The sequence below is a fragment of the Duganella levis genome, from assembly GCF_009857605.1.
Classification (GTDB): domain Bacteria; phylum Pseudomonadota; class Gammaproteobacteria; order Burkholderiales; family Burkholderiaceae_D; genus Rugamonas; species Rugamonas levis.
This window is the reverse complement of the sequence record NZ_WWCT01000010.1, coordinates 1-188025: the sequence shown is the minus strand read 5'-3', so window position 1 is coordinate 188025 and position 188025 is coordinate 1. Positions and strand designations below refer to the sequence as shown.

General features: G+C 62.0%; 162 protein-coding genes, 4 tRNA genes, 1 pseudogene and 2 riboswitches. Of the genes and pseudogenes, 125 read left to right on the top strand and 42 right to left on the bottom strand.

Translation table 11 applies throughout. The annotated features are described in order from the left end of the window. The 6 genes and pseudogenes from GTP69_RS14505 to GTP69_RS14480 form a co-directional block, all read right to left on the bottom strand. Window positions 1-640, bottom strand: a pseudogene (locus GTP69_RS14505) (STAS domain-containing protein); the annotation flags it as partial. Window positions 641-757: 117 nt separating this feature from the next. Then, window positions 758-1204 carry an RNA polymerase-binding protein DksA gene (dksA, locus tag GTP69_RS14500; RefSeq protein ID WP_110846272.1) on the bottom strand — a complete coding sequence of 149 codons (447 nt, stop codon included), beginning with the start codon at window positions 1202-1204 and terminating at the stop codon, window positions 758-760. A 94-nt stretch (window positions 1205-1298) separates the two neighbouring features. Then, window positions 1299-2351: a CobW family GTP-binding protein gene (locus GTP69_RS14495; protein WP_161055526.1), complete on the bottom strand. Its 1053-nt coding sequence runs from the start codon at window positions 2349-2351 to the stop codon at window positions 1299-1301. Window positions 2352-2456: 105 nt separating this feature from the next. Then, window positions 2457-3392 (bottom strand): tyrosine recombinase XerC, encoded by a 936-nt coding sequence (locus tag GTP69_RS14490; RefSeq protein WP_161055525.1) that lies wholly within the window; start codon window positions 3390-3392, stop codon window positions 2457-2459. Window positions 3393-3400: 8 nt separating this feature from the next. Then, complete coding sequence (locus tag GTP69_RS14485; RefSeq protein WP_161055524.1) at window positions 3401-4069, bottom strand: DUF484 family protein; 669 nt, start codon at window positions 4067-4069, stop codon at window positions 3401-3403. A gap of 113 nt (window positions 4070-4182) precedes the next feature. Continuing rightward, on the bottom strand, window positions 4183-5247 hold the full coding sequence (locus GTP69_RS14480) for a porin (protein WP_161055523.1): 1065 nt from the start codon (window positions 5245-5247) through the stop codon (window positions 4183-4185). Between the two features lie 390 nt (window positions 5248-5637). On the opposite strand from GTP69_RS14480, the gene GTP69_RS14475 reads away from it, so the two are divergent. After that, window positions 5638-7071: a tetratricopeptide repeat protein gene (locus GTP69_RS14475; protein ID WP_161055522.1), complete on the top strand. Its 1434-nt coding sequence runs from the start codon at window positions 5638-5640 to the stop codon at window positions 7069-7071. A gap of 5 nt (window positions 7072-7076) precedes the next feature. Here the strand turns inward: GTP69_RS14475 and dapF are convergent, their stop codons facing one another. From dapF to GTP69_RS14460, 3 genes are read right to left on the bottom strand one after another with little or no spacing between them, the layout of a single operon-like run. Further along, complete coding sequence (dapF, locus tag GTP69_RS14470; protein WP_161055521.1) at window positions 7077-7940, bottom strand: diaminopimelate epimerase; 864 nt, start codon at window positions 7938-7940, stop codon at window positions 7077-7079. A 7-nt stretch (window positions 7941-7947) separates the two neighbouring features. Continuing rightward, on the bottom strand, window positions 7948-8826 hold the full coding sequence (locus tag GTP69_RS14465; RefSeq protein ID WP_161055520.1) for an LpxL/LpxP family acyltransferase: 879 nt from the start codon (window positions 8824-8826) through the stop codon (window positions 7948-7950). Continuing rightward, window positions 8823-9674: a lysophospholipid acyltransferase family protein gene (locus GTP69_RS14460; RefSeq protein ID WP_161055519.1), complete on the bottom strand. Its 852-nt coding sequence runs from the start codon at window positions 9672-9674 to the stop codon at window positions 8823-8825. Before GTP69_RS14460 ends, GTP69_RS14465 begins: the two co-directional genes overlap by 4 nt. Window positions 9675-9847: 173 nt before the next feature. On the opposite strand from GTP69_RS14460, the gene metK reads away from it, so the two are divergent. Then, window positions 9848-11014 (top strand): methionine adenosyltransferase, encoded by a 1167-nt coding sequence (gene metK / locus GTP69_RS14455; RefSeq protein ID WP_110846281.1) that lies wholly within the window; start codon window positions 9848-9850, stop codon window positions 11012-11014. Between the two features lie 135 nt (window positions 11015-11149). On the opposite strand, the gene GTP69_RS14450 is transcribed toward metK, so the two are convergent. Next, the gene (locus GTP69_RS14450; RefSeq protein ID WP_161055518.1) at window positions 11150-11668 is read right to left on the bottom strand and encodes a hypothetical protein; all 519 of its coding nucleotides are present in this window, start codon (window positions 11666-11668) and stop codon (window positions 11150-11152) included. Between the two features lie 115 nt (window positions 11669-11783). Next, window positions 11784-11851, top strand: a riboswitch (S-adenosyl-L-homocysteine riboswitch). Between the two features lie 28 nt (window positions 11852-11879). Between GTP69_RS14450 and ahcY the strand changes: the two genes are divergently transcribed. The 3 genes from ahcY to metF are packed head-to-tail and all read left to right on the top strand — an operon-like array spanning window position 11880 to window position 14529. Further along, on the top strand, window positions 11880-13307 hold the full coding sequence (gene ahcY, locus GTP69_RS14445; protein WP_161055517.1) for an adenosylhomocysteinase: 1428 nt from the start codon (window positions 11880-11882) through the stop codon (window positions 13305-13307). 51 nt (window positions 13308-13358) lie between these two features. Then, window positions 13359-13709, top strand: a complete 351-nt coding sequence (locus GTP69_RS14440) for a phage holin family protein (RefSeq protein WP_161055516.1) — start codon at window positions 13359-13361, stop codon at window positions 13707-13709. Further along, window positions 13702-14529: a methylenetetrahydrofolate reductase [NAD(P)H] gene (gene metF / locus GTP69_RS14435; protein WP_161055515.1), complete on the top strand. Its 828-nt coding sequence runs from the start codon at window positions 13702-13704 to the stop codon at window positions 14527-14529. Before GTP69_RS14440 ends, metF begins: the two co-directional genes overlap by 8 nt. On the opposite strand, the gene GTP69_RS14430 is transcribed toward metF, so the two are convergent. After that, the gene (locus GTP69_RS14430; RefSeq protein ID WP_161055514.1) at window positions 14530-15111 is read right to left on the bottom strand and encodes a 5-formyltetrahydrofolate cyclo-ligase; all 582 of its coding nucleotides are present in this window, start codon (window positions 15109-15111) and stop codon (window positions 14530-14532) included. Between the two features lie 31 nt (window positions 15112-15142). Between GTP69_RS14430 and GTP69_RS14425 the strand changes: the two genes are divergently transcribed. The 12 genes from GTP69_RS14425 to GTP69_RS14370 are packed head-to-tail and all read left to right on the top strand — an operon-like array spanning window position 15143 to window position 27635. Further along, entirely contained in the window at window positions 15143-17116 is a 1974-nt protein-coding gene (locus GTP69_RS14425) for a lytic transglycosylase domain-containing protein (protein WP_161055513.1), read from the top strand. 24 nt (window positions 17117-17140) lie between these two features. Then, a complete protein-coding gene (locus GTP69_RS14420) occupies window positions 17141-17860 on the top strand; it encodes a glutathione S-transferase family protein (RefSeq protein ID WP_161047535.1) in 720 nt (239 codons plus the stop codon). Between the two features lie 4 nt (window positions 17861-17864). Beyond that, window positions 17865-19118, top strand: a complete 1254-nt coding sequence (locus GTP69_RS14415) for a multifunctional CCA addition/repair protein (RefSeq protein WP_161055512.1) — start codon at window positions 17865-17867, stop codon at window positions 19116-19118. Continuing rightward, window positions 19115-19786 carry a GNAT family N-acetyltransferase gene (locus GTP69_RS14410; protein ID WP_161055511.1) on the top strand — a complete coding sequence of 224 codons (672 nt, stop codon included), beginning with the start codon at window positions 19115-19117 and terminating at the stop codon, window positions 19784-19786. The genes GTP69_RS14415 and GTP69_RS14410 overlap by 4 nt, the downstream gene beginning before the upstream one ends. A gap of 56 nt (window positions 19787-19842) precedes the next feature. Continuing rightward, window positions 19843-20187 carry a JDVT-CTERM system glutamic-type intramembrane protease MrtJ gene (gene mrtJ, locus GTP69_RS14405; protein WP_371867936.1) on the top strand — a complete coding sequence of 115 codons (345 nt, stop codon included), beginning with the start codon at window positions 19843-19845 and terminating at the stop codon, window positions 20185-20187. 18 nt (window positions 20188-20205) lie between these two features. Next, window positions 20206-22329 (top strand): beta strand repeat-containing protein, encoded by a 2124-nt coding sequence (locus GTP69_RS14400; protein WP_161055510.1) that lies wholly within the window; start codon window positions 20206-20208, stop codon window positions 22327-22329. Then, window positions 22326-22814, top strand: coding sequence for a TlpA family protein disulfide reductase (locus GTP69_RS14395; RefSeq protein ID WP_202424419.1), 489 nt, complete (start codon window positions 22326-22328; stop codon window positions 22812-22814). Before GTP69_RS14400 ends, GTP69_RS14395 begins: the two co-directional genes overlap by 4 nt. Continuing rightward, on the top strand, window positions 22811-23026 hold the full coding sequence (locus tag GTP69_RS14390; RefSeq protein ID WP_161055509.1) for a DUF4266 domain-containing protein: 216 nt from the start codon (window positions 22811-22813) through the stop codon (window positions 23024-23026). The genes GTP69_RS14395 and GTP69_RS14390 overlap by 4 nt, the downstream gene beginning before the upstream one ends. 9 nt (window positions 23027-23035) lie before the next feature. Further along, window positions 23036-24166, top strand: coding sequence for a DUF3570 domain-containing protein (locus GTP69_RS14385; RefSeq protein ID WP_161055508.1), 1131 nt, complete (start codon window positions 23036-23038; stop codon window positions 24164-24166). A 2-nt stretch (window positions 24167-24168) separates the two neighbouring features. Then, window positions 24169-25068: an FAD:protein FMN transferase gene (locus GTP69_RS14380; RefSeq protein WP_161055507.1), complete on the top strand. Its 900-nt coding sequence runs from the start codon at window positions 24169-24171 to the stop codon at window positions 25066-25068. Then, window positions 25065-26861 (top strand): protein-disulfide reductase DsbD, encoded by a 1797-nt coding sequence (dsbD, locus tag GTP69_RS14375; protein ID WP_161055506.1) that lies wholly within the window; start codon window positions 25065-25067, stop codon window positions 26859-26861. The genes GTP69_RS14380 and dsbD overlap by 4 nt, the downstream gene beginning before the upstream one ends. 21 nt (window positions 26862-26882) lie before the next feature. Next, window positions 26883-27635, top strand: coding sequence for a transporter (locus GTP69_RS14370; RefSeq protein ID WP_229260945.1), 753 nt, complete (start codon window positions 26883-26885; stop codon window positions 27633-27635). Here GTP69_RS14370 and GTP69_RS14365 read toward each other — a convergent pair whose 3' ends face one another. Further along, on the bottom strand, window positions 27636-28157 hold the full coding sequence (locus GTP69_RS14365) for an Lrp/AsnC family transcriptional regulator (RefSeq protein ID WP_110846297.1): 522 nt from the start codon (window positions 28155-28157) through the stop codon (window positions 27636-27638). Window positions 28158-28283: 126 nt separating this feature from the next. On the opposite strand from GTP69_RS14365, the gene hppD reads away from it, so the two are divergent. The 3 genes from hppD (at window position 28284) to GTP69_RS14350 (ending at window position 34045) form a co-directional block, all read left to right on the top strand. Next, window positions 28284-29405 (top strand): 4-hydroxyphenylpyruvate dioxygenase, encoded by a 1122-nt coding sequence (gene hppD / locus GTP69_RS14360; RefSeq protein WP_110846298.1) that lies wholly within the window; start codon window positions 28284-28286, stop codon window positions 29403-29405. A 119-nt stretch (window positions 29406-29524) separates the two neighbouring features. Then, complete coding sequence (locus GTP69_RS14355; protein ID WP_161055505.1) at window positions 29525-33100, top strand: indolepyruvate ferredoxin oxidoreductase family protein; 3576 nt, start codon at window positions 29525-29527, stop codon at window positions 33098-33100. A gap of 144 nt (window positions 33101-33244) precedes the next feature. Next, entirely contained in the window at window positions 33245-34045 is an 801-nt protein-coding gene (locus GTP69_RS14350; RefSeq protein ID WP_161055504.1) for a class I SAM-dependent methyltransferase, read from the top strand. Here the strand turns inward: GTP69_RS14350 and GTP69_RS14345 are convergent. Both GTP69_RS14345 and GTP69_RS14340 read right to left on the bottom strand, forming a co-directional pair. Further along, a complete protein-coding gene (locus tag GTP69_RS14345) occupies window positions 34006-34788 on the bottom strand; it encodes a hypothetical protein (RefSeq protein ID WP_161055503.1) in 783 nt (260 codons plus the stop codon). The two genes, GTP69_RS14350 and GTP69_RS14345, sit on opposite strands and share 40 nt — an antisense overlap. 9 nt (window positions 34789-34797) lie before the next feature. After that, on the bottom strand, window positions 34798-35736 hold the full coding sequence (locus GTP69_RS14340; protein ID WP_161055502.1) for a tyrosine-type recombinase/integrase: 939 nt from the start codon (window positions 35734-35736) through the stop codon (window positions 34798-34800). A 187-nt stretch (window positions 35737-35923) separates the two neighbouring features. Between GTP69_RS14340 and GTP69_RS14335 the strand changes: the two genes are divergently transcribed. Further along, window positions 35924-38629, top strand: a complete 2706-nt coding sequence (locus GTP69_RS14335; protein WP_161055501.1) for a TonB-dependent receptor plug domain-containing protein — start codon at window positions 35924-35926, stop codon at window positions 38627-38629. On the opposite strand, the gene GTP69_RS14330 is transcribed toward GTP69_RS14335, so the two are convergent. Continuing rightward, on the bottom strand, window positions 38626-39831 hold the full coding sequence (locus tag GTP69_RS14330; RefSeq protein WP_229260944.1) for an MFS transporter: 1206 nt from the start codon (window positions 39829-39831) through the stop codon (window positions 38626-38628). The genes GTP69_RS14335 and GTP69_RS14330 overlap by 4 nt on opposite strands. Window positions 39832-39943: 112 nt before the next feature. On the opposite strand from GTP69_RS14330, the gene GTP69_RS14325 reads away from it, so the two are divergent. From GTP69_RS14325 to GTP69_RS14310, 4 genes are all read left to right on the top strand, one after another. Further along, on the top strand, window positions 39944-40855 hold the full coding sequence (locus GTP69_RS14325) for a LysR family transcriptional regulator (RefSeq protein WP_161055500.1): 912 nt from the start codon (window positions 39944-39946) through the stop codon (window positions 40853-40855). A 40-nt stretch (window positions 40856-40895) separates the two neighbouring features. Beyond that, window positions 40896-42443, top strand: coding sequence for a S41 family peptidase (locus GTP69_RS14320; RefSeq protein ID WP_229260943.1), 1548 nt, complete (start codon window positions 40896-40898; stop codon window positions 42441-42443). 69 nt (window positions 42444-42512) lie between these two features. Next, window positions 42513-44282 carry a M14 family metallopeptidase gene (locus GTP69_RS14315; protein WP_161055499.1) on the top strand — a complete coding sequence of 590 codons (1770 nt, stop codon included), beginning with the start codon at window positions 42513-42515 and terminating at the stop codon, window positions 44280-44282. 52 nt (window positions 44283-44334) lie between these two features. Beyond that, complete coding sequence (locus GTP69_RS14310) at window positions 44335-44937, top strand: trimeric intracellular cation channel family protein (RefSeq protein ID WP_161055498.1); 603 nt, start codon at window positions 44335-44337, stop codon at window positions 44935-44937. On the opposite strand, the gene GTP69_RS14305 is transcribed toward GTP69_RS14310, so the two are convergent. The 4 genes from GTP69_RS14305 to GTP69_RS14290 form a co-directional block, all read right to left on the bottom strand. Then, window positions 44934-45269 (bottom strand): hypothetical protein, encoded by a 336-nt coding sequence (locus tag GTP69_RS14305; protein WP_161055497.1) that lies wholly within the window; start codon window positions 45267-45269, stop codon window positions 44934-44936. The two genes, GTP69_RS14310 and GTP69_RS14305, sit on opposite strands and share 4 nt — an antisense overlap. A gap of 113 nt (window positions 45270-45382) precedes the next feature. Next, window positions 45383-46303, bottom strand: coding sequence for a tRNA 2-thiocytidine(32) synthetase TtcA (ttcA, locus tag GTP69_RS14300; RefSeq protein ID WP_161055496.1), 921 nt, complete (start codon window positions 46301-46303; stop codon window positions 45383-45385). Continuing rightward, window positions 46300-46698: a dihydroneopterin aldolase gene (locus tag GTP69_RS14295; RefSeq protein WP_161055495.1), complete on the bottom strand. Its 399-nt coding sequence runs from the start codon at window positions 46696-46698 to the stop codon at window positions 46300-46302. The genes ttcA and GTP69_RS14295 overlap by 4 nt, the downstream gene beginning before the upstream one ends. Window positions 46699-46734: 36 nt before the next feature. After that, window positions 46735-47520: an SDR family oxidoreductase gene (locus GTP69_RS14290; protein WP_161055494.1), complete on the bottom strand. Its 786-nt coding sequence runs from the start codon at window positions 47518-47520 to the stop codon at window positions 46735-46737. A gap of 24 nt (window positions 47521-47544) precedes the next feature. On the opposite strand from GTP69_RS14290, the gene GTP69_RS14285 reads away from it, so the two are divergent. The 3 genes from GTP69_RS14285 to GTP69_RS14275 all read left to right on the top strand — a co-directional run bounded on the left by GTP69_RS14285 (window position 47545) and on the right by GTP69_RS14275 (window position 51502). After that, a complete protein-coding gene (locus tag GTP69_RS14285) occupies window positions 47545-48696 on the top strand; it encodes a class I SAM-dependent methyltransferase (protein ID WP_161055493.1) in 1152 nt (383 codons plus the stop codon). A gap of 106 nt (window positions 48697-48802) precedes the next feature. After that, complete coding sequence (locus GTP69_RS14280; RefSeq protein WP_161055492.1) at window positions 48803-49840, top strand: J domain-containing protein; 1038 nt, start codon at window positions 48803-48805, stop codon at window positions 49838-49840. A gap of 78 nt (window positions 49841-49918) precedes the next feature. Further along, the gene (locus GTP69_RS14275) at window positions 49919-51502 is read left to right on the top strand and encodes a DUF3369 domain-containing protein (RefSeq protein WP_161055491.1); all 1584 of its coding nucleotides are present in this window, start codon (window positions 49919-49921) and stop codon (window positions 51500-51502) included. 65 nt (window positions 51503-51567) lie between these two features. Here the strand turns inward: GTP69_RS14275 and GTP69_RS14270 are convergent, their stop codons facing one another. Continuing rightward, window positions 51568-54822 (bottom strand): EAL domain-containing protein, encoded by a 3255-nt coding sequence (locus tag GTP69_RS14270; RefSeq protein WP_161055490.1) that lies wholly within the window; start codon window positions 54820-54822, stop codon window positions 51568-51570. A gap of 196 nt (window positions 54823-55018) precedes the next feature. Between GTP69_RS14270 and GTP69_RS14265 the strand changes: the two genes are divergently transcribed. The 14 genes from GTP69_RS14265 to GTP69_RS14200 all read left to right on the top strand — a co-directional run bounded on the left by GTP69_RS14265 (window position 55019) and on the right by GTP69_RS14200 (window position 69791). Then, window positions 55019-55103, top strand: a tRNA-Tyr gene (locus GTP69_RS14265). A gap of 58 nt (window positions 55104-55161) precedes the next feature. Next, window positions 55162-55235: transfer RNA gene (locus GTP69_RS14260), tRNA-Gly, on the top strand. A gap of 47 nt (window positions 55236-55282) precedes the next feature. Continuing rightward, window positions 55283-55357: transfer RNA gene (locus tag GTP69_RS14255), tRNA-Thr, on the top strand. 85 nt (window positions 55358-55442) lie between these two features. After that, the gene (gene tuf, locus GTP69_RS14250; RefSeq protein ID WP_110846314.1) at window positions 55443-56633 is read left to right on the top strand and encodes an elongation factor Tu; all 1191 of its coding nucleotides are present in this window, start codon (window positions 55443-55445) and stop codon (window positions 56631-56633) included. Window positions 56634-56697: 64 nt separating this feature from the next. Beyond that, window positions 56698-56773: transfer RNA gene (locus GTP69_RS14245), tRNA-Trp, on the top strand. Window positions 56774-56808: 35 nt separating this feature from the next. Then, on the top strand, window positions 56809-57192 hold the full coding sequence (gene secE, locus GTP69_RS14240; protein WP_110846315.1) for a preprotein translocase subunit SecE: 384 nt from the start codon (window positions 56809-56811) through the stop codon (window positions 57190-57192). Beyond that, window positions 57192-57809, top strand: coding sequence for a transcription termination/antitermination protein NusG (gene nusG / locus GTP69_RS14235; RefSeq protein ID WP_161055489.1), 618 nt, complete (start codon window positions 57192-57194; stop codon window positions 57807-57809). Before secE ends, nusG begins: the two co-directional genes overlap by 1 nt. 121 nt (window positions 57810-57930) lie before the next feature. Beyond that, complete coding sequence (rplK, locus tag GTP69_RS14230; RefSeq protein ID WP_090192334.1) at window positions 57931-58362, top strand: 50S ribosomal protein L11; 432 nt, start codon at window positions 57931-57933, stop codon at window positions 58360-58362. Window positions 58363-58364: 2 nt separating this feature from the next. Then, the gene (gene rplA, locus GTP69_RS14225) at window positions 58365-59063 is read left to right on the top strand and encodes a 50S ribosomal protein L1 (RefSeq protein ID WP_110846317.1); all 699 of its coding nucleotides are present in this window, start codon (window positions 58365-58367) and stop codon (window positions 59061-59063) included. Between the two features lie 314 nt (window positions 59064-59377). Continuing rightward, window positions 59378-59911, top strand: a complete 534-nt coding sequence (gene rplJ, locus GTP69_RS14220) for a 50S ribosomal protein L10 (RefSeq protein WP_110846680.1) — start codon at window positions 59378-59380, stop codon at window positions 59909-59911. A 94-nt stretch (window positions 59912-60005) separates the two neighbouring features. Continuing rightward, window positions 60006-60377 carry a 50S ribosomal protein L7/L12 gene (rplL, locus tag GTP69_RS14215; protein ID WP_161045526.1) on the top strand — a complete coding sequence of 124 codons (372 nt, stop codon included), beginning with the start codon at window positions 60006-60008 and terminating at the stop codon, window positions 60375-60377. Window positions 60378-60632: 255 nt separating this feature from the next. Next, a complete protein-coding gene (gene rpoB / locus GTP69_RS14210) occupies window positions 60633-64742 on the top strand; it encodes a DNA-directed RNA polymerase subunit beta (protein ID WP_161055488.1) in 4110 nt (1369 codons plus the stop codon). Between the two features lie 87 nt (window positions 64743-64829). Further along, on the top strand, window positions 64830-69062 hold the full coding sequence (gene rpoC, locus GTP69_RS14205) for a DNA-directed RNA polymerase subunit beta' (RefSeq protein ID WP_161045528.1): 4233 nt from the start codon (window positions 64830-64832) through the stop codon (window positions 69060-69062). 114 nt (window positions 69063-69176) lie between these two features. Continuing rightward, window positions 69177-69791: a helix-turn-helix domain-containing protein gene (locus tag GTP69_RS14200; RefSeq protein ID WP_161055487.1), complete on the top strand. Its 615-nt coding sequence runs from the start codon at window positions 69177-69179 to the stop codon at window positions 69789-69791. On the opposite strand, the gene GTP69_RS31725 is transcribed toward GTP69_RS14200, so the two are convergent. After that, the gene (locus GTP69_RS31725) at window positions 69776-71146 is read right to left on the bottom strand and encodes a sensor histidine kinase (RefSeq protein WP_161055486.1); all 1371 of its coding nucleotides are present in this window, start codon (window positions 71144-71146) and stop codon (window positions 69776-69778) included. The genes GTP69_RS14200 and GTP69_RS31725 overlap by 16 nt on opposite strands. A 13-nt stretch (window positions 71147-71159) precedes the next feature. Here GTP69_RS31725 and GTP69_RS14190 point away from each other — a divergent pair, with 13 nt between their 5' ends. Next, window positions 71160-71729: an acyl-CoA thioesterase gene (locus GTP69_RS14190; protein ID WP_308494432.1), complete on the top strand. Its 570-nt coding sequence runs from the start codon at window positions 71160-71162 to the stop codon at window positions 71727-71729. A gap of 45 nt (window positions 71730-71774) precedes the next feature. Here GTP69_RS14190 and GTP69_RS14185 read toward each other — a convergent pair whose 3' ends face one another. The 3 genes from GTP69_RS14185 to GTP69_RS14175 all read right to left on the bottom strand — a co-directional run bounded on the left by GTP69_RS14185 (window position 71775) and on the right by GTP69_RS14175 (window position 75367). Continuing rightward, window positions 71775-73595, bottom strand: coding sequence for a DUF885 domain-containing protein (locus tag GTP69_RS14185; RefSeq protein ID WP_371867933.1), 1821 nt, complete (start codon window positions 73593-73595; stop codon window positions 71775-71777). Between the two features lie 76 nt (window positions 73596-73671). Next, the gene (locus tag GTP69_RS14180; RefSeq protein WP_161055485.1) at window positions 73672-74841 is read right to left on the bottom strand and encodes an HPP family protein; all 1170 of its coding nucleotides are present in this window, start codon (window positions 74839-74841) and stop codon (window positions 73672-73674) included. 49 nt (window positions 74842-74890) lie between these two features. Then, entirely contained in the window at window positions 74891-75367 is a 477-nt protein-coding gene (locus GTP69_RS14175; RefSeq protein WP_161055484.1) for an Lrp/AsnC family transcriptional regulator, read from the bottom strand. A 99-nt stretch (window positions 75368-75466) separates the two neighbouring features. Here GTP69_RS14175 and GTP69_RS14170 point away from each other — a divergent pair, with 99 nt between their 5' ends. Beyond that, window positions 75467-77557 (top strand): aminotransferase class V-fold PLP-dependent enzyme, encoded by a 2091-nt coding sequence (locus GTP69_RS14170; RefSeq protein WP_161055483.1) that lies wholly within the window; start codon window positions 75467-75469, stop codon window positions 77555-77557. A 180-nt stretch (window positions 77558-77737) separates the two neighbouring features. Next, window positions 77738-86476: a GH36-type glycosyl hydrolase domain-containing protein gene (locus tag GTP69_RS14165; RefSeq protein ID WP_161055532.1), complete on the top strand. Its 8739-nt coding sequence runs from the start codon at window positions 77738-77740 to the stop codon at window positions 86474-86476. On the opposite strand, the gene GTP69_RS14160 is transcribed toward GTP69_RS14165, so the two are convergent. Beyond that, on the bottom strand, window positions 86447-87022 hold the full coding sequence (locus GTP69_RS14160; protein WP_161055482.1) for a TMEM165/GDT1 family protein: 576 nt from the start codon (window positions 87020-87022) through the stop codon (window positions 86447-86449). The two genes, GTP69_RS14165 and GTP69_RS14160, sit on opposite strands and share 30 nt — an antisense overlap. A gap of 17 nt (window positions 87023-87039) precedes the next feature. Beyond that, a riboswitch (yybP-ykoY riboswitch) is annotated at window positions 87040-87223 on the bottom strand. Window positions 87224-87297: 74 nt separating this feature from the next. Here GTP69_RS14160 and GTP69_RS14155 point away from each other — a divergent pair. After that, window positions 87298-89139 (top strand): M1 family metallopeptidase, encoded by a 1842-nt coding sequence (locus GTP69_RS14155; protein WP_161055481.1) that lies wholly within the window; start codon window positions 87298-87300, stop codon window positions 89137-89139. Further along, window positions 89136-90749, top strand: coding sequence for a serine hydrolase (locus GTP69_RS14150; RefSeq protein ID WP_161055480.1), 1614 nt, complete (start codon window positions 89136-89138; stop codon window positions 90747-90749). The genes GTP69_RS14155 and GTP69_RS14150 overlap by 4 nt, the downstream gene beginning before the upstream one ends. A gap of 1 nt (window position 90750) precedes the next feature. On the opposite strand, the gene GTP69_RS14145 is transcribed toward GTP69_RS14150, so the two are convergent. After that, window positions 90751-92460: a GGDEF domain-containing protein gene (locus GTP69_RS14145; protein WP_161055479.1), complete on the bottom strand. Its 1710-nt coding sequence runs from the start codon at window positions 92458-92460 to the stop codon at window positions 90751-90753. A gap of 148 nt (window positions 92461-92608) precedes the next feature. Here GTP69_RS14145 and panD point away from each other — a divergent pair, with 148 nt between their 5' ends. Continuing rightward, window positions 92609-92968, top strand: a complete 360-nt coding sequence (gene panD / locus GTP69_RS14140) for an aspartate 1-decarboxylase (protein ID WP_110846333.1) — start codon at window positions 92609-92611, stop codon at window positions 92966-92968. 44 nt (window positions 92969-93012) lie between these two features. Here the strand turns inward: panD and GTP69_RS14135 are convergent, their stop codons facing one another. Continuing rightward, complete coding sequence (locus tag GTP69_RS14135) at window positions 93013-93633, bottom strand: Crp/Fnr family transcriptional regulator (RefSeq protein WP_229260942.1); 621 nt, start codon at window positions 93631-93633, stop codon at window positions 93013-93015. Between the two features lie 250 nt (window positions 93634-93883). Here GTP69_RS14135 and GTP69_RS14130 point away from each other — a divergent pair, with 250 nt between their 5' ends. Beyond that, a complete protein-coding gene (locus GTP69_RS14130; RefSeq protein WP_161055478.1) occupies window positions 93884-95485 on the top strand; it encodes a methyl-accepting chemotaxis protein in 1602 nt (533 codons plus the stop codon). On the opposite strand, the gene aqpZ is transcribed toward GTP69_RS14130, so the two are convergent. Further along, window positions 95482-96174 carry an aquaporin Z gene (aqpZ, locus tag GTP69_RS14125; RefSeq protein ID WP_161055477.1) on the bottom strand — a complete coding sequence of 231 codons (693 nt, stop codon included), beginning with the start codon at window positions 96172-96174 and terminating at the stop codon, window positions 95482-95484. The two genes, GTP69_RS14130 and aqpZ, sit on opposite strands and share 4 nt — an antisense overlap. Before the next feature lie 217 nt (window positions 96175-96391). Between aqpZ and GTP69_RS14120 the strand changes: the two genes are divergently transcribed. From GTP69_RS14120 to GTP69_RS14070, 11 genes are all read left to right on the top strand, one after another. Beyond that, on the top strand, window positions 96392-97555 hold the full coding sequence (locus GTP69_RS14120) for a methyl-accepting chemotaxis protein (RefSeq protein WP_161055476.1): 1164 nt from the start codon (window positions 96392-96394) through the stop codon (window positions 97553-97555). A gap of 13 nt (window positions 97556-97568) precedes the next feature. Further along, entirely contained in the window at window positions 97569-97937 is a 369-nt protein-coding gene (locus tag GTP69_RS14115; protein ID WP_161055475.1) for a response regulator, read from the top strand. A 29-nt stretch (window positions 97938-97966) separates the two neighbouring features. Next, on the top strand, window positions 97967-98263 hold the full coding sequence (locus GTP69_RS14110) for an STAS domain-containing protein (protein ID WP_161055474.1): 297 nt from the start codon (window positions 97967-97969) through the stop codon (window positions 98261-98263). Between the two features lie 9 nt (window positions 98264-98272). Beyond that, window positions 98273-100444, top strand: coding sequence for a chemotaxis protein CheA (locus GTP69_RS14105; protein ID WP_161055473.1), 2172 nt, complete (start codon window positions 98273-98275; stop codon window positions 100442-100444). A 12-nt stretch (window positions 100445-100456) separates the two neighbouring features. After that, a complete protein-coding gene (locus tag GTP69_RS14100; RefSeq protein WP_161055472.1) occupies window positions 100457-101011 on the top strand; it encodes a chemotaxis protein CheW in 555 nt (184 codons plus the stop codon). A 13-nt stretch (window positions 101012-101024) separates the two neighbouring features. Beyond that, window positions 101025-101834: a CheR family methyltransferase gene (locus GTP69_RS14095; protein ID WP_161055471.1), complete on the top strand. Its 810-nt coding sequence runs from the start codon at window positions 101025-101027 to the stop codon at window positions 101832-101834. Next, on the top strand, window positions 101831-102352 hold the full coding sequence (locus GTP69_RS14090; RefSeq protein ID WP_202424418.1) for a chemotaxis protein CheD: 522 nt from the start codon (window positions 101831-101833) through the stop codon (window positions 102350-102352). Before GTP69_RS14095 ends, GTP69_RS14090 begins: the two co-directional genes overlap by 4 nt. Continuing rightward, the gene (locus GTP69_RS14085; RefSeq protein WP_161055470.1) at window positions 102349-103434 is read left to right on the top strand and encodes a protein-glutamate methylesterase/protein-glutamine glutaminase; all 1086 of its coding nucleotides are present in this window, start codon (window positions 102349-102351) and stop codon (window positions 103432-103434) included. The genes GTP69_RS14090 and GTP69_RS14085 overlap by 4 nt, the downstream gene beginning before the upstream one ends. Before the next feature lie 8 nt (window positions 103435-103442). Continuing rightward, window positions 103443-104690, top strand: coding sequence for an EAL domain-containing response regulator (locus GTP69_RS14080; RefSeq protein WP_229260941.1), 1248 nt, complete (start codon window positions 103443-103445; stop codon window positions 104688-104690). 13 nt (window positions 104691-104703) lie between these two features. Then, window positions 104704-106386, top strand: a complete 1683-nt coding sequence (locus GTP69_RS14075; RefSeq protein WP_161055468.1) for a methyl-accepting chemotaxis protein — start codon at window positions 104704-104706, stop codon at window positions 106384-106386. Between the two features lie 95 nt (window positions 106387-106481). Beyond that, window positions 106482-107957, top strand: coding sequence for a methyl-accepting chemotaxis protein (locus GTP69_RS14070; protein ID WP_161055467.1), 1476 nt, complete (start codon window positions 106482-106484; stop codon window positions 107955-107957). A gap of 73 nt (window positions 107958-108030) precedes the next feature. On the opposite strand, the gene GTP69_RS14065 is transcribed toward GTP69_RS14070, so the two are convergent. Next, window positions 108031-108843, bottom strand: a complete 813-nt coding sequence (locus GTP69_RS14065) for a class I SAM-dependent methyltransferase (RefSeq protein WP_161055466.1) — start codon at window positions 108841-108843, stop codon at window positions 108031-108033. 323 nt (window positions 108844-109166) lie between these two features. On the opposite strand from GTP69_RS14065, the gene GTP69_RS14060 reads away from it, so the two are divergent. The 11 genes from GTP69_RS14060 to GTP69_RS14010 are packed head-to-tail and all read left to right on the top strand — an operon-like array spanning window position 109167 to window position 123515. Beyond that, entirely contained in the window at window positions 109167-110804 is a 1638-nt protein-coding gene (locus GTP69_RS14060; protein ID WP_161055465.1) for a TldD/PmbA family protein, read from the top strand. A gap of 18 nt (window positions 110805-110822) precedes the next feature. Further along, the gene (locus GTP69_RS14055; protein ID WP_161055464.1) at window positions 110823-112160 is read left to right on the top strand and encodes a TldD/PmbA family protein; all 1338 of its coding nucleotides are present in this window, start codon (window positions 110823-110825) and stop codon (window positions 112158-112160) included. A 2-nt stretch (window positions 112161-112162) separates the two neighbouring features. Then, complete coding sequence (locus GTP69_RS14050) at window positions 112163-113800, top strand: TldD/PmbA family protein (protein ID WP_161055463.1); 1638 nt, start codon at window positions 112163-112165, stop codon at window positions 113798-113800. Between the two features lie 3 nt (window positions 113801-113803). Continuing rightward, window positions 113804-115141 carry a TldD/PmbA family protein gene (locus GTP69_RS14045; protein WP_161055462.1) on the top strand — a complete coding sequence of 446 codons (1338 nt, stop codon included), beginning with the start codon at window positions 113804-113806 and terminating at the stop codon, window positions 115139-115141. An 8-nt stretch (window positions 115142-115149) separates the two neighbouring features. After that, entirely contained in the window at window positions 115150-115773 is a 624-nt protein-coding gene (locus GTP69_RS14040) for a DUF4159 domain-containing protein (RefSeq protein WP_161045553.1), read from the top strand. Window positions 115774-115778: 5 nt separating this feature from the next. After that, the gene (locus tag GTP69_RS14035; protein WP_161055461.1) at window positions 115779-116780 is read left to right on the top strand and encodes an AAA family ATPase; all 1002 of its coding nucleotides are present in this window, start codon (window positions 115779-115781) and stop codon (window positions 116778-116780) included. 39 nt (window positions 116781-116819) lie between these two features. Continuing rightward, the gene (locus tag GTP69_RS14030; protein WP_229260939.1) at window positions 116820-117701 is read left to right on the top strand and encodes a DUF58 domain-containing protein; all 882 of its coding nucleotides are present in this window, start codon (window positions 116820-116822) and stop codon (window positions 117699-117701) included. Continuing rightward, entirely contained in the window at window positions 117698-118801 is a 1104-nt protein-coding gene (locus tag GTP69_RS14025; protein ID WP_202424417.1) for a BatA domain-containing protein, read from the top strand. Before GTP69_RS14030 ends, GTP69_RS14025 begins: the two co-directional genes overlap by 4 nt. Continuing rightward, window positions 118785-120815 carry a DUF4175 family protein gene (locus GTP69_RS14020; protein ID WP_161055459.1) on the top strand — a complete coding sequence of 677 codons (2031 nt, stop codon included), beginning with the start codon at window positions 118785-118787 and terminating at the stop codon, window positions 120813-120815. Before GTP69_RS14025 ends, GTP69_RS14020 begins: the two co-directional genes overlap by 17 nt. Beyond that, window positions 120812-122587, top strand: a complete 1776-nt coding sequence (locus GTP69_RS14015) for a hypothetical protein (RefSeq protein WP_161055458.1) — start codon at window positions 120812-120814, stop codon at window positions 122585-122587. The genes GTP69_RS14020 and GTP69_RS14015 overlap by 4 nt, the downstream gene beginning before the upstream one ends. A gap of 34 nt (window positions 122588-122621) precedes the next feature. Next, a complete protein-coding gene (locus tag GTP69_RS14010; protein WP_161055457.1) occupies window positions 122622-123515 on the top strand; it encodes a dihydrodipicolinate synthase family protein in 894 nt (297 codons plus the stop codon). A 10-nt stretch (window positions 123516-123525) separates the two neighbouring features. Here GTP69_RS14010 and GTP69_RS14005 read toward each other — a convergent pair whose 3' ends face one another. Next, on the bottom strand, window positions 123526-124164 hold the full coding sequence (locus GTP69_RS14005; RefSeq protein ID WP_161055456.1) for a pyridoxamine 5'-phosphate oxidase family protein: 639 nt from the start codon (window positions 124162-124164) through the stop codon (window positions 123526-123528). A gap of 83 nt (window positions 124165-124247) precedes the next feature. Here GTP69_RS14005 and pdxR point away from each other — a divergent pair, with 83 nt between their 5' ends. Next, window positions 124248-125780, top strand: coding sequence for a MocR-like pyridoxine biosynthesis transcription factor PdxR (pdxR, locus tag GTP69_RS14000; RefSeq protein WP_161055455.1), 1533 nt, complete (start codon window positions 124248-124250; stop codon window positions 125778-125780). On the opposite strand, the gene GTP69_RS13995 is transcribed toward pdxR, so the two are convergent. The 8 genes from GTP69_RS13995 to GTP69_RS13960 form a co-directional block, all read right to left on the bottom strand. Then, a complete protein-coding gene (locus tag GTP69_RS13995; protein ID WP_229260938.1) occupies window positions 125728-128130 on the bottom strand; it encodes a TonB-dependent receptor plug domain-containing protein in 2403 nt (800 codons plus the stop codon). The genes pdxR and GTP69_RS13995 overlap by 53 nt on opposite strands. 297 nt (window positions 128131-128427) lie before the next feature. Beyond that, the gene (locus tag GTP69_RS13990) at window positions 128428-129204 is read right to left on the bottom strand and encodes a spermine/spermidine synthase domain-containing protein (RefSeq protein WP_161055453.1); all 777 of its coding nucleotides are present in this window, start codon (window positions 129202-129204) and stop codon (window positions 128428-128430) included. 12 nt (window positions 129205-129216) lie between these two features. Further along, complete coding sequence (locus tag GTP69_RS13985; protein ID WP_371867931.1) at window positions 129217-130602, bottom strand: sensor histidine kinase; 1386 nt, start codon at window positions 130600-130602, stop codon at window positions 129217-129219. Further along, complete coding sequence (locus GTP69_RS13980; protein ID WP_161055452.1) at window positions 130599-131969, bottom strand: sigma-54-dependent transcriptional regulator; 1371 nt, start codon at window positions 131967-131969, stop codon at window positions 130599-130601. The genes GTP69_RS13985 and GTP69_RS13980 overlap by 4 nt, the downstream gene beginning before the upstream one ends. Window positions 131970-132019: 50 nt before the next feature. Next, window positions 132020-133255 (bottom strand): ABC transporter permease, encoded by a 1236-nt coding sequence (locus GTP69_RS13975; RefSeq protein ID WP_161055451.1) that lies wholly within the window; start codon window positions 133253-133255, stop codon window positions 132020-132022. Between the two features lie 12 nt (window positions 133256-133267). Beyond that, window positions 133268-134578, bottom strand: coding sequence for an ABC transporter permease (locus GTP69_RS13970; RefSeq protein WP_161055450.1), 1311 nt, complete (start codon window positions 134576-134578; stop codon window positions 133268-133270). A gap of 10 nt (window positions 134579-134588) precedes the next feature. After that, entirely contained in the window at window positions 134589-135302 is a 714-nt protein-coding gene (locus GTP69_RS13965; protein ID WP_161055449.1) for an ABC transporter ATP-binding protein, read from the bottom strand. A gap of 17 nt (window positions 135303-135319) precedes the next feature. Then, on the bottom strand, window positions 135320-136588 hold the full coding sequence (locus GTP69_RS13960; protein ID WP_161055448.1) for an efflux RND transporter periplasmic adaptor subunit: 1269 nt from the start codon (window positions 136586-136588) through the stop codon (window positions 135320-135322). Window positions 136589-136802: 214 nt separating this feature from the next. On the opposite strand from GTP69_RS13960, the gene GTP69_RS13955 reads away from it, so the two are divergent. The 7 genes from GTP69_RS13955 (at window position 136803) to GTP69_RS13925 (ending at window position 143237) form a co-directional block, all read left to right on the top strand. Beyond that, window positions 136803-138299 (top strand): MutS-related protein, encoded by a 1497-nt coding sequence (locus GTP69_RS13955; RefSeq protein WP_161055447.1) that lies wholly within the window; start codon window positions 136803-136805, stop codon window positions 138297-138299. Window positions 138300-138344: 45 nt separating this feature from the next. Further along, complete coding sequence (locus tag GTP69_RS13950) at window positions 138345-138626, top strand: hypothetical protein (RefSeq protein ID WP_161055446.1); 282 nt, start codon at window positions 138345-138347, stop codon at window positions 138624-138626. Beyond that, window positions 138623-138847 carry a hypothetical protein gene (locus GTP69_RS13945; protein ID WP_161055445.1) on the top strand — a complete coding sequence of 75 codons (225 nt, stop codon included), beginning with the start codon at window positions 138623-138625 and terminating at the stop codon, window positions 138845-138847. Before GTP69_RS13950 ends, GTP69_RS13945 begins: the two co-directional genes overlap by 4 nt. A gap of 53 nt (window positions 138848-138900) precedes the next feature. Beyond that, on the top strand, window positions 138901-139428 hold the full coding sequence (locus GTP69_RS13940) for a GbsR/MarR family transcriptional regulator (RefSeq protein WP_161055444.1): 528 nt from the start codon (window positions 138901-138903) through the stop codon (window positions 139426-139428). A 51-nt stretch (window positions 139429-139479) separates the two neighbouring features. Beyond that, window positions 139480-140100 (top strand): DUF4166 domain-containing protein, encoded by a 621-nt coding sequence (locus GTP69_RS13935; RefSeq protein ID WP_161055443.1) that lies wholly within the window; start codon window positions 139480-139482, stop codon window positions 140098-140100. Next, window positions 140097-141545 carry a TIGR01777 family oxidoreductase gene (locus GTP69_RS13930; protein ID WP_161055442.1) on the top strand — a complete coding sequence of 483 codons (1449 nt, stop codon included), beginning with the start codon at window positions 140097-140099 and terminating at the stop codon, window positions 141543-141545. Before GTP69_RS13935 ends, GTP69_RS13930 begins: the two co-directional genes overlap by 4 nt. 90 nt (window positions 141546-141635) lie before the next feature. Next, the gene (locus GTP69_RS13925; protein WP_161055441.1) at window positions 141636-143237 is read left to right on the top strand and encodes a methyl-accepting chemotaxis protein; all 1602 of its coding nucleotides are present in this window, start codon (window positions 141636-141638) and stop codon (window positions 143235-143237) included. A gap of 18 nt (window positions 143238-143255) precedes the next feature. Here the strand turns inward: GTP69_RS13925 and GTP69_RS13920 are convergent, their stop codons facing one another. Then, window positions 143256-144008: a carbon-nitrogen hydrolase family protein gene (locus tag GTP69_RS13920; protein WP_161055440.1), complete on the bottom strand. Its 753-nt coding sequence runs from the start codon at window positions 144006-144008 to the stop codon at window positions 143256-143258. Continuing rightward, window positions 144008-145882: a phosphoethanolamine transferase gene (locus GTP69_RS13915; protein WP_161055439.1), complete on the bottom strand. Its 1875-nt coding sequence runs from the start codon at window positions 145880-145882 to the stop codon at window positions 144008-144010. Before GTP69_RS13915 ends, GTP69_RS13920 begins: the two co-directional genes overlap by 1 nt. A 295-nt stretch (window positions 145883-146177) precedes the next feature. On the opposite strand from GTP69_RS13915, the gene rpsL reads away from it, so the two are divergent. From rpsL to GTP69_RS13885, 6 genes are all read left to right on the top strand, one after another. Continuing rightward, window positions 146178-146561, top strand: a complete 384-nt coding sequence (gene rpsL, locus GTP69_RS13910) for a 30S ribosomal protein S12 (protein ID WP_092281397.1) — start codon at window positions 146178-146180, stop codon at window positions 146559-146561. Window positions 146562-146667: 106 nt separating this feature from the next. Continuing rightward, entirely contained in the window at window positions 146668-147138 is a 471-nt protein-coding gene (rpsG, locus tag GTP69_RS13905) for a 30S ribosomal protein S7 (RefSeq protein WP_110846374.1), read from the top strand. A gap of 114 nt (window positions 147139-147252) precedes the next feature. Continuing rightward, window positions 147253-149358 carry an elongation factor G gene (gene fusA / locus GTP69_RS13900; protein ID WP_161055438.1) on the top strand — a complete coding sequence of 702 codons (2106 nt, stop codon included), beginning with the start codon at window positions 147253-147255 and terminating at the stop codon, window positions 149356-149358. A gap of 71 nt (window positions 149359-149429) precedes the next feature. Next, entirely contained in the window at window positions 149430-150620 is a 1191-nt protein-coding gene (gene tuf / locus GTP69_RS13895; RefSeq protein ID WP_110846314.1) for an elongation factor Tu, read from the top strand. A gap of 127 nt (window positions 150621-150747) precedes the next feature. Then, complete coding sequence (gene rpsJ, locus GTP69_RS13890) at window positions 150748-151065, top strand: 30S ribosomal protein S10 (RefSeq protein ID WP_005663509.1); 318 nt, start codon at window positions 150748-150750, stop codon at window positions 151063-151065. A 126-nt stretch (window positions 151066-151191) separates the two neighbouring features. After that, window positions 151192-151905, top strand: coding sequence for a siderophore-interacting protein (locus tag GTP69_RS13885; protein ID WP_161055437.1), 714 nt, complete (start codon window positions 151192-151194; stop codon window positions 151903-151905). Window positions 151906-151918: 13 nt separating this feature from the next. Here GTP69_RS13885 and GTP69_RS13880 read toward each other — a convergent pair whose 3' ends face one another. Then, on the bottom strand, window positions 151919-153130 hold the full coding sequence (locus tag GTP69_RS13880) for an ROK family transcriptional regulator (RefSeq protein WP_161055436.1): 1212 nt from the start codon (window positions 153128-153130) through the stop codon (window positions 151919-151921). Window positions 153131-153366: 236 nt separating this feature from the next. Here GTP69_RS13880 and GTP69_RS13875 point away from each other — a divergent pair, with 236 nt between their 5' ends. The 39 genes from GTP69_RS13875 to GTP69_RS13685 all read left to right on the top strand — a co-directional run bounded on the left by GTP69_RS13875 (window position 153367) and on the right by GTP69_RS13685 (window position 185674). Continuing rightward, complete coding sequence (locus GTP69_RS13875) at window positions 153367-156357, top strand: TonB-dependent receptor (RefSeq protein ID WP_161055435.1); 2991 nt, start codon at window positions 153367-153369, stop codon at window positions 156355-156357. 75 nt (window positions 156358-156432) lie between these two features. After that, entirely contained in the window at window positions 156433-157422 is a 990-nt protein-coding gene (locus tag GTP69_RS13870) for a cupin-like domain-containing protein (protein ID WP_161055434.1), read from the top strand. Between the two features lie 251 nt (window positions 157423-157673). Further along, complete coding sequence (locus GTP69_RS13865) at window positions 157674-160454, top strand: TonB-dependent receptor plug domain-containing protein (protein ID WP_161055433.1); 2781 nt, start codon at window positions 157674-157676, stop codon at window positions 160452-160454. Between the two features lie 294 nt (window positions 160455-160748). Further along, window positions 160749-163442: a TonB-dependent receptor gene (locus GTP69_RS13860; protein ID WP_161055432.1), complete on the top strand. Its 2694-nt coding sequence runs from the start codon at window positions 160749-160751 to the stop codon at window positions 163440-163442. 90 nt (window positions 163443-163532) lie between these two features. Then, a complete protein-coding gene (gene creB / locus GTP69_RS13855; protein WP_161055431.1) occupies window positions 163533-164219 on the top strand; it encodes a two-component system response regulator CreB in 687 nt (228 codons plus the stop codon). Further along, on the top strand, window positions 164216-165640 hold the full coding sequence (creC, locus tag GTP69_RS13850; RefSeq protein ID WP_161055430.1) for a two-component system sensor histidine kinase CreC: 1425 nt from the start codon (window positions 164216-164218) through the stop codon (window positions 165638-165640). Before creB ends, creC begins: the two co-directional genes overlap by 4 nt. Window positions 165641-165713: 73 nt before the next feature. Next, window positions 165714-167060, top strand: coding sequence for a cell envelope integrity protein CreD (creD, locus tag GTP69_RS13845; RefSeq protein ID WP_161055429.1), 1347 nt, complete (start codon window positions 165714-165716; stop codon window positions 167058-167060). 70 nt (window positions 167061-167130) lie between these two features. Further along, the gene (locus tag GTP69_RS13840) at window positions 167131-167493 is read left to right on the top strand and encodes an antitoxin PaaA2 family protein (RefSeq protein WP_161055428.1); all 363 of its coding nucleotides are present in this window, start codon (window positions 167131-167133) and stop codon (window positions 167491-167493) included. After that, entirely contained in the window at window positions 167494-167778 is a 285-nt protein-coding gene (locus tag GTP69_RS31845; protein WP_161055427.1) for a type II toxin-antitoxin system RelE/ParE family toxin, read from the top strand. Window positions 167779-167988: 210 nt separating this feature from the next. Continuing rightward, window positions 167989-168645 (top strand): 50S ribosomal protein L3, encoded by a 657-nt coding sequence (gene rplC / locus GTP69_RS13830; protein ID WP_110846388.1) that lies wholly within the window; start codon window positions 167989-167991, stop codon window positions 168643-168645. A gap of 3 nt (window positions 168646-168648) precedes the next feature. Continuing rightward, window positions 168649-169269, top strand: a complete 621-nt coding sequence (rplD, locus tag GTP69_RS13825) for a 50S ribosomal protein L4 (protein ID WP_090192447.1) — start codon at window positions 168649-168651, stop codon at window positions 169267-169269. Beyond that, a complete protein-coding gene (gene rplW, locus GTP69_RS13820) occupies window positions 169266-169580 on the top strand; it encodes a 50S ribosomal protein L23 (protein WP_110846389.1) in 315 nt (104 codons plus the stop codon). Before rplD ends, rplW begins: the two co-directional genes overlap by 4 nt. Beyond that, complete coding sequence (gene rplB / locus GTP69_RS13815) at window positions 169580-170410, top strand: 50S ribosomal protein L2 (RefSeq protein ID WP_161055426.1); 831 nt, start codon at window positions 169580-169582, stop codon at window positions 170408-170410. The genes rplW and rplB overlap by 1 nt, the downstream gene beginning before the upstream one ends. 9 nt (window positions 170411-170419) lie before the next feature. Further along, window positions 170420-170695 carry a 30S ribosomal protein S19 gene (rpsS, locus tag GTP69_RS13810; RefSeq protein ID WP_050409767.1) on the top strand — a complete coding sequence of 92 codons (276 nt, stop codon included), beginning with the start codon at window positions 170420-170422 and terminating at the stop codon, window positions 170693-170695. Further along, entirely contained in the window at window positions 170692-171024 is a 333-nt protein-coding gene (rplV, locus tag GTP69_RS13805) for a 50S ribosomal protein L22 (RefSeq protein WP_174864456.1), read from the top strand. The genes rpsS and rplV overlap by 4 nt, the downstream gene beginning before the upstream one ends. Window positions 171025-171033: 9 nt before the next feature. Continuing rightward, the gene (rpsC, locus tag GTP69_RS13800) at window positions 171034-171813 is read left to right on the top strand and encodes a 30S ribosomal protein S3 (RefSeq protein WP_110846391.1); all 780 of its coding nucleotides are present in this window, start codon (window positions 171034-171036) and stop codon (window positions 171811-171813) included. Window positions 171814-171815: 2 nt separating this feature from the next. Beyond that, window positions 171816-172235 carry a 50S ribosomal protein L16 gene (rplP, locus tag GTP69_RS13795; RefSeq protein WP_090192443.1) on the top strand — a complete coding sequence of 140 codons (420 nt, stop codon included), beginning with the start codon at window positions 171816-171818 and terminating at the stop codon, window positions 172233-172235. A 12-nt stretch (window positions 172236-172247) separates the two neighbouring features. Then, window positions 172248-172439, top strand: coding sequence for a 50S ribosomal protein L29 (gene rpmC, locus GTP69_RS13790; RefSeq protein ID WP_092280170.1), 192 nt, complete (start codon window positions 172248-172250; stop codon window positions 172437-172439). After that, a complete protein-coding gene (gene rpsQ / locus GTP69_RS13785; protein ID WP_055937633.1) occupies window positions 172436-172702 on the top strand; it encodes a 30S ribosomal protein S17 in 267 nt (88 codons plus the stop codon). The genes rpmC and rpsQ overlap by 4 nt, the downstream gene beginning before the upstream one ends. A 267-nt stretch (window positions 172703-172969) precedes the next feature. Next, window positions 172970-173338 carry a 50S ribosomal protein L14 gene (gene rplN, locus GTP69_RS13780; protein ID WP_008444317.1) on the top strand — a complete coding sequence of 123 codons (369 nt, stop codon included), beginning with the start codon at window positions 172970-172972 and terminating at the stop codon, window positions 173336-173338. Between the two features lie 10 nt (window positions 173339-173348). Further along, window positions 173349-173663: a 50S ribosomal protein L24 gene (rplX, locus tag GTP69_RS13775; protein ID WP_056151015.1), complete on the top strand. Its 315-nt coding sequence runs from the start codon at window positions 173349-173351 to the stop codon at window positions 173661-173663. A gap of 6 nt (window positions 173664-173669) precedes the next feature. After that, on the top strand, window positions 173670-174209 hold the full coding sequence (gene rplE / locus GTP69_RS13770; protein WP_019923483.1) for a 50S ribosomal protein L5: 540 nt from the start codon (window positions 173670-173672) through the stop codon (window positions 174207-174209). Window positions 174210-174215: 6 nt separating this feature from the next. After that, window positions 174216-174521 carry a 30S ribosomal protein S14 gene (gene rpsN, locus GTP69_RS13765; protein ID WP_161055425.1) on the top strand — a complete coding sequence of 102 codons (306 nt, stop codon included), beginning with the start codon at window positions 174216-174218 and terminating at the stop codon, window positions 174519-174521. 14 nt (window positions 174522-174535) lie between these two features. Next, complete coding sequence (gene rpsH / locus GTP69_RS13760; RefSeq protein ID WP_110846393.1) at window positions 174536-174931, top strand: 30S ribosomal protein S8; 396 nt, start codon at window positions 174536-174538, stop codon at window positions 174929-174931. A 10-nt stretch (window positions 174932-174941) separates the two neighbouring features. After that, complete coding sequence (gene rplF / locus GTP69_RS13755) at window positions 174942-175475, top strand: 50S ribosomal protein L6 (RefSeq protein ID WP_110846394.1); 534 nt, start codon at window positions 174942-174944, stop codon at window positions 175473-175475. A gap of 13 nt (window positions 175476-175488) precedes the next feature. Further along, window positions 175489-175851, top strand: coding sequence for a 50S ribosomal protein L18 (gene rplR / locus GTP69_RS13750; RefSeq protein ID WP_161055424.1), 363 nt, complete (start codon window positions 175489-175491; stop codon window positions 175849-175851). 9 nt (window positions 175852-175860) lie between these two features. Further along, entirely contained in the window at window positions 175861-176379 is a 519-nt protein-coding gene (gene rpsE / locus GTP69_RS13745; RefSeq protein WP_072786822.1) for a 30S ribosomal protein S5, read from the top strand. A 10-nt stretch (window positions 176380-176389) separates the two neighbouring features. After that, window positions 176390-176572, top strand: a complete 183-nt coding sequence (rpmD, locus tag GTP69_RS13740) for a 50S ribosomal protein L30 (protein WP_110846687.1) — start codon at window positions 176390-176392, stop codon at window positions 176570-176572. 27 nt (window positions 176573-176599) lie between these two features. Then, entirely contained in the window at window positions 176600-177031 is a 432-nt protein-coding gene (gene rplO / locus GTP69_RS13735) for a 50S ribosomal protein L15 (RefSeq protein WP_072786824.1), read from the top strand. 30 nt (window positions 177032-177061) lie between these two features. Further along, window positions 177062-178396: a preprotein translocase subunit SecY gene (secY, locus tag GTP69_RS13730; RefSeq protein ID WP_110846396.1), complete on the top strand. Its 1335-nt coding sequence runs from the start codon at window positions 177062-177064 to the stop codon at window positions 178394-178396. 21 nt (window positions 178397-178417) lie between these two features. Next, window positions 178418-178636, top strand: a complete 219-nt coding sequence (gene infA, locus GTP69_RS13725) for a translation initiation factor IF-1 (protein WP_005663428.1) — start codon at window positions 178418-178420, stop codon at window positions 178634-178636. 34 nt (window positions 178637-178670) lie between these two features. After that, window positions 178671-178784 (top strand): 50S ribosomal protein L36, encoded by a 114-nt coding sequence (gene rpmJ / locus GTP69_RS13720; RefSeq protein ID WP_005663407.1) that lies wholly within the window; start codon window positions 178671-178673, stop codon window positions 178782-178784. 27 nt (window positions 178785-178811) lie between these two features. Further along, the gene (gene rpsM / locus GTP69_RS13715; RefSeq protein ID WP_090192434.1) at window positions 178812-179177 is read left to right on the top strand and encodes a 30S ribosomal protein S13; all 366 of its coding nucleotides are present in this window, start codon (window positions 178812-178814) and stop codon (window positions 179175-179177) included. 14 nt (window positions 179178-179191) lie between these two features. Next, the gene (gene rpsK / locus GTP69_RS13710) at window positions 179192-179596 is read left to right on the top strand and encodes a 30S ribosomal protein S11 (protein WP_072786827.1); all 405 of its coding nucleotides are present in this window, start codon (window positions 179192-179194) and stop codon (window positions 179594-179596) included. A gap of 190 nt (window positions 179597-179786) precedes the next feature. After that, entirely contained in the window at window positions 179787-180410 is a 624-nt protein-coding gene (gene rpsD / locus GTP69_RS13705; protein WP_110846397.1) for a 30S ribosomal protein S4, read from the top strand. Window positions 180411-180520: 110 nt separating this feature from the next. Then, window positions 180521-181498 (top strand): DNA-directed RNA polymerase subunit alpha, encoded by a 978-nt coding sequence (locus GTP69_RS13700; protein WP_026637581.1) that lies wholly within the window; start codon window positions 180521-180523, stop codon window positions 181496-181498. Window positions 181499-181682: 184 nt separating this feature from the next. Then, the gene (gene rplQ, locus GTP69_RS13695) at window positions 181683-182078 is read left to right on the top strand and encodes a 50S ribosomal protein L17 (protein ID WP_110846398.1); all 396 of its coding nucleotides are present in this window, start codon (window positions 181683-181685) and stop codon (window positions 182076-182078) included. A gap of 137 nt (window positions 182079-182215) precedes the next feature. After that, window positions 182216-184384 (top strand): TonB-dependent siderophore receptor, encoded by a 2169-nt coding sequence (locus tag GTP69_RS13690; RefSeq protein ID WP_161055423.1) that lies wholly within the window; start codon window positions 182216-182218, stop codon window positions 184382-184384. Between the two features lie 36 nt (window positions 184385-184420). Next, window positions 184421-185674, top strand: coding sequence for a PepSY-associated TM helix domain-containing protein (locus GTP69_RS13685; protein ID WP_229260937.1), 1254 nt, complete (start codon window positions 184421-184423; stop codon window positions 185672-185674). A 50-nt stretch (window positions 185675-185724) separates the two neighbouring features. Here GTP69_RS13685 and GTP69_RS13680 read toward each other — a convergent pair whose 3' ends face one another. Continuing rightward, the gene (locus GTP69_RS13680; RefSeq protein WP_229260936.1) at window positions 185725-187392 is read right to left on the bottom strand and encodes a M20/M25/M40 family metallo-hydrolase; all 1668 of its coding nucleotides are present in this window, start codon (window positions 187390-187392) and stop codon (window positions 185725-185727) included. Window positions 187393-187514: 122 nt separating this feature from the next. Between GTP69_RS13680 and GTP69_RS13675 the strand changes: the two genes are divergently transcribed. Continuing rightward, the coding region (locus GTP69_RS13675; protein WP_202424415.1) for a protein-disulfide reductase DsbD N-terminal domain-containing protein at window positions 187515-188025 on the top strand (511 nt) is incomplete at its 3' end.

The window sequence follows — 188025 nt, the reverse complement described above, 5'->3', positions numbered from 1 at the left end:
CGCTGTGGCGGTCCAGCATGCCGGACAGCGCGGCGGTCGGCGTCAGGCCGGCCCAGCCGGGCGATGCGGCTGCCAGCACGGCCGGCGCCTGCCATGGCGGCGGCGAGGTTTCAAAGGTGCTGGCGTAGTCGATCGACAGGTTGTCGAAGGCGTCGTGCTGGCCGCTGACCTGGTACAGGTCGAACAGCATCCACCAGGCGTTGCGGTCGCTATTGGGGCGGCTGTTGTCGGCCACCGCCGCCAGCAGCATCTGCTGCGCCACGGCGGCCTGGCCGTTGGCGTACAGGATGGCGATTTCTTCCACCGCCGGTGCGTTGTCGTCGGCGGCCGCCAGCGGCAGTTCGTCGCTCAGCAGCAGGGTGGTGGGGAAGTCGCCGAGTTCGTCATCGCCGGCGCTGGCGGCTGGCGCCGGGCGGACCGGCCGCTGGCTGCCCCACGCCGGTTCCGGCAGGTTGAAGATGTCGGCTTCCATCGCCGACTCGATGGCGTCGATCTTCATGGCGGTGGCGCGGGCGATTTCGCGCTGGCGCGCTTGCTGGTGTTGACGCTCCAGTTCGCTATTCGCGGCCAGTCGCGCCTGCTCGTCGTCGGTGAGCGGCGGCAGCGTGTCGGTTTTCTTGAAAAGAGAGAACAATCCCATCGCCATAGTGTAGCCGGAAGCGTCGCGCTTGCCGCATTACAGGTCGGAGGGGAAATGAAAATTTACGTAAAAAAAGCACGCGGTGTCAGGCGCGTGCTTCCTTGGTGTGCGGCGGAATTAATCGCCGTACAATTTTTGCTTCAGTTCACGACGCTGTTGCGCTTCCAGCGACAGGGTAGCAGTCGGACGGGCGATCAGGCGTGGAATGCCGATCGGTTCGCCGGTTTCTTCGCACCAGCCGTAGTCGTTGGCGTCGATCGCGGCGATCGATTGCTGCACTTTTTTCAGCAGCTTGCGTTCGCGGTCACGGGTGCGCAGTTCCAGCGCGTGTTCTTCTTCGATGGTGGCGCGGTCAGCCGGATCCGGCACCAGCACGGTTTCGCGCAGGTGTTCGGTGGTTTCGCCGGCGTTTTTCAGCAGCTCTTTTTCCAGCTGTTGCAGCTTGGCCTTAAAGAAAGCCATTTGCGCTGGGTTCATATAGTCCTTGTCATCCATCTTCAGAATTTCTTCTTCGGTCAGGATGCGCTCGGCGGCGGCGGGGGTCGATTTATTAGTTTTGGTCATAACTTCGCTTACCTTCGATACGACAGAGTTTTCAATCAAATTAATCAGCCCGAATTTTGTGGCTTTTTAGCCATCCCCACAAAACCGGGATAGTTTATACCAGACATTGTTCTAAACCGCTAATAAAGATGTCTTTGGGCAGATTTTTCCCGATAAATACCATTTTGCTGCCACGAACGTCGTTTTCACCCCATTTCGCGCCGAGATCGCTGCCCATGATTTGGTGCACGCCCTGGAATACCACCTTGCGGTCGGCATCCTGCATGAACAATACGCCTTTGTAGCGCAGCATGCGAGGACCGTAGACATTCACCAGGCCGCCGAGGAACTCGTCCAGCTTGGCCGTGTCGAACGGGCGCGTGCTTTTGAAGACGAACGCGGCGATGTCGTCGGTGTGGTGGCTGTGGTGGTGATCGTGGTCATGGCCGTGATCGTGATGATGGTGATCGTGGCCGCAGTGTTCGTCGTGGACGTGGCCGTCTTCATGCACCTGGTCGGTCAGCAGGAAGTCCGGGTCCAGTTCCAGCTTGTCGTTGAGGTTGAAGCCTTTCAGATCCAGCACCTCGGCAATCGGCGCGCGGCCGAAGTCGGACTTGCTGATCGGCGCGCGCGGGTTGATGCGCGCCAGGCGGGCGGTCAGCGTCGCCAGTTCTTCGTCGCTCACCAGATCGGTCTTGGACAGCAGGATCTTGTCGGCGAAACCGACCTGGCGCTGGGCTTCTTCGTGCTGGTCCAACTGGTCCATGGCGTGGCGGGCGTCCACCACGGTGACCACTGCGTCCAGCATGTAGTTAGCGCCCACTTCCTCGTCAACGAAGAAGGTCTGCGCCACCGGACCAGGATTGGCCAGACCGGTGGTCTCGATCACCACGCGGTCGAACTGGATTTCGCCAGCGTCGCGCTTCTGCGCCAGGTTGCTGAGCGCCACGATCAGGTCGCCGCGCACGGTGCAGCAGATGCAGCCGTTGTTCATTTCAACGATTTGCTCGCCGGTATCCCGCACCAGGATTTCGTTGTCGATATTTTCCTCGCCGAATTCGTTCTCGATCACGGCGATGCGCATGCCGTGATCTTCTTGCAAGATGCGGTTGAGCAGCGTGGTCTTGCCGGCGCCGAGGAAGCCGGTCAGGATGGTGGTTGGGATCATGGTGGTTGTCTTTAATTCAAAATGCGGAAATGCAATCGGCTGATTATGCCGGAATTCTGCGGCGGCTAGCAATTCGTCCAATTGAGCAATATCAGCACGCGTGTACTACTTCACCTTGGCGCGCGGGTGGGCCTTGTCGTAGACCTCGGCCAGATGCTGGAAATCCAGCGCCGTGTAGACCTGCGTCGAGCTGATGCTGGAGTGGCCCAGCATTTCCTGCACCGCCCGCAAGTCGCCCGACGATTGCAGCACGTGCGAGGCAAACGAGTGGCGCAGCATGTGCGGATGGACGTGCACCGGCGCGCCGTTGGCCACGCCGTGGGTATGCAGCCGCTGCTGGATCACGCGCGGCGAGACGCGGCTGCCGCGCGTGCTGAGGAACAGCGCGTCGCTGCCATCTGACGGCGCCGGCCGCACCGCCAGCCAGGCGTGCAACGCGGCCAGCGCGGCGCTGCCGACCGGCACCGTGCGGCGCTTGTTGCCCTTGCCGGTGACCAGCACTTCGCGGTTGTCGAGGTCGACCCAGCCGAGGCTGTCCTTGTGCGGCGTCCGGTCGAGTCCGGCCAGTTCCGAGACCCGCAGGCCGCTGGAATACAGCAGCTCGAACATGGCGCGGTTGCACAGGTCGGCCGGTTCGGCGCCATTGCCGGCCGCCGGCCGCGCTGGCGCCACCAGTTGCACGGCATCGTCCACCGACAGCGCGCGCGGCAGCGTCCTGGCGCGTTTGGGGGCGCGCACGCCCTGCACCGGGTTGGCAGCCAGCGGGATTTGTTCGCCCAGCCAGTTGAAAAAGCCGCGCCAGCTGGACAGCTTGCGGGCAATCGAACGGGGATCGAGTTCTTGCGCGTGCAGTTTGGCGGTCAGCCGGCGCACCGCGTGGTGGTCCAGCTGCGGCCAGCCGGTGGCGCCGGTCAGCGTCACCAGCTCTTGCAGGTCGCGGGCGTAGGCGGCGCAGGTGTGCGGCGACAACTGGCGCACACCCTTGAGCTGGGCGATATAGGCGTCGATCCAGGCCAGCTTGCTGTCTGGAGCGTCGCTCATGGGGCTGCTCAGGCCAGCAGCCAGGCCAGCGCGGTGCTGGAGGTCTCGCCGATGTGGACCAGGAAGTCGGTGGCCATCAGCGCGGTGAAGCGGTTGGCGTCCTGCGAACCCATGATCAGCAGGCCGAACGCCTGTTTGTCGCCCGGCTTGCGCAGCGGGATGATGACGGTCGACACCACGGTCGATGGATCGTCCAGCCAGCGCACCGCTTCAAAGTCCTTGTTGGCGCCGCAGTACGGGGCCAGCAGGCTGTTGGCGAAGATGCGCGCGTCTTCCGACACGCCCTTGACGAACCACTCGTCGGCGTAATCCGGCGCCGCGCCCCAGATGCGCACGGTCACCTGCGGCACCTCGAAGCTGTTTTTCAGGCCGCTGGTGACGGAGTGCGGCATCGAGCCGACATCTTCCGACTGCAGCAGCACCTGGGTCCAGCGGTGGAACTTGTTGGCGATGGCTTCGTTTTCCGACGCCAGGCGCATCAGGTTGCTCATGCGCAGTTCCAGCGTTTTGTATTTGTCGCGCAACACTTCCATCTGGCGTTCCTGCAGCGAGACGGCGCGGCCCGTCAGCGGACTGGCCAGTTTGATTTCACCCAGCAAGTCGGCGTGTTCTTCGAAGAATTGCGGGTGGTCGGTCAGGTATTGCGCGACGAGTGTGGAATCCAGTGGGGCGGTCATGAGGTACTTTGTAGGCGAGGTTGGTGTGCAATTTTAAACGAAAAAAAACGGGCATGGTGGACCCATGCCCGTGATTCCCCAACTCGCACCGGCAGTTCTGCGACTGCGTCCGCTCAGAAGTTGTGGTGAATACCGACGCTGTAGAAATTGAAGGTGGTGGTGGCGGTCGCTTTGCGGCGCGTGCCGTCCACGTACAGATAGGTGCGCGGCGACAGGTTGTAGTCGTAGCCGAGCGAGAATTGCTTGGTTTTGGCGATGGTCGGGACGTTGAGCGCATTGTCCGGCGTCTTGCGGCCGATACCGGCGCGCACCAGGCCGAGGCCGATGTTGTAGTTGGCGCCGATCATCCAGGCCTTGGTGATCGGATTGATCGGCAGGCTGTAGTCCTGGTCCTGGCGCTGGTAGGTGGCCATCAGCTTGAGGTCGTTGATCGGCTTGAACGAGGCGCCGACCGACCACAGCTTGGTGGCCACGGCGTTGCGCTCATAGGCGCCGTAGGCGGCGAACGGCCCCTGGGTGACGGTGGCGCTGACCGAGTACGGATACTTGGCCGCCATGCTGTTGGCGGGGAATTGCGGCGCGGTGGCGGTGCCGCGGCCGATGATGATCGGGTTGTTGTTGGCCTCGCGGCTGGCCACGGTGACGTTCAGCTGGAAGATATTGCCGATCACCGGGGTGTTGTAGAACACGGCGTTGGAGAAGCGGTTCAGCGAGTTGCCGGCCACGCTCATCGGATCGCTGGTGTAGCCGGCCACTTGCAGGTCGGTCTGGTAGCCGGCCACGGCCGGCATGCCGGACCATGGTTCGAAGGCGGTGCTGGTTTCCTGGAACGCCGTCAGCGCGCGGCCGAAGCGCAGCGTGCCGAAGTCGCCTTGCAGGCCGACCCGGCTCTGGCCCTGGAACAGCGGACGCACGGTGTTTTCGATGACGCCGGTGTCGGGTTCGTAGCGGATTTCCAGCTGGAACAGGGCTTTCAGGCCGTTGCCGAGGTCTTCCACGCCACGGAAGCCCAGCTTGTTGTTGTCGCGCTTGCCGACTGCGGTCACGTCAGTATCGGTACGGCGCGACATGCCGGCGTCCAGCGTGCCGTAGATGCTGACGGATGATTGCGCATATGCCCCCGAGGTCACGCCCATGAGCACACCCGAGAGAGCCAGAGCCACCAGAGTTTTTTTCATTTTTTATTCCTTTATAAGTGTAGTTCTCATCCCCGCTGCTGCATGACCGGTTGTTTAAACCTTAATGGCTGCTTGGCCCGGTGGCGCTGGAATGGTCGATTGGGACGGCTTGTTTTGGTCGAAAGCCGCGCAAGGCCGGCTTCTTGTTGTATTTTTGAAACGCTTGTCAGCCGCGTCATTTGGCCCGTATCGGACAACATTTGCTTTCAGCCGGGCATCAAACAGTTCTAGCGTACAGGCGAGGGTGGGGGGCGCCGCTTGTGGCAAATCAAGCGCCCACGCATATTGTTTTAGCGTGTGGCGCAGATGGCACGCTACACTAGGATACAAATGGCGCCGCAGATAACACAGTGGCGCATCCCACTTCGATGACATGCATAACAAGAGACAATGGCAAATCGAGAAGAGTTAGGGATCATCAGGGGCGCCCGCGCCGGAGACGCGGACTGCCAACTGGCGCTGGGCAAGCTGTATCTGTTCGGTGGCGCCAGCCTGCCGCTTAACGTGCCGACCGCGCTGCACTGGCTGGCGCGCGCCGCGCGCCAGGAGCGCGACGACGCCTGGCGTCTGATCGGCAACCACATCCCGTTTGAAATCGCCCGCAATGCGCTGCCGGAGGTGCTGTGCTGGTATCAACGTGCCAGTGACGCCGGCAGCGCGGCGGCGGCGCTGGTGCTGGCGCAGTTCCAGCAGCAGACGGCGCCGCCGGCCAGCGCGCCGTTGCGCCACAAGCCCTTGCCCGAGCGCGGCGTCCGTCCTGCCGTGCTGCGTCCTGCGGCCTTGCCGAAAGCGAGCGGCGACCTGGCCTTGACGGCGGAACAGGCGGCGCAACTCGATCAACTGTGGCGCCACCATCACGCGGCATTTCTGCAACAGGCGCGGCCCTTGCTGGGGCCGTTGCTGGCGCGCGCGCCGGCCGACGCCGAAGCGGCGCGCATGGCCGAGTGGCAAGCGGGGCCGCAGATGCTGGGCTTGCTGGCGCGCTGCGCCGAACTGCTGCCACCGGACGGTGTCGACGCCGAATTGCAGCATTGCCGCGAACTGGCGGCCTATGGTGGCGAGCGCAACGCCCAGCTGGCGCTGGGACTGTGGTTCGCGCGCATGGACAGTGACGGCAGGCGCCAGAGCCAGGGCATCGCCGCCGTCAACTTCAAGCGCGCCATCCGCTGGCTGACGCTGGCCGGCGAACAAGGGCTGGCGGAAGCGTGGTTCGCGCTGTCGCGCATCTACCTGAAACCGGAATTTTCGCAGCGCTGCGTGGCCGAGGCGCAAGGCTATCTGGAGCGCGCCGCCGACATGGGCCACTGCGCCGCGCAGATGGAATGCGGCATGTACGCCTGGCGCAATCGCCGCACCGACGCGCACAGCGATGTGCGCGCGGCCTACTGGCTGCAAAAGGCCGCCGCCCAGGGCTGCGCCGGGGCGGAAGCGGCGCTGCAACGGGTGGCGGCCGCGCCGAGGGAAGCGGACTGGATGAGCAGTGTCATCACCTGTTTAACGCGGGAATTGTCGGAGAGCCAGCCGCTGCTGGCGGCGCGGCTGGAGCTGGCCGCGCTGTTCGGCTTGAGCCGGGCGGAAGCGTTGCTGCTGGATGTGAAAGCGGCCGATCACGGCCATTGCCTGGTGGTGGATATCCGCGCCAGCTACGGCCGCAGCAAGCGCCGGCTGGTGCTGCTGCGCACTGCGCGCGAGCGGCAGGCGCTGGACCGCATCGTGCGCCTGTTCGAGTCCATCGACAGCGGGCCGGATGGGCTGGAAGGCAATTACCGCCAGCGCCTGTACCGGCTCAAGACCTGGCTGCCGGATGACTTGATGGCAGCCTAGCTGTTTTAAATCTCGATTTCGCCTTCAAACACGGTCACGGCCGGACCGGTCAGGAATACCGGCTGGCCTTCGCCGGCCCAGCTGATCGACAACTGGCCGCCGCGCGCATCGACGCGCACCGGGCTGTCCAGCAAGCCGCGACGGATGCCGGCCACGGCCGCCGCACAGGCGCCGGTGCCGCAGGCCAGCGTCTCGCCGACGCCACGTTCAAACACGCGCAGCTTCACATGCTGGCGATCAAGCACCTGCATGAAGCCGGCGTTGACGCGATTCGGGAAGCGGCTGTGATGCTCGATCAGCGGACCGGTCAGTTCCACTGGCGCGGTCTCGACATCGTCGACTACCTGTACCGCATGCGGATTGCCCATCGATACCGCCGAAATCAGCACGCTCTCGCGCGTGCCGCCCAGTTCCAGCACCAGCGGCCACAGCGTATCGTCGCCCTGCTTTTCGCCGTGCAGGCCATCGGCGTCGAACGGCACGCGGCCCGGCTCCAGCACAGGCGCACCCATGTCGACCGTGATGCTGCCGTTGGCTTCCAGGCGCGGCACGATCACGCCGGCCTTGGTCTGCACGGTGATCGATTGCTTGTCGGTCAGCCCCTTTTCCGACACGAACTTGACGAAGGCGCGCGAGCCGTTGCCGCATTGCTCCACTTCGCCGCCATCGGCGTTGAAGATGCGATAGCGGAAATCGCAACCGGCATCGGTCGGCTTTTCCACCAGCAGGATCTGGTCGGCGCCGACGCCGAAGCGGCGATCGCCCAGCAGCTGCCACTGCGCCGGCGTGAAGTCGATCTGCTGGGTGACGCCGTCGATGACGACGAAGTCATTGCCGGCGCCGTGCATTTTGGTGAATTTGAGTTTCATGGCTAGCTTATTTTTTGCTGTACAGCGAAGGCTCGCCGTCAGGGCGGGTCTTGAAGCGTTTGTGGGTCCAGAAATATTCGGCCGGGGCTTCGCGCACGCGTTCCTCGATGAACTCATTCATGCGGCGGGTGGCGGCCACCATATCCTCGCCGGGATAATTGTCCCACACTGGATAGAATTTGACACGCCATCCCTGATAATTCGGCAGGAAGGTAGCGATCACCGGCATCACCTGCGCGCCGGTGGTGGCGGCAATGCGGGCGGTGGCGGTCAGCGTGGCGGCCTGGATGCCGAAGAAGGGCACGAACTCGGCATCCTTCTCGCCGAAATCCATGTCCGGCAGCATGAAGTAGGGCAGCTTGTCGCGCAGCGCGCGCAGGATCGGCTTGATGCCATCCTGGCGGGTGAACAGCTTGACCGGCTTGAAGCGGGCGCGGCCGGCGCGCAGCACCTGGTCGAAGGCGGCGTTCTTCTGCGTCACGTACATCGACGAGGCGGAGGCTTCCATGGCAATCGCGGCGCCGGCCACGTCCAGGCAGACGAAGTGCGGGCACAGCAGGATGGTCGGCTTGGCGGTCATCTCGGCCACCGGGATCACGCCGTTGGGCTCGATCTGGATCAGGCGCCTCAGGCGCGCTTCCGGCGCCCACCACAAAATCGCCCGTTCCCACACGCTGCGCGAGTAGGCCTGAAAGTGGCGGCGGGCGATATCGATCCGCTCGTCTTCGGTCAGTTCCGGCATGGTCAGGCGCAGATTGGTCAGCGCGATATGACGGCGCGAACGCAGCGTCGCAAACAACAGGCTGCCGATGGCGGCGCCAAAGCGTCCCAGCAGCGGCAGCGGCAGCCAGTGCAGCAGCCACATCAATCCCAACATCAGTTTCATGCGTGTTCTCCCGCCACCGGTGCAGCGACGCCGTGCGGCACCTTGTAGCGGTTGTAGCTCCAGTAATATTGCGACGGATTGCGGGCGATCAGGCGCTCCATGGCGTGGTTGATCGCTTGCGCCTGGGCGGCGCTGTCGCCGTCCAGGGTGCCGTCAAAGGGCACGAAGCGTACCACATAGCCGCGCCCGCCCGGCAGGCGCTCGGCGTAGGTGATGATGACGGTGGCGTTGCCGAGCAGGGCCAGCTTGGCCGGCAGGGTCATGCTGTAGGCGTTGCGGCCGAAGAAGGTGGCCCACACGCCTTCGCCTTCCTGCGGCACCTGGTCGGGCAGCACGCCGACCGGCTGGCCTTTCTTGAGGAATTTGGCCAGCATGCGCACGCCGGACGTGGTGGCCGGCGCCAGCAGCAAATTCTTGCGCGCGCGCGCGCCTTCGATCAGCGGCTTGAGTGCCTCTTTTTTGGGAGGGCGGTACATCACCATCAGTTCAGTGCGCAGGGCGATTTCCTGTGCCACAATCTCGAAGCAGCCCAGGTGCGGCGTCATGAAGACGATGCCGCGACCAGCGTCGAGCTCGGTTTGCACCAGCGCCCAGTTTTCCAGCGTGGCGTGGCGCGACACGCGGGCCGGATCGGCGCACCAGATGAAGGGCAGTTCGAACATGCTTTTGCCCGCTTCGGCAACGGCGGCCGGCAGGTACTGGCTATAGCCGGCTTGCGCCAGGTTGTCGCGCATGCGGCGGCGATAGGACGGCGAGGCCCAGTACACCAGCCAGCCCAGCGCGGCGCCGGCCGCATGCAGCGCGGACAAGGGGAAGATCGATAAAAAACGAAAAAGTGGAACCAGCATCGGAAAATTGCCCTGTATCGAAAGCAAGCTTTTTTAAAAAAGCGTAAAATACCACGTTAAGCAGTAACCGCTGAGTTAATGACAACTTGCGACGCGGGATATAAATATCGCTAAAGCGTCGCAAGCCGTGTTGGTATGCGACCGTATTATTCACACCATATCAGGAGCTTGCGATGTCTAACGATTATCTTTTCACCTCGGAATCCGTCTCGGAAGGTCACCCAGACAAGGTCGCCGACCAAATTTCCGACGCCATCCTCGACGCGATCCTGGCCCAGGACCCGAAAGCCCGTGTAGCCGCCGAAACGCTGTGCAACACCGGTCTGGTCGTGCTGGCCGGTGAAATCACCACCCACGCCAACGTCGACTACATCCAGGTTGCCCGCGAAACCATCAAACGCATCGGCTACGACAATACCGACTACGGTATCGACTACCGCGGTTGCGCCGTGCTGGTCGCCTACGACAAGCAGTCGCCGGACATCGCCCAGGGCGTGGACGAAGGCGCCGGTCTGGATCTGGACCAGGGGGCTGGCGACCAGGGCCTGATGTTCGGCTACGCTTGCGACGAAACCGCCGAGCTGATGCCAGCCGCGATCCACTACGCACACCGTCTGGTCGAGCGCCAGTCGCAGCTGCGCAAGGACGGCCGTCTGCCATGGCTGCGTCCGGATGCCAAGTCGCAAGTCACGCTGCGTTATGTGAATGGCCGTCCGGTGGCGGTGGATACCGTGGTGCTGTCGACCCAGCACGCGCCGGAAATGCTGCACAAGCAGATCGAAGAAGCGGTGATCGAAGAGATCATCAAGCCGGTGCTGCCGAAAGAGTGGCTGCAAGACACCAAATACCTGGTCAACCCGACCGGCCGTTTCGTCATCGGCGGCCCGCAGGGCGATTGCGGCCTGACCGGCCGCAAGATCATCGTTGACACCTACGGTGGCGCGTCGCCGCACGGTGGCGGCGCGTTCTCCGGCAAGGATCCATCGAAGGTCGACCGTTCGGCAGCGTATGCGGCCCGTTATGTGGCCAAGAATGTGGTGGCGGCTGGTCTGGCGCGCCAGTGCCAGGTGCAGGTGTCGTATGCGATTGGCGTGGCGCGTCCGATCAACATCACCGTGTACACCGAAGGCACGGGCGTGATTCCGGACGAGAAAATCGCCCAGCTGGTGCAAGAGCACTTCGACCTGCGTCCGAAAGGCATCGTGCAGATGCTGGACCTGCTGCGTCCTATCTACGCCAAGACCGCCGCTTACGGCCACTTCGGTCGCGAAGAGCCGGAATTTTCGTGGGAGCGCACCGACAAAGCCGCCATCCTGCGCGCCGCCGCCGGCCTGAAATAACCGGCCTCGGCACTAGCCAGAAGTGACAACGCCCCGGACTCCGGGGCGTTTTTATTTGGGCCGAGCCGGTGGTGGTGGTGGTGGTTTTGGCGGCAAATACCTGCGGCGGAAATCATCGTCCATGATCGCTCCTTCTCAGCGTTGCGAAGTGTTGATTGATATGTTGAGCTTTTCTTGTACGTTGGTGCGTATTTTCTCTGTCAGCAGTAGATCGTGTTGCAACTTACTGTATTCGCTGCCGTATTTGTCGCGCAATCCGAGTAATTTTTTCTCAAATTCGGTGATGGAAAATACGGCATTGACCTTCATCCGCACGATCAAACTTTCGATATTGACAGCCAATAACGTCAAACTCGTCGCGGCAGTCGCGTGACGGTTGATTTTTTCTGCGACGGAGAGTTGCCTTGAAACGATTGCAAGCAGCGCACTGGCAGAAGTAAAAGCCGGCCATAGAAAAGTATAGTCGCTGTTCTTCCAGAATACGAGACCAGCCAACGCGCCTCCGCCCGATGAGATTGCGACGGCAATTTTTGTGATGCTGTCCAACCAAGTCCAGCGTGCCAGCAACGCCTGCTCAATGCCTGCGGTATAGCGAGTGTTGTAAAGTAAGTCGTGGGTCTCAGCCCAAACGGCATCGCGTGGATCTATGTCCATAATGGAACTCGCGGGCAAAAGAGCACACTATAGGCCGGTGGCGCTGTCGCCCCTCTGCGTTGGCGCAAACGGGCGGATTGTTGTCGCCATCGCCGGGGAACGATGCTAAAATGCACGTTCCGAGGAGCGCTGCGACGAACTAGCTTTCGCCAGGCTCGGAGATCCAAACCGCGCTCACGTTACTTTTTTCAACACATGAAAGGAGGGCGTGATGAACGCCGTACTCAAAACCGCTCAAGACTACCTGGTCGCCGATATCTCCCTGGCGCCATGGGGTAACAAAGAAATCAAGATTGCCGAAACCGAAATGCCTGGCCTGATGGCGATCCGCGAGGAATTCGCCGCCGCCCAGACGCTGAAAGGCGCCCGCATCACCGGTTCGCTGCACATGACCATCCAGACCGCTGTGCTGATCCAGACGCTGGAAGCGCTGGGCGCCGAAGTGCGCTGGGCCTCGTGCAACATCTACTCGACCCAGGACCACGCCGCCGCCGCCATCGCCGCCAACGGCACGCCGGTGTTCGCCATCAAGGGCGAAACCCTGGACGAATACTGGGACTACACCCACCGCATCTTCGAATGGCCAAACGACGCCGCCGGCAACCCGGTCTACTCGAACATGATCCTCGACGACGGCGGCGACGCCACGCTGCTGCTGCACCTGGGCGCGCGCGCTGAAAAAGACATCTCGGTGCTGGCCGCGCCAGGCTCGGAAGAAGAAATCTGCCTGTTCAACGCCATCAAGACCCACCTGGCCAAAGATCCGGCCTGGTACTCCAAGCGTCTGCCGCACATCCTGGGCGTGACCGAAGAGACCACCACCGGCGTGCACCGCCTGTACCAGATGCACAAAGAAGGCAAGCTGGCCTTCCCGGCGATCAACGTCAACGACTCCGTCACCAAGTCGAAATTCGACAACCTGTACGGCTGCCGCGAATCGCTGGTCGACGGCATCAAGCGCGCTACCGACGTGATGATCGCCGGTAAGATCGCCGTCATCGCCGGTTACGGTGACGTCGGCAAGGGTTCGGCCCAAGCCATGCGCGCACTGTCGGCGCAGGTCTGGGTGACCGAGATCGATCCGATCTGCGCACTGCAGGCCGCGATGGAAGGCTACCGCGTGGTGACCATGGATTACGCTGCGGAACACGGCGACATCTTCGTCACCTGCACCGGCAACTATCACATCCTGACCGAAGAACACATCCTGAAGATGAAGGACCAGGCCATCGTCTGCAACATCGGTCACTTCGACAACGAGATCGATGTTGCTGCGCTGAAGAAGTACACCTGGGAAAACATCAAGCCGCAAGTGGATCACGTGATCTTCCCATCGGGCAAGCGCATCATCCTGCTGGCCGAAGGCCGCCTGGTCAACCTGGGTTGCGGTACCGGTCACCCGTCGTACGTGATGTCGTCGTCGTTCGCCAACCAGACCATCGCCCAGATCGAGCTGTACGCCAACACCGACAAGTATCCGGTCGGCGTGTACGTGCTGCCGAAGCACCTGGATGAAAAAGTGGCGCGCCTGCAGTTGAAAAAACTGAATGCGCAACTGACCGTGCTGACCAAAGAGCAGGCCGACTACATCGGCGTGACGCAAGAAGGTCCGTACAAGCCAGAACACTACCGTTATTAATCGTTAAGGGCGGGGCCGCTGGCCCCGCTTTTTTTGCAGCGAGAACTTCTTATGCGTTTGGTCCTTACCTGGTTAATCAATGCCGTTGCCTTGCTGGCAGTGCCTTACCTGATGCATTCCGTCGATGTCACAAGCATAGGCGCAGCCCTCGTCGCGGCTCTTGTACTGGGCCTGGTCAATACGCTGATACGACCGGTATTGCTCCTGCTGACGTTGCCTGTGACGCTGGTGTCGCTGGGCCTGTTCATCTTCATCATCAACGGCTTCATGTTCTGGCTGGTGGCGCAATGGGTGGATGGCTTCCATGTGGACAGCTTCCTGTCCGCCGTCGGTGGCGCTGTGTTGTACAGCATTATTTCCTGGGCTCTGTCTACCTTACTTTTGAAGAACTCAGATGGATAATCCGAATTTCAGTATCGAATTTTTTCCGCCGAAAACGGTGGAAGGCGCGGAAAAGCTGCGCGTCACGCGCGCCAAGCTGTCCGAGCTGAATCCTAAATATTTTTCCGTGACCTTCGGCGCCGGCGGCAGCACCCAGCGCGGCACGCTGGACACCGTGGTCGAGATCCTGGCCGCCGGCGAACAGGCTGCACCGCACCTGTCGTGCGTGGGCGGCACGCGCGAGTCGATCCGCGAGATCCTGGCCGAATTCAAGTCGCACAACATCAAGCGCATCGTGGCGCTGCGCGGCGACCTGCCGAGCGGTTACGGCGCGGCCGGCGAATTCCGCTACGCGAATGAACTGGTGGAATTCATCCGCCAGGAGACCGGCGACTGGTTCCACATCGAAGTGGCGGCCTATCCGGAAGTGCACCCGCAGGCCAAGTCGCCGCAGGATGACTTGCTGGCGTTCGAGCGCAAGATCAAGGCCGGCGCCAATTCGGCGATCACGCAGTATTTCTACAATGCGGACGCGTACTTCCAGTTCGTCGAGCAGACCCGCAAGCTGGGCATCGACGTGCCGGTGGTGGCGGGCATCATGCCGATCACGAACTACACGCAGCTGATGCGTTTCTCGGATATGTGCGGCGCCGAGATCCCACGCTGGGTGCGGCTCAAACTGGCCAGCTTCGGCGACGACAGCGCGTCGATCAAGGCGTTTGGGCTGGATGTGGTCACGGGCCTGTGCGAACGCCTGCTGCAAGGCGGCGCGCCGGGCCTGCATTTCTACAGCATGAATCAGGCCGCGGCGACCACCGCGCTGTGGCAACGGCTGGTGTAATCACTCGGTGACGATGCGGTCCAGCGCCACGTCGTGACCATCGCTGTCAAACGGCACTTGCAGGCATTGGTAAGCTATTCCCAATGTCTGCGGCCGTGGCGTGTGCCGCGCCAGCGTGCGGTCGTAGAATCCGCCGCCATAGCCTAATCGATAACCTTGCGGGTTAAAGCCCAGGCAAGGCACCAGCAGCGCCGGCGGATAGGCCGCCTGCAAGCGCAGATCGGCCGGCACCGCGACCCCCATCTGGTCCTTCACCATCTCCTCGCCGATGCGCCATTCGGCAAACTCCAGCGCCGCATCCTTTTGCACCACCACCGGCAGCAGCAGCCGCGCACCAAGGCGCGCCAGTTCCGCATAGGCCGGATGCAGGTCCGGCTCGTCGCGCAGCGGCCAATACACGCCCAGCGCCGCCGGCCGCGCCGTCTTCCACCAGTCGATCACATGATCGCCAATCGCCCGGTCCCAGGCCGCCCGCGTGGCCGGGTCCAGGGCGCGCCGCGCGGTCAGCAGCTGCTTCCGCAAATCCGCCTTCCGGGCTGGTGATCCGGACGCGCTGCGTGGTATTCTAGGGTCGCTGGTCATATTTGGTTCAAGACTTATAGAGAGTTGCACATTGATTTCTGTTTCGAAATGGATTGCCGGCGCGGTCGTCGTTGCCTTTACCTCGTTTGCCCATGCCGACGACATCAGCGCAGATAGCCGCAGGGACGACGATTCCTTCCTGCTGCTGCGCGATGCTGTGCGCCAGGATGACGCCAGCAAAGCGGATTTCTACGCCGCCCGCCTGACCAGCTACTCCATTCCGTCCTACGTCGATTATTATCGGCTGAAATCCCATTTGAAGGATGCCGCGCCGGCCGAAATCCGCGATTTCTTCCAACGCTACCAGGGCCAGGCCATCGTCGACCGCCTGCGCAACGACTGGCTGCTGGAACTGGGCCGCAAACGCGACTGGGCCACCTTTGACGAACAGTATCCGCTGTTTGTGCTCAACGACGACACCCAGGTCAAATGTTACGCGCTGATTTCGCGCGCGCTCAAGGGCCAGAAAGTGGCCGACGAAGCACGCGCCTTGCTGACCGCGCCGTCGGCGTATGGCCAGCCGTGCGCGGACCTGATCGCGACGCTATACCAGAACGGCCAGTTCAATACCGAAGACCTGTACGCGCAACTGCGCCTGTCCGGCGAATTCAACGCCACCGGCCAGGCGCGCCGCATCGTCGCGCTGCTGGACGGTTCGGAAAAGAGCGCGGTGCAGGCGGTCGACCTGCCGACGCTGGCCGTGGCCAAGGGCATCGGTCCAAGCAAGGTGGATCACCAGATTTACATCGTCGCCATCGGCCGCCTGGCCAAGACCAGCATCAAGCTGGCGACGCTGGCGCTGAACAAGGCCACGCCGAAGATGACGGCGCAGGAGCAGCAGCAAGCCTGGGCCGCGATCGCCCTGCAGTCGTCGTACACGCTGGCGCCGGAAACCACCGACTACTGGAAGCGCACCAACAGCGCGCCGCTGTCGATCGACCAGATCCAGTGGAAGACCCGCATCGCGCTGCGCAACGGCGACTGGCGCCAGGTGGAGAACAATATCCGCGCCATGCCGGCGTCGCTGCGCAACGAGCCGACCTGGGTCTACTGGCTGGGCCGCGCCATGATGGCGCACGACGGCGTCACCAGCCAGCCGGCCGGCGAAGCGCTGCAGCTGTTCCGCAGCATCTCGGACCAGTCCAACTACTACGGCCAGCTGGCGCTGGAGGAATCCGGCAAACTGATTACCATCCCGCCAGCCGGCGCGCCGGTGACGGCGGCGGAGATCGCGCCGATTGCCGCCAACCCGAACTTCCAGCGCGCGCTGAAGTTCTTCGGCATGCGCCTGCGCTTTGAGGGCACGCGCGAATGGAACTGGGGCCTGCGCGGCATGAGCGAGCGCGAACACCTGGCCGCCGCCGAATACGCGCGTCAGAACAATATCCTCGACCGCATGGTCAACACCTCGGAGCGCACCCGCATCCAGGTCGACTACACCCAGCGCTTCCCGTCGCCGCATAATGACGTCATGCATCCGGCCACGCAGACGCTGGGCCTGGACAAGGCCTGGGTGTATGGCCTGATCCGCCAAGAGTCGCGCTTCATCATGGATGCGCAGTCGCACGTCGGCGCTTCGGGCCTGATGCAGGTGATGCCGTCCACCGGCCGCTGGGTCGCCAAGAAGATCGGCCTGTCCGACTTCGCGCAGGATATGCTGAGCGATGTACGCTACAACATCATGCTCGGCACGAACTACCTGAATATGGTGCTGGGGAATATGGACGGCAACGAGGTATTGGCCACCGCCGCCTACAACGCCGGGCCGGGACGCTTGCGCACCTGGCGTGCGGCGCTCACCAAGCCGATGGACAGCACCATCTTCATCGAGTCGATCCCGTATTCGGAGACGCGTACTTACGTCAAGAATGTGATGTCGAATTCGACCTACTATGCGGCGTTGTTTGAGGGGCGTCCGCAATCGCTGAAGGCGCGCCTCGGCAATGTGCAGCCGAAAGGCTATACGCTGCAGGAAGAACAGGAAACCAGCTTCACCCCGCGCTGACCGTTTATAACCAGGACGTATCCCATGCAGACTACCCAACTCGATCCAGGCCTGTCGCAAGCCCTCGCGGCCGCGCGCCAGCCCGGCCTGACGCTCGTCATCGGCAACAAGAACTATTCTTCGTGGTCGATGCGGCCATGGGTGGCGATGGTCGCCTTCGGCATTCCATTCCAGGAGGTGCGGGTGCTGCTGGACCGCGACGACACCGCCAACCGCATTTGCAGCTATTCGGCGTCCGGCCGCGTGCCGGTGCTGCTGGCCGGCGACGAGATGACCATCTGGGACAGCCTGGCGATCTGCGAATATCTGGCCGAGCAGTTCCAGGAGCTGCATCTGTGGCCGCAGGACGTGGCGGCGCGCGCCATGGCGCGTTCGGTGTGCGCCGAGATGCACGCCGGCTTCAGCGACCTGCGTAATTCGATGTCGATGAATATCCGCGCCAGCTTCCCCGGCAAGGGCCGCACGCCGGGCACGCAGGCCGACATTGGCCGCATCAGCGAAATCTGGGAAGAGTGCCTGTCGCGCTTCGGCCATCACCAGTTCCTGTTCGGCGACTTCTCGCTGGCCGATGCCTACTACGCGCCGGTGGTGCTGCGCTTCCGCACCTATGGCGTGACGCTGGCGCCGGCGCTGGACGCTTACTGCCAGCGCGTGCTGGCCCATCCTGCGGTGGCGCGCTGGGTCAGCGAGGCGCTGGCCGAAACCGAAACGGCGCCCAAGCACGACGCCGACATGCCGGACTGAGACTATGCGTACTTATGTTGTTGGCGGCGCGGTTCGCGATGCGCTGCTTGGTTTGCCGGTCAAGGACCATGACCACGTGGTGGTCGGCGCCACGCCGGACGGGATGATCGCCAAGGGCTTCCGCCCGGTCGGCAAGGACTTCCCGGTATTCCTGCATCCGGAGACGCAGGAAGAATATGCGCTGGCGCGCACCGAGCGCAAAACTGCGCCCGGCTACAAAGGCTTTGTGTTCCACACCTCGGCCGATGTCACGCTGGAAGAAGACCTGGTGCGGCGCGACCTGACCATCAACGCGATTGCCCGCGCCGATGACGGCACGCTCACCGATCCCTATGGCGGCCAGCGCGATATCGAATTGCGCATCTTCCGCCATGTGTCGGACGCGTTTGCCGAAGACCCGGTGCGCATCCTGCGGCTGGCGCGCTTTGCCGCGCGCTTCAGCGATTTCACCGTGGCGCCGGAAACCAATGAGCTGATGAAGCAGATGGTGGCGCAAGGCGAAGTCGATGCGCTGGTGCCGGAACGCGTGTGGCAGGAACTGTCGCGCGGGCTGATGGAAGCCAAACCGTCGCGCATGCTGGAAGTGCTGCGCGATTGCGGCGCGCTGGCGCGCATCCTGCCGGAGCTGGACGTATTATGGGGCGTGCCGCAGCCGGAGAAATGGCATCCCGAGATCGACACCGGCATCCATGTACTGCAAGTGCTGGACTGCGCCGCCGCGCTGGAGCGCGAACTGCCGGTGCGTTTCGCCAGCATGATGCACGACCTGGGCAAGGGCGTAACGCCATCCGACAAATGGCCGTCGCATCACGGCCATGAGGAGCTGGGCGTCAAGCTGGTGGAGCAGGTGTGCAAGAGCCTGCGCGTGCCGACCGAATGCCGCGACCTGGCGGTAATGACGGCGCGTGAACACGGCAACGTGGGCCGCGCGCTGCAACTGCGCGCCAACACCATCGTCAAGCTGCTGGAGCGTTGCGACGCCTTCCGCAAGCCGGCGCGCTTCGTGCAGCTGCTGCAAGCCACCGAATGCGACTCGCGCGGCCGCATCGGCGCCAGCGGCAGCTATGCCGATGCGCCGTTCCCGCAGATGGCGCATCTGGAAGCCGCCATGGCGGCGGCGCGCGGCGTCAACGCCGGCGAGATCGCGCAAGCGTTCGTCGATCAGCCGCAGCGCATTCCGGAGCGCGTGCACATGGCGCGCGTCAGCGCCGTCAAGCAGGCGCTCAAACTGGCGGACGAAGACGAGTCGCCTGAATGAATTCCTCCGACCTGTTCCAGAATCCGCTGCGCCGTTGGGGTAAGCACAGGAACGGCAAGCGTCCGACGGTGCTGGTGAAGGAACTGCGCGAGCGGGACCGCCGCCGCATGCTGCGGCATTTCCTGGAGCTGGAAGACAGCGACCGCCTGCTGCGCTTCGGCTCCGTGCTGCCGGACGAACAGCTGACCAACTACGTCAACGGCATCGACTTCTCCCGCGACATGGTGTTTGGCGTGCATAACCGCGTGTTCCGGCTGGTGGCGGTCGGCCATCTGGCGTTTGCGCCGCGCGATGAAACGAGCACCGTCACCGACAAGGAACGGGTGGCGGAATTCGGCGTCTCGGTCAGCCGCTCGGCGCGCGGGCTGGGCGTCGGTTCAAGGTTGTTTGAGCGGGCCGCCATCCACTGCCGCAACAACGATGTGGACACGCTGTATATGCACTGCCTGTCGTCCAACAAGACCATGATGCACATCGCCAAAAAAGCCGGCATGGAAATCCATCGTGATTACGGCGAGGCGGATGCGTACCTCAAATTGCTGCCGGCCGATCCGGCCAGCATGCTGCAAGAAGCGCTGCACGAACAGTTTGCGGTGCTGGACTACACCTACAAAGCCAACAAGCGCATCGCCGTCAAATGGCTGGGCCGTTTGATCGGCAAAAAATAAATCTACCTTTCTTAGAACCTTCGCCACGTTGACCGGAATACACGGTCAGACTAGATGTGCAAGCAAAGGTTCTACATTCCGTGTGGCCGATCTCTGAGTTCTATGGACGGCAGCTCCTGCTGCTGCTCGTGCTATCCCCTGTGCTGGAGGAGTTGGTGGTGCGCGCGGGCTTGCAGGAGTGGTTGATGCGGCGCGCTCCGCACGCGGTGGCGCCGCCGGTGCTGGTGTCGGCGGCGACCTTCGGCCTGCTGCACCTGCGTTCCGGCTGGCTGCATGCACTGGCGGTGATCGTGCCCGGGTTGGCGCTGGCATTGCTATACCAGCGGACCCGCAGCTGGCGCTGGTGCGCTGTCGCCCATAGTGCCATGAACGCCTTTGCCATCTCAGTCTGCGGTCTATAACTTCAACTGGAGAGTGGCATGAATCGATTGATAGCGCGGGTGGCGTCGGCCGCCCTGCTGTTTGGCCTTGCAGCGCAGGCGGCGCAAGCTGCGGACGCCTTGAACGGCAAGAGCTTGTACCTGAATGGGCCGGTAAGCGGCGGCGCCACCTGCGCCTCCTGCCATGGCCCCACGCCGGCCAATAACGTCAACGGCATTCTCGCTGCGGCCAATCAGCCGTCGGTGATCTCCAATGCATTCGCCGCCAATCTGGGCGGCATGGGCAGTCTGTTCAGCGGTAAATTCTCGGCGGCGGAACTGGCCGACCTGGCAGCCTTCATCGGCAACCCGAATGTGACGGCGGCGCCGGCGGCTTCGCTGGCGCCGACTACGCTGACCTTCAGCGGCGCCAACATCGGCCAGGCCAGTGCGCCGCTGTCGGCCACACTGACCAATAGCGGCAACGCCGCGCTGAATATCGGCACCATCTCCATCGGCGGCGCGGCGGCAGGCGACTTCGCGCTGGGCGGCGGCAGCTGCGCCAATGGCGCGTCGATCGCGGCAGGCGCCAACTGCACCGTGCAGGCGACCTTCACGCCAACGGCGGCCGGCGCGCGCGCAGCCACGCTGACCATCACCCATAACGCCACCGGCGGCAGCAGCACCGTGTCGCTGAACGGCACCGGCAATGCGACACCGCAGGCGACCATCGGACTGTCGGCTAGCAGCGTCGATTTCGGCAAGCTGCTGACCGGCACCCCGTCGGCAGTATCGAGCATCACTGTTAACAACAGCGGCCAGGCGGCGTTGAACTTCAGCGCCATCAGCGTCAGTGGCGCCAGTGCGGCCATCATCACGCGTGCCGGTACTTGCGCAGTGGGCACGCCGGTAGCAGCGGGTGGTAGCTGCACGGTGACCGTGCAAGCCGCGCCGACCAGCGCAGGCGCGATTGCCGCCAGCCTGACGCTGGCGTCCAATGCCTCTAATGGCGGCGGCACGGTGACGGTCAGCTTGACCGGCACCGCCGCAGCACCTGCACCGGCGTTGAGCGCCACGCCGTCGGCTGTCGCTTTCGGTTTGCAGACCATCGGCGCGGCGGCTGCCACGCAAACGGTCACGCTGGCCAACACCGGCAATGTGGCACTGAGCATCGGCAGCGTCGGCGTGACCGGGTCCACCGCTGTGAAGCTGAGCGGCAGCACTTGCGGCACGACGCTGGCAGTCGGCGCGAGTTGCGCCGCCACCGTAAGCTTTACGCCGACCACGGAAGGCGCAGTGACCGCCGCGCTGGCAGTAGCATCGAACGCACCGGCGCTGCAAGTCGGCATCACCGGCACCGGCACCACGCAAGCCACCGCAAAACCTGCGCTGTCGGAAACCGGTCCGATCGCCTTCGCTGACACGCAAGTCGGCAGCAGCGCCGCCGACCACACCACCACGCTGGGCAACAGCGGCAACGCCGCGTTGAAGATCGCCACGCTGACGCTGGGCGGCACCAATCCGGGCGACTTCGTGGTCGGCGGCACGTGCGCGGCCAATGTATCGGTCAGCTCCGGCGCCACTTGCACCATCACCACCGCCTTCAAGCCGACTGCGTCCGGCGCCCGCAGCGCTGACCTGCTGCTGGTGACCGACAGCGGCGCACAATTCCACCTGACGCTGAACGGCAATGGTGTCGCAGTAGTGGTGACCACGCCGTCGCTGGGCATCAGCCCACAAAGCTTCGACTTTGGTTCGGTCGTCATCGGCGGCACCGCACCAACGCGCCGCTTCACGCTGACCAATAGCGGCGCTGCCGCCGTCACACTGTCCGGCGCGACCTTCAGTGGTCCGTTCGCTGCGGTGGCAGACAGCACCGGCTGCGCCGCCTTCCCAGTCACCTTGCAGCCTGGCGCCTCATGCGACCTGGTGGTGAGCTACACGCCGACCAACGCCGGCGCCAGCAGCGGCAGCGTGACCATCCAGTCCGGCAGCACCACCTGGAATATCGCGTTGAGCGGCCAAGGTGCTGCGTCCACGCCGAATGCAGCGCCGTCCAATCACGGTGGTGGCGGTTGCTCCGCTTCGCAGGACGTGACCGATCCAACGCTGGCCGCGCTGCTGGTGCTGTCGCTGGTCGTCATCGGCTGGCGTCGTCGCAGCCGCAACGGAGGTGCCAAATGAAACTGAAGATCATGATGCTGGCCGCCTTGCTGGCGGCATCCTCTGCCCAGGCGCTGGACAAGGGCGCGCCGGCGCCGCAGTTCGACCTGCCTGGCCTGGATGGCGCGGTCAAGCTGGCCAAGCTACAGGGCAAAGTGGTGTACGTGGACTTCTGGGCCTCATGGTGCGGCCCGTGCCGCCAGTCCTTCCCATGGATGAACGACATGCAGGCCAAGTACGGCGGCAAGGGCTTGCAGATTGTCGGCGTCAATGTCGACGCCAAGAGCGACGACGCGCGCCAGTTCCTGACCGCCACGCCGGCGCGCTTTGCCATTGCCTTCGATCCGCAGGGCGCGACGCCGCGCAGCTACGGCATCAAGGGCATGCCGAGCAGTGTGCTGATAGGCCCGGACGGCAAGGTATTGCTGGAGCACTCCGGCTTCCGCGACGCCGACCGCGCAGAACTGGAAAGCAAAATCCAATCCGCGCTGGGAGGTGTCAAATGAAAATCGCACTGGCTTTGGCTACCTTGGCTGTGTTGAGTGGCTGCGCTTCGATCGGCAATGTGCAGCCTTGGGAGAAGGGCACGCTGGCGCGCAGCGAGATGACCTTCAAGGATGGCAGCCTGTTTAACCGCTACGACGACCATATCTACACCAGCCGCGAAGCTTCGTCCGGCGGCGCCGGTGTGGGTGGCGGTGGTTGCGGCTGTAATTAAGGACGACCCATGACGATCAACAAAGAGAGCGGCATGGCCGCATCCATCCTGTCGGCGGCGCTGATGCTGCCGGGCGTGCAGGCGCACGCCGAAGCGCCGCCGACCAATGGCGTCATCAGCGTCGGCTACCTGGATTATCAGGACAGCCAGTCGGGCCTGGACCGCATCCGCGTGCATGCGCCATCGGTGTCGATCATGACGCCGGTGGCGGGTGCGTGGAGCGTCAGCGGCACGCTGGTGAAGGATGATGTATCGGGCGCTTCGCCGCGCTATCACACGGCGGTCTCTGGTGCGTCGCGCATGAGCGATGACCGCAAGGCCGGCGACGTGGCACTGACCCGCTATCTGGAGCGCGGCAGCGTGACGGTGGGCGCGGCGTATTCGACCGAGCATGATTATGTGTCGCGCGCGTTGTCGCTGCAGGGCAGCTACGAGAGCGAGGACCGCAACACCACCTGGAGCGCCGGCATCGGTCATTCCGATGACAAGATCGATCCGGTCAACCACATCGTCACCAATGAGCGCAAGCGCACCACCAACTTCCTGCTGGGTGTAACGCAGGTGCTGACGGCGAACGATGTGGCGCAGCTGACGCTCGGCTACGACGATGGCAGCGGCTACTTCTCTGATCCGTACAAGGCGTTCGACAACCGTCCGCGCAGCCGCTCGGAGACCACGCTGCTGGCGCGCTGGAACCACCACATCGCCGCCACCGACGGCACCGCCCGGCTGAGCTACCGCTACTACCGCGACAGCTTCGGTATACGTGGCCATACGCTGGGCGCCGAGTACGTGCAGCCGCTGTCGGATGGCTGGACGCTGACGCCGGAGGTGCGCCTGTACACGCAGAGCGCCGCCAGCTTCTATTACGACCCGGTGTACGACAGCAAGCTGGGAGCACCGTTCCCGCCGGGGTACAACGGCACCGGCTATATGTCGGCGGACCAGCGCCTGTCAGGCTTCGGCGCGGTCACGCTGGGGCTCAAGGCCAGCAAGCAGATTGACAAGCTCTGGTCGGTGGACGCCAAGGTCTCGGCCTACCAGCAGCGCGGCAGCTGGCGCTTGTTCCATCAGGGGAGTCCGGGACTGGATGCGTTCCGCGCGCAGACGGTGCAGATCGCGATCAACCGGCAGTGGTAGAGATGGTCGACTCGATTCACCGCATTCTGTTCGACGCCATGGGTAGCCGCTGCGAGATCCGTCTGGCGGCGGAAGATGGCGACAGCGCGCAGCGGCTGATGCATCAGGCGGTCGATGAAGTGCGGCGGATCGAGCATAAATATTCGCGCTACCGGCCGGACAGCATTGTCTCGCGCATCAATGCGGAAGCCGGCCGCAAGGCGGTGGCGGTGGATCACGAGACGGCCGAGTTGTTCAGCTACGCCGCTGCGCTGTTCAGCGCCAGTGGCGGGTTATTCGACATCACCTCCGGCGTACTGCGCAAGGCATGGGATTTTCGCCAGCCGCGCGTGCCGTCGGCGGCAGTGCTGGAACCTTTGCTGGCGCTGGTCGGCTGGCATCAGGTGGAGTGCGGCGTGCTCGAAGTCTACCTGCGGCGGTCCGGCATGGAGATCGATTTCGGCGGCTTTGGCAAGGAGTACGCGGCCGACCGGGCGGCGACCTTGCTGATGCAAGCCGGCGTGCGGCATGGTTACGTGAACCTGGGTGGCGATATGCGTTTTATCGGGCCGCGCATGGATGGCAGGCCGTGGTCCATCGGCATCCAGGACCCGCGCGACGCGGAGGGCGTGCTGGCCACGATCAATGTCAGCGAAGGTGCGCTGGCGACCAGCGGCGATTACGAGCGGTTTTTTGAACTGGATGGGCAGCGCTATTGCCACATTCTCGATCCGCGCGATGGCATGCCGGTGCGGTACTGGCGCTCGGTCAGCGTGCTGGCGCCGGTGGCGGTGGCGGCGGGCAGCTGTTCCACCATCGCCATGCTGAAGCAGCGCGATGGTCTGGATTTTCTCAATGCGTCCGACATGGCCTATCTGGCAGTCGATGACGAAGGGCAGATGTTGTATAGGGATCTGATATGAATAAGTGGATGAAAGCCTTCATGGCATTGGTGTTGGTCCTGTTCAGCGCCTGGTCGCGCGCTGGGGATTTTCTGGAGCCGGAACAGGCGTTCCAGTTGCAGGGGGAGTTGGTTGATGCGCATACGGTGCGGCTGAAGTGGGTGATCGCGCCGGAGTATCACTTGTATCGCGACCGATTGAGCTTTGGCGGCGCCGTGGGCGTACCGGTGCTGCCGGCTGGTTTGCGCAAGTTCGATACCAATTTCAATAAGGAGATGGAGACTTACCAGAACAAGCTGGTGGTCGATCTGCCGGTGACGGGTAGTGCGCCATTTACGCTGCAAGTCGGCTATCAGGGCTGCGCGGATGCGGGCTTGTGCTACTCGCCGGCGTCGCAGAGCTTCCATGTAGATCCGGCCGCGCCGGGCAAGCTGAAGACGGTTGCTGACGCGGCAGTGTCGCCGCCGGTCGCCGCGCCTTCTGCTACCGCTCCGCCAGCCGCGCCGCACGAGGATGACAGCTCGCTGGCCCAGCGCACGCTGCAAAGCGGCAGCGTATGGCGCATCGGCCTGGCCTTCCTGGCTTTCGGCCTGCTGCTGTCGTTCACGCCATGCGTGCTGCCGATGGTGCCTATCCTGTCGTCGATCATTGTCGGCGAAGGCGCCGTCTCGCGCGGCCGGGGCTTCACACTGGCGCTGGCGTATTCGCTCGGCATGGCGCTGATTTACACCTCGCTTGGCGTGGCTGCGGGTCTGGCTGGCGAAGGCCTGGCCGGCGCGCTGCAAAAGCCATGGGTGTTGCTGACCTTTGGCGCACTGCTGGTGCTGCTCGCGCTGTCGATGTTCGACGTCTACCAGCTGCAACTGCCAAGCAGCCTGCAAAGCCGCCTGAATGAAAAGAGCAACGGCATGAGCGGCGGCCGTTTCGCCGGCGTGTTCGTGATGGGCGCCTTGTCGGCGCTGATCGTCGGCCCATGCGTGGCCGGTCCGCTGGCCGGCGCGCTGCTCTATATCAGCCAGACGCGCAACGTCTGGACTGGCGGCTGGGCGTTGTTCTCGATGGCGGCCGGCATGAGCGTACCGCTGCTGCTGACCGGCGTCTCGGCCGGCAGCCTGCTGCCGCGCGCCGGCGCCTGGATGAACGGCGTGAAGAAAGTCTTCGGCCTGCTGCTGATCGCAGTCGCCATCTGGATGGTGTCACCGGTGTTCAGCGTAACCGTCAACATGGCCATGTGGGGCTTGTACGCGTTGCTGTGCGCCGTATTCCTGCACGTATTCGAACCGCTGCAAAAAGGCGCCGAACTGCGCGCCTACGTCGGCAAGACATTGGGCCTGGCCTTCCTGCTGGTTGGCCTGTTTGAGCTGACCGGCGCCGCCAGCGCCGGCCGCGATGTGTTGCAGCCACTCGGTCACCTGAGCATCGCCCGCGCCGACAAACCGGCGGCGGGCGAGGGTGGCGAGGTGCACTTCAGCCGCATCAAGACCACCACCGAACTGGATCAGGTTCTGGCCGCCAGCAGCACGCCGGTGATGCTGGACTTCTACGCCGACTGGTGCGTGTCCTGCAAGGAGATGGAGCGCTTCACCTTCTCCAAGCCGGAAGTGATGGGCAAGCTGAAACAGGTGAAGCTGATCCAGGTCGACGTCACCGCCAACAACGCCGACGACAAGGCGCTGATGAAGCGTTTCGGTTTGTTCGGCCCACCGGGCATCATCCTGTTCAAGGGCGGCAAGGAAGTACCGGACAGTCGCGTGATCGGCTTTCTGGCCGCCGAGCCGTTCGTCCAGCATCTGACGCGCCATATCGATTCCTGAATCGCAGGTAGAATACGCGGCATGAAACCGCTCGTATTCCTCACCTTGTGCGCCGCGATGGCGCCACTCTATGCGCAGGACGATGCTGTCCTGCCGTATCGCCCATCGGTCTCCACGCCGGCGCAACTGCCGACGCCCGGCCAGCTGGAATTTGAAACCGGCTTCCTGAGCGCCAAGTCCAGCGACAGCCGGCGTGACAGCCTGCCGTACACCTTCAAGCTGGCGTTCAACGAACAATGGGGCGTGCTGATTGAGGGCGAGTCCTTCGTCTCGTCGCGTGAAGACGGCAGCCCGCGCCAGCGCGGCTTTGGCGACACCACCTTTGTGCTGAAGCGCGCCTTCATCATCGATGACGCCACCGCGTTTGGCCTGGAGCTGGGAGCCAAGGCACCGACAGCCAAGGACACCATCGGCAGCGGCAAAAGCGACTACAGTATCAACGGCATCTTCAGCCGTGACATGGGCCCGGTCCACATGGACGCCAATCTGAACGCCACGCGCCTCGGCGCCTATGATGCGGGCACCGGCCGTACGCAGGTTGGCTGGGCCAGCGCCTTCTCCACGCCGATTTCCGACAAATGGCAGGCTATCGGTGAACTGTCCGGAACCCACCGCGAAAACACGCTGAACACCGCGCAGCTGCTGGTGGCCGCGTCGTACAGCCCAAACAAACGGCTGGTGTTCGACTTTGGCGTGGCGCGCGGACTGACGTCCGCCTCGCAGGACTGGTCGCTGTTCGGCGGCGTCACGCTGCCGCTGGCCAAGCTCTGGTAATTACACCAGTGGCAGCGCGGTGGTGTCCTTGATGCGCTGAAGCGCGAACGAGGACTTCACGTCCAGCACCGCTGGGTGACGCAGCAGCGTCGCCATCATGAAGCGCGAGAAGTGGTCCATGTCTTCCACGTGCACGCGCAACAGGTAATCCATTTCGCCGGTCATCGCATAGCAGGCCACCACTTCCGGCCACTGCGCCACGGATTCGGCAAAGTCGGCGCGCGGCGACGGCGGCGCGTTGGCGGCGCCCAGCGCGCGGGCGTTGCTGTGGGCCGCCGCTTCGCTGTGCTTCTCCAGACGCACGTTCACATAGGCCAGCAGGCCCAGGCCGATCTTGTCAGGGTCCAGCAGCGCCACGTACTGGCGAATCACGCCGGCTTCCTCCAGGCGCTTGATGCGGCGCAGGCAGGGCGAGGGCGACAGCGCCACCAGCTCGGCCACGTCCTGGTTCGACAGCCGGCCGTCCGATTGCAATATAGAAAGAATCTTACGATCGGTTTTGTCCAGCGCGATTTTGGTCATAAATACCTCATAAATTACAAATTAAGGCAATATTATTGCTCAAACCGGGCCGGCGTGGGAACTGTTTGCAATTTACTGCTTCGGAAGCGGATCTATACTGTGCGCTATTCGAATAAGGAGACACGCATGCAATTCCAGCCATGGGACAACCCAATGGGCACCGACGGTTTTGAATTCGTCGAATACGCTGCCCCCGATCCTAAAGCCCTCGGCGCGCTGTTCGAGAGCATGGGCTTTACCGCCATCGCCCGCCACCGCCACAAGGACGTCACCCTGTATCGTCAGGGCGAGATCAACTTCATCATCAACGCCGAGAAGGACTCGTTTGCGCAGCGCTTCGCGCGTCATCACGGTCCGTCGGTGTGCGCCATCGGCATCCGCGTGCAGGATGCGGCGTTTGCCTACAAGTCCATGCTGGAAAAGGGCGCGTGGGGCTTCGATAACAAGACCGGCCCGATGGAACTGAATATCCCCGCCATCAAGGGCGTGGGCGATTCGCTGATCTATCTGGTGGACCGCTGGCGCGGCAAGAACGCCGATGCCCAGCAAGGCGCGATCGGCGACATCAGCATCTATGACGTGGACTTCGTCGCCATCCCTGGCGCGCAAGCCAATCCGGTTGGCCATGGCCTGACCTATATCGACCACCTGACCAACAACGTGCATCGCGGCCGCATGAAGGAATGGGCGGACTTCTACGAGAAGATGTTCAACTTCCGCGAAGTGCGCTACTTCGACATCGAGGGCAAGCTGACCGGCCTGAAATCGAAAGCCATGACTTCCCCATGCGGCAAGGTGCGGATTCCGATCAATGAATCGTCGGACGACAAATCGCAGATCGCCGAGTATCTGGATGAGTACCATGGCGAAGGCATCCAGCATATCGCGCTGGGCACCGATGATATCTACTCGTCGATCGAAGGCATGAAGAAGACCGGCATCGCCTTCCAGGACACCATCGAGACTTATTATGAGCTGGTCAACCGCCGCCTGCCGAACCACGGCGAGCGCCTGGAAGACCTGCGCCGCCTGCGCATCCTGATCGATGGCCAGAGCAACGAGACCGAGCGCGAACTGCTGCTGCAAATCTTCACGCAGAACGTCATCGGCCCGATCTTCTACGAGATCATCCAGCGCAAGGGCGACCAGGGCTTCGGCGAGGGGAACTTCCGCGCGCTGTTCGAGTCGATCGAACTGGACCAGATCAAGCGCGGCGTACTGCAGGACCCAAGCAAGGCCACTGCATAAAGAGTAGAGTAGAGTAGTAAAACAGCCGGTAGCAAAGCACATAGACAGAGCACCGGCGCGAACGCGGCAGAGCCTACCCGGCACTGCCGCGCAGATTCGAGAATATTGGAGACAAGATAATGAATGCACCTCACAAGGGTTTGCAGTTGGATCCGGCCGACATTACGCTGGACGATAAATGGACCCTGGAACGCGGCCGCGCCTTCATGACCGGCACGCAAGCGCTGATACGCCTGCCGATGATGCAGCGTGAGCGCGACCTCAAGGCAGGCCTCAACACGGCCGGCTACATTACCGGCTATCGCGGATCGCCGGTCACCAGCGTCGACATGACGGCGGTGAAGGCCAAGAAATACCTCGACGCGCACCACGTCAAATTCCATCCCGGGATGAACGAAGACCTGGCGGCGACCGCCGTCTGGGGCACGCAGCAAACCAATCTTTTCAAGGATGCCAAATACGACGGCGTCTTCTCCATGTGGTACGGCAAAGGCCCCGGCGTGGACCGCTGCGGCGACGTCTTCAAACACGCGAACAACGCCGGCTCGGCCAAGCATGGCGGCGTGCTGGTACTGGCCGGCGATGACCACGCAGCCAAGTCGTCTTCCACCGCGCACCAGTCGGACCACATCCTCAACGCCTGCGGTATTCCGGTGCTGTATCCGGCCTCGGTGCAGGAGTACATCGACTACGGCCTGCACGCATGGGCAATGAGCCGCTACACCGGCCTGTGGGTGTCGATGAAGTGCGTGACCGACATCATCGAATCCGGCGCTGTGGTGGACTTCGATCCGGACCGCGTGCAGATCCAGTTGCCGACCGACTTCGACCTGCCGGAAGGCGGTTTGAATATCCGCTGGCCGGACACCGTGCTGGATATGGAAGTCCGCATGAACAGTTACAAGTGGTACGCCGCGCTGGCGTACTGCCGCGCCAATAAGCTGAACAAGATTATCTGGGATTCGCCGAAGCCGAAAATCGGCATCATCACCGCCGGCAAATCCTACCTGGACACGCGCCAGGCGCTGGCCGACCTGGGCATCGACGAACAAGCGGCCGCCGACATCGGCATCCGCCTGTACAAAATCGGCATGACCTGGCCGCTGGAAGCGGACGGCGTGCACGAATTCGCCAAGGGCCTGGACGAGATCCTGGTGGTGGAAGAGAAGCGCCAGATCCTCGAATACGCGCTGAAGGAAGAGCTGTACAACCTGCCCGACGGCGAACGTCCGCGCGTGGTCGGCAAGTTCGACGACACCGGCGAATGGAGCAACAAGGGCAAGACCGGCCACGGCGACTGGCTGCTGCCAGCCACCTATGAACTGAATCCGGCGCAGATCGCGCGCGCCATCGCGTCGCGCATCGCCCACTACTGCGCCGGCCATCCGGTGGCCAAGCGCGTGCAGGAACGCGTGGCGTATCTGGAAGCGAAAGAACTGGCGCTGAAAACGCTGCCGACCAAGTCCAATCCGCAGACCGACCGCACGCCGTACTTCTGCTCCGGCTGCCCGCACAACTCCTCGACCAAGGTGCCGGAAGGTTCGCGCGCGCTGGCCGGTATCGGCTGTCACTATATGGTGCTGTGGATGGACCGCGAGACGTCGACCTTTACCCACATGGGGGCGGAAGGCGTGACGTGGGTGGGGCAGGCGCCGTTCACCAACGAGAAGCACGTGTTCACCAATCTGGGCGACGGCACCTACTTCCACTCGGGGATACTGGCGATCCGCGCGGCGGTGGCGGCCAAGGTCAACATCACCTACAAGATTTTGTTCAACGACGCGGTAGCGATGACCGGCGGCCAGCAATTCGATGGTCCGCTCGATCCGGGCATGATCTCGCGCCAGATCGCGGCGGAAGGCGTGACGCCGATTATCGTCGTTACCGACGAACCGGAAAAATACCCTGCCGATTACAAATGGGCGGAAGGCGTCACCGTGCGCCATCGCAGCGAATTGATGGACGTGCAGCGCGAACTGCGCGACAAGCCGGGCGTGTCGGCCATGATCTATGACCAGACCTGCGCGTCCGAGAAGCGCCGCCGCCGGAAACGTAACGAATACCCGGATCCAGCCAAGCGCGCCGTCATCAACGAGGCCGTGTGCGAAGGCTGCGGCGACTGCTCGGTGCAGTCCAACTGCCTGTCGGTGGAGCCGCTGGAGACGGATCTGGGCCGCAAGCGCCAGATCAATCAATCGTCGTGCAACAAGGACTTCTCCTGCACCACCGGTTTCTGCCCGAGCTTTGTGACGGTGGAAGGCGGGGCGCTGAAGAAACCGAAGAAAGCCGCCATCGAAGGTGGGGCCAATGCGGGCCCGCAAGCCGTGCTGCCGATGCCGACGCTGCCATCGACCGAGACGCCGTTCGGCATCCTGATCACCGGCATCGGCGGGACTGGCGTGGTGACTGTCGGCCAGATCCTGGCCATGGCTGCCCACGTCGAGAACAAAGGCGCGATTGTGCTGGACATGAGCGGCCTGGCGCAGAAGGGCGGCCCGGTGATGTCGCACGTGCGCCTCGCGGATCATCAGAGCGACCTGCACTCGACCCGCGTTGGCACTGGCAGCGCCGATCTGGTGATCGGCTGCGACCTGATCGTCACCGCATCGCGTGACGCCTTGTCGCGCATGGGCGAAGGCCGCACGCGCGCCATGATCAACTCGACCGGTTCTTCGACGGCTGCTTTCGTCAAGAACCCGGACTGGCAGTTCCCGGACGCGTCGTCGCGCGGCGAAATCATTCGCGCCTGCGGCAACGACAACGTCGATTTCGTGGATGCCGGCCAGATCGCCACCGCGCTGATGGGCGACTCCATCGCCACCAATATGTTCATGCTGGGCTACGCCTTCCAGAAAGGCTTTGTGCCGCTGAGCGAAGCTTCGCTGATCAAGGCGATTGAGCTGAACGGCGTGTCGGTCGCCTTCAACAAGGCCGCCTTCAACTGGGGCCGCACCGCCGCGCATGACCTGGCGTCGGTGACCAAGCTGACCACGCCGGCCAAGGTGATCGAGTTCAAACGCATCCAGACGCTGGACGACATCATCGCCAAGCGCGTGGAGCTGCTGACCGCGTATCAGGATGCGAATTATGCTAAACAGTATAAATCGTTTGTCGATCAGGTCCGCGCGGAAGAGGCGAAACTGGGCAAGAGCACTCGCCTGGCCGAAGCCGTCGCCCGCTACTACTACAAGCTGATGGCCTACAAGGACGAATACGAAGTCGCCCGCCTGTACACCGACGGCGCCTTCCAGCAGAAAATGGCCGGCATGTTCGAGGGCGACATCAAGCTGAAATTCCACCTGGCGCCACCGCTGATGGCCAAGCAGGATGCGCAGGGTCACTTGATCAAGAAGGAATTCGGCCCATGGATGATGAAGGCATTCGGCGTGCTGGCCAAATTCAAAGGGCTGCGCGGCACGGCGTTGGATGTGTTCGGCTACACGGCAGAACGCAAGTCGGAACGTGCGCTGATCGGCGAGTACCGCGATACCGTGGCCGGCCTGCTGCCTAGGCTGACGGCGGAGAACCTGACGCAAGCCGTCGCCATCGCCAGCATCCCGGAAGACATCCGCGGCTACGGCCATGTGAAGGAGCGCCACCTGCTGGCCGCCAAGCAGAAGGAGGCGTCGCTACTCAGCGCCTTCAATACGCCGGCAGCCATCGTCCCCGCAGGCAACGCGCACCACGCCGCCTGATCTGTACCACACCGCGGCTTGCTTCAGCGAGTCGCGGTCCCCACCCTCTGATTTAGATCAATAATTTTAGTGCCACACGGCACTATTTTTTTATCGCTTTCGGTTAGACTTATAGTTTAAACGAGTGATAACTAGGAATTATTGATGGGAAATTGGTACAACGACACAGGTAGTCCGCTCAGTTCCACGCAATGGTTGATGGCACACCACTTGGCCAAGCTTCCCGAGCGAACCAAATTTGCGCAAAGACTCGCTGAGCGTCGCCCTCACGTGTTGGTAGACCTTGGGTGCGGGCCAGGTATCTGGATGGAGTTACTTAACACCCACATGCCGACATCCTGCCGATTCATAGGGCTGGATGCCGATGGCAACGCCCTGAGCGAAGCCAGACAGCGGTCATCTGAGTGGGAACGGGAAGTTGAATTTCAACAATTGGATATCGGGCGGAACGCAGAAGAGATTCCATCAGCAGATATGTACTTGGCGTTCAATATTTTCCCGTATCTTGACGACATTGCTTCATTCATCAGTGTTTTGAAAGCAAAACTTAACCCTGGCGGTTGCATTGTTATCCGCCAGTATGACGGTTCCATGCTTCGCATTGGCCCGATGGAGCCCGCAATCCGTATCGAAATGGACTTGTCGCTGCAAGCAGCCGTGCTCAATAGCGAACAGTTCCGCCACTATGATTTGGATCGCGTTTTTTCAGCCATTTACGCAGCCCCCAATACCAACGTCGAAGTAGGTTTCGATACCGTCACCCGCGTAACGCCGTACCCTACGGAATTCCTGCCCTATCTGCGGAATACTGTCGGTTGGAGCCGCCAACATATCAGCGAAAAAGCAGGCAAGCTGCTGGACAAATGGACTCATCTTCATTTAGATGCTGCACAGCCGGCACCATCCTATTTCTCGGGAACCGATCTGGTGGCCATCCTGTCATGATCTTCCGTGCCGCTTTGCCACAATAAATTGAACTGCTTGGTAAACATTTCAATGATGTGGCTGTCTCGGGAGATAAGAACCGTAGGGTCTTGCCCTAAACCACGGAAGTCCCAGTTAAATAATACTTCCTTGATCCCGTCCACATGTTCAAGCAAGATGAAATTTAATTGTGGATCGTTATGTCCGATTATTTTGTACTTGTATTTTCCACTGCTGCGCGGATTAGCCGTGCCTATATGGCGGCAAATCTGGCGAAACCGCGTTAGCGCGTGCAAGTCGCCGATATCTTTCCAAATCAGTTCTTTGCGGGTTTGCTGCGCTATCGCAGCCAACAAGTCATCATAGACCTTTGTAGCATAGAATTTTTCATCCGAGCGCTCCAAGGACTCATTGGTATTAAACGAGGTATTTTTAACTTCTCTCAGTATTGGCAATCTACTGCTGATGTAGCGTAACGCTTGCTCTGGCGAGCCGACCGGCGTGACGTGCAGGTAGTCCTTGATGGCATCGTACAAGCGGTCGGAATATGCGGCGGTTTTACGCACTTCAATGACAGTCACCCACCATTGCGCAATCATCAAAACAATAACCGACAGGAAAAACGCGGGAATCCCGGAAGTCTGCTTCAAACTTAATGGGTCAAGCCAGTAGGTCAGCACAAATACCACGAGACTGAATATTGGGCCAGTCATAATCGGCAGCCAGACTGCAACCCCGCCTTTATCTTTTTCAAAAAATGCCATCAATAATTCCTAGTTATCACTCGTTTCCAGCCTTTCCCTGACGTTGGCGCGGGCAATTTCGCTGCGCAGGACATGATCGGCGACATGCGTGTACAGCTCGGTGGTGGTGATGCTGGAGTGGCCCAGTAGCCGCTGGACGAAGCGCATGTCCAGACCGGCTTCCAGCAGTTGGGTGGCGGCGGTGTGGCGCAGCATATGCGGGGTGATGCGGCGCGTCAGCTGGGTGCTTTCGGCGTAGCGGCGGATCACGCGCCGCAGGTATTGTTCGTTGGCTGGCCGCCCCAGACCGTTGAAGAATAGCGCGCTGGCCAGGGTGGCGTCGCCAAACCGGCGTTGCACCTGCTCCTGATAAGTCCGCAGTCGTAGCAGCGTCACCTGGTCCGGAAACGACACCGAGCGCTCGCGGTTGCCTTTGCCAACAATGCGGATCTGTCCCAGCTGCCGGTCCATGTCCGCCGGTCTGATGCGTACCAGTTCGCCAATGCGCAGGCCGGTCAGCGTCAGCACTTCGATGACCAGCCGTGCCGTCAGCTGGTCCCAGCTTCGTCTTGAGGCGCCTTCGTGGTCGCTGGCCTGCGGGGTCCACGCCACCAGTTGCTTGATTTCTTCAGTGCGCAGGTTGCGCGGCAAACGTTTGGGGATCTTGAATTCCAGGCAGATGCGCTCCAGCGGATTGAAGCTTAGCAGCCGGCGACGGAATAGCCAGCGCACAAATGCCTTGATGCACGCCACGCGCCGCTTGACGGTGATGACCTTCAACCCCGGTGTGCTGGACCAACTCTGCGCAGCGGTTTCGATCCACGCGGCTGAAAATGCCTCTAGCGGCTGCTGGGCGCCAGTCAGGCCGGTGAAGCAGCTCAGGTCGTGCCGGTAAGCCCGTATCGTATGAAGGCTGAGTTGCCGCTCCACCTGACAGTAATTCAAAAAACGCTCGCATGCTTCTGCCATCAAGACCATCGGACGCTCCTTTTAAATTGAATTGCCAAAAAGAAATCCACAGCGGGGTTTTCACCAAACCGAAGCGAAATTGTTATTTTTGCACCAAAATAGTGCATAAGCATGTAACAAAACATTCGTTCAGTAATAGTTCTGACTTTGATAAGGTGGCGACCTTTTCAGTCCTGAAATATTTACAATGCAAACAAAATGTAACTTGAAGCCGCTGGCGGCTGGCGTTATCGCGCTGGTTGCCGGCGTTGCCGGCCATACCGTGGCGCAGGCGCAGACGCAGGAACCAGCGGCGGCCACTACGCCGCCGGCAGTGGTCATCACCGGTTCGCGCATTCCGCGTGCCGGCACCGAAGGGCCGTCGGCCGTCACCGTCATCACCGCCGCCGACATCGAGAAGCAAGGCTACCGCAATGTGTTCGATGCGCTGAGCAACCAGACGCAGAATAGCGGCTTTACCCAGGGCGGCGACTACGGCAATACCGCGACGCCATCGGCCAACGCCATCAGCCTGCGCGGCCTCGGTCCGAACCACACGCTGGTGCTGCTGAACGGCCGCCGCATGGCCGACTTCCCGATCGCTTATGACGGGACGGTCAACTTTACCAACCTGGCGAATATTCCGTCGGGCGTGGTGGACCGCATCGAGATACTGAGCGGCGGCGCTTCCGCTGTCTATGGCTCGGACGCGATTGCGGGCGTGGTCAACATCATCCTGAAAAAGCAGTTCGAAGGCCTGGACGTGAATGTGAAAGCCGGCGGTACGTCGCGCGGCGGCGCCGGCGATAAGCGCCTGCAACTCACCGGCGGCAAGAGCTTCGATAAACTGAATACGGTGTTCAGCGTCGAACTGACGGAACGCGATCCGCTGTGGAGCGCCGACCGTGATTTCATGGCCGCCAAGACCGGCGTGGCGCCGACCTCTGTCCTGTCGCGCAAGAACCTCAGCACCGGCAAGTACGTGGACCTGGGCGATACCTGTTCGCCGCTCGGCGATCTGTTTGGCGGCAGCACCGCCAGCTACGTCAGCAAGACCGGCAGCTATTGCGCCAGCCCGAAAGTCGGCCCGACCTACTGGACCACGCAGACCAAAAACAGCAGCCAAAATGTCTTCGGCAGCGCCAATTACGAGCTGTCGCCGACCACCATGCTGTACGCGGAAGCGCTGTTCGGCCAGAACCGCAGCACGCAGAATACGCGCGGCCCATCGTGGACTTCGCGTTCGCTGACCGACAGCTATTTCTGGAATCAGAACACCAATGCCTACGAGGCCTGGAGCCGCTACATTTCGCCGGAAGAGATGGGCGGCGTGCAGCGCTACAACCGTACCTGGGATGACCAGGCCAGCTCCCTGTCGTTCGGCATCAAGGGCGATATTCCGGGCACTACCTGGAATTACGAAGCCGGTTACACGGCATCGCTGTACAAGAGCCAGGACCATCGTCCGCGCGCGCTGGCGAATATCGACAGCTTCTTCCTCGGCCCGCAGCTGGGCGTGAATGCGGACGGCGTGGCGATCTACGCGCCCGATCCGGCGCGCCTGACCAAGCGTCTGACGCCGGCGGAATTCGACAGCATCACCGGCACCTCGAACAGCGACGACAAGTCGTGGACCAATACCGTAAGCCTGACCGCCAACGGCGAGCTATTCAACCTGCCGGCCGGTCCGGTCAAGGTGGCGACGGTGGCGGAATTCGGCAAGCAGGGCTTCTCCAATGTGCCGGATGTGCGCATTAATGAGGGCTACTTTAACGTCGCCACCGGTTCCGACGTCACCGCCGGCACCCGCAAGCGTTATGCGCTCGGCGGCGAAGCCAGCATCCCGGTGATCAAGACGGTGGATGCCACGCTGGCCGGCCGTTATGACCGTTACAGCTTCGCGGGCCGCAATGACGGCAAGTTCACCTACGCCGGCGGTATCGAATGGCGTCCGGTCCAGCAGTTGCTGGTACGCGGTAATTACGCCACCAGCTTCCGCGCGCCGGATATGAATTACATCTACAAGGCACGCGGCACCGGCTATTACTCGTCCACCACCGACTACTACCGTTGCGCCAAGAGCGGCCAGGCGATTGCCGACTGCGAGTTCGCCAACGTCTCGCCGGGCGCCGACTATGTGCAGAGCGGCAGCAAGGATCTGCGGTCGGAGAAGGGCCGTTCGACTGGCCTGGGGATTGTGTGGTCGCCAAGCGCGGACTTCGATGTGTCGGTCGACTACTGGAACATCAAGATCAGCGATCTGGTCACCAATCTGAGCGACGATACGCTGCTGCGTGACGAAGCGGCTTGCCGCATCGCTGGCGATCTGACCTCGCCGACGTGCGCCGATGCGATTTCGCGTGTGATCCGCTTCCCGGACAATGCGCTGAACCGTCCGGGCGAGATCAAGCAGATCCTGGTGAATCCGATCAATGCCGCGGCGACCAGCGTGGATGGCATCGACGTCGCCGGCAAGTACGTGTTCCGCACCAGGGACTACGGCAGCTTCCTCACCAAGGTGAACTACTCGAAGACGCTCAACAAGCATTCGCGCCAGTTCGCCGGCGATCCGCTGAAGGACGATCTGGCAGACCTGACCAACTACGACTGGCGCGACAAGCTCAATGCCAGCGTTACCTGGAACGCCGGCAAATGGTCGAATACCCTGTTCTTCCAGCGCTACGGCAAAGTGCCTAACGCCGCCGGCGACGCTTTCCTGACGCCGACCACGCTGGTCAACGCCAGCGTGGTGTACCGCCTGACTGAACGCGCCACCTTGTCGGTGGCGGTGAATAACCTGTTCAACCAGGTCAAGGCCGATAACAGCGCGGGCTGGCCTTACTACCCGGTCGGTAATTACAGCCCGGTCGGCCGTCAAGGCTGGATCGAGCTGAATTACCACTTCGGCGGTTAAGCAGCGGTTTTACGCTGATCACTGGTGTGGCCGAAATACTCGGTCACCCAGTACAGCAGCGCCGCGCCGTTGAAGGCTGCACCAGTCAGCAGCGCTGCGGTCCAGCCGTGGGTGGCGAACATCCAGCCACCCAGCGCCGAACCGGCGGCGCCACCGGCGAAGAATAGCGCGAAGTAGACGCCATTCAAACGGCTGCGCACTTCCGCACCCAGCGAGAAGATGGCGCGTTGGCCCAGCACCAGGTTGGCCGCCACACCCATATCCAGCACGATCGATGCGATCACCAGCACGGCCAGTGCGACGTTACGCGAACCTGGCACCACCAGCGGCAGTACAAATCCAATCACACCCAGTGCCAGCGCGGCGGCGGTTGCCATCAGCGTGTGGCCCTTGTCGGCCAGCTTGCCGGCGATCGGCGAGGCTACCGCACCAGCCATGCCCACCAGCGCAAAAATGGCGATGCCGGTCTGCGACAGGTGGAACTCAGGACCCGACAGCATCAGCGGCGTCACGGTCCAGAAAAGGCTGAAGGAACCAAACAGGCCGGCGTGGTACGCGGCGCGGCGACGCAGCACCGGCGTTTGCAGGAACAGGTGCCACAGCGACGACATCAGCTTTGGATAGGTGATGTGGTGTTGCGGCGTGCGTACCGGCAGTTTGGCGCGCAGCACGAAGGCGACGATCAGCACCATGACGGCGGCGCCGCCGAACACCACGTGCCAGCTGGTGGCGTCGGCGATCAGGCTGGCCGCAGGACGCGACAGCATGATCCCCAGCAGCAGGCCGCTGACCACTTTACCGACGGTGACGCCGCGCGTGGATTCCTTCGACATATGCGCGGCAAACGGCACGATGATCTGCGCCGCCACCGAACCGAGGCCGATGCCCAGCGCCGCAGTCAGGAACATCCACGCGCTGCTGCTGATCGCGGCCAGCACCAGCATGGCCGAGGTGAACAGCAGGCCGGTGAAGATCAGGCGGCGGTTTTCCAGCAGGTCGCCCAGCGGCACGATGAACAGCAGGCCGATACAGTAGCCGATCTGCGTCAGCGTGACGATCAGGCCAGCGGCTTCCGGCGACAGGCCGGTCGAAGCGCTGATCGGCCCGACCAGGGTTTGGGCGTAATACAGGCTGGCCACAATCAGGCCAGTGGCGGTCGCCAGCAGGGTGACCATGCCGGGACTGATATCTTTGTTATCCATAATGTTGCTCCAGTGAGAGTGCGATGAACCCATTCTAGGCAAAAGCTGAGCAAAGATAATTAGGGCATAATGCACCTATACTTTTCACATAATGTGAACAATAAGGCGAACAATGGACCGGTTAAAAGCGATGCAGACGTTTGTGCGGATCGTCGAGGCCAATAGCTACACCAAGGCCGCCGAGACGCTGGACCTGCCGCGCGCCGCGCTGACGGCCACCATCAAGAAGCTGGAAGCCTTCCTCGGCACCCAGCTGCTGCAGCGGACCACGCGCCGCCTGTCGTTGACGCCGGACGGCGCCGATTACTTCCGCAAGTGTCTGGAAATTCTACAGGCGGTCGAGGACGCTGAGAGTACCTATCGTGGCCAGGGCGCCGGTCCCCCACGTGGCAAGCTGCGGGTCGAGTTGCCCGGCACTTTCGGCCGCAATGTGGTGATGCCGCATATTGCCGACTTCTGCCGCCGCTATCCGGAGATCGACCTGGTGGTCAGCCTGAGTGACCGCGTGCGCGACCTGACCGAGGAGGGCGCCGACTGCGCGCTGCGCATCGGCGCCTTGCAGGATTCGTCGATGATCGGCCGGCCGCTGGGCAGCATGCGGTTTGTCACCTGCGCGGCGCCATCGTATTTGCAGCAGCATGGCGTGCCGCAGGCGTGGACCGATCTGGGCGAGCATCGTTGCGTGTCGCACTTTTCCGGCCGCACCGGGCGGCCGTTCGACTGGGACTTTGTGGTCGACGGCCGCGTGGTGACCACCGAGGTGCGCAGCGCTATCGCCGTCAACGACGCCGAGGCCAGTGTCAGCTGCGTGTTGCAGGGCATGGGGCTGGCGCAGATCGCGCGTTATCAGGTGCGGCCGCATCTGACCAGCGGTGCGCTGGTCGAAGTGCTGGCCACCACGCCGCCGACGCCGATGCCGGTGTCGCTGCTGTATCCGCAGGGGCGCATGGCGTCGCCGCGCTTGCGGGTTTTTGCCGAATGGCTGGCGGAGCTGGTGCGCCAGGACGCCGATTTGCAGTCATAATGCGCCGATGAGATTTCTAACTGTTTTGTCTTGCGCCGCCATGGCGGCAGCGTTGAGCGCTTGCGGTGGCGGTTCGTCGCCGCCACCACCTGTTACCGTCACGCCGCCGGCCGAGCCACCTCCGCCTGTTACGCCGCCAGTGGTGGTAGAGCCACCGCCTGTCACGCCGCCCGTGATCGATCCGCCACCAGTCACGCCACCGGTGATCGATCCACCACCGGTTACGCCACCGGTAGTGACGCCAATGCCGGACTGGTACACGCTGTACAACCATTGCGAGCATCCAGCGGCAGGCCAGACCCAGGGTACGCTGAACGATGAGCTGCACTGGGTGTACTCGTATGTCGACGAAGTCTATCTGTGGTACACCGAGCTGCCGAAGCTGAACATGGCAGATTACAAGACGCCGCTCGATTATTTCTCTGTCTTGAAGACGACTTCCATCACGCCTTCCGGCCGGGCCAAGGACCGCTTCCATTTCACCTATCCCACCGACGTGTGGGAAGCGATGAGCGGCGCCGGCGTGGAGCTGGGCTATGGCGTCACCTGGTCGCACACCGCCAGCGGCATTCTGCCGCGCGTGTGGGCGGTGGCGATGGTGGAACCGGGATCGCCGGCCGAGTCGGCGGGCCTGCGCCGCGGCGACGCGCTACTGTCGGTGAATGGCGTCGATATGCAGGACACCACCACCGAGGGTGTGGCTGCCATTAACGCCGGGCTGGCGCCTGCCAAGGCTGGCGACAGCTACCCGTTTGTGTTGTCGCGTGGCGGCGTCTCGCAACCGGTCACGCTGACCGCCGCCAAGGTGGCGGCGGCGCCGGTGCAGAACTTCAAGTTGCTGGCGTCGGCCAGCGGCACCGTCGGCTATGTGCAATTCCATGATCACAATGCGGTGGCGGAGAGCCAGTTGGCGGAGGCTTTCACCCGCTTCAAGAGCGCCGGTGTGTCCGATCTGGTGCTGGACATGCGCTACAACGGCGGCGGCTATCTGGTGCTGGCCGCCGAATTGGCATACATGATTGCCGGTCCGGACGCCACCAAGGGCAAAGTGTTCGAGCAGCTGCATCGCAACGACAAACAGCGGGTGCTGTCGCCGCAACTGTTCGACGCCACTGCGGCTGGCCTGTCGCCCAAATTGATGGCGCGCGGTTCGGCGTTGCCCTACCTGGGGCTGAAGCGGGTCACGGTGCTGACCACGCCCGGCACCTGTTCGGCCAGCGAAGCCTTGGTTAACGGCCTGCGCGGCGCGGATATCGAGGTGACGCTCGTCGGTGGGGAGACCTGTGGCAAGCCATATGCGTTCACGCCGACGCCTAACTGCGGCAACACGTATTTTACGATCGAGATGCAGGGCGCGAACAACAAAGGCTTTGGCGACTACGCCGACGGCTTTGCGCCGACCTGTAAAGTGGACGACGACCTGACTCACGAAATGGGCGACACTTCGGAAGGCATGCTGGCGACGGCGCTGAGCTACCGGGCCACTGGCGTGTGCCCGGCCACGCCGATGCGCAACCGTAGTCTGAAGACCAATCCGTTGCAGGTGGAACGACCGCAAGGGAAGCAGATTGCGATACGCCTGCGCTAAGCACTATAATTTTCTCGCATCCGATGCCGGCACAGGCATCGGTCGATCAACCTCGCTGGAAGCCTCTCCATGATTCGTTCCGCCATACTGCTTGCCTTTGCCGCCACCTCCACGCTGGCCGCCGCTGCTCCCGCCACCGCACCGCTGACCACCATCTCCGAACGTTCGGGCTTCCAGAGCACCGGCCGTTATGATGAAGTGATCGCGCTGTGCGCACAGTTCCAGAAAGCCTACCCAAAACAGGTACGCTGCTTTGAATTCGGCCGCACGCCGGAAGGCCGGCCGATGCTGGCGCTGGCCGTCACCCGCACCGGCGCGCTGACCGCCGAGCAGGCGAAGAAGAAAGGCGTGCCGGTCATGCTGATCCAGGGCGGCATCCACGCCGGGGAAATCGACGGCAAGGACGCAGGCTTCCTGGCGCTGCGCGAGGCGCTCGAAGGCAAGGTGGCGCAGGGTGCGCTGGACAAGCAGGTGCTGTTGTTCGTCCCGGTATTCAACGTCGATGGCCATGAGCGCTTCGGCAAGAACAACCGCCCGAACCAGCGCGGCCCGGTGGAAATGGGCTGGCGCGTCACGGCGCAGAACTACAACCTGAATCGCGACTATGTCAAAGCCGATGCGCCGGAAATGCAGGCCATGCTGGCGCTGGTCAACGCCTGGGATCCGCTGGCCTACGTCGACCTGCACGTGACCGACGGCGCCAAGTTCCAGCCGGACGTCTCGATCCAGGTGGAGCCGGTGCACGGCGGCGACGACGCGCTGAAAGTGGCCGGCGCCGCGTTGCAGAACAATGTGATGGCGGACCTGAAGGCGCAAGGCTCGGATCCGAAACCGTATTACATCTCCTTCGCCAAGGAAGACGATCCGGCCTCCGGCTTTGTCGACAGCATGTCGACGCCGCGCTTCTCGACCGGCTACTTCCCGATGCGTAACCGCTTCGCCATGCTGGTGGAAACCCATTCGTGGAAGGACTACCCGACCCGCGTGCGCATCACGCACAACACCATCGTCTCGCTGCTGTCGCAGGTGGCGCAGCATGGCCAGGAATGGCAGAAGCTGACCAGGGACGCCGACGCGCGTTCGGTGGCGATGGGCGGCGGCGAGTTCCCGCTCAGCTACCGCACCACCTTCAACACCAAGACCATCCAGTTCGCCGGCTATGAATACACGCGCGAACATTCGGTGGTGTCGGGCGGCCTGTGGACCCGCTACGACGAGAGCAAGCCGCAGATGTGGACCGTGCCGCTGCGCGACGAAGTGGTGCCGGACCTGTGGATCAAGGCGCCGCAGGGCGGCTACATCGTGCCGCTGGCGCAGGCCGCGTGGGTCGGCGCCAAGCTGAAACAGCACGGCATCGAGTTCAAGGTGATCAAGGACGACCAGATGGCGGCCGAGGTGGAGACCTTCCGCGCCACCAAGACCAAGTTCGGCGCGCAGTCGTTCGAGGGCCATCAAACGCTGGCGGTGGAAGGGGACTGGGGCCGCGAACGCCGCGCGCTGACCAAGGGTTCCCTGTTCGTGCCGATCGCGCAGCCGAAGGCGCGTCTGGTGATGACCATGCTGGAGCCGCGCGGCGCTGATGGCCTGCTGGCCTGGGGCGAATTCAATAACGCCTTCGAGCGCAAGGAGTACATGGAGGATTACGTGGCCGAGGAAGTGGCGCGCGACCAGCTGGAAGCCGATCCGGCGCTGCGCGCGGAATTCCAGAAGAAGCTGGACACCGAGCCGGACTTCGAGAAGAGTCAGGCCAAGCGGCTGGAGTTCTTCGCCAAGCGCCACGCCTCGTGGGATGAGCGCTACAACCTGTATCCCGTGCTGCGCACCGCACAGAAATACTGATAGTTGGCGGCGCGCTGATGCATAATGCCGCCTCTTTGATTTGAGGTGGCGTGTGCTTTATATTATTTATCTGGTGGCCATATCGGCCGAAGCGGCGTCCGGCGCCTTGATGGCGATGCGCCGCAAGATGGACTTGTTCGGGCTGGCGTTGGTCGGCACCGTGACGGCGCTGGGCGGCGGATCGATCCGCGACGTGCTGCTCGGCCATTATCCGCTGGGCTGGGTGGCGCATCCGCAGTACCTGGCCATCACGGTCGGCGCGGCGATGGTGGCGGCGCTGATGGCGCGCTGGCTGGCGCGCTTCGAATCGGCCTTTCTGCTGCTGGACGCATTGGGACTGGTGGCGTTTTCCATCATCGGCTGCGACGTCGCGGCCAGCACCGGCGCGCATGTGTCGGTGGTGATCCTGATGGGCATGATTACCGGCATCGCCGGTGGCCTGCTGCGCGACATCCTGTGCAACCAGGTGCCGCTGGTGCTGAAGCGCGACCTGTACGCCACCGTGGCGCTGCTGACCGGCGCGCTGTACATGGGTCAACTGCACCTCGGCGTCGACCAGCATGTGGCGACACTGGTGGCGCTGACGGTAGGCTTCTGCGTGCGGCTGCTGGCGATCCGCCTGGCACTGACGCTGCCGGTGCTGAAGGAGCGCTAGAACAGCGTGGCGGCGCTGGTGCCCTGGTTCCCCGCTGCCTGCTGGCTCATCTCCTGCTTGATCATCTCCGCGATTTTGGCGGTCACCGAGGCCTGCTGATCCGGCGACATGGCGTCGAACTCTTCCTGGGTGATACCCAGCTTCTTCATCATCGCTTGCGTCATGCGCTGCGCCGGCGTCATCTGCACATACTTCTCCAGCTCAGCCGCCGTGGCGGACTGCTTGCTTTGGGCCGTCTTGAGCAGCGCGCCAAAGTCGCTGTTTCCGCTTTTTTTCGTGCCGGCGGCATTGGTGGCAAAGGCGTCGGCCAATGCGGTGGTATCGATCTTCATGGTTTCTCCCCGGTGGTGGTGTGGTTACCGGTCACCATAGCCGGGGGACAGGGGAATGCTTACGGCGCGATGCCGGACTGGTTTTGCGCCGGCACCGCGTTCTTTTACCCTCGTTAATCTTCCCGCTGTAGCGAAATGATGCCGGGCGTGCTGGTGGGCGTCGAGCAGGGTTCTTCGTCGAAGGCGATGTCGCCCAGCGGGTTGGCCAGGCCGTCGGCTTTGATGTCCTTGAAGCCGAACAGGTCGCGGTCCATCAGGTGCGACGGCACGACCGTCGACATCGACGAGAAGATGTTTTCCACGCGGCCTGGATGCTTTTTCTCCCATTCGCGCAGCATGTTCTTGATCTGCTTGCGCTGCAGGTTTTCCTGCGAGCCGCACAGGTCGCACGGGATGATCGGGAAGCCTTTGACCGCAGCGTAGCGCTCGGTGTCCTCTTCCTTCACATAGGCCAGCGGACGGATCACCATGTGCTTGCCGTCGTCCGACACCAGCTTGGCCGGCATGCCCTTGATTTTCCCGCCGAAGAACATATTCAGGAAGAAGGTTTCCAGGATGTCGTCGCGGTGGTGGCCCAGCGCGATCTTGTTGCAGCCCAGTTCATCCGCCACGCGGTACAGGATGCCGCGGCGCAGGCGCGAGCACAGCGAGCAGGTGGTCTTGCCTTCCGGGATCAGGCGCTTGACGATGCTGTAGGTGTCCTGGTTTTCGATGTGGTACGCCACGCCCAGCTTGTCCAGGTAGGCCGGCAGGATGTCGGCCGGGAAGTTCGGCTGTTTCTGGTCCAGGTTGACGGCGACGAGCTCGAAATTGATCGGCGCGCGTTCGCGCAGCGTCATCAGGATGTCCAGCAGGGCGTACGAGTCCTTGCCGCCGGACAGGCAGACCATGACCTTGTCGCCGTCTTCAATCATATTGAAGTCGCCGATGGCCTGGCCGACCAGGCGGCACAAACGCTTGTGCAGCTTGTTGTTTTCGTGGGCGATTTTTTCAGCGCTCTTGACGCTGATGGTGTCGTCGATGACGGCGTTCATGCTGCTTCCTTGATCTTGAATACTTCAACGCCAACGCCTTCGCAATCCGGATAGACGTCGGGCTTCATGGTGGAGACGCGCGCCGCGCGCACGCTCGGGTGTTCCAGCATCGCGCGGACGATGTCGTCGCACAGGGTTTCCTGCAACTGCACGTGGCCGCGCGCCATGCGCTTGGCGATGGTGTCGCGCATGAAGTCGTAGTCCACCACTTCGTCCAGCTGGTCGTGGGCCGGCGACGACAGCGCCAGCGGGATGTACAGGTCGACGTTGATCAGCAGACGCTGCTCGCCTTTTTTCTCGAACTCGTAGACGCCGATGTTGATCATGACTTCGTAGTTGCGCAGGAACAGGCGGCGGCAGTCGTTCAGTTGCGGGTGAATCAGGGCGGACAGCATGGGGAACCTTTTTTCGATTAAATTTATTTGGCCAACTTATTTAGCTAAGAACATCACGTCGCGCGGCAGCGGCTGCAAGTGCTGGCCGCCGTCGACCAGCAAGGTGGTGCCGGTCAGCGCGCGCGCCGAGGCGGCGTAGACCACGCTGTCGGCGATGTCGTCCGGGGTGCTGGAACGGCCCAGCGGCGTTTGCTGGTGCGCGTTGGCGAAACCGGCTTCGGTCTGGTCGCCGGACACCATGGTGATGCCCGGCGCGATGCCGACCACCCGCAGTTTCGGCGCCAGCTGCTGCGCCAGCATGGTGGTGGCGGTGTGCAGCGCAGCCTTGGACAGGGTGTACGACAAAAAATCAGGATTGAGATTGTACAGCTTCTGGTCCAGCAGATTGATGACGGCGGCCTGGGCGCCTTCCGCCGTGGCCGCGTGCAGCGCCTGCGCCAGCAGAATCGGCGCGGCGACGTTGGCGTGCATGTGGGCGTCCAGCCGGGCGTAGCTGAAGTCGTCGGCGCTGTCGTAGTCGAACAGCGAGGCGTTGTTGACCACGCACTGCACGCCGCCCAGCGCCGCCACCGCGCGCGGCAGCAGCTGGCGCACCGCCGCTTCGTCGGCCAAGTCGCATTGCAGCGCGACGGCGCGGCGGCCCAGCGCGATGATCTCGGCGGCGACGGCGGCCGCTTCGCTGGCCGAGGCGCGGTAATGCACCGCCACGTCCCAGCCGGCGCGCGCCAGCCCGAGCGCGATGGCGCGGCCGATGCGGCGTCCGGCGCCGGTGACCAGGGCCACGCGTGGCCCGGCAGTTGAATTGTCCTGTGCTGTCATCATGTTTGAACTGGATATAATGCCGGGATGTCCTTACCCGTACCTTCTAGCGACGCGCTGGCCGCGTCCCACGCCCTGCAGCACCTGATCGCCGCCGACATCGAGCGCAACGCAGGCGCCATTTCCTTCGCCCGCTATATGGAACTGGCGCTGTATGCGCCCGGCCTGGGCTATTACAGCGGCGGTTCCGCCAAGCTGGGAAAAGATGGCGATTTTACAACCGCCCCCGAGCTGTCGCCGTTGTTCGGCGCAGCGCTGGCGCGGGTTGCAGCCGCTATTATCGCCCAAAGCGCGCCGAACATTCTCGAATTCGGCGCCGGCACCGGCAAGCTGGCGTTCGATATCCTGAGCGAGCTGCGCGCCGCCGGCGTCAAAGTGGACGTCTATTATATTGTCGAGCTGTCCGGCGAGCTGCGCGGCCGCCAGCAGGACAAGCTGCGCGATTTCCCGCAGGTGGTGTGGCTGGACGCCTTGCCGGCCTCGTTCGACGGCGTGGTGTTCGGCAACGAAGTGCTGGATGCGATGCCGGTCGAGCTGGTGATCAAGCATCCGGACGGCTGGCAAGCCTTGCAGGTGACGGTGGCCGATGGCCGCTTCCAGTATCTGGAGACGCCCGCCAGCCCGGCGCTGCTGGCGCAGGTGGCGCGCCAGATTCCCGAACACGAATTGCTGCCGGCCGGCTATGTGACCGAGCTGCACGGCGTGGCCTGCGGCTTCATGGCGACGCTGGCGCGCATGCTGGACCAGGGCACGGCCAACGCCGCCTTCCTGTTCGACTACGGCTTCCCGGCGCACGAGTATTACTTCGACCAGCGGGTGACCGGCACCCTGATGTGCCATTACCGCCACCATTCGCATCCGGACCCGTTCTACTATCCGGGCCTGCAGGACATCACCGCCCACGTCGATTTCACGGCGATGGCGCTGGCGGCGCAGGAGGCCGGCATCGAGGTGCTGGGCTATTTGAACCAGTCCGGCTTCCTGCTGGGCGCCGGCATCGGCGAGTTGCTGCTGCGCACCGATCCGGCCGACGCGATGGCGTATCTGCCGCAGGCGCGGGCGATGCAAAAGCTGGTGTCGCCGGCGGAAATGGGCGAACTGTTCAAAGTGCTGGTGGTCGGCAAAGGCGTAGAATTACCGGAAGCTATCGTCCTGCAGGACCGCACCCATCGGCTGTAGACAAAAAAGCACATTGGATGGAATAGCAAGCCAATTCATTGTCTGCTCTGCGGGTTGCATGCGCTAAGATGGGCTATGATGATTGATTCTGCGTCGATTTCCAGCTATGGCCAAGATTCACACCCACTATGACAACCTGAAAGTGTCGCGTATGGCGCCGCAGGAGGTCATACGTGCCGCCTACAAAGCGCTCAGCCAAAAATACCATCCGGATAAGAACCCGGGGGATGAGAAGGCTGCGCGCATCATGGCCATCCTCAACAGCGCCTACGAGACCCTGTCCGACGCCCAGCGCCGCAAGGAGCATGACGAGTGGATCACCTCGGAGGAGTGGGAAATCGAGTGGCTGGAAAGCACCCGCCACGAAGACGGCCATGGTCCCCGGGGCGACAAGCATAAGCACGACGCCAACTGGCATCCGGAACACGTCAACGACACCGTGGTCAGGCGCGGCCGCCGGCCCGGCTGGCGCACCTGGGCCGGACTGGCGGCTTGCCTGGCGCTGGGCTGGATCGGCGGCGCCACCATGGTGTCCGAGCCACAGCTGATGGGCAGCCTGAGCAGTGCATGGGGCGGCAAGGGCGGCATCAACGCCAATGCGGCCACGACCGATACCGACCCGGCGGCGCGCCGCACAGCACGGGAGGCGCGCGCCGACAGCCGCAGTGAAGAGTCCGATGCCTGGGCCACCGTGCGGCTGGCCGACGCGCATGCGGGCAAGGCAGCGCCGATCAAGGTGGTGACCGCCTCGCAGGTGGTGCTGCCCGGCGCCGGCGCCGAGTGCGACAGCGAAACCCCGACGCAAACCCTGCTGGCGCCCAACGGCGAACCGTGGCCGGCCCGCTCCGGCTATATGGAAGGTTTCCCGGTCGGCAACCGCGGGGATGAGATGCAGCTGATGCTGGACAACGCCAGCAACGGCTCGGCGGTCTTCATCAAGGTCTACGACCTCGACCGTCGCTCGAATGTACGCTACGCCTATGTGCAGGCGCACGACAAGCTGCTGGTCGACAAGCTGGCCAACGGCAAGTACGAAATCCGCTACCAGAACCTGGATGCCGGCGCCAATCCGGGCGCTTGCGGCGCGGCCAGCCGCACGGCCGCCGCCGGTGTGGAAGCAGGGGCGTCACCCGTCAGCAACTAGTGCGGCCATGTAGCTTCGATAAGAGTTGTCACACGGTGGGAATCTGATTATCCTGAAGGTAACAACAGGAGATTGCGTATGACCGATTCCAACGCCGCAGACGACAACTGGCTGATCGACGAAGACGAAGACGAGCTTCCAGCCAGCGGTCTCGGCGCCCCGGACCAGCGTTTGTGGCGTGTGCTGATCGTTGACGACGATGTCGATGTACATGCCGTCACGCGGCTGGCGCTGCGCAACGTCAGCTTCAAGGGCCGCGAACTGGAACTGTTTTCCGCCTACAGCGGGCGCGAAGCGTTCGACATCCTGCGCGATACGCCGGACATCGCGCTGGTGCTGCTGGACGTGGTGATGGAAACCGACGACGCCGGCCTGATCCTGGCGCGGCGCATCCGCGAAGAGCTGCACAACGCCATCGTGCGGGTGGTGCTGCGCACCGGCCAGCCGGGCCAGGCGCCCGAGCAGCGCGTGATCATCGAATACGACATCAACGACTACAAGGCCAAGACCGAGCTGACCACGCAGAAGCTGTTCACCACGGTGATTTCGGCGCTGCGCGCGTACGAAAGCCTGAACATGCTGGAGCGCAGTCGCATCGGCTTGGGCAAGATCCTGGCCGGCGCCACCAATCTGTACCAGATCCATTCGCTGCGCGAGTTCGCCTCGGGCGTGCTGAACCAGGTGAGCGCGATCCTCGACGTCGGTTCCGACGGCGTGCTGTGCCTGATGCAGGGCGATACCGGCGTCACCACCGTGGTGGCCGCGACCGGCCACTATTCCACCCTCAACGAGGAGGAACTGATGCCGACCGGCCATCCGCTGTGGCCGACCATCGCCAAGGCGTTTGCCGAGAAAAAATCGCAGTTCGAGCATCCCGCCAACGTGCTGTTCATCCACACGCAGGAAAACCGCGAGGTGGCGATTTCGGTCACGCCGCCGTGGCCGCTGGCGCAGATCCAGCGCGATTTGCTGGAAGTGTTCTGCCAGCGGATTGCCGCCGCGTTCGACAACCTGTACATGTTCGGCCAGCTGCGCAAGGCGCAGGAAGCCACCGTGGTGGCGCTGGCCGACCTGGCCGAGTTCCGCGACAAAGGCACGGGCGGCCATGTGCGGCGGGTGCAACTGCTGTCGTCGTCGCTGGCGCAACGGCTGCATGAGCGCGGTGCCTATCCGGACGAGGTGACGCCGCAGCTGCTGGAAATGATCGGCCTGGCGTCGATCCTGCACGACGTGGGCAAGGTGGCGACGCCGGACCACATCCTGCTCAAGCCGGGCATCCACACGCCGGAAGAGCGCAGCGAGATGCAGCAGCATGCGGCGGTGGGCAAGACCATCCTGGAGCGGGCGGCCAATATGGTCGATGGCGTCAGCTACCTGACGTATGGCGCGCAGATCGCCGGCGGCCACCACGAGCACTGGGATGGCAACGGCTATCCGAACCAGCTGAAGGAGCGGGCGATCCCGATCGCGGCGCGGATCGTGGCGGTGGTGGACGTGTTCGACTCGCTGCTGCACGAGCGTCCGTACAAGGAGCCGTGGCCGCATACCGAAGCGGTCAACTACATCAAGGAGCGCGCCGGCAAGCAGTTCGATCCGGAAGTGGTGGCCGCGCTGCTGGACATGATCGAGCGCGACCCCACCGTCGGCCGCACCCCAGAATAAAATCCGGGGTCAGGTCCGGCACTTGGACATGAGTTCGTGTCCAAGTGCCGGACCTGACCCCGGATTTAGGCGGGTACTTCGGCGGTGAGGACCATGGCTTCGAATTGCGCGACCGGCATCGGGCGGGCGAACAGGTAGCCCTGGGCTTCATCGCATTGCTTGGCGCGCAGGAAGTCGCGCTGGGCTTCGGTTTCCACGCCTTCGGCAATCACTTCCAGTCCCAGCGAGTGCGCCAGTGCAATGGTGGCGGCGACGATCACGGCATCGTTCGGATCGCTCTCGATATCCTTGACGAAACCGCGGTCGATCTTGATGCGGTCGATTTCAAACAGCTTCAGGTAGCTCAGCGATGAGTAGCCGGTGCCGAAGTCGTCAATCGCGACCTTGATGCCGCGCGAACGCAATTCGATCAGCAGCGCGCGGCTGCGTTCCGGGTCCTGCATCGCCGCCGATTCGGTAATCTCCAATTCCAGCAAGGCCGGGTCGATGCCGTGGCTGTGCAGCATGCGGTCCAGGTGCGGCAGCAGGCCCGGTCCGTGGCACTGGCGCGCCGACAGGTTGACCGCCAGCCGCAGATGCGACAGCCCCGGCGCGCGCCACGCGTGCAGCAGGGTGCAGGCGCGTTGCAGCACCCAGTCGCCCAGCGGGATGATCAGGCCGGATTCTTCGGCGATCGGAATGAAGCGGTCCGGCCCCACCATGCCCAGCTCGGGATGGTGCCAGCGCAGCAGCGCTTCGGCGCCGATGATGCGCTGCGTCGCCAGTTCGATCTGCGGTTGCAGATACAGTTCGAATTCGTTCTGCTCCAGCGCCTGCCACAGGCGGTTTTCCAGCATCAGGCGCTCGTGGGTGGCGCTGTTCATTTCTTCCGAGAAGAACTGGAAGTTGCCGCGCCCCTCGCTCTTGGCGGCGTACATGGCGGTGTCCGCGTGGCGCATCAGGGTGCCGGCGTCTTCGCCGTCGGTCGGGAACATGGCGACGCCGACGCTGGCGCCGCTGTGCACGGTCTTGCCGTTCAGGTGGTACGGCGCGGTCAGGGCGTCGACGATGCGCACGGCGATGTTGGAGGCCTCGTCCGGCGTGACCGAGCCGTCGGTGACGACGATGAACTCGTCGCCGCCCAGGCGGGCGATGGTGTCGACTTCGCGCAGCAGTTCCTGCAGGCGCTGCGAGACGGCGATCAGCAGCATGTCGCCGGTTTCGTGGCCGTGGGTGTCGTTGATTTTCTTGAAGTGGTCGAGGTCGATGAACAGCACCGCCGCCATGCCGCCGCTGCGGCGCGTCTGCGCCAGCAATTGCTCCAGCCGCAGGTTGAGCGACAGGCGATTCGCCAGCCCGGTCAGGGTGTCGTGGTGGGCCAGGCGGTGGATGCGTTCCTGCGCCAGGTGCTGTTCGGTCAGGTCGTGCAGGATGGCGACGAACAGGTGCTCGTCCGGCAATTCCACTTCCGACACCGACATCGCCAGCGGGAATTCGCTGCCGTCGCTGCGCCAGCCGGGCAGTTCGTATTCGTGGGTGACGCCGCAGGCGATCATGCGCAGCAGGCCGGCCGCGTCCAGCCCGGCCGCTTCGCCGACGCCGACCGGAATCAGCCTGTCCAGCGGCAGCGCGCCCATCTTCTCGGGAGCGTAGCCGAACAGGCGGCCGGCGGCGGCGTTGGCCGACATCAGCGTGCCGTTGCTGTCGATGGTGAGGATGGCGTCGGCCGCTTTGTTGAGGATCGCTTGCAGGCGCGCTTCGCGCTGGCGCAGGCGGGAGGTGGAGTCTTTCACTTCGGCCTGGATGCGGGCGCGTTCGCCGCTGATCAGCATCATCAGGGTGCCCAGCAGGCCGCTCAGCAGCAGGCCGCAGGTCAGCACGGTCCAGCTTTGCCAGCCGCGCTGCTGTTGCAGGTAGGCCGGGGTCGGCGCCAGCGTCAGTTCGTAGATGCGGCCGCCGAAGTGCAGCTGGCGCTGGAAGTCGCCCGCTTCGACCTCGCGTTGCAGTGTGTCCTGCACCAGGCGGTGTGGGCCGTCGTCGTCGGTGTCTTCAAAGCGCAGCAGGAAGTGGGGGAATTCGGAGCGCTTCAGCGCCTGGTTCAGGTAGGCGTCGAACTGCATCGAGATCAGCAGCGAGCCGACCGCCTGCCGGTGACTGCTGGGCGGGTAGACGGTTTGCAGCAGCAACAGGCCGGTGCTGGCGGCGCCGGGTATCAGTTGCAGCGGCGCCGTGGCGGTCGGCTGGCCGGACTGGATGGCGCGCTCCAGCGCGGCGCGCCGTTGCGGGTCGTGCAGGAAGTCGAGGCCGAGGTAGCGGCGGCTCGGTTCCGGCTCGATGAAGGTGGAGACGAAGTAGCGCTCGCGCTGGTTGGAGACCAGGAAGTCGCCGGCCGGGTTGCGTTCGCGGATGGCGTAGTCGGGGGCGACATGCTGGCGCGCCCACGCTTCAAAGGCGTTGCGTTCGCTGTCGGCCACCGGCGTCAGCCAGGCCATCGACATCAGTTCGGGGCGCTGGTCGAGGTAGCCATGCGCCAGGTTGCCGAAGTCTTCGGCGTTGATGCTGCGGCGCGGGTCGTTGAGGGCCTTGGCCATGGCGTAGATGAAACGTTCGTGCTCGCTGAATTGCGCTTGCAGCAAGTCGCCGGTCTGCTGTGCCTTGAGGCGGAAGGTTTGCAGCTGCTGGTTGTTTTCCCAGCGGTCGGCCTGCAGGTAGATGGCGATGAAGGCGGCCGCCGACAGCATCAGCGGCAGCCCGACCAGCAGGCGGCGCCGCGCCCACAGCGCGCGCGGGCGGCCGATGACGATCCAGGTCAGCGGCGCCGCCAGCAGGATGCCGATGGTGTCGCCCATCCACCACGCCAGCCAGTCGGCCGCCAAGGTTTCGCGTTGCAAAATGCCGAGCGCCATCATGCCGGACAGCGATACCGTGCTCGACACCAGGGTGACGCAGGCCGCCAGCAAGATGAAGCGGACGACGTCGCGGCCGGAGCCGATGGCCGGGTCGATGTAGCGGCGGAACAGGGTGCTGCCGGCCCATGCCTGCAAGGCCGCACCCAGCGCCGGTGCGCCGGCGCCGAGCAGGGCGCTGACGGTGATGCCGGTGGCGCTGAGCGAGGGGTAGACCAGGTTGACCGCCAGCGAGCCGAGCGCCACGCCCGGCAGCAGGCGGGCGCCGCCGACCACGCAGGCGGCCAGGGCAATGCCGGCGGGCAGGAAGATGGGGGAGGCATAGCCGGGCGGCAGCGCCAGCAGCAGGCCGAGGCGGCCGGTGAGGAAATACAGGCCCCACAAGGCCAGGTTGGCGAACAGCAGGGTAGGCCAGCGACCGCTTCGATTGTTCAAACGCAGGGCTCCAGGAGTCTCATTGGTTCAATCGATTGTATAGGAAAACATGCAACATAAAAACAACACTTGCACTTTTGCAGTTGGTGAGTTTAAAATCTCGCCCCGAAGCAGACGAACTGTGAACACTGCACCGATGAGGTGAAAAAAGCGTTGACGGTTTGAGAAAATTGCTTCATACTCTGCGGTTCCTCGCGGAGGGGTGGCCGAGTGGTTAAAGGCGACGGACTGTAAATCCGTTCTCTCAGAGTACACTGGTTCGAATCCAGTCCCCTCCACCAAGTTTTTGCAAGAAGACTGAGTGGCGCAGTAAAGTGAAATGAATTGAACCAATACCTCGCGGGTGTAGCTCAATGGTAGAGCTGAAGCCTTCCAAGCTTATGACGAGGGTTCGATTCCCTTCACCCGCTCCAGTGTTGTTGCAGTCTGGTGTGCAAACACCAAAAAGTAGTTCAAATAAGCCCTTTTAGCTCAGTGGTAGAGCACTCCCTTGGTAAGGGAGAGGCCACGTGTTCAATCCACGTAAAGGGCACCAGAATTCGCAGTACGCAGTACGGCAGCACTATCAAGACAGTCGGGCAGGGTTCCCTGCCAATCACACAAATCGTTAGGAGTCTAAAATGGCAAAAGAGAAATTCGAGCGGACCAAGCCGCACGTTAACGTCGGCACCATCGGCCACGTCGACCACGGCAAGACCACCCTGACCGCTGCGATCGCTACCGTTCTGTCGAAAAAATTCGGCGGCGAAGCTAAAGCTTACGACCAGATCGATGCAGCACCAGAAGAAAAAGCACGCGGTATTACCATCAACACCGCACACGTCGAGTACGAAACCGCCGCACGTCACTACGCTCACGTTGACTGCCCAGGTCACGCCGACTACATCAAAAACATGATTACCGGTGCAGCGCAGATGGACGGCGCGATCCTGGTTTGCTCCGCAGCTGACGGCCCAATGCCGCAGACCCGCGAGCACATCCTGCTGGCCCGCCAGGTTGGCGTGCCATACATCGTCGTGTTCCTGAACAAATGCGATCTGGTGGATGACGAAGAGCTGCTGGAACTGGTTGAAATGGAAGTGCGTGAGTTGCTTTCGAAATACGAGTTCCCAGGCGACGACCTGCCAATCATCAAAGGTTCGGCACGTAAAGCACTGGACGGCGACACCGGCCCACTGGGCGAGCAAGCCATCATGGCCCTGGCCGATGCACTGGACAGCTACATCCCTACGCCAGAGCGCGCAGTGGACGGCGCCTTCCTGATGCCAGTGGAAGACGTGTTCTCGATCTCGGGTCGCGGCACCGTGGTAACCGGTCGTGTTGAGCGCGGTATCATCAAAGTCGGCGAAGAGATCGAAATCGTCGGTATCGTTGACACCGTCAAAACCACCTGCACCGGCGTGGAAATGTTCCGCAAACTGCTGGACCAGGGTCAAGCAGGCGACAACGTTGGTCTGCTGCTGCGCGGCACCAAGCGTGAAGACGTGCAACGTGGTCAAGTTCTGGCAAAACCAGGCTCGATCAAGCCGCACAACCACTTCACCGGCGAGATCTACGTGCTGTCGAAAGACGAAGGCGGTCGTCACACTCCGTTCTTCAACAACTATCGTCCACAGTTCTACTTCCGTACGACTGACGTGACCGGTTCGATCGAACTGCCACAGGACAAAGAAATGGTTATGCCAGGCGATAACGTGTCGATCACCGTCAAGCTGATCAACCCGATCGCGATGGAAGAAGGTCTGCGCTTCGCAATCCGCGAAGGTGGCCGTACCGTAGGCGCAGGCGTCGTAGCCAAGATCCTGGCCTAATAGGATATGAGATTGCCACCCGGGTGTCCGGGTGGTATAATCGCGATCCTTTGTAGTTTTATGTAGGGGCGTAGCTCAATTGGCAGAGCGTCGGTCTCCAAAACCGAAGGTTGGGGGTTCGAGGCCCTCCGCCCCTGCCACCGAATCTGGTGCAGGGCACCGAAAGTAAATATAAATGTCTAATCAATCCGTGCAGACCGTCAGCACGTCGAATGACAAGATTAAGGTTGTACTGGCGATCGCCATTGCAATCGTGGGCGTGATAGGGTTCTATTACCTGTCGGACAAACCAGCTCTGGTACGCGCAGGCGCACTTGTGGCTGGTTTGGCTTTTGCCGTTTTGATCTTGTGGACTTCGTCGACTGGCCGTGATTTCCTGAATTTTGCCAAAGAAGCTGTTCGCGAGACGAAAAAGGTCGTCTGGCCTACCCGTCGCGAAGCGACCCAGATCACCGGCATCGTGTTTGCCTTCGTGCTGGTGATGGCAGTGTTCCTGTGGGGCACGGATAAGACTCTGGAATTCTTGTTGTACGACGTCATTCTGGGCATACGAAAATAATGAGCGAAAACGTGCAAGATGATGCGACCGGTGAAATCCCGGCAGAGGCCGCTCAAGAAGCGGCGCCCGTCAGCGTGCCAGTCAGCAACAAGCGCTGGTACGTTGTGCATGCATACTCCGGCATGGAAAAAAGCGTGCAGCGCGCGCTGACCGAGCGCGTCGAGCGCGCCGGCATGCAAGAACAGTTTGGCCAGATCCTGGTGCCGACCGAAGAAGTGGTCGAAGTGCGCAATGGCCAGAAATCGGTCACCGAGCGTCGTTTCTTCCCTGGCTACGTGCTGGTCGAGATGGAAATGACCGACGAAACCTGGCACCTGGTGAAAAACACCAGCAAAGTGACCGGCTTCATCGGCGGCAAATCGAACAAGCCGACGCCGATCCCGGCGCGCGAGATCGACAAGATCATGCAGCAGATGCAAGAAGGCGTCGAGAAGCCACGGCCGAAAGTGCTGTACGAAGTGGGCGAGCAAGTCCGCATCAAGGATGGTCCGTTCACCGACTTCAACGGCAATGTCGAGGAAGTCAACTACGAGAAATCGAAAGTGCGCGTCTCGGTCACCATTTTTGGCCGCGCCACACCAGTCGAACTCGAATTCGGCCAGGTCGAAAAAGTCTAAATACCGTTCGCCAGAGCGGGCGACGGTGTCAAAACCCTAGTGCATCTGGCAAAAGAGGAGCCCCGCCCTGCAGCATACGCAGTGTGGGGCGCTACTACTCATATCCAAGATAGGAGCCATCATGGCAAAGAAAATCATTGGTTTTATCAAGCTGCAAGTACCAGCTGGTAAAGCAAACCCATCCCCACCGATCGGCCCAGCGCTGGGTCAACGCGGTCTGAACATCATGGAATTCTGCAAAGCGTTCAACGCGCAGACCCAAGGTATGGAACCAGGCATGCCTATCCCAGTCGTGATCACCGCTTTCGCCGACAAATCGTTCACCTTCGTCATGAAGACGCCGCCAGCGACCTTCCTGATCAAGAAACATTCGGGCATCACCAAAGGTTCGCCGAAGCCACATACCGACAAAGTCGGTAAGCTGACCCGCGCCCAGGCCGAAGAAATCGCGAAACTGAAAACCCCTGATCTGACCGCTGCCGACCTGGATGCTGCTGTACGCACCATCGCTGGTTCCGCACGTTCGATGGGCATTACCGTGGAAGGTGTGTAATCATGGCAAAACTGTCCAAACGCGCAAAAGCTATCAAAGCTAAAGTTGATACCACCAAGAACTACTCGTTCGACAACGCTGTTGCTCTGATCAAAGAACTGGCCACCGCCAAGTTCAATGAATCGATCGACGTGTCGGTCCAACTGGGCGTGGATCCTAAGAAATCGGACCAGGTTGTGCGTGGTTCCGTCGTGCTGCCAGCTGGCACCGGCAAAACCGTTCGCGTAGCTGTGTTCGCTTCGGGCGACAAAGCCGAAGCTGCTAAAGCCGCTGGCGCCGACGTCGTTGGTATGGAAGACCTGGCCGAGCGCGTCAAAGCCGGCGACATGCCTTTCGATATCGTCATCGCTTCGCCAGACACCATGCGTATCGTTGGTACCCTGGGTCAGATCCTGGGCCCACGCGGCCTGATGCCTAACCCGAAAGTCGGCACCGTTACCCCTGACGTCGCTACCGCCGTGAAAAACGCGAAAGCTGGCCAGGTTCAGTACCGTACCGACAAAGCCGGTATCATCCACGCGACCATCGGCCGCAAATCGTTCGCTGACGCTGATCTGAAGAGCAACCTGGTTGCCCTGATCGACGCGCTGAACAAAGCCAAGCCAGCCTCGTCGAAAGGCGTGTACCTGCGCAAGGTTTCCCTGTCGTCGACCATGGGCGCTGGCGTCCGTGTTGACCAGGCTACCCTGGCTGCTGCTTAAGTTATACCAACTTCCGGTGTTCCAGGAGCTGACACGCGCAGCGTGTTAGACCCTGGCACCGCTGGTTAAAGTTTTAGTCGTCAAGCTGAAAAGCTCGGCGCAGTTCTTTGGGATGGCTGCTGTTTCGGCAGCAGCCGCAATCAAAGACCGTTGGGCCAGGTGCATCAGGTAGGCATCCGGTTAATTGAATGTTTCACCCAACGCAGATGGTGTTCCCGATCAAGTTTTGCAGTCCATTGGACTCCTAACCTCGGACGCCGTTGTTCGAACCGATGGCCGGCAATTTCGCCGGCGATCATTTAAGGAGATTGACCGTGGGTCTCAATCTGAATGACAAAAAGGCCGTAGTCGCCGAAGTTTCCGCAAAAGTAGCAACTGCGCAAACTATCGTCGTGGCCGAGTATCGTGGCATCCAGGTTGCTCACTTGACGCAACTCCGTGCCAAAGCGCGCGCTCAAGGCGTGTACCTGCGAGTGTTGAAAAACACCCTCGCTCGTCGCGCCGTCGAAGGCACGCAATTTGCCGCCCTGGCAGACAGCATGACCGGTCCGCTGATCTATTCGATCTCGGACGATGCCGTTGCAGCAGCTAAAGTCATCAACGACTTCGCTAAAACCAACGACAAACTGGTCATCACTGCCGGTAACTACGCAGGCAAACAGCTGGACAAGTCCGCTGTTACCGCGTTGGCGAGCATTCCTAGCCGTGAAGTCCTCATCTCGCAGCTGTTGGGCGTTATGCTGGCTCCGGTGTCGGGCTTTGCACGTGGTCTGGCTGCTCTGGCAGCGAAAAAATCCGAAGGCGCTCCTGTTGCAGAAGTTGCAGCAGAAGAAGCCCCAGCAGCCTAATAGGCCGTTGCGTGCCGGCCCTGGCGCCGGCGCGGGTTTTTTATCAAGTAGCATTCTGATGTATTAACGAATCAAAAAATTATTGGAGTTTCAAATGGCAATTAGCAAAGACGACATCCTGAACGCAGTGAGCGAAATGTCCGTAATGGACCTGAACGACCTGGTCAAAGCTTTCGAAGAAAAATTCGGCGTATCGGCTGCTGCAATGGCTGCTCCTGCTGCTGGCGGCGCGGTTGCTGCTGCTGCTGAAGAGCAAACCGAATTCAACGTTGTTCTGACCGAAGTCGGCGCGAACAAAGTTGGCGTGATTAAAGCAGTTCGCGAAATCACCGGTCTGGGCCTGAAAGAAGCCAAAGACGTGGTCGATGGCGCACCAAAAACCGTAAAAGAAGCCCTGTCGAAAGCTGACGCTGAAGCCGCTAAGAAAAAGCTGGAAGAAGCTGGCGCCAAGGCCGAACTGAAGTAATAAGCTGTACCGGTTGCTAACAGTTTGTGTTAGCGCCACGAGCCAAAGCTGCGGACTTCCCTTGTTAAAGAGGGAATATCCGGCTTTGGCTCCTTTGTCGTCTGTGTCGTATTTGTAGCGTTTTCCCGGCGTTGCAGTCCCAATTGAATCAGCTGGAAATGGTAGAAGTTTCAGGTTTCGTCTGTGTGACAGACTGCCTAAGCCACACAGGCTAAACCTGAAATTTTTTCCCTTTCTGTCACTCACGGAGTGTCCATGCACTACTCATTTACTGAGAAGAAACGCATTCGCAAATCATTCGCGAAGCGCGCCAACGTTCACAACGTTCCGTTCCTGCTGGCTACCCAGCTCGAGTCCTACCACAGTTTCTTGCAAGAAGATGTTAGCGCATCGGCCCGCAAGAACGACGGCCTGCAGTCGGCCTTTACCTCGATTTTCCCTATCGTTTCGCACAATGGTTTTGCGCGTCTCGAATTCCTGTCGTACGTGCTGGGCGATCCTGCCTTTGACGTCAAGGAATGCCAACTGCGTGGCCTGACGTTCGCGTCGCCGCTGCGCGCCAAGGTGCGTCTGGTGATCCTGGACAAGGAATCGCCGACCAAGCCGGTCGTCAAAGAGATGAAGGAACAGGAAGTCTACATGGGCGAACTGCCCCTGATGACCTCCACCGGTTCGTTCGTCATCAACGGTACCGAGCGCGTTATCGTTTCGCAGCTGCATCGCTCCCCGGGTGTGTTCTTTGAACACGACCGCGGCAAGACCCACTCGTCCGGCAAACTGCTGTTCTCGGCCCGTATCATTCCTTACCGCGGTTCGTGGCTGGACTTCGAGTTCGATCCGAAAGACATCCTGTACTTCCGCGTCGACCGTCGCCGCAAGATGCCCGTCAGCATACTGCTGAAGGCCATAGGCATGTCGCCGGAACAGATCCTGGCCAACTTCTTCGTGTTCGATAATTTCCACCTGCGCTCCGAAGGCGCCGAGATGGAATTCGTCGCCGAACGCCTGCGCGGCGAAGTCGCGCGCTTCGACATCGTCGATCCGAAGACCGGCAAGACCATCGTCATGAAAGACAAGCGTATCAATGCCAAGCATGTACGCGACATCGACGCTGCCGGCCTGAAACACATTTCGGTTCCAGAAGACTACCTGCTGGGCCGCGTGCTGGCCAAGAACATCGTTGACGGCGACACCGGCGAAGTCATTGCCAACGCCAACGATGAACTGACCGACGAAGTGCTGAACCGCCTGCGCGACAGCAATGTGACCGACATCCAGACCCTGTACACCAACGATCTGGACCAGGGTGGCTATATCTCGCAAACGCTGCGCATCGACGACACCGCCGACCAGACCGCTGCCCGTATCGCCATCTACCGCATGATGCGTCCTGGCGAACCGCCGACCGAAGATTCGGTCGAAGCGCTGTTCAACGGCCTGTTCTACAGCCCGGACCGTTACGACCTGTCGGCGGTGGGCCGCATGAAGTTCAACCGCCGCATCGGCCGTGACGAACTGACCGGCGCCATGACGCTGTCGAACGAAGACGTGCTGGCCGTGATCAAGATCCTGGTGGAACTGCGCAATGGCCGCGGCGAAGTCGACGATATCGATCACCTGGGTAACCGTCGCGTACGTTGCGTCGGCGAACTGGCCGAGAACCAGTTCCGCGCCGGCCTGGTGCGCGTTGAGCGCGCCGTCAAGGAACGCCTCGGCCAGGCCGAAGCGGACAACCTGATGCCGCACGACCTGATCAACAGCAAGCCGATTTCGGCCGCGATCCGTGAATTCTTCGGTTCGTCGCAGCTGTCGCAGTTTATGGACCAGACCAACCCGCTGTCGGAAATCACGCACAAACGCCGCGTTTCCGCCCTGGGCCCTGGCGGTCTGACGCGCGAACGTGCCGGCTTCGAGGTGCGCGACGTGCACCCGACCCACTACGGCCGCGTATGCCCGATTGAAACGCCTGAAGGCCCGAACATCGGTCTGATCAACTCGCTGGCACTGTACGCCCGCCTGAATGAATACGGCTTCCTGGAAACCCCATACCGCAAGGTGGTGGACTCCAAGATTACCGACCAGATCGATTACCTGTCGGCGATCGAAGAAGGCCGTTACATCATTGCTCAGGCGAATGCCAAGATCAATGAAAGCGGTCAGCTGGTCGACGAGCTGGTGTCGTCGCGTGAAGCGGGCGAGACCATTCTGGTGTCGCCAGAGCGCGTCCAGTACATGGACGTGGCGCCAGGCCAGATCGTCTCGGTGGCAGCCTCGCTGATTCCATTCCTGGAACACGATGATGCGAACCGTGCACTGATGGGCGCCAACATGCAGCGTCAGGCTGTGCCTTGCCTGCGTCCTGAGAAGGCGCTGGTCGGTACCGGTATCGAACGTACCGTGGCAGTCGACTCCGGCACCACCGTGCAAGCGGTACGTGGCGGCGTGGTGGACTACATCGATGCAGGCCGTGTGGTGATTCGCGTCAACGACGACGAAGCCACTGCTGGCGAAGTCGGTGTCGACATCTACAACCTGATCAAGTACACCCGTTCCAACCAGAACACCAACATCAACCAGCGTCCAATCGTGCAGGTTGGTGACCGCGTCGCCAAGCACGACGTGATCGCCGACGGTGCATCGACCGACCTGGGCGAGCTGGCGCTGGGCCAGAACATGACCGTGGCCTTCATGCCATGGAATGGTCTGAACTTCGAAGATTCGATCCTGATCTCGGAAAACGTCGTCAAAGACGACCGTTACACCTCGATCCACATCGAAGAGCTGAGCGTGGTGGCGCGCGATACCAAACTGGGCGCGGAAGAAATCACCCGCGACATCTCGAACCTGGCTGAGAACCAGCTGGCTCGTCTGGATGAATCCGGTATCGTGTACATCGGTGCTGAAGTGCAAGCCGGCGACACGCTGGTCGGTAAAGTGACGCCGAAGGGCGAAACCCAGCTGACCCCGGAAGAGAAGCTGCTGCGCGCCATCTTCGGTGAAAAAGCCTCGGACGTGAAAGACACCTCGCTGCGCGTGCCTTCGGGCATGGTCGGCACCGTGATCGACGTCCAGGTGTTCACCCGCGAGGGCATCGTGCGCGACAAACGCGCCCAGCAGATCATCGACGATGAACTGAAACGCTTCCGCCTGGACCTGAACGACCAGATGCGTATTGTGGAAGGCGATGCCTTCCAGCGTCTGGAAAAAATGCTGATTGGCCAAGTGGTCAACGGCGGTCCGAAGAAGCTGGCCAAAGGCGCCAAGATCACCAAGGAATACCTGGACGATCTGGACAAGTACCACTGGTTCGACATCCGCCCAGCGGAAGACGCATCGGCGACCGCGCTGGAAGCAATCAAAGAGTCGATCAATGAGAAGCGCCACCAGTTCGATCTGGCCTTCGAAGAGAAGCGCAAGAAACTGACCCAGGGCGATGAGCTGCAGCCTGGCGTGCAGAAAATGGTCAAGGTCTACCTGGCCGTGAAACGCCGCCTGCAGTCGGGCGACAAGATGGCAGGCCGCCACGGTAACAAGGGTGTGGTCTCGCGTATCGTGCCAGTGGAAGACATGCCATACATGGCGGACGGTACCCCGGCCGACGTGGTGCTGAACCCACTGGGCGTTCCGTCGCGGATGAACGTGGGTCAGATTCTGGAAACCCACTTGGGCTGGGCGGCAAAAGGCCTGGGTATCCGGATCGGCGAAATGCTGGCGCAACAGATCAAGGTCGCCGAGATGCGCAAGTATCTGACCACGGTCTATAACGAAACCGGCCGTCCGGAAGACCTGGACAACTTCAATGATGAAGAGATCATGAAGCTGGCGCACAACCTGAAACGCGGTGTGCCGTTCGCCACCCCGGTGTTCGACGGCGCGCACGAGTCGGAAATCCGCCGCATGCTGGACCTGGCTTACCCAGACGACGTCGCCCGCAACCTGGGCATGACGCCGTCGAAGAATCAGGTCACCATGTATGACGGCCGCACCGGCGAAGCGTTCGAGCGCAAGGTCACCGTCGGCGTGATGCACATGCTGAAACTGCACCACTTGGTCGACGACAAGATGCACGCGCGTTCGACCGGTCCATACTCGCTGGTTACGCAGCAGCCACTTGGCGGTAAAGCCCAGTTCGGTGGTCAGCGTTTCGGTGAGATGGAGGTGTGGGCACTGGAAGCGTACGGCGCATCGTACGTGCTGCAAGAGATGCTGACTGTGAAGTCGGATGACGTGAACGGCCGTACCAAAGTGTACGAAAACCTGGTCAAAGGTGACCACGTGATCGACGCCGGTATGCCTGAATCGTTCAACGTGCTGGTGAAAGAGATCCGTTCCCTGGGTATCGATATCGACCTGGAACGCAACTAAAGCTTCGGCTTTAAATTCACACGCACGGGCCCCGCCGGCCTTCGCCGGCGGGGCAGTTTAAGAATTCATCACTACCTGGAGTGATACATGAAAGCACTGCTCGATCTATTCAAGCAAGTACAGACGAACGAGACTTTTGACGCGATCAAAATCGGTCTCGCTTCGCCTGAAAAAATCCGTTCGTGGTCCTACGGCGAAGTTAAAAAGCCGGAAACCATCAACTACCGTACCTTCAAGCCTGAGCGCGATGGTCTGTTCTGCGCCAAGATCTTTGGCCCGATCAAAGACTACGAATGCCTGTGCGGCAAGTACAAACGCCTGAAACACCGTGGCGTGATCTGCGAAAAATGCGGCGTCGAAGTGACGCTGGCCAAAGTGCGTCGCGAGCGCATGGGCCACATCGAACTGGCGTCGCCAACCGCGCACATCTGGTTCCTGAAATCGCTGCCGTCGCGTCTGGGTATGGTCCTGGACATGACCCTGCGCGATATCGAACGCGTGCTGTACTTCGAAGCATATGTCGTGACCGATCCAGGCATGACCCCGCTGAAGAAGTGCCAGATCATGTCGGAAGACGACTACGCCGCCAAGTACGAAGAGTACGGCGACGACTTCACCGCCTTCATGGGCGCCGAAGGTATCCGTGAACTGCTGCGCTCGATCGACATCCACCGCGATGCCGAGACCCTGCGCGTGGAACTGAAGGAATCGAAGTCCGAAGCGAAGATCAAGAAATACGCCAAGCGTCTGAAAGTGCTGGAAGCGTTCCAGCGTTCGGGCATCAAGCCTGAGTGGATGATCATGGAAGTGCTGCCGGTGCTGCCACCGGAACTGCGTCCACTGGTGCCACTGGACGGCGGCCGTTTCGCGACCTCGGATCTGAACGATCTGTATCGCCGCGTGATCAACCGTAACAACCGTCTGAAACGCCTGATGGAGCTGCGCGCTCCAGAGATCATCACGCGCAACGAAAAGCGCATGCTGCAAGAAGCAGTCGACTCGCTGCTGGACAACGGCCGTCGCGGCAAAGCGATGACCGGCGCCAACAAGCGTCCGCTGAAATCGCTGGCTGAGATGATCAAAGGTAAGGGCGGCCGTTTCCGTCAGAACTTGCTGGGTAAACGCGTCGACTACTCGGGCCGTTCGGTCATCGTGGTGGGTCCACAGCTGAAACTGCACCAGTGCGGTCTGCCGAAACTGATGGCGCTGGAACTGTTCAAGCCATTCATCTTCAACAAGCTGGAACTGATGGGTCTGGCTACGACCATCAAGGCAGCGAAGAAACTGGTTGAAATCCAAGAGCCTGTGGTTTGGGACATCCTGGAAGACGTGATCCGCGAACACCCGATCATGCTGAACCGTGCACCAACCCTGCACCGTCTGGGCATCCAGGCTTTCGAGCCGGTCCTGATCGAAGGTAAAGCGATCCAGCTGCACCCACTCGTCTGCGCGGCATTCAACGCCGACTTCGACGGTGACCAGATGGCAGTTCACGTGCCGCTGTCGATCGAAGCACAGATGGAAGCCCGTACGCTGATGCTGGCGTCGAACAACATTCTGTTCCCATCGAACGGCGAACCGTCGATCGTTCCTTCGCAGGATATCGTGCTGGGTCTGTACTACGCGACCCGCGAAGCGATCAATGCGAAAAACGAAGGCATGCTGTTCCCGGACGTGTCGGAAGTTATCCGTGCCTACGACAACAAGGAAGTGGAACTGACCACCCGTATCACGGTGCGTATCGTCGAGAATCCAAAAGATCTCGAAACGGGCGAGTTCGTCCGTACCGTTACCCGCTACGAGACCACGGTTGGCCGCGCCATCCTGTCGGAAATCCTGCCGAAAGGTCTGCCTTTCTCGGTGCTGAATCGCGCGCTGAAAAAGAAAGAAATTTCCAAGCTGATCAACACCTCGTTCCGTAAGTGCGGTCTGCGCGCGACGGTCGTGTTTGCTGACCAACTGATGCAGTCGGGCTTCCGCCTGGCAACCCGCGCCGGTATTTCGATCTGCGTGGACGACATGCTGGTACCGCCACAAAAAGTCACCCTGATTTCGGCTGCAGAGTCCGAAGTCAAACAGATCGAGCAGCAGTACGCTTCGGGTCTGGTGACCGCCGGCGAGCGTTACAACAAGGTGGTCGATATCTGGGGCAAAACCTCGGATGAAGTCGGCAAGGCCATGATGGACCAGCTGAAAGTGGAAGACGTCATCAAGCGTGACGGCACCAAGTCGACCCAGGAATCGTTCAACGCGATTTACATGATGGCCGACTCGGGCGCGCGCGGTTCGGCAGCCCAGATTCGCCAGCTGGCGGGTATGCGCGGTCTGATGGCGAAACCGGATGGTTCGATTATCGAAACGCCGATTACCGCGAACTTCCGCGAAGGTCTGAACGTGTTGCAGTACTTCATTTCGACCCACGGCGCTCGTAAAGGTCTGGCCGATACGGCACTGAAAACGGCAAACTCGGGTTACCTGACCCGTCGTCTGGTCGACGTGACCCAGGATCTGGTCGTCATCGAAGATGATTGCGGCACCAGCAACGGTACCGTGATGAAGGCGATGGTTGAGGGCGGTGAAGTCATCGAAGCCCTGCGCGATCGTATTCTGGGCCGCGTGGCCGGCACCGACATCGTCAATCCTGAAACCCAGGCGACGCTGTACCCAGCCAACACGCTGCTGGACGAAGACATGGTCGAAGAGATCGAGCGTCTGGGCATCGACGAAGTCAAAGTCCGCACCCCGCTGACCTGCGACACCCGTTTCGGCCTGTGCGCCATGTGCTACGGTCGCGACCTGGGCCGCGGCATGCTGGTCAACTCCGGCGAAGCAGTCGGTGTGGTGGCAGCGCAGTCGATTGGTGAGCCGGGTACCCAGCTGACCATGCGTACTTTCCACATTGGTGGTGCGGCATCGCGTGCGGCAGTGGCCTCGTCGGTTGAAGCCAAGTCGAACGGTGTGATTCGTTTCACCTCGACCATGCGTTACGTCACCAACGGCAAGGGCGCGCAAATCGTCATTTCCCGTTCGGGCGAAGTGCTGATCACCGACGACCACGGTCGTGAGCGTGAGCGTCACAAAGTGCCGTACGGCGCCACCCTGATCGTCAAGGATGGCATGGTCATCAAGGCCGGTACCGCACTGGCAACTTGGGACCCGCTGACCCGTCCGATCATTACCGAGTACGCCGGTACGGTGCGTTTCGAGAACGTCGAAGAAGGCGTGACCGTGGCCCGTCAGGTGGACGAAGTGACCGGTCTGGCAACGCTGGTGGTGATCGATGCGAAACGTCGCGGTTCGTTGACCAAAACGCTGCGTCCACAGGTCAAACTGTTGAACGAAGATGGCAACGAAGTGAAGATCGCCGGCACCGAACACGCTGTGGCGATTGGCTTCCAGGTCGGCGCGCTGATCATGGTGAAAGACGGCCAGGCAGTATCGGTGGGTGAAGTGCTGGCACGTATCCCGACCGAATCGCAGAAAACCCGTGACATTACCGGTGGTCTGCCGCGCGTTGCCGAGCTGTTCGAAGCACGCTCGCCAAAAGACGCCGGCATGCTGGCGGAAGTCACCGGTACTGTGGCCTTCGGTAAAGAAACCAAAGGTAAGCAGCGTCTGGAAATTACCGACATGGACGGTAACAAGCACGAGTTCCTGATTACCAAGGATAAACAAGTGCTGGTCCACGACGGCCAGGTGGTGAATAAAGGCGAGATGATTGTCGACGGCCCGGCCGATCCACAAGACATTCTGCGTCTGTTGGGTATTGAAGCGCTGGCACGTTATATCGTTGACGAAGTGCAGGACGTTTATCGTCTGCAAGGCGTGAAGATTAATGACAAGCACATCGAAGTCATTGTGCGTCAGATGCTGCGTCGTGTTCAGATCGTGAATGCTGGCGACACCAACTACATCGTTGGCGAGCAAGTTGAGCGTTCGGAATTGCTGGACGAAAACGATCGCGTGAATGCAGAGAATAAGATCCCTGCCACTTACGAGAACGTTCTGCTGGGTATTACCAAGGCATCGCTGTCGACCGATTCGTTTATCTCGGCCGCATCGTTCCAGGAAACCACCCGCGTGCTGACCGAAGCAGCGATCATGGGCAAACGCGACGGTCTGCGTGGCCTCAAAGAAAACGTGATCGTGGGTCGTCTGATTCCAGGCGGTACCGGTCTGGCCTTCCACCGCGCTCGCAAGGAAAAAGAAGCGTGGGAAGTCGAAGAGCGCCAAGCGCTGCTGGCTTCCGAGAAGGCAGCCATGTCCGGTGGCGATGTGGAAGCAATCGAAGCGGTTACTCCACACAGCGACGAAGCGTAATCTTCTAAGCACCAACAAAAACGGCACCTTCGGGTGCCGTTTTTTTTCGTCCATGCTTGTGACGCTCCTCTATATGCATGCCAGACTGTAGTGCGTTCATGCTAAGATTTGGCTATGATTGCTCAAGCCCTCTTCACTCCCGCCCAGCAAAAACTGCTGGGCTTGCTGTTTGTACGTGTCAATCAAGGATTCCACTTGAATGAGATCATGCGCTTGACCGGCTTGGGCAGCGCGTCGGCGCAGCGCGAGTTGAAGCGGCTGCATGAGTCGGGCGTGATCGTGTCGGAGCGGATCGGCAATGTGCGCCGCTTCAAGCCGAACAAGGACTGCATCGTGTTCGGCGAACTCAGCGGCTTGGTGAAGAAAACCTTCGGCCTGGTCAGCGTGCTGAACTCGGCGCTGGCGCCGCTGCAGCATGTGCTGAACGTGGCGTTTGTGTATGGCGCCACCGCCAAGGAACAGGAGAATATGGATACGCCGGTGGAGTTATTGCTGATCGGCGATAACACCAGTTACGGTGAATTATTATCCCGCCTGCCGGTGGCCGAACGTTTATTACGCCGCAAGATTAATCCCAACCTGTATTCCATTCCCGATTTTAAACGCCGCCTGCGCGAACAACAGCCATTTATTCTGGATGTTTTAAGCGGCCAAAAGATTTATGTTTTAGGCGATGAAACGGATCTGGATAAAGTCAGCGGTGAAGACGTTGCTCAATTAACCGGGTAATTAATACGCTGCGGAAACCATAATGAGAAGCGGGTATATCTTCCTGCCTGCGATTCACATTGAATACTGCCGCCAAACGCGGTAATCACTTTCTGGCAAAACGCCAATCCTATTCCCGTACCGCCGGTGCTGTAAAACGGCTCGAACACATGCGGCAATACGTCGTCCGGGATACCCGAGCCGGTATCGGTGACCAGTAACTGCCGGTCCGCCAGCGTTATCTCCACCTCGCCCCGTCCAGCCACCTTGATGGCGTGCAGCGCATTCTTGAACAGGTTATACAGCACGTAGACCAGCAGCACGTCCGAGCCGAAAAAGGTGAAGTCGTTGCTGCCGCGCACGCTGACTTTCTCCCGCATCGAGCTTTCAAACGGATAACTGGCCAGCGCCTCGTCCACGCATTTCTTCACCGAGTGGTCGGCGAAGTCGGTGGGATTCAGCGTGCCGGCGCGCGCCGAGGCCAGCATCATGTCGACGATGAAATTGGAGCGTCGGATTTCCGCCTCGATGTGCTGGTTCAGTTGATGCAAATATTGCAACTGCGCCGCCGGCAGCGTCGGCCGGATGTGCCCGTGCTCGACCGCCATCTGGTAGCCGGCCAGCAGGTCCGGCAGGCACTTGGCCAAAATGCGCGACTGGTTGCGGATGGTCGCCAGCGGCGTGCGCATTTCGTGGGCAATGGTGGCCGCCACTTCCAGCGGATCGGCCAGCAGGTTGTGGCGCACCATGGCCTGGGCGATCAGGCCGAGACTGGTAGCGACAAACAGCACGCCGGGTGGATAGAAGGCCACGCCGTAGTTGCACAGATAGTCGACCGCGGCGAAGAAGTAGATTAGCAGGCTGACCAGGCAGTAGCGCAGCCGGGTCTTCTCGGTGGACACCGCCAGCCGCTGGCGCCGGTACAGCAGCCATAGCCCGCGGCCGACCACCAACACGGTCTGGAGCAGGTGCAGCGGATGCAGCGGGCCGGCCTTCGGATAGAAGCCGAAGAAATACGGATACAGCCCGGAAATCATCCAGTCGCTGGCCAGCAGCAGCACGCCCAGCAGGCCCGCCACGCCGTACGACAGCGCCACCCAGCGCCGTTCGCCGCGCTGGTTGGTCAGTTCCGCGATGAAGTGGTACAGCGTGGTCGGCAGGAACAGGATCAGCAGATAGCCCAGCTTGGCCAGGGAGAATGCTTCGTGCTCGTCGTGCAACTGGAACAGGATGGCCCAGGTCGACTGCCAGCAAAAGGTGGTGACGCACAACAGGAAGAAAGTCAGGCTGATGCGGCTCACGCCGCGCGAGTGCAGTACGTAGGCGCCGTAGCACAGGAACAGGATGGAAACCACGGCAGGCAGAACGGAATGCATAGCGCTGTCCAGGATGAGTGAACCGAACGCCAAGTATTGCGCGGACCGCAGCGCCTCGCTTGATTATCGCGACAGCCTTTGCGGCAGATCAAACTTCCGCCACGCCAACTCCCGCCTAGTGGGATTGCCCGGTTGCCGGGTAACCAACTATTCATTAAGGAGTGACATCATGTTGATGCAAGTTTCCGCCGAGACCTTTACCCACTCGCTGACGATTTATCTGAAAGACTCCAACGCCTATGGCAACACCTACTTTGCGCGCTATTTTGAGTGGCAGGGCATTTGCCGCGAAAAGTGGTTCTTCGAGTGCATAGCGCGCGATATGCTGCAAAAAGAGGGCGTGTTCATCACCAAGCACGCGGAACAGGACTATCTGCAGGAGACTTTCCCCTTCCAGGAGATTTCTTGCGAGTTGAACGCGTATGACGTCAAGAAGTGCTCATTTTGGCTGGAGTTTCGCTTTTATGCCGAGGGCAAGCCGATCTCCGTCGGACGCCAGCAGATCGTATTTGCCAACCACGCCAAGCAGATTACGGCGTTGCCTGAGCCGATTATCGCCAGCATCAAGCGTTATGTGAAATAAGAAAGGGAAGGGCGGGCCAAGCGGCCCGCCTGTGCGTGACCAGTGTTACTGTTGTTGCGTAGCAATCCAGTGGTTCACTTTGTCTTCCAGCAAGGCCAGCGGCAGCGTACCGTCGCCCAGCACCACGGCGTGGAATGCCGGCAGGCTGAACTTGCTACCCAATGCTTTCTCGGCGCGCTGGCGCAGTTCCTGGATCTTCAGCGAGCCGACCTTGTAGCCCAGCGCCTGGCCCGGCCATGCCATGTAGCGTTCGGTCTCGGTCTTGGCGACCACGTCATAGCCCAGCGTGTCTTTCATGTACTGGATGCTTTGCTCGCGGGTCCAGCCTTGCGCGTGCATGCCGGTATCCACCACCAGCCGCACGGCGCGCAGCATCTCGTCGTTCAGGTGGCCGAAGTATTGGGCCGGATCGTCGTACAGGCCCATCTCCTTGCCCAGCGTTTCCGCATACAGCGCCCAGCCTTCGGTAAAGGCGTTGTTGCCGCCGTATTTGCGGAAGTTCGGCAGGTTCAGTTCCTGCATCAGGGCGATGTGGAAGTGATGGCCAGGCTTGCCTTCGTGCAGGAACAGCGTGGTCATGCCGGTGCTGCCGTACTTGGTCGGATCGTTGACCACCGACCAGAACACGCCCGGACGCGAACCGTCGCCGGCCGGCGCGGTGTAGTGGTCGGAGGCGGTGGCGCGGCTCAGTTCAGGCTCCAGGCGCAGGTCCAGCTTGGCTTTTGGCTGGAGGGTGAACATCAGCGGCAGCTTGGTGTCCAGCACGTCGTTCAGCTTGTGATAGACGGCTTGCACTTCCTGCTCGGTCTTGAACGGGAAGAACTTCGGCTGCGCCGCCACCCACACCGGCAGGCCGGCGGCCGGACCGTCGTAGCCCAGCTTCGGACCCAGCACGGCAAACTGCGCCTGGATGCGCGCGACTTCTTTCAGGCCGATAGCGTGGATTTCGTCCGGTTTGAGCGTGGTTGTCGTCGCGTTGGCGACACGTGCCTGGTACCAGGCGGCGCCATCCGGCAGCGCGCCGAGGCCGGTCGACGTGCGGCAGGCCGGCACATACTCTTTTTCCAGGAAGGTGGACAGGCGCACCAGCGCCGGCATCACCTTGTCGTTGATGGTCTTGCGGTAGGCGGCGGTCAGGCGCTGCTTGTCGGCGTCGGAGAAGCCGGCCGGCAGCTTGGTGATCGGCGTGTAATAGATGCTGGCTTCCGGCGTGGCGCTCACCAGTTGCTGGAACTGCGGCAGCGCCGAGATCATGATGGCCTTCGGCTGCGTCACGCCTTTCTTGATGCCTTCACGCATGTTGGCGATGGCCTGGTCGATCCACGCCGGCATTTGCGACACGCGGCTCAGATAGGCATCGTATTCCTTGACGGTGCCGATCGGCTGCGACGCTTCGCCGCCCGCGTAATTGGCCAGTGTCACCGGCACGCTGTCCATCTGGTTCAGCGGCAGCAATTGCTCGGGGAAGCGCTCCATGGCGATCAGGCCGGTTAGCTCGTATTGCAGGATGTCGTAGTTGATGCGGGCTTTCACATCCAGCTGGTAAGGCTTGATGGCTTGCAGGCGTTGCAGGAATTTGCGGTACAGCTTGAATTGCGCGGCGCGCTTGGCCGGCGCAATGCTCATGCCCAGCTGGTTGTCGAAACGGTTATCGCCGTTCTCGGTGGCGCCGATCGGCTCGAAGCGGGCGACCGCATCATAGTATTCGTCGGCAATCGCCAGCACCGCCTTGTTGGCCGAGGCGGCCACTTCGGCGCTGACTTTGCCGGCCGGGGCGGCAGCATACACAGGACTCATCGGCGTGAAGGCAAGCGCGACGGCGGCGGCGAAAGGGGCGAGGGCGAACAGGGTACGGCGAGACATCATGATCGGAATCCTTGGGATGGACAAAGTTGGCCGATAGCATAAGCCATTGCCTCAACCGCAGGAAACAAATTTTGTATCAGGCTGCCGCTTCCGCGAAACGGCTCTCGTACAGCGCCGCCACCAGGTCCGATTGGGTGATGATGCCGACAAATCGCTGCTCATGGTCGACGATCGGGATGTGGTGGAAACCCGAGTCCGCCATCAGCGGCACCAGGTCGACGATCGGCGTATCGACCCGCGCGGTGGTCGGATGCTGCGTCATGATCTGGCCGACCACTTCGGCTTTTTCCGTGTGGGTCACGCCGCTTTTGCGCAGGAACCGGCGCAGTTGCTGGCGGATGCTGCGGTAGTCGTCCAGCCCGCCATGGTCGAGGAAATCGGTTTGCGTGACGATGCCGATCAGGCGCCGCGCGCGGTTCAGCACCGGCAGGCAAGTCACGCGGTGCGCGCGCATCTGTTGCCACGCATCGTCCAGCCCGGTACCGAACTCGGCGCTGACGATATCGCGCGACATGATGTCGGCGCAGCTGATGATGCCGAAGCGGCGGTGATAGGCACGCTGCTCGGTCTGCATGAACAGCGATTCCAGGTCGTCGCGGCTGATGTCCAGCACCTGGTTATGCTGTTGCAGCACCGCGTCCAGGTCCTCCGGCGTGAAGCCCAGCCGCACGGTCGGCGCCGCATCCTTGGTGGCGTGCGGATTGGCGTGGGCGTTCTGCACGTGCGGATAGCTGCGGCCGGTCAGGTTGTTGTAGGTGATGGCCATCAGCACCAGCAGCACCGAATCGGCCAGCACCGTCATCAGCACGAACTCATAGCCGGCCGCTTGCACCAGCGAACCGCCGATCACCGCAGTCAGCGCCACCGCGCCGCCGGGCGGATGCAGGCAGCGCGTGACGAACATGGCGGCAATCGCACCGCCGCAGGCCAGTCCGGCCAGCAAGGGCAGCGGCAGGCTGTCGCCGAACCAGTGCACGCAGGCCACGCCGACCAGGCCGCTGACGACGTTACCGCCGATCACCGACCATGGCTGCGCCAGCGGACTGGCCGGCAGCGCAAACAGCAGCACCGACGAGGCGCCGATCGGTGGTACCAGGAAGATGGCCGCATGGGTCGATTGCAGCAGCAGATGGCTGAGCAGGGCGGTCAGCAGGATGCCGCACAGGGCGCCGAAGGAGGCGCGCAGCTGTTCGCGGCGGTTGGCGGTAGGGGCGCTGGGCAGCCAGCTTTCAAAGAAGGCGCGCATTGGCTTTAAATCAAGTATTTAACATGAAGCATTATCTCATGAATGCCCCTTATTGGTGCGAGACCAGCCCCAGCGGTAGCGAGGTGGTGATCTTGATCTGTTCCATCGAAAACGCCGACGACACCCCGGTCAGCTGCACGGACTTGATCAACTTCTTGTAAAACCGGTCATAGCCGGCGATGTCGATCGTCACCACCTTCAGCAGGTAATCGACGTCGCCGCTCATGCGGTGAAACTCCTGTACTTCCGGCAACGCTGTCACCGCAGCGGCAAAGCGGGCGAACCATTTCTCATCGTGCTGGGTGGTGCGCACGCTGACAAACACCGTCACCGGCAAGCCGACCTTGTTGCGGTTGATGATGGCCACGCGGTTCTCGATATAGCCTTCCTCTTCCAGCCGGCGCAGCCGTTTCCAGCACGGCGTGGAGGACAAACCTATTTGTTCGCTGAGCTGGGCAACGGACAGCGTGCCGTCCCGTTGCAGGGCGTCAAGGATGGCGTAGTCAAAACGGTCAAGTTGATTCATTCTATTTATCAGCGAAAGAGAGCATGTAACATCTCCATCTTATGCCTGAGCGCAGAATTTTGGTACGTTTATTTCGGCATAACTGCGTAAGCTATATGGATGACTACTGAAATCTACCTCGACAGCAACGCCACCAGTGTTGTTCTGCCTGCCGCGATTGCCGCCGCCACCGACGCCATGGGCCAGCGCTACGGCAATCCCAGCAGCACCCACGCGACCGGCCTCAAGGCCAAGGTCATCCTCGATGAAGCGCGTGCCTGTGCCGTGCGCCTGCTGGGCGTGGGCAACGGCCGCCTGATGTTTAACAGCGGCGCCACCGAGGGCATCCAGACCGCCGTGCTGTCGTCGCTGGTGGCGCTGCGCGAACGCAAGGACGCCGGCGAGGCCATCGGCACGCTGCTGGTCTACGGCGCCACCGAGCACAAGGCCGTGCCGGAAAGCCTGGGACACTGGAATCGCCTGCTGGGCCTGAACCTGACGCTGCACAAGCTGCCGGTCGATCACAATGGCGCGCATAGCCTGAACGCGCTGCGCGACATCGCCGGCCAGGCCGCAATGGTGTGCACCATGGCCGCCAATAACGAAACCGGCGTCATCTCCGATCTGGCCGGCATCGAGGCGGTGCTGCGGCAAACCGGCAGCAAGGCTTACTGGTTGGTCGATTGCGTTCAGGGGCTGGGCAAGCTCAAGCTGAATCTGTCGGCTACCCGCATCGATTACGCGCCGTTCTCCGGCCATAAACTGAATGCACCGAAAGGCATCGGCATGCTGTATGTGCGCGCCGGTACGCCGTTCACCGCGCTGATCCAGGGCGGCGGCCAGGAAGCCGGGCAGCGCTCGGGCACCGAGAACATGGCCGGCATCGCCGCGCTGGGTGCTGTGCTGGGCGCGCTGGAGCGGGGCGATACCTTCCGCAGCCAAACCGAGCTGTGCAACTTCCGCGCGCGTCTGGCGGACAGCCTGCGCACCGCCTTGCCGGGCGTGGTGTTCAACCACCCGTTCGACACTGCGCTGCCGACCACGCTGAATTTCTCGGTGCCGGGCCTGTCCAGCCGCGAGCTGATGGATGTGTTCGACGCCGCCGATGTGCGCGTCAGCGCCGGCAGCGCCTGTTCCTCGTCCAAGGCCGCGCCGAGCTATGTGCTGGATGCGATGGGCTTCCCGCTGTGGCGCAGCGCCGGCGCCATTCGCATGTCATTCGGCCCGCTGACCGACGAGGCTACCATCGCCGCCGCCTGTGCCCGCATCGAGCGCTGCGGCGCTGCCTTGCGCGCCAGTTGCCTGATCCCGTCCGACCGCACCGCCGTGCCGCACGACGGCTTGCTGCAACTGGGCGTGGAAGGCGCGTGCAGCTGGATGGTGCTGGACGCCGCCAGCCGCAGCTGCATCGTCATTGATCCGTTGCCGGAGCACACCGCGCGCATCGAAGCGTATGTGCGCTGCCAGAACTATCAGGTGCAGGCCGTGGTCAGCACGCTGCCGAATGCCGGCCGCGCCATGCTGGTCGAGGCGCTGGGCCGCCACTTCAACCGCGCGGCCGATGCCGACGCTTACGGCTGGCCGCAAAACGCCGCCGACATTGCGCTGGAGAATGGCGCCGGCGCCACCGCCATCATGCTCGGCGCGCAAGTGCTGGCCTGCGTTCCCTGCGGCACGGGCAAGGAATTGCGTGCCTATCTGCTGGGCTCGGCGGAAGAGGCACGGCTGCCGGCGTCTGCAGTGCGCTTTGCGTTCAGCGCTCTGCCGGCGCAACAGGCTTTGCACGACGTCACCAGCGACCGCACGCTGCTCTGCCCGACGCGCGATGAGCAGAATCAGTTCTGCGCCAGTATGAACGCTGGGTCATCGGCAATCATTGCTGCCGATGCGCAACTCGACAGCCGCGCGCTGGATGCTTTCCTGCAGGCGCATCCAGATGCTTGCCTGGTGGACGTGCGCGAGCCGTATGAATTTGCCGCGACCATCGCGCCGCTGCCGACTGGCCGCATGGCCTTGAGCGTGCCGCTGAGCCGCCTGGCCGAGTACGCCAGTGCGTGGCTGGGGGCGGAGCAGGCGCCGCTGGTGTTCTTCTGCCGCAGCGGCAACCGCAGCATGAAGGCGGCGCTGTGCCTGCGCCGGCTGGGACATCGCTACGCATACAGCCTCAACGGCGGTCTGGCGCTGGCGACGCCGCTGTTGCTGGCAGCCTGAGTCAGTTTTCTCCTTTGCAGGGGCCGCGCAAGCGGTCCTTTTTTTTTGCTCACCCTGTTATGTACGTCACCGTACAGTCCCCTTCCGTGCGCCACCGTACGATTGCTTGGCCCATAATTTTTCATTCGCCGCGTCGAAGCGAGGTCCAAGTTGAACAAGTCCAATCCTATCCTGCCCGAGATGACCCTGGGTTTCCGCGAATCACCCTCCGGCTCCCTGGTGTCCGAAGACGATGACGAAGACCTGCCGCTGCGCGCGGAACTCTTCAGTGCCGCACAAATGGCCGCGCACGGCAAGACGCTGGCCCAGCATCATGAGCTGAGCAAGCGCGGCGGCCGCGACCGCCTGCTGTCGCGTCTGACGGAAAACGCCGCCGTCATCGATTCCACCTGCGATGAACTGACCGCCGCCATCAAGGCCGGGCGCCAGATCACGCCGGCGTCGGAATGGCTGCTGGATAATTTCTACCTGATCGAAGAACAGATCCGCATCGCCCGCCGCCACCTGCCGAAGGACTACAGCAAGGAATTGCCGCGCCTGGGCAAGGGCGCACCGGATGGCTGCCCGCGCGTCTACAAGATCGCGCTGGAGATCATTTCGCACGGCGATGGCCGCGTCGATCCGGAATCGCTGTGCCGCTTTGTCGACGCCTACCAGGAAGTCGCCACCCTCAAGCTGGGCGAACTGTGGGCGATTCCGATCATGCTGCGCCTGGCGCTGATCGAGAACCTGCGCCGCGTGGCCGCGCGCGTGGCCGACAACCGCGCCCAGCGCGACCTGGCCAACACCTGGGCCGATCAGATGACCGAGATCGCCGACAAAAATCCGAGCGGCCTGATTCTGATGGTGGCCGACATGGCCCGTTCCAATCCGCCCATCACCAGCGCCTTCGTGGCCGAACTGGCGCGCCGCCTGCAAGGACAAAGCCCGGCGCTGACCTTGGCGCTGACCTGGATCACGCACCGCCTGGCCGAAATCGGCCAGACCATCGAACAGCAGATCCAGGCCGAGATCCAGCAGCAGGCGGCGGAGCAGGTCTCGATCGCCAACAGCATCGGCAGCCTGCGCTTCCTCGGTACCATGGACTGGCAGGAGTTTGTCGAGACCATGAGCAAGGTCGAACAAACGCTGCGCCAGGACCCGGCCGACATCTACGGCAAAATGGAATTCGCCACGCGCGACCAGTACCGCCATTCGATTGAAAAAATCGCCAAGCGCTCGCGCTTCACCGAAGAAGAAGTGGCGCAGCAGGCCCTGGCGCTGGCGATGGCGCATCACGGCACCGGCGATTCGCGCCATGGCCACGTGGGCTTCTACCTGATCGGCGGCGGCCTGGCCGCGCTGGAAAAACAGACGCAGATGCGCCGCCCGTGGGCCGAGGCGCTGCAACAGACTTCCAGCGCCTCGCCGCTGACCTCCTACCTCGGCGCCATCGCCGCCATTTCGCTGGTGTCGACCGCGCTGCTGCTGGAACGCGCGTCGTTCTACGGCGTGCATGGCTTTGTGCTGTTTGCGCTGGGCGTGCTGGCGCTGCTGGGCAGCAGCCATCTGGCGCTGAACCTGGTGAACTGGGTCGCCACGCTGGTCACCCATCCGCGGCCGTTGCCGCGCATGGATTTCAAGGACGGCATCCCGTCCGACGCGCGCGCCGTCGTGGTGGTGCCGACGCTGGTCTACAGCAAGGAGAACATCGACGACCTGTTCGAGCAGATGGAAGTGCGCTTCCTCGCCAACCGCGATCCCAATCTGACGTTTTGCCTGCTGACCGACTTCGCCGACGCCCGTTCCGAGAAGATGCCGAACGACGACGCGCTGACCGAACAGCTCAAGCGCTGCACCGCGCACCTGAATCACAAGTACGCCGCCGGTTCGCCGCACGCGCCGTTCCTGCTGCTGCACCGCCCGCGCATGTGGAATCCACAGGAAGGCGTGTGGATGGGCTATGAGCGCAAGCGCGGCAAGCTGGAAGACCTGAACGCCTTCCTGCGCGGCGGCGCGCGCGACAAATTCTCGCTGGTGGTGGGCGACACCTCGGAGCTGGAAAGCATCCGCTACGTGATCACGCTGGACACCGACACCCAGCTGCCGCGCGACGCGGCCAAGGAATTCATCGCCACCATGCAGCACCCGCTGAACCGTCCGCGCGTCGACCTGCAACGTGGCCGCGTGACCGAAGGCTACGGCATCCTGCAGCCGCGCGTGGCGGTAGCGCTGCCGAGCGAGAACGCCTCGCGCTATGAAAAACTGTGCGGCGGCGAGCCGGGCATCGACCCCTATACCCGCACCGTGTCGGACGTCTATCAGGACGTGTTCTTCGAAGGCTCCTTCATCGGCAAGGGCATCTACGATATCGACGTGTTCCAGCAAGTGCTGGGTGGCCGTCTGCCGGAAAACACCATTCTCAGTCACGATTTGCTGGAAGGCTGCTACATCCGCGCCGGCCTGCTGAGCGACGCGCAATTGTACGAAGCCTATCCAACCCAGTACAGCGATGACGTCAGCCGCCGCCAGCGCTGGATCCGCGGCGACTGGCAGCTGATCGGCTGGCTGGCCGGCCGCGTGCCGAGCGGCCGTGGCAAGCGCGAACGCAATCCGCTGTCGCTGCTGTCGCGCTGGAAGCTGTTCGATAATCTGCGCCGCAGCCTGACCGCGCCGGCGCTGGTACTGTCGCTGATCACCGCGTGGCGCTGGTTGCCGGATCCATGGATGTGGACCAGCGCCGTGTTGACCGTGATCTTCCTGCCGCCGCTGGTCAGCGTGGTGTATGACCTGTGCCGCCGTCCGCGCGATACCTTGTGGAGCCAGCATATCCGCGCCTCCTTGCGACGCAGCGGCATGCAGTTCTCGCACGCGATCCTGATGCTGGCCTTCCTGCCGTACGAAGCTTACTTCAGCGTGGATGCGATCCTGCGCAGCCTGTGGCGTTCCTTCGTCTCGCACCGCAAGCTGCTGGAGTGGCGCGCGTCCACCCTGGTGCGCCAGGCCGACGGCACGGTCAGCACCTGGCGCACCATGTGGTTTGCGCCGGTGCTGGCGCTGTTCGTCGGCGGCGCGCTGCTGGGATGGCATCCATCGAGCCTGCCGCCTGCCTCGCTGTTCCTGCTGGCGTGGCTGGTGGCGCCGGCCATCGCCGACTGGATCAGCCGTCCGATCGAACGCAAGTCCGCCCAGCTGTCGACCGAACAGACGCTGTTCCTCAACAAGCTGGCGCGCCGTACCTGGGCGTATTTCGAGCGCTTCGTCGGCCAGGAAGACAACTGGCTGCCGCCGGATAACATGCAGGAGCATCCGGTGCAGGTGATTGCGCACCGCACCTCGCCGACCAACATCGGCATGGCGCTGCTGGCCAACCTGACCGCCACCGACTTCGGCTACATCACCGTCAGCCAGCTGATGGCGCGCACCGCCAATACGCTGGACAGCATGGACCAGCTGGAGCGTCACCAAGGTCACTTCTACAACTGGTACGACACGCTGACGCTCAAGCCGCTGCATCCGATGTACGTCTCGACGGTGGATAGCGGCAACCTGGCTGGCCACCTGCTGACCATGGCGCCGGGCCTGACCGGCCTGTATGACGAACCGGTGCTCGGCAAGCAAATCATCGACGGCATCACCACCACCGCGCGCGTGCTGCAAGAGACGCTGGCCGATGCCGGTATTGCCGCCGGCGCCTCGGCCACCGGCGCCGCCACCACCTCCGCCGTTGCCGCCGACGCAATCGACGCGCTGCTGGCCGCGATGACGCCGGCGCCGGACGCCGGCAACCTGCAAGAGCTGTATGGCTGGCTGACGCGCGTGAACGTCGCTGCGGAGGAATTCCAGCCGCACGCCGTCACCCACAGCGAAGCCGCCGCCCTCTGGGCCGAGTCGCTGGTGCAGCAATGCCGCGCCGCGCTGGACGAACTGGCCGCGCTGACGCCGTGGGCCGCGCTGTCGCCGGACGCCATCTTCGACACCAGCATGACGCGCATGCCGACCTTGCGCGAACTGGCAGCCCTGGCGCGGTCCACCGCCTCCATCGCCATCAACGACCTGGCGCCGGATGAACGCGATCGCCAGCAGCGCCTGGCCGCACTGTTCGAGCAAGGCAGCACCGCTGCGCATGAGCGCATGCGCGCGCTGGCCGACCTGGCGCTGCGCTGCGGCGCTTTCGCCCAGATGGAGTATGGTTTCCTGTTCAACCCGACCACCAACCTGCTGGCGATCGGCTACAACGTCAGCGACCGCCGCCTGGACGCCAGCTATTACGATCTGCTGGCGTCGGAAGTGCGCCTGGCCAGCTTCGTTGCCATCGCCCAGGGACAGCTGCCGCAGGAACACTGGTTCGCGCTGGGCCGCCAGCTGTGCATCGTCGCCGGCAAGCCGGTGCTGCTGTCGTGGAGCGGCTCGATGTTCGAGTACCTGATGCCGCTGCTGGTGATGCCGAACTATCCAAGCACGCTGCTGGACCAGACCTACAATTCCGTGATCGACGCGCAGATCGACTACGGCAAACAGCGCAACGTGCCATGGGGGATTTCCGAATCCGGCTACAACACGGTGGACGCCAGCTTGAATTACCAGTACCGCGCCTTCGGCGTGCCGGGCCTGGGCCTGAAGCGCGGCCTGGCCGACGATCTGGTGATCGCGCCCTACGCCAGCATGATGGGCCTGATGGTGCAGCCGGAAGCCTCGTGCGCCAACTTGCAGAAGATGGCGGAGCTGGGCTATATGGGCCGCTACGGTTTCTACGAAGCGATCGACTACACGGCGTCGCGTCTGCCGCGCGGCCAGAGCGCGGCGGTGATCCGTTCGTTCATGGTCCACCACCAGGGCATGGGCTTCCTGTCGCTCAGCTACCTGCTGCACGACCGGCCGATGCAGCGCCGTTTCGAATCCGATCCGCTGCTGCAATCGACGCTGCTGGTGCTGCAGGAACGCAGCCCGCAGGTCGGCGCCTTCTACTCCAACACCACCGAAATGGCGGCCATCCGCAGCACCGCGCCGGAACAGTCGATGCCGATGCGCGTGCTGACGCAGCATTCGACGCCGGTGCCGGAAACCCAGCTGCTTTCCAACGGCCGCTATCACGTCATGGTCACCAACTCCGGCGGCAGCTACAGCCGCTGGAAAGACCTGGCCGTGACGCGCTGGCGCGAAGACAGCACGCGCGACAACTGGGGCAACTTCTGCTACGTGCGCGATGTGGAGGACGGCGAGTTCTGGTCCACCACCTATCAGCCGACGCTGGTCGATCCACGCAAGCATGAAGTGATCTTCTCCGAAGGCCGCGCCGAGTTCCGCCGCTCCGATCGTCACATCGATCTGTACACGGAAATCGTGGTGTCGCCGGAAGACGATATCGAATTGCGTCGTACCCGCATCACCAACAAATCGGACCGCGTGCGCACCATCGAAGTGACCAGCTACGCCGAAGTGGTGATGGCGCCGGCAGCCGCCGACAATGCCCACCCGGCCTTCAGCAAACTGTTTGTGCAGACCGAAATCCTGCCGCAGCAGAAAGCCATCCTGTGCACGCGCCGTCCGCGCGGCGCGCATGAAGTCATGCCGTGGATGATGCATTCGATGATGGTGCACGATGCGCCGGTGGTCAACGTCTCCTACGAAACCGACCGTTCGCGCTTCATCGGCCGGGGCAACACCATGGCCGCGCCGAGCGCGATGCTGAACGAGGGACCGCTGAGCGGCGGCGAAGGTTCGGTGCTCGATCCGGTGGTGGCGATCCGCTACACCATCACGCTCAAGCCGGACCAGTTTGCGACGGTGGACATAGTCACCGGCATGACCGAACAGCGCGACGTGGCGCTGCACCTGATCGACAAATACCAGGACCGTCATCTGGCCGACCGCGTGTTCGAACTGGCGTGGACCCACAGCCAGGTGGTGCTGCGCCAACTGAACGCCAGCGAAGCGGACGGCCAGCTGTATGGCCGCCTGGCCAACTCGGTGATCTACCCGAACGCCGGCCTGCGCGCCGAAGCCGCGACCCTGATCAAGAACCAGCGCGGCCAGTCCGGCCTGTGGGCATATGCGATTTCCGGCGACCTGCCGATCGTGCTGATGCAGATTAAAGATCCGTCCAACATCGAACTGGCGCGCCAGATGGTACAGGCGCATGCCTACTGGCGCCTGAAAGGGCTGGTGGTGGACCTGGTGATCTGGTACGAAGACCAATCCGGCTACCGCCAGGCGCTGCACGACCAGATCATGGGCCTGATCGCTTCCGGCATTGACGCCCAGGCGATCGACCGTCCGGGCGGCATCTTCGTGCGCCTGATGGACCAGATCCCGAACGAGGACCGGGTGCTGATGCAGTCGGTGGCGCGCGTCATCATCAGCGATTCGCGCGGTTCGCTGGCCGAGCAGATCAAGCGTCCAACGCCGCCGACGCTGCGCATGCCGCCACTGCTGGCCGATAATCGCGGCGAGTATGCGGACGCCGGCCCGGTCACGCATCCGGCGCGCGGACTGATACTGGAAAACGGCACCGGCGGCTTTACGCCGGACGGCCGCGAATACGTGATCACCACCAGCGACGCCCAGCGCACGCCGGCGCCGTGGTCCAACGTGCTGGCCAATCCGCAGTTCGGCACCGTGATTTCGGAAAGCGGCCAGGCCTACACCTGGCACGAGAACGCGCACGAGTACCGCATCACGCCATGGGACAACGATCCGGTCAGCGACAGCAGCGGCGAAGCGTTCTACCTGCGCGATGAACAGAGCGGCCAGTTCTGGTCGCCGACGGCGCTGCCAGCGCGCGGCAATGGCGACTACATCACGCGCCACGGCTTCGGTTACAGCGTGTTTGAACACATCGAGGCCGGCATCTTCACCGAGATGACCACCTTCGTCGCGGTCGATGCGCCGATCAAGTACACCGTGCTGAAAGTGCGCAACGACTCGCTGGTGCAGCGCCGCCTGTCGGCCTTCGGTTATGTGGAATGGGTGCTGGGCGACATGCGCTCCAAGTCGGGCATGCACATCGTCACCGAGGCCGATCCGGTCAGCGGCGCGCTGTTCGCCAAGAACCCGTACAACACGGAATTCAGCGGCCGCGTGGCCTTCTTCAATTGCGACGCCACGCTGCGCAGCATCACCGCCGACCGTACGGAATTCATGGGCCGCAACGGCACGCTGGCCGCACCAGCCGCGCTGCGCCGTTCGCGCCTGTCCGGCAAGATCGGCGCCGGACTGGATGCCTGCGCCGCGATCCAGGCGCCGTTCGACCTGCTGCCAGGCCAGGAGCGCGAGATCGTGTTCGTGCTGGGTGTGGCCGGCCGCCGCAACGCCGACGCCAGCAGCCTGGTACAGAAACACCGCAGTGCCGAAGCGGCGCACGAAGCGCTGCGCGCGGTGCATGCGCATTGGGAGAAAACGCTGGGCGCCGTGCGCATCGAAACGCCGGAGCCGGAGCTGGACGTCATCGCCAACGGTTGGCTGATGTACCAGACCATCGCCTGCCGCATCTGGGCACGCAGCGGCTACTACCAGTCGGGTGGCGCGTTCGGCTTCCGCGACCAGCTGCAGGATGCGATGGCCACCATCCACACCCAGCCGCAACTGTTGCGTGACCAGTTGATGCTGTGCGCCGCTCACCAGTTCCTGGAAGGCGATGTGCAGCACTGGTGGCATCCGCCGTCGGACCGTGGCGTGCGCACGCACTGCTCGGACGATTATCTGTGGCTGCCGCTGGGCGCCTGGCGTTACGTGTCCAGCACCGGCGACATGAGCATCCTCGATGAGATGGCGCCGTATCTGGAAGGCCGCGCGGTCAAGCCGGAGGAGGATTCGTATTACGACATGCCGGCCCGTTCCAGCGAGCAGGGCACGCTGTACGATCACTGCCAGCGCGCCATCCGCAACGGCCTGCGTTTCGGCGTACACGGCCTGCCGCTGATCGGTTCCTGCGACTGGAACGACGGCATGGACAAAGTCGGCGAGCATGGCAAAGGGGAGAGCGTGTGGCTGGCCTTCTTCCTGTGCGAAGTGCTGAAGCGCTTTGCCGAAGTGGCCGACATGCGCAACGACACGGCATTCGCCGCCGAGTGCCGCGAACAGGCACGCCGCGTCGCCGCCAACGTCGAGCAGAACGCATGGGACGGCGAATGGTATCGCCGCGCCTACTTCGACGACGGCACGCCGCTCGGTTCGCACACCAACGAGGAATGCCAGATCGATTCGATTTCGCAAAGCTGGGGTGTGTTGTCCGGCTCCGCCGATCCGGTGCGGGTGCGCGGCGCGATGGAGCAGGTCAATCAGCGCCTGGTGCGGCGTGATTCCGGCATCATCCAGCTGCTCGATCCACCGTTCGACAAGGCCGGTCCGAATCCGGGCTACATCCGTGGCTACGTGCCGGGTGTGCGCGAGAACGGCGGGCAGTACACCCACGCCGCGATCTGGACCGCGATGGCCTTCGCCCGCCTGGGCGATACCGAACGGGCCTGGGAACTGGCGCGCATGATCAATCCGGTCATGCACGGCCGCACGCCGGAAGACACCGCAATCTACAAGGTGGAACCGTATGTGGTAACGGCCGACGTGTACGCAGTGGCGCCGCATGTGGGGCGCGGCGGCTGGAGCTGGTACACCGGTTCGTCCGGCTGGATGTATCGCCTGATCCTGGAGTCGCTGCTGGGCCTCACGCGCACGGCCAACCATCTGAAGCTGGAGCCGCGCATGCCGGAGAACTGGACCACGTTCACGCTGACCTATCGCTACGCCAGCGCCACCTACGAGATCCGCGTCAACAAAGGCGCGACCTCGGCGCCGATCATGTCGGTGGACGGCGTGCCGCAGCCCGATGGCTTGATCGAGTTGCAGGACAGCGGCCGCACGCACCGCGTTGAGTTGCTGGTGCCGGCGGGGGCGCCGCCGGCCACTGCGATGTTAAACGCCCAGGGAGGCGCCGGCGCCTAACAGCGTCGCCACGCCCAGCACCGCGAAGATCACGGCAGCAATGCCGTGAACCAGCTTGAGCGAGATCTTGTTGGCGATCCTGTCGCCGAAGTAGACCGCAGGGACGTTGGCCAGCATCATGCCCAGCGTGGTGCCGCATACCACGGCAACCATGCTGTGGTAGCGGGCCGCCAGCGCCACGGTGGCGACCTGCGTCTTGTCGCCCATTTCGGCCAGGAAGAAGGCGATCAGCGTGGTCAGGAACACGCCGTATTTCGCCAGCTTGGCGTCTTCCTCATCCAGCTTGTCCGGCACCAGCGTCCATGCGGCCATCGCAAGGAAGGACGCGCCCAGCACCCAGCGTAGCAACTCCGGTCCCAGCATGCTGGTGATCCAGGTACCGATGGCGGCGGCGAAGGCGTGGTTGGCGATGGTGGCGACAAAGATCGCGGCAACGATAGGCAAGGGACGGCGGAACCTGGCGGCGAGTACAAAAGCGAGGAGCTGGGTTTTGTCGCCGATTTCTGCGAGAGCGACAATGCCGGTAGAGACGAAGAATGCTTCCATGATGAGTAAGGTACGCGGGCCGGAACGGTTAACCAATGATCCAGGCGCGGCTCCGGCCCATCACGGCCGCCCCAAGGATCATGGTCTCGCCAAGCCGGTGCTATTTGCACGGCCACCTGCGCCACGGTCTGCGGACCGATTATGTTGACACAGGTTCTTGCACCGGGCGGCGCAAGCCGACTACTCCCCACTAACGGCGCGGATTTTAACACATGACAGAAACATCCCTATGGTATTCTGCTTCGCGCTGAAGATAACATTGAAAGTATCGCCACATGATCAAGAAGACCATTGCCGCACTCGTGCTGACCGCATGCATGTCGCTCTCCGCTCACGCCGATCCGTTGAGCTACGCCCGCTACGACCAGGTACGCACCACCGATCTGCACCTGGACCTGAAAGCGGATTTCAGTCACAAGATCCTGTCCGGCTATGCCGAGCTGTCGCTCAACTGGATCGACAAGTCGGCCCGCACGCTGGTGCTGGACACCAATGAACTCAACATCGCCAAGGTGCTGGTGCTGGCCGCCGATGGCCGCTGGACCGCCGCCTCCTTCATGCTCGACAAGCTGGATGTGGAGAAGGGCCGCGCGCTGCGCATCGCCCTGCCGTTCCAGCCGCAGAAAGTGCGGATCTACTACCGCACCGCGCCGTCGGCCACCGCGCTGCAATGGCTGACGCCTGAGCAGACCATGTCCGGCAAGCGTCCGTTCATGTTCAGCCAATCGGAAACCATCAACGCCCGTTCGTGGGCGCCGGTGCAGGACACGCCGGCGGTGCGCTTTACCTACAGCGCCCGCGTGGAAGCGCCGTCCGGCATGCGGGTGGTGATGAGCGCCGAGAACGACCAGCAAGCCACCGGCGCCGGCGGCTGGAAGTTCAAGATGACGCAGCCGATTCCGTCCTACCTGCTGGCCATCGCCATCGGCGAAATCGACGTGCGCAATGTCGGTCCGCGTTCGGCGGTGTACGCCGAGCCGCAGCGCATCGAGGCCGCCGCCAGCGAAATGGCCGACACCGAAAAAATGATCGCCGCCGCCGAAGGCCTGTATGGCCCGTACCGGTGGGAGCGTTACGACATGATCGTGCTGCCGCCATCGTTCCCGATCGGCGGCATGGAAAATCCGCGCCTGACGTTCGTCACGCCGACCATGATCGCCGGCGACAAGAGCTTGGTCGACCTGATCGCGCATGAACTGGCGCACTCGTGGTCCGGCAACCTGGTAACCAACGCCTCGTGGAAGCACTTCTGGCTCAACGAAGGCTTCACCACCTACGTCACCACCCGCATTGTTGAAAAGCTGTACGGCGAAGAAGTGGCGGAGATGAACCTGCAAGTGGAGCAGGAAGAAGCGATTGCTTCGCTGGCGGGTATCCCGGCTGCCAAGCAGGCCTTGGTGTCGCGCGATCCGGACACCAGCGCCGCCAGCTATACCGACACTGGTTTGGTGTATCCGAAAGGCGCGTGGTTGCTGCGCACCCTGGAGCAGCGCGCCGGCCGCGACGTGTTCGATCCCTTCCTGCGCGGCTGGTTCGACCAGCATGCCTTCAAGTCCGCCACCACCGACGAATTTGTCGACTATTTGAAGAAAAACCTGCTGGACGCGCATCCTGAAATCATGTCGCAATCCGAGCTGGATGAGTGGCTGTATGGTCCCGGCATTCCCGCCAGCGCCAAGCGCGCCGCCTCGCCACGCCTGGCCGCGCTGGATACGCAGCGCACCGCGTGGCTGAAAGGCGAATTCCCGACCGCCGACCTGCCCGCCAAAAGCTGGATCGCGCTGGAGTGGATGCACTTCCTGAACGATATCGACGGCAAGGCCACGGCAGCGCAGATGCAGGAGCTGGACCAGACCTTCGGCCTGGGTAAAACCGGCAACAACGAAATCGCCTTCCGCTTCTTCCTGGCGTCGGTGCATGCCGGTTACAACGTGCGTGAGCCGTTGAATAAATTCCTGATGAGCGTGGGCCGCCAGAAGTTTGTGGTGCCGCTGTACACAGCGCTGCTGAAGAACCCCAACGAGAAAGACTGGGCCAAGGGCGTGTACGCCAAGGCGCGTTCGCACTACCATCCGGTCACCCAGACCTCCGTCGACAAGGCATTTAAAAAACAATGAAGATGATCCGACCTTTTGCAACCGCCGCGCTGACGCTGGCGGTGTGGGGCGCGCTGGCTGGTGCGCCTGTTATGGCGGCGCCGGTGACGACGCCCGATACTACCGCCGCAGTGACGGCGTCGCTGGGCGATGACGTCAACCGCGCGCTGAAGACTTTCCAGGTGCCGGGCATGGCGATCGCCATCGTCAAGAATGGCAAGGTGGTGGTGGTCCAAGGCTTCGGCGTGCGCAAGCTGGGCGAGCCGACGCCGGTGGACGGTAAAACGCTGTTCGAAGTGGCATCCAACTCCAAGGCCTTCACCGCCGCCACGCTGGCGATGCTGGTCGATGAGGGCAAGATCGCCTGGAACGATCCGGTCACCAAGCACCTGCCGGGCTTCCAGATGTACGACTCGTACGTCACCGGCCAGATGACGGTGCGCGACCTGCTGACGCACCGCAGCGGCCTCGGTCTCGGCGCCGGCGATTTGCTGTGGTGGCCAAGCACCCAGTTCAGCACCGATGAAATCATCGACAGGCTGCGCTACGTCAAGCCCGCCACCAGCTTCCGCGCCAGCTACGCCTATGACAACCTGCTGTACATCGTGGCTGGCAAGATCATCGCCGCCAAGACCGGTAAGCCGTGGGGCGAGGCGGTGCAGGAGCGCATCCTGACGCCGCTGGGCATGAGCGGCACCAGGACCAGCGTGGCCGACATGCTGGCCAGCAGCGACTACTCGGCGCCGCACAGCAAGATCCACGACAAGATCTCGGTGGTGAAGCCGATGCCGGTGCCGAATGCTGTCGGTGCGGTGGGCATCAACACCAGCGCCGAAGACATCGCGCGCTGGATGAACCTCCTGCTCAAACAGGGCAAGACGCCAGACGGCAAGCAGCTGATCAGCGCCAAACAGGTCGCCGAATTGTGGAGCGAGCAGACGCCGATGCCAATCAAGGAGCCGAAGTCGCCGTTGGCCGCCACCAAGCCCAACTTCCTGTCGTATGGCCTGGGCTTCCAGCTGCGCGATTACAAGGGGCACAAAATCGCCATGCACGGCGGCGCGTTGCAAGGCTTTTATTCGACGGTGCTGATGGTGCCGGACCAAGAGCTGGGCATCGCCATCCTGACCAATGCGGAGAACAGCCCGGCCATGGCCTCGCTGTACTACACGATACTGGACACGTTCCTGGACGTGCCGGTGAAGACCGACTGGATCGGGCTGTACGCCGACCAGGAAGCGGCCGCGCACAAGGAGGAGCTGGAACGGCAGGGCAAGGAGAGCAAGGCGCGCGTAGCCAGCTCCAAACCGTCGCTGCCGCTGGCGGCCTACGACGGCGAGTATGAAGATGCATGGTACGGCAAGGCCAGTATCCGCGAGGAGGGCGGCAAGCGCATCATGCGTTTCGAGCGCACGCCGGACTTGAGCGGGGAACTGGAGCACTTCCAGCACGACACCTTCATCGTGCGCTGGAAGGAGCGCAACTTCAACGCCGACGCCTATGTGACGTTTGCGCTGAATCCGGACGGCAGCATCGAGCGCATGAAGATGGCGCCGATTTCCACCGAAACGGATTTCAGCTACGACTTCCGCGATCTGACCTTCACCCCGGTGAAGACGGTGAAGAAGTAATCTAGGCCGCGCTCTCCACGCGGTTGCGGCCTTTGCGTTTGGCGCTGTACAGCGCCAGGTCGGCCGCATGCAGCAGATCGTCCAGCGCCGCGGCAGGTCCGGTGGCGCTGGCGACGCCGAAGCTGGCCGTCACCCGTAGCAGCTGGCCATCGGCTAGCGTCAATGGCACCGAGGCGATGGCGAGCCGCAGGCGCTCGGCCAGCGCGCAAGCCTGTTCCAGCTGGCAGTAGGCCGGCATCACCACAAACTCCTCGCCGCCATGGCGCGCCAGGATCTCGCCGTCGCGCAGTTCATCGCGCACCAGCGCCGCCACCCGTATCAGCACCTGGTCGCCGGCTTCGTGGCCGTGGGCGTCGTTGACCGCTTTGAAGTGGTCGATATCAAACAGCAGCACCGCCAGCGTTTCCCGGCAGTCGCGCGCGCGTTGCAGCCGCTGGTTGCTGGCGGCGACAAACGCGCGCCGATTCAGGATGCCGGTCAGGTAGTCGGTGTTGGCGCGCAGGCGCAGTTCGTCGATCAGGCTTTGGCGCTCCAGTTCCAGCTGCTGGCGTTCGATGCTGTTGGTGCGCAGCGTGGCCAGCGCGCGCAGCATGTCGCCGATTTCGTCGGCGCGCTGCGAACCGCCAGAGTCGCGCGAGTAGTCGCCATTCCCCAGCCGGATCACCGCGCGGGTGGCGCGCAGCAGCGGCACGATCACGCGCCGCCGCACGATCAGCAGCAACAGCGTGAGCGACAGCAGGATGGCGATGCCGGACAGGGTGGCGATCCACAGTTCGCGGCGCGCGTGCTCATGGTCGTTTTGCGCCTGCGTCTGGGCTTCCTGCAGCAGTTCGTCGCGCAGCGCCAGGATCGGCGTCATGGTCGGCACGTAGCGCTGTGCCAGTTGCGCGGTATCGAGGTCGTAGGCGCGGCCGGCGCGGCTGGCCTGCTCGATGTCGGTCACCAGTTGCAGGCCTTCGCCGAAGTAGATGTCGTCCACGCGCTGCGTCACGATGGCCAGGTTGCCGCCGCTGTCGGTCGCCTGCACTTGCTGGCGCAGCTGGGCGATGCGGCCGCGCAGCATTTGCAGCCGCGTGTATTCGGCCGGCGTCAATGGCTGGCGCGTGGTTAGCGGCACGGTCAGCAGGGAACCGAGGCGGCCGGCGTATTCGCGCAGCTCGACCGCGTAGCGGGCCTTGATCAGCGCCCGCGTGATGCGCGGGTAGGCCAGTTCGGAGGCCTGGGTGTAGCTGGCGGCGGCATCCAGCGCCAGTGGCACCAGCCCGAACATCTGTTCGATGGCTTGCTTTAGCTGTTCCGGCGTGCGTTCGGCCGGCGGCACGGCGGCAAGCTGGTCGACGCTGTGGCGTGCCGTGTCCAGCGCCGCGCGCAGCGGCGCCAGCACCGTTTGCCGCGTCATGCCATCGTCGGCCAGCAGTTCGCGTTCCAGCTGCATCAGCGCCAGGTCGGTGGCGGCGCGCCCGCGCTGCAGACGTTCGCGCCGCGCCGGATCGGCAGTAAAACGTTCTCCCAGCACGGCGTTGACCGGGCCGCGTTCAAACGACAGTTTTTCCGCCGCCACCATGGCGGCGTGCGTCAGCCGCAGCGCTTGCAGGCCGCTGCCGGTGGCGTCGTAGCGCAGCCAGGCATTGCGGGTGATGTGGCCCAGCATGCCGCATACCAGCAACGCCAAAACGGCGGTGGAGAGCGAGAGCAGGCGGGTCAGCTTCATGAAAATAGTTGAATACGTTTACAAGTAAACAATATGCCACAAAGCGACTTGCAATGGTGAGGAATGGTACAATGCCGCCCTCGCGTCGCTGCCCCCTGCCTGGACAGGATGCCAAGTTTGAACGATCACTATCGAGGGAAAGAATTCTATGCAACGTATTATGCTGCGCTCCAAGCTGCACCGCGTAACGGTGACCCAGGCCGACCTGAACTACGAAGGTTCCTGCGGTATCGACGTGGACCTGCTGGAAGCCGCCGATATCAAAGTCAACGAGCAGATCGAACTGTATAACGTCAACAACGGTGAGCGCTTCGCCACCTACGCCATTCCTGGCAAACGCGGCAGCGGCGAGATTTCGCTGAACGGCGCCGCCGCCCGCAAGGCGCAGCTGGGTGACCTGCTGATCATCTGCACCTACGGCCCGATGACCGACCAGGAAATCGAAACCCACGTGCCGAAGCTGGTGTTTGTGGATGAAAACAACAAAATCAAAAGCATCAAGAAATAAATCAGGCAGTAAATAAAAAGGCGCTCCGTGGAGCGCCTTTTTTATTACCGCTTGCTGCCGTCCAGCCGCAGCAGCTGCGACATGTACTGCGGCGTAATGCCCAGGAACGACGCCACCACTTTCTGCGAAATGCGCTGCTCCAGCCCCGGATACTCGCGACGGAAGGCGTTCAGCCGGCCCTGCGCCGGCGAGGCGTTCAGGTACAGCCGGCGGCTCTGGTCGATGATGCTGCGCTGGGCCGCGCCCAGGTAGTAATCGCGCATGTCGCTGTTGCGTTTATACAGCGCGCTGATTTCCGACCAGTCCAGCCGATAGCCATGAATGGCCGTCTCCGCCACCACAAAATTCAATGCCGGTTCCGATTCGCGCGAACGCAACAGATCGTCATGCGCGCCGACGGACTCGCCGTCGGTCTGGAAGTGCTGCGTGACTTCGTTGCCGGCCTCGGTGATGAAGCCGGTGCGGGTGACGCCGCTGTGCAGCCAGTGCACATACTGCGCCGGGGTGCCGATGCGTTGCAGGTATTCGCCCTTGCGCATGCTGAAAGGGACAGCCAGCGGCGCCAGCTGGCGCGAGGCTTCATCGTACAGTTCTGGGGTAACGCCGTAACGGCGTGACACGACTTCGCGGTATTTAGCGCGGTGTTCTAGGAATGCGTTGCTCATCTCAGTTGTTTGGGAGTGGCGTGGGAACAGTCGACAAGGTTGTCTTTAAAACCAACGATGTAAACGGCTGTACAAGTTAATCCGAAAGTGTAAACCTTTTCCCAGTCCATGACACAAGATTTGTTGCAAATTAGAATGGAAATTAAAATTTATTTCAAACTTCAAACAGTTGAAGAAGTTGCTTTTATTCATGATTTCGGAGTTACTATAGAGTTACTATATAAACATAACCAGCCAGTGGAGACGCCGCATGAAAATCAGTGACCTCAGCATAGGCCGCCGCCTTGCCCTCGGCTTTGCCATCATCCTTGCCGTACTGATCCTGAACACCGGTCTCGGCATCTACCGCCTGCAAGGCGTGGCCTCCGCCACCCGCGATATGATGCAAACGCCGCTGGCCAAGGAACGTCTGATTTCCGACTGGTACCGCACGGTGTTTGCCGGCATCCGCCGCACCACCGCCATCGCCAAGAGCGCCGATCCGTCGCTGGCTACTTTCTTCGCGGACGAGGCCAAGGAAGGCGTCAACTTCGCTTCCAGCCTGGTCAAGCAGATCGAAGCGCTGACCGACGAGCGCGACAAGAAGCTGATGGATGAACTGGTCGAGATGCGCAAGCTGTACGTCAGCTCGCGCGACAACGTGATGAAGGCCAAGAGCGCCGGCAACGACGCCGAAGCCACGCGCCTGCTGGAGCAAGTCTATCTGCCGGCCGCCAAGACCTATGAAGGCAAGCTGCAAAACATCCTCGACCACCAGCGCAAGGAAATCGACGCCGCCGCGTCCCGCATCGACGAGGTGGCGGCGCAGAGCCGCAACCTGCTGGTGATGCTGGCGATCCTGGTGGTGGCGTTTGGCGTGGCCTTCGCTTGGTGGCTGACCAGCGGCATCACGCGGCCGATCAACGAAGCGGTGGCGCTGGCCGAGTCGGTGGCCGAGGGCGACCTGGTCGACCACCGCCATGGCGCGCACGACGACTACAGCAAGGATGAAACGGGCAAGCTGCTGCGTGCGTTGCAGCGCATGTCGGCCAGCCTGGTGCGCATCGTCGGCGATGTGCGCAACGGGACGGATACGATTACCACGGCGTCGACGGAAATCGCCGCCGGTAATCTGGACCTGTCGTCGCGCACCGAGGAACAGGCCAGCGCACTGGAGGAAACCGCGTCGTCGATGGAAGAACTGACCAGCACCGTCAAGCAGAACGCCGAGAACGCGCGTCAGGCCAACCAGCTGGCGGCCAGCGCGGCCGAGGTGGCGCAGCGCGGCGGTTCCGAGGTATCGGATGTGGTGCAGACCATGGCCTCCATCGATCAATCGTCGAAGAAGATTGTCGACATCATCGGCGTGATCGACGGCATCGCCTTCCAGACCAATATCCTGGCCTTGAACGCGGCGGTGGAAGCGGCGCGCGCCGGCGAACAGGGCCGCGGCTTTGCCGTGGTGGCTTCCGAGGTGCGCAACCTGGCGCAGCGCTCGGCCGCCGCCGCCAAGGAGATCAAGACGCTGATCGACGATTCGGTCGGCAAGGTGGAAACCGGCACGCGGCTGGTGGGCCAGGCCGGCAGCACGATGGAGCAAGTGGTCAGCAGCATCCAGCGCGTGACCGCCATCATGGCCGAGATCAGCAATGCCAGCGTCGAGCAGACCCACGGCATCGAGCAGATCAACATCGCCATCTCGCAGATGGACCATGTGACGCAGCAGAACGCCGCGCTGGTGGAGCAGGCCGCAGCGGCGGCCGGCGCCATGCAGGAACAGGCGGCGCAGCTGGCCGACGCCGTCAGCATCTTCAAGCTGGAAGATACCGCGTCGCCGCGCCGTGCTGCGCCGGCCCGGAAGCTGCTGGCTTAAACCGGATCGGCCTTGCCGATCAAGCGGTAGACCAGTGCACCGAGCAGCGCGCCGGCAATCGGCGCCAGCCAGAACAGCCACAGCTGGCTAACCGCCCAGTCGCCCACGTACACGGCGACGGCGGTGCTGCGCGCCGGGTTGACCGAGGTGTTGGTGACCGGGATCGAGATCAGGTGGATCAGCGTCAGTGCGAAACCGATCGGCAGCGGCGCGAAGCCTTTCGGCGCGCGCGCATCGGTGACGCCGAGGATCACCAGCAGGAACATCATGGTCATCACCACTTCCGACACCAGCGCCGCCGTCAGCGAGTAGCCGCCCGGCGAGTGCGTGCCGTAGCCGTTGGCGGCGAAGCCGGCGCTGACGTCAAAGCCGGCCTTGCCGCTGGCGATCAAATACAGCACGCCGCCGGCGACAATCCCGCCCAGCACTTGCGCAACGATGTAGGGCGCCAGCTGCCTGGCCGGGAAGCGGCCGCCGGCCCACAAGCCGATCGACACCGCCGGATTAAAGTGGCCGCCGGAGATGTGGCCGACGGCGAACGCCATGGTCAGCACCGTCAGGCCGAAGGCCAGCGCCACGCCCAGCAAGCCGATGCCGACACCCGGAAAAGCGGCCGCCAGCACAGCGCTGCCGCAACCGCCCAGCACCAGCCAGAACGTACCGAAAAACTCTGCTCCATACTGCTTCATGTTAACCCCTAGTCAATTAAGAATTTAATAATGTTGGCAATGTACTAGGGACTGCGCCAAATGTCGAGCAGCGGCGACCATGGGCATGATGCAGCTGCGCAACGTGCGTTGTCGCGTACCTTAGTCGCGCGGTGGCGTGGCCTGGGTTTCTGCGCTACAGTGGGACACCGGAGGCGTGCTGTGAGCGTGCCCCGCGACTACGGCGAGGTGGCGTCCAGTGAAGAACGATACCGGGTTGAACAGCAAGATTCTCGTGCCCTTCGGGCTAGCCGCTGCTGGTGCTATCGGCACCGTCGTTGCAGGCTGGAGTACCTGGGGCTGGCCCACACTGATCTGGGCCGCGCTGCTGTTGGGCGCCGCCGTGTGGCTCACGCGCGACAGGGGTTTCGGCACCAGCGCCGCCACCGGCGACAACCCGATGATCGACAACTATCTTGCAAGCCGCGAGCACTTCGGCGACGCGGTGTTGCCGGTGTGGTGCCGGCATATCGAAAACTCCCGCACGCAGATGGAAGAAGCGGTGTCCGACTTGGCGTCGCGCTTCTCCAGCATCGTCGACAAACTGGACAACGCGCTGCATGTCTCCGGCGCCGGCAACCAGGGCGGCAGCGCGATGACCGAGGTGTTTGCGCACAGCGAAACCCAACTCGGCTCGGTGGTGACGTCGATGAAATCGGCGATGGCCTCCAAGCACGCCATGCTCGGGCAAATCAAGGATCTGGAACGCTTCACGCGCGAGCTGCGCGGCATGGCCGAAGGCGTGGCCAGCATCGCCGCGCAAACCAATCTGCTGGCGCTCAACGCGGCGATCGAAGCGGCGCGCGCCGGTCCGGCCGGCGCCGGCTTCGCGGTGGTGGCCACCGAGGTGCGCATGCTGTCGATGCGTTCGGCCGAAACCGGCAAGGAAATCACCAACCGCGTGGGCCTGATCAGCAGCGCCATCCTGGCTGCCAGCCAGGCCGCCGAGCAATCCAGCGAGGCGGAAGACAAATCGATGCAGTCGGCCGAGGGCATGATCGAGGCGGTGCTCAACGAATTCCGCCAGATGACGGACGCGCTGGTGCAGTCGTCCGAGTTGCTCAAGCAGGAGAGCGTCGGTATCCAGGGCGAAGTGGGCGAGGCGCTGGTGCAGCTGCAGTTCCAGGACCGCGTCAGCCAAGTGATGTCGCATGTGCGCGAGAACATGGAACGCCTGCCGGTGCTGCTGCGCGAGAACCGCGCCAGCTACGAAGCCAGCGGCGTGCTGGACGCGCTCGATCCGGACGTGCTGCTGCACGAACTGCAAAAGACCTATGCAATGGCGGAAGAACACGCGGTGCACAGCGGCGCCAGACTGGCGGCGCCGGCGGCAGCGGCCGCCGATGAAATCACTTTTTTCTGAGGATAGATGAGACATGGCAAAAACCATTATGGTGGTCGATGATTCAGCTTCGCTGCGGCAGGTGGTGGGTATTGCGCTGAAGGGCGCGGGATACGAAGTGATCGAGGGACGCGATGGCGTCGATGCGCTGTCCAAATGCACCGGGCAGAAAATCCATCTGGTGGTGTGCGACGTGAACATGCCGAATATGGACGGCATCACCTTCGTCAAGCAATTCAAGCAGCTACCCAATTACAAATTCACGCCGGTGATCATGCTGACCACCGAGTCGCAAGAGAGCAAGAAGGAAGAGGGCAAGGCCGCCGGCGCCAAGGCGTGGGTGGTCAAGCCGTTCAAACCGGAAGTGCTGCTGGGCGCCGTGGCCAAGCTGGTACTGCCATAATCGATTGAGCTAACTGGACGGAGGCTGCGATGGCGGACGACGTTACCCGGATTTCCCTGGATGGCGAACTGACGATCTACCGCGCCGCCGATCTGAAAGTCAGCGTGCTGGAAGCGCTGCGCAAGACGCGCGTGCTGGAAGTCGATTTGTCCGGCGTGACCGAGCTGGATACCGCCGGCCTGCAAGTGCTGATGCTGGCCAAGCAGACCGCGACGGCGGAGCAGCGCGAGCTGCGGGTGCTGCAGCACAGCCCTGCGGTGGTGGAAATTATTGAGATGCTGGACCTGGTCGCCTTCTTCGGCGACGCCGTGCTGATACACGCTTGAGGGGACGCCATGAACCTGGACGACGCGCTACAGACCTTTATCGCCGAAAGCCGCGAGCTGCTGGAGGAGATGGAGAACGCGCTGCTGAATGTGGACCTGGCCGGCGACCAGGACGAAGCGATCAACGCCATCTTCCGTGCCGCGCACACCATCAAGGGCTCGGCGGGGCTGTTCAGCCTCGATCATATCGTCGCCTTCACGCACGTGGTGGAAAGCCTGCTGGACAAGGTGCGCGACGGCAGCGTGACGCTCAACGACGAGATGGTGGTGCTGCTGCTATCGTGCTGCGACTACCTGTCCGGCATGATCAACGGACTGGCCGCCGGCCAGCATGAGCAGAACCCCGACACCGCGCCGGAAGGCGAGATGCTGCAACAGCAGCTGCGCCGCCACATGGACGGCGAGGCGACGGCATCGTCGGCGGCGGTGGCGGCCCATCTGACGGTGAACGCGGAGCCCAGCGTCGAGCGCATCGACAGCGAACGTGGCGACAGCGACTACTGGCACATCTCGCTGCGCTTCGGCCGCGTGGTGCTGCAAAACGGTATGGATCCCATCGCCTTCCTGCGCTACCTGGGCAAGCTGGGACGCATCGTCGGCATCGCCACCATTCCGGATGCGCTGCCGGCCGCCGACGAAATGGATGCGGAGCTGTGCTACCTCGGTTTTGAAATCGCCTTCGACAGCACGGCCGACCGCGAAGCTATCGCCGGCGTGTTCGAGTTCGTGCAGGACGATTGCGAGATCCGCATCATCCCGCCCAACAGCAAGGTATCGGAGTACGTCAACCTGATACGCTCCTTGCCGGAGCGCGCCGCACGGCTGGGCGAGATCCTGGTGCGCTGCGGCAGCGTCACCGCGCACGAGCTGGAAGAAGCGCTGCACCAGCAATCCGGCAAGCAGGATGACGCGCCGGCGCAGCAGCTGGGCAGCATCCTGGTCGGCGCCGGCAATGTGCCGCCGGTGGTGGTGGAAGCCGCGCTGGCCAAGCAGAAGCAGGTCAGCGAACAGAAGGCGCAGGAGAGCCGTTCGATCCGCGTCGATTCCGACAAGCTGGATCGCCTGATCGATCTGGTGGGCGAGCTGATTATCGCCGGCGCGCGCGCCAACCTGATAGGCCAGCGCATCCAGAATACCGAACTGCTGGAATGTACTTCGACGCTCACCGGCCTGGTGGAGGACGTGCGCGACGCCGCACTGGAACTGCGCATGGTGAAGATCGGGGCCACCTTCAACCGCTTCCAGCGTGTGGTGCACGACGTCGCGCGGGAACTGGGCAAGGACATCGGCCTGATTGTCGACGGCGAGGATTCGGAGCTGGACAAAACCGTGGTGGAAAAAATCGGCGATCCGCTGATGCACCTGGTGCGCAACGCCATGGACCACGGCATCGAGCCGGCCGAAGTGCGCGTGGCTGCGGGCAAACCGGCCAAGGGTATGATCAAGCTGAATGCCTTCCACGAATCGGGCAGCATCGTGATTGAGGTCAGCGACGACGGCGGCGGCCTGCGCAAGGAGAAGATCCTGGCCAAGGCCATCGAGCGCGGACTGGTGGACCCGGAGCGCAAGCTGACCGACAGCGAAATCTACAACCTGATTTTTGAAGCCGGTTTCTCGACGGCGGAGAAGATCACCAACCTGTCCGGGCGTGGCGTCGGCATGGACGTGGTGAAGCGGAATATCCAGGCGCTGCGCGGCAGCGTGGACGTCGGCAGCAAGGAAGGTCAGGGCACCACGGTGACCGTGCGCCTGCCGCTGACGCTGGCCATCATCGACGGCTTCCTGGTGCAGGTGGGATCGTCGGTATTCGTCATCCCGCTGGACATGATCGAAGAGTGCATCGAGTACGCCACCGAGCCGGGACAGGACTACACCAACCTGCGCGGCCAGGTGCTGCCGTTGGTGCGCCTTCGCCAGGTGTTCCGCATCGACGGCGCGGCCACGCGGCGCGAGAGCATCGTGGTACTCAAGTTCGGCAACCAGCGCGCCGGGCTGGTGGTCGATACGCTGCTGGGCGAATTCCAGACCGTGATCAAGCCATTGAGTCCTTTGTTCAGCGAAGTCAAATGCATCAGCGGCTCCACCATCCTGGGCAGCGGCGAGGTGGCCTTGATACTGGACGTGGCGGCCCTGATGCATGTCGTCGGCGCCAAGGGCGCTGTGGCGGCGCTGGCCGCATAGGAGAACCATCAGATGAACGCTGCAAACGAATCCTCTTCCAGCGTGGCCAACTACGGCAGCAGCGCCATCGCCGCGCTGCAAACCGAGGCCGCGCTACCGAGCCAGTTTCTCACCTTCATGCTGGGCGATGAGCAGTACGCGGTCGGCATCCTGCACATCAAGGAAATCATCGAATACGGCAGCCTGGCGACAGTGCCGATGATGCCGGAATGCGTGCGCGGCGTGATCAACCTGCGCGGCGCGGTGGTGCCGGTGATGGACCTGTCGGCGCGCTTCGGCCGTCCGCCCAGCGTGATCGGCAAGCGTAGCTGCATCGTCATCGTGGAAGCCGGCGGAGAAGAGAAGCAGGTGCTGGGCATGCTGGTGGACGCGGTCAACGCGGTGGTGGAAATCGCCGCGGCGGATATCGAACCGCCGCCGTCGTTCGGCACCCGCATCCGGCCCGACTTCATCGCCGGCATGGGCAAGCACAGTGGCCGCTTTGTGATCCTGCTCGACATCGAGCGCGTGCTGTCGGGCGAGGAGATTGTCGATATGGCGCGCAGCACCGCTGCCGCCCTGGCGTGAATCGCGGTGCATCATGACCGTGGCGATGATCACCGAGCGCGAGTTCCTGCAATTCCAGCGCTTTATCTTCGACGCCGCAGGGATCACCATGTCCGACGGTAAGCAGGCGCTGGTCAGCGGCCGCCTGGCCAAGCGGCTGGCGCATTATCAGCTCGATAGCTACAGCGACTATCTGCGCCTGCTGGAAAGCCGCGCGCAGCCGGCCGAATTGCAGGTGGCGGTGGATCTGCTGACCACCAACGAGACTTACTTCTTCCGTGAGCCCAAGCACTTTGCGCTGCTGCGCGACGTGGCGCAGGAGGCACACGACAAGAGCCGCGCGCTGCGCGTGTGGAGCGCGGCCAGTTCCAGCGGCGAGGAACCGTACAGCATCGCCATGGTGCTGGCCGACGTGATGGGCGTGGACGGTGCCTGGGAAGTGCTGGGCACCGACATCAGCACCCGCGTGTTGCAGCGCGCCCGCAGCGGCCATTATCCGATGGAGCGGGCGTCGCAGATGCCGCAGCATTACCTGAAGCGTTTCTGTCTCAAGGGCCAGGGCACGGAAGAAGGCACCATGCTGATCGAACGTCCGCTGCGGCAGCGCGTGCAGTTCCAGCATCTGAACCTGAATGCGCCGCTGCCCCGCCTTGGCACGTTTGACGTGATCTTCCTGCGTAATGTGATGATCTACTTTAGCCTGGAGACCAAGCGCCAGGTGGTGGCGCGGTTGCTGGCGCAGCTGCGGCCGGGCGGCTACTTCCTGATCGGCCACTCGGAAACGCTGAACGATATCAACGATACCTTAACCGCAGTCGCACCGTCGATTTATCGCAAGCCATGAACGACGCCAAGTTGATCGATATCTTCCTGATGCCGGGTGATTACTTCGTCGGCGACGGGCAGTATCGGGTGCGTACTTTGCTGGGGTCGTGCGTGTCGATCACGCTGTGGCATCCGGCGCTGCGCATCGGCGCCATGTCGCACTTCCTGCTGCCGGGCCATGGGCGGCGCAAGAGCGACCGGCCGAACGACAAGCCGGGCATGTATGGCGCCGACGCCATGCAGCTGCTGGTGGACGGCATGGCGCAGCAGGGCGTGCCGCTGATCCAGTGCCAGGGCAAGATCTTCGGCGGCGGCGCGATGTTCCCGCGCAGCGACAAGGTCAAGGATATCGGCATGCAGAACGGCGATTACGCGCGCAGCATGCTGCAGCAGCACGGCATACAAGTGGTGTCCGAAAGCCTGTTCGGCGAAGGGCACCGTCAACTCATCTTCACCATCCGTAACGGCGAGGTGCTGAGCCGCCAGGTTCCGCCGGAACCCGGATGGGGCAACGCAGGAGCAAGGATTCAGGCATGAGTGAAATCAAGGTCATGATCGTCGACGATTCCGCCGTGGTGCGGCAGGTGCTGAGCGGCCTGCTGAACGCAGCGCCCGGCATCACCGTCACCCATGCGGTGGCCAACCCGCTGTTGGCGATCGAGCGCATGAAGGTGCAGTGGCCGGACGTGATCGTGCTGGATGTGGAGATGCCCAAGATGGACGGCATCACCTTCCTGCGCAAGCTGATGACCGAACATCCGACGCCGGTGGTGATCTGCTCGACCTTGACGGAGAAAGGCGCGCAGACCTCGGTGGAAGCGCTGACTGCCGGTGCGGTCGCCATCATCACCAAGCCGCGCCTGGACCTGAAGCAGTTCTTGCATGACAGCGCCGATGAACTGGTTTCCGCCGTGCGCGCCGCCGCCGGCGCCCATGTGGGCAAGCTGGCGGCGCGCGCCCTGGCCTCGCCACAACCGCCGCCGGTCACCGTCAAGCTGAATGCGGACGCCATCCTGCCGCCCACCGATGCGCGGCCGATGACCGCCACCACGGAACGGGTGGTGGCCATCGGCACTTCCACCGGCGGCACGCAGGCGCTGGAGGAAGTGCTGACGGCGCTGCCGCGCGTCTCGCCCGGCATCGTGGTGGTGCAGCACATGCCGGAGAAGTTCACTGCGGCGTTTGCGGCGCGGCTGGACAGCGTGTGCGAGGTGCGCGTGAAGGAGGCCGAGAACAACGACCGCGTGCTGCAAGGGCAGGTGCTGATTGCGCCGGGTGGCAAGCATATGCTGTTGCGGCGCACTGGCGCGCAGTATTTCGTGGAGGTGGTGGATGGGCCGCTGGTCAATCGCCACCGGCCATCGGTGGATGTGCTGTTCCGCTCCGCCGCGCGCGCGGCCGGCGCCAATGCGCTGGGCGTGATCATGACCGGCATGGGCGACGACGGCGCGGCCGGCATGCTGGAGATGCTGAAGGCCGGCGCGCGCACGGTGGCGCAGGACGAGGCAAGCTGCGTGGTGTATGGCATGCCGAAGGAAGCGGTGAAGCGCGGCGGCGTCGAGAAGTCGGTGCCGCTGAACGCGATCTACCGCGAAATCCTGCAGCAGCTTCAATACTGAACATGAACATGCCAACCACTTCCGCTCCCTGGGCCGGCCGCCGCGTGCTGGTGGTCGAGGATAGCGCCGTGCAACGCGGTTATCTGGTCGGCCTGCTGCGGCAGCTGGAGTTTGGCGATATCTTTGAAGCGGCCGACGGCAACGAAGCCTTGCAGCTGCTGGAGCGCGAACGGCACGACCGAATTTTCCTGGTGCTGACCGATCTGGAAATGCCCGGCATGGACGGCATCGAACTGACCTGCCAGCTGCGCGAACGCGATCTGGCGGAAAACCTGATCGTGGTCAGCGCGCGCGATCCGCGCCTGCTGGAGATCATCGAAAACATGGCCTGCGAGGACGCCTCCATCGGCCTGCTGGGGACCTTGCTCAAGCCGGTGCAGCTGGATTCCCTGACGCAGCTGCTGTCCAAGGTCAATGATCGCAGCAGCGATTGCCGGCCCGCCGCGCCACCGCCGCCGGCGCAAGCTTCGTTGGAAGAGCTGGCGCAGGCGCTGGAGCGCAAGGAATTCCTGCCCTGGTTCCAGCCCAAGATCGCCATGCAGACCGGCCAGCTGAAAGGCGTGGAAGCGCTGGCGCGCTGGCAGCATCCGCAACGCGGGCTGCTGTCGCCGGCTTACTTCATCGACACGCTGGAAGGGCATCCGCTGATGGCCGACTTTACGCTGGCGCTGGTGCAGCAGGTATTGCAGTACATGCTGCACTGGCAGCAGGCCGGCCTGCCGCCGTTGACGGTGTCGGTCAACCTGTCTGCCGACAACCTGTCCGACCGCGCCTTCATCGATCGCCTGACGGCGCTGGTGATGCAGTCCGGCGTGGCGCCAGCGTCGCTGGTGTGGGAGGTGACCGAGACCAGTGTGATGCGCCAGCTGTCGCAGGCGCTGACCAATATGGGCCGCTTGCGGCTGATGGGCTTTGGGCTGGCGATGGACGATTTCGGCATCGGCTATTCATCGATGCAGCAGTTTGCGCGCTGCCCGTTCACCGAATTGAAAATCGACCGTGCCTTCGTCAACGGCGCGGCGCAATGGCCTAACCGCCTGATGGTGTTGAAAAGCGCGCTCGATCTGGGCCAGAGCCTGGGCGTGGCAACGGTGGCGGAAGGCGTGGAAACGGTGGAGGACTGGAAGCTGCTGCGCGACCTCGGTTGCGATCTGGCGCAGGGCTATCTGCTGGCCAAGCCCATGCCGGCCGAGGAGTTGGTGGGGTGGATGCGACAGGACCGGCGCCGCTTGCGCGCGTTGGCGGGGATGGAATAACTAGGAGAACCTCATGTTGGCGAAATTGACAGTCAGGACCAAGATCCTGGCGCTGATTGCTGTGGCAGTGCTGGCGTTGTTGTTGGTGGTGGTGATCGCCTTCCAGGGGCTGAAAAAGGAAGGCGAGATGTTGGCGGAAATCGGCCGGAACCGCATGCCGTCGGTGCAGGCGCTGATGACCATCAACGAAGGCAAGACCGGCATCCGTTCCTCCAACCGCGCGGCGGAAGCCGGCGCATCGTATCCGGAGAACACGGCGGAAATCGCGCAGCAGATCAAACGCCGCGCGGAGATTTTTGCGCAGATCGACCAGGCCTGGAAAATCTACGATGCGCTGCCGCAGGCGCCCGAGGAAGCCACGGTGTGGAAGACCTTCGTCAAGGCCTGGGAGACGTGGAAGAACAAGGATGCGGAATTCGGCACCTTGCTGACGCAGATCCAGGGCGCCGACCCGGCCAGGCGCAAGGACTTGTTCATCGCGCTGCATAACAATCAGCTCGACAACCGCAACGCCTTCCACGAGCTGGAAACCAATCTGGATAAGCTGGTGGAGCTGAATGTGCGCTATGGCGAGGAGGCGGTGAAGGAAGCCGATGCCGCATCGGCCTCCGCTGCTTCGCGCATGACTACCGCCTCCGTGGTGGCGCTGGCGCTGCTGGTGGCACTGGGCCTGGTGATCCTGCGCGGCATCATGAAGCAGCTGGGCGGCGACCCTTCGTATGCAGCGGACATCGTGCGGCAGGTGGCCGACGGCGACCTGAGTGCGGAGGTGCTGCTCAAGGCCGGCGACACCAGCAGCCTGCTGGCGGCGATGAAGGGCATGATCGACAAGCTGTCCAGCGTGGTGCAGGAAGTGAACAACGGCGCCGAGGCGCTGGCGTCGGCGTCGGAAGAAGTCAGCGCCACGGCGCAGTCCTTGTCGCAGGCGGCCAGCGAACAGGCGGCGGGCACCGAGGAGACCAGCGCTTCGGTCGAGCAGATGACGGCCTCGATTTCGCAGAACACCGAAAACGCCAAGGTCACCGACAGTATCGCCAGCAAGGCCGCGCTGGAAGCGGCGGAGGGCGGCGCGGCGGTCAAGTCTACCGTGGCGGCGATGCAGCAGATCGCCAAGAAGATCAGCATCATTGACGATATCGCCTATCAAACCAATCTGCTGGCGCTGAACGCGGCCATCGAGGCGGCGCGCGCGGGCGAACATGGCAAGGGCTTTGCCGTGGTGGCGGCCGAAGTGCGCAAGCTGGCGGAGCGTAGCCAGGTGGCGGCGCAGGAAATCGAACAGGTAGCATCCAGCAGCGTGGAACTGGCGGAGAAGGCCGGGCATCTGCTGGATGAAATGGTGCCGAATATCCGCCGTACCTCGGACCTGGTGCAGGAGATTACGGCGGCGTCGGAAGAGCAGTCGGCCGGTGTTGGTCAAATCAACTCGGCGGTGACGCAGCTGAGCCAGACCACGCAGCAGAACGCGTCCAGCTCCGAACAGCTGGCGGCGACGGCGGAAGAGATGAGCGCCCAGGCGGAGCAGCTGCAACAGGCCATGTCCTTCTTCAAGCTGGCCGGTGGCAAGCGGCCGGTGCGCGCGCCGGTAGTAAAACAGAAGCCACGCCGCGCCGGCCGCCAGCCCGTCGGCACGGGCTCCAGCCGCCGCATGCCGGAGATGAGCGACCCCGATGAGACAAACTTCGTGAAGTTCTGACGCTGGAATGGCGCACGGTTATTTTTGGTGAGAATTAGCGGGAAATATTGGTTCACAATGAATCGTGATCCCGTCTCTCCAAGGAGTACCCGCCCATGTTCAAGCAGATGAAAATGGAGACCCGGCTGCATGCCGGGTTTGGCCTCGTTGTTGTATTGGTGGTGCTGATGGGCGTGATCGCCTTCAGCAAGCTGACGTCCCTGCACGATCACTGGACCGACTTTGAAAACGTCACGCTGGCACGCAAGAACGCCGTGCTGGAAGCGGTGACGGCGCACGGCCGCGCGGTGCGTCACTTCAAAAATTATATCCTCCGTGGCCCAGACAGCAATGTGCAGTTCCGCACCGAACTGGCGGCCATCGAAAAAGAGATGGCTGCCTACCGCGATGCCGGTTCGCTGACTGCGGAAGAACAGGCGCTGTTGGGCGAGGTGCTGACCAGCGTCAAGGCGTATGACCACAGCATGGGACAGCTGGAAGCCATGCACGAAAAGGGCATGACGGCGCTGGAGATGGACAAGAACATCAAAGGAGCGGATGAGGCCATCGCCGCCGCCCTGCGCAAGCTGCTGAAGGTGAACGACGCCGAGACCAAGGGCGAGTCGGCCGCCATGACGGATGTGACCAACTCCGCGAAGCAGATGATATTGGTGGTGGATGTCGTGATCGCGATTCTCGGTTGCGTGCTGGCGGTATGGCTGGCACGCAGCCTGTCGTCGATTGTGCGTGATGTGCAGATGGTGGTGTCCGGATTGTCCAGTGCATCGCAGGAGGTCAGTGCGACGGCGCAGTCCTTGTCGCAGGCGGCCAGCGAGCAGGCGGCGGGCGTGGAGGAGACCAGCGCCTCCATCGAGCAGATGACGGCGTCGATTGCGCAGAATACCGAGAACGCCAAGATCACCGATGGTATCGCCACGCAGGCGGCGGTGGAAGCGGCGCGCGGCGGCGAGGTGGTGAAAGCCACCGCGTCGGCCATGAAGCAAATCGCCGGCAAGATCGGCATCATCGACGATATCGCTTACCAGACCAATTTGCTGGCGCTGAATGCTGCCATCGAAGCGGCGCGCGCGGGTGAGCATGGCAAAGGGTTTGCGGTGGTGGCGGCCGAGGTGCGCAAGCTGGCCGAGCGTAGCCAGGTGGCGGCGCAGGAGATCAGCGCGGTGGCGGCGGACAGCGTCAAACTGGCGGAGCAGGCGGGCGAGATGTTCGATCAGCTGGCGCCGAATATTCGCAAGACGTCGGAGCTGGTGCAGGAGATTACGGCGGCCTCGGAAGAGCAGTCGTCCGGCGTGCGGCAGATTAATGGCGCGGTGATTCAGCTGAGCGAGACTACGCAGGTGAATGCGGCCAGTTCGGAAGAGCTGGCGGCGACGGCGGAAGAAATGAGCGCGCAGTCGGATCAGCTGCGGCGCCTGATGGCTGTGTTCAAGCAGTACGCGGTGGACGACGCGCCGCGCGTGGCATTACGGCGGCCGACGGTGTTGAAGAACGCCGCTGCCGCGAGGCCGGTGCGTACGGTCGGGTTGGTGTCCGACAGCACCCCGGACGAAACCAAATTCACGCGGTTCTGACTATTACCCCGCAGGTCGATCAGCGGCGGGGTCTGACCCCGTACGGGGTCAGACCCCTCTCACGCAGTGCGGGTTACGGCTTGACGAATTTGAGCGTCATGCGGTCGCTCTCGCCGATGGCCTGGTACTTGGCGCGGTCTTCATCCTTGTTGGCATAGGTCGGCGGCAGTGCCCACACGCCGCCCTTGTGATCGGCGGTGTCCTTCGGGTTGGCGTTGACTTCCGAACGGCCGGCCAGCTTGAAGCCTGCCGCTTCCGCCAGCTTGATCACATACTGCTCCTGCATATAACCGCTGCTGGCCGTCGCATCCTGCGTCTTCGACGCCGGCAGGCGATGCTCTTCCACACCCAGCACGCCGCCCGGTTTCAGCACCGTGTACAGGTTGCCGAACAAATCCTTCATCTTGTCCGGACCCAGCTCGATCCAGTTGTGGATATTGCGGAAGGTCAGCACCATGTCGACGCTGTTCGGCGCCGCCAGCTCGTATTTGCGGCCCGGCGAGAACACGCCAATCGCCACCTTGTTGTAAGCCTCCGGCTTGGCGTTCAAACGCGCCATGAAGCGCTCGGCGCCGCGGCGTTCACCTTCGTTCGGCGACGCCAGGTCATTGCCGCCCGTGATCAGCTTGCCGTGATCGCGCAGGTACGGCGCCAGGATCTCGGTGTACCAGCCGCCGCCCGGCGCCAGCTCCACCACCGTCATGGTCGGCTTGATGCCGAAGAAGCTCAGCGTCTCGTACGGATGGCGATAGACATCGCGCTTGACGTTGTCCGGCGTGCGCGTTGGCGCGGCGATGGCGGCCTTCAGCGCGTCGTCGGCCTGCGCGGCGTTGTTCACGCCGACCAGCGTCATGGTGGCGATAGCCGCCAGGATAAATCGTTTCATGCACAGTCTCCTGATGTGTGGTGGTGAGCGCGATCATCGGCCAAGCACTCAAACAGGTCAAGCGAAAAGGCGTCGCCGCACTGCGCCGGTGCGCGGACAAGCTGCGGACACTTCGCGGACACCCTGCGGACACCGCCCGGACAAAAACGGACACTTCATCAAACATGCCACACTAATAAAACAGACACTTGCACAACACTTGTCGATGGCATACATTTTGCAATCCGTGTTCTTAATCCGCCGCTAATATTGGCAAATCACTAGAACAGGCGACGGATATTTTGCCAAATGGGCGGCTGGCCCACAACAATGTTGGAGATACTATGGAACGACGTGCTTTCCTCAATATCAGTAGTCTGGCGCTGGGCACGATGCTGTTGCCCTCCTTTGGCCGCGCCATCGCTGCAGAAGAACTGCTGACGCAAGTGGATGTGAAGTTCAAAAAAGCCCTGGCCGACACCGCGATGACGGCCGCCACTCAGGCCGGCGCTTCCTACTGCGACGTGCGCGTGGGCCGCTACCTGAATCAGTTCATCACCACGCGTGACCTGAACGTGGAAAACGTCACCAACACCGAATCGGCCGGCGTCGGCGTGCGCGTGATCTCCGGCGGCGCCTACGGCTTTGCCGCCACCAACGACATGACGCCGGACGGCGTGGCAGCCGCCGCGCGCCAGGCGGTCGCCATCGCCAAGGCCAACGCCAAACTGCAAACCGAACCGCTGATCCTGGCGCCGGTAAAAGGCGTGGGCGAAGTGGCGTGGGCCACGCCGATCACCAAGGACTGGCGCACGGTGCCGATCAAGGAAAAGGCCGAGCTGCTGATCGCCGCCAACAAGGCCGGCATGGACGGCGGCGCCAGCTTCATGCAGTCCTTGCTGTTCCAGGTGAACCAGCAGAAGTACTTCGCATCGACCGACGGCTCCTACATCGACCAGGACGTGCACCGTTTGTGGGTGCCGTTCTTCGCCACCGCCGTCGATCAGAAAGAGAACAAGTTCCGTTCGCGCCAGGGCCTGTCGGCACCGGTTGGCATGGGCTACGAATACCTGGACGCGCGGCCCGAGCACAAGCTGCAAGCGGCGGGCGGCGTGACCACGCTGTACACCAAGTCCTACGACATCATCGAAGATGCGCGCCTGGCCGGCAAGCAGGCAAAGGCCAAGCTGAAAGCCAAGTCGGTCGAACCGGGCAAGTACGATCTGGTGCTGTCGCCGGAACACCTGTGGCTGACCATTCACGAATCCGTCGGCCACCCGACCGAACTGGATCGCGTGCTGGGCTACGAGGCCAATTACGCCGGTACCAGCTTCGCCACGCTGGACAAATGGCAGTCGAAGAAATTCAAATACGGTTCGGACCTGGTCAACATCGTGGCCGACAAGACCACGCCAGATTCGCTGGGCGCGGTCGGCTATGACGACGAAGGCGTCAAGTGCAAGAACTGGGACATCATCAAGGACGGTATCCTGGTCAACTATCAGGCCACGCGCGACCAGGCCCACATCATCGGCGAGAAGGAATCGCACGGCTGTTCGTATGCGGACAACTGGGCCAATGTGCAGTTCCAGCGCATGCCGAACGTCTCGCTCAAGGCCGGCGCCAAGAAGCAGACGCCGGACGAAATGATCAAGGACGTCAAGAAGGGCATCTACATCGTCGGCGACGGCTCGTTCTCGATCGACCAGCAGCGCTACAACTTCCAGTTTGGCGGCCAGCTGTTCTACGAAATCAAGAACGGCAAGATCGGACAGCAGCTGGAAGACGTGGCCTACCAGTCCAACACCCAGGAGTTCTGGAACGCCTGCGTGGGCATCTGCGACGAGCGCGATTGGCGCATGGGCGGTTCCTTCTTCGACGGCAAGGGCCAGCCACCGCAAGTGTCCATCGTGTCGCACGGCGCGGCGACCACGCGCTTCAACGGCATCAACGTGATCAACACCGCCCGCAAGATCGGCTAAGTCCTGGAGAGAGACAAGATGAAATTCCTGAGTCAAGAAGAGACCAAGCGTATCAGCGACAAACTGCTGTCGCTGACCAAGGCCGACCAGTGCGAGGTCACCATCAACGGCAGCCGCAAGGGCAATATCCGCTATGCGCGCAACGCCGTCTCCACCGCCGGCCTGATTGAAGACACGCAGCTGGTGGTGTCAGTCGCCTTCGGCAAAAAACAGGGCACGGCTTCCGTCAATGAGTTCGACGACAAGTCGCTGGAAAAAGCCGTGCGCCGCGCGGAAGACCTTGCGCGCCTGGCGCCGGAAAATCCGGAGTTCATGCCGACGCCGACCAAGCAAGAGTACAAGGCGTCGCAGACCTTCTTCCAGAAGACCGCCGACATCGATCCTGAATTCCGCGCGCAGGTGGCGGCTTACAGCATCGAGAACTCGCGCAAGAACAAGCTGGTGGCGGCAGGCTTCTTCACTGACGGCACGCAGTTCACTTCCATTGCCAACTCCAACGGCGTGTTCGGCTACCAGACCGATACGGGCCTGGACTTTACGCTGACGGTGCGCACCGAAGACGGCCGTGGTTCCGGCTGGGTCAAGCGCAGCGTCGGCGATGCCAGCAAGTTCGATGCGCGCGCCGCGTCGGATGTCGCCATCGAGAAGGCTTTGCGGTCGGTCGATGCCAAGGCGCTGGAACCGGGTCGCTATACGGTGATCCTGGAGCCGGCCGCCACCTCCGACGTGCTGGCGTATATGTTCAATTCCTTCAGCGCGCGTTCGGCCGACGAGGGCCGCAGCTTCCTGTCGAAAAAAGGCGGCGGCAATCGTATGGGCGAAAAGCTGTTCGATGAGCAGGTCAATGTGTGGGCCGACCCGTGGGACAAGGATGTCGCCGTACTGCCTTGGGATACCGGTAGCATGCTGGCGCGCGAACGCCAGGACATCATCAAGAACGGCCGCATCGCCAATCTGGATTACTCGCAGTACTGGGCCAAGAAGCAGGGCAAGCGCGCCATCGGCACGCCGGGCAATATCATCATGGCCGGCACCAACAAGTCGACCGAAGAGCTGATCGCCAATACCAAGAAGGGCATCCTGGTCACGCGTACCTGGTATATCCGCATGGTGGACCCGCAGTCGGTGCTGCTGACCGGCCTGACGCGCGACGGCACCTTCTACATTGAGAACGGTAAGATCAAGCATCCGATCAAGAACTTCCGCTTCAATGAAAGCCCGGTATCGATGCTGAACAATATCGACGAAATCGGCAAGCCGGAGATTCTGTCGGGCGATGAGTCGCAGTACCAGTTGCTGATTCCGGCCATGAAGGTCCGCGACTTCAACTTCACTTCCTTGTCGGACGCGGTGTAATCATGGAGCGACGTTCATTCTTAAAAGTGGGCGCCGTCGCTGGCGGCAGCCTGCTGGTGCCGGTCTTCGGTAACGCGATTGCAGCCGAGGAGCTGCTCAACCCCATGGCGGTGCAGTTCAAGAAATCGCTGGCCGACGCCGCAATGAACGCCGCGACCAAGGCCGGTGCCTCGTACTGCGACGTGCGCATCGGCCGCTATCTGAACCAGTTCATCACCACGCGTGACCTGAACGTGGAAAACATCGTCAACACCGAATCATCTGGTGTCGGCGTGCGTGTGATTGCCGGCGGCGCTTATGGCTTCTGCTCGACCAACGTGATGACGCTGGACTCGGTGGCCGATGCGGCGCGCCAGGCGGTCGCCATCGCCAAGGCCAACGCCAAGCTGCAAACCGAGCCGGTGGTGCTGGCGCCGGTCAAAGGCGTGGGCGAAGTGGCTTGGGCCACGCCGTTCAAGAAGGACTGGCGCGCAGTGCCGATCAAGGACAAGGCGGACATGCTGCTGGCCGCGAACAAGGCCGGGCTGGATGCCGGCGCCAGCTTCATGGCGGCCAACCTGTTCCAGGTGAACCAGCAGAAGTATTTTGCTTCTACCGACGGTTCGTATATCGACCAGGACATCCATCGTCTGTGGTCGCCGTTCACCGCCACCGCTGTCGATAAGGCCAGCGGCAAGTTCCGCACCCGCGACGGCCTGTCGTCGCCGGCCAGCATGGGCTTTGAATTCTTCGACTGCAAAGCGGAGAACCGCGTCAAGGCTGCCGGCGGCGTCACCACGCTGTACAAGGGCGCTTACGATCTGATTGAAGATGCGCGCGCGGCGGGCCGCCAGGCACGCGAGAAGTTGACCGCGAAGACGGTCGATCCGGGCAAGTACGATCTGGTGCTGTCGCCGGAACACCTGTTCCTGACCATTCACGAGTCGGTCGGCCACGCCACCGAGCTGGATCGCGTGCTGGGCTACGAGGCCAATTATGCCGGCACCAGCTTCGCCACGCTGGACAAGTGGAAGTCGAAGAATTTCAAGTATGGCTCGGAGCTGGTGAACATCGTCGCCGACAAGACCACACCGGCTTCGCTGGGCCTTGTGGGGTATGACGATGAAGGCGTTGCTTCCAAGCGCTGGGACTTGATCCGCAACGGCATCCTGGTCAACTACCAGGCCACGCGCGACCAGGCGGCCATCATCGGCGAGAAGGAATCGCAGGGCTGCTCGTATGCAGACAGCTGGAGCAGCGTGCAGTTTCAGCGCATGCCCAACGTATCGCTGGAAGCGGGCAAGAAGCAGCTGACGCCGGACGAGATGGTCAAGGATGTCAAGAAAGGTATCTACATCCTGGGGCGCGGTTCGTATTCGATCGACCAGCAGCGCTACAACTTCCAGTTTGGCGGCCAGCTGTACTTCGAAATCAAGAACGGCAAGATCGGCAACCAGCTGGAAGACGTGGCCTACCAGTCGAACACGCAGGAGTTCTGGAACGCCTGCACCGCGCTGTGCGATGAACGCGACTGGCGCATGGGCGGCTCGTTCTTCGACGGTAAAGGCCAGCCTAGCCAGGTGAGCGCCGTGTCGCATGGTTCGCCAACGACGCGCTTCAACGGCATCAACGTAATCAACACCGCTCGCAAGATTGGATAACAGATGAAGATGCTGAATCAGGAAGAAGCAAAACGCGTTTGCGACAAGCTGATGTCGCTGTCCAAGGCGGACGAGTGCCGGGTGCAGATCAGCGGCACGCGCAACGGCAATATCCGCTATGCGCGCAATGCGGTGTCGACGGCTGGCCTGGCGGAGAACACGCAACTGACGGTGAGCGTCGCTTTCGGCAAGCGCCAGGGTACTGCCTCCATCAACGAGTTTGACGAAAAATCGCTGGAGAAGGTGATCCGCCGTGCCGAAGATGTGGCGCGCCTGGCGCCGGAAAATCCGGAGTTCCAGCCGGCGGTGAAAAAGCAGGATTACAAATCGTCGGCCACCTTCAGCGAGGCCACTGCGGCCATCGATCCGGAGTACCGCGCCGAAGTAGCGTCGCTGAGCATCAACTCGGCGCGCAAGCACGGGCTGGTGGCGGCGGGCTTCTTCAGCGATACCAACGGCTTTGAAACGGTGGCCAACTCGAATGGCGTGTTCGGCTACCAGACCTTGAGTAACCTCGGCTTCACCGTCACCACGCGCACCGAAGATGGCCGCGGCTCCGGTTGGGTGACGCGCTCCGCCAACGACGCGCGCAAATTTGACGTGCGCGAAGCTTCCGAGATCGCCATCGAGAAGGCGCTGAAATCGGTCGATGCGAAAGCGCTGGAGCCGGGCCGCTACACGGTGATCCTGGAGCCAGCGGCGACGTCGGAAATCATCGGCCGCATGTTCGGCGCCTTCGATGCGCGCCAGGCCGACGAAGGCCGCAGCTTCCTGTCGAAGAAGGGCGGCGGCAATCGCCTCGGCGAGAAGCTGTTCGATGAGCAGGTCAATATCTGGGCCGATCCGTGGAATCCGGACGTCCCGGTGCTGCCGTGGGATGGCCAGGCCATGCTGGCGCGCGAGCGCGCGGACGTGGTCAAGGGCGGCAAGATCGCCTCGCTGGACTACACGCGCTACTGGGCCGAGAAACAGGGCCAGCGAGCCACCGGTCGTCATGGCAACATGATCATGGCCGGCGGCGGCAAATCGACCGAGGAGCTGATTGCATCGACCAAGAAGGGCATTCTGGTCACCCGCTCCTGGTATATCCGCATGGTCGATCCGCAGTCGCTGCTGCTGACCGGCTTGACGCGCGACGGCACGTTCTACATCGAGAATGGCAAGATCAAGCATCCGGTGAAGAACTTCCGCTTCAACGAAAGCCCGGTATCAATGCTGAACAATATCGATGAACTGGGCAAGCCGGTGGTGATCGGCGGCGACGAGGTGCGCTATCAGATGCTGATTCCGCCGATGAAGGTGCGCGACTTTAACTTCACGTCCTTGTCGGACGCGGTGTAAGGACGGCTGTGGCCTCGTACGATTTTTATTTCACGCGCCTGACTTACGAGTCGGGTGATTGGGATGTGGATGTTCGCATGCCCAGCAATGTGCTTAACTCGCTGGTGGAGTACACCACTTTGCGGGTCGATCCCGTTGAGCGCATTGTTGCGCTGTCCGATCCGAAGATGCTGGAGGCGCCGTTCTGCTATTTCGCCGGACACAAGCTGGTGCAGTTCACGGCGGCCGAACGCAAGAACCTGGAGCGCTACATCAAGGGCGGCGGCTTTCTGTTCGTGGACGACTGCAACCACGATATCGACGGGCTGTTTGCGAAATCGTTCGAGGCTGAAATCGGCCGTATCTTCGGGGCCAAGGCGCTGCACAAGATCCCAAACAATCATCCGATCTATTCGAGCTTCTTCAAGTTTGAAGATGGCCCGCCGAATACCGGCGTGGAGCTGAACGGCTGGGGCGACGATCTGGTACACGACTATCTGAAGGCGATTGAGGTCGGAGGCCGCGTGCGGCTTTTGTACAGCAACAAGGACTACGGCTGCGAGTGGGATTACGACTTCCGCAACAAGCGATTCCTCGCGGTCGACAATACCCGCTTTGCGGTCAATATCATTCAATATGCGTTGGGAGCGTAGTTATTATGGCTGATGGTGCAATCGCCTGGAGCGAAAATGAAATCGGCGCGCTGACCGCCAAGGTGAAGGCGCTCAAGGCCAGCATGGCGCGCGTGATCATCGGCCAGGAAAACGTGATCGATTCGCTGATCATCTGTCTGCTGGCCGGCGGCCATGCGCTGGTGGAGGGCGTGCCGGGACTGGGCAAGACGCTGCTGGTCAAGTCGCTGTCGCAGGCGACGGAGCTGGACTTCCATCGCGTGCAGTTCACGCCGGACCTGATGCCGTCGGATATCGTCGGCACCGAGATCCTGGAAGAAGACCATGCGACGCGCAAGCGCGAATTCCGCTTCCAGCAAGGGCCGGTGTTCACGCAGGTGCTGCTGGCCGATGAAATCAACCGCGCGCCGCCGAAGACGCAATCGGCTTTGCTGGAGGCGATGCAGGAACGTTCAGTCACCTTCGCCGGCCAGACGCACAAGTTGCCCAAGCCGTTCTTCGTGCTGGCGACGCAGAATCCGATCGAGCAGGCCGGCACCTATCCGCTGCCGGAAGCGCAGCTGGATCGCTTCCTGCTGCGCATCGATGTGGTGTATCCGACCGAGGCCGAGGAAATCGCGATGGTGTCGGCCACCACCCACGCCGGCCTGAAAGACGCCGATCCGGTGATGGACGTCGCCACGCTGCTGCGCCTTCAGCAACTGGTGCGCGATATCGAAATCGGCGAGCATCTGCTGGCGTACGCCACGCGCCTGGTGCGCGCAACGCGCCCGGCGCTGACCATAGTACCCGCGGTGCAGAAACATATCGCCTGGGGTGCGGGGCCGCGTGCCGGCCAAGCGCTGGTGCTGGCCTCCAAGGCGCGCGCGCTGATGCAAGGCCGCCTGGCCGTGACGCGCGAAGACATCGCCGAGATGCTGCTGCCCGTGCTGGCGCACCGCGTGCTGCGCAACTTCGAAGCGGAAGCGGATGGCGTGGCAATCGCCGACATCCTGCAAGCGCTGCGCGAACATATTCGCCCGGACTAAGCTGCGATGCAATCGACCGCAACACAGCCCGCTGGTGCAATGACCGCCATGCTGGCCCAGACCAGGGATCTGGATCTGGTGATCCGTCACGTGCTGGCGGGTCTGGGCCATGGCATTCATATCGGTCGCGAGCGCGGCGCCGGTGTTGAATTCTCCGAGTACCGCGCCTACGCCCCCGGCGACGAATGGCGGCGTGTGGACTGGAAACTGCTGGCGCGCGCCGACCGCTATTTTGTTCGCGAGGCGGAGCGTGATAGCCATGTCGCAGTCTGGCTTTGGCTCGACGCCACGGCGTCGATGGCGGAGCCGAGCCGCGAGATCAATGGCATCGATAAGCTGTGGTTTGCGCGCACCGTGCTGGCTTGTGTGGCGGCCATCGCGCAACGCCAGGGTGACGCTTTCGGGCTGGTGGTATGCAGCGCCGAGAAGGTTGACTACATGCCGGCTGCGCGCGGGCCGCGTCAGCTTCAGCGGGTGCTGGCGGCGCTGAACAAGGCGACGCCGCAGGGCGAGCTGCCATCGGCTGAAACGCTGCGCGCCAGCCTGCATTTCGCGCGTGCGCCGGGCATGATCTTCGCCGCCAGCGATTTCCTCGACTGGCCATCGCCGCTCAGCGAGGCTTTGCTTCGTTTGCGGAATATGCGCCACGACGTGCGTCTGCTCACGCTGCGCACGCAGGCGGAGGTGGACGCCAGTTTCAAATCCGGCGCCGGCTACCGCGATCCGGAGCGCGACGATGGCCTGCATCGCATGAGCAACGCCGAACGCGAACACTACAAGCAGCAAAGCCTCGCGCACTTCGGCAGCGTGGCGGCAAGCTGTCGTCAACATAACATCGTCCACTACGAGGCGCGCATCGAGCAGCCATTGAGTGGCGTTTTGCGCAGCTGGTTGCAGCTGGCGGGAGCGCGGGCCAGATGATCTTGAGTTCTTATCCCTGGTGGTGGCTGGCATTGCCGTTGCTGCTGTTGCCGGTGTGGTGGCATCGCCAGAAGCGCCAGCGCCTGAAAGCCGAGCCGCTGGCTACTGCGCGCTTCCTGCCGTCGGCGCCGCCGGAGCAATTGCGTGTCTGGCAATGGCGCGACAAGGTGCTGTTGCTGGTGCGCTGCCTGCTGCTTGTAACGTTGATCGCCTGGCTGGCCGCCACCATCTTCCCGTGGCGTGGCGACACGGTGATGATTGATGCCGGTGCTGACAAAGCGTGGGCCGAGCAGCAAATCTCCGCCGCAGGCTTTACCGCCGCCGCGCGCATCGACCTGCCGCCCAATCCGCTGGCATGGCTACGCGCCAATGAACGCGATTGGCGTTCGACAGCGCGATTGCTCATCGTCGCCCGCGCCGATCAAATCGCCATGCCGGCCCGCGTGCCGCAATTCAGCCACCAGCTAGAACTGCGCACCGCTAACGTACCGGCCGCCCCGCCGGCCGCAATCGCGCAGCACATCGTGCTGGCCGCACCGGCCGCTCGCGCGCCGGCATGGCAATCATTGTTCGCCGCCTTCGACGTTGCCGGCAACGCAGCCACGCGCCACCAACTCGCCACCGAACCAGACGCCGGCACGACGCTGATCGTATGGGACACGCCCGCCACCTCACCGCCCGGCAACTGGCGTGCCCCGCACTGGTGGATCGCGCCGTCCGCCGCCGTGACTCCCAGCCTTGCGACCACCGCCTCCGGCGCGACCACGAGCGCCATTGCCGGCTTCCCCGAGCTGGCCTCCGCGACCAAGCTGACGATTAACGGCATCACTCTGCGCTATGCCGATTCACCGCGCGGCCGCCTGTGGACCTCGGACGCCTTCCCGCCACGCGACGCCGACACCGCCCGCGCGCTGTACGAAGCCTGGCAACTGCTCTCCGCCGCGCCGGCACCAGCCTACGCCACACCATCCCAAACCTTCAGCGCCACCCGCAGCGCGCTGCCCGCCATCACCAACGCCAAGCCAGCCTACTGGCTCGCCTTGGCCCTGTTGGCGCTTTTCATCCTCGAACGGACCCTCACGCATGCACGGCGAAACTGACCACCTGTGCCGCCGCCTCTGGACCACCATCTGGCGCCGCCGCGCCCCGCAATGGCTGGCCGCACTCTTGCCAATGCTATTGGCCAGCCGGATGCTACCCGCCACCCGCATCGCCATGGCAGCAGCCATCACCCTCTGGGCAATCTGCGCCATTGCCGACGGCTACCGCTGGAAGCAACGCATCGCCGAACAATGGCAATCGTGGCTCAACGCCGCCATCCCATCACTGGAAGACAGCAGCGAACTACTGACAAGCGATGCCAAAACGCCCATCGCCAAACTTCAGCAACAACGCCTGCAAGCCCGCCTTGCCAGCGCGCTCACAGACGCAGACTACCAGCGCATCGCCCGCACCCAGGCACGCCTCTCCATCTGGCCGCTGCTGCTCGCCATCCTTGCCACCGGCGCAGCCATCGCATGGCAAGGCCAACCCGTACCAACGCCACCACCACCACCAGTGGCGGCCCACGCCAACAAACCAATCATTGACGGCGAGGTATACCTCAGCGTTACACCGCCAGCCTACACCGGCGTCAAACCGTTTGAGACCGGCGCGCGCGACATCCAGATCCCGCAATACACCGACGTCCGCTGGTGCGTCCGCAACGCCACCGGCGCCGAACCCGCCGTCGAACTTGGCGACGGCCATACGCTCGCCATCGGCAAAGACTGCGCCAAGCTCCGCGTTGAAGACTCTCTGTTCTGGCGCGTACGCGGCACCTCCGCCACCCGCTACAACATCCGTGTCACGCCGGACCAGGCACCGCAAGTCAGCATCATCGAGCCGACAGAACTGATCCACCTGCTGCAAAAAGACGCCAAGTCAGTACAAATCTCCGTTAGCGCCCGCGACGACTACGCCATCGTTCGCGCCAGCCTGCACATGACCCTCGCGCGCGGCAGCGGTGAAAACATCCGCTTCAGCGACAAGGAAGTCCCGCTGCCGCAATCCAGCGATCCCAAATCGCGCAGCTGGGAAAAACAATGGACGCTGGCGGAACTCGGTATGGAACCCGGCGATGAGCTCTACTTCTTCGTCCGCGCCACCGACAACGCGCCGGAGAACCCGCATACCGCGCAATCGCCAACCTACACGCTGCGCCTGCCCGGACCGGAAGCCGAGAGCCTGGACTCCACCGCATTGCCATCCATGAGCAAACCGGAAAACCTGCGTAGCCAGCGCCAGATCATCATCGACACCGAACAACTGGTCGCCGACCTGAAAGCCAATCCCGGCATGCCGGCCGCTACCCAGCGCTCGCGCAGCGAAGGCATCGCCGCCGACCAGGCCGCGCTGCGCCTGCGCTACGGCCAATTCCTCGGCGAAGAATCGAGCCTGTTCGGCGATGAAGAACATGAGCATGAGCATCACGGCCAGGAAAAAGCCGGCAGCGAAATCAGCGTCATGAAGGAATTCGGGCACGCGCACGATGTTGAGGACAACGCCACCATCTTCGATCCGCAGACGAAGGCGGTCCTCAAACGAGCACTGTCCGCGATGTGGGACGCGGAAAAATCGCTGCGCGCCGTCTCGCCCAAGACCGCGCTGCCGCCGGAGTACAAGGCGCTGGACGCCATCAAGGAATTGCAGGCCGCAGAGCGCGTCTACCTGCACCGCACTGCTTTTGTGCCGCCGGCGCTGAAGGAAGAGAAGCGCATGACCGGCGACATCGTCGGCGCCATGAGCTACAAGCGCGCGCAAGGTGCGGCCAGCGACACGGTGCCGGCCGAAGTGCGCGATCTGGTTCAGGCGCTGTCGCAGGATGGTGCCTTGCCGGCATTGTGGAGCAAGGCAGCGCGTGAGGCGATTGCCGCGCGCATCAGCGATCAGGAACAGAAACTGAGCGCACAGCGCGCCGTGCAGGATGTTCAGGATGGCTGTGTGCCATGCCGTGCCGAGTTGCGCGCGTGGCTGCGCGGCACGCTGACCGACGCCCCTGTGCTGCTGCAAGCACGCCCCTTGGCGGATACGCCATTCCGTCAGGCGTGGAGCGGTAAGGAGCAGGCTAAATGATTATTTCTACTGACCTGGCGAATATTGCGCCGCCGTTGGCAGCGCTGGCTGCTGGCTTGATCAGCGCCGTGCTGTATGGCCGCAAGCGCCGCTGGATCGACGCAGCGTTGACTGGCGTGGCGGGCGCCGCGCTGGCGGTGGCGATAGCAGATGTGCGTTTGCCTGTTGGCGCGGCGGCGCCGTTGGCCGTCAGCACAGAAGCGGGCCGCATCAGCGCGTCCGATCTTTATGCGATTCCGGCGGCATCCGGCATTGTGTTGAGTGGCGACGGTGTACGCGAGGCGGAGTGGCGCGATTTGCCTGCGCGTCCGCTGCAATGGAAGCCTGCGGCGGCGGATTTGCTATGGCTGGATTTCCCGCGTTCGATGTCGGTAGGCCGTATCTTTTCGCTGACTGTGCGGCGTTCTTCCGCGCCGGGGCAGTGGCGCTTGCAGCTGCTGGCTGAGAATAAGCAAGTACTGGCGGATTCTGGTTTGGCGGCGGAGTCGCAGTTGTCCGTGCAGTGGTTGCCGCCGGTGGCGGAGGCTATGGTGCTCCAAGCTCGCCTGCTCGACAAGGATGGCAAGGCGATTGCGCAGGGACCTATACCGTTGCAGGTAAAGGATGCGGTGCCATTGCAGATTCAGGGGCGTTTCGATGCGCCGTCGTTTGACTCGCGGGCCTTGAATCAGTTGCTGTCCGATGGTGGTGCGGTATTGGATTGGAATGTCACGCTGGGCAAATCGATTACGCGCAGCGAGACTGCGCGCGCGCCGCTGGTGGCGGCCAATGCGGTGTTTGTCGATGCGGCGTATGTGGAGCATTTGAGTTCTGCGGCGCGCGCGGCTTTGCTGGCGCAGGCAGGCAAGGGCGTGCCGCTGGTGGTCCTGGGCGGGAATGCTTCCGATGCCGGTATGTGGCAGCGGGATTTTGGTTTGTCGCTGCGCCAGCAATCGCCAACCACGGAAAAGGAGGATGTGCGGCAGTTTGGCGCGCTGTCGCTGCCGCCGGCGCAATTGAATCCTTCGGAGAGTGTTTCGGCGTCGTGGACTGTGCTGGCGCGGGATGGGCGAAAGCAGCCGTGGTTGTGGCAGCGTGGTCTTGGTCAGGGACGCGTGGTGTGGATAGGCGTGGCGGATTGGCATAAGTATGCGATTAGCTCGCCGCACGCGCTGGCGTTGTGGTGGCAGTCGGCGATGGATTTGATCTCGCTTGATGGCATGCAAAAAGCGGTTTGGCAGATGAACGATCCACTGCCTGTACCGGGATTGCGCAGTGAGGTGTGCGCGCAGGGTATGAAGGACGGGGCGGCGTTGACAGCCGAAGGCTACGCGGCCATGACGCTGGCTGCGCGCACGGACAAGGCGGATGCTGTGTGTGCGGCATTCTGGCCGCAGAAGGCTGGCTGGATGAAGTTCCGCGCGGCGGGCATGGCGGAGCAGGGCGAGGAATACGTCTACGCCGCCAGCGATTGGCCCGCGTGGCAGAAGGCGTTGCGCCGCGCCGCGACCATGCAGTACGCCGCCCGCTCCGCGCCAATGGTCGCCGGCCAGGGCGCTGCCGCCACGACGGCCGATGCCACTGTCGTTACGCGCAGCGGTGCTGCCAACGCCACGGCTTCGGCCAGCGCCGCGGCCATCGACACCGCAGTCCAAGTCTCTGCCGGCGCTGGCATCGCGGATGGCGGCAGTTGGCCGGGCGCGCGGGTGGCTGGCGTGCTATTTGGGCTGGTGCTGCTAGCTTTGTGGTGGCGTGAGCAACGGCAGATCGGCGGCGCTGGCGATAGGTTATGATATCCGGCACATCAGCCACGACGGAGTTGTCGCCATGTTTTCCGGACTCAGTGCATTCCCACTAACGCCCATGAACGAAGACGGTATCGATACCGTCGCCTACGCGGCTCTGGTCCGGCGCCTGGCTGATGCCGGCGTTGACTCCATCGGTGCGCTTGGCTCGTCGGGCAGCTACGCTTACCTCTCGCGCGAAGAACGTGCACAGACCGCGCGCATTGCGGTGGAAAACGCGGGCACCGTGCCCGTCATGATCGGCATCGGCGCGTTGCGCACGCGCGATGTTTTGCTGCTGGCGGAGGACGCACAAAAGGCCGGCGCCAGCGCGGTCCTGTTGGCGCCTGTCTCGTATAACAAGTTATCCGCCGAGGAGGTGTATAGCCACTTTGAAGCGGTGACCCGCAATCTGTCGATTCCCCTCTGCGTTTACGACAATCCTGGCACCACCAATTTCCAGTTCAGCGATGAACTTCATGGGCGCATCGCCCAACTGCCGAATGTCCGTTCGATCAAAATCCCCGGCATGCCTCTGGACCCGCAGGAGGCCAAGGCGCGTGTCGATCGTCTGCGCGCATTGATTCCCGCGCATGTGTCGATCGGCGTCAGTGGCGACTGGTTTGGCGCCATCGGCTTGAATGCCGGCTGCGAGGCCTGGTATTCGGCCTGGGGCGGTCTCTTCCCGCGCACCCTGCTGGAGATCACGCGCGCTGCGCAACGTGGCGACGAGCAGGAAGCCAGTCAACTGATGGAGCGCTTGCGTCCCTTGTGGGATCTGGTCGCGAGGCAGGGCGGTAGCCTGCGCGTAATGGCCGCCGCCGCCGAGTTGCTCGGGCTGGCGAAATCACCCTGCCTGCCGTTGCCGCTGAAAGCAATCCATGGCCCCGACCGCGCACATCTTGCAGAGCTGATCGAATCGCTGGAGCTGGCCTGAGGCCCTGACGTCAACCCTGCTGCCAACGCCGCACGTATTCCGGTGCCGGGAGTGTGCAGGCGGGATCGGTGATCGGCGCCTGCTGGGTGCGGGCGAAGGGCAGTACGCCGGCCCATGCTGGCCAGCTCAGGTCTTCCTCATCGTCGCCGGGCAGGCCGCTGCGGATCTTGCAGGCCGCTTCTGTCAGCGGGATGCGCATGACGGTGGTGGCGGCGTATTCCTTGTCCGAGCCGGGCCGGATTTCTGCCTGCCGGCCGGGCACCAGCTTTTCCATGAAGGCTTCCATCGCATTCCGCGCGTCGGCTGCGTCAACCACTTCAAAACGCCCATAGATCATGGCCGAGCGGTAGTTCATCGAATGGTTGAACGCCGACCGCGCCAGCACCAGGCCATCCAGATGCGTGATGGTCACGCAGCATTCGCTGTCCATCAGGCGCTTCAGCATGCGGCTCCCGTTGGAGCCGTGGATGTACAGATAGTCACCTTCGCGCCAGCAGGCTGTGGGAATGCAGTGCGCGCCTTTGGCGTCGCCGAAGGCGATGTGGCACAGGTAGGCGTCGTCAATGATGGCGTGCAGCGTGGCGGCGTCGTAGTGGCCGTTGGTGGCAATGCGGCGGATGCGGGTGCGGTCGGTCGGTGCTTCGTTCATGGTTCTCCTCGTAAGAATACCAATATAATGAAACGCTGGCTCCATCAGTAGAGCCATGAATAACTATTTTGATGGAGCCATGAATGGATCTTGCCCTGCTGATCAACGACTACACGGAACAGCATCGCGATCACGGCTGGCCGCGTCAGCGCATGCTGCACGAGTGTCTGCGGTCGGCGATCCGCAGCGGCACGCTGGCAGCAGGTGCGCGCCTGGCCGCTTCGCGCGCGCTGGCGGAGGAGTTGGGTGTGGCGCGCAATACGGTGCTGTATGCGTACGAGCAGCTGGCCAGCGAAGGCTTCGTGGTGACGGACCGGCGCGGCACGGTCGTGGCGGCGCTGGCGGCCGAACGCAAGCCGGCCAGACGCGCAGCGGCGGTGCAGCAAGCCGGCTTGTCGCAGCGCGTACGGAATCTGCGCGCGGTGCCGGGACCGGCGGACCGCATGGGCGCTTTCGTGCCCGGCTTGCCGGCGCTGGAGCAGTTCCCGATAGCGCTGTGGCGGCGCATGATGGAACGCGCGCTGCGCACGATAACGGTAGAGCAGCTTAACTACGGCGAGGCGGCCGGCGAACCGCAGCTGCGCGAGGCGATTGCAGACCATCTGCGCGCCTCACGCGGCGTGGTGTGCGAAGCGGCGCAGGTGTTCATCACGGACGGCACGCAGAGCAGCCTGGATATTTGCATGCATGCGCTGGCCGACGTGGGTGACACGATGTGGATCGAGAATCCCGGCTACGGCGGCGCGCTTGCTGCCGCGCGTGGCGCCGGCCTCGCGGTAGCCGGTATTGATGTCGATGACGATGGCATGTCGCCCACGGCGGAGGATTGGCTGCTGCGGCCACCGCGCCTGATCTACACCACGCCGTCGCACCAGTACCCGGTGGGCAGTGTACTGAGCTTGCGCCGGCGGCTGGCGTTGATCGAGGCCGCACGCGCGGCCGGCGCCTTGATCATCGAGGACGATTACGACAGCGAATTCCGGCATGATGGTGCGCCGCTGCACGCCATGCAGGGCTTGGCGGCGAACGCGCCGGTGGTCTATCTCGGCACCTTCAGCAAGACCATGTTCCCGTCGCTGCGCATCGGCTTTGTGGTGGTGCCGGCGTCGCTGGCCGATGCGTTTTTGGAGATGCGCGAACAGTCGTCGGCGCGCGGGCGCGTGGCCGAGCAGTTGGCGCTGGCCGAGTTCCTGCGCAGCGGACAGTTCGCGTTGCATCTGCGGCGCATGCGGCGGCTATACCGGCAGCGGCGCGATGCGCTGGTGGCGGCGCTGCGGCAGCATCTGGGATCGGTGGCGACGGTGCACGGCGGCTCGGCCGGCATGCATCTTTCATTGCGCTTCAATGACGCAGCAATCGATGACGAAGCCATTGTGGCGCAGGCGCTGGAGCGCGGCATTGCCGTCAATGCGCTGAGCGCGCATGACACACAGGGTGAATCGGGTTGGAAGGGATTGATGCTCGGCTATGCACAAGTGCCGGCCGAGCAGATGGAAGGATTGGTGAAGCAGTTGGCGGCGCTGGTGCACCTTGCGGCTTATGCCGCCAACTGCTCAAAGACGTTTAAAACGCCGTATCCGCCCGCACGTAGAACGAGCGGCCGTTCACGCCGATAGGGCAGGTTTCCCAGCAGCGGGTGAAGCCCAGTTTCGGGAAGTCGCCGCCGTTGGCCCACAGGTTAGGCAACTGGTTGAAGGCGTTGTTGACGCCCGCGCTGAGGAAGGTGCGTTTGCTGAAGCCATAACGCACCGTCGCATCCACCAGCCAGCGCGCATCCCATTTTTGCAGAGGGCTGAAGTTGGACGCTTCCACCGGACCATAGTAGTTGGCGCGGGTGTTCAGGTTCCATGGACCGGTCGTGTAGTCGGCGGCCACCACATGGTGTTTGCGCGGCTGGCCATGTTCGATCAGCGTGACCTGCGACTGGTCGAACAGCTTCTCGCCGCTCAGCACCGTGGACGTCGAATGGCGCTTGGTCACTTCGGTTTTGTTGAAGCCCAGTTGGCCCGACAGTACCAGCGTGGACGTATCGAACTTGGTGGTGTTCTCGGCCACCACGTCCAGGCCACGGGTGCGCGTGTCCACCGCGTTGGTGAAGAACTGCGCCTGGCCCACGCCCAGCGGCTTGAGGATGTTGGCAATCGGGCCGCCGCCGGCTTCCGGCGCGATCTCGCTGGAGAATACGATGCGGTCCTTGATCTTGATCTCGTACACATCGGCCGTCAGCGAGAAGTTCTTCACCGGACGCAGTACCACGCCCATGCTGCCGTTGGTGGAGGTTTCCTCTTTCAGCGGCTTGATGCCGAAGGCCTGGGTCACGGCGCTGCCCTGGCGCGCGGTCAGCGTTTCGGTCAGCACGCCGTTATTCAGGTTGGTGGAGACGGAGCTGTAGAACTCCTGCTGCACGCTCGGCGCGCGGAAGCCGGTGGACAGGCTGGCGCGGAAGCCGACTTCCTTGGTCGGGTCGAAGCGGCCACTCAGCTTGCCGGTGACGGTGCTGCCGAAGTCCGAGTATTTTTCATAGCGCACCGCGCCGCCCAGTGTCAGCGTGTCGACCGGTTTGGTCTCGGCGTCGAGGAACAGGGCGATGTTGTGGCGGCCCGAATCCACCGCCGTTCCCGGCGTGTAGCCAGGGAAGCCCTGGATGCCGGAAGCCGCGGTGGCGCCGCTTGGCGTGGTGATGGCGATGGCCGGATTGTTGGTGCGGCCGTACTGGTAGGAGACCGGATCGCCGGCGATGATCTGGTAGTTGTCCTGGCGGTACTCGAAGCCGGTGGCCAGCGAGACCACGGTGTCGCCCAGCTTGACCGGACCCTTGACGTCGGCGTTGAAGGTCAGCTGCGAGAATTTCAGTGTGCCGGTGTCGGCTTCGCGCGGCGAGTCGGCGTAGATGCCGCCGCCCGGTTTCGGCTCGTACCAATAGGAGACGTTCAAGCTGTTCGACTCGTGGAACGCCAGTTCGCTCTGGCCGTAGTTGATGCTGATGTCGGCCTTCCAGTCGCGCGGCAGGTCGCGGCGGTAGCCGAAGGCGAACGAGGCGTCCTTGATGTCGGTGCTGATCGCCGGCAGGAAGCCGTTTGGATACACGGCCGGCACGGTGCGGTCGTCGCCGGCGGAACGGAAGAAGCCATACGAATCGCTCTTGCGCTTGGAGACGCCGCCGAAGGCGTAGATCTCGCTCTCTTTGTCGATCGGCAGCGCGCCGTTCCACCAGAAGTAGCCATCCTTGGTGTTGCTGTCGCCGATGTGCTGCGTCACGCGCGGCGGATTGACGCGCAGCGAATCCGGGCCGGCACGGTTGGTTTCGCCGCGCTTGCGGCCTTCCAGCGTCAGGTTGATGTAGCCGCCGTTTTCGCCCAGTGCGAAGCCGCGGTTGGCGCTGGCCGAGTACAGGTCGCCGTCGCCTTCGGAGGTGGTGCCTAGCTGGCCGCTCAGCGAGGTCTCGCCGGTGTTGGACTTGAGGACGATGTTGATCACGCCTGCAATCGCGTCCGAGCCGTATTGGGCCGCCGCGCCATCGCGCAGCACTTCGATGTGGTGGATCGCGCCGAGCGGAATGGCGTTGATGTCGGTACCTGCCGAGCCGCGGCCAATGGTTTGCTGCACGTTGACCAGCGCCTGCTGGTGGCGGCGTTTGCCGTTGATCAGTACCAGCACCTGGTCCGGGCCCAGCGAACGCAGGGTGGCCGGGCGGATCGAGTCGGTGCCGTCGCTGATGAAGGTGCTGGAGAAGTTGAACGACGGGTCGAGCGTTTGCAGCAGCTTGCCCAGTTCCAGCGGGCCGGCGGTTTGCAGGTCTTTGAGGCCGATCAGGCCGACCGGCGAAGAGGTGTCCAGCGCCGTTTTGGCCACGGAGCGCGAGCCCAGTACCACCACGGTTTGTTCGTCAGCCTTGGCGCCGCTGTCGGTAGACGTTTGCGCGGTGGCGGTTTGTGCCGCCAGCAGCAGGATAGCGCTAGCAAGCATGGTGCGTTTGAATTGCGGAGCTCTTGTCATTGTTCTCTCTCGTGGTATTTTTGAAGACGGCCCGCGGGGGTAAGGCCGTTGGAAAAATACTAATGGGAGGAGTCGTGGAACGACAACGCGGCATGCACCACAATGTTGCGAATTATGCACATTTGCACATACTTCGTGCACTGTAACGTAATGTATCGTAAGCTGGCCGGCGACCCGGCACGTGTCTGCGCAATGCAGGTGCAAAAGTGTGGCGCGCGCGCATCGGTATGATGCGCTTGCATATCAATAGACGGAAAACGGCGCTGCCTATTGCTGGTCGCGCATCCACTCTTTCAGGCCGTTGACCCACGACTTGGCCGGCAGGTTGAGGGTTTTCTTGATCTCGCCGGCGCGCTCATACAGCACGCTGAAATCCAGCGACGGCGCGTTTTTGAAGGCGATGACGACGATGTTCGCATCGTGCACTTCCGGCAGCCACACCACGGCGTCGAACACCATTTCCATGGTTTGCAGGTTCTTGTCGTAGTTGGAGAAGTCGTCGCCGAAGACGTTGGTGGTCATGATGCCGCCGTCGCGCAGCACGTCTGCGCAGCCCTGGTAGAACTCCGGCGAATCCAGCACCGGGCCGCGCGCTTCTTCGTCGTACAGGTCCACTTGCAGGATGTCGACCGTGTTGCGGTTGGCCGGATCGAGCACGAAATCCATGGCGTTCATTTCACGCACGTCCAGCCGCTCGTCGTTGGATGGCAGGGCAAACTGCGCCTGGCACATGGCGATGACGTTGGGATTGAGTTCGACGGCGGTCACGCGCGCCTGCGGCAGGCGGCGGTAACAGAACTTGGTCAGCGCGGCGCTGCCCAGGCCCAGTTGCACGATGTGCTGCGGATGCTCGTTGAAGAGTAACCACATCATCATCATCTGGATGTATTCCAGTTCGATGTTATCGGGTTTGGCGATGCGCATCGCGCCCTGCACCCAGGAGGTGCCAAGGTGCAGGCTGCGCACGCCCTGGAATTCGGTGACGGTGGCGGGCGGGTGGCCTGGTTGATCGAAGCGGGGGGAGGGGGATGAAGACTTGGACATGCCGCTAGTTTATCAGGCCAGCGGCAAAATGATGGTCACAGTCAGGCCGCCGCCTTCGCGGTTGGTGAGGGTGATGCGGCCACCGTGGGCTTCGGCGATTTCGCGCGCCAGCGCCAGACCGAGGCCGGTGCCGCTGCGTTTGGTGGAGTAGAACGGCACCAGGGCATTGGTCAGTACCGCGTCGCTCATGCCGGGGCCGCGGTCCAGCACATCGATGCGCACGGCATCGTGCAAGCGGCGCACTTCCAGGCCCACTTCATCGGCCGGCGAGCCGGATTCGTGGGCGTTCTTCAGCAGGTTCAGTAAGGCTTGTTCCAGCTGGGCGGGATCGAAGGCGCAGGGTTCGGCCGGCGCTTCGCCTATCTGCTTGAAGATGACCTGCTCACCCAGTTGCGTCAGGAAGCCTTGCCAGTGCTGGGTTTCCAGCCGTGGCGTCGGCAGCTTGGCGAAGCGCGCGTAGCCGAGGATGAAGTTTTCCAGATGGCGCGTGCGTTCTTCGATGGTGCCCAGGATTTGCGGCAGGCGCTCGGTCTGGCCGCGCCGCACCAGTTCCGCGCCGGAGTGCGCCAGCGAGGTCAGTGGCGCCAGCGAGTTATTCAGTTCGTGGCTGATCACGCGGATGACTTTCTTCCACGTCTGGACTTCCTGGCGGCGCAGTTCCATCGTCAGTTGGCGCAGCAGCAGCAGTTCGTGTTTGCGGCCATTCAGTTTGAAGCTGCGGCGCGCCAGGTGGTAGACGTCTTCCTCGTCGATGTCGGTATTGGCGCCGGTGGCCTTGGTGGTGAACAGGCCGTCGCCGCCGCGTGCCAGGGCCTCCAGTAGTGCCGGTGAGGCGTGGGCCAGGATATCTTCGAGCTGATGGCCTTCCAGCCGGCGGCCCTGGTTCAGCAACTGGCGCGCGGCGATGTTGGCGTAGACGATAGGGCCGGCGTCGCTGACCAGCAGCATGGCGACCGGCGTGTTTTGCACCATGGTGTCCAGCAGCAGTTCGCGCTGGACCAGGTCGAGGCGTTGTTTGCGCAGCACTTCGCCGAGCGCGTTGTGGGCCGCTACCAGATCGCTCAGTTCATCGTTTTGCGGCCAGTGCAGGCTGAAGGAAAAGTCGCCGTCCTGGTAGCTGGTGACGGTGCCGGTCAGCGCGCGGAACAGCGACAGCATGCGCTCCAGTTCCGCGCGGATGGTGATGATGGAGATCGGCAGGACGCACAGCAGGCAGATCGCCAGCACCAGGCTGGAATTGTCGGGGAAGATGCGGGTGAGTTCGAGCGCGATCAGGATGCCGACGGTGAGCAGCGTGCCAACCAGGGCAGTCCAGCGCGTGAGCAGCGAGAGGCGCAGGCCGCGCCGTGGCGGCGGCTCGCCGGCGGCGCCATCGTTGCTGTCGCGATGCTCGGTCACGGCCGCACGATGCCCAGCCGTTCCATGCGGCGGTACAGCGCCTGACGCGACAGGCCCAGTTCAGCCGCCGCTTGCGCCACCACGCCGCCGGCGCGACTCAGCGCCAGGCTGATGGCGTCGCGGTCCGGCTCACGGCTGCCTTCATCGCTGCTGGCCGATGCTGCGCCAGTCGACATCGATGCAGACGCCGAAGCCGGCGGCAGGCCCAGGTCGGCCACCTTGATCACGTCGCCGCTGGCCAGCAGGCCGGCGCGCATCATGACGTTTTTCAGTTCGCGCACATTGCCCGGCCACGCATGCGCCAGCAGCGCCGCCTGCGCATCGGGATGCAGCTGCTTGCCGGCGCCGAGGAAGTGCATCGCCAACGGCAGGATGTCCAGCGGCCGCGCCGCCAGCGGCGGCAGCCGCAGTTCGATCACGTTGAGGCGATAGAACAGATCCTCGCGGAAGGTGCCGGCCTTGATCATGGCCTGCAGGTCGGCATTGGTGGCGCTGATGACGCGCACCTTGACCTGGCGTTCGCGGTTGGAGCCGAGACGCTCGAAGCGGCCGGTCTCCAATACCCGTAGCAGTTTCATTTGTCCGGCCAGCGGCAGGTTGCCGATTTCGTCGAGGAACAGCGTGCCGCCGTCGGCCGCTTCAAACTTGCCCTCGCGCGCTTTGGAGGCGCCGGTGTAGGCGCCGGCGTCGGCGCCGAACAGTTCCGCCTCAATCAGCTCGGACGGGATGGCGCCGCAGTTCAGCACCACGAACGGGCCGCCGCGCACGGCGGAATTGGCCTGGATGATTTCCGCGATGCGCTCCTTGCCGGTGCCATTGGGGCCGGAGATCAGCACCGGCACGTCGGCGCGCGCCACCTGGCAGGCCAGGTGGATCACGCGTTCGGTGGCCTGGTCCTGGAACACCATGCCGCGCAGGTCATGGCCGTGTTCCAGTTCGCGCCGCTGGCGCAGGTCGGCCTGCACGCGTTGCTGCAAGGCGCGCTTGGCCTGTCCCAGTTCGATCAGGTTGTTGACGGTGGCGATCAGCTTGTTGTCGTCCCACGGCTTGGCCAGATAGTCGGCGGCGCCGGCCTTGATCAGGTCCACCGCCGCATTCAGGTGGGTCCAGGCGGTCAGCAGGATCACCGGCAGGTCCGGATGGCGCGCGCGGATAGCACGGAACAGCGCCGTGCCTTCCTCGCCGGAGGTGGTGTCGGCGCTGAAGTTCATATCCTGCAAAACCAGGTCGACGCTGTGCTGCTCCAGCAGCGCCAGGCCGGCTTCAGGCGAGGCGGCGCGCAGCGCCTCGATGTCGTGCAGCGAGAACAGCACTTCCAGGGCCACCGAAACGGCGGCGTTATCGTCGATGATGAGTACAGTAGGCATGCCGCAAGCATAACATTGTCGCGGCATGCCTTGGGCTCCGGTTGCCGTCATTACGCGGTGCGGGTGGCGGTGGCCGGCGAGATGCTGGCGGCGCGCCATGCCGGGCCGTAGACGGCCAGCACGCCCAGCGCCAGGAACACGCCGGAACCAATCAGCAGGTAGCTGGCCGGCAGCCGTGCCATTTCCAGCTTGCTGACCAACAGCTGGTTCAGCCCCAATGCCAGCAGCACGCCGGCCACCACGCCGGCACTCGTAATCAGTACGTTCTCGGTGATGAAGTAGCGCAGGATATCGACCCGGCGCGCGCCGAGTGCACGGCGCACGCCGATCTGCTTGCGGCGCTGCGTGACCCACAGGCTGGCCATGCCGACGATGCCGCTGGCGGTGATCAGCAGCAGTAGCACGCTGACCGTCACCAGCATCCACGCCAGCGCCAGGTCGGCGCGGTAGCGCAGCTTGCGATATTCCGGCAGCGATTTGGTCCGGATGATAAGCGGCTCCGGCGAGGCGGCGCGCAGCGCGGCTTCGGTTTCCTTGATCACCCGATCCAGTTGGCCCGGCTCGGCGCGCACCGTGTAGCCGTAGCCGGCATCGCCCGTGGTGCGGGCCGGAATGATGAAGGATTGCTCGCCCTTGGCGCCGATTTGGGCGCTTGGCGTTTGCAGTTTTTCGACCACGCCGACAATGCGCAACGGATTGGCATCGCTGCCGGTCCCGTTCAGCATTTGTTTGCCGACAAAGCTGGTGGCGCCGGGCCACAGTTTTTCGCCCAGCACGCGGGTGATGATGGCCACCTTCGGGTATTCCTTGCTGGTGGTGCTGTCGATTTCCAGTAGTTCGCCAGGCAGGAAGTCGCGCCCCTCGGTCAGTTGCAGCCCCCAGGTTTTCACCAGCGATTCGGCGGACTGGTAGGTGGAGCCCAGCGCCACCGCAGTGACCTGCTTGTAGTCTGTCGCCAGGCCGGTGGTGTTGCCGGAACGGCTCAGCGGGATCTGGCTGACCTGGGCCACCGAGGTCACGCCGGCCACGGCGCGGATGGTGGCGATCTGGGCGTGCTGGTCGGCCAGGCTGGCTTCGTGCGGCAGCGCCTTGAGGCGGCGCACCTGCACGGCGAACACCTCGTCTTCGTTGGCGACGCCGCTGGCGCGGGCCGACATGGCCTGGCGGTCCTGCACGATGTAGATGGCGTTGGACAGGATGGCCAGGCTCAGGGCCACCTGCACCGCGACCAGTATCGGCCCGGTTTTATTGCGCAGCAGCGCGGACAGGATAGGACGGATTTCCATGAGTAGCCTCGCTTATTGGGATTTGAGTTGCAGTGCCGGCGTGACCTGGCAGGCGCGCCAGGTCGGCAGCAGGCCGGCCAGGACCGCCGCCAGCACCGCCAGCACGAAGGTGGTCAGCAGCATGATCCAGTCCATCTGCGCCACCGTTGCCAGTGCCTTCGACTGCAGTGCGATCAGCGCCAGCGCGCCGACCGCCAGCAGCAGTCCAAGCAGGCCGCCGACCAGGCCGACCACCGTGGTCTCGATCAGGAACTGGGTGAAAATCTCGCGGCGCGAGGCGCCCAGCGCGCGGCGGATGCCGACTTCGGCGGCGCGTACCGAGAACTTGGCCAGCAGCAGGCCGATGGTGTTGACCAGGCAAAGCAGCAGGAAGCCGAACGACAGGTACACTGCCAGCTTGTTGTCATTGTCGACGACCTTTTCGAATTCCAGCCATTCCATGACGTCGTACAGCTTGTTCGGCGTATTGCGTTTCAGGCGTCCCAGCTTGCGCTGCTCGGCGGCGTAGCTGTCCAGATAGCTTTGCAGCGCCGAGCGGTCTGCGCTGGCGGTCTCAAACCACACCTGGATCCAGGTGCACTCCGAATCGAGGAAGCCCTGGTAGCCCGGTTCCACGTTGCCCTGGCAGCCAACGCTGCCATTGCGATCCACCTGGTGGCGGATGGCGGTGGCGAAGGGAATGTACATATCCTCTTCATCGCCGAAGGCGGTTTCAGGGCCGATCAGGTGCTGGTAGCGCGGGATCACGTTCCAGGTGTCGAGCACGCCGACGATCTGGTAATCGAAGCCGCCCATGCGCACGCGGCGGCCCACCGGATCGGCGTCGCCGTACAGTTTTTCCGACAGCTTGCGGCTGATGACAATCACGTCGCCGCCGCGCTGGTCGGCGTCCGGCGCCCAGCCCTGGCCGTGCAGGAAGGGCGCTTCAAACATATTGAAGTAATCGCCACCGGTGGCGATGCCGCGCACCACGAACACGCCCAGATCCTTGCGCTCCGGTTCCAGCGGCAGGCTGACGCCAAACAGCGCGGTGCGCCGCTCGCCGGCCTTGCTGTTCATGAAATTGACGGCGTCTCGGTAGCTCATCTGTTCGTCATTCGGCTTGTCGCCAACCTTGTAGCTTTCAATCGGGCCGTTGTCGAACTGCGGCACGAACAGGCGCTCGCTCTTGGTCGGGATCGGGTTGCCGGACATGACGTGCAGGATGGTCAGCGTCGACACGCTGGCCGCCACGCCGATGGCCAGCGTCAGCACCATCAGCGCGGTCAGGGCCGGATTGCGGCGCAGGCTGCGCAGGCCGAGCAGGAAGTAGTATTGGAACATGCTGCGCTCCTTACGCTTGGGCGGCGTGGCCGACGGTGCTCAGCGACGGCGACTTGCGCACCAGGTCGGACACCTGGCCGTCGATGATGTGGACATTGCGCTGGGTGCGCACCGCCAGTTCGGGATCGTGGGTCACCATCAGGATGGTGGTGCCGGCGGCGTTGATCTCTTCCAGCAGCTCCATCACGCCGCGCGCCATTTGCGTGTCCAGGTTACCGGTCGGTTCATCGGCCAGCAGCAGCTTGGGCGAGCCGGCCAGCGCGCGGGCGATCGCCACCCGCTGCTGCTGTCCGCCGGACAGTTCGGCCGGATAGTGCTTCATGCGCGAGGCCAGGCCGACCTTGGCCAGTGCGTCCTCGATGCGCTCCTTGCGCTCGGCGGCGTTGAAGCCGCGATAGCGCAGCGGCACGTCGACGTTATCGAACAGCGACAGGTCGGGAATCAGGTTAAAGCCCTGGAAGATGAAGCCCAGCTTTTCATTGCGCAGGCGCGAGCGGGCGTTGTCGTCCATGCCGCGGACGTTGACGCCGTCCAGCACATACTCGCCGTCGGTGAATTCTTCCAGCAGGCCGGCGATGTTGAGGAAACTGGTCTTGCCAGAGCCGGACGGCCCGGTGACGGTGACGAATTCGCCTTGCTTGACCTCGATCTCGAAACCGCGCAGCGCGTGGGTTTCGATCATGTGGGTGCGATACACTTTGCTCAGGTTTTTCATGCGCAGCATAGGGAGCCTCTTAAAAGTTATTGATTGATCGAGACGCGTTCGGCGTTCTCAAAGGTTTCGGTACCGGAGATCACAATCTTGTCGCCTTGTTTCAGGCCGCCGAGGATTTCCACGGCGGAGACGCTGGTGGCGCCCAGCTTGATCGGGGTGCGGATGGCGACGCCGTCGCGCACCACATACGCATAGCGGCCGCCTTCCGATTCGACGAACGGGCCGCGCTGCACCATCAGCGCGTCGTGCTTCTCGTCGATCAGCAGGCGGGCGGTGATGCGCTGGCTCTGGCGCAGGCCGGCCGGCTGTTCGCCGTTGAAGCGCACCCGCGCCAGCACCTGGTTCTTCACCACTTCCGGCGACAGCGCCGACAGTTTGCCGTTGGCGGTGCCGGTGCCGTAGTTGACTTCCGCCGTCATGCCCAGGCCCAGGTCGGACACATACGTCTCCGGCACTTCCAGCTCGACTTCAAGGCGCGACAGATCGACCAGCGTCATCAGCGGTGTGTTGGCCGGCACCACGCTGCGGTTGGCCACCGACAGCGTGCCGATGAAGCCATCGACCGGCGCCCGCACCGTCAGCTCGTCGACGCGGCGCTGGGCGTTGGACAGCGTGCTGCGTTGCTGCTCCAGCTGCTTGATCTTGGATTCCAGCTCCAGCGCCACGTTGTCGCTTTCCAGCGCCGAGGCCTGGTCGGCGTGCTTGGCGCGGATGGCGGCGGAGTTCAGCGCGTCCTTGGCCTTCTGGTATTCGATCTTGGCGATGATGCCTTCGTTGGAGACAGCGTCGTAGCGCTCCAGCGTGCGCTGCGCGGACAGGCGCTCGATTTCGGCGGTGTCGGCGTCGCGCTGCGCCAGCAGCTTCTGTTTGCGGGCCAGGATGCGCTGGCGGGCCACATCGGCTTCGATCTGGGCGTAGGCCGCTTGTTCCTTCTTCAGCGCGTCGGACAGGTCGGGCGATTCCAGCACGGCCAGCACGTCGCCTTTCTTGACGGTGTCGCCGGCGTGAGTCTGCAGCGTGACGGTGGCCAGCGACGGCGCGTACAGCGTCGGGCTGACGGCGGCGACGATGCGGCCGTTGACGGCGGCGTCGCGAATCAGGGTGCCGCGGCCCACTTCAGCGATGCGCAGGCGCGAGATGTTGACCGAGTGGTCGGTGTTGCGCCAGTTGTGGAACAGGTACCAGCCCACGGCCAGCAGTGCCACGGAGGCGCCGGCGATGATCAGGCGGCGCTTGGTGGCCTGGCCTTTGGGCGCGGCGATCACGGCGTCTTGGGAGGAGGTGTCACGTATCATGATGGTCGTATGGTGTATGGATAGGCAACATTACGCAGAAAGCGTGCCAGATTCTAAGTGTTTGATTTATATGGAATAGTTAATGGCGTGTCCGCTGTCCGCATGCGTCCGGGAGCGTCCGGCAACGTCCGTGATGTCCGCGTTGTCCGGCCGGACTTGAAAATCTGGCAATTGTGCTCAATCTGGCGCAGTGTTGCCACCTGATAAGCCTTTCATGACCGATTACCCGTTTGTGCCGAGCGATGTTGCGCTCTACTGCCGTACCCTGTCCGACGCGGACACTTTGCTGGACACCGCCACCTGGGACGACCTGCTGCTGCCGGATTACAGCGCACAGCTGGCGCGCGAGACCAGCATCTTCGGCCAGCAGGAACTGCACCGGCGGCTGCATGTGCAGGAGGATGTGTCCACCTCGGTCGTCCGTGTCCGCGCGTTGGTGGCGGACGATGGACTGCGGACGCGATTGACGTCCGCCGCCACCGGTCTGCGCCAGGCGGACCGCGAGATCAGCGAGACCGTGTTTGGCGCGCCGCTGTCATCAACGCCGCGCTGGGTGCCGCTGCTGGGCTGGTTGCCGTGGGCGTTCCTGCTGTCGGTCGGGCTGGCGCTGGGCATGAACTGGCTGTGGATGTGGCTCGTGACGCTGGCGCTGTTCCTGTCGCTGTGCGCGATTCAGGCGGGCTATCATGATGCGGTGCAGGAGTGGACCAGCATCCTCAACGCCATGCAGCAGATGCTGCGCGCGCACGGGCTGCTGGCGCAAATCGACGACCCGGCGACGGCGCCGCTGCGCGATGACGGCGCCGAGGCTGCGCGCCTGAACCGGGGTCTCGGCCGTTCGCTGCTGGCTTACCTGCCGGGCGCGCGCGATTACGCCGACTGGATGTTCCTGGAAAATGTGCGGCACTACTTCCGCAGCCGCGAGGTGGTAGGTGAGCACATCGACTTCCTGCGCTCCAGCTTTGCGCGGGTGGCGGCGCTGGAGGCGGATCTGGCGCTGGCGCGCCATCTGTCGCAGGTGCAGGCGTTCTGCTGGGCGGAGCAGGGTGACGAAGTGGCGCTGGACGATGTGGTGCATCCGCTGCTGGCCGATGCGGCGGCGCTGACGTTCGGCATGGCGCGGCAGGGCGTGTTCATCTCCGGCCAAAACGGCATCGGCAAGAGCACCTTGCTGCGCACGATAGGCCTGAACCTGATCACCGCGCGGGCCTTCGGCTTCTGCTACGCGACGCGTGCGGTCACGCCGCTGCAGCCGGTGTACACCAGTATGCAGAACGACGATGCGATGGACAACGGCGAGAGCTTCTATATGGCCGAACTGCGGCGCGGGCAGGAACTGCTGGCGGTGGCGGCGCAGCGGCGCGCCATCTTCCTGATCGACGAAATCTTCCGCGGCACGAACTACCTGGAATCCGTATCGGCGGCCGGCGCGGTGCTGCACACGCTGGCGCAGCAGGGGCGGGTGGTGGTGGCGTCGCACCATCTGGTGCTGGCGTCGCTGCTGGCCGACAGCCTGCGGCCGTGGTGCGTCAGCCGCGAGGGCGGGCGCTGGCAGCTCAAGCCTGGCCTGCTGCAAGCCACCAACGGCATCGCCCTGCTGACCGCGCGCGGCTTCGACAGCGCCATCACCACCAAAGCCGACCGCATCCACGCCTGGCTCAGCGACTACATGGCGCATCCGGACACTGATCTGCCGCAACTGGCGACCTAAGCCCGTTCACTACACTGCAAGTTCCGCCCGCCTTTGGAACTTGTAATGCTAAAAGATGTCCAACTGAATTGGTTGTCGGCAGCCCGGTGTTTCGCGGCGGGACCGGCTTACAGCACTCTCGGAATATTTTGTATTATTTGTGGGGTATTTTGCGGCATGCAGTTGCTGGCGGCGATGACCGAACGCGGAGCCGACCTCAACTGGCGGCCAGGCATCAACTTTAAGATTGTCGCCGTGATCGTAGTCGTCATCACTTTGTGCTCTGGCTACATGGCTCGGCCGGTTGCTCAGTCATGCGCAGCAAGTGCGCAAAAGGAATCGAAATGAGCGGGAACGGGGATCTTAAAAACTGGGGTCGCGTACAGTTAAAGGAAATGCGAGCTGCGCTGCCATTCACTAAATTTACTGTTGCTACGTCCTTGGGCGGTGAAGTGGGAATGCTGCTTATGATGGTGTTTTCGGTTGAGGCGCACGTGGCGATTGCGGTGGCCATGGTTATTGCTGCTGCGGCTGGTTGGGTGTGGCGAAATCCCAAGAAAAGTCTTTGACTTTGGGTTGAGCGAGGCATAACATTTCTGTGTTGACAGAAATTAGAGAAATCATGGACCTTTCGCCGACCATCCAGAAGTACATCCTCCACTGGGGCGAAATGGGCGCGCGCTGGGGCGTGAACCGGACCGTGGCCCAGATTCATGCGCTGCTGTTCCTGGTCAACCAGCCGCTGAACGCGGAGCAGATCGCCGAGACGCTGAATGTGGCGCGCTCGAATGTCAGCAATAGTCTGAAGGAGCTGCAAAGCTGGGGGCTGGTGCGCATCATCCACATGGCGGGCGACCGGCGCGACCATTTCCTGGCCTTGCAGGATGTGTGGGCCATCTTCCGCGTCATCGTGGAAGAGCGCAAGAAGCGCGAGATCGATCCGACGCTGACCGTACTGCGCGCCTGCGCCGCCGAGGCGGAGAATGATCCGCTGCTTGAGCAGGCCACCAAGGTCAAAATGGAGCAGGTGCTGGAGTTCCTCGAAATGCTCACCGCCACCTATGACGATTACAAGCACCTGCCGCCAGCCATCATGCAGCGCTTCCTGAAAATGGGCGGCAAGGTGGCGCGCCTGCTCGGCAGCGATTAAAAAATTCACTAATAATTTCTGTGCCTACAGAAATAACAGACGACGCTAACCATGTTGATTCCATCCGAAGGTGAGCTGTTCAAGAAAATCCTTGGCCCGACCTGGGGCCAGCTGCATCCCGATATCCAGGCGCGCTTCGACAAAAATCCGCTGCCGGGCAAGCCGCTGTATTACACCGGCACCTTGTCGGAACTGCGCTGCTCACGCGTGGGCAGCTTGTTGGGCTACCTCAGCATGCCGTTCGTGAAAGGCGCGCTGATGCCGTATAACGATGCGGATTTCCCGGTCGATATCCAGGTCTATTCCCGCCACAATTGCGCGTGGATTTTCAAGGAACGCACCTACCGCCTGCACGCGCGCAAACCGGTGATGTTCACTTCCTATATGGCGGAGAGCCCGCAGGGCGAAGTGCTGGAGTATGTCGGCATGGGACTGGGCATGAAGCTGGTGCTGGATGTCCGCGACGGCAATCTGCATTTCGAAAGCGATGGCTATTTCTGGCAGGTGTTCGGCGTGCGCATTCCCTTGCCGGATGTGCTCACGCCGGGCAAGACCTTTCTCCGGCATCGCAACAACAGCGCCAACCAGTTCGATATCCACATCGAGATCCGGCATTCGCTGTTTGGCACGACCTTCACGCAAGCAGGTATCTTCAGGGAGGTGACGGCATGAACACGCACACACTGGCGTTGCAACTGATGGCGGCGCAGGGTTGTCTCGGCGCCTTCGATACGCTCTATCACCATGAGCTGACCGAGGCGCTGCCCGGCCGCGCCACCGCGCGGCGCGAGCTGTCGATTCACGCCTTGCGCGCACTGATCTACAGTGCCTTGTTCATCGGCTTGTCGTCGTGGGCGTTCCAAGGCTGGTGGGCGTTGGCGCTGCTGCTGGTGTTCAGTATCGAAATTGTGTTGACGCTATGGGATTTCGTCGTTGAGGACCGTACCCGCCTGCTGCCGGCGACCGAGCGCGTCACCCATACCGTGCTGGCGATGAACGGCGGCGCCTTCATCGCGCTGCTGGCGCTGGACATGCCCGCCATGCTGGCCTTGCCCACTGCATTGGTGTGGGAGCCGCATGGTGCGCTAGGCGTATTCCTGGCGCTGTGCGGCGTTGGTGTCGGCGTGTCTGGCTTGCGCGATGCCTGGGCGGCGCGCAGCATCGGCCGCATGGCGCAGCGTGATGCCGGCGATGCCCGAATAAGCTTTGCTGCAAGTGAGCGCAGTTTCCTGGTGACCGGCGCCACCGGCTTTATCGGTCAGCGCCTGGTGCGCGCTTTGCTGCGTGATGGGCATCGCGTGACCGTGCTGACACGGCAGCCGCGCCAGGCGGCGTGGATGTTTGACGGCCGCGTCGAGTGCGTCGCCGGCATGGCGCAGTTGCCGCCGACGCGGCGTTTCGATGTGGTGATCAATCTGGCCGGTGCCCGCATCCTCGGCTGGCGCTGGACGGCGGCACGGCGCGCGGCGCTGCGGCAAAGCCGGATCGGCCTGACCGGGCAATTGGCGGCATGGATCGGCGCGGCGGAACACAAACCGGCGATGCTGTTGTCGGCATCGGCGATCGGCTACTACGGCGTGCAGCCGCGTGGCGATGCGACCGTGCTGACCGAGCAGGACGGCCCGCAGCCGATCTTCATGTCCGAGTTGTGCCAGGAATGGGAAGCTGCGGCGCTCGCAGTGGAGGCGGATGGCGTCAAGGTGGCCTGCATGCGTTTCGGCTTGGTGCTGGGCACGCAGGGGGCGCTGCCGATGATGCTGTTGCCGGTGAAGCTGGGACTGGGCGGGCCGCTTGGTGGCGGCACGCAGTGGCTGTCGTGGATCCATGTGGATGACCTGATCGGCGCCATGGCCCATCTATGCCGCACTGGCGGCAGCGGCAGCTACAACTTCACCGCGCCGGAGAGCCTGACACAGGCGCAGTTCAACCGCGTGGCGGCGTCGGTTCTGCATCGCCCATATGGTATGCCGACGCCGGGCTGGCCAATGCGGCTCGGCTTGGGCGAACAGGCGGACCTGCTGCTCGAAGGGCAGCGGGTTGCGCCGGTGCGCTTGCTCGACAGCGGCTTCGTTTTCACCTATCCAGAACTGCGGCAGGCCTTGTCCAACCTGTTGTAACCACACCTTTTGAATAGTTAATTTTAAGGTTAGAAAACTTCAAAATTTGGTATAGTGTTTCTAGTCAGAAATATCAAATTTGGAGGCGGGATGAATAAGGTTACAGTACGGGCAAGCTTGCTTGGAGTGCTAGTTCTGTTTACGGTGATGTTGCTGGCTGGTGCCGCGCTGGGCATCGTCGCCTTGCAGCAGTCCAATCGTTCGATCGTGGAAGTACACACCATTTCCAGCCAGATCATCACCATCAACGATGCGTACAAAGACACCACCCGCACCCGCTCCGCACTGACGCGCGGCTATGCGGCGCTGAAAGAGGGCGACGACAAGGCCACCCGCGATTCCGCCCTGACCAACGCCAAGAAATCCTACCAGCGCACGCTGGACTTTCTCGACAAGTTCGAGAAAGCGCCGGACTTTCCTGGCCAGGATACGCAACTGAAAAAAGAGCTGGTGGACTCGGGCCGCAAGCTGTCGGCGGTGCTGGACCGCGCCTCCGACGCGCTGGCCAAGGATGATCCGGGCACGTACTCGGCCATTAATTCAAAAGAGCTGACGCCGGTAGGCGCCGCCTTCTCGGCCGCGCTGGAAAAATTCCAGAAGCTGGGCGATGAGCAGATCACCACGCTGACCGAAAAGCGCGCCAGCGAGTATGCGATCGTGATGTGGCTGGTAGTGCTGGGCCTGCTAATTGCGCTGGGCGTGGTGTTCGGCACGCACCTGATGCTGCGCTCGACGGTGCTGGTGCCACTGGCCGGCGCGGTGGATCAGCTGGACCGCGTGGCCAGCGGCGACCTGACCGCCAATATCGAAGCTGATGGCGACAACGAAATCCAGCGCCTGCTGAAGGCGATCCAGCGCATGCAGGGCGACCTGCTGTCGACCGTGTCGCGCGTGCGGCATGGCGCGGACATCATCAACACCGGTTCGCAGGAACTGGCGGCCGGCAATATGGAACTGTCGTCGCGCACCGAGACGCAGGCCAGTTCGCTGGAAGAGACAGCGGCCTCGATCGAGGAGCTGACCAGCACCGTCAAGCAGAACTCGGAGAATGCGCAGCATGCGCGCACGCTGGTGGAAGGCGCGTCCAACACGGCGGCGCAGGGCGGCGAGGTGATGACGCAGGTGGTCAGCACCATGAACGCCATCAACGACGCGTCGCGCAAGATTGTCGATATTACCGGCGTGATTGACGGTATCGCTTTCCAGACCAACATCCTGGCGCTGAACGCAGCAGTGGAGGCGGCGCGTGCCGGTGAGCAGGGCCGCGGCTTCGCGGTGGTGGCGACCGAGGTGCGCAATCTGGCGCAACGTTCGGCGGCCGCCGCCAAGGAGATCAAGGTGCTGATCGACGACTCGGTGCAGAAGATCCAGCTGGGCACCAATCTGGTCGAGCAGGCCGGCACCACGATGACCACGCTGGTGGGCAACGTGCATCAGGTGACGCAGATCGTCGGCGAAATCGCCGTCGCCAGCCGCGAGCAGAGCGAGGGCATCGACCAGGTCAACCAGGCCGTGGCGCAGATGGATACGGTGACGCAGCAGAATGCCGCGCTGGTGGAAGAAGCCGCCGCCGCCACGCAGTCGCTGCAAGACCAGGCCAGCGAGTTGCAGTTGACCGTCAGCGTCTTCAAGATCAACGAAAGCGCCGTCGGCGCCACCCGCCGCCCCGGCACCCAGCTGGCGCTGCGCTGATCTTTTCCGGCGGCCGGTTCAGGTCGCCGTCTTGACTGGCACGGTGCGGCCGTGCCAGTCGTTGTTTTCTTCTGCGATGACCAGGTAGTCGCCCGGGCCTTCGGCTTGGGCTATCAGGGTGCCGCCCGGCGCCCAGATGGCGCTTTTGCCGGCGCATGTGTAGCCGCCGGACGGGGCGCCGTGGTTGGCCATCAGGATTGTCATGCGGTGTTCTTCCGCGTAGCGGCGCAGCAGCGCCGCGTCGGCCTCGTATCCCCCGTTGGAAATCAGCACGCCGGCCACGTACAGTGTGGCGCCGGCGTTGGCTGCCGCGCGCGCGTGTTCCGGATGGGTGGTGTCGGCGCAGATGGCTTCGACGTAGCGCTGGCCGTGCAGGGCGTGAGCTTGCGCGCCGCGTGGACCCGGCTGGACGTGGGCGTCTTCACCGGCGTGCAGGTATTGCTTGCGGTAGGTGGTGGCGCTGCTGTCCGGCCGGAAGGTGATGCTGGCGATGCAGGGCTGGGCGGCGCCGTCGTCGATCAGCGGGGCGCCGACGATGATGGTCATGCCGGTGTTGACCGCTGCGGCGCGCAGTGGCGCCAGGCGCGCATCGTGCGGCGACAGTGCGCACTCGCGCAGCAGCGGCAGTTCGTAGCCGCACAACGACAGTTCCGGGAACACCAGCAACTGCAAGCCTTCCGCATGGGCGGCGGCGATGAAGCGCAGGTGGGTGGCGAGGTTGGTGGCGATGTCACCCGCCACCGAGGGCGTCTGTGCAGCGGCGATGCGCATTATTTGTCCTGTTTGATGGGCTTGCTTTTGTCGATCACTTCGCGGCAGTCGCCTTTGAAGTTGGCGTTGTCGTAGTTGGTCCAGCCGTAGCTGTCCACGTAGCGCTTGTGTTGTTTGAATTGCTGGTTGAGGAAGCTCCACTCCAGTTTTTCATCGCCGTACTCGATGTCGCCCAGGTCCAGCAGCGTGTGGAAGATGTTCTCGGTGGCCAGCCGCGCCTTGCGGTGCTTCAGCAGCTGGCTAACCTTCTCCGGATAGCGTTCCTTGTATTCGTCCGAGTACCAGACGATGGCCGGCACGTGGAATTCATACTGCGTGTTGTGGCCGTGGAAGGCCAGCTTGCACGTGCCGTCGTACAGTGTCTGGCCGTGGTCGGCCACGTAGACCATCGAGGTCAGCTGCTGCGTATCCTTCAGCTGGTGGATCACCTGCGACAGGAACCAGTCGGTGTAGAGGATGGAGTTGTCGTAGCTGTTGTTGAGCTGCGGCTTGATCTTGAGGTCGGTGTACACCGGCTTGTCGATGCCGAACAGCGACGGCTGCCATTTGTCGAAGTCCTTCGGGTAGCGTTGGCTGTAGTTCCAGTGGTTACCCAGCGTGTGCAGCACGATCAGCTTTTTCGGCGCCGGGTCGGCGATGGCGTGCTGTAGAGGCTCCAGCAAAATCTGGTCGAAATTGGAGTTGTTGGTAAAGCCGCCCAGGTTCATGAACTGGATCACGTCGGCTTCCTTGGCGAACACCGACACCGGCGTGTCGAACTGGCCGAACGAGATCTGGTTCGACAGCCAGAAAGTCTTGAAGCCCGCTTCTTTATAAGCGGTGAGGAAGGATTTTTCCGAGAAACCGTCTTTCAGGCTTTGCGTGGCCGGCTTGCGCGAGATGATCACCGGCACCGACAGCCGCGTCGCCGACACGGCGGTGATCACGTCCGGCAGCGTGACCAGGTTGGCTTCCTTGCTCAGCAGCGGGGTGGTGTCGCGCGCGTAGCCGTTGATGCCCCAGCGGTCGTAGCGCGACGATTCGCCGATCACCATGATGACGATTTCCGGCGTGTCGTTTTTGGCCGGCTGGTGTGCGTGGAAGCTGAAGTCGCGGCTGCGTTGGCCCAGGTCGGCCAGGTATTCGCGCTCTTTCCAGAAGTCGATGCCGCGCGCGGTCAGGCCGAACGGCCACGACGAGGCGAAGTCGCTGAACGTCAGCGGCGAGCGCATCCGCCATGGCAGCGGGCCGAGTTTCCAGTCCAGCCGGTGTTCGCCGGTGATGGCGGCGCGTTCCGGATCGCTGGCTTCCTCCGATGCGTCTTCCTCGCTGGCGGAGGACTCTGAGGCTGAAGCCGACGCCGACGCGCTGGCGCTGCTGTGCGCCACCGGCGCGGCATGCACGCCGAATTCGCGGCCATACAGCCCCAGCGCGGCCAGCGCTATTAATATAGCCAGTGCCGTCTTGCGGCTGGCGCCGTGCCAGTTCAGCGCCGGGCTGCGGCGGGCCGCCACCTGCACCGCGATCCACCAGGCGATCACGCCCACCAGCACGGCCGCCATCAGCCACACTTTGCGGCCGAGGAATTCCATCGCTTCCTTGGGGCTGGTCTCGGCGATGATGCCCAGATGGTGGGTGGAAACGCCCTGGCCGTAATAAATAAACAAGTAAATCTCGGTCGGCAGCGCCAGGAAGGCCGGGATCAGCAGCCAGTGAAACCACGCCGGCCGGCCGACCACGCTCCACACCACCAGCCAGGCCAGCAACTCCACCAGCAGCACATGGCCCAAGTCCGGCACTTGCCGCCCCAGCAGCAGGGGCACGCAGGGCACCAGCGTCAGCAACAGGTAACTGGTCAGCACGAACAGCGGGGCGGGGCGCAACAAGAATCGCATTGAGGGCTAGCAGGATGGGAATTATTTGCTATTATCAAGTGTTTTCAGACCTTTCTGCTAGTGGCTGCTTTCCCGCTGCAAGCCGCCATCCGCCGCGAAATTGATTGACTGAGCTACCGTTCACGTCTATACTCGCGAGTTCTCAATTTATTCTGCACATCGTATACGTTGAATCCGGCTGCTCCATGAGAGTGGCTGTTTGCGCCTCCTTTGGCCCAATAGATCGAGAGAAGGTTTTTTGTCCCCGGCATTTTGACCGGGTTGTTAATGTTGTTATTTAGTTGGGTTTAGAACGATGCCAACCATCAATCAACTGATTCGCCAACCACGCACCAAACTGGTCGTGAAGAGCAAATCGCCGGCGCTGGAAAACAGCCCGCAAAAACGTGGCGTGTGCACCCGTGTGTATACCACCACTCCTAAGAAGCCTAACTCGGCACTGCGTAAAGTTGCCAAAGTGCGTCTGACCAACGGTTTCGAAGTTATTTCGTACATCGGCGGTGAAGGCCACAATCTGCAAGAGCACAGCGTTGTTCTGCTGCGCGGCGGTCGTGTAAAAGACTTGCCAGGTGTGCGTTACCACATGGTTCGCGGTGCACTGGATACCCAGGGCGTTAAAGACCGTAAACAAGCTCGCTCGAAATACGGTGCCAAGCGCGCCAAGCAAGCTAAGAAGTAATCATTATTAATTGAGTTGAGCCGGTCGCGAGACCGAGTAAGTGGCTGGCTATGATGGCCGCCGCGAGTGACCGCAAGGCACTCAACTGAAGAGAAAAGGAAATGACATGCCACGTCGTCGTGAAGTACCCAAGCGCGAGATCCTGCCGGATCCAAAATTCGGCAACACTGATGTCGCCAAATTCGTGAACGTTCTGATGCTGTCCGGTAAAAAATCGGTCGCAGAAAACATCATCTACGGTGCCTTCGAGCACATCTCGGAGAAATCCGGTAAAGACCCGCTGGAAGTGTTCGCTACCGCGATCAACAACGCCAAGCCGCTGGTTGAAGTGAAATCCCGTCGCGTTGGTGGTGCCAACTACCAGGTGCCGGTTGAAGTCCGCCCAGTGCGTCGTATGGCGCTGTCGATGCGTTGGCTGCGTGAAGCGGCTAACAAGCGCAGCGAAAAATCGATGCCACAGCGTCTGGCGGGTGAGCTGATGGAAGCCGCTGAAGGTCGTGGCGGTGCGATGAAGAAGCGTGACGAAGTTCACCGCATGGCTGAAGCGAACAAGGCGTTCTCGCACTTCCGCTTCTAATAAAATCGGCCAGATCCTGCGTGATCTGGTTGTCATCTGTTGTTCGAGGCCGGGCTCATTTTTTCTCCAAAAAATGGCGCTCGGTTTTGTCCATTCAAAGATTTAGGATTAATTATGGCCCGCAAGACCCCCATCGAGCGCTACCGCAACATCGGTATCTCCGCTCACATCGATGCAGGTAAGACCACCACCACCGAACGCGTTCTGTTCTACACGGGCGTGAACCACAAGATCGGTGAAGTTCACGATGGCGCCGCCACCATGGACTGGATGGAGCAGGAGCAGGAACGCGGTATTACCATTACCTCGGCTGCGACCACGTGCTTCTGGAAAGGCATGGCGAACAACTTCCCAGAACACCACATCAACATCATCGACACCCCAGGCCACGTTGACTTCACCATTGAAGTGGAACGTTCGATGCGCGTGCTGGATGGCGCTTGCATGGTTTACTGCGCAGTGGGCGGTGTTCAGCCACAGTCGGAAACCGTATGGCGTCAGGCTAACAAGTACAAAGTGCCACGTCTGGCCTTCGTCAACAAGATGGACCGCACCGGCGCGAACTTCTTCAAAGTGTACGAGCAAATGCGCGCACGCCTGAAGGCCAACCCAGTCCTGATCCAGATCCCAATCGGCGCCGAAGACAACTTCAAGGGCGTGATCGATCTGGTCAAGATGAAAGCGATCCTGTGGGACGACGCTTCGCAAGGCATGAAATTCGACTACGTCGATATCCCTGCCGAGCTGGCTGATTCGGCTGCCGAGTGGCGCGAAAAGATGGTCGAAGCTGCTGCTGAAGCCAACGAAGAGCTGATGAACAAGTACCTGGAAGAAGGCGACCTGACCGAAGCCGAGATCAAGAAAGCGCTGCGTGATCGCACCATCGCTTCCGAAATCGTTCCTATGCTGTGCGGCACCGCGTTCAAAAACAAGGGCGTACAAGCCATGTTGGACGCCGTGATCGAGTACCTGCCATCGCCAATCGACATCGCTGACGTTAAAGGCACCGACGAAGACGAAGCCCCGACCACCCGCAAGGCGTCGGACGACGAGAAATTCTCGGCACTGGCCTTCAAGATCATGACCGACCCGTTCGTCGGCCAGCTGGCCTTCTTCCGCGTGTACTCGGGCGCCATCAATTCGGGCGACACCGTGTACAACTCGGTCAAAGGCCGTAAAGAGCGTCTGGGTCGTATTCTGCAGATGCACGCTAACCAGCGCGAAGAGATCAAAGAAGTGCGCGCCGGCGACATCGCCGCGGCAGTGGGTCTGAAAGACGTGACCACCGGCGAAACCCTGTGCGATCCATCGTCGATCATCATCCTGGAACGCATGGTGTTCCCAGAGCCAGTGATTCAACAGGCTGTGGAACCAAAAACCAAGGCCGACCAGGAAAAAATGGGCCTGGCGCTGAACCGTCTGGCACAGGAAGATCCGTCGTTCCGCGTGAAAACCGACGAAGAGTCGGGCCAGACCATCATCGGTGGTATGGGCGAGCTGCACCTGGAAATTATCGTCGACCGTATGAAGCGCGAATTCGGCGTGGAAGCCACCGTGGGCAAACCACAGGTTGCATACCGCGAAACCGTCCGCAAATCGGTATCGGATGTTGAAGGCAAGTTCGTTAAGCAGTCGGGTGGTCGTGGTCAGTACGGTCACGCAGTGGTGACCCTGGAACCACAGGAACAAGGCAAAGGCTTCGAGTTCATCGACGCAATTAAAGGCGGTGTGATTCCACGCGAATTCATCCCTGCGGTTGAAAAAGGTGTGCGCGAAACCCTGAACAGCGGTGTTCTGGCTGGCTACCCAGTGGTTGACGTCAAAGTCACCCTGACCTTCGGTTCGTACCACGATGTTGACTCGAACGAAAATGCATTCCGCATGGCCGGTTCGATGGCATTCAAAGAAGCTTGCCGTCGCGCCAGCCCAGTCATCCTGGAACCAATGATGGCTGTGGAAGTCGAAACGCCGGAAGATTACGCCGGTACCGTGATGGGCGATCTGTCGTCCCGCCGCGGTATGGTGCAAGGCATGGACGAAATCCCAGGCGGCGGCGGCAAGATCATCAAAGCCGAAGTACCGCTGTCGGAAATGTTCGGTTACTCGACCACCCTGCGTTCCGCAACGCAAGGTCGTGCGACTTACACCATGGAGTTCAAGCACTACTCCGAGGCGCCTAAGCACGTTATCGACGCTATCGTTACCGCGAAAGCTAAGTAATTCTGTAATTTTTGCGGCCGGGTAGATCATCCGGCCGCACATTTAAAACTTTGTTCTGAGGAAGAATCAAAATGGCAAAAGAAAAGTTCGAGCGGACTAAACCGCACGTCAACGTAGGCACCATCGGTCACGTCGACCACGGCAAAACCACCCTGACCGCAGCAATCGCTACCGTTCTGTCGAAGAAATTCGGCGGCGAAGCCAAAGCTTACGACCAGATCGATGCTGCTCCAGAAGAAAAAGCACGCGGTATTACCATTAACACCGCTCACGTTGAGTACGAAACCGCCGCACGTCACTACGCTCACGTTGACTGCCCAGGCCACGCCGACTACATCAAAAACATGATTACCGGTGCAGCGCAGATGGACGGCGCGATCCTGGTTTGCTCCGCAGCTGACGGCCCAATGCCACAGACCCGCGAGCACATCCTGCTGGCCCGCCAAGTTGGCGTGCCATACATCGTCGTGTTCCTGAACAAATGCGATCTGGTGGATGACGAAGAGCTGCTGGAACTGGTTGAAATGGAAGTGCGTGAGTTGCTTTCGAAATACGAGTTCCCAGGCGACGACCTGCCAATCATCAAAGGTTCGGCACGTAAAGCACTGGACGGCGACACCGGTCCGCTGGGCGAGCAAGCCATCATGGCCCTGGCCGATGCACTGGACAGCTACATCCCTACGCCAGAGCGCGCAGTGGACGGCGCCTTCCTGATGCCAGTGGAAGACGTGTTCTCGATCTCGGGTCGCGGCACCGTGGTAACCGGTCGTGTTGAGCGCGGTATCATCAAAGTCGGCGAAGAGATCGAAATCGTCGGTATCGTTGACACCGTCAAAACCACCTGCACCGGCGTGGAAATGTTCCGCAAACTGCTGGACCAAGGTCAAGCCGGCGACAACGTTGGTCTGCTGCTGCGCGGCACCAAGCGTGAAGACGTGCAACGTGGTCAAGTTCTGGCAAAACCAGGCTCGATCAAGCCCCACAACCACTTCACCGGCGAGATCTACGTGCTGTCGAAAGACGAAGGCGGTCGTCACACTCCGTTCTTCAACAACTATCGTCCACAGTTCTACTTCCGTACGACTGACGTGACCGGTTCGATCGAACTGCCACAGGACAAAGAAATGGTTATGCCAGGCGATAACGTGTCGATCACCGTCAAGCTGATCAACCCGATCGCGATGGAAGAAGGTCTGCGCTTCGCAATCCGCGAAGGCGGCCGTACCGTCGGCGCTGGCGTTGTTGCAAAAATCCTGGCCTAATTTTTAGGCTGGATTGAAACTGGGCCGATAGGGTGTGATACCATATCGGCCCAGTTGTATGAAACTTCGTTCTTTTTAAAATTGCTGGCGCTACAAAGTTGCCAGTTCGCTCTTTTGAGGAATTATCATGTCCGCACCAAACCAAAAAATCCGTATCCGTCTGAAAGCTTTCGACTACAAGCTGATCGACCAGTCCGCACTGGAAATCGTTGACACCGCTAAGCGCACCGGCGCCGTTGTCAAAGGCCCAGTCCCACTGCCAACCCGCATTCAACGTTTCGACGTTCTGCGTTCGCCACACGTCAACAAGACCTCGCGCGACCAGTTCGAGATCCGTACCCACCAGCGCCTGATGGACATCGTCGACCCAACCGACAAGACCGTTGACGCACTGATGAAGCTGGACCTGCCAGCTGGCGTTGATGTCGAAATCAAACTGCAATAATCGTATTGAAGCCGGCGGCGCTGCATAGCGCCACTGCCAGCTGATGATGGGGCCGGACGTGCAAACGTCCGGCCCCATTTTTTTGTCTGCACAAAATATCGGCGCGCTTGTCCCGTCTGCATTGGCATGGACAACACCTTCCCCACCAGGCGCGCCGGCCTGTTTGAATCGGCAGTACAAAAACTCTTCACCCGCCCCGCGCGCGTGCTGGAGATCGAGAACCTCGGACCGTATCGCCTGGTCACGCTCGGTGGCGACGCCCTGCGCAATGCGGCGTGGCACGCCGGCGACAAGATTCAGATCCAGCTGGGCGGCTGGGTGCAGCGCACCTATACGCCGCTGGACTGGGATGCCGAGGCCGGCCGCCTGCGCATCCTGATTTACCTGCATGCAGACGGTCCCGGCACGCAATGGGCGCGCACGCTGCGCCAGGGCGACAGTTGCGTGGTGTTTGGCCCGCGCAAATCGGTGCGCCTGGCCGAGCCGCAACCAGCGCTGATTTTCGTTGGCGATGAGACCTCGGCCGGCCTGGCGGCGGCGCTGTCACCAGCGCAGATATTGTTGGAGATGAACGCACCGGCGGACAGCGCCGAAGTGCTGGCCATGCTGGGCCTGCAGCATGCGCAAGTGTGCGCGCGCCATGGCGACGACGCGCACATCGCCGAGCTGGGGAATCTTCTGCTGGCGATGCTGGCGGGGCAGCCTTCGGCCGCGATTGTGTTGACGGGCAAAGCCAGCACCATCCAGCACCTGACGCGTTTGCTGCGGCGCCAGCCCGGCCCGGCCGCACAGCGGCACAGCAAGGCTTATTGGGCCACCGGCAAAAGCGGCATGGACTGACAGGGCAGGGAACTCAGGCGGTGCCGAGGCCGTGCTCGGCGAATGGACGCATCAGGTAGTGGCGCGCCATGGCGGCGCCGCCGATGGCGATGGTGTTGGCGCCAAACTGCGGCGTGCGGATCACCGGCGCCGTCAGCGAGGTGGCGCTGGCGTAATCGTGCAGCACCTGCCGCGCCGGCGTGACCAGGTGGTCGCCCAGCCGCAGCGCGGCGCCGCCCAGCACGATGCACATCGGATCGAACGCCACCCACAGATTGTTCAGCAGCACGCCCAGATGGCGGCCGGCGGCTTCCACCGCTTGCAGCGCCGGGCCGTCGCCGGCGTCGGCGGCAGTGAATAGTTGTTGCAGCTGTTCCATTGTCGATGGCGCTTGCTTGCCGTACACGGTGTCCAGCATGGCTTGCAGGCCGATCAGCGCATCGGCACAGCCGCGCCGGCCGCAGGAGCAGGGCGGTCCGCCCTGTTGCAGGATGGTGTGGCCGACCTCGCCGGCGAAGCCATACAGGCCGGTCAGCAGGCGGCCGTTGACGATGATGCCGGCGCCCACGCCGTAACCAATACTTACATAGATCAGCGGATCGGCGCCGTGCTGGCCGGAGAATTCCACTTCGGCCAGCGCCGCCACATTCGCTTCATTCTGGGCGAACAGCGGCAGCGCCGCCAGCGCCGAGCCGGCCAGTCCGGCACGCAGCAGGCCGGTCACATCGATATTGCGCCAGCCCAGGTGGGGCGCGATGTGCAGCAGGCCGGTGGCGTCGTCCACCGCGCCGTGAAGGCCGACGCCGACACCCAGCATGGTGCGTCCTGCCAGCTCGGCGCTGGTGCTCAGCTGGATCAGCGCATGCGCGGTCTGGGCAATGCAGGCGGCGGCATCGGCCGCGTCGGCATAGGGCAGTTCGCGCTCGGCCAGCACCTCGCCCAGCAGATTGGTGGCGACGATGCGCACCGTGCCAATCCCGAGGTCGGCGCCCAGCAGGGCCAGCCGTTCACCGTCCAGGTGCAGCGGGGTGGCGCGCCGTCCCAGGGCGCCGGTGGCGCGCAACGCGCTCTCGGTCAGCCAGCCTTCGTCCATCAATTCCCGCACCAGCAGGCTGACGGTGGATTTGGTCAGGCCCACGGTTTCCGACAGCCCGGCGCGCGACATGCCGGGCTCGCTGCACAGCTGGCGCACCAGGGCCATGCGATTGATTTGTTTCAGTAATTGCTGGTCACCGGCGACGATCATGGGTCCTGTTCCAAGGGAATGTCGAGCGATGATACACCGTGCATGCCGTTAGCACATTATTACAACATTACGCCGTTACGTAACGGCGAAAAACCGCCACGATGAAGCGCATCAATTGACGAATGGAAGCGTTTCTCCTATTCTTAAGTTGCCGAATTTGTCACATCAATGAACTAATTCAGGTGCGTGCCGGTCGATGTTGCGCCCCCGGCATAAATCATAAATAAGGAGACAAAATGCAACGTACTTTGAAAACGTTTTCAAGGGTGCCGGCCCGCCGCCGCCTGATCGCCATGGCAGTCGCCGGCGCCTGCGCCACCTTGTCGGTCGCCCAGGCGCAGGATGCCGCCAACCCCACCGACAGCACCACCAGCGCGCCGACGGTGGTGGTGACCGGCATCCGCGCCAGCATGCAATCGACGCTGAACATGAAGCGCAATTCCGACGGCATCGTCGACGGCATCGTCGCCGATGACATCGGCAAATTCCCCGACACCAACCTGGCCGAATCGCTGCAACGGATTTCCGGCGTGTCCATCGACCGCAGCAACGGCGAAGGGCAGAAGGTCACCGTGCGCGGCCTCGGCCCCGACTTCAACCTGGTGCTGCTGAACGGCCGCCAGATGCCGACCACCGACCTGAGCGACTTGTCGGGCCGCTCGTTCGACTTCTCCAACCTGGCGTCGGAAGCGATCTCGCAGCTGCAGGTCTACAAGACCGGCCGCGCCGACAGCCCCACCGGCGGCATCGGCGCCACCATCAATGTGATGACCGCGCGCCCGCTGGACAATCCGGGCATGCGCGCCAGCATCGGCGCCAAGGCCGTCAAGGACAGCTCCAACGACCACCTGCCCGGCATGCTGAAGGGCGACAGCGTCACGCCGGAAATATCGGGCATTTACAGCAACACCAGCGCCGACGGCCGCTTTGGCGTGGCGGTCAGCGCCAGCTACCAGAAGCGCGATTCCGGCTTCAACCGCGCCGGCCTGGCCAACGGCTACCAGGGCCCGTACCTGGGCTCGGCCACCACCGACGGCGTGACGCTGCCGCAGCCAGGCCAGCCTGGTTCGCAGAACATCACCAACCGTCCCGGCCCGACCGACCTGTACTCGATTCCGCAGAACTTCGGCTACAGCGTCAACGCCATCCAGCGGCAGCGCACCAACGGCCAGCTGGTGCTGCAATTCCGCCCGGTCAAGGAGCTGACCACCACGCTCGACCTGACCTACTCGGAGCAGAAGATCCAGACCAAGCGTAACGAGCTGAGCGTGTGGTTCGGCCAGACGCCGACCTCGACCAGCAGCTGGCCGGGCGGCCATGTGCAATCGCCGCTGACCTACGAGGAAACCTACAAGACGCCGCAGGACATCTCGGTGGTGGGCGGCGACTACGCCACCAAGACCAAGAACCAGTCGATCGGCTTTAACACCGTGTGGAAAGCCACGCCGACCTTGCGCGTCGAGTTCGATGCCCACCACTCCACCGCCGAGTCCGGCGCCGACAGCCCGTTCGGCAGCGAGAACAACCTGTCCAACGCCAGCTTTAGCCGCGGCAACACCAAGATCGACTTCACCCACGAACTGCCGGTGCTGAGCATGCCGGCGGCCGACCTGGTGAACCAGCCGATCCAGGCCGCCGGCTCGTGGTTCCACAACAGCTGGGAGAAAGCCACCATCAGCCAGGCCCAGGCCAAGGGCAATCTGAAACTGATGGAGGCGTCCGAGCTCAATTTCGGCGTCGGCTACACCGACGCCAGCAACCGCTCGACCTATTCCAACGTGCAGAACAACACCTGGGGCGGCGCCACCAAGGCATCGGACTACCCGGCCAGCATCTTCCAGGCCAATCCGCTGGGCTCGTATTTCCAGCAACTGGGCGGGCATGACGCGCCACAGCTGTTCGGCACGCTGTACACCTTCGACTTCGCCACGCTGCGCGCGCTGACCGCCAAGGTCACGGGCAACGCCGCCGGCTACCTGCCGAATTTCGCCACCGCCGACACCGACCGCGAGCTGAAAGAAAAAACCAGCTCCGGCTACCTGTCCTTCGGCACCGACTGGGACACCGCGATCCCGTTCCACTCGGCGCTCGGGGTACGGGTCGAACGCACCAAGGTGACTTCGCACGCCCAGATCCTGCCGGGCACCGGCATTTCGTGGGAGTCGCAGAACGAATTGCCGCTCAAGTTCGCCGGCGCCGCCTTCAGCGACCAGGACGCGTCGTACACCAATGTGCTGCCGAGCCTGAATCTGGACTTCGACCTGCGTCCCGACATGAAGCTGCGCGCCAGCGCCGGCAGCACCATCGGCCGGCCGCGCTATGACCAGATGCAGGGCGGCCTGACGCTGGGCACCATCGCCAACGTCTTCACCGGCGGCACCGCCTCGGTCGGCAATCCGGCCCTGAAGCCGGTCAAGTCGAAGAACCTGGACCTGTCGTGGGAGTGGTACTACGATCAGCAAAGCGTGCTGTCGCTGGCGCTGTTCCACAAGAAGATGGACAACTACGCCGGCCAGACCGTCACCTCGCAGTCGCTGTACAACCTGCACACGCCGATCGGCGGCGCCTACTACAACGCCGCGCTCGCCTCGGGCTGCACGGCGGCCGACACCAACTGCCTGCGCAACTACATCCTCAACACCTTCGACGGCCAGCCGGGCGTGACCAAGACCGGCGTCAAGTCGGACGGCAACCTGAACGGCACCATTGTCGGCCAGCCGAACGATCCGCTGGCCAACTTCCTGGTGACCAGCTACGCCAACCAGAAGTCGGCCACCGTCAAGGGCGCCGAGCTCAACGTGCAGCACATGTTTGGCCGCAGCGGTTTCGGGGTTCAGGCCAACTACACGTATGTGACGTCGCCAACCAAGTACGACAACGCCAACACCAACGACCAGTTCGCCATTCTCGGCCTCAGCAATTCGGCCAACCTGGTCGGCATCTACGAAGACAACAAGTGGTCGGTGCGGGTGGCCTACAACTGGCGTGACAAGTTCCTGGCGGCGACGGTGGATGGCGGCGGCCGCGCGGCGCCGGTGTACACTGACACCTACGGCCAGACCGACGTCAGCGTGGGCTACAACTTCAACGATCGGCTGAGCTTCCAGGCCGAGGTGATCAACCTGACCAACGCCACCCAGCGTCAGTTCGGCCGCACCGACGCCTCGACCCTGAACGTGACGCAAGCCGGACCGCGTTACATGCTGGGCGCGCGCTACAAGTTCTGATCGGTAGCGTCTGACCGTGCCACAGGCCGCCGTTGTCCAGGCGGCCTTTTTTCATGAGAGTCCAACCCGTCCAGCATGAAACCGATTGCCGAAATAGATTGCCAGCGCAGCCGCCAGCTGCGCGCCGACCCCAGCCAGCCGCTGCCGGACGAGATCCTGCATTCGCCGGCGCCGCTGGTGCTGCGCGGGCTGGTGGCCGACTGGCCGCTGGTGCACGCCGCACGCCGTTCGCCGCAGGCGGCCGACGCCTACCTGCGCCGCTTCTACCGCGACGCCACCGTGCTGGCCAGCCACGCGCCGCCGGAGACGGGCGGGCGGATCTTCTACAACGACGACCTGAGCGGCTTTAATTTCCAGTCGCAGATGGTGCGCTTCGACCAGGTGCTGGACGCCTTGCGCGCCCACCTCGACCATCCGGCGCCGCCCACCCTGTATGTCGGCTCGACCAGCATCGACACCTGCCTGCCCGGCCTGCGCGCTGAAAACGATGTCAACTTCGGCGCGCGCGATCCGCTGGCCAGTATCTGGATCGGCAACCGTACCCGCATTCCGGCCCACTACGACGTGCCGGACAACCTGGCCTGTGTGGCGGCCGGCCGCCGCCGCTTCACGCTGTTCCCGCCCGAGCAGCTGGCCAACCTGTACGTCGGCCCGCTGGACTTCACGCCGGCCGGGCAGTCGGTCAGCCTGGTCGACCTGCACCAGCCCGATCTGGCGCGCTACCCGCGCTTTGCCGCAGCGCTGGCGCAGGCCCAGTCGGCCGAGCTGGAGGCGGGCGACGCCCTGTTCATTCCCAGCATGTGGTGGCACCACGTGGAAGGACTGACGCCGTTTAACATTCTGCTCAATTACTGGTGGCGGCAGTCGCCGGACTGGATGGACACGCCATTTAACACATTGCTGCTGGGACTGATGACGCTGCGCGAGCTGCCGCCGGCCCAGCGTGCTGCCTGGCAACAGCAATTCGATCATTACGTGTTCGCGCGCGACGGCGGCGCCGCGCCGCTGGATGCCGACGGCGCACGCGCGCTGCGCGCGCAGTTACTACGGCTGCTGAGTCGCTAATCCCGCATTTAATTTGGGGCTATTGCTTTAGAGATACGGTATATCCGGCTGTTGGTGATACCAGAAAACAACAAAAACAAGGCAATTCATTAATAATTGCACCACCATTGCACATTTTTGCTTTGTGACACCGGCAATATTGTGCGAAATTGTTACACAACGTGAAGGTGACATCTGTCATAGAACAGCTGCGCCAAGAAGCGAATTAAAAGTATTTTTCATCACTTCAGGGAGTAGTCTTGAAACACACCATGAAAAAAAGCGCCATCGCTATGGCGCTGGGCGTAGCATTTTCGCAATATTCTATCGCGCAAGAAGCGCCAGCCGCTGACGACAGCAAGCTGCAACGCGTCACCATTACCGGTTCCAGCATCAAGCGTACCGAAGCCGAGGCCGCTGGCTCGGTGCAGGTCCTGACCCGCGAAGACATCGCGCGTACCGGCCAGACCACCGTTCTGGGCATCCTGAACTCGTCGTCCGCCATCAGCACCGACATCAGCTCGGCATCGAGCAGCTCGGGCAGCTTCGCGACCGGTTCCTCCGGCGTCGGCATGCGCGGTCTGGGCAAGGTTGCCACCCTGGTGCTGGTCAACGGCCAGCGCATCTCGGAATACGGCCTGGCGGATAACGCCCAGCAAAACTTCACCAACCTGGACGCGATCCCAGCGTCGGCCATCGAGCGCGTTGAGATCCTGAAAGACGGCGCATCGGCAATCTACGGTTCCGACGCCATCGCCGGCGTGATCAACATCATCCTGCTGAAGGATTTCGAAGGCGCCAAGCTGACCGGTAGCTACAAAGAATCGGAAAAGTTCAAGGACCAGCGTAACCGCAGCATTTCCGGCATCATCGGCTGGGGCGACGTTGACACCAACGGTTTCAACACCTACCTGACCTATGAAGGCTACAAGAGCGACGGCTACAGCACCGGCGACCTGCAGAGCAACTACCCGGACTGGCACCGCCTGACCCCGGGCCGCTCGACCTGGGATGCGCCAAGCGTTTACTCGCCAACCGGTAACCTGTACCTGAACGCCAACAACTACGTTGCCGCGCCAGGCTGCCCGGCCGATGCCATCGATCCAAAAGACAAGCTGTGCAAATACAACATCTTGCCAGTCACCGGCCTGACCACCAACGCCAAGCGTTACGCGCTGGCCAGCAACACCCACTTCCGCATTGGCAAGTCGATTGACGCCAACCTGGAAATCACCAACGCCGCCGCCAGCAACGATTACATCGTCGCCCCGTTCGCCGTGCAGCCGACCACCTCGTCGAGCACCTGGTACAACGCGATCGACGGCAAGATGGTCGGCCCGTTCTTCTATCCGAAGCTGCCAGTTGGCCACGCCAACAACCCGTACAGCACGCCGGTCGAATTCCGCGCCCGCTTTGCTGACACCGGCAACGGCTTCAACTTCAACCGCACCGAATCCGAACAGTCGCGCGTCATGCTGAGCCTGAACGGCGACCTGTCCGGTTGGGACTGGAAATCGGCAGTTGGCTACATGAGCTCGGAAGCGACCAAGGCCACCCGCGCCGCCAGCGCCGCCGGTTACACCAACGCCATCGTCAACGGTACCTACAAGTTCGGCGGCCAGAACAGCTACACGCTGCTGGACTCGATGTTCCCGGTCCGTACCACCAAAGGCAAATCGCGCACCTCGTTCGCCAATGCCACCGTCTCGGGCGAAGTGGCGCAACTGCCGGCCGGTCCGGTCAACGTCGCATTCGGTACCGACATCCGTCGCGAACACTATGAAATGTCGAGCTCGGACAACGTGCTGCGCGGTGACCTGATCGGTATCGCCGGTCTGCAAGTCAACGACAACATGGACCACTACGCACTGTTCACCGAAGCGACCATCCCGGTGATCAAGCGTGTTGAACTGAGCGCTGCTGTGCGTGCCGACAAATCGACCAACAGCGACGTGCACTATTCGCCGAAACTGGGTCTGCGCGTCAACGCCACCGACAGCCTGCTGCTGCGCGCCACCGTCTCGGGCGGCTTCCGCGCCCCGAACATCGTGGAAACCGGTAACGGCCTGGGCCGTAGCTCGTTCGCCACCAGCATCAGCGACCCACGTCGTTGCTCGACCGCCAGCGCGCTGAACAAGCTGGTCCAGAACGCTGCCGGCGCCACCAGCGCCGACAAGGCGCAAGGCAACGCCCTGCAAAATGCCGACTGCCTGGCTGGCATCCCGACCTTCGTGTCCGCCAACAAGGACCTGAAACCGGAAACCTCGCGTTCGATCACCGTCGGCGCAGTCTGGGAGCCGATCAAGAACTGGAACGTGGCACTGGACTACTTCCACATCGAGCGCAAGGACGAAATCGGCACCCGCGCGACCTCGGACATCCTGCGCGGCGAAGCCAGCCTGCCAGCTGGCCAGCTGGTCCGCGTAGACAACACCGCGTCGGACAATCTGTTCTACTCGCTGGTGAACAAGTACGTACCAGGCAACACGCTGAACTTCGGCGGCGTTGGCGCCATCGGCCTGCTGTACAACCCATACGTCAACAGTGGCAAGACCCGTGCTTCGGGCTTCGACTTCGACGCCTCGGGTCGTTTCAACACCGCCCTGGGTCAGGTTCGCCTGAAACTGGAAGGCAGCTACCTGTGGAAATACCAGCAGTTCAGCCAGACCGACAACGCGTATGACACCAACATGGCCGGCACGTACGACCTGGGTGCAGGCCGTCTGAACACCAAGCTGCGCGGTAGCCTGAAAAACGGCGCCTTCGACCACGGTATGACCATCAATTACGCCAGTGGTTACAGCAACAACAGCCTGTCGTCGCCGACCTACTGCGTCACCAACAACGTTGCAGCGGCTTATGTCGACACCTGCGGCCGCGTCGGCAGCAACACCACGGTCGACTACAACCTGACCTACTCGGCGATCAAGAACACCACGCTGGCGCTGTACATCGACAACGTGCTGTCGAAAGACGCACCAGTCCAATGGCGTGATGGCTACCAGCCACAGTTCCGTCGCATTGGCCTGACCGCCAGCTACAAGTTCTTCTAATGTAGTTGTGCTTGCCCGGCGCTGCCGGGTGATGCCTTCGCATGCCGCCCAGTGCAAACTGGGCGGCATTTTTTTTATGTGGAGAAAGAAACCATGTAGCCGCTTCCACTCTGTGAGAGCTGGTTTTTGTGTTGTAAAAGCCCCCATTTGTATATACCAGATACAAATCAAACAACGTTTCTTTTGTAAATTTTACAGGCGCCGTGCAGACTGAAATCACCCCGCTGCTGAGAACCAGTCGCAGGGCTTTGTCATGCGGCCGACCACGGCCGTGCAAATCGGGAGCCATTTAAAATGCATAAAGAAAAGCAGTCCGTTCGTTCCGTTCGCCTGGCATTGAGCCTGCTGGCGGGCGCGACATTATTCACTTCCAACACCCATGCGCAAACGGCCGGCGATGCCACGCCAGCCGATCCGCCCAAGGTGATCATCACCGGTTCCAACATCGCCCGCATCGCCGGCGAAGGCGCGACCCCGGTGGAGGTCATCAACCGCACCCAGATCGACAAGAGCGGCGCCTCGACCGTGGTCGAGCTGTTGAGCAAGCTGCCCTCGGTCAGCGTGGCGCTCGACGGCAACAGCTACAACTCGTTTGCCGGCGGCGCCAGCTCGGTGTCGCTGCGCGGCCTGGACGCCAAGTACACCCTGATCCTGTTGAACGGCCGCCGCCTGGCCAACTACGGCTTCGCCAACGGCGCCGAAAACAGCTTTGTCGACCTCAACAACATCCCGCTGGCGGCACTGGAGTCGGTCGAGATTCTGCGTGACGGCGCCTCGGCGATTTACGGCTCCGACGCGGTGGCCGGCGTGATCAACTTCAAGACCCGCAGCAACTACCAGGGCATGGAAGCCAGCGCCAACCTGGGCGGCAACGTCAAGGGCGACGGCAGCAGCGGCAACGCCAGCCTGACCAAGGGCTGGGGCGATCTCGACAAGGATGGCTACAACGTCCTGATGACGGTCGATCTGTTCCGCCGTAACTCTTTGCTGAGCAACAAGCATGATGGTTTCGCCGTGCCGGATTACCGCCGTTTCGGCGGCACCGACAACCGCGCCTCCACCCAGTTCCAGGGCTATGTGCGCGACTACGACAACGGCGAACCAGGCTACGCCATCCCTGGTTGCAAGGGCACGGTAGGAATTGCCGAAGGCACCGGCGACCAGGTCTGCTTTACCACCCCCACCACCCAGCTGACGCCGTCGATTTCGCGCGCCGGCATTTCGACCATCGTCACCAAGCGTCTCAACGGCGGCGACGAACTGTTCCTGGAACTGGGCCTGAACCACAACAAGTCGACCTATCAGCAAGGCTATCCACGCTTTGACAGCGCGCTGCTGGCGCCGACCGACGGCACCACCAATCCGGGCGTGCTGGGCCTGCCGGGACCGACCGACGACACCTACGGCTTCACGCCGGGCGACCGGCTGCAGATCTTCCACGCCATCACCGAGGCCGGCCACCAGGTCGAGACCATCACCAACAATACGCAGCGCGTGGTGGCGGGCTGGCGCGGCAAGGTCTATGGCTGGGATAGCGAGTTCGCGCTCAATCTCAACCGCAGCAAGCTGAGCGACGACACCAGCAACGCCGTGCTGAAGGACGTGTCTGACCAGCTGGTCACGCAAGGCCTGGCCGGCACCGGCGGCTATGACCCGTTCAACCCGGCCAATCCGATGAGCGTGGTGTCGCCGATGATGTACACCATGCACCACCACGCCACTTCCGAACTGGGCGTGGCCGAGTGGAAGATGAGCACGGCCGATCTGTTCAGCTGGCAGGGCCGCCCGGTCGGTTTCGCCTGGGGCGCGCAGGGCAGCCACGAATCGATCGACGACGTCGCCGATCCGCAAACCGCGCTGGGCAACATCGTCGACTACGGCGCCACCAGCAGCAAGGCCTCGCGCAATCTGTATTCGATCTACGGCGAGCTGGCGGTGCCGGTGCTGACCAACCTGGACGCCCAGGTCGCGCTGCGCGGCGACCATTACAGCGATTTCGGCACCACCTGGAATCCGAAGCTGGCGCTGGCCTGGCGTCCGAGCGACAAGGTGCTGCTGCGCGGTTCGGCCACCACCTCGTTCAAGGCGCCGACCTTGCCGGAAATCGGCTCGGTCACCACCGCCTATGCCACCGTCGCCGACTGGGCCCGTTGCGGTCCGCTCGGCTATGTCGGCGCACAATGTTCGTATAGCCCGAAAGACTACCTGAAGGGCAATCCGAACCTGAAGGCGGAAAAAGCCAGCAACTACTCGGCCGGCATCGTGCTGCAGCCGGTCAAGGAACTGGTGGCGTCGCTGGACTGGTATGGCATTCACCAGCGCGACACCATCCAGGCGCTGGATGCGCAGTACATCGTGGATAACGAGGACAGCATTCCCGGCTTTGCCGCGCTGATCGGCCGCGACCCTCGCAACGCTGCGCTGGAAGCCACCCATCCGGGCCTGAACAAGGGGCGCATCAACAGCGTCACCACGCCGTTCAGCAACGTCGGCAAGACCACCATCTCCGGCTTCGACCTGGATGTGCGTTACGACCTGGCGCTGGGCAACTACGGCAAGCTGCATTTCCGCGAAGTGAACAACCACACGCTGACCTACGACCAGAGCATCGCTCCGGGCCAGGAGCCGACCAGCCGTCTGGGCGGCGTCTATCACCCGCGCTGGAACAACTCGTTCCGCACCTCGTATGAGTACGGCGTCAGCGAGTTCGCCATGACCGCGCGCACCGCCGCCGGCACGCTGAACATCGACGATCCTACCCATGAGCAGGATTCGGCGGTGACCCAGGCACGCATCGGTTCGTACACGGTGTGGGACCTGAACTACACGCTGAAGGCGAATGAGAAGCTGACGCTGAACATCGGCGTCAACAACGTGTTCGACAAAGGCCTGGTGTACGCCAACAGCGCCTACGTCAACACCTATGTGCAGGGTTTGTCGGACGCCGTCGGCCGCTACGCGTACGTCAACGCGCGCTACACCTTCTGATCCAGCGTCGTCATGAAACCGCCCCAGCGCTCGCCGCTGGGGCGGTTTTTTTTTGCCCCGCCGGTATGATTCGCGTTACAGTTGTCTTCCATGAAAACCATATTGATTGTCGAAGACGAGCAGGCCATTGCCGACAGCATTGCCTACGCCTTGCGCACCGAGGGCTTTACGCCGCTGCATGTGACGCTGGGCGAGCAGGCGCTGGCCGCCATGCGCGCCGAGCCGGCGCCGTTGCTGGTGGTGCTGGATGTGGGCCTGCCGGATATGAGCGGGCTGGAAGTATGCCGGCAGCTGCGCCAGTTTTCCGATGCGCCGGTCATGTTCCTGACCGCGCGCAGCGATGAGATCGACCGCGTGGTCGGGCTGGAAATCGGCGCCGACGATTACGTCACCAAGCCGTTTTCGCCGCGTGAGCTGGTGGCGCGCATCCGCGTCATCCTGCGCCGCATGTCGCCGCCGGCGCCGCGCACAACCACCGCGTCTGCGCCAGCGACCGCGTTCGAGCTGCGCGCGCTGGAAGCCCGCATCCTGTTCCGTGCCCAGCCGCTGGAACTGACCCGCTACGAATACCTGTTGCTGAAGACGTTGCTGGAGCATCCGGCCCACGTGCTGTCGCGCGGGCAGCTGATGGACCGCGTCTGGACCGATGCGCCCGATACGCTGGAACGCACCGTCGATGCCCACATCAAATCGCTGCGCGCCAAGCTGCGTCAGGTCGACGCCAGCGCCGATCCGATCCAGACCCACCGTGGTATGGGTTACAGTCTGGTCCTATGAAAATCGGCCTGCGCATCCTGCTGGGCTATTTCCTGATCGTCGGCCTGGCCGCCTGGTTCCTGCTGAACGTGTTCGTGGCCGAAGTCAAACCCGGCGTCCGTTCGACGCTGGAAGACACGCTGGTCGATACCGCCGAACTGCTGGCCGGCGTGGTGGCAGGCGATTTGCGCAACGGTGTGCCGGCGCTGGCCAACGTCGAGAACTACGCGCGCCGCAATATCGAAGTCAAGATCGGCGGCGTCACCAAGCGCAAGCTGGACTTCCGTATCTACATCACCGACGTGCATGGCGTCGTCATCTACGATTCCGCCAACCTGGCGCTCGGCCAGGACTATTCGCGCTGGAACGACGTCTACCTGACGCTGCAAGGCAAGTACGGCGCCCGCAGCACCCGCAGCGTGGACGGCGACGACCGCAGCACCGTCATGTACGTGGCCGCGCCGGTGCGCGACGGCGACCGCATCATCGGCGTGCTGACGGTGGCCAAGCCGATCGCCAGCGTGCAGGCGTTTGTCGACCGCAGCCAGCGCAAGATCCTGCAACGCGGCACGCTGCTGCTGGTGCTGTCGCTGCTGATCGGCCTGGCGTTTGCGTGGTGGCTGGCGCGCGCGTTGCGCCAGCTGATGCGCTACGTGGCCGACGTCGAAGCTGGCCGCAAGGCGGTGCCGCCTGCGCTGGGCAATAACGAAATCGGCACGCTGGCGCAGGCGCTGCATGCGATGCGCACGCGGCTGGAAGGCAAGGAATACGCCGAGCAGTTGATGCACACCTTGGCGCACGAACTGAAAAGCCCGATCGCCGCCATCCAGGGCTCGGCCGAGTTGCTGTCGGAAGACATGCCGCGCGAGGAGTTCCGTCACTTCCTCGACAACATCCTGAGCCAGAACGCGCGCCAGAAGCAGCTGATCGACAAGCTGCTGGCGCTGGTCCGCGTGGAGCAGCAGCAGGGATTGGATGCGGCCGAACCGCTGGCGCTGGATGCGCTGCTGCGCCAGGTGGTGGCCGACGCCGCCAGCCAGTTGCAGGCGCGCGCAGTGCAAGTGCAACTGGACTTGCCACCCGCGCCGCTGCAGGTGCAAGGCGATGGATTGCTGCTGCGGCAGGCGCTCGGCAATCTGCTCGACAATGCTATCGGCTTCGCGCCGTCCGGCAGTACGATCCGGCTGGCGCTGGCCGGCGATGGAGCCGACGCCGTCATCAGCATCACCGATAGCGGCCCCGGCATTCCGCCATACGCGGCGGCGCGCTTGTTCGAGCGCTTCTACTCGCTTCCGCGTCCGGGCGGCGCCAAGAGCACCGGGCTGGGCCTGCCGTTCGTGCGCGAAGTGGCGGCGCTGCATGGCGGCTCGGTCAGCGTGACCAACGCGGAAGAGGGCGGCTGCCGCGCGGCGTTGCGCCTGCCATTGCCGCTGGCTTTGTAGACTTCACACAGAACGCATCAACAACGCATAGTGATTTTCTAGACTGGTTGCACTTTCAACCAGAGGAATCGTCATGCAAAAAGAGCTGTTTCAAAAATCCCTGATCATTGTCGCGCTGATGCTGCTGATCGGCCTGCCGTTGATGATGGTCCAGGGCACCATCAGGGAGCGCATGCTGTTTCATGAGGCGGCGGTGGAGAGCATCGCCGCCGACTCGGTGCGCGCGCAATATGTGATCGGGCCGGTGCTGGTGCTGCCGTACAGCGAAGAGATCAAGGACGGCGACAAGCTGCGCACGGTGGCGCATCGCAAGCTGGTGTTCCCCAATGAGCTGAAGATCGCCGGCAAGATCATCACCGAGCGGCGTTATCGCGGCATCCACCAGGTGCTGATGTATAGCGGCGGTCACAGCTTTGCCGGCGATTTCACGCTGCCGGCCAGCGCCGACCTGACGCGCGAAAGCGGCAACTCGCAGCTGGTCATGGGGCAGCCCTATATTTCGCTGTCGGTGTCGGACGTACGCGGCATCCGCGATATCCCGACCATGCTGGTGGCGGGGCAGAAATACAAGTTTGAACATGGCTCGCGGCTGCCGGGCTTTAGCAACGGCATGCATGTGCCGATCAACCTGGCGGACCTGAAGGCGGCCGGCGCCAGCGTGCCGTTCGGCTTCTCGCTGTACCTGGCGGGGACACAGCGTCAGCACTTTATCCCGGTCGGCACCAACAACCTGGTCAACCTGGAGTCGAACTGGGCGCATCCACAGTTCAGCGGCGACTTCCTGCCGGAAGCGCGCACCATCAGCGACAGTGGGTTCCGCGCCGGCTGGCGCATCTCGGCCATGGCCAGCAGCGCCCAGCAGCAGCTGACGGCGATCGCCACCGGCCCGGCGCCGGCCTCCAACAACGCCTATGAGCAGGTGGACAGCTTCAGCGTCGGCTTCATCGAGCCGGTCAATGTGTACGCCCAGGCCGACCGCGCCACCAAATACGGCTTGCTGTTCGTGGCGCTGACGTTTGCCGCCTTCTTTGTGTTCGAGGTGCTCAAGCGGCTGCCGATCCACCCGATCCAGTACTTATTAGTAGGCTTGGCGCTGATCATGTTCTTTCTGCTGCTGGTCAGCCTGTCTGAACACCTGGACTTTCTGGTGTCGTACCTGATTGCCAGCGCCGCCTGTATCGCCCTGATCACCTTCTACCTGAGCGCCGTGCTGCGCAGCCGGGCCCGCGCCGCCGGCTTCGGCGCTGGGCTGGTGGTGCTGTACTCGGCACTGTACGGCTTGCTGAATTCGGAGAACAACGCGCTGGTGCTGGGCGCACTGCTGCTGTTCGCCGCCCTCGGCGCCGTCATGGTCGCCACCCGCAAGGTCGACTGGTATGCAATTGGCAAGATAGAAATAACTGAAACAATGCCCGTGTGAGTTTGAGTCAGTTCAAACTAGAGGTTGCGGTACGTGTGCTAGATTCGTTCTGTTATCGGCAGGAGGAATCATGAAAATGCAGACGATAGCGGCGGCTGAGCTAGGCATGCTGGTCGATGCCGGCGGTGACTTCAGCGTCTCCGCCCAGGCGGAGGGGGCTGGCTGGCTGGTGTATATCCACGACCAGCAGGGTGATCGTGCCCTGCTGGATCTGGAAGGTAAGGCTGTGGCGATCTTTGATGCGCTGGAAGCCGTCGGCCAGCGCTTGCAAACCTTGGGTATTGAGCACTTCGAGGTCGAGCCACTGCAAAAGGACCACGGCTACGACAGATGGCTCGACGCCGAAATACAGGAAGCCCTTGACGAGCCTGGGCCATTAATTCCGCATGAAGAGGCCGTGCGCCTGATATTAAAAGCCATCAAGGTAAAGTAAATGTCGGCCCCGTGTTCCGTCTATTGGAGCCGGGCGGCCACCAGGGATATGGCGGCGATAGGCCGGCATATTGCCAAGGATAGTCCGGATAATGCGCGCAAACTCGTGCTTCGGATAGCCGACCGAGTCCAGTTGCTCGGCGCCAATCCATTCATGGGGCATGTTGGCGTCAAGGGGCGACGGACACTGGTAGTTCATCGCCACTATTTGGTCTTTTATCGCCTTCTGCCCGACGGAGTACATATCCTTCGCGTTAAGCATTCGGCAAGAATGCAGCCGCTTTAAATGGGTCGCCAGCCCGCATGGGACCGTGATTTGGACGGCGCGCGCGGCGGCTCGCAAAAAACTGACATACCTCGTACTAAGTTGTTGCGTCAACCCCCAAATCACGCTACACTAGCCGGCTTCGGTATGGATTCGACTTTTTATTGGTCCGTACTAATTTTAGTAGTTCAACATATCCCCGCCCAATCGTAGGTGGGAATTGGAGAAAAAATGAGCCTTGGCCTCCTCGGTCGCAAGGTTGGTATGATGCGCATCTTCACCGATGACGGGGACTCGATCCCAGTCACCGTTGTTGACGTATCGAACAACCGTGTTGCGCAAATCAAAACCCCTGAAACTGATGGTTATACCGCGGTTCAGGTCGCATATGGTCAACGTCGCGCCTCCCGCGTGACCAAAGCTGTTGCGGGTCACCACGCTAAAGCGGGTGTTGAAGCTGGTACTCTGTTGAAAGAGTTCCGCGTTGACGCTGCTAAAGCCGCCGAACTGAAAGCTGGCGAAGTTGTCGCCGTTTCGCTGTTCGAAGTTGGTCAAAAAGTCGACGTTCAAGGTGTGTCGATTGGTAAAGGCTATGCCGGTACCATCAAGCGTCACAACTTTGCTTCGGGCCGTGCTACCCACGGTAACTCGCGTTCGCACAACGTTCCAGGTTCGATTGGTATGGCGCAAGATCCAGGCCGCGTGTTCCCTGGTAAACGCATGACCGGTCACATGGGTGATGTCACCACGACCGTGCAGAACCTCGAAATCGCCCGTATCGATGCCGACCGCCAGCTGCTGCTGGTCAAAGGTGCGATCCCTGGCGCCAAAAACGGCCAGGTTGTGGTTTCGCCTGCTGTCAAAGTTAAAGCAAAGAAGGGAGCTTAAACGATGGAACTCAAGCTCTTGAACGCCCAAGGTCAAGCCGCCTCTAACGTAGCTGCCGCCGATACCGTCTTCGGCCGTGACTACAACGAAGCCCTGATCCACCAGATCGTCGTTGCTTACCAAGCCAATGCTCGCAGCGGCAACCGTAAACAAAAAGACCGTGAAGAAGTCCACCACACGACCAAGAAGCCATGGCGCCAAAAAGGTACCGGCCGTGCTCGTGCTGGTATGTCGTCGTCGCCACTGTGGCGCGGCGGTGGTCGCATCTTCCCGAACTCGCCTGACGAGAACTTCACCCACAAAGTGAACAAGAAGATGTACCGCGCTGGTATCTGCTCGATCCTGTCGCAACTGGCCCGCGAAGAGCGCCTGGTTGTGGTTGAAGATTTCGCGATCGAAGCACCAAAAACCAAGCTGCTGTCGCAAAAGCTGACCGGCATGGGCTTTGATTCGGTACTGATCATCACCGATGTTGCCAACGAAAACCTGGAACTGGCTTCGCGCAATCTGCCGAACGTCCTGGTGGTTGAGCCACGTCACGCAGATCCAATGTCCCTGGTGTTCTACAAGAAGATCGTGGTCACCAAAGCTGCATTGGCCAAGATTGAGGAGATGCTGGCATGAGCGCATTGAAATTTAGCGAAGAACGCCTGCTGAAGGTACTGGTTGCTCCAGTGATTTCCGAGAAGGCCACCATGGTCGCGGAAAAGAACGAGCAGATCGTGTTCCGTGTTACCACCGACGCGACCAAGCCAGAAATCAAGGCTGCCGTTGAACTGCTGTTTAAAGTCGAAGTGGCGTCGGTGCAAACCGTCAACCGCGAAGGCAAACAAAAGCGTTCGGGCGCCCACATCGGCCGCCGCAACCACACCAAGCGTGCTTTCGTGTGCCTGAAGCCAGGCCAGGAAATCAATTTCACCGAGGAGGCTAAATAATGGCACTCGTTAAGATGAAGCCAACCTCCCCAGGCCGTCGCGGCATGGTGAAAGTTGTGAACTCCGACCTGTTCAAAGGTCGTCCGTTCGCAGCCCTGGTTGAGAAAAAATCGAAAACTGCTGGCCGTAACAACAACGGTCACATCACCACCCGTCACATCGGTGGTGGTCACAAGCAGCACTACCGCGTGATCGACTTCAAGCGTAACAGCAAGGATGGCATCCCGGCGAAAGTGGAGCGTATCGAATACGATCCAAACCGCACCGCGCACATCGCGCTGCTGTGCTACGCCGATGGCGCCCGTACCTACATCATCGCCACCAAAGGCATGGCTGTGGGCGACGCGGTGATGACCGGTTCGGAAGCGCCGATCAAGTCGGGCAACTGCCTGCCGATCCGCAACATCCCAGTCGGCACCGTCATGAACTGCGTCGAAATGCTGCCAGGTAAGGGTGCCCAAATGGCCCGTACCGCCGGCGCCGGCGTCGTGCTGATGGCCCGTGAAGGTACCTACGCGCAAGTGCGTCTGCGTTCGGGTGAAGTCCGTCGCGTGCACATCGAGTGCCGTGCTACCGTTGGCGAAGTCGGCAATGCCGAACACAGCCTGCGTAAAATCGGTAAAGCTGGTGCGATGCGCTGGCGCGGTGTTCGTCCTACCGTTCGCGGTGTGGTCATGAACCCGGTCGATCACCCGCACGGTGGTGGTGAAGGTAAAACCGCAGCTGGTCGTCACCCTGTTTCGCCATGGGGCCAACAGACCAAGGGTAAGAAGACTCGCAGCAACAAGCGTACTTCTTCGATGATCGTCTCGCGCCGCGGCAAGAAATAAGGATAAATCATGACTCGTTCATTGAAAAAAGGGCCGTTCTGTGACGCCCACCTGGTGAAAAAAGTCGAAGCCGCGCAAGCGACCAAAGACAAAAAGCCAATCAAAACCTGGTCCCGTCGCTCGACCATCATGCCTGACTTCATCGGCCTGACGATCGCTGTGCACAACGGCAAGCTGCACGTGCCAGTGTATGTCTCCGAGAACATGGTTGGTCACAAGCTCGGCGAATTCGCGCTGACCCGCACGTTCAAAGGCCATGCCGCTGACAAGAAGGCGAAGAAATAATGGAAACCAAAGCTATCCTCAAAGGCGTGCGCCTGTCGGACCAAAAGGGCCGCCTGGTTGCTGACCTGATCCGTGGCAAAAAAGTTGACGCTGCGCTGAACATTCTGCAGTTCAGCCCGAAAAAAGGCGCCACCATCATCAAGAAAGTGCTGGAGTCGGCTATCGCCAACGCCGAGCACAACGATGGTGCCGACATCGACGAACTGTTCGTGAAAACGATCTACGTTGAAAAGGGTCCGATCCTGAAGCGCTTCACCGCGCGTGCAAAAGGTCGTGGCGATCGTATCTCGAAACAATCGTGTCACATTTATGTGACCGTAGGCAACTAAGGAGCCAAGATGGGTCAGAAAATTCATCCAACTGGTTTCCGCCTGGCGGTTACCCGTAACTGGGCTTCGCGTTGGTATGCTGGCAATGGCAACTTTGCCGCCATGCTGAACGAAGACTTGAAAGCACGTGCTTACCTGAAAACCAAGCTGAAGAACGCTTCGGTCGGCCGCATCGTGATCGAGCGTCCAGCCAAGAACGCGCGTTTCACCATCTACAGCTCGCGTCCAGGTGTGGTTATCGGTAAAAAAGGCGAAGACATCGAAGTACTGAAGTCGGCGCTGGCGAAGATCATGGGCGTGCCAGTGCACGTCAATATCGAAGAAATCCGCAAGCCGGAAATCGATTCGCAACTGATCGCTGATTCGATCGCGCAACAGCTGGAAAAACGCATCATGTTCCGCCGCGCCATGAAACGCGCGATGCAGAACGCCATGCGTCTGGGCGCCCTGGGCATCAAGATCATGTCCTCGGGTCGTCTGAACGGCATCGAGATCGCCCGTACCGAATGGTATCGCGAAGGCCGTGTGCCACTGCACACCCTGCGCGCTGACATCGACTACGGCACTTCGGAAGCTTCGACCACCTACGGCATTATCGGTGTCAAGGTGTGGGTATACAAAGGTGACCGCGCGCCAAACGGCGATGCACCAGTCATCGATACCCCGCCGGACGAGAAAAAGCCACGTGGCCCACGTCGTGAAGACGGCAAACCAGCTGGCCGTCCGCGTCCAGCCGGTGCTGGTGGCGCCCGCCGCGCTGCCAAGCCAGCCGAGAAAGCAGGAGAATAATCATGCTGCAACCAGCACGCAGAAAGTATCGTAAAGAGCAGAAAGGCCGTAACACCGGCATTTCGCACAGCGCCGGCACCAATGTGTCGTTCGGCGAATTCGGTCTGAAGGCAGTGGCCCGTGGTCGTATCACGGCCCGCCAAATCGAGGCAGCACGTCGCGCCATGACCCGTCACATCAAACGTGGCGGTCGTATCTGGATCCGCGTGTTCCCGGACAAACCGATCTCGAACAAGCCGGCCGAAGTCCGTATGGGTAACGGTAAAGGTAATCCAGAGTACTACGTCGCTGAAATCCGTCCGGGCAAAGTCCTGTACGAAATGGACGGCGTAGGCGAAGAACTGGCGCGCGAAGCATTCCGCCTGGCCGCTGCCAAACTGCCACTGGCGACCACGTTTGTGGTCCGTCAAGTTGGTCAATAACAGGAGTGAAATATGAAAGCATCTGAACTCCGCGGCAAAGACCAGGTAGCTCTGCAAAAAGAGCTGAATGACCTGTTGAAGGCACAATTCGGCCTGCGTATGCAAACCGCGACGCAACAGCTGAGCAACACTTCGCAGCTCAAAAAGGTACGTCGCGATATCGCACGCGTAAAAACGGTATTGAACACGAAGGAAGCAAAATGACCGAGCAAGTAAAGCTGAAGCGTACGCTGATCGGTAAAGTTGTGTCCGACAAGATGGACAAGACCGTTACCGTTCTGATCGAACGTCACGTGAAACACCCTCTGTATGGCAAGATCATCGTCCGTTCGGCAAAGTACCACGCCCACGACGAGACCAACCAGGTGAAAGCCGGTGACACGGTGGAAATCGTGGAAGGTCGTCCGATCTCCAAAACGAAGGCATGGACCGTGACCCGTGTGGTGCAAGCCGCACAAATCGTTTAATTGAAGCCGACGCCGCCAAAACCGTGGTTTTGGCGGTGTTTTTCAATTAGTTCTTGCAAGCCCGCGAGTTGTATGTAATACTCGTGGGCTTCGTTCATGTAACGCCGCAAAGTGTCTGGCCACAGACGCTGAACCGTGCGGTCAGTATGCAGTACGAAGGTCAAGCACCCAAGCAGTGAGGCCAGCAGGTCTCATTGGCGGGACCAAGACTGACCGTTAGGTCCGCATTGTGTGGATTCTTCGGCTTAAGTTGGGAAAGAGAATATTATGATTCAAACTGAAAGCCGGCTCGAAGTAGCCGACAACACCGGTGCCAAGGAAGTCATGTGCATCAAGGTGTTGGGCGGTTCCAAGCGCCGTTATGCTGGCATTGGCGACGTGATCAAAGTAACCGTTAAGGTTGCTGCGCCACGCGGCCGTGTCAAAAAAGGTGAAATTTATAACGCCGTGGTAGTGCGCACCGCTAAAGGTGTACGCCGCCAAGACGGTTCCCTGGTGAAGTTCGACGGCAATGCCGCCGTTCTGTTGAACGCCAAGCTGGAACCGATCGGTACCCGTATCTTCGGACCAGTGACGCGCGAGCTGCGCACTGAAAAGTTCATGAAGATCGTGTCCCTGGCACCTGAAGTACTGTAAGGAGTCAGCAATGGATAAGATTCGTAAAAACGACGAAGTCATCGTTCTGGCCGGTAAAGACAAGGGCAAACGCGGTGTCGTTTCGCGTCGCGTAGACGCAGAACACGTTGTGGTTGAAGGCGTCAACGTTGCTAAAAAAGCGACCAAGCCGAACCCAATGACTGGCGTTCAAGGTGGTATCGTCGACAAGACTATGCCGATTCACGTGTCCAACGTTGCATTGTTCAATGCAGCGACTGGCAAGGCAGACCGGGTAGGTTTCAAAGATGTCGACGGCAAAAAAGTCCGCGTCTTCAAATCGTCCGGCGAAGTAGTGAAGGCTTAAGAAATCATGGCACGTCTCCAAGAGTTCTATAAAGAAAAAGTCGTCGCTGACCTGACCGAGAAATTCGGTTACAAGTCGGTGATGGAAGTACCACGTCTGACCAAGATCACCCTGAACATGGGTGTGGGTGAAGCGATTGCTGACAAGAAAGTGCTGGAGCACGCTGTCGGCGACCTGACCAAGATCGCCGGTCAGAAACCAGTGACCACCAAATCGCGTAAGGCAATTGCGGGCTTCAAGATCCGTGAAGGCTACCCGATCGGTACCATGGTCACCCTGCGTGGCGCCCGCATGTACGAGTTCCTCGACCGCTTCATCACCGTGGCCCTGCCGCGCGTGCGTGACTTCCGCGGTGTGAATGGCCGCTCGTTCGATGGTCGTGGCAACTACAACATCGGTGTGAAAGAGCAGATCATCTTCCCGGAAATCGAGTACGACAAGATCGATGCGCTGCGTGGTATGAACATTTCGATCACCACCACCGCTAAGACCGACGACGAAGCGAAAGCTCTGCTCGCCGCCTTCAAATTCCCGTTCAGGAACTAAGAGATCATGGCAAAACTCGCACTGATTAACCGTGAAGCAAAACGCGTAGCCCTGGCGACTAAATTCGCCGGCAAACGCGCTGCGCTCAAGGCCATCATCGATGACCAGTCGAAATCGGAAGAAGAACGTTACGAAGCGCGCCTGAAACTGCAAGCGCTGCCACGTAACTCGGCTCCGACCCGCCAGCGTAACCGCTGCGCGATCACTGGTCGTCCACGCGGCACCTTCCGTAAATTCGGTCTGGGCCGTATCAAGCTCCGTGAATTCGCCATGCGTGGTGAGATTCCGGGTATGACTAAAGCTAGCTGGTAATAGGAGAATAAGCAATGAGTATGAGCGATCCTATCGCCGATATGCTGACCCGCATTCGTAACGCCCAGGGCGTGCAAAAAACGACCGTGGCCATGCCATCGTCGAAAGTCAAAATTGCGATTGCCAACGTCCTCAAGGACGAGGGTTACATTGAAGATTTCGCAGTCGCTGTAGATGGCGGCAAGTCGGAACTGAAAATCGGTTTGAAATATTATGTCGGCCGTCCCGTCATCGAGCGCCTGGAGCGCGTGTCCCGTCCGGGTCTGCGCGTCTACAAAGGCAAAGACGAGATCCCTTCGGTAATGAATGGTCTGGGTGTGGCGATTGTATCGACCCCACAAGGCGTCATGACCGACCGTAAAGCACGCGCAACCGGTGTCGGCGGCGAAGTGATTTGCTACGTGGCCTAAGGAGTAAGACATGTCCCGAGTAGCTAAAATGCCAATCGCTGTGCCAGCTGGCGCTGATGTCGCCATCTCCGCACAAGCGATCACCGTCAAGGGCCCGCTGGGCGTCCTGACCCAGAACCTGAATGGCCTGGTTAAAGTAGAAAACAACGCTGGTACCCTGAGCTTTGAGCCGTCGAATGACAGCCGCGAAGCCAACGCCATGTCCGGTACGCTGCGCGCACTGGTCAACAACATGGTGAACGGTGTGACCAAGGGCTTCGAGAAAAAGCTGAACCTGGTTGGCGTGGGCTACAAAGCCCAAGCCGCTGGCGACAAGCTGAACCTGTCGCTGGGTTTCTCGCACCCGGTCGTGCACGCCATGCCAGAAGGCGTGACCGTGACCACCGCCACCCCGACCGAGATCGTCATCAAAGGCATCGATCGTCAAAAGGTGGGTCAGGTTGCTGCAGAAGTTCGTGCTTACCGCGCTCCGGAGCCTTACAAAGGCAAGGGCGTCCGTTATTCGGACGAAGTGGTTAAGATCAAAGAAACTAAGAAGAAGTAATTAGGGGCTGACGATGGATAAAAAAGAATCTCGTCTGCGTCGCGGACGTCAAACCCGGATCAAGATTGCGCAACTGAAAGTGAACCGCCTGTCGGTTCACCGCACTAACCTGCACATCTACGCAAGCCTGATCAGCCCGGAAGCCAAAGTACTGGTTTCGGCATCGACCGTTGAAGCGGAAGTACGCGCTGAACTGGCCGGCCAATCGGGCAAGGGCGGCAACGCCGCTGCCGCCGCACTGGTGGGCAAGCGCGTAGCAGAAAAAGCACTGAAAGCCGGTATCACCGAAGTCGCCTTCGACCGTTCCGGTTTCCGTTATCACGGCCGTGTGAAGGCGCTGGCAGAAGCCGCGCGTGAAGCCGGTCTGAAGTTCTAAGGAACGATCATGGCAAAAATGCAAGCAAAAATGGCAAGCGACAAGCCGGACGACGGCATGCGCGAAAAAATGATCGCGATCAACCGCGTGACCAAAGTGGTCAAGGGTGGTCGTATCATGGGCTTCGCCGCGCTGACCGTAGTAGGTGACGGCGATGGCCGCATCGGCATGGGTAAGGGCAAGTCGAAAGAGGTACCGGTTGGTGTGCAGAAGGCAATGGAAGAAGCCCGTCGCAACCTGATCAAAGTACCACTGAAAAACGGCACGCTGCACCACACCGTCCTGGGTCGCCACGGCGCCTCGAAAGTAATGATGTCGCCTGCGAAACCAGGTACCGGCGTCATTGCGGGCGGCGCGATGCGCGCAATCTTCGAAGTCATGGGTGTTACCGACGTGGTCGCGAAATCGACCGGTTCGAGCAACCCGTACAACCTGGTTCGCGCCACGCTGGACGGCCTGGCTAAACTGAGCACTCCTGCTGACATCGCTGCGAAACGCGGCAAGTCGGTAGAAGAGATCCTGGGTTAAGGTGAACGACATGACTACGAAAACCGTCAAAGTACAACTGGTCAAGGGCCTGATTGGCACTCGTCAAGATCACCGTGCCACCGTTCGCGGTCTGGGCCTGCGTCGCGTCAACTCGGTTTCCGAGCTGCAAGACACCCCATCCGTACGCGGCATGATCAACAAAGTGTCGTATCTCGTTAAAGTAGTTGCGTAAGCCCTTGGGCTTACTCACGGAGAAATCATGGAACTGAATACCATTCAACCAGCCGATGGCGCTAAGCACTACAAGCGTCGCGTCGGCCGCGGTATCGGCTCTGGCCTGGGTAAAACCGCAGGTCGTGGCCACAAGGGTCAGAAATCGCGTTCGGGCGGCTTCCACAAAGTCGGCTTCGAAGGCGGTCAGATGCCTCTGCAACGTCGTCTGCCTAAGCGCGGTTTCAAGTCGCTCAACGCCACCTTCAAAGCTGAAGTGCGTCTGTCCGACCTGAACCACCTGGCCGTTGGCGATGTCGACATCCTGGTGCTGAAACAAGCTGGCGTACTGAGCGTGCTGGCACGTGATGTACGCGTCATTCTGTCCGGCGAGATCACCAAAGCGGTGAACCTCAAAGGCCTGAAAGTGACCGCTGGCGCGAAAGCCGCCATCGAAGCAGCCGGCGGCTCGGTAGCCTGAGCCCCGCGAACAGCTTGATCGGAGCGAAAATTGGCGACTAATCCACAATTGGCTAAAAGTGCAGCAGCTGGTTTCCCTTGGGGCCGGCTCTGGTTCCTGCTTGGCGCATTGGTGGTTTATCGTATCGGCGCTCACATCCCGGTTCCCGGGATCGATCCGGTACAATTAGCCGCGCTGTTCAAGTCGCAAGAGGGCGGCATCCTGGGCATGTTGAACATGTTCAGCGGTGGCGCTCTGGCGCGCTTTACGGTGTTTGCGCTGGGTATCACGCCGTACATCTCGGCCTCGATCATCATGCAGTTGGTGTCGATCGTCTCGCCGCAGATGGAAGCGTTGAAGAAGGAAGGCGAAGCTGGCCGACGCAAGATCACCCAGTACACCCGGTATTTCACGGTGTTGCTGGCGGGGTTCCAGGCGTTGGGCATTGCGGTTGCCTTGGAGTCGCAAGCTGGTCTGGTGCTGGATCCAGGCTATGCATTCCGTTTCGTGACGGTCGTTACGCTGTTGACCGGCACCATGTTCGTGATGTGGTTGGGCGAGCAAATTACCGAGCGTGGTCTCGGTAATGGCATCTCGATCATCATTTTCGCAGGTATCGCGGCCGGTCTGCCGGGCGCACTGGGTGGCCTCGGCCAGTCGGTGAGCAACGGTTCGATCGGTGCCTTGTCGGCGATCATCATCATGATCCTGGTGGTGGCGGTGACGTTCCTCGTGGTGTTTGTGGAACGTGGCCAACGCAAGATTCTGGTCAACTATGCGAAACGCCAGGTGGGTAACAAGATTTACGGTGGACAAACGTCGCACCTGCCATTGAAGTTGAATATGGCCGGCGTGATCCCACCGATCTTCGCTTCGTCGATTATCTTGTTCCCGGCAACGATCGTGGGCTGGTTTACCACGGGCGCCGATACGGCCAACCCGGCGGTCCGGTTCCTGAAAGATTTGGCAGCATCGATGGGGCCAGGCGAGCCCATCCACGCACTGTTGTACGCCATTGCGATCGTGTTTTTCTGTTTCTTCTATACAGCGCTGGTCTTCAACAGCAAGGAAACAGCGGATAACTTGAAGAAGAGCGGGGCCTTTGTGCCAGGGATTCGTCCCGGTGAGCAGACTGCCCGTTACATCGACAAGATCCTGACGCGATTGACACTGGCTGGCGCCATCTACATCACTTTGGTGTGTTTGTTGCCGGAATTCATGCAAGCCGAGTGGAAAGTACCATTCTATTTTGGCGGTACTTCGTTGTTGATTATTGTGGTTGTTACCATGGATTTCATGGCGCAAGTACAAAACTACGTGATGTCGCAGCAATATGAATCGCTGCTGCGCAAAGCAAACTTCAAAGGCGGAATTCCGACGCGATAAGCGCGGTTTCAAACATACCGAATGGCAAAAGACGACGTCATACAGATGCAGGGCGAGATCCTAGAAAATCTCCCTAATGCAACATTTCGAGTAAAGCTGGAAAACGGGCACGTGGTGCTGGGGCATATTTCAGGTAAAATGCGGATGAACTATATCCGCATCCTGCCTGGCGATAAGGTGACGGTCGAACTGACACCTTACGACCTGTCCCGCGCCCGCATCGTGTTCCGGACCAAGTAAATTTAGATAATCGAACCTTAGAAGAGAGTTCATAATGAAAGTTAACGCCTCAGTCAAGCGGATCTGCCGCAACTGCAAGATCATCAAGCGCAAAGGCGTTGTTCGCGTAATCTGCGTCGAACCACGTCATAAACAGCGTCAAGGTTAATAACCGTTATTTATCGAGGAATAACGAATGGCACGTATTGCAGGGGTTAATATCCCAAATCACCAGCACACCGTTATCGGCCTGACGGCCATCTACGGTGTAGGCCGCCCACGCGCGAAGTTCATCTGCGCGCAAACGGGTATCGCGACCAATAAAAAGGTCAAGGATCTGGACGACAGCGAACTGGAAAAGCTGCGCGATGAAGTAGGTAAATTCATCGTCGAAGGCGATCTGCGTCGCGAACTGTCCATGAACATCAAGCGTTTGATGGATCTGGGTTGCTACCGTGGTATGCGTCACCGTAAGGGCCTGCCGGTCCGCGGTCAACGCACCCGCACCAATGCACGTACCCGCAAGGGCCCGCGCAAAGCCGCTCAATCGCTCAAGAAATAATCTAGGGAAATCACATGGCTAAGCAACAAAGCAGCGCAGCAGCAGCGCGCGTACGCAAGAAGGTCAAGAAGAACGTCGCGGAAGGTATCGCGCACGTTCACGCTTCCTTCAACAATACCATCATCACCATCACCGACCGTCAGGGCAATGCGCTGTCGTGGGCGACCTCCGGTGGTGCTGGCTTCAAGGGTTCGCGTAAATCGACCCCGTTCGCAGCGCAGGTTGCTGCTGAAGCCGCTGGTAAAGTCGCGATCGAATGCGGCGTGAAGAACCTGGAAGTGCGTATCAAGGGCCCAGGCCCAGGCCGTGAATCGGCTGTGCGCGCGCTGAACAACCTGGGCATCAAGATCACCGAGATCCAGGACGTGACGCCAGTGCCACACAACGGCTGCCGCCCTCCAAAGCGTCGTCGTATCTAATGGCCTAGCCGACCTGGTCGGCTACGCTGTTACACAATTCAGCTGGTGCAGGCAACCGGTAACGGTTATACTGCCCGGCTATTGTCGTCTGCCGCTTGCGGCGGACTTAAGCCACGTCTGGCTCACCCGCAGACCAGACTAGCGTTCAGCCCGTGCGGTTGGAACGTCATTATTTAAAAAAGGAAATACCGTGGCACGTTATATCGGACCTAAAGCAAAACTGTCCCGCCGTGAAGGCACTGATCTGTTCCTGAAGAGCGCACGTCGCTCGCTGGACAGCAAATGCAAACTGGATGTCAAACCAGGTCAGCACGGCGTTAAGTCGGGCGCTCGCACCTCGGACTACGGCAACCAGCTGCGCGAAAAACAAAAAGTTAAACGTATGTACGGCGTGCTGGAACGTCAGTTCCGTCGCTACTTCGCAGAAGCCGACCGCCGCAAAGGCAACACCGGCGAAACCCTGCTGAAGCTGCTGGAAGCCCGTCTGGACAACGTCGCATACCGCATGGGCTTCGGCTCGACCCGCGCTGAAGCACGTCAGCTGGTATCCCACAAAGCGTTCACCGTGAACGGCCAAGTGGTGAACATCGCTTCGTACTCGGTCAAAGTTGGCGACGTCGTTGCTGTGCGCGAAAAAGCCAAGAAACAAGTGCGTATCGTTGAAGCGCTGTCGCTGGCTGAACAAGTCGGCATGCCAGCCTGGGTTTCGGTTGACGCCAAGAAAATGGAAGGCACCTTCAAGTCCCTGCCAGAGCGTAACGAAATCGCTAACGACGTCAACGAATCGCTGATCGTCGAGCTGTACTCGCGTTAATCTGTAGCCCAAGTAGCACCAAAACCCGCCCGCTTATTCAAGCGGGCGTTTTCACTAATGCCATCAGCCTTATCGGCTTAACGCGCCGAGGGTATTGAAAAGGACATTTCATGCAAAACAGTTTGTTGAAACCACGTATTATCGATGTAGAAGCGCTGGGCGCCGGTCACGCTAAAGTTGTGATGGAGCCATTCGAACGCGGCTACGGCCACACCCTGGGCAACGCGCTGCGTCGCGTGCTGTTGTCGTCGATGGTGGGCTACGCGCCGACCGAAGTGACCATCGCTGGCGTGGTGCACGAGTACTCGTCGCTGGACGGCGTGCAAGAAGACGTGGTTGACCTGCTGCTGAACCTGAAGGGCGTTGTGTTCAAAGTGCACAACCGTGACTCCGTCACCCTGACCCTGAAGAAAGAAGGCGAAGGCGCCGTGCTGGCTTCGGACATCGATCTGCCACACGATGTGGAACTGATCAACCCGGACCACGTGATTGCGCACCTGACCGCCGGCGGCAAACTGGACATGCAGATCAAGGTCGAAAAAGGCCGTGGCTATGTGCCTGGTAACGTCCGTCGCCTGTCGGAAGACACCAACAAGACCATCGGCCGCATCATTCTGGACGCGTCGTTCTCGCCAGTGCGCCGTGTGTCGTACTTCGTGGAATCGGCCCGTGTGGAACAGCGTACCGACCTGGACAAGCTGATCATCAACATCGAAACCAACGGCGTGATTTCGCCGGAAGAAGCGATCCGTCAATCGGCCCGCGTGCTGGTCGATCAACTGAACGTGTTTGCTGCCCTGGAAGGCACCGAAGCTGCTGCTGAAGCACCTTCGCGCGCACCGCTGGTCGATCCGATCCTGCTGCGTCCAGTGGACGATCTGGAACTGACCGTGCGTTCGGCCAACTGCCTGAAAGCCGAAAACATCTACTACATCGGCGACCTGATCCAGCGTTCGGAAAACGAACTGCTGAAGACCCCGAATCTGGGTCGCAAGTCGCTGAACGAGATCAAGGAAGTCCTGGCTTCCCGTGGTCTGACCCTGGGCATGAAGCTGGAAAACTGGCCGCCTGCTGGTCTGGAAAAATAACAAGCTACCAAATTGCGTGACAGTGCTGGACATCGCTCCGCGATGTTCTGCCCTGGCACCAACTGATTAGCGTTTTGCAGCACCACCCAGCACGTGTTGTGCCGGGTGTAAATCACTAAAACCGGTCCGCGCTCATGTGAGCGATCGAAGAACTCGGATTTAAACATCATCGAAAGGAAGTACCATGCGTCACCGTCACGGCCTCCGTAAACTGAACCGTACCTCGTCCCACCGTCTGGCAATGCTGCGCAACATGACCGTTTCCCTGCTGCGTCATGAAGCCATCAAAACCACGCTGCCAAAAGCTAAAGAGCTGCGCCGCGTTGTTGAGCCAATCCTGACCCTGGGCAAGACCGACACCCTGGCTAACAAGCGTCTGGCATTTGCCCGTCTGCGCGACCGCGAAATCGTAGGCAAACTGTTCTCGGAACTGGGCCCACGTTACGCTGCACGTAACGGCGGCTACCTGCGCATCCTGAAAATGGGTTTCCGCGTTGGCGACAACGCTCCAATGGCTTACGTTGAGCTGCTGGACCGTCCAGAAGTCACCGCGATCGAAGACGCACCAACCGCTGAGTAATCCGCCGGTTGCAAGTAAGACTGAAAAGCCAGGCTCTGCCTGGCTTTTTTTTCGTCCTTTTACATCCCAAACGGTTGACTTTGAAATGAGAATCGTTATCATTCCTGTTTCGATAAAAATGTCAAAACGGGGAAGTGATGGATAAGCAATTCAAGATGAAGCGTCTGGCGGTACTGGTCGGCCTGGCCCTGCCGCTGCTGGCGCAGGCGCAAGCGGGTGGCGACGACGGCGCGGCCGTGATGCCGACCGTGCAGGTATCGTCGCAAAAGCTCGGCGACACCTCGTACACCGTCGGCAAGGCCAAGGGCGGCACGCCGCTCGACCTGTCGCTGCGCGACACGCCGCAATCGGTCAGCGTGGTGACCCAGCAGCGCATCGAAGACCAGGGCTTGCAGACCGTCACCGACGTGGTCAACAACGTGGTCGGCATCTCGGTCAACCAGTATGAAACCAACCGCGCCGGCTTCACCGCGCGCGGCTTCGACATCGATAACCTGCAGATCGACGGCGTGCCGACCACCTGGGAGCAATCGTGGTCCTCGGGCGAAGTCGCCAGCAGCCTGGCCATCTACGACCGCGTGGAAGTGGTGCGCGGCGCCACCGGCCTGATGACCGGCGCCGGCAATCCATCGGCCGCCATCAACCTGGTGCGCAAGCGCGCCACCTCGAAGGAACTGACCGGTTCGGCCGAGATCGGCATCGGCAACTGGAGCGCCCGCCGCGCCCAGGCCGACGTCTCGACCCCGCTGACCCAGGACGGTTCGGTGCGCGCCCGCGTGGTGGGCGAGTACACCGACGCCGACAGCTGGGTCGACCTGCTGAGCAACAAGAGCAAGACCATCTACGCCACCGTGGAAGCCGATCTGACCCCGTTCACCGTGCTGGACGTCGGCTTCAGCCGCCAGGAAAACAACGTCAAGGGGCCGATGTGGGGCGGCCTGTCGTACTGGTACACCAACGGCAACCAGACCAACTGGGACGTCTCCAAGACCGCAGCGGCCGGCTGGACCCGTTGGGACAACTCGTACAACAACGCCTTTGCCAATCTGCGCCACACCTTCGACAACGGCTGGAAACTGGAGGCCAGCGTTACGCGCGGCGACCGCCGTGGCGATTCGCAGCTGCTGTACCTGTACGGCTACCCTGACGCCACCAACGGCACCGGCCTGTTCCCGTTTGCCGGCGCCTACCTGACCCGCACCAAGCAGACCAACGCCAACCTGCAGCTCTCCGGCGCGTTTGAGCTGGCCGGCCGCAAGCATGAAGCGGCATTCGGCTATATGTACTCCAAGGCCGACTTCACTTCGGACCGCCGGCCGGAAGGCACCCTGGCCGACCTCGGCAACTACAACAACTGGAACGGCGCCGCCTATCCGGAGCCGACCTGGGGCGCCGCCACGTTCTATGAACAAAGCGTGACCAAGCAGGAAGCCTTGTACGGCGTGGCGCGCTTCTCGCTGGCCGATCCGCTGAAACTGATCGTCGGCGCCCGCGTGACCAACTACAAGAAAACCGGCCAGCTGGTCGACAGCGCCGCGTATGAAGTGAAGAACGACAACGAGATCACGCCATATGCCGGCCTGGTCTACGACATCGACAATACCTACTCGCTGTACGCCAGCTACACCAGCATCTTCCAGCCGCAGAATTACAAGGACCGCAGTGGCCGGACGCTGGACCCGATTCGTGGCAAGGCCGCCGAAACCGGCATCAAGGGCGAATTCCTGGATGGCCGCGTGAACGCCTCGCTGGCCGTGTTCCACATCAAGCAGGATAATCTGGCGCAGGCTGACGGCTTGGCCCCGGCAACGGGTGGCGGTGTACCTCAGCCGGTCTATGTGGGCGCGGACGGCGCCACCAGCCGTGGCGTGGAGATGGAAGTCAACGGCGAACTGACGCGCGGCTGGAACGCCAGCGCCGGTTACAGCATCTTCCGCGCCAAAGACGCCACCGGCGCCGACTTCAACAGCATCTACCCGCGCAAACTGTTCCGCGTGTTCACCACCTACAACCTGCCGGGCGAATTGAGCAAGCTGACCGTCGGCGGCGGCGTCAACTATGAAGGCCGCACCTACACCGTCGATCCGGGCGCGCCTGGCTTCGCCACCAATGGCGGCGTAATCCAGCAGGATGCCTTCACGCTGGTCAACCTGATGGCGCGGTATGACATCAGCAAAAACCTGTCGGCCCAGCTGAACGTCAACAACGTCACCGACAAAAAGCACTTCGGCATGTTTGCCGCGTACGGCGCCATCACCTACGCCGCACCGCGCACCACGTCGCTGACCTTGAAATACAAGTTCTAATCTTGTCAGCCGGGGCCTTCGCGGTCCCGGTTTTTTATGGGGATCGCCATCATGCGAGGCTTTTGGACCTTAGTACACCGATATGCCGGCCTGCTCACAGCGGGCTTTTTGTTTATTAGCGGCTTCACCGGCGCCATCATTTCGTGGGATCACGAGCTGGACGACCTGCTCAATCCGCACCTGATGGAAGCCCATACGCCCGGCACGCCGCAATCTGCGCTGGCCCTGGCGCAGCAAGTCGAGGCGCGTTATCCGCAGATCCAGGTCTCCTTCATGCCGATACAGGTGGAGAAGGGCGAGGCGATTGCGTTTGGCGTGTCGCCGCGCGTGGACCCGGTAACGCAGAAACTCTACCAGCCGGGCTTTAATCAAGTGTTTGTGGATCCGGTCAGCGGCGCTGAATTGGGCAAGCGGGAATGGGGCGCGGTCTGGCCGATTACCAAGGAGACTTTCGTTTCCTTCTTATATCGCCTGCATTACACGCTGCATATTCCGGAAATGTGGGGCATCGACCGCTGGGGTTTATGGCTGATGGGCGGCATCGCCATGATTTGGGTGGTGGATAGTTTTGTCGGTTTCTATCTGACCTTGCCATTGCGTCGCCAGAATGCCGCCAAATCCTGGGGCCAACGCTGGAAACCGGCCTGGAAAATCCGCTGGAAAGGCGGCAACAATAAACTGAATTTCGATCTGCATCGCGCCTTCAGTTTATGGACATGGGCGTTGTTGATTATTCTGTCTTTCACCGCATTTTCGCTGAATCTGTACAGCGAAATATTTTATCCAGTGATGAGTAAGATATCGAAAGTTACGCCAACGCCGTTTGATACGCGTCCCATGGCCGATATTCACAAGCCATTTACGCCAAAAGTCGAATATGCAGCAGTTATTGAAACGGCGGCGAAAGAGGCGAAACAGCGTAATTGGTCGGAACCGGTAGGCAGCGTGTTTTATACCAATGCATTCGATGTCTACGGCGTCAGCTTTTATAAACCGGGCGACGATCACGGTTCCGGTGGCGTAGGTCCGGCGTATTTATATTATGACGGCGCCGGCAAGCTGCTGGGCGAGCGTCTGCCATGGAAAGGCACGGCGGCGGATATTTTCGTTCAGGCGCAATTCCCGCTGCACTCCGGCCGCATCCTCGGCCTGCCGGGCCGCATCCTGATTTCCTTCATGGGGATCGTGGTGGCGATGCTGAGCGTGACCGGGGTCATCATCTGGTGGCGAAAACGCGTGTCCCGCGCTGTGACGGCGGAGCGCCGCAGCGGTGATCTTGTCGAGGCCTGACGCTTGATCATGCCGGAAATTGGCATGATCAAGTCAGTTTCCGGCGTGAACTACTTCAAACGGCGATCGCCGGCGGCCTTGAATTCGGAGTCGGCATTCCAGGTTGGCGTGGCGCCCTGGGCGATTGCCAGGCCGACCTGGAACAGTAACTGGATATCCTGCACGCCGCCGCTAAAGTCCCAATCGTTACGCACGCCGTCCGTTACCTGATGATAGTCGTGCGTGACATAGTTATTCACGACTTTCGTCGCGTAATCAGCTGGCTTATTCAAATAGCCGCTGCGCGCTTTGGTATAGAGAACCGGCACGCCGGCACGGGCGAATTCCAGCTGGTCGGCGCGATAAAAGCTGCCTAACTCCGCACGCGAATCTTTTTCCACTACACGGTTTTGAGTTTTTGCATATTGCTCCAGCAATCCATCAATGCTGGAATGGCCGGACGTGACATTTTCAATTTGCCCCGTTTTCCCCCACGCATTGATGCCATCAATATTAATATTGGCGACCGTATTTTTTAATGGATACAGCGGATTGCTGGCGTAATATTTCGCGCCGAGTAAACCACGCTCTTCTGCGGTGGTGGCAATAAACAGAATCGAACGTTTCGGCGCTTCCGGCAGCGCTTTATATGCTTTGGCTAATTCCAATAAGGCTGCTACGCCGGAAGCATTATCCAGTGCGCCGTAATAGATTTTTCCGGTAGCTGCATCAACACCCAAATGATCCCAGTGCGCGCTATAAACGACATATTCGTCTTTCAGCTTGGGATCGCTGCCTTCAATTTTCGCCACCACATTATTGGAGGTAATCGTGCGGGAGCTGTTTTCGATATGAAAATCGGCGGTGGCTTTCAGACTGACCGGGTGGAAGTCTTTGGTAATCGCCTGTTTTTTCAGCGCGTCGAAATCGTAGCCGCCGGCGGCCATCAGCGCCTTGGCCTTGTCCAGCTGGATCCAGCCAGGTACCGGCGGTGCGTCAGGATCGTCGCCTTCCCGCAGCAGGCTGAACTGCTCTGCATTGCCGCCGCTGCGCACCACGTCCCACGGATAAGCGGCCGGGATTGTTTCATGAATGATAATCGCGGCGGCCGCGCCCAGCTTGGCGGCGATCTCGTATTTGTAGGTCCAGCGGCCGTAATAGGTCATGGCCTTGCCCTTGAACATATTCGGGTCCAACTCGGCCGGATTGTTAGGATCGGGAATGGCCGGGTCATTGATCAGCATCAGGATGGTCTTGCCGCGCACGTCCACGCCCTTGTAATCGTCCCAGCCGTATTCCGGCGCCTGCACGCCGTAGCCGACAAAGACGATTTCCGAATTGTTGACGTTGACCATGGCCGGCTGGCTGGTTGAATGCGCAACATAGTCGTTGGGGAAATTCAGCGCGACTTTGCGGCCGTTGACGGTGTAGCTGAAGCTGGGCGACGGCTTCTGGCCGCGCATCGGCACGGCTTGCACCCAGCTGCCGTCCGGATTGCCGGCTTGCAGACCCAGCCTGCGGAACTCGCTCTGAATGTAGGCGACAGAATTCGCTTCGCCCGGCGTGCCGGGCGCGCGGCCTTCAAATTCCTCGGAGGCCAAAGTACGGATGTGGGCCAGCAGGTCTTGCTCGGTAATGGCGTTCAGGGCCTGGGCCGGGGCTTGCGCCAGTGCGGGCAGGGCGCTCATGGCGAGCGCGGACCACAACAAGGGGCGGAGAGGGGACATGAAGAACTCCAATGCGTAGGGGAAAGAGCTAGTTTCGCATAGAGCAATGTTTTAAGGCCGCATTCAGGCGTGAAAAACGTCATCGGTGTACTATGCTGTTGCTCCAATGAACAGTGCCCCTGAGAGAAGGTTTTATGTCCCGTTTTGTCCGCTTTGTCGCGCCCCTTCTGGCGCTGATCGCGCTGCTGATGCAGCCTGCCCGTGCCGAAGACTTCCTCGATCCGTCGGAGGCGTTCAAGTTTTCTGCGCGCATGGTGGACGGGCATACCGTTGCGGTGACTTTCCAGATTGCCGACGGCTATTACATGTATCGCGAGCGTTTCAAGTTCAGCGCCGCCGGCGCGCAGCTTGGCGCGCCGCAGATCCCACCTGGCAAAGTGCACTATGACGAGACGTTTGCCAAGGACGTGGAGACGTATCGCAAGAGTGTGACCATCACCATTCCGGTCAACGCCAGCGGCGCGTTCACGCTGCTGGCCGGCGGCCAGGGATGCTCGGAAAAAGGGCTGTGCTATGCGCCGCAGGATTACAAGGCTGCGCTGACCGGCAGCGGTTCGGTACCGTTGCCGGCCGCGGCCGCGCCAGCCACGCCAGCCGCCACATCGGCAGCAACCCCGGCAGCAGCGCCGGCCAGTGCGGCCACGC

Excerpts from the sequence above, each read along its gene's own strand:
- dksA (WP_110846272.1), bottom strand. The coding sequence starts at position 1,204 with ATGACCAAAACTAATAAATCGACCCCCGCCGCCGCCGAGCGCATCCTG.
- GTP69_RS14495 (WP_161055526.1), bottom strand. The coding sequence starts at position 2,351 with ATGATCCCAACCACCATCCTGACCGGCTTCCTCGGCGCCGGCAAGACC.
- GTP69_RS14490 (WP_161055525.1), bottom strand. The coding sequence starts at position 3,392 with ATGAGCGACGCTCCAGACAGCAAGCTGGCCTGGATCGACGCCTATATC.
- GTP69_RS14485 (WP_161055524.1), bottom strand. The coding sequence starts at position 4,069 with ATGACCGCCCCACTGGATTCCACACTCGTCGCGCAATACCTGACCGAC.
- GTP69_RS14480 (WP_161055523.1), bottom strand. The coding sequence starts at position 5,247 with ATGAAAAAAACTCTGGTGGCTCTGGCTCTCTCGGGTGTGCTCATGGGC.
- GTP69_RS14475 (WP_161055522.1), top strand. The coding sequence starts at position 5,638 with ATGGCAAATCGAGAAGAGTTAGGGATCATCAGGGGCGCCCGCGCCGGA.
- dapF (WP_161055521.1), bottom strand. The coding sequence starts at position 7,940 with ATGAAACTCAAATTCACCAAAATGCACGGCGCCGGCAATGACTTCGTC.
- GTP69_RS14465 (WP_161055520.1), bottom strand. The coding sequence starts at position 8,826 with ATGAAACTGATGTTGGGATTGATGTGGCTGCTGCACTGGCTGCCGCTG.
- GTP69_RS14460 (WP_161055519.1), bottom strand. The coding sequence starts at position 9,674 with ATGCTGGTTCCACTTTTTCGTTTTTTATCGATCTTCCCCTTGTCCGCG.
- metK (WP_110846281.1), top strand. The coding sequence starts at position 9,848 with ATGTCTAACGATTATCTTTTCACCTCGGAATCCGTCTCGGAAGGTCAC.
- GTP69_RS14450 (WP_161055518.1), bottom strand. The coding sequence starts at position 11,668 with ATGGACATAGATCCACGCGATGCCGTTTGGGCTGAGACCCACGACTTA.
- ahcY (WP_161055517.1), top strand. The coding sequence starts at position 11,880 with ATGAACGCCGTACTCAAAACCGCTCAAGACTACCTGGTCGCCGATATC.
- GTP69_RS14440 (WP_161055516.1), top strand. The coding sequence starts at position 13,359 with ATGCGTTTGGTCCTTACCTGGTTAATCAATGCCGTTGCCTTGCTGGCA.
- metF (WP_161055515.1), top strand. The coding sequence starts at position 13,702 with ATGGATAATCCGAATTTCAGTATCGAATTTTTTCCGCCGAAAACGGTG.
- GTP69_RS14430 (WP_161055514.1), bottom strand. The coding sequence starts at position 15,111 with ATGACCAGCGACCCTAGAATACCACGCAGCGCGTCCGGATCACCAGCC.
- GTP69_RS14420 (WP_161047535.1), top strand. The coding sequence starts at position 17,141 with ATGCAGACTACCCAACTCGATCCAGGCCTGTCGCAAGCCCTCGCGGCC.
- GTP69_RS14415 (WP_161055512.1), top strand. The coding sequence starts at position 17,865 with ATGCGTACTTATGTTGTTGGCGGCGCGGTTCGCGATGCGCTGCTTGGT.
- GTP69_RS14410 (WP_161055511.1), top strand. The coding sequence starts at position 19,115 with ATGAATTCCTCCGACCTGTTCCAGAATCCGCTGCGCCGTTGGGGTAAG.
- GTP69_RS14400 (WP_161055510.1), top strand. The coding sequence starts at position 20,206 with ATGAATCGATTGATAGCGCGGGTGGCGTCGGCCGCCCTGCTGTTTGGC.
- GTP69_RS14395 (WP_202424419.1), top strand. The coding sequence starts at position 22,326 with ATGAAACTGAAGATCATGATGCTGGCCGCCTTGCTGGCGGCATCCTCT.
- GTP69_RS14390 (WP_161055509.1), top strand. The coding sequence starts at position 22,811 with ATGAAAATCGCACTGGCTTTGGCTACCTTGGCTGTGTTGAGTGGCTGC.
- GTP69_RS14385 (WP_161055508.1), top strand. The coding sequence starts at position 23,036 with ATGACGATCAACAAAGAGAGCGGCATGGCCGCATCCATCCTGTCGGCG.
- GTP69_RS14380 (WP_161055507.1), top strand. The coding sequence starts at position 24,169 with ATGGTCGACTCGATTCACCGCATTCTGTTCGACGCCATGGGTAGCCGC.
- dsbD (WP_161055506.1), top strand. The coding sequence starts at position 25,065 with ATGAATAAGTGGATGAAAGCCTTCATGGCATTGGTGTTGGTCCTGTTC.
- GTP69_RS14370 (WP_229260945.1), top strand. The coding sequence starts at position 26,883 with ATGAAACCGCTCGTATTCCTCACCTTGTGCGCCGCGATGGCGCCACTC.
- GTP69_RS14365 (WP_110846297.1), bottom strand. The coding sequence starts at position 28,157 with ATGACCAAAATCGCGCTGGACAAAACCGATCGTAAGATTCTTTCTATA.
- hppD (WP_110846298.1), top strand. The coding sequence starts at position 28,284 with ATGCAATTCCAGCCATGGGACAACCCAATGGGCACCGACGGTTTTGAA.
- GTP69_RS14355 (WP_161055505.1), top strand. The coding sequence starts at position 29,525 with ATGAATGCACCTCACAAGGGTTTGCAGTTGGATCCGGCCGACATTACG.
- GTP69_RS14350 (WP_161055504.1), top strand. The coding sequence starts at position 33,245 with ATGGGAAATTGGTACAACGACACAGGTAGTCCGCTCAGTTCCACGCAA.
- GTP69_RS14345 (WP_161055503.1), bottom strand. The coding sequence starts at position 34,788 with ATGGCATTTTTTGAAAAAGATAAAGGCGGGGTTGCAGTCTGGCTGCCG.
- GTP69_RS14340 (WP_161055502.1), bottom strand. The coding sequence starts at position 35,736 with ATGGCAGAAGCATGCGAGCGTTTTTTGAATTACTGTCAGGTGGAGCGG.
- GTP69_RS14335 (WP_161055501.1), top strand. The coding sequence starts at position 35,924 with ATGCAAACAAAATGTAACTTGAAGCCGCTGGCGGCTGGCGTTATCGCG.
- GTP69_RS14330 (WP_229260944.1), bottom strand. The coding sequence starts at position 39,831 with ATGGATAACAAAGATATCAGTCCCGGCATGGTCACCCTGCTGGCGACC.
- GTP69_RS14325 (WP_161055500.1), top strand. The coding sequence starts at position 39,944 with ATGGACCGGTTAAAAGCGATGCAGACGTTTGTGCGGATCGTCGAGGCC.
- GTP69_RS14320 (WP_229260943.1), top strand. The coding sequence starts at position 40,896 with ATGGCGGCAGCGTTGAGCGCTTGCGGTGGCGGTTCGTCGCCGCCACCA.
- GTP69_RS14315 (WP_161055499.1), top strand. The coding sequence starts at position 42,513 with ATGATTCGTTCCGCCATACTGCTTGCCTTTGCCGCCACCTCCACGCTG.
- GTP69_RS14305 (WP_161055497.1), bottom strand. The coding sequence starts at position 45,269 with ATGAAGATCGATACCACCGCATTGGCCGACGCCTTTGCCACCAATGCC.
- ttcA (WP_161055496.1), bottom strand. The coding sequence starts at position 46,303 with ATGAACGCCGTCATCGACGACACCATCAGCGTCAAGAGCGCTGAAAAA.
- GTP69_RS14295 (WP_161055495.1), bottom strand. The coding sequence starts at position 46,698 with ATGCTGTCCGCCCTGATTCACCCGCAACTGAACGACTGCCGCCGCCTG.
- GTP69_RS14290 (WP_161055494.1), bottom strand. The coding sequence starts at position 47,520 with ATGATGACAGCACAGGACAATTCAACTGCCGGGCCACGCGTGGCCCTG.
- GTP69_RS14285 (WP_161055493.1), top strand. The coding sequence starts at position 47,545 with ATGTCCTTACCCGTACCTTCTAGCGACGCGCTGGCCGCGTCCCACGCC.
- GTP69_RS14280 (WP_161055492.1), top strand. The coding sequence starts at position 48,803 with ATGGCCAAGATTCACACCCACTATGACAACCTGAAAGTGTCGCGTATG.
- GTP69_RS14275 (WP_161055491.1), top strand. The coding sequence starts at position 49,919 with ATGACCGATTCCAACGCCGCAGACGACAACTGGCTGATCGACGAAGAC.
- tuf (WP_110846314.1), top strand. The coding sequence starts at position 55,443 with ATGGCAAAAGAGAAATTCGAGCGGACCAAGCCGCACGTTAACGTCGGC.
- secE (WP_110846315.1), top strand. The coding sequence starts at position 56,809 with ATGTCTAATCAATCCGTGCAGACCGTCAGCACGTCGAATGACAAGATT.
- nusG (WP_161055489.1), top strand. The coding sequence starts at position 57,192 with ATGAGCGAAAACGTGCAAGATGATGCGACCGGTGAAATCCCGGCAGAG.
- rplK (WP_090192334.1), top strand. The coding sequence starts at position 57,931 with ATGGCAAAGAAAATCATTGGTTTTATCAAGCTGCAAGTACCAGCTGGT.
- rplA (WP_110846317.1), top strand. The coding sequence starts at position 58,365 with ATGGCAAAACTGTCCAAACGCGCAAAAGCTATCAAAGCTAAAGTTGAT.
- rplL (WP_161045526.1), top strand. The coding sequence starts at position 60,006 with ATGGCAATTAGCAAAGACGACATCCTGAACGCAGTGAGCGAAATGTCC.
- rpoB (WP_161055488.1), top strand. The coding sequence starts at position 60,633 with ATGCACTACTCATTTACTGAGAAGAAACGCATTCGCAAATCATTCGCG.
- rpoC (WP_161045528.1), top strand. The coding sequence starts at position 64,830 with ATGAAAGCACTGCTCGATCTATTCAAGCAAGTACAGACGAACGAGACT.
- GTP69_RS14200 (WP_161055487.1), top strand. The coding sequence starts at position 69,177 with ATGATTGCTCAAGCCCTCTTCACTCCCGCCCAGCAAAAACTGCTGGGC.
- GTP69_RS31725 (WP_161055486.1), bottom strand. The coding sequence starts at position 71,146 with ATGCATTCCGTTCTGCCTGCCGTGGTTTCCATCCTGTTCCTGTGCTAC.
- GTP69_RS14190 (WP_308494432.1), top strand. The coding sequence starts at position 71,160 with ATGAGTGAACCGAACGCCAAGTATTGCGCGGACCGCAGCGCCTCGCTT.
- GTP69_RS14185 (WP_371867933.1), bottom strand. The coding sequence starts at position 73,595 with ATGATGTCTCGCCGTACCCTGTTCGCCCTCGCCCCTTTCGCCGCCGCC.
- GTP69_RS14180 (WP_161055485.1), bottom strand. The coding sequence starts at position 74,841 with ATGCGCGCCTTCTTTGAAAGCTGGCTGCCCAGCGCCCCTACCGCCAAC.
- GTP69_RS14175 (WP_161055484.1), bottom strand. The coding sequence starts at position 75,367 with ATGAATCAACTTGACCGTTTTGACTACGCCATCCTTGACGCCCTGCAA.
- GTP69_RS14170 (WP_161055483.1), top strand. The coding sequence starts at position 75,467 with ATGACTACTGAAATCTACCTCGACAGCAACGCCACCAGTGTTGTTCTG.
- GTP69_RS14165 (WP_161055532.1), top strand. The coding sequence starts at position 77,738 with ATGACCCTGGGTTTCCGCGAATCACCCTCCGGCTCCCTGGTGTCCGAA.
- GTP69_RS14160 (WP_161055482.1), bottom strand. The coding sequence starts at position 87,022 with ATGGAAGCATTCTTCGTCTCTACCGGCATTGTCGCTCTCGCAGAAATC.
- GTP69_RS14155 (WP_161055481.1), top strand. The coding sequence starts at position 87,298 with ATGATCAAGAAGACCATTGCCGCACTCGTGCTGACCGCATGCATGTCG.
- GTP69_RS14150 (WP_161055480.1), top strand. The coding sequence starts at position 89,136 with ATGAAGATGATCCGACCTTTTGCAACCGCCGCGCTGACGCTGGCGGTG.
- GTP69_RS14145 (WP_161055479.1), bottom strand. The coding sequence starts at position 92,460 with ATGAAGCTGACCCGCCTGCTCTCGCTCTCCACCGCCGTTTTGGCGTTG.
- panD (WP_110846333.1), top strand. The coding sequence starts at position 92,609 with ATGCAACGTATTATGCTGCGCTCCAAGCTGCACCGCGTAACGGTGACC.
- GTP69_RS14135 (WP_229260942.1), bottom strand. The coding sequence starts at position 93,633 with ATGAGCAACGCATTCCTAGAACACCGCGCTAAATACCGCGAAGTCGTG.
- GTP69_RS14130 (WP_161055478.1), top strand. The coding sequence starts at position 93,884 with ATGAAAATCAGTGACCTCAGCATAGGCCGCCGCCTTGCCCTCGGCTTT.
- aqpZ (WP_161055477.1), bottom strand. The coding sequence starts at position 96,174 with ATGAAGCAGTATGGAGCAGAGTTTTTCGGTACGTTCTGGCTGGTGCTG.
- GTP69_RS14115 (WP_161055475.1), top strand. The coding sequence starts at position 97,569 with ATGGCAAAAACCATTATGGTGGTCGATGATTCAGCTTCGCTGCGGCAG.
- GTP69_RS14110 (WP_161055474.1), top strand. The coding sequence starts at position 97,967 with ATGGCGGACGACGTTACCCGGATTTCCCTGGATGGCGAACTGACGATC.
- GTP69_RS14105 (WP_161055473.1), top strand. The coding sequence starts at position 98,273 with ATGAACCTGGACGACGCGCTACAGACCTTTATCGCCGAAAGCCGCGAG.
- GTP69_RS14100 (WP_161055472.1), top strand. The coding sequence starts at position 100,457 with ATGAACGCTGCAAACGAATCCTCTTCCAGCGTGGCCAACTACGGCAGC.
- GTP69_RS14095 (WP_161055471.1), top strand. The coding sequence starts at position 101,025 with ATGACCGTGGCGATGATCACCGAGCGCGAGTTCCTGCAATTCCAGCGC.
- GTP69_RS14090 (WP_202424418.1), top strand. The coding sequence starts at position 101,831 with ATGAACGACGCCAAGTTGATCGATATCTTCCTGATGCCGGGTGATTAC.
- GTP69_RS14085 (WP_161055470.1), top strand. The coding sequence starts at position 102,349 with ATGAGTGAAATCAAGGTCATGATCGTCGACGATTCCGCCGTGGTGCGG.
- GTP69_RS14080 (WP_229260941.1), top strand. The coding sequence starts at position 103,443 with ATGCCAACCACTTCCGCTCCCTGGGCCGGCCGCCGCGTGCTGGTGGTC.
- GTP69_RS14075 (WP_161055468.1), top strand. The coding sequence starts at position 104,704 with ATGTTGGCGAAATTGACAGTCAGGACCAAGATCCTGGCGCTGATTGCT.
- GTP69_RS14070 (WP_161055467.1), top strand. The coding sequence starts at position 106,482 with ATGTTCAAGCAGATGAAAATGGAGACCCGGCTGCATGCCGGGTTTGGC.
- GTP69_RS14065 (WP_161055466.1), bottom strand. The coding sequence starts at position 108,843 with ATGAAACGATTTATCCTGGCGGCTATCGCCACCATGACGCTGGTCGGC.
- GTP69_RS14060 (WP_161055465.1), top strand. The coding sequence starts at position 109,167 with ATGGAACGACGTGCTTTCCTCAATATCAGTAGTCTGGCGCTGGGCACG.
- GTP69_RS14055 (WP_161055464.1), top strand. The coding sequence starts at position 110,823 with ATGAAATTCCTGAGTCAAGAAGAGACCAAGCGTATCAGCGACAAACTG.
- GTP69_RS14050 (WP_161055463.1), top strand. The coding sequence starts at position 112,163 with ATGGAGCGACGTTCATTCTTAAAAGTGGGCGCCGTCGCTGGCGGCAGC.
- GTP69_RS14045 (WP_161055462.1), top strand. The coding sequence starts at position 113,804 with ATGAAGATGCTGAATCAGGAAGAAGCAAAACGCGTTTGCGACAAGCTG.
- GTP69_RS14035 (WP_161055461.1), top strand. The coding sequence starts at position 115,779 with ATGGCTGATGGTGCAATCGCCTGGAGCGAAAATGAAATCGGCGCGCTG.
- GTP69_RS14030 (WP_229260939.1), top strand. The coding sequence starts at position 116,820 with ATGACCGCCATGCTGGCCCAGACCAGGGATCTGGATCTGGTGATCCGT.
- GTP69_RS14025 (WP_202424417.1), top strand. The coding sequence starts at position 117,698 with ATGATCTTGAGTTCTTATCCCTGGTGGTGGCTGGCATTGCCGTTGCTG.
- GTP69_RS14020 (WP_161055459.1), top strand. The coding sequence starts at position 118,785 with ATGCACGGCGAAACTGACCACCTGTGCCGCCGCCTCTGGACCACCATC.
- GTP69_RS14015 (WP_161055458.1), top strand. The coding sequence starts at position 120,812 with ATGATTATTTCTACTGACCTGGCGAATATTGCGCCGCCGTTGGCAGCG.
- GTP69_RS14010 (WP_161055457.1), top strand. The coding sequence starts at position 122,622 with ATGTTTTCCGGACTCAGTGCATTCCCACTAACGCCCATGAACGAAGAC.
- GTP69_RS14005 (WP_161055456.1), bottom strand. The coding sequence starts at position 124,164 with ATGAACGAAGCACCGACCGACCGCACCCGCATCCGCCGCATTGCCACC.
- pdxR (WP_161055455.1), top strand. The coding sequence starts at position 124,248 with ATGGATCTTGCCCTGCTGATCAACGACTACACGGAACAGCATCGCGAT.
- GTP69_RS13995 (WP_229260938.1), bottom strand. The coding sequence starts at position 128,130 with ATGCTTGCTAGCGCTATCCTGCTGCTGGCGGCACAAACCGCCACCGCG.
- GTP69_RS13990 (WP_161055453.1), bottom strand. The coding sequence starts at position 129,204 with ATGTCCAAGTCTTCATCCCCCTCCCCCCGCTTCGATCAACCAGGCCAC.
- GTP69_RS13980 (WP_161055452.1), bottom strand. The coding sequence starts at position 131,969 with ATGCCTACTGTACTCATCATCGACGATAACGCCGCCGTTTCGGTGGCC.
- GTP69_RS13975 (WP_161055451.1), bottom strand. The coding sequence starts at position 133,255 with ATGGAAATCCGTCCTATCCTGTCCGCGCTGCTGCGCAATAAAACCGGG.
- GTP69_RS13970 (WP_161055450.1), bottom strand. The coding sequence starts at position 134,578 with ATGTTCCAATACTACTTCCTGCTCGGCCTGCGCAGCCTGCGCCGCAAT.
- GTP69_RS13965 (WP_161055449.1), bottom strand. The coding sequence starts at position 135,302 with ATGCTGCGCATGAAAAACCTGAGCAAAGTGTATCGCACCCACATGATC.
- GTP69_RS13960 (WP_161055448.1), bottom strand. The coding sequence starts at position 136,588 with ATGATACGTGACACCTCCTCCCAAGACGCCGTGATCGCCGCGCCCAAA.
- GTP69_RS13955 (WP_161055447.1), top strand. The coding sequence starts at position 136,803 with ATGACCGATTACCCGTTTGTGCCGAGCGATGTTGCGCTCTACTGCCGT.
- GTP69_RS13950 (WP_161055446.1), top strand. The coding sequence starts at position 138,345 with ATGCTAAAAGATGTCCAACTGAATTGGTTGTCGGCAGCCCGGTGTTTC.
- GTP69_RS13945 (WP_161055445.1), top strand. The coding sequence starts at position 138,623 with ATGAGCGGGAACGGGGATCTTAAAAACTGGGGTCGCGTACAGTTAAAG.
- GTP69_RS13940 (WP_161055444.1), top strand. The coding sequence starts at position 138,901 with ATGGACCTTTCGCCGACCATCCAGAAGTACATCCTCCACTGGGGCGAA.
- GTP69_RS13935 (WP_161055443.1), top strand. The coding sequence starts at position 139,480 with ATGTTGATTCCATCCGAAGGTGAGCTGTTCAAGAAAATCCTTGGCCCG.
- GTP69_RS13930 (WP_161055442.1), top strand. The coding sequence starts at position 140,097 with ATGAACACGCACACACTGGCGTTGCAACTGATGGCGGCGCAGGGTTGT.
- GTP69_RS13925 (WP_161055441.1), top strand. The coding sequence starts at position 141,636 with ATGAATAAGGTTACAGTACGGGCAAGCTTGCTTGGAGTGCTAGTTCTG.
- GTP69_RS13920 (WP_161055440.1), bottom strand. The coding sequence starts at position 144,008 with ATGCGCATCGCCGCTGCACAGACGCCCTCGGTGGCGGGTGACATCGCC.
- GTP69_RS13915 (WP_161055439.1), bottom strand. The coding sequence starts at position 145,882 with ATGCGATTCTTGTTGCGCCCCGCCCCGCTGTTCGTGCTGACCAGTTAC.
- rpsL (WP_092281397.1), top strand. The coding sequence starts at position 146,178 with ATGCCAACCATCAATCAACTGATTCGCCAACCACGCACCAAACTGGTC.
- rpsG (WP_110846374.1), top strand. The coding sequence starts at position 146,668 with ATGCCACGTCGTCGTGAAGTACCCAAGCGCGAGATCCTGCCGGATCCA.
- fusA (WP_161055438.1), top strand. The coding sequence starts at position 147,253 with ATGGCCCGCAAGACCCCCATCGAGCGCTACCGCAACATCGGTATCTCC.
- tuf (WP_110846314.1), top strand. The coding sequence starts at position 149,430 with ATGGCAAAAGAAAAGTTCGAGCGGACTAAACCGCACGTCAACGTAGGC.
- rpsJ (WP_005663509.1), top strand. The coding sequence starts at position 150,748 with ATGTCCGCACCAAACCAAAAAATCCGTATCCGTCTGAAAGCTTTCGAC.
- GTP69_RS13885 (WP_161055437.1), top strand. The coding sequence starts at position 151,192 with ATGGACAACACCTTCCCCACCAGGCGCGCCGGCCTGTTTGAATCGGCA.
- GTP69_RS13880 (WP_161055436.1), bottom strand. The coding sequence starts at position 153,130 with ATGATCGTCGCCGGTGACCAGCAATTACTGAAACAAATCAATCGCATG.
- GTP69_RS13875 (WP_161055435.1), top strand. The coding sequence starts at position 153,367 with ATGCAACGTACTTTGAAAACGTTTTCAAGGGTGCCGGCCCGCCGCCGC.
- GTP69_RS13870 (WP_161055434.1), top strand. The coding sequence starts at position 156,433 with ATGAAACCGATTGCCGAAATAGATTGCCAGCGCAGCCGCCAGCTGCGC.
- GTP69_RS13865 (WP_161055433.1), top strand. The coding sequence starts at position 157,674 with ATGAAAAAAAGCGCCATCGCTATGGCGCTGGGCGTAGCATTTTCGCAA.
- GTP69_RS13860 (WP_161055432.1), top strand. The coding sequence starts at position 160,749 with ATGCATAAAGAAAAGCAGTCCGTTCGTTCCGTTCGCCTGGCATTGAGC.
- creB (WP_161055431.1), top strand. The coding sequence starts at position 163,533 with ATGAAAACCATATTGATTGTCGAAGACGAGCAGGCCATTGCCGACAGC.
- creC (WP_161055430.1), top strand. The coding sequence starts at position 164,216 with ATGAAAATCGGCCTGCGCATCCTGCTGGGCTATTTCCTGATCGTCGGC.
- creD (WP_161055429.1), top strand. The coding sequence starts at position 165,714 with ATGCAAAAAGAGCTGTTTCAAAAATCCCTGATCATTGTCGCGCTGATG.
- GTP69_RS13840 (WP_161055428.1), top strand. The coding sequence starts at position 167,131 with ATGAAAATGCAGACGATAGCGGCGGCTGAGCTAGGCATGCTGGTCGAT.
- GTP69_RS31845 (WP_161055427.1), top strand. The coding sequence starts at position 167,494 with ATGTCGGCCCCGTGTTCCGTCTATTGGAGCCGGGCGGCCACCAGGGAT.
- rplC (WP_110846388.1), top strand. The coding sequence starts at position 167,989 with ATGAGCCTTGGCCTCCTCGGTCGCAAGGTTGGTATGATGCGCATCTTC.
- rplD (WP_090192447.1), top strand. The coding sequence starts at position 168,649 with ATGGAACTCAAGCTCTTGAACGCCCAAGGTCAAGCCGCCTCTAACGTA.
- rplW (WP_110846389.1), top strand. The coding sequence starts at position 169,266 with ATGAGCGCATTGAAATTTAGCGAAGAACGCCTGCTGAAGGTACTGGTT.
- rplB (WP_161055426.1), top strand. The coding sequence starts at position 169,580 with ATGGCACTCGTTAAGATGAAGCCAACCTCCCCAGGCCGTCGCGGCATG.
- rpsS (WP_050409767.1), top strand. The coding sequence starts at position 170,420 with ATGACTCGTTCATTGAAAAAAGGGCCGTTCTGTGACGCCCACCTGGTG.
- rpsC (WP_110846391.1), top strand. The coding sequence starts at position 171,034 with ATGGGTCAGAAAATTCATCCAACTGGTTTCCGCCTGGCGGTTACCCGT.
- rplP (WP_090192443.1), top strand. The coding sequence starts at position 171,816 with ATGCTGCAACCAGCACGCAGAAAGTATCGTAAAGAGCAGAAAGGCCGT.
- rpmC (WP_092280170.1), top strand. The coding sequence starts at position 172,248 with ATGAAAGCATCTGAACTCCGCGGCAAAGACCAGGTAGCTCTGCAAAAA.
- rpsQ (WP_055937633.1), top strand. The coding sequence starts at position 172,436 with ATGACCGAGCAAGTAAAGCTGAAGCGTACGCTGATCGGTAAAGTTGTG.
- rplN (WP_008444317.1), top strand. The coding sequence starts at position 172,970 with ATGATTCAAACTGAAAGCCGGCTCGAAGTAGCCGACAACACCGGTGCC.
- rplX (WP_056151015.1), top strand. The coding sequence starts at position 173,349 with ATGGATAAGATTCGTAAAAACGACGAAGTCATCGTTCTGGCCGGTAAA.
- rplE (WP_019923483.1), top strand. The coding sequence starts at position 173,670 with ATGGCACGTCTCCAAGAGTTCTATAAAGAAAAAGTCGTCGCTGACCTG.
- rpsN (WP_161055425.1), top strand. The coding sequence starts at position 174,216 with ATGGCAAAACTCGCACTGATTAACCGTGAAGCAAAACGCGTAGCCCTG.
- rpsH (WP_110846393.1), top strand. The coding sequence starts at position 174,536 with ATGAGTATGAGCGATCCTATCGCCGATATGCTGACCCGCATTCGTAAC.
- rplF (WP_110846394.1), top strand. The coding sequence starts at position 174,942 with ATGTCCCGAGTAGCTAAAATGCCAATCGCTGTGCCAGCTGGCGCTGAT.
- rplR (WP_161055424.1), top strand. The coding sequence starts at position 175,489 with ATGGATAAAAAAGAATCTCGTCTGCGTCGCGGACGTCAAACCCGGATC.
- rpsE (WP_072786822.1), top strand. The coding sequence starts at position 175,861 with ATGGCAAAAATGCAAGCAAAAATGGCAAGCGACAAGCCGGACGACGGC.
- rpmD (WP_110846687.1), top strand. The coding sequence starts at position 176,390 with ATGACTACGAAAACCGTCAAAGTACAACTGGTCAAGGGCCTGATTGGC.
- rplO (WP_072786824.1), top strand. The coding sequence starts at position 176,600 with ATGGAACTGAATACCATTCAACCAGCCGATGGCGCTAAGCACTACAAG.
- infA (WP_005663428.1), top strand. The coding sequence starts at position 178,418 with ATGGCAAAAGACGACGTCATACAGATGCAGGGCGAGATCCTAGAAAAT.
- rpmJ (WP_005663407.1), top strand. The coding sequence starts at position 178,671 with ATGAAAGTTAACGCCTCAGTCAAGCGGATCTGCCGCAACTGCAAGATC.
- rpsM (WP_090192434.1), top strand. The coding sequence starts at position 178,812 with ATGGCACGTATTGCAGGGGTTAATATCCCAAATCACCAGCACACCGTT.
- rpsK (WP_072786827.1), top strand. The coding sequence starts at position 179,192 with ATGGCTAAGCAACAAAGCAGCGCAGCAGCAGCGCGCGTACGCAAGAAG.
- GTP69_RS13700 (WP_026637581.1), top strand. The coding sequence starts at position 180,521 with ATGCAAAACAGTTTGTTGAAACCACGTATTATCGATGTAGAAGCGCTG.
- rplQ (WP_110846398.1), top strand. The coding sequence starts at position 181,683 with ATGCGTCACCGTCACGGCCTCCGTAAACTGAACCGTACCTCGTCCCAC.
- GTP69_RS13690 (WP_161055423.1), top strand. The coding sequence starts at position 182,216 with ATGGATAAGCAATTCAAGATGAAGCGTCTGGCGGTACTGGTCGGCCTG.
- GTP69_RS13685 (WP_229260937.1), top strand. The coding sequence starts at position 184,421 with ATGGGGATCGCCATCATGCGAGGCTTTTGGACCTTAGTACACCGATAT.